This is a genomic window from Rhizobium sp. USDA 3886, from assembly GCF_056279785.1.
Window position 1 is genome coordinate 2,376,845 of sequence record NZ_JBWCDC010000003.1, and the last position, 198,329, is coordinate 2,575,173.

192 protein-coding genes, 13 pseudogenes and 1 riboswitch (1 of these 206 cut by a window edge) are annotated in these 198,329 nt (G+C 59.5%); of the genes and pseudogenes, 97 read left to right on the forward strand and 108 right to left on the reverse strand.

Annotated elements, in window-relative coordinates:
• The 3 genes from ACZ9BX_RS34415 to ACZ9BX_RS34425 all read left to right on the forward strand — a co-directional run.
• Positions 1 to 709: the 3' portion of a DUF1236 domain-containing protein gene (locus ACZ9BX_RS34415; protein WP_476222845.1), read on the forward strand. The gene continues 122 nt to the left of window position 1, outside the view; only the last 709 of its 831 coding nucleotides appear in the window; its start codon lies off the left edge, out of view; the stop codon is at positions 707 to 709.
• Positions 710 to 1,259: 550 nt separating this feature from the next.
• Positions 1,260 to 1,646, forward strand: coding sequence for a GNAT family N-acetyltransferase (locus ACZ9BX_RS34420; RefSeq protein ID WP_476222846.1), 387 nt, complete (start codon positions 1,260 to 1,262; stop codon positions 1,644 to 1,646).
• Positions 1,647 to 2,487: 841 nt separating this feature from the next.
• Positions 2,488 to 2,835 carry an EF-hand domain-containing protein gene (locus ACZ9BX_RS34425; RefSeq protein WP_476222847.1) on the forward strand — a complete coding sequence of 116 codons (348 nt, stop codon included), beginning with the start codon at positions 2,488 to 2,490 and terminating at the stop codon, positions 2,833 to 2,835.
• A 467-nt stretch (positions 2,836 to 3,302) separates the two neighbouring features.
• Here ACZ9BX_RS34425 and ACZ9BX_RS34430 read toward each other — a convergent pair whose 3' ends face one another.
• Both ACZ9BX_RS34430 and ACZ9BX_RS34435 read right to left on the reverse strand, forming a co-directional pair.
• Entirely contained in the window at positions 3,303 to 3,929 is a 627-nt protein-coding gene (locus tag ACZ9BX_RS34430; protein WP_476222848.1) for a DUF1062 domain-containing protein, read from the reverse strand.
• A 482-nt stretch (positions 3,930 to 4,411) separates the two neighbouring features.
• Positions 4,412 to 5,356: a LysR family transcriptional regulator gene (locus ACZ9BX_RS34435; RefSeq protein ID WP_476222849.1), complete on the reverse strand. Its 945-nt coding sequence runs from the start codon at positions 5,354 to 5,356 to the stop codon at positions 4,412 to 4,414.
• 106 nt (positions 5,357 to 5,462) lie between these two features.
• On the opposite strand from ACZ9BX_RS34435, the gene ACZ9BX_RS34440 reads away from it, so the two are divergent.
• Positions 5,463 to 6,362: an MBL fold metallo-hydrolase gene (locus ACZ9BX_RS34440; protein WP_476222850.1), complete on the forward strand. Its 900-nt coding sequence runs from the start codon at positions 5,463 to 5,465 to the stop codon at positions 6,360 to 6,362.
• A 639-nt stretch (positions 6,363 to 7,001) separates the two neighbouring features.
• Complete coding sequence (locus tag ACZ9BX_RS34445) at positions 7,002 to 7,274, forward strand: DUF982 domain-containing protein (protein WP_476222851.1); 273 nt, start codon at positions 7,002 to 7,004, stop codon at positions 7,272 to 7,274.
• 184 nt (positions 7,275 to 7,458) lie between these two features.
• On the opposite strand, the gene ACZ9BX_RS34450 is transcribed toward ACZ9BX_RS34445, so the two are convergent.
• From ACZ9BX_RS34450 to ACZ9BX_RS34475, 6 genes are all read right to left on the reverse strand, one after another.
• Positions 7,459 to 7,884 carry a DUF4142 domain-containing protein gene (locus ACZ9BX_RS34450; RefSeq protein WP_476222852.1) on the reverse strand — a complete coding sequence of 142 codons (426 nt, stop codon included), beginning with the start codon at positions 7,882 to 7,884 and terminating at the stop codon, positions 7,459 to 7,461.
• A gap of 459 nt (positions 7,885 to 8,343) precedes the next feature.
• Positions 8,344 to 8,919: an S-(hydroxymethyl)glutathione synthase gene (gfa, locus tag ACZ9BX_RS34455; RefSeq protein WP_027512563.1), complete on the reverse strand. Its 576-nt coding sequence runs from the start codon at positions 8,917 to 8,919 to the stop codon at positions 8,344 to 8,346.
• A gap of 90 nt (positions 8,920 to 9,009) precedes the next feature.
• Complete coding sequence (locus ACZ9BX_RS34460) at positions 9,010 to 10,137, reverse strand: S-(hydroxymethyl)glutathione dehydrogenase/class III alcohol dehydrogenase (RefSeq protein WP_476222853.1); 1,128 nt, start codon at positions 10,135 to 10,137, stop codon at positions 9,010 to 9,012.
• A 146-nt stretch (positions 10,138 to 10,283) separates the two neighbouring features.
• The gene (locus ACZ9BX_RS34465) at positions 10,284 to 11,147 is read right to left on the reverse strand and encodes a quinoprotein dehydrogenase-associated putative ABC transporter substrate-binding protein (protein ID WP_132567191.1); all 864 of its coding nucleotides are present in this window, start codon (positions 11,145 to 11,147) and stop codon (positions 10,284 to 10,286) included.
• 1 nt (position 11,148) lies between these two features.
• On the reverse strand, positions 11,149 to 11,676 hold the full coding sequence (locus ACZ9BX_RS34470; RefSeq protein ID WP_132567193.1) for a c-type cytochrome, methanol metabolism-related: 528 nt from the start codon (positions 11,674 to 11,676) through the stop codon (positions 11,149 to 11,151).
• A 174-nt stretch (positions 11,677 to 11,850) separates the two neighbouring features.
• Positions 11,851 to 13,752 carry a methanol/ethanol family PQQ-dependent dehydrogenase gene (locus ACZ9BX_RS34475; RefSeq protein ID WP_476222854.1) on the reverse strand — a complete coding sequence of 634 codons (1,902 nt, stop codon included), beginning with the start codon at positions 13,750 to 13,752 and terminating at the stop codon, positions 11,851 to 11,853.
• A gap of 445 nt (positions 13,753 to 14,197) precedes the next feature.
• On the opposite strand from ACZ9BX_RS34475, the gene ACZ9BX_RS34480 reads away from it, so the two are divergent.
• Positions 14,198 to 14,542: a hypothetical protein gene (locus tag ACZ9BX_RS34480; protein WP_476222855.1), complete on the forward strand. Its 345-nt coding sequence runs from the start codon at positions 14,198 to 14,200 to the stop codon at positions 14,540 to 14,542.
• Between the two features lie 70 nt (positions 14,543 to 14,612).
• Here the strand turns inward: ACZ9BX_RS34480 and ACZ9BX_RS34485 are convergent, their stop codons facing one another.
• From ACZ9BX_RS34485 to ACZ9BX_RS34525, 9 genes are all read right to left on the reverse strand, one after another.
• Positions 14,613 to 15,353: an ABC transporter ATP-binding protein gene (locus ACZ9BX_RS34485; RefSeq protein WP_476223124.1), complete on the reverse strand. Its 741-nt coding sequence runs from the start codon at positions 15,351 to 15,353 to the stop codon at positions 14,613 to 14,615.
• Positions 15,322 to 16,050 carry an ABC transporter permease gene (locus tag ACZ9BX_RS34490; RefSeq protein ID WP_476222856.1) on the reverse strand — a complete coding sequence of 243 codons (729 nt, stop codon included), beginning with the start codon at positions 16,048 to 16,050 and terminating at the stop codon, positions 15,322 to 15,324. Before ACZ9BX_RS34490 ends, ACZ9BX_RS34485 begins: the two co-directional genes overlap by 32 nt.
• An 86-nt stretch (positions 16,051 to 16,136) precedes the next feature.
• Entirely contained in the window at positions 16,137 to 17,126 is a 990-nt protein-coding gene (locus ACZ9BX_RS34495) for an ABC transporter substrate-binding protein (protein ID WP_476222857.1), read from the reverse strand.
• Between the two features lie 499 nt (positions 17,127 to 17,625).
• The gene (locus ACZ9BX_RS34500) at positions 17,626 to 18,135 is read right to left on the reverse strand and encodes a hypothetical protein (protein ID WP_476222858.1); all 510 of its coding nucleotides are present in this window, start codon (positions 18,133 to 18,135) and stop codon (positions 17,626 to 17,628) included.
• A gap of 123 nt (positions 18,136 to 18,258) precedes the next feature.
• Complete coding sequence (locus tag ACZ9BX_RS34505; protein ID WP_476222859.1) at positions 18,259 to 19,134, reverse strand: ABC transporter permease; 876 nt, start codon at positions 19,132 to 19,134, stop codon at positions 18,259 to 18,261.
• Entirely contained in the window at positions 19,131 to 19,910 is a 780-nt protein-coding gene (locus tag ACZ9BX_RS34510; protein WP_476222860.1) for an ATP-binding cassette domain-containing protein, read from the reverse strand. Before ACZ9BX_RS34510 ends, ACZ9BX_RS34505 begins: the two co-directional genes overlap by 4 nt.
• Before the next feature lie 42 nt (positions 19,911 to 19,952).
• On the reverse strand, positions 19,953 to 20,438 hold the full coding sequence (locus ACZ9BX_RS34515; protein WP_476222861.1) for a cupredoxin domain-containing protein: 486 nt from the start codon (positions 20,436 to 20,438) through the stop codon (positions 19,953 to 19,955).
• A gap of 40 nt (positions 20,439 to 20,478) precedes the next feature.
• Positions 20,479 to 21,456: a YVTN family beta-propeller repeat protein gene (locus tag ACZ9BX_RS34520; protein WP_476222862.1), complete on the reverse strand. Its 978-nt coding sequence runs from the start codon at positions 21,454 to 21,456 to the stop codon at positions 20,479 to 20,481.
• Between the two features lie 22 nt (positions 21,457 to 21,478).
• The gene (locus ACZ9BX_RS34525) at positions 21,479 to 22,666 is read right to left on the reverse strand and encodes an ABC transporter substrate-binding protein (protein WP_476223125.1); all 1,188 of its coding nucleotides are present in this window, start codon (positions 22,664 to 22,666) and stop codon (positions 21,479 to 21,481) included.
• Positions 22,667 to 23,261: 595 nt separating this feature from the next.
• On the opposite strand from ACZ9BX_RS34525, the gene ACZ9BX_RS34530 reads away from it, so the two are divergent.
• Positions 23,262 to 23,858 (forward strand): VOC family protein, encoded by a 597-nt coding sequence (locus ACZ9BX_RS34530; protein ID WP_476222863.1) that lies wholly within the window; start codon positions 23,262 to 23,264, stop codon positions 23,856 to 23,858.
• 161 nt (positions 23,859 to 24,019) lie between these two features.
• Here the strand turns inward: ACZ9BX_RS34530 and ACZ9BX_RS34535 are convergent, their stop codons facing one another.
• Together ACZ9BX_RS34535 and ACZ9BX_RS34540 are read right to left on the reverse strand one after the other, a co-directional pair.
• Positions 24,020 to 24,415, reverse strand: a complete 396-nt coding sequence (locus tag ACZ9BX_RS34535) for a DUF983 domain-containing protein (RefSeq protein WP_476223126.1) — start codon at positions 24,413 to 24,415, stop codon at positions 24,020 to 24,022.
• 144 nt (positions 24,416 to 24,559) lie between these two features.
• Complete coding sequence (locus tag ACZ9BX_RS34540) at positions 24,560 to 25,963, reverse strand: aminotransferase-like domain-containing protein (protein WP_476223127.1); 1,404 nt, start codon at positions 25,961 to 25,963, stop codon at positions 24,560 to 24,562.
• Positions 25,964 to 26,331: 368 nt separating this feature from the next.
• Between ACZ9BX_RS34540 and ACZ9BX_RS34545 the strand changes: the two genes are divergently transcribed.
• The 10 genes and pseudogenes from ACZ9BX_RS34545 to ACZ9BX_RS34590 form a co-directional block, all read left to right on the forward strand.
• The gene (locus ACZ9BX_RS34545; RefSeq protein WP_132567219.1) at positions 26,332 to 26,814 is read left to right on the forward strand and encodes an MSMEG_0572/Sll0783 family nitrogen starvation response protein; all 483 of its coding nucleotides are present in this window, start codon (positions 26,332 to 26,334) and stop codon (positions 26,812 to 26,814) included.
• 57 nt (positions 26,815 to 26,871) lie between these two features.
• Positions 26,872 to 27,918: a Nit6803 family nitrilase gene (locus tag ACZ9BX_RS34550; protein ID WP_476222864.1), complete on the forward strand. Its 1,047-nt coding sequence runs from the start codon at positions 26,872 to 26,874 to the stop codon at positions 27,916 to 27,918.
• Entirely contained in the window at positions 27,845 to 28,963 is a 1,119-nt protein-coding gene (locus ACZ9BX_RS34555; RefSeq protein WP_132567223.1) for an MSMEG_0568 family radical SAM protein, read from the forward strand. Before ACZ9BX_RS34550 ends, ACZ9BX_RS34555 begins: the two co-directional genes overlap by 74 nt.
• Complete coding sequence (locus ACZ9BX_RS34560; protein ID WP_476222865.1) at positions 28,960 to 29,502, forward strand: MSMEG_0567/Sll0786 family nitrogen starvation N-acetyltransferase; 543 nt, start codon at positions 28,960 to 28,962, stop codon at positions 29,500 to 29,502. Before ACZ9BX_RS34555 ends, ACZ9BX_RS34560 begins: the two co-directional genes overlap by 4 nt.
• Before the next feature lie 2 nt (positions 29,503 to 29,504).
• Positions 29,505 to 30,479 (forward strand): sll0787 family AIR synthase-like protein, encoded by a 975-nt coding sequence (locus tag ACZ9BX_RS34565; protein ID WP_476223128.1) that lies wholly within the window; start codon positions 29,505 to 29,507, stop codon positions 30,477 to 30,479.
• On the forward strand, positions 30,476 to 31,645 hold the full coding sequence (locus ACZ9BX_RS34570) for an MSMEG_0565 family glycosyltransferase (protein WP_476222866.1): 1,170 nt from the start codon (positions 30,476 to 30,478) through the stop codon (positions 31,643 to 31,645). The genes ACZ9BX_RS34565 and ACZ9BX_RS34570 overlap by 4 nt, the downstream gene beginning before the upstream one ends.
• Positions 31,638 to 31,925 carry an MSMEG_0570 family nitrogen starvation response protein gene (locus ACZ9BX_RS34575; RefSeq protein WP_476222867.1) on the forward strand — a complete coding sequence of 96 codons (288 nt, stop codon included), beginning with the start codon at positions 31,638 to 31,640 and terminating at the stop codon, positions 31,923 to 31,925. Before ACZ9BX_RS34570 ends, ACZ9BX_RS34575 begins: the two co-directional genes overlap by 8 nt.
• 11 nt (positions 31,926 to 31,936) lie before the next feature.
• Positions 31,937 to 33,214 carry an MSMEG_0569 family flavin-dependent oxidoreductase gene (locus ACZ9BX_RS34580; protein WP_476222868.1) on the forward strand — a complete coding sequence of 426 codons (1,278 nt, stop codon included), beginning with the start codon at positions 31,937 to 31,939 and terminating at the stop codon, positions 33,212 to 33,214.
• Between the two features lie 2 nt (positions 33,215 to 33,216).
• Positions 33,217 to 34,077 carry a Pnap_2097 family protein gene (locus ACZ9BX_RS34585; RefSeq protein WP_476222869.1) on the forward strand — a complete coding sequence of 287 codons (861 nt, stop codon included), beginning with the start codon at positions 33,217 to 33,219 and terminating at the stop codon, positions 34,075 to 34,077.
• Positions 34,078 to 34,371: 294 nt separating this feature from the next.
• Positions 34,372 to 34,509: pseudogene (locus ACZ9BX_RS34590) on the forward strand (IS3 family transposase); the annotation flags it as partial.
• Between the two features lie 41 nt (positions 34,510 to 34,550).
• Here ACZ9BX_RS34590 and ACZ9BX_RS34595 read toward each other — a convergent pair.
• From ACZ9BX_RS34595 to ACZ9BX_RS34610, 4 genes and pseudogenes are all read right to left on the reverse strand, one after another.
• Positions 34,551 to 34,730: pseudogene (locus ACZ9BX_RS34595) on the reverse strand (transposase); the annotation flags it as partial.
• Positions 34,731 to 36,244: 1,514 nt separating this feature from the next.
• Positions 36,245 to 36,883, reverse strand: a complete 639-nt coding sequence (locus tag ACZ9BX_RS34600) for an RES family NAD+ phosphorylase (RefSeq protein WP_476222870.1) — start codon at positions 36,881 to 36,883, stop codon at positions 36,245 to 36,247.
• On the reverse strand, positions 36,883 to 37,503 hold the full coding sequence (locus tag ACZ9BX_RS34605) for a DNA-binding protein (protein WP_476222871.1): 621 nt from the start codon (positions 37,501 to 37,503) through the stop codon (positions 36,883 to 36,885). Before ACZ9BX_RS34605 ends, ACZ9BX_RS34600 begins: the two co-directional genes overlap by 1 nt.
• 142 nt (positions 37,504 to 37,645) lie before the next feature.
• Positions 37,646 to 37,795 (reverse strand): annotated as a pseudogene (locus tag ACZ9BX_RS34610) (IS6 family transposase); the annotation flags it as partial.
• A 191-nt stretch (positions 37,796 to 37,986) separates the two neighbouring features.
• On the opposite strand from ACZ9BX_RS34610, the gene ACZ9BX_RS34615 reads away from it, so the two are divergent.
• Both ACZ9BX_RS34615 and ACZ9BX_RS34620 read left to right on the forward strand, forming a co-directional pair.
• Positions 37,987 to 38,661 (forward strand): L,D-transpeptidase, encoded by a 675-nt coding sequence (locus tag ACZ9BX_RS34615; protein ID WP_476222872.1) that lies wholly within the window; start codon positions 37,987 to 37,989, stop codon positions 38,659 to 38,661.
• Between the two features lie 13 nt (positions 38,662 to 38,674).
• Positions 38,675 to 39,211: an OmpA family protein gene (locus ACZ9BX_RS34620; RefSeq protein WP_476222873.1), complete on the forward strand. Its 537-nt coding sequence runs from the start codon at positions 38,675 to 38,677 to the stop codon at positions 39,209 to 39,211.
• 286 nt (positions 39,212 to 39,497) lie between these two features.
• On the opposite strand, the gene ACZ9BX_RS34625 is transcribed toward ACZ9BX_RS34620, so the two are convergent.
• From ACZ9BX_RS34625 to ACZ9BX_RS34635, 3 genes and pseudogenes are all read right to left on the reverse strand, one after another.
• Entirely contained in the window at positions 39,498 to 39,743 is a 246-nt protein-coding gene (locus ACZ9BX_RS34625; protein ID WP_476222874.1) for a prevent-host-death protein, read from the reverse strand.
• A 176-nt stretch (positions 39,744 to 39,919) separates the two neighbouring features.
• Entirely contained in the window at positions 39,920 to 40,417 is a 498-nt protein-coding gene (locus ACZ9BX_RS34630) for a P-loop nucleotide/nucleoside kinase family protein (RefSeq protein WP_476222875.1), read from the reverse strand.
• Between the two features lie 118 nt (positions 40,418 to 40,535).
• Positions 40,536 to 41,281, reverse strand: a pseudogene (locus tag ACZ9BX_RS34635) (carbon-nitrogen hydrolase family protein).
• A 160-nt stretch (positions 41,282 to 41,441) separates the two neighbouring features.
• Here ACZ9BX_RS34635 and ACZ9BX_RS34640 point away from each other — a divergent pair.
• Positions 41,442 to 41,651 (forward strand): cold-shock protein, encoded by a 210-nt coding sequence (locus ACZ9BX_RS34640; RefSeq protein ID WP_027509204.1) that lies wholly within the window; start codon positions 41,442 to 41,444, stop codon positions 41,649 to 41,651.
• Between the two features lie 275 nt (positions 41,652 to 41,926).
• Here ACZ9BX_RS34640 and ACZ9BX_RS34645 read toward each other — a convergent pair whose 3' ends face one another.
• From ACZ9BX_RS34645 to ACZ9BX_RS34705, 13 genes are all read right to left on the reverse strand, one after another.
• Positions 41,927 to 42,067 carry a hypothetical protein gene (locus ACZ9BX_RS34645; protein WP_476222876.1) on the reverse strand — a complete coding sequence of 47 codons (141 nt, stop codon included), beginning with the start codon at positions 42,065 to 42,067 and terminating at the stop codon, positions 41,927 to 41,929.
• 21 nt (positions 42,068 to 42,088) lie between these two features.
• Positions 42,089 to 42,490 (reverse strand): hypothetical protein, encoded by a 402-nt coding sequence (locus ACZ9BX_RS34650; protein WP_132567258.1) that lies wholly within the window; start codon positions 42,488 to 42,490, stop codon positions 42,089 to 42,091.
• 291 nt (positions 42,491 to 42,781) lie between these two features.
• Entirely contained in the window at positions 42,782 to 43,672 is an 891-nt protein-coding gene (locus ACZ9BX_RS34655) for a LysR substrate-binding domain-containing protein (RefSeq protein ID WP_476222877.1), read from the reverse strand.
• A gap of 275 nt (positions 43,673 to 43,947) precedes the next feature.
• On the reverse strand, positions 43,948 to 44,682 hold the full coding sequence (locus tag ACZ9BX_RS34660) for an MOSC domain-containing protein (protein WP_476222878.1): 735 nt from the start codon (positions 44,680 to 44,682) through the stop codon (positions 43,948 to 43,950).
• 2 nt (positions 44,683 to 44,684) lie between these two features.
• Entirely contained in the window at positions 44,685 to 45,695 is a 1,011-nt protein-coding gene (locus ACZ9BX_RS34665; protein WP_476223129.1) for a GlxA family transcriptional regulator, read from the reverse strand.
• Positions 45,696 to 45,792: 97 nt separating this feature from the next.
• Positions 45,793 to 46,644, reverse strand: coding sequence for an ABC transporter permease (locus tag ACZ9BX_RS34670; RefSeq protein ID WP_476222879.1), 852 nt, complete (start codon positions 46,642 to 46,644; stop codon positions 45,793 to 45,795).
• On the reverse strand, positions 46,641 to 47,489 hold the full coding sequence (locus ACZ9BX_RS34675) for an ABC transporter permease (RefSeq protein ID WP_476222880.1): 849 nt from the start codon (positions 47,487 to 47,489) through the stop codon (positions 46,641 to 46,643). Before ACZ9BX_RS34675 ends, ACZ9BX_RS34670 begins: the two co-directional genes overlap by 4 nt.
• A 22-nt stretch (positions 47,490 to 47,511) precedes the next feature.
• The gene (locus ACZ9BX_RS34680) at positions 47,512 to 48,603 is read right to left on the reverse strand and encodes a quaternary amine ABC transporter ATP-binding protein (RefSeq protein ID WP_132567268.1); all 1,092 of its coding nucleotides are present in this window, start codon (positions 48,601 to 48,603) and stop codon (positions 47,512 to 47,514) included.
• A gap of 92 nt (positions 48,604 to 48,695) precedes the next feature.
• Positions 48,696 to 49,541: a glycine betaine ABC transporter substrate-binding protein gene (locus ACZ9BX_RS34685; RefSeq protein ID WP_476222881.1), complete on the reverse strand. Its 846-nt coding sequence runs from the start codon at positions 49,539 to 49,541 to the stop codon at positions 48,696 to 48,698.
• 81 nt (positions 49,542 to 49,622) lie between these two features.
• Positions 49,623 to 50,969 (reverse strand): NAD(P)/FAD-dependent oxidoreductase, encoded by a 1,347-nt coding sequence (locus ACZ9BX_RS34690; RefSeq protein WP_476222882.1) that lies wholly within the window; start codon positions 50,967 to 50,969, stop codon positions 49,623 to 49,625.
• Positions 50,966 to 52,483, reverse strand: coding sequence for an aldehyde dehydrogenase (locus ACZ9BX_RS34695; protein ID WP_476222883.1), 1,518 nt, complete (start codon positions 52,481 to 52,483; stop codon positions 50,966 to 50,968). The genes ACZ9BX_RS34690 and ACZ9BX_RS34695 overlap by 4 nt, the downstream gene beginning before the upstream one ends.
• Positions 52,476 to 53,387, reverse strand: a complete 912-nt coding sequence (locus tag ACZ9BX_RS34700; protein WP_476222884.1) for a dihydrodipicolinate synthase family protein — start codon at positions 53,385 to 53,387, stop codon at positions 52,476 to 52,478. Before ACZ9BX_RS34700 ends, ACZ9BX_RS34695 begins: the two co-directional genes overlap by 8 nt.
• Positions 53,384 to 54,100, reverse strand: coding sequence for a GntR family transcriptional regulator (locus ACZ9BX_RS34705; protein WP_476222885.1), 717 nt, complete (start codon positions 54,098 to 54,100; stop codon positions 53,384 to 53,386). Before ACZ9BX_RS34705 ends, ACZ9BX_RS34700 begins: the two co-directional genes overlap by 4 nt.
• A 282-nt stretch (positions 54,101 to 54,382) precedes the next feature.
• Between ACZ9BX_RS34705 and ACZ9BX_RS34710 the strand changes: the two genes are divergently transcribed.
• A complete protein-coding gene (locus tag ACZ9BX_RS34710; RefSeq protein WP_476222886.1) occupies positions 54,383 to 55,636 on the forward strand; it encodes an aromatic ring-hydroxylating oxygenase subunit alpha in 1,254 nt (417 codons plus the stop codon).
• Positions 55,626 to 56,711 (forward strand): FAD-binding oxidoreductase, encoded by a 1,086-nt coding sequence (locus ACZ9BX_RS34715; RefSeq protein ID WP_476222887.1) that lies wholly within the window; start codon positions 55,626 to 55,628, stop codon positions 56,709 to 56,711. Before ACZ9BX_RS34710 ends, ACZ9BX_RS34715 begins: the two co-directional genes overlap by 11 nt.
• A 420-nt stretch (positions 56,712 to 57,131) precedes the next feature.
• Here the strand turns inward: ACZ9BX_RS34715 and ACZ9BX_RS34720 are convergent, their stop codons facing one another.
• Positions 57,132 to 59,168, reverse strand: a complete 2,037-nt coding sequence (locus ACZ9BX_RS34720) for an oxidoreductase (RefSeq protein WP_476222888.1) — start codon at positions 59,166 to 59,168, stop codon at positions 57,132 to 57,134.
• A 147-nt stretch (positions 59,169 to 59,315) separates the two neighbouring features.
• Between ACZ9BX_RS34720 and ACZ9BX_RS34725 the strand changes: the two genes are divergently transcribed.
• From ACZ9BX_RS34725 to ACZ9BX_RS34745, 5 genes and pseudogenes are all read left to right on the forward strand, one after another.
• On the forward strand, positions 59,316 to 59,945 hold the full coding sequence (locus tag ACZ9BX_RS34725; protein ID WP_476222889.1) for a TetR/AcrR family transcriptional regulator: 630 nt from the start codon (positions 59,316 to 59,318) through the stop codon (positions 59,943 to 59,945).
• A gap of 10 nt (positions 59,946 to 59,955) precedes the next feature.
• Complete coding sequence (locus ACZ9BX_RS34730) at positions 59,956 to 60,750, forward strand: pyrroline-5-carboxylate reductase family protein (protein ID WP_476223130.1); 795 nt, start codon at positions 59,956 to 59,958, stop codon at positions 60,748 to 60,750.
• 68 nt (positions 60,751 to 60,818) lie between these two features.
• A complete protein-coding gene (locus ACZ9BX_RS34735; RefSeq protein WP_476222890.1) occupies positions 60,819 to 61,820 on the forward strand; it encodes an ABC transporter substrate-binding protein in 1,002 nt (333 codons plus the stop codon).
• Between the two features lie 95 nt (positions 61,821 to 61,915).
• Positions 61,916 to 62,804: pseudogene (locus ACZ9BX_RS34740) on the forward strand (ABC transporter permease).
• The gene (locus tag ACZ9BX_RS34745; RefSeq protein ID WP_476222891.1) at positions 62,797 to 63,837 is read left to right on the forward strand and encodes a quaternary amine ABC transporter ATP-binding protein; all 1,041 of its coding nucleotides are present in this window, start codon (positions 62,797 to 62,799) and stop codon (positions 63,835 to 63,837) included. The pseudogene ACZ9BX_RS34740 and the gene ACZ9BX_RS34745 overlap by 8 nt, the downstream one beginning before the upstream one ends.
• Before the next feature lie 218 nt (positions 63,838 to 64,055).
• On the opposite strand, the gene ACZ9BX_RS34750 is transcribed toward ACZ9BX_RS34745, so the two are convergent.
• Positions 64,056 to 65,630 (reverse strand): winged helix-turn-helix domain-containing tetratricopeptide repeat protein, encoded by a 1,575-nt coding sequence (locus ACZ9BX_RS34750; protein ID WP_476222892.1) that lies wholly within the window; start codon positions 65,628 to 65,630, stop codon positions 64,056 to 64,058.
• Between the two features lie 119 nt (positions 65,631 to 65,749).
• Between ACZ9BX_RS34750 and ACZ9BX_RS34755 the strand changes: the two genes are divergently transcribed.
• From ACZ9BX_RS34755 to ACZ9BX_RS34765, 3 genes and pseudogenes are all read left to right on the forward strand, one after another.
• Complete coding sequence (locus tag ACZ9BX_RS34755) at positions 65,750 to 66,184, forward strand: cupin domain-containing protein (protein WP_476222893.1); 435 nt, start codon at positions 65,750 to 65,752, stop codon at positions 66,182 to 66,184.
• Positions 66,185 to 66,203: 19 nt separating this feature from the next.
• Positions 66,204 to 66,686: a RidA family protein gene (locus ACZ9BX_RS34760; RefSeq protein ID WP_476222894.1), complete on the forward strand. Its 483-nt coding sequence runs from the start codon at positions 66,204 to 66,206 to the stop codon at positions 66,684 to 66,686.
• Between the two features lie 36 nt (positions 66,687 to 66,722).
• Positions 66,723 to 66,869, forward strand: a pseudogene (locus tag ACZ9BX_RS34765) (transposase); the annotation flags it as partial.
• Between the two features lie 223 nt (positions 66,870 to 67,092).
• Here ACZ9BX_RS34765 and ACZ9BX_RS34770 read toward each other — a convergent pair.
• Together ACZ9BX_RS34770 and ACZ9BX_RS34775 are read right to left on the reverse strand one after the other, a co-directional pair.
• Entirely contained in the window at positions 67,093 to 68,484 is a 1,392-nt protein-coding gene (locus ACZ9BX_RS34770) for an aldehyde dehydrogenase family protein (RefSeq protein ID WP_476222895.1), read from the reverse strand.
• 1 nt (position 68,485) lies between these two features.
• Positions 68,486 to 70,132: an acetolactate synthase large subunit gene (locus ACZ9BX_RS34775; protein WP_476222896.1), complete on the reverse strand. Its 1,647-nt coding sequence runs from the start codon at positions 70,130 to 70,132 to the stop codon at positions 68,486 to 68,488.
• Positions 70,133 to 70,334: 202 nt separating this feature from the next.
• Here ACZ9BX_RS34775 and ACZ9BX_RS34780 point away from each other — a divergent pair.
• Positions 70,335 to 70,685, forward strand: a pseudogene (locus tag ACZ9BX_RS34780) (zinc-binding dehydrogenase); the annotation flags it as partial.
• A 99-nt stretch (positions 70,686 to 70,784) separates the two neighbouring features.
• Here ACZ9BX_RS34780 and ACZ9BX_RS34785 read toward each other — a convergent pair.
• Genes ACZ9BX_RS34785 through ACZ9BX_RS34795 form a run of 3 tightly spaced genes read right to left on the reverse strand, consistent with a single transcriptional unit; the run spans position 70,785 to position 73,942 of the window.
• The gene (locus tag ACZ9BX_RS34785) at positions 70,785 to 71,567 is read right to left on the reverse strand and encodes a sulfite exporter TauE/SafE family protein (protein ID WP_476222897.1); all 783 of its coding nucleotides are present in this window, start codon (positions 71,565 to 71,567) and stop codon (positions 70,785 to 70,787) included.
• Positions 71,568 to 71,571: 4 nt separating this feature from the next.
• On the reverse strand, positions 71,572 to 72,450 hold the full coding sequence (locus tag ACZ9BX_RS34790) for an MBL fold metallo-hydrolase (protein ID WP_476222898.1): 879 nt from the start codon (positions 72,448 to 72,450) through the stop codon (positions 71,572 to 71,574).
• Positions 72,437 to 73,942, reverse strand: a complete 1,506-nt coding sequence (locus tag ACZ9BX_RS34795; RefSeq protein ID WP_476222899.1) for an aminotransferase class V-fold PLP-dependent enzyme — start codon at positions 73,940 to 73,942, stop codon at positions 72,437 to 72,439. Before ACZ9BX_RS34795 ends, ACZ9BX_RS34790 begins: the two co-directional genes overlap by 14 nt.
• Positions 73,943 to 74,035: 93 nt before the next feature.
• Between ACZ9BX_RS34795 and ACZ9BX_RS34800 the strand changes: the two genes are divergently transcribed.
• The 4 genes and pseudogenes from ACZ9BX_RS34800 to ACZ9BX_RS34815 all read left to right on the forward strand — a co-directional run.
• Positions 74,036 to 74,518, forward strand: a complete 483-nt coding sequence (locus tag ACZ9BX_RS34800; protein ID WP_027509158.1) for an Lrp/AsnC family transcriptional regulator — start codon at positions 74,036 to 74,038, stop codon at positions 74,516 to 74,518.
• A gap of 226 nt (positions 74,519 to 74,744) precedes the next feature.
• Complete coding sequence (locus ACZ9BX_RS34805) at positions 74,745 to 75,044, forward strand: AbrB/MazE/SpoVT family DNA-binding domain-containing protein (RefSeq protein WP_476222900.1); 300 nt, start codon at positions 74,745 to 74,747, stop codon at positions 75,042 to 75,044.
• 106 nt (positions 75,045 to 75,150) lie between these two features.
• The gene (locus ACZ9BX_RS34810) at positions 75,151 to 76,449 is read left to right on the forward strand and encodes a DUF3422 domain-containing protein (RefSeq protein WP_476222901.1); all 1,299 of its coding nucleotides are present in this window, start codon (positions 75,151 to 75,153) and stop codon (positions 76,447 to 76,449) included.
• A 123-nt stretch (positions 76,450 to 76,572) separates the two neighbouring features.
• A pseudogene (locus ACZ9BX_RS34815) lies at positions 76,573 to 76,647 on the forward strand (GTP-binding protein); the annotation flags it as partial.
• Between the two features lie 71 nt (positions 76,648 to 76,718).
• Here ACZ9BX_RS34815 and ACZ9BX_RS34820 read toward each other — a convergent pair.
• Positions 76,719 to 77,486: an IclR family transcriptional regulator gene (locus ACZ9BX_RS34820; protein WP_476222902.1), complete on the reverse strand. Its 768-nt coding sequence runs from the start codon at positions 77,484 to 77,486 to the stop codon at positions 76,719 to 76,721.
• A gap of 185 nt (positions 77,487 to 77,671) precedes the next feature.
• Here ACZ9BX_RS34820 and ACZ9BX_RS34825 point away from each other — a divergent pair, with 185 nt between their 5' ends.
• The 7 genes and pseudogenes from ACZ9BX_RS34825 to ACZ9BX_RS34855 all read left to right on the forward strand — a co-directional run bounded on the left by ACZ9BX_RS34825 (position 77,672) and on the right by ACZ9BX_RS34855 (position 85,654).
• On the forward strand, positions 77,672 to 79,246 hold the full coding sequence (locus ACZ9BX_RS34825; RefSeq protein WP_476222903.1) for an ABC transporter substrate-binding protein: 1,575 nt from the start codon (positions 77,672 to 77,674) through the stop codon (positions 79,244 to 79,246).
• Positions 79,247 to 79,302: 56 nt separating this feature from the next.
• A complete protein-coding gene (locus ACZ9BX_RS34830; RefSeq protein WP_476222904.1) occupies positions 79,303 to 80,157 on the forward strand; it encodes an alpha/beta hydrolase in 855 nt (284 codons plus the stop codon).
• A pseudogene (ggt, locus tag ACZ9BX_RS34835) lies at positions 80,154 to 81,765 on the forward strand (gamma-glutamyltransferase). The gene ACZ9BX_RS34830 and the pseudogene ggt overlap by 4 nt, the downstream one beginning before the upstream one ends.
• Before the next feature lie 12 nt (positions 81,766 to 81,777).
• A complete protein-coding gene (locus tag ACZ9BX_RS34840) occupies positions 81,778 to 82,752 on the forward strand; it encodes an ABC transporter permease (protein WP_476222905.1) in 975 nt (324 codons plus the stop codon).
• 3 nt (positions 82,753 to 82,755) lie between these two features.
• A complete protein-coding gene (locus ACZ9BX_RS34845; protein ID WP_476222906.1) occupies positions 82,756 to 83,667 on the forward strand; it encodes an ABC transporter permease in 912 nt (303 codons plus the stop codon).
• Positions 83,667 to 84,644: an ABC transporter ATP-binding protein gene (locus ACZ9BX_RS34850; RefSeq protein WP_476222907.1), complete on the forward strand. Its 978-nt coding sequence runs from the start codon at positions 83,667 to 83,669 to the stop codon at positions 84,642 to 84,644. The genes ACZ9BX_RS34845 and ACZ9BX_RS34850 overlap by 1 nt, the downstream gene beginning before the upstream one ends.
• Positions 84,644 to 85,654, forward strand: coding sequence for an ABC transporter ATP-binding protein (locus ACZ9BX_RS34855; protein ID WP_476222908.1), 1,011 nt, complete (start codon positions 84,644 to 84,646; stop codon positions 85,652 to 85,654). The genes ACZ9BX_RS34850 and ACZ9BX_RS34855 overlap by 1 nt, the downstream gene beginning before the upstream one ends.
• Before the next feature lie 202 nt (positions 85,655 to 85,856).
• On the opposite strand, the gene ACZ9BX_RS34860 is transcribed toward ACZ9BX_RS34855, so the two are convergent.
• Entirely contained in the window at positions 85,857 to 86,921 is a 1,065-nt protein-coding gene (locus ACZ9BX_RS34860) for a D-TA family PLP-dependent enzyme (RefSeq protein ID WP_476223131.1), read from the reverse strand.
• 186 nt (positions 86,922 to 87,107) lie between these two features.
• Between ACZ9BX_RS34860 and ACZ9BX_RS34865 the strand changes: the two genes are divergently transcribed.
• From ACZ9BX_RS34865 to ACZ9BX_RS34890, 6 genes are all read left to right on the forward strand, one after another.
• The gene (locus tag ACZ9BX_RS34865; RefSeq protein WP_027509155.1) at positions 87,108 to 87,956 is read left to right on the forward strand and encodes a transporter substrate-binding domain-containing protein; all 849 of its coding nucleotides are present in this window, start codon (positions 87,108 to 87,110) and stop codon (positions 87,954 to 87,956) included.
• 63 nt (positions 87,957 to 88,019) lie between these two features.
• Positions 88,020 to 88,682 (forward strand): amino acid ABC transporter permease, encoded by a 663-nt coding sequence (locus ACZ9BX_RS34870; RefSeq protein ID WP_476222909.1) that lies wholly within the window; start codon positions 88,020 to 88,022, stop codon positions 88,680 to 88,682.
• Positions 88,682 to 89,353, forward strand: coding sequence for an amino acid ABC transporter permease (locus tag ACZ9BX_RS34875; protein WP_476222910.1), 672 nt, complete (start codon positions 88,682 to 88,684; stop codon positions 89,351 to 89,353). The genes ACZ9BX_RS34870 and ACZ9BX_RS34875 overlap by 1 nt, the downstream gene beginning before the upstream one ends.
• Positions 89,354 to 89,363: 10 nt before the next feature.
• Positions 89,364 to 90,134 carry an amino acid ABC transporter ATP-binding protein gene (locus ACZ9BX_RS34880; protein WP_476222911.1) on the forward strand — a complete coding sequence of 257 codons (771 nt, stop codon included), beginning with the start codon at positions 89,364 to 89,366 and terminating at the stop codon, positions 90,132 to 90,134.
• Positions 90,135 to 90,185: 51 nt separating this feature from the next.
• Positions 90,186 to 90,575 carry a RidA family protein gene (locus tag ACZ9BX_RS34885; protein ID WP_027509151.1) on the forward strand — a complete coding sequence of 130 codons (390 nt, stop codon included), beginning with the start codon at positions 90,186 to 90,188 and terminating at the stop codon, positions 90,573 to 90,575.
• A 53-nt stretch (positions 90,576 to 90,628) separates the two neighbouring features.
• Positions 90,629 to 91,429 carry an IclR family transcriptional regulator gene (locus ACZ9BX_RS34890; protein ID WP_476222912.1) on the forward strand — a complete coding sequence of 267 codons (801 nt, stop codon included), beginning with the start codon at positions 90,629 to 90,631 and terminating at the stop codon, positions 91,427 to 91,429.
• Positions 91,430 to 91,970: 541 nt separating this feature from the next.
• Here ACZ9BX_RS34890 and ACZ9BX_RS34895 read toward each other — a convergent pair.
• Positions 91,971 to 92,627, reverse strand: coding sequence for a DUF309 domain-containing protein (locus ACZ9BX_RS34895; RefSeq protein WP_476222913.1), 657 nt, complete (start codon positions 92,625 to 92,627; stop codon positions 91,971 to 91,973).
• Between the two features lie 460 nt (positions 92,628 to 93,087).
• On the opposite strand from ACZ9BX_RS34895, the gene ACZ9BX_RS34900 reads away from it, so the two are divergent.
• Positions 93,088 to 93,417, forward strand: coding sequence for an ATPase inhibitor subunit zeta (locus ACZ9BX_RS34900; protein ID WP_476222914.1), 330 nt, complete (start codon positions 93,088 to 93,090; stop codon positions 93,415 to 93,417).
• Between the two features lie 28 nt (positions 93,418 to 93,445).
• On the opposite strand, the gene ACZ9BX_RS34905 is transcribed toward ACZ9BX_RS34900, so the two are convergent.
• Complete coding sequence (locus tag ACZ9BX_RS34905; protein WP_476222915.1) at positions 93,446 to 93,817, reverse strand: hypothetical protein; 372 nt, start codon at positions 93,815 to 93,817, stop codon at positions 93,446 to 93,448.
• Positions 93,818 to 93,935: 118 nt separating this feature from the next.
• Positions 93,936 to 94,532: an N-acetyltransferase family protein gene (locus tag ACZ9BX_RS34910; protein WP_476222916.1), complete on the reverse strand. Its 597-nt coding sequence runs from the start codon at positions 94,530 to 94,532 to the stop codon at positions 93,936 to 93,938.
• A 181-nt stretch (positions 94,533 to 94,713) separates the two neighbouring features.
• On the opposite strand from ACZ9BX_RS34910, the gene ACZ9BX_RS34915 reads away from it, so the two are divergent.
• Positions 94,714 to 95,010 carry a hypothetical protein gene (locus ACZ9BX_RS34915; protein ID WP_476222917.1) on the forward strand — a complete coding sequence of 99 codons (297 nt, stop codon included), beginning with the start codon at positions 94,714 to 94,716 and terminating at the stop codon, positions 95,008 to 95,010.
• On the opposite strand, the gene ACZ9BX_RS34920 is transcribed toward ACZ9BX_RS34915, so the two are convergent.
• Positions 94,976 to 95,578: a hypothetical protein gene (locus tag ACZ9BX_RS34920; protein ID WP_476222918.1), complete on the reverse strand. Its 603-nt coding sequence runs from the start codon at positions 95,576 to 95,578 to the stop codon at positions 94,976 to 94,978. The two genes, ACZ9BX_RS34915 and ACZ9BX_RS34920, sit on opposite strands and share 35 nt — an antisense overlap.
• Positions 95,579 to 95,722: 144 nt before the next feature.
• A complete protein-coding gene (locus ACZ9BX_RS34925; RefSeq protein ID WP_476222919.1) occupies positions 95,723 to 96,151 on the reverse strand; it encodes a SyrB-like regulator in 429 nt (142 codons plus the stop codon).
• 827 nt (positions 96,152 to 96,978) lie between these two features.
• On the opposite strand from ACZ9BX_RS34925, the gene ACZ9BX_RS34930 reads away from it, so the two are divergent.
• The 3 genes from ACZ9BX_RS34930 to ACZ9BX_RS34940 are packed head-to-tail and all read left to right on the forward strand — an operon-like array spanning position 96,979 to position 98,598.
• A complete protein-coding gene (locus ACZ9BX_RS34930; RefSeq protein ID WP_476222920.1) occupies positions 96,979 to 97,500 on the forward strand; it encodes a DUF4142 domain-containing protein in 522 nt (173 codons plus the stop codon).
• An 8-nt stretch (positions 97,501 to 97,508) separates the two neighbouring features.
• Positions 97,509 to 97,838: a cupredoxin domain-containing protein gene (locus ACZ9BX_RS34935; protein ID WP_476222921.1), complete on the forward strand. Its 330-nt coding sequence runs from the start codon at positions 97,509 to 97,511 to the stop codon at positions 97,836 to 97,838.
• Positions 97,839 to 97,881: 43 nt separating this feature from the next.
• Positions 97,882 to 98,598: an RNA polymerase sigma factor gene (locus tag ACZ9BX_RS34940; RefSeq protein WP_476222922.1), complete on the forward strand. Its 717-nt coding sequence runs from the start codon at positions 97,882 to 97,884 to the stop codon at positions 98,596 to 98,598.
• Positions 98,599 to 98,912: 314 nt separating this feature from the next.
• Here the strand turns inward: ACZ9BX_RS34940 and ACZ9BX_RS34945 are convergent, their stop codons facing one another.
• Positions 98,913 to 99,707, reverse strand: a complete 795-nt coding sequence (locus ACZ9BX_RS34945; protein ID WP_476222923.1) for a class I SAM-dependent methyltransferase — start codon at positions 99,705 to 99,707, stop codon at positions 98,913 to 98,915.
• Between the two features lie 70 nt (positions 99,708 to 99,777).
• Here ACZ9BX_RS34945 and ACZ9BX_RS34950 point away from each other — a divergent pair, with 70 nt between their 5' ends.
• The 5 genes from ACZ9BX_RS34950 (at position 99,778) to ACZ9BX_RS34970 (ending at position 104,472) form a co-directional block, all read left to right on the forward strand.
• The gene (locus tag ACZ9BX_RS34950; RefSeq protein WP_476222924.1) at positions 99,778 to 100,884 is read left to right on the forward strand and encodes an AraC family transcriptional regulator; all 1,107 of its coding nucleotides are present in this window, start codon (positions 99,778 to 99,780) and stop codon (positions 100,882 to 100,884) included.
• Positions 100,865 to 101,161, forward strand: coding sequence for a hypothetical protein (locus ACZ9BX_RS34955; protein WP_476222925.1), 297 nt, complete (start codon positions 100,865 to 100,867; stop codon positions 101,159 to 101,161). The genes ACZ9BX_RS34950 and ACZ9BX_RS34955 overlap by 20 nt, the downstream gene beginning before the upstream one ends.
• Before the next feature lie 120 nt (positions 101,162 to 101,281).
• A complete protein-coding gene (locus ACZ9BX_RS34960) occupies positions 101,282 to 102,748 on the forward strand; it encodes an MFS transporter (RefSeq protein ID WP_476222926.1) in 1,467 nt (488 codons plus the stop codon).
• A 504-nt stretch (positions 102,749 to 103,252) separates the two neighbouring features.
• Positions 103,253 to 103,495 (forward strand): hypothetical protein, encoded by a 243-nt coding sequence (locus tag ACZ9BX_RS34965; RefSeq protein ID WP_476222927.1) that lies wholly within the window; start codon positions 103,253 to 103,255, stop codon positions 103,493 to 103,495.
• A gap of 11 nt (positions 103,496 to 103,506) precedes the next feature.
• Entirely contained in the window at positions 103,507 to 104,472 is a 966-nt protein-coding gene (locus ACZ9BX_RS34970) for a LuxR family transcriptional regulator (RefSeq protein WP_476222928.1), read from the forward strand.
• 387 nt (positions 104,473 to 104,859) lie between these two features.
• Here the strand turns inward: ACZ9BX_RS34970 and ACZ9BX_RS34975 are convergent, their stop codons facing one another.
• The 11 genes from ACZ9BX_RS34975 to ACZ9BX_RS35025 all read right to left on the reverse strand — a co-directional run bounded on the left by ACZ9BX_RS34975 (position 104,860) and on the right by ACZ9BX_RS35025 (position 117,019).
• The gene (locus ACZ9BX_RS34975; RefSeq protein WP_476222929.1) at positions 104,860 to 106,107 is read right to left on the reverse strand and encodes a glucarate dehydratase family protein; all 1,248 of its coding nucleotides are present in this window, start codon (positions 106,105 to 106,107) and stop codon (positions 104,860 to 104,862) included.
• On the reverse strand, positions 106,107 to 106,904 hold the full coding sequence (locus ACZ9BX_RS34980; RefSeq protein ID WP_476222930.1) for a sugar phosphate isomerase/epimerase family protein: 798 nt from the start codon (positions 106,902 to 106,904) through the stop codon (positions 106,107 to 106,109). Before ACZ9BX_RS34980 ends, ACZ9BX_RS34975 begins: the two co-directional genes overlap by 1 nt.
• Positions 106,901 to 107,935 (reverse strand): hydroxyacid dehydrogenase, encoded by a 1,035-nt coding sequence (locus ACZ9BX_RS34985; RefSeq protein ID WP_476222931.1) that lies wholly within the window; start codon positions 107,933 to 107,935, stop codon positions 106,901 to 106,903. The genes ACZ9BX_RS34980 and ACZ9BX_RS34985 overlap by 4 nt, the downstream gene beginning before the upstream one ends.
• Complete coding sequence (locus tag ACZ9BX_RS34990; RefSeq protein ID WP_476222932.1) at positions 107,932 to 108,495, reverse strand: hypothetical protein; 564 nt, start codon at positions 108,493 to 108,495, stop codon at positions 107,932 to 107,934. The genes ACZ9BX_RS34985 and ACZ9BX_RS34990 overlap by 4 nt, the downstream gene beginning before the upstream one ends.
• 7 nt (positions 108,496 to 108,502) lie before the next feature.
• Positions 108,503 to 109,252 (reverse strand): SDR family NAD(P)-dependent oxidoreductase, encoded by a 750-nt coding sequence (locus ACZ9BX_RS34995; RefSeq protein WP_476222933.1) that lies wholly within the window; start codon positions 109,250 to 109,252, stop codon positions 108,503 to 108,505.
• A 17-nt stretch (positions 109,253 to 109,269) separates the two neighbouring features.
• The gene (locus tag ACZ9BX_RS35000) at positions 109,270 to 111,600 is read right to left on the reverse strand and encodes an alginate lyase (RefSeq protein ID WP_476222934.1); all 2,331 of its coding nucleotides are present in this window, start codon (positions 111,598 to 111,600) and stop codon (positions 109,270 to 109,272) included.
• A gap of 76 nt (positions 111,601 to 111,676) precedes the next feature.
• Positions 111,677 to 113,206 (reverse strand): extracellular solute-binding protein, encoded by a 1,530-nt coding sequence (locus tag ACZ9BX_RS35005; protein WP_476223132.1) that lies wholly within the window; start codon positions 113,204 to 113,206, stop codon positions 111,677 to 111,679.
• Between the two features lie 60 nt (positions 113,207 to 113,266).
• A complete protein-coding gene (locus ACZ9BX_RS35010; protein ID WP_476222935.1) occupies positions 113,267 to 114,148 on the reverse strand; it encodes a carbohydrate ABC transporter permease in 882 nt (293 codons plus the stop codon).
• A 10-nt stretch (positions 114,149 to 114,158) separates the two neighbouring features.
• Complete coding sequence (locus ACZ9BX_RS35015; RefSeq protein ID WP_476222936.1) at positions 114,159 to 115,088, reverse strand: ABC transporter permease; 930 nt, start codon at positions 115,086 to 115,088, stop codon at positions 114,159 to 114,161.
• Positions 115,085 to 116,200: an ABC transporter ATP-binding protein gene (locus ACZ9BX_RS35020; protein ID WP_476222937.1), complete on the reverse strand. Its 1,116-nt coding sequence runs from the start codon at positions 116,198 to 116,200 to the stop codon at positions 115,085 to 115,087. The genes ACZ9BX_RS35015 and ACZ9BX_RS35020 overlap by 4 nt, the downstream gene beginning before the upstream one ends.
• 30 nt (positions 116,201 to 116,230) lie before the next feature.
• The gene (locus ACZ9BX_RS35025; protein ID WP_476222938.1) at positions 116,231 to 117,019 is read right to left on the reverse strand and encodes a GntR family transcriptional regulator; all 789 of its coding nucleotides are present in this window, start codon (positions 117,017 to 117,019) and stop codon (positions 116,231 to 116,233) included.
• Between the two features lie 687 nt (positions 117,020 to 117,706).
• On the opposite strand from ACZ9BX_RS35025, the gene ACZ9BX_RS35030 reads away from it, so the two are divergent.
• Complete coding sequence (locus ACZ9BX_RS35030; RefSeq protein WP_476222939.1) at positions 117,707 to 117,919, forward strand: type II toxin-antitoxin system VapB family antitoxin; 213 nt, start codon at positions 117,707 to 117,709, stop codon at positions 117,917 to 117,919.
• A 133-nt stretch (positions 117,920 to 118,052) separates the two neighbouring features.
• Here ACZ9BX_RS35030 and ACZ9BX_RS35035 read toward each other — a convergent pair.
• From ACZ9BX_RS35035 to ACZ9BX_RS35045, 3 genes and pseudogenes are all read right to left on the reverse strand, one after another.
• A pseudogene (locus tag ACZ9BX_RS35035) lies at positions 118,053 to 118,344 on the reverse strand (type II toxin-antitoxin system RelE/ParE family toxin).
• A complete protein-coding gene (locus ACZ9BX_RS35040) occupies positions 118,344 to 118,598 on the reverse strand; it encodes a type II toxin-antitoxin system ParD family antitoxin (protein WP_476222940.1) in 255 nt (84 codons plus the stop codon). Before ACZ9BX_RS35040 ends, ACZ9BX_RS35035 begins: the two are co-directional and overlap by 1 nt.
• A 186-nt stretch (positions 118,599 to 118,784) precedes the next feature.
• A complete protein-coding gene (locus ACZ9BX_RS35045) occupies positions 118,785 to 119,690 on the reverse strand; it encodes a LysR family transcriptional regulator (protein WP_476223133.1) in 906 nt (301 codons plus the stop codon).
• A gap of 95 nt (positions 119,691 to 119,785) precedes the next feature.
• Here ACZ9BX_RS35045 and ACZ9BX_RS35050 point away from each other — a divergent pair, with 95 nt between their 5' ends.
• The 4 genes from ACZ9BX_RS35050 to ACZ9BX_RS35065 all read left to right on the forward strand — a co-directional run bounded on the left by ACZ9BX_RS35050 (position 119,786) and on the right by ACZ9BX_RS35065 (position 123,239).
• Positions 119,786 to 120,508: an SDR family oxidoreductase gene (locus tag ACZ9BX_RS35050; protein ID WP_476222941.1), complete on the forward strand. Its 723-nt coding sequence runs from the start codon at positions 119,786 to 119,788 to the stop codon at positions 120,506 to 120,508.
• Complete coding sequence (locus ACZ9BX_RS35055) at positions 120,505 to 120,921, forward strand: Atu4866 domain-containing protein (protein WP_476222942.1); 417 nt, start codon at positions 120,505 to 120,507, stop codon at positions 120,919 to 120,921. Before ACZ9BX_RS35050 ends, ACZ9BX_RS35055 begins: the two co-directional genes overlap by 4 nt.
• A 48-nt stretch (positions 120,922 to 120,969) precedes the next feature.
• Complete coding sequence (locus ACZ9BX_RS35060; RefSeq protein WP_476222943.1) at positions 120,970 to 121,815, forward strand: oxidoreductase; 846 nt, start codon at positions 120,970 to 120,972, stop codon at positions 121,813 to 121,815.
• Between the two features lie 395 nt (positions 121,816 to 122,210).
• Positions 122,211 to 123,239, forward strand: coding sequence for an IS110 family RNA-guided transposase (locus ACZ9BX_RS35065; RefSeq protein ID WP_476222944.1), 1,029 nt, complete (start codon positions 122,211 to 122,213; stop codon positions 123,237 to 123,239).
• A 322-nt stretch (positions 123,240 to 123,561) separates the two neighbouring features.
• On the opposite strand, the gene ribB is transcribed toward ACZ9BX_RS35065, so the two are convergent.
• The 7 genes from ribB to ACZ9BX_RS35100 all read right to left on the reverse strand — a co-directional run bounded on the left by ribB (position 123,562) and on the right by ACZ9BX_RS35100 (position 130,499).
• On the reverse strand, positions 123,562 to 124,188 hold the full coding sequence (gene ribB, locus ACZ9BX_RS35070; RefSeq protein WP_476222945.1) for a 3,4-dihydroxy-2-butanone-4-phosphate synthase: 627 nt from the start codon (positions 124,186 to 124,188) through the stop codon (positions 123,562 to 123,564).
• A 115-nt stretch (positions 124,189 to 124,303) separates the two neighbouring features.
• Positions 124,304 to 124,448, reverse strand: a riboswitch (FMN riboswitch).
• 105 nt (positions 124,449 to 124,553) lie between these two features.
• Positions 124,554 to 125,336, reverse strand: coding sequence for a glucose 1-dehydrogenase (locus tag ACZ9BX_RS35075; protein WP_476222946.1), 783 nt, complete (start codon positions 125,334 to 125,336; stop codon positions 124,554 to 124,556).
• Positions 125,337 to 125,411: 75 nt separating this feature from the next.
• Complete coding sequence (gene tpiA, locus ACZ9BX_RS35080; RefSeq protein ID WP_476222947.1) at positions 125,412 to 126,149, reverse strand: triose-phosphate isomerase; 738 nt, start codon at positions 126,147 to 126,149, stop codon at positions 125,412 to 125,414.
• Positions 126,150 to 126,153: 4 nt separating this feature from the next.
• A complete protein-coding gene (locus tag ACZ9BX_RS35085; RefSeq protein ID WP_476222948.1) occupies positions 126,154 to 126,942 on the reverse strand; it encodes an SDR family oxidoreductase in 789 nt (262 codons plus the stop codon).
• A 22-nt stretch (positions 126,943 to 126,964) separates the two neighbouring features.
• Positions 126,965 to 128,443, reverse strand: coding sequence for a sugar ABC transporter ATP-binding protein (locus ACZ9BX_RS35090; protein WP_476222949.1), 1,479 nt, complete (start codon positions 128,441 to 128,443; stop codon positions 126,965 to 126,967).
• A gap of 28 nt (positions 128,444 to 128,471) precedes the next feature.
• A complete protein-coding gene (locus ACZ9BX_RS35095) occupies positions 128,472 to 129,401 on the reverse strand; it encodes a substrate-binding domain-containing protein (protein ID WP_476222950.1) in 930 nt (309 codons plus the stop codon).
• Positions 129,402 to 129,518: 117 nt separating this feature from the next.
• Entirely contained in the window at positions 129,519 to 130,499 is a 981-nt protein-coding gene (locus ACZ9BX_RS35100) for an ABC transporter permease (protein WP_027509112.1), read from the reverse strand.
• Positions 130,500 to 130,707: 208 nt separating this feature from the next.
• Here ACZ9BX_RS35100 and ACZ9BX_RS35105 point away from each other — a divergent pair, with 208 nt between their 5' ends.
• From ACZ9BX_RS35105 to ACZ9BX_RS35120, 4 genes are all read left to right on the forward strand, one after another.
• The gene (locus tag ACZ9BX_RS35105) at positions 130,708 to 131,517 is read left to right on the forward strand and encodes a transketolase (protein ID WP_476222951.1); all 810 of its coding nucleotides are present in this window, start codon (positions 130,708 to 130,710) and stop codon (positions 131,515 to 131,517) included.
• On the forward strand, positions 131,517 to 132,473 hold the full coding sequence (locus tag ACZ9BX_RS35110) for a transketolase family protein (RefSeq protein ID WP_476222952.1): 957 nt from the start codon (positions 131,517 to 131,519) through the stop codon (positions 132,471 to 132,473). Before ACZ9BX_RS35105 ends, ACZ9BX_RS35110 begins: the two co-directional genes overlap by 1 nt.
• 65 nt (positions 132,474 to 132,538) lie before the next feature.
• Entirely contained in the window at positions 132,539 to 134,005 is a 1,467-nt protein-coding gene (locus tag ACZ9BX_RS35115; protein ID WP_476222953.1) for an FGGY-family carbohydrate kinase, read from the forward strand.
• Positions 134,006 to 134,026: 21 nt separating this feature from the next.
• Complete coding sequence (locus ACZ9BX_RS35120) at positions 134,027 to 134,980, forward strand: sugar-binding transcriptional regulator (RefSeq protein ID WP_087002349.1); 954 nt, start codon at positions 134,027 to 134,029, stop codon at positions 134,978 to 134,980.
• A 499-nt stretch (positions 134,981 to 135,479) separates the two neighbouring features.
• Here the strand turns inward: ACZ9BX_RS35120 and ACZ9BX_RS35125 are convergent, their stop codons facing one another.
• The 8 genes from ACZ9BX_RS35125 to ACZ9BX_RS35160 all read right to left on the reverse strand — a co-directional run bounded on the left by ACZ9BX_RS35125 (position 135,480) and on the right by ACZ9BX_RS35160 (position 141,002).
• On the reverse strand, positions 135,480 to 136,478 hold the full coding sequence (locus tag ACZ9BX_RS35125) for a L,D-transpeptidase family protein (RefSeq protein WP_476222954.1): 999 nt from the start codon (positions 136,476 to 136,478) through the stop codon (positions 135,480 to 135,482).
• Between the two features lie 212 nt (positions 136,479 to 136,690).
• Positions 136,691 to 137,134 carry a helix-turn-helix domain-containing protein gene (locus ACZ9BX_RS35130; RefSeq protein WP_476223134.1) on the reverse strand — a complete coding sequence of 148 codons (444 nt, stop codon included), beginning with the start codon at positions 137,132 to 137,134 and terminating at the stop codon, positions 136,691 to 136,693.
• Between the two features lie 146 nt (positions 137,135 to 137,280).
• Entirely contained in the window at positions 137,281 to 137,442 is a 162-nt protein-coding gene (locus ACZ9BX_RS35135; protein ID WP_476222955.1) for a hypothetical protein, read from the reverse strand.
• A 550-nt stretch (positions 137,443 to 137,992) separates the two neighbouring features.
• Positions 137,993 to 138,349 carry a hypothetical protein gene (locus tag ACZ9BX_RS35140; protein WP_476222956.1) on the reverse strand — a complete coding sequence of 119 codons (357 nt, stop codon included), beginning with the start codon at positions 138,347 to 138,349 and terminating at the stop codon, positions 137,993 to 137,995.
• Between the two features lie 118 nt (positions 138,350 to 138,467).
• Positions 138,468 to 138,671, reverse strand: coding sequence for a hypothetical protein (locus ACZ9BX_RS35145; RefSeq protein ID WP_476222957.1), 204 nt, complete (start codon positions 138,669 to 138,671; stop codon positions 138,468 to 138,470).
• A gap of 4 nt (positions 138,672 to 138,675) precedes the next feature.
• A complete protein-coding gene (locus ACZ9BX_RS35150; RefSeq protein ID WP_476222958.1) occupies positions 138,676 to 138,894 on the reverse strand; it encodes a hypothetical protein in 219 nt (72 codons plus the stop codon).
• A 369-nt stretch (positions 138,895 to 139,263) separates the two neighbouring features.
• Positions 139,264 to 140,283: an S-adenosylmethionine:tRNA ribosyltransferase-isomerase gene (locus ACZ9BX_RS35155; protein WP_476222959.1), complete on the reverse strand. Its 1,020-nt coding sequence runs from the start codon at positions 140,281 to 140,283 to the stop codon at positions 139,264 to 139,266.
• Positions 140,280 to 141,002, reverse strand: a complete 723-nt coding sequence (locus tag ACZ9BX_RS35160) for an SDR family NAD(P)-dependent oxidoreductase (RefSeq protein WP_132567392.1) — start codon at positions 141,000 to 141,002, stop codon at positions 140,280 to 140,282. The genes ACZ9BX_RS35155 and ACZ9BX_RS35160 overlap by 4 nt, the downstream gene beginning before the upstream one ends.
• Positions 141,003 to 141,088: 86 nt before the next feature.
• On the opposite strand from ACZ9BX_RS35160, the gene soxR reads away from it, so the two are divergent.
• The gene (gene soxR, locus ACZ9BX_RS35165; RefSeq protein ID WP_027509101.1) at positions 141,089 to 141,523 is read left to right on the forward strand and encodes a redox-sensitive transcriptional activator SoxR; all 435 of its coding nucleotides are present in this window, start codon (positions 141,089 to 141,091) and stop codon (positions 141,521 to 141,523) included.
• Positions 141,524 to 141,669: 146 nt separating this feature from the next.
• Here the strand turns inward: soxR and ACZ9BX_RS35170 are convergent, their stop codons facing one another.
• Entirely contained in the window at positions 141,670 to 142,230 is a 561-nt protein-coding gene (locus tag ACZ9BX_RS35170; protein ID WP_476222960.1) for a hypothetical protein, read from the reverse strand.
• A gap of 457 nt (positions 142,231 to 142,687) precedes the next feature.
• On the opposite strand from ACZ9BX_RS35170, the gene ACZ9BX_RS35175 reads away from it, so the two are divergent.
• From ACZ9BX_RS35175 to ACZ9BX_RS35225, 11 genes are all read left to right on the forward strand, one after another.
• Positions 142,688 to 143,491, forward strand: a complete 804-nt coding sequence (locus tag ACZ9BX_RS35175) for an NAD-dependent epimerase/dehydratase family protein (protein WP_476222961.1) — start codon at positions 142,688 to 142,690, stop codon at positions 143,489 to 143,491.
• A gap of 471 nt (positions 143,492 to 143,962) precedes the next feature.
• Positions 143,963 to 144,286: a BufA1 family periplasmic bufferin-type metallophore gene (locus ACZ9BX_RS35180; protein WP_476222962.1), complete on the forward strand. Its 324-nt coding sequence runs from the start codon at positions 143,963 to 143,965 to the stop codon at positions 144,284 to 144,286.
• 32 nt (positions 144,287 to 144,318) lie between these two features.
• Positions 144,319 to 145,245, forward strand: coding sequence for an MNIO family bufferin maturase (gene bufB / locus ACZ9BX_RS35185; RefSeq protein ID WP_476222963.1), 927 nt, complete (start codon positions 144,319 to 144,321; stop codon positions 145,243 to 145,245).
• A complete protein-coding gene (locus ACZ9BX_RS35190; protein WP_476222964.1) occupies positions 145,232 to 146,032 on the forward strand; it encodes an HvfC/BufC family peptide modification chaperone in 801 nt (266 codons plus the stop codon). Before bufB ends, ACZ9BX_RS35190 begins: the two co-directional genes overlap by 14 nt.
• A 1-nt stretch (position 146,033) precedes the next feature.
• Entirely contained in the window at positions 146,034 to 146,552 is a 519-nt protein-coding gene (locus tag ACZ9BX_RS35195; protein WP_476222965.1) for a DoxX family protein, read from the forward strand.
• 1,066 nt (positions 146,553 to 147,618) lie between these two features.
• The gene (locus ACZ9BX_RS35200; protein WP_087006077.1) at positions 147,619 to 148,932 is read left to right on the forward strand and encodes an epoxide hydrolase family protein; all 1,314 of its coding nucleotides are present in this window, start codon (positions 147,619 to 147,621) and stop codon (positions 148,930 to 148,932) included.
• Positions 148,933 to 149,053: 121 nt separating this feature from the next.
• Entirely contained in the window at positions 149,054 to 149,641 is a 588-nt protein-coding gene (locus tag ACZ9BX_RS35205) for a VOC family protein (protein WP_476222966.1), read from the forward strand.
• An 87-nt stretch (positions 149,642 to 149,728) separates the two neighbouring features.
• Positions 149,729 to 150,427: a type 1 glutamine amidotransferase domain-containing protein gene (locus ACZ9BX_RS35210; RefSeq protein ID WP_476222967.1), complete on the forward strand. Its 699-nt coding sequence runs from the start codon at positions 149,729 to 149,731 to the stop codon at positions 150,425 to 150,427.
• 146 nt (positions 150,428 to 150,573) lie between these two features.
• On the forward strand, positions 150,574 to 151,284 hold the full coding sequence (locus tag ACZ9BX_RS35215; protein ID WP_476222968.1) for an SDR family NAD(P)-dependent oxidoreductase: 711 nt from the start codon (positions 150,574 to 150,576) through the stop codon (positions 151,282 to 151,284).
• A gap of 12 nt (positions 151,285 to 151,296) precedes the next feature.
• On the forward strand, positions 151,297 to 151,536 hold the full coding sequence (locus ACZ9BX_RS35220) for a tautomerase family protein (protein WP_476222969.1): 240 nt from the start codon (positions 151,297 to 151,299) through the stop codon (positions 151,534 to 151,536).
• A gap of 132 nt (positions 151,537 to 151,668) precedes the next feature.
• Complete coding sequence (locus ACZ9BX_RS35225; RefSeq protein ID WP_476222970.1) at positions 151,669 to 151,830, forward strand: hypothetical protein; 162 nt, start codon at positions 151,669 to 151,671, stop codon at positions 151,828 to 151,830.
• A gap of 306 nt (positions 151,831 to 152,136) precedes the next feature.
• Here the strand turns inward: ACZ9BX_RS35225 and ACZ9BX_RS35230 are convergent.
• The 3 genes and pseudogenes from ACZ9BX_RS35230 to ACZ9BX_RS35240 form a co-directional block, all read right to left on the reverse strand.
• Positions 152,137 to 152,484: pseudogene (locus ACZ9BX_RS35230) on the reverse strand (type IV toxin-antitoxin system AbiEi family antitoxin domain-containing protein); the annotation flags it as partial.
• Positions 152,485 to 152,683: 199 nt separating this feature from the next.
• The gene (locus tag ACZ9BX_RS35235) at positions 152,684 to 153,769 is read right to left on the reverse strand and encodes an alkene reductase (RefSeq protein ID WP_476222971.1); all 1,086 of its coding nucleotides are present in this window, start codon (positions 153,767 to 153,769) and stop codon (positions 152,684 to 152,686) included.
• Between the two features lie 129 nt (positions 153,770 to 153,898).
• Entirely contained in the window at positions 153,899 to 154,687 is a 789-nt protein-coding gene (locus ACZ9BX_RS35240; RefSeq protein ID WP_476222972.1) for an SDR family NAD(P)-dependent oxidoreductase, read from the reverse strand.
• Between the two features lie 112 nt (positions 154,688 to 154,799).
• On the opposite strand from ACZ9BX_RS35240, the gene ACZ9BX_RS35245 reads away from it, so the two are divergent.
• Together ACZ9BX_RS35245 and ACZ9BX_RS35250 are read left to right on the forward strand one after the other, a co-directional pair.
• A complete protein-coding gene (locus ACZ9BX_RS35245; RefSeq protein WP_476222973.1) occupies positions 154,800 to 155,378 on the forward strand; it encodes a TetR/AcrR family transcriptional regulator in 579 nt (192 codons plus the stop codon).
• Positions 155,379 to 155,600: 222 nt separating this feature from the next.
• Positions 155,601 to 156,851 (forward strand): RNA-guided endonuclease InsQ/TnpB family protein, encoded by a 1,251-nt coding sequence (locus ACZ9BX_RS35250; RefSeq protein ID WP_476222974.1) that lies wholly within the window; start codon positions 155,601 to 155,603, stop codon positions 156,849 to 156,851.
• Positions 156,852 to 156,932: 81 nt separating this feature from the next.
• Here the strand turns inward: ACZ9BX_RS35250 and ACZ9BX_RS35255 are convergent.
• From ACZ9BX_RS35255 to ACZ9BX_RS35305, 11 genes and pseudogenes are all read right to left on the reverse strand, one after another.
• Positions 156,933 to 157,073: pseudogene (locus ACZ9BX_RS35255) on the reverse strand (alpha/beta fold hydrolase); the annotation flags it as partial.
• Positions 157,074 to 157,138: 65 nt separating this feature from the next.
• On the reverse strand, positions 157,139 to 158,758 hold the full coding sequence (locus ACZ9BX_RS35260; protein WP_476222975.1) for a GMC family oxidoreductase: 1,620 nt from the start codon (positions 158,756 to 158,758) through the stop codon (positions 157,139 to 157,141).
• Complete coding sequence (locus ACZ9BX_RS35265; RefSeq protein ID WP_476222976.1) at positions 158,755 to 160,275, reverse strand: FGGY-family carbohydrate kinase; 1,521 nt, start codon at positions 160,273 to 160,275, stop codon at positions 158,755 to 158,757. Before ACZ9BX_RS35265 ends, ACZ9BX_RS35260 begins: the two co-directional genes overlap by 4 nt.
• A 31-nt stretch (positions 160,276 to 160,306) precedes the next feature.
• Positions 160,307 to 161,149, reverse strand: a complete 843-nt coding sequence (locus tag ACZ9BX_RS35270) for a class I fructose-bisphosphate aldolase (protein WP_476222977.1) — start codon at positions 161,147 to 161,149, stop codon at positions 160,307 to 160,309.
• Entirely contained in the window at positions 161,122 to 162,870 is a 1,749-nt protein-coding gene (locus ACZ9BX_RS35275; protein WP_476222978.1) for a glycerol-3-phosphate dehydrogenase/oxidase, read from the reverse strand. The genes ACZ9BX_RS35270 and ACZ9BX_RS35275 overlap by 28 nt, the downstream gene beginning before the upstream one ends.
• 12 nt (positions 162,871 to 162,882) lie before the next feature.
• Positions 162,883 to 163,878 carry an aldo/keto reductase gene (locus tag ACZ9BX_RS35280; protein WP_476222979.1) on the reverse strand — a complete coding sequence of 332 codons (996 nt, stop codon included), beginning with the start codon at positions 163,876 to 163,878 and terminating at the stop codon, positions 162,883 to 162,885.
• On the reverse strand, positions 163,875 to 164,882 hold the full coding sequence (locus ACZ9BX_RS35285) for a sugar-binding transcriptional regulator (RefSeq protein WP_476222980.1): 1,008 nt from the start codon (positions 164,880 to 164,882) through the stop codon (positions 163,875 to 163,877). Before ACZ9BX_RS35285 ends, ACZ9BX_RS35280 begins: the two co-directional genes overlap by 4 nt.
• Before the next feature lies 1 nt (position 164,883).
• The gene (locus ACZ9BX_RS35290) at positions 164,884 to 165,873 is read right to left on the reverse strand and encodes an ABC transporter permease (protein ID WP_476222981.1); all 990 of its coding nucleotides are present in this window, start codon (positions 165,871 to 165,873) and stop codon (positions 164,884 to 164,886) included.
• Positions 165,874 to 165,895: 22 nt separating this feature from the next.
• Complete coding sequence (locus ACZ9BX_RS35295) at positions 165,896 to 167,422, reverse strand: sugar ABC transporter ATP-binding protein (protein WP_476222982.1); 1,527 nt, start codon at positions 167,420 to 167,422, stop codon at positions 165,896 to 165,898.
• A gap of 64 nt (positions 167,423 to 167,486) precedes the next feature.
• Positions 167,487 to 168,515 (reverse strand): substrate-binding domain-containing protein, encoded by a 1,029-nt coding sequence (locus ACZ9BX_RS35300; RefSeq protein WP_476222983.1) that lies wholly within the window; start codon positions 168,513 to 168,515, stop codon positions 167,487 to 167,489.
• A gap of 222 nt (positions 168,516 to 168,737) precedes the next feature.
• The gene (locus ACZ9BX_RS35305) at positions 168,738 to 169,637 is read right to left on the reverse strand and encodes a LysR family transcriptional regulator (protein ID WP_476222984.1); all 900 of its coding nucleotides are present in this window, start codon (positions 169,635 to 169,637) and stop codon (positions 168,738 to 168,740) included.
• A 113-nt stretch (positions 169,638 to 169,750) separates the two neighbouring features.
• Here ACZ9BX_RS35305 and ACZ9BX_RS35310 point away from each other — a divergent pair, with 113 nt between their 5' ends.
• The 7 genes from ACZ9BX_RS35310 to ACZ9BX_RS35340 all read left to right on the forward strand — a co-directional run bounded on the left by ACZ9BX_RS35310 (position 169,751) and on the right by ACZ9BX_RS35340 (position 177,001).
• On the forward strand, positions 169,751 to 170,683 hold the full coding sequence (locus ACZ9BX_RS35310; RefSeq protein WP_476222985.1) for a VOC family protein: 933 nt from the start codon (positions 169,751 to 169,753) through the stop codon (positions 170,681 to 170,683).
• A 107-nt stretch (positions 170,684 to 170,790) separates the two neighbouring features.
• Positions 170,791 to 171,480: a hydrolase gene (locus ACZ9BX_RS35315; protein ID WP_476222986.1), complete on the forward strand. Its 690-nt coding sequence runs from the start codon at positions 170,791 to 170,793 to the stop codon at positions 171,478 to 171,480.
• A 72-nt stretch (positions 171,481 to 171,552) separates the two neighbouring features.
• Positions 171,553 to 171,843 carry a XapX domain-containing protein gene (locus ACZ9BX_RS35320; RefSeq protein WP_476222987.1) on the forward strand — a complete coding sequence of 97 codons (291 nt, stop codon included), beginning with the start codon at positions 171,553 to 171,555 and terminating at the stop codon, positions 171,841 to 171,843.
• Positions 171,843 to 173,825: an amidohydrolase gene (locus ACZ9BX_RS35325; RefSeq protein WP_476222988.1), complete on the forward strand. Its 1,983-nt coding sequence runs from the start codon at positions 171,843 to 171,845 to the stop codon at positions 173,823 to 173,825. The genes ACZ9BX_RS35320 and ACZ9BX_RS35325 overlap by 1 nt, the downstream gene beginning before the upstream one ends.
• A 10-nt stretch (positions 173,826 to 173,835) precedes the next feature.
• Positions 173,836 to 174,267, forward strand: coding sequence for a DoxX family protein (locus ACZ9BX_RS35330; RefSeq protein ID WP_476222989.1), 432 nt, complete (start codon positions 173,836 to 173,838; stop codon positions 174,265 to 174,267).
• Complete coding sequence (locus ACZ9BX_RS35335; protein WP_476222990.1) at positions 174,264 to 175,859, forward strand: MFS transporter; 1,596 nt, start codon at positions 174,264 to 174,266, stop codon at positions 175,857 to 175,859. The genes ACZ9BX_RS35330 and ACZ9BX_RS35335 overlap by 4 nt, the downstream gene beginning before the upstream one ends.
• 305 nt (positions 175,860 to 176,164) lie before the next feature.
• Positions 176,165 to 177,001, forward strand: coding sequence for an alpha/beta fold hydrolase (locus ACZ9BX_RS35340; RefSeq protein ID WP_375714159.1), 837 nt, complete (start codon positions 176,165 to 176,167; stop codon positions 176,999 to 177,001).
• 168 nt (positions 177,002 to 177,169) lie between these two features.
• Here the strand turns inward: ACZ9BX_RS35340 and ACZ9BX_RS35345 are convergent, their stop codons facing one another.
• Positions 177,170 to 178,075, reverse strand: a complete 906-nt coding sequence (locus tag ACZ9BX_RS35345) for a helix-turn-helix transcriptional regulator (RefSeq protein ID WP_476222991.1) — start codon at positions 178,073 to 178,075, stop codon at positions 177,170 to 177,172.
• Between the two features lie 291 nt (positions 178,076 to 178,366).
• Here ACZ9BX_RS35345 and ACZ9BX_RS35350 point away from each other — a divergent pair, with 291 nt between their 5' ends.
• Together ACZ9BX_RS35350 and fba are read left to right on the forward strand one after the other, a co-directional pair.
• A complete protein-coding gene (locus tag ACZ9BX_RS35350) occupies positions 178,367 to 179,200 on the forward strand; it encodes a helix-turn-helix domain-containing protein (RefSeq protein ID WP_476222992.1) in 834 nt (277 codons plus the stop codon).
• 430 nt (positions 179,201 to 179,630) lie between these two features.
• Complete coding sequence (gene fba, locus ACZ9BX_RS35355) at positions 179,631 to 180,695, forward strand: class II fructose-bisphosphate aldolase (protein ID WP_476222993.1); 1,065 nt, start codon at positions 179,631 to 179,633, stop codon at positions 180,693 to 180,695.
• Between the two features lie 8 nt (positions 180,696 to 180,703).
• Here the strand turns inward: fba and ACZ9BX_RS35360 are convergent, their stop codons facing one another.
• The 7 genes from ACZ9BX_RS35360 to ACZ9BX_RS35390 form a co-directional block, all read right to left on the reverse strand.
• Complete coding sequence (locus ACZ9BX_RS35360) at positions 180,704 to 182,449, reverse strand: glycerol-3-phosphate dehydrogenase/oxidase (protein WP_476222994.1); 1,746 nt, start codon at positions 182,447 to 182,449, stop codon at positions 180,704 to 180,706.
• Positions 182,450 to 182,477: 28 nt separating this feature from the next.
• On the reverse strand, positions 182,478 to 184,028 hold the full coding sequence (locus ACZ9BX_RS35365) for an FGGY-family carbohydrate kinase (protein WP_476222995.1): 1,551 nt from the start codon (positions 184,026 to 184,028) through the stop codon (positions 182,478 to 182,480).
• A gap of 37 nt (positions 184,029 to 184,065) precedes the next feature.
• Entirely contained in the window at positions 184,066 to 184,908 is an 843-nt protein-coding gene (locus ACZ9BX_RS35370) for a DeoR/GlpR family DNA-binding transcription regulator (RefSeq protein ID WP_476222996.1), read from the reverse strand.
• A 180-nt stretch (positions 184,909 to 185,088) separates the two neighbouring features.
• Positions 185,089 to 186,036: a substrate-binding domain-containing protein gene (locus ACZ9BX_RS35375; protein ID WP_476222997.1), complete on the reverse strand. Its 948-nt coding sequence runs from the start codon at positions 186,034 to 186,036 to the stop codon at positions 185,089 to 185,091.
• A gap of 109 nt (positions 186,037 to 186,145) precedes the next feature.
• Positions 186,146 to 187,132: an ABC transporter permease gene (locus ACZ9BX_RS35380; protein ID WP_476222998.1), complete on the reverse strand. Its 987-nt coding sequence runs from the start codon at positions 187,130 to 187,132 to the stop codon at positions 186,146 to 186,148.
• Positions 187,133 to 187,201: 69 nt separating this feature from the next.
• Positions 187,202 to 188,767: a sugar ABC transporter ATP-binding protein gene (locus ACZ9BX_RS35385; RefSeq protein WP_476222999.1), complete on the reverse strand. Its 1,566-nt coding sequence runs from the start codon at positions 188,765 to 188,767 to the stop codon at positions 187,202 to 187,204.
• Complete coding sequence (locus ACZ9BX_RS35390; protein WP_476223000.1) at positions 188,764 to 189,420, reverse strand: DUF2291 family protein; 657 nt, start codon at positions 189,418 to 189,420, stop codon at positions 188,764 to 188,766. The genes ACZ9BX_RS35385 and ACZ9BX_RS35390 overlap by 4 nt, the downstream gene beginning before the upstream one ends.
• Positions 189,421 to 190,213: 793 nt before the next feature.
• On the opposite strand from ACZ9BX_RS35390, the gene ACZ9BX_RS35395 reads away from it, so the two are divergent.
• The 7 genes from ACZ9BX_RS35395 (at position 190,214) to derI (ending at position 197,406) form a co-directional block, all read left to right on the forward strand.
• Positions 190,214 to 191,791, forward strand: coding sequence for an FGGY family carbohydrate kinase (locus tag ACZ9BX_RS35395; protein ID WP_476223001.1), 1,578 nt, complete (start codon positions 190,214 to 190,216; stop codon positions 191,789 to 191,791).
• Between the two features lie 41 nt (positions 191,792 to 191,832).
• Entirely contained in the window at positions 191,833 to 193,344 is a 1,512-nt protein-coding gene (locus tag ACZ9BX_RS35400; protein WP_476223002.1) for a glycerol-3-phosphate dehydrogenase, read from the forward strand.
• An 11-nt stretch (positions 193,345 to 193,355) separates the two neighbouring features.
• Positions 193,356 to 194,288 (forward strand): sugar phosphate isomerase/epimerase family protein, encoded by a 933-nt coding sequence (locus ACZ9BX_RS35405; RefSeq protein ID WP_476223003.1) that lies wholly within the window; start codon positions 193,356 to 193,358, stop codon positions 194,286 to 194,288.
• A gap of 72 nt (positions 194,289 to 194,360) precedes the next feature.
• Positions 194,361 to 195,296, forward strand: a complete 936-nt coding sequence (locus ACZ9BX_RS35410) for a sugar-binding transcriptional regulator (RefSeq protein ID WP_476223004.1) — start codon at positions 194,361 to 194,363, stop codon at positions 195,294 to 195,296.
• A 98-nt stretch (positions 195,297 to 195,394) separates the two neighbouring features.
• Positions 195,395 to 196,171, forward strand: a complete 777-nt coding sequence (locus tag ACZ9BX_RS35415; protein WP_476223005.1) for a DeoR/GlpR family DNA-binding transcription regulator — start codon at positions 195,395 to 195,397, stop codon at positions 196,169 to 196,171.
• The gene (locus ACZ9BX_RS35420) at positions 196,168 to 196,938 is read left to right on the forward strand and encodes a triose-phosphate isomerase (RefSeq protein WP_476223006.1); all 771 of its coding nucleotides are present in this window, start codon (positions 196,168 to 196,170) and stop codon (positions 196,936 to 196,938) included. Before ACZ9BX_RS35415 ends, ACZ9BX_RS35420 begins: the two co-directional genes overlap by 4 nt.
• A gap of 12 nt (positions 196,939 to 196,950) precedes the next feature.
• Positions 196,951 to 197,406: a D-erythrulose-4-phosphate isomerase gene (derI, locus tag ACZ9BX_RS35425; RefSeq protein WP_476223007.1), complete on the forward strand. Its 456-nt coding sequence runs from the start codon at positions 196,951 to 196,953 to the stop codon at positions 197,404 to 197,406.
• A gap of 147 nt (positions 197,407 to 197,553) precedes the next feature.
• On the opposite strand, the gene dhaL is transcribed toward derI, so the two are convergent.
• Together dhaL and ACZ9BX_RS35435 are read right to left on the reverse strand one after the other, a co-directional pair.
• On the reverse strand, positions 197,554 to 198,204 hold the full coding sequence (dhaL, locus tag ACZ9BX_RS35430) for a dihydroxyacetone kinase subunit DhaL (protein ID WP_132566821.1): 651 nt from the start codon (positions 198,202 to 198,204) through the stop codon (positions 197,554 to 197,556).
• A gap of 17 nt (positions 198,205 to 198,221) precedes the next feature.
• A pseudogene (locus tag ACZ9BX_RS35435) lies at positions 198,222 to 198,329 on the reverse strand (dihydroxyacetone kinase); the annotation flags it as partial.

Consider the following 198,329-nt stretch of genomic DNA (forward strand, 5'->3'; position numbering starts at 1 on the left):
AGGCGATCAACCGCAATCCGGCACCTCGCAGCAGCCGTCAGGCGCAGAAGCGCCAAACGCGGGTTCGGGTCAACAAGCCCCGTCAGGCGGAACGGGCGACACCACAACCGTCAAGCCCGATAGTGGCGGAACGGGAACATCCGGCTCGTCTTCGCAAGGGACGGATCAGCCTGACACCCAGCAGCAAGACACAACGAAACCGGCCGAGGGATCCTCATCAGAGAAGGCGCCTGCATCCGGCAGCGAGAGCGGCAAAAGCACGACGAAGAGCTCCGGCGAGGCAACGTCGCCTGATGGAAAAGCCACATCCGATAAACCGGCAGGCGACGCAGGATCGGGCAATGCCGGCACCACGACCGGCGGCGCCACCACGACCACGCCTAAGTCCTCCGATACCGGCACCACGGGCGGGAACACCTCGTCGGGCACGAAGACGACTGGAGGCGACACGAGTGTCAATATCTCCGTCGAACAGAAGACCGAAATCCAGGAAGCCGTGAAGGAGGTCCAGGTCGAGCCAGTCCGCGAGGCCGACTTCACGGTTTCGGTCGGCACAGCGATCCCGCAGACGGTCCGGCTTGAGCCGCTGCCGCCGCGGATCATCAGGATCGTTCCCCAGTACGAAGGTTACCGCTTCTTCATCTTGGCCGATGGCCGGATCGTCATCGTCGACCCTTCGACATTCGAGATCGTCTATATCATTGCCTGAATTGGCAAGAGGCACACCCGGCGGCAGTGACCGCCGGGCGCCGGCGCCGGGAGCGACTTTGGCAATCCGCCAGAGCTGTATCAGCATGTCGACCCGGCCCTTGAGCAAACAGGCTCTTGTCCCGTTCCACGTGCATCTGGTTGGTAATAGCCCCATACAGCGGCTCGGGTATTTTCGCGCCAGATATCACGCGATTTACTGCCGCGTCATGGCCGCACCTCCGCCGTCGCTTTCAAGTGAGACGTTGTGCTTTCACACCAGATTCCGATCACGTAACTGTTGCCGTCGAGCGGTATGCTCCACAACTTTGCGCGTCCCTTGATCAGGCGGCCCTATTTGGAACCGTGCAGCGTCGAATGGACGTCTGGCGTGGTACGCGAGCCAACGCATTGGCAAACCGCGTCAGGTTTGCCGGAGGCTCCAACTCGTGAGAGATTGGAGCTCGTCAGATTCCGCCGGGAAAATCGCGAAATTGAAGTCGGGTCAATATGCTTTCAACACTTGTTGCCATCGTCGACGACGCCGACATCAGTGAACGGGGATAGACCTAATGGTAACACTTCGAATTGATCCCTTTCCGTCTGCAGATGAGCTCTATGCGCTTTGGTTGGAAGCCTGGGGTAGCCATGAACGAAAAGACTTCTCTGCCATTCTATCTCGGAGCCTCACCCATATAGGGGCTTATGAAAACAGTCAGTTGGTCGGCTTCGTGAACGTGGCGTGGGATGGAGGCATTCACGCATTCATCCTTGACACTTGCGTCCACCCTCGGATGCGAAGGCAGCGGATTGCCACACGTTTGGTAAAGGAAGCGACCAGGGTCGCTCAACATCGAGGAGCACAGTGGCTACATGCGGACTTTGAACCGCATCTGAGCTCCTTCTACCGGGCTTGCGGGTTTAGACCTACTGAAGCAGGCCTCATTAGGCTTAAATGACCAACTCCCCGGCCGGGCGCTAACCTCTCTTTGGCGGCGGTGAGGTCATCGAGGTGAATGATCGGCACGAGTGTTCCATCCAACCGTACCTTTCCGATCTCGCCCTTGTCTTCCAAGTCAAATCCGAGAAACTCGCGGAGCTTTTGGCTGCGATATATCGGCTTGCCCATCCGGTGCGGCGCACGAGATCAGAGCGGGCAGCACTTCAACGAGTTACTGAAGATGCCGCTCGCTCCCGCGCAACGCCTCCTGCGCGCTCACAACAGGTCGTCGATGTCGACGCTTCCGTCGCACCTGAAGATGCCCGCCGGCCTCGTCGCGCAACGGCTCTGCGCGGCAGCGCCAGGACGTGCTTCATCGACCGACGTAGTGCAGTCATTTGCGCTCGTAGCCGCGCATTCCTTGCTGAGATCAGCGGACCTGCGGCCAGTCTATTGAACTAGAGTGCGGTCATGAAGCGCTACTATTGCCCTATTTGCGTGCAGAACCCTAGCCGACCACATTGCCCTGCAAGAGGCCAGGGTCGAGTTTTCGCGAGAACGGGTTGACTTGACCGTTCAACGCCCCACCGCCGAAACGACGCTGGCTATATCTTAAGTTGCAACCGCGCTGACCATCCCGCAACGCTGGCCTCTGGGACAAATCATTGCAGTTGCAATATAGCGCTTTAATGCAAGTGACCCGCAAGCTTGAGGCAAGTCCTGTTCTCCAGCCTGCGCCGGCTTAATGCATCCAGAAAAGGATATCGATTTTTATGAGAATAGGGTCAGACAATTCAATTTATAGCCTCTTTGCGCCGAAGTCCCGTAAAGGTCCATCGGTGGCAGACGAGAAGATCGACATGACGCCTACGCAGCCGCCAAGGGCTCCACCGGTCCGAACTGATGAGCAACTTGTTGCCGAGTTTTACGCTCGGCTGACCAAACAGCAACTTGACTGGGCGGATGCGGACAATGACGACAGGGTTACCAAGGACGAGTATATGGACGGTCAAGTGCGCTTGGCACAATTGAACGGAAGGCCGCTCGACGCAACGTCCTTCGAAAGCCATTGGACGACGATCGACCCGACTGGCAAGGGATGGGTCGACGAAGCCGAACTTCGCAAAGGACTTGAAAAGATGCTCCCCGTCAGGGTTGGGCATCTGGACGCAAACTACGCCGAACGCCTACGGACAAAGCAAGCATGAGATCGCGCCGAGCACGCAACTAGGCGCTGTAGACCTGAATTGCAGTGGCTGACGAACCATTTCGTGAGGTTTGTGAGCAAAGCCGCTCAAAACGTTAAAGAGATCTACGTCGTAGACGTTGGACCATCATAGACTTCTGCGACGGTCGGCCCCCAAGACGCCGGCCGCTTTATGACCTGCCAGTAGCGCGAGCAGGCAATACCGATAGCGAGCATAGCGGCCCACAGCGATAGCGTCATCTCGACCACTTGGAGATTGAGAATTGGCGGCAACGAGCGGCACGGGAGCTGGATACCATCGCCGGGTACACGCTTGATTATGGGATCGTGCAACAGGAATTGGCTGTGAGCGCCCGAAAACCTAGCGACGCTACGTTTCTACAACGGGGACGGATTCCCTCTGGTGGACCGCGTAGGGGCCAAGCGCAGCAGGAACCGATCCTGCTGCGCTTGGCATGGAGCCGCCACCTATCGACCACACGCTGCCATTTCGATGGATGGCTGATCACTTGGATCGGCAACATCCAGCACCAGCCGCGATCCGTGCCTGACGCGCCGCCGCAGTATATTGCCCCTATCGGTGTTAGATCGGAGCGCAGAAGCGGCCCAAAGTGACCGCACCCGATTGCGGGACAAGCCAAACTCGGATGCAATCAGCTTGTCGACGCGAATGCTTGCCAGCATCGGCACGACCATGTTGATTTCCACCGAAGACCAAACCGGCGTCCCGCTGAGGACGACCTTCCGCACCTCCACATCATCGAATTCGTCGATACGTTGGGTCTTTCGTCTCAGCGCGACTAGGTCGAACGCTTGGGCGCTGATCCAGGTCGGATCGTTGCCTTGGAGGGCCTGCAGCGTTTTGGCATCAATATCGCCGATATTGCGGCGCTCAAAAATTGGCCGGTTCCAGGTCTTGCTGCATGCTGGGCACCCGTAGATCAGCCAGGCATCGAGCTTTTTGCCATTGGCATTCAGCCTCGCCTTGCCGCTGCATTCAAACGGTCTCGGGGCAGAGCATCCATTGCAGTCGAGCCACGGCTGTGGCGGAATTTGGGGAATAATGGTCCATTCAACTTTAAGAACATTGCTCATGTCGTCTTGGTCTTCCTGAAGGAAGCTCATCAAGACGGTGGCGAGATCAGCCCATGGCGGGCACGGCATGGCGATGTTTCGGGCGACGGAAGAGCTGAGACAGCTGAAGCTGGCGCATGGCACATTTCAACAATGCCAAACCGGTCTCAGACCACCACCCGATGAACGTGATCACAGTCAGGATGAGCGCGAAGCTATCCTGCCCATGAGGGTGAAACGGATTGAGACCGGTGTTTACGACGGCAAAGTAGAACCTCAATGTGCCCAAGCTCTTCGCCTCAAGCCATACCAAATGAAACTGCACTTTAAAAGTGAGAGGGTTACAATACCCGCAATCACTCGCGCCTCAGCCAGTCGGTTGCTGGCGGATCAGGTTTGTACTCCTGCGAAAAAGCAGGGCCGTCTCCAATGTAAAGACGGCTGCTGCTTGGCGGACGGGGCATCCGCGATCGTTTGCATTGCACAGGCTCCGTTTCCGTTTGCTATGGCGCCATCGGGTCAAGCGTCGATATGACGGAGGTTTCCCGAATACGCCTGCGCTCCGCAATCACCAGCATGTCAAGAAAAGCCCTGACCTTGGCCGGCCGAAACCGGGCAGGTGGAAACACGGCATGAATGCCGCCTTGCGGCAGCGCCCATTCAGGAAATAGCCGAACGATCTTTCCAGCCCGCATATCCGCCGCCACCATATAGTCGGGAAAGACCGAGACGCCGATGCCGGCCAGCACGCAAGCGTAAGCGGCCGGCGTCTTGTCCGTCGTAACGATAGGGCGTGTTTCGACTGTCACGGCTTCCCTTTGCCCGCGGGAAAATGTCCAGCGAAGGGCATTTTTCAGGGCGCCATTGGCAATCCACGGAAGACTGGCCGCGTCTGCCGCAGCAAGGTCAGCCGGGATGCGGGCGGCAACCGACGGCGTCGCGGCAAGAACCTGCTCGAACGTCCCGAGCCGGCGCGCCTGATGACTGGAATCCGACAGCCACCCCACCCGAATGGAGAGATCGATCCGCTCGGCGACGAGATCGTTGACGCTGTCGTCAAAGATCGCATCGACGCGCATCTGCGGGTGGGCCTGAAGATAGTCCGCGATCGTGGGCGCCACGACGGCCGCTCCGTAGTCGAGCGGAGCCGTCAGCGTCAGCGTTCCGGAAGGCTCCGCGCTACGAAGCGACATTTCCCCATAGGCGGATTCCGCCTGCCGCAGAATGAGCACGCAGCGCTCATAAAAAAGACTGCCCTCTTCCGTTGCATGTAGGCGGCGGGTCGTGCGCGTCAGCAGCGTCACGCCCAGTTCCTCCTCCAGTCGCGCAATCTGGTGGCTGACGACCGCCTTGGCGACGCCGAGACGGTCCGCAGCGGCCGTAAAGGAGCCAGCCTCGATCACGGCGGTGAAAAAGATAAGCCGGTTGAGATTAAAGTGGTCTCCCATAATTTGTCTCAATAGATCATACAGTCTGTACGATTGAACGATATTTATTGCCGCATCAAGACCTGAAATACAGAAGGAAGAGCGATTCAACCTCAGGAGACATGCCATGATCACCCGCCGCGAAACCCTCAAGATGGCCGCCGCTGCCGGCTTTGCGACGGCCCTTCCCCTGACCTTTGCCCAAGCGGACGGTGGCGGCGCCCTTGCGTGGACGTTCTTTCAGGCCAGCGAAACAGGCTTTCGCCGCACGCCGGTGCTGCTGACGGGCGACAAGGATGCGATCCTGATCGACGGTGGTTTCACCCTTCCCGATGGGAAAACCGTCGCGGATGCGATCAAGGCAACGGGTAAGCGTCTGACCACGATCTATGTGAGCTGCAACGATCCGGACTACTATTTCGGCCTGCGCCCGATCGTTGATGCATTTCCCGAGGCGAAAGTCATTGCAAAGCCCGTCACCGTCGAGGCGATCAAGGCCAATGTCGAGGCTAAGCTCGGGGTCTGGGGACCGCAGTTGAAGGAAAACGGTCCGCAGACATTGGCGGACGTGGTGATCCCGCAAGCTTCGGACGCCGCATCGCTCGATCTGGAAGGCAATGCGATCGAGATCGTCGAGGTTGCCGGCATGCATGACCGGCGCTACCTTTTCGTACCCGTGCTCGAGGCGGTATTCGGCGGTGTTCTGGTCGATTCTGGCAACCACGTATGGATTGCGGATACGGCAACCGCCGAACTGCGCGCAGCCTGGATCAAGGCGCTCGACGGCATCGCCGCCCGCGCGCCGAAGATCGTCGTTCCGGGCCACCAGGTCGAGGGCGCGGCCCAGGGTCTTGGGGCCGTCGCGTTTACCCGCGCCTATCTCATCGCTTTCGAGGAAGAAGTGAGCCGGACCAAGGACAGTTCCGAACTGGTCGCGGCGATGATAAAGCGCTACCCGGACCTTGCCGACGTCTCCTCGCTGGAGCTGGGTGCGAAGGTCGCAAAAGGCGAATTGAAGTGGGGCTGAAGTGCGGCAACACTCGAGCCTCATCCGGAAAAGGTAGCCTCTCTGTCCTGCGCGGAGCCGTTAAGGCCGATGTCCCGGACAAGGACGGTCTCTAGCGTCGATATTCGCCAATACCGCTTCGTCCGAAGCGAGGGCTCCCGCGTCACGCTCGACGGCGCTTCCGCCAGGCAGACGTTTCGTGCCAAAGGCCGGATGATTCATGGATGGTCGGTCGGTTGCGACTGGCGAATGCGGATCCGGGACCGTCTTGCGCTCCTGATCTCCAATCCCACCAGATGAGCGGAGAAAAAAGCCCCGTGGCTAAGACGGGGCAAGATCAAGCTCGTCTTCTGATAGGATCGCGGCAGCTGTTGACGAGGAAAGGAAGCGTTCGCACCGCGGTCTAGCACAACAACGAAATGCGTCGCCCGATGTTCCAAAAAGACCGTCGAAAACGAGGCTCATCTGATGAAATCGGCCGGCAACTTCAAAGCTGAAGACACTCGGAGAGGTCCTGAATGTTGGCTCAAACCCAGACGCCGGACCGTTTCGCCTGCCGACCGAGATTGCGCGCAGCATGACCATCGCAGCGCAATTTTTTTGATGGAACGTTTCCAATTTTCCTGTCGTTTACGGTTAGGCTTCAGGAGGAGCCCAGCCATGACCCCAGCCATGAACATCGAAGCGAGAAACCCCCCTCTTATGTATTGGAGCGCACCGGTGAATGTCAGAGTGGGAAACGGTTTGAGCGAAGCGATTTTTGGCCCAGAAACCGCACTCGACTATCTTGAGCATCGATGGCCAACGAGAAATGGCCCGCATTATTTCAACGCGCTGCGTATCTGCAGGGCGGCGGTCGACAGAAGGGAACCGCCCGATTTTGCTCGCGACGCATTTATCGCTGCCGGCATTGAAGCGGGCATGTTGGCCTAGTTCGACCCCAAGCCGAGCGGATTCGAGCATCCATCTGAGGCTCCAGAATTGCTCACCTGTCGCCGCGGTTGCGTTCAGAACCGAAACGGCGGCAAACGCAATGAGCATCATGGTATGGAACAATGAGGCGGTCATTCCACCAAAGCCGAAAACGACCTAGCGAGCGGTCGATGTTTTCCGGTTTTCAGTGTCTGCTCAGCGATTGCGCAAGTTGCAAATGCTTCTGCAGCACCGGCAACATTTTCTTTGCAAATTCCGGGACCGGCCTGCCACCCTCGCCGGCCTTTTCCTTGAATTCCGCAATATCCTTCTCGAGGTTCGAGATCATATAGTCCACGAACGCCTGGTCAAACTCAGGCCCGCTTTTGCTCTGCAGCTTTTCAACCGCGCTTTGCGCCTCGACGGTGATAGTGGTGGTTATCTTCACCTCAAGATCGCTGGCGAGAGCCGTGGCCTCGTCCTTGGCTTTACGGTGGTCGTCAACCAGCGCCCGTCCTAGCGAGCGCACATCCTCGCTTCCGCCCTTTTGGGTAGCGAGTTCCCCGAGCGTGATTTCTGAATTGTCGCCCTTCATCGCGTCGCTCAGAAATTCCTTGTCGCTCTTGGCCATTCCAGCAGAGGCCAGTGCAAGGGTCATCGCTATCGTCATAGCGGCAAATATCAATATAGATCGCATGACTGTACCTCGCAATTTCATAGCGCGACACCAAAAACTTAAAACCCTATCGGAGGAGGTGTTGTTCCGCTCTGTCTACACTATTATCGAGAACAGACGCCTGCCCCGGCAGTGACGTCGCCGTGCGGGTGGCCGAAACGACTTTCACGCAGCAACCTACCGTTGTCGCCCAGATCTGCCTTGGCGCAATATCAAACCGCAAAATGGCTTCAGGTTGGCGAACACATTTGGTGCTCGATGGCTTGTTCCCGCATTCGAAGATGAACGCCATCATTTCCAAGCATGAGCCTCTGCCCGGATGGCGTCAAAAAGAACTTCCAAATTTCGTCATTGAGAGGCTGTCAGCGCGCTTGTCCTGAACGCTGACAGCCTTCATCAATTCTGTCTGCTCATTCAACTAGGAAGAGCACCGGACTTCTTTGCGACGAAGGTGGCGACAACGTCCATCAGGGTCGGCGACAGGCAGTCGTATGGCTCCAGTCCAAGCTCCCGCAAGCGGGCGCGTATGCCGTCCATTCGGCTAGGATCAACGCCCGATTCGATGATCGAGGAGACAAAAGCCGCGAATTCAGGCGGAGCCCAGCCGGATTCTTGAAAACGCTCGGGGTGAACGAAGTCCAGCCCTTGGAACGCATGTTCTCGCTCTACCGGCCCATACATGTGCACGCCGCATTGCTTGCAGGCGTGACGCTGGATCAGCGCGCTTGCATCGACCACCTGCAACTTGTCGCCGTTCTCGAGCACGGTCACCTTGTCATGTGGGACAACCGCAACGACGGAGAAATAGGTGCCTTTGGGCTTCCAGCATTTGGTGCAGCCGCAAACGTGGTTATGGGCGACCTGTCCTTCGATCCTTACCTTGACCGGCCGGTCCGTGCAGGCACAAACAAGCGTGCCGCCGGTAAAGCCGGGATTGGCGGGCTTCAAACCGCCATCGACCGCCGGATGAATTTGAACTGCGCTTTCCATTGCATGTTCCTCCCCTGTTGCGCCGAAGCCCGTCCGGGTCTCCGGACAGTGGCTAACCTCGGCTTTGATGCGAGCGCTCGGCTGACGCGCTCAGTAGATGACAACACTCCTGATGCTTTCGCCGGAATGCATGAGCTCGAAGCCCTTGTTGATGTCTTCGAGCGGCATTGTGTGGGTGATCATCGGATCGATCTGGATTTTGCCTTCCATGTACCAGTCGACGATCTTCGGCACGTCGGTGCGGCCGCGCGCGCCGCCGAAGGCGGTGCCCATCCAGCTGCGGCCGGTGACCAGCTGGAAGGGCCGCGTCGAAATCTCCTGGCCGGCGCCGGCAACGCCGATGACCACCGACTTGCCCCAGCCGCGGTGGCTGGCTTCCAGCGCCTGGCGCATCACCTTGGTATTGCCGGTGCAGTCGAAGGTGTAGTCGGCGCCGCCGATCTGGTCGGCGCCGCGCTTTGTCATGTTGACGAGATAGGGCACGATATCGTCGCCGACCTCCTTCGGATTGACGAAATGCGTCATGCCGAAGCGCTCGCCCCATTCCTTCTTGCCGTTATTCAAATCGACGCCGATGATCATGTCGGCACCGGCAAGCTTCAGCCCCTGGATGACGTTGAGGCCGATGCCGCCGAGACCGAAGACGATGGCCGTTGCACCGATCTCCACCTTGGCGGTGTTGATGACGGCGCCGATGCCGGTGGTCACGCCGCAGCCGATGTAGCAGATCTTGTCAAAGGGGGCGTCCGGATTGACCTTGGCAACGGCAATCTCCGGCAGCACCGTGTAATTGGCAAAGGTCGAGCAGCCCATGTAGTGATGGATCTTGTCCTTGCCGATCGAAAAGCGCGACGTGCCGTCGGGCATCAGGCCCTGGCCCTGGGTCGAACGGATTGCGGTGCAGAGATTGGTCTTGCGCGACAGGCAGGACGGGCATTCACGGCATTCCGGCGTATAGAGCGGGATGACGTGGTCGCCCTTCTTGACCGAAGTGACGCCCGGGCCGACATCGACGACGATGCCCGCACCCTCGTGGCCGAGGATTGCCGGAAACAGGCCCTCCGGATCGGCGCCTGACAGCGTGAAATCATCGGTGTGGCAGATGCCCGTCGCCTTGACCTCGACCAGCACCTCGCCGGCGCGGGGCCCCTCCAGATTGACCTCCTTGATCTCCAGCGGTTTTCCTGCTCCAACGGCAATGGCAGCTCGGGTTTTCATCTCTTTATTCCCCTTTAACGATCATTCCCTCATCGAACTCGCTCGTGAGGATATGCCTTCGGCAAGCGGCGGCACTTCTTCTTCCAACCATCGGCAATCAACGGATCGAGATGACTAACGTATGCCGCTGCTCAAGCGTCCGAACATCATTGCGTGATCCTCTGATCGTGCTCATCAAGCAACGGCACGCCATACTCGAGAAGCAGCTTGTTGATCTCGGCCTGGTTATCCTTGATGAACGTGTTGAGTGTGCGTTTCCATTGCTGGTCCGAAGGGCGGACGCCCATGGTGATTCGATAGGCCATGCGCTCGCCGCCCTTCTCTTTGATCAACGGTACGATCGCCAGATCGGCAGCCGACTTGCGGGCGTAGTAACCCGCCATCGGTCCCCAGATCACGGCAGCGTCGATCATACCTTCTTGCATGTCCCGTATCATGACCTCCGCCATCGACGGCGTTATGCGTGTGTCGACCATGAGCGGATAGACCTTGGCCTTGCGCATGAGTTTTGCCGCCGCCATGTTCGCCGACGGCGGCGTCCCCTCGACCACGCCAATCCTCATGCCGGCAAGCTTCTGGTCGGTCAGCGTTTCCACGCCCCTAAGATCGCCATCCTTCTTGTAAAGTAACACGTAAGAAGAGCGATAATAGGCATTGGTATTCTGGACGAGTTCGTCCCCCTGCGGGTATCCCATGATGATATCGCACCGGTTGGCGCTGAGCGTATTGCGCACAAAACCGGGAATCGATGGAAACCACGTATAGGCGACGGAGCGACGTCCTGTGCCAGTGGCGACCAGCTTGGCAAGTTTATCCTCGAATCCTTCGCCGCTTTGGTCGGAAAAAGGCATGTTGGACGGGTCGGCGCAGACTCGCAGGATATCGGGGTCGACCAGTTCGCCAGCAGCCCCGAGCCCGGCGTTCTGCGCATGCACAGGCAACGAGGCCAACGCGGCAACGGCCGTGATAACGAGGGCCGCCTTATACCTTGCCTGGATACCACGCGCCATGTCATCCACCCATACAAGAGGCTTCGTGGTCCTTCGCCGCTTGCGGCTTGTCTGCCTTCTTGGGCGGGCGACCGCGTGGCGCGTCGCCGACGGCTCGGGCACGCAGATAGACGTAGATGTCGTCAAGGTAGCAATAGACGTTCTTGTTTTCGCCGAACGCCGGCATGACGTTTTCCTTACCGCCGCCGACATTCTTTCGACCTTCAGCGACGATCGACAGGAACGTTCCGTAGTCCATGCCTTTCATGCTGTTGATCAATGGGGGCGCATAGCTCGAGCCGACGCCGTCCGGCCCATGGCAGACATGGCAGTCGGAATGATAGCGCCGATATCCGCTGAAGGTGTACCAGTCGACCGTGCCGTCTTGCTCGATCTTGAATGTCGGAGTGCCTTCCGCATCGAGATATTTGCCATCCTCGTCATTCACGGCCGCGGCCTTTTCCTTGGTGTCTTGCGCGTGGGCATGATCAGAAATCGTCAGCGGGAGAAGGATCATTGCGAAGGCCGAAATTGCGTTGCGAAAAAACATCCGTATCTCTTTTTCGTTTCGCCACGGACACCAGTTTGCTGTCGCGATGCGGCGTTGACAGTGCGTTGTGATTGCGCGGCGAGTTCGAGCCCGGTCGGTACCGGTGGCCGGGCTCTCATTCTCAGGTCTTTCGTCTCGGACAAGACCTCGGCGGTGGTATAGGCTTCCCGAAACTCAGTCCGGAAGACCGAAGACAGTGAGCTGACCGCCCAGCGTCGTGTAGTCGGAAAGAGCGGTATACGCGCCGACGGCGCCCAGGCCCGCGGTCGCGATGCTAGTGGGTGCGTCACCCTGTGCGCGTCCCTGATCGTGCGCGGCGTGCCAAGCTGCAGCACCCTCAGCCATGTTAAGTCCGCCGGCCAGACCGATGCCCGCCCAGCCACCGACACCCGACAGGACGGCGATGTATTGTTTGCCCTTATGTTCGAAGGTGTTGAGATTGCCGATGATGCCCGACGGCGTTTTGAACTTGTAGAGTTCCTTGCCTTCGTTATCGATTGCCTTGACGTAGCCTTCCAGCGTGCCGTAGAAGACGACGTCGCCGTCGGTCGCGAGTGCGCCGGACCACACCGAGAACTTCTCCGGCTTGGACCAGACGATCTCACCCTTGGCCGCGTCCCAGGCGATGAAGTTGCCCAATCCGCCGTGGCTGCCGGGGGCCCCATACATCGACACGGTAGAGCCTACATACGTCTGCCCGGCGGTGTACTTCACTCTGAATGGCTCATAGTCCATGCAGACGTGGTTGGTCGGCACGTAGAACAGCTTGGTCTTCGGCGAATAGGTTGCCGGCTGCTGGTCTTTCGTGCCCAACGCGGTCGGGCAGATGCCGGTCGTATTGACGTCCTCGCCGTTCTGCTGCGGGGAGTATTTCGCGACGACCTGCGGACGGCCATACTCTTTGCTTTTGGGATCCATGTTCACTTCGGTCGCCCAATTGACCACCGGATCGTATTTCTTGGCGACTAGCAGTTCGCCCGTGGCGCGATCCAGCGTATAGGCGAAGCCGTTGCGGTCGAAATGCACCAGCACATCGCGCGGCTGGCCACCAATCTCCATCGCGTCGACCAGGATGTTCTCGTTGACGCCGTCATAATCCCACTCGTCATGCGGGGTCATCTGATAGAGCCACTTTGCCACACCCGTATCGGCATCGCGGGCCATGAGCGTCATCGACCAGCGGTTGTCGCCGGGACGCTGGACCGGGTTCCAGGTCCCTGGATTGCCGGTGCCGTAGTAGATCAGGTTCAGCTTCGGGTCATATGAGTACCACCCCCAGGTGGTGCCGCCACCGGTCTTCCACTCCTCGCCTTCCCAGGTGTTGATGCCTGTGTCAGGTCCTACCGGCTTGCCGAGATGCGTCGTCTTCTCGGGATCGATCAGCATCTCCGCATCGGGTCCGGTCGAATAGGCGCGCCATGCAAGCGAGCCGTCCTTCAGGTTGTAGGCCGAGATGTGGCCGCGAACGCCGAGCTCTGCGCCCGAAATGCCGATCATCACCTTGTCCTTGACGACCATCGGAGCCGACGTGCCGGATTCACCCCTGCTGCCGTCGGTCGCGGCATTCTTGACCGACCAAGCGACCTTGCCGGTCTTGGCGTCGAGCGCCACGACTGTCGTATCGGCCTGGTGGAGGATGATCTTGCCGTCGCCATAGGCGACGCCGCGATTGACGGTGTCGCAACACATGATCGCGATGACGTTCGGATCCTGCTTGGGTTCATATTTCCAGAGGATCTTGCCGTCGTTGTTAAGATCGAGGGCGTAGACGATGTTCGGGAACGGCGTGTGGACGTACATCACGTCGCCGATCACCAGCGGTCCGCCCTCATGACCACGCAGGACGCCGGTCGAGAAGGTCCACTTGACCTGCAGGTCCTTCACATTCTCCTTCGTGATCTGGTTGAGCTTGGAATAACGCTGGTTGGCATAATCGCCCGTCTGCATTGCCCAATTCTTCGGGTCGGACGCAAGTTTCATCAGCTCGTCATTGGCCAACGCATTTCCAGCAGCGGCCGCGGTCAGAAGTCCAGCGGCGGCCAGCGGTAGGTATATGCTTTTTTTGAGTGTGCGCATGCGAAGTCCTCCCGATGTTGTTTTTCACCCGAGGCTCGTCATTACAACCTCAGGAGACCACAAGGGCCGGCCCAAGCGTTCAGCTTGTCTATGGGACATGCGCTTCCGTCAGCGTGTCACGGTTCGGCAGGGTGGGCGGGGCACCGTTATTGCCCATCCTCGTACCTACGAGACTCTGCCGCTCCCATTCGGCAAAGCCTTGAAGCCGGAAACCGTCAAAAAGGATAAGCCTTTCAAAAGGCGTAAGCAATAATAAATATACCACCTTGTGCACAGCAATATATAAATGCTGCTCTGCAATATATTAATGCTGCTTAGCAATATTTCTCATAATGCAAACGGTGTAATCCAGCACAATAGTCCCCACAGTAATTATTTGCGCATATAAGACTATTAGGCGAGAATAGATTAGTCAGGCTTCAGATCAACGTCGGCGGAGGCTGCAGTGCTTACCGAGGCCCTACGAGCAATCGTCTTTCTCACTGCGCTCACGGGTGCGATCACAGCTTCATGGGCTGCCACCTATCCTACGATTGCAATCGTGGACTACGTCTATGCCTGCATGAAGGCCAATGGAGAAACACGCACTGCGCTCGAAAATTGTTCGTGCTCGATCGATGTCATCGCCTCGATCGTCCCGTATGAACGCTACGAGGCGGCTGAAACCTTCAGGAGCCTCGGACTCCAGACCGGCGAGAGAGGCGTGCTGTTCCGGCAGAGTGCGCCGGCGAAGTCTGCAGCCACAGAGCTGAGGCGCGCCCAGGCGGAGGCAGACGTCCGCTGCTTCTGACGGGCCCGCTGGGGCCTACCGGCGACCGCTCTTGCGGCAGAAGGAAACCTTCTTTTGTTGCGGACGCGCGTCAGCCGACGTCTGGAAACCTCGTCCGGAAATCCGAAACCAGGTCGTCCAGCGCCGTCGCGTCGCGGGTCTGGCGCGCGATGTCCACTTCGAAGATGCCGAGCACATGGGCCGGCCGTGGTGACAGCACGATGACACGATCTGCCAACAAAAGTGCCTCCCGCAGATTGTGTGTCACCATCAGGGCGGTGGTGGGTCTCGCCGACCAAACCGTCATCAAAAGGCGCCGCAATCTGTCGGCCGTCCGTTCATCGAGCGAGGCGAAAGGCTCGTCCAGCAAGAGGATTGCGGGTTCTGTGGCAAAGGCACGCGCGAGGGCAGCGCGGCGGGCAAGGCCGAGCGAAAGCTCCGAAGGATAGAGCGACCGCATGGCCGACAGACCCAGAATGTCGAACAGCCCGTCCAGGTCCATGTCCCGTGCATCTCGAGACAGCGCAAGGCGGACATTCTGCTCCACCGTTCGCCAGGGGAGAAGCACCGGCTCCTGGAATACCGCGGCGATGCGATTGGAACCGCCTTCTGGCAACTGATAGTTGCCGGAAAACTCCCGGTCCAGCCCCAGCAGGATGCGCAAGGTCGTGGTCTTGCCGCAGCCCGACGGCCCAAACAAACAGGCAAATTCTCCCTGCCGCACCTCGAAGGAAAGTCCGCGGAGGGCCGCAATGGTCACGTCCTCAGCCGAGCGGAACGTCTTCTCGGCGATCTCGACCTTAAGCGGGGCGGCGGCGCCAGCGTGTTGCATGTCGTTCAAATGGCTGCACCAGAAGGAGTTCGATCAACAGCATAATGGCAACAAAGGCAAGCGAATAGGCAAGGATGGCGGCGACATCGAATATCTGGAAGTGAAGATAGATCTGGAAGCCCACCCCGTTTGAGCGGCCGAGCAACTCGACAACGAGCACGATCTTCCAGATCAGCGCAATACCAGATCGCGAAGCGGCCGCGAAATAGGGCTGCAGCTGCGGCATCAGAATATGGCGGATCCTGTCGAACGGACTGAGGCGATAGACTTTTGCCATTTCGGCGTAACGGGGATCGAGCGCACGTGCGCCCTCGCGCATGGTGACCACGACGTTGGGTATCTTGTTGATCGCCACCGCACCAATCGCCGCGGCTTCCGTCAAGCCAAACCAGATGTAGGCGAGAACGATGACGACCAGTGCCGGGAGGTTGAGAAAAACGACAAGCCACGGATTGAAGAAAGAATCCGCCCGCCGGTGCATCCCGAGCAGAACGCCGATGACCGACCCGGCCAGCATCGCAACAACATAGGCGGCGGCAACCCGGAAGAGAGTCACGGCGAGATGATAGGCGAGATCGCCGCTTGCCGCCTCCTTGACCACCACCCGCCAGACCTCGATCGGCGGTGGAAACACCCGGCTTGGCCAGACCCCGGCCGCGAGGTTCCAGAGCAGACATAGTCCAAGCAGGGATGCCAAGGCAGTTGCTGCCGGCAGAAGACCACGAGAGATGGCGTGCCCCCGCCGGCCTGCAGCCACCCCATTTTCCAGCCCAGGTCCTGCTGTCATGTCTTCAAGGCCCAGAATGTTCCCGGAGCCATCTGCCGCGCCTCACCGACAAGCTTCTCCCCACCCAGTTTGGCCAGGACTTCGTAAAGCTTGGCGGCATCTTTCTCCTCCTCAGCGAGCGGCCTGTTCGGAATGCCCTCGCGGTAGCGATCGCGCAGCACCTCGAGTTCCCGGCCTTCGGCTCGCACGATCGGTGCCAGCCGCCGCCATTCAGCATCCGACTTGGCCAGAAGCTTCTTGGCCTCCCCGCTTGACCGGAGAAAGTTCAAGGCCACGTCCGGGGTTTCGTTCGCCCATTTTTCATGGAAAACATAACCGAGCGCCGAAACGGGCCCCGATGCCCCGAGCGCCCTGGCGGCATCGTCGGCACCGATGAGGCGACGAAAACCCTTCGCCTCCAGCCGGGCGCAGAAATGCCAGAAGTTCAGCACTGCATCGAGTTCGCCGGACATGGCCTTTTCCGACAGGAGGGGCGGTGCGCCGAAAACGATGTTGCTTTCCCTGGTCAGGTCGATCTTGTGATCACGCCGGGCAAGGCCCTGGATCAGAAGCCAACTCTTGTCGAGCGAACCGCCGGTCACGCCGATTTTTTTTCCGACGAGATCAGGGATGGCACGAATGGGCGCATCCTGCTTGACCATGATGGCGCCAACCGCAGTCGAGTAAGGTGCGAGAGTGAGATCCGCGCCCTGCGAACGCTGGCGCGACACCCACAGCCAATCGGAAACGATAATGTCGAGATCGCCTGCCAACATGGCGACGTTGGTGGCGTCTTCGCCTGCGAAATAGACAATCTCCACGTCGACCCCGTTGGCGGCATCAAACCTGTTGTGCTTGATGGTGTCGAGTTCCCAGTTCACCGTCCCGAACCTTAAGACACCCACCCGTATCTTCGGCGGGGACGGCTTGGCCAAGGCATGGAAGCTCAGGGAGTTTACCGCAGCCAGCAAGGCTGCTCCGCAAATCGCGCGCCTCGATATGTTCATGATGCCACCTCCCGGCAAAATGTTTGCAGCAACGTCATATGTCCCGCCTCTTGCCAGGAAAGACGCATGTCCAACGGATGACCTTCAGCGACGGATGGCTCCCGGACCACTTTGCGATCTCCGCCGGCGCCAGGATCATGCATTGGCCAAGCGAGCCGCGGCTTTCAAAATATAGATGCTCGGTGCGGCAACTGGTCGGGTTGGCCAACAAGCAGACGGTCAGGACGAGATCGACGAGGCTCAATGAAGCACCTTTCACTGCACGGAATGCGCATGCGAAGAACTGCGGACTTGCGTACTTGGCATGCCGCCCGCTTGGTGGCTTTCACAAGGTGCCCGATGGGAAGCCGGCAGTGAGGATACGCGGGTCACAAAGACGCGTCAATCATTCCGCGAGGAACCGCGCCACCTCTGGAGAGTGCCGCGGCCAAGTTGACGTGCCCCCAATGTCATAGCCTGCCCGAAGCAGTTCTAGAAACAGGGACCCGGCCACCGGCGGTCATTTCGCCTCGAGCGCTTCCGCAATCGTCTTGGTAAGCGCATACAAACGCTGTTCGATCAGCGTCGGGACCTCGCAGACGAAGGTCAGCGACTGCGCACGCTCCTGAAAAACACGTATCTGGAACATGAGCCGGTCATTGCGCAGCGCGACCTCGTTCGGATCAGCATCGGGATTTGCCCGCAGGGCATCGACCGCGGAGGCCTCCTGACGCAAGAGTGTTGCCATGTCTCTCTGCCGGTGGGCATACCGCGCAATGCCGGAGATGACGTCAGATCGCTCCCGGTTCATATGATCGAACAGCCCCCGCACAAGCATGGCCATGCGGTTCTTCCTCTCGCCCTCCGACAGGCTTTCCTCAAAAGCGCTGATCTTTTGCTGCGCTTCCGGCAACGGAACGCGGCGTGCCGAAAGCTCCTGCACCAGCGCAGCGATGGCCGCATCTTTGGACCAATCGGCGGCCGTCTGCGGCAGTTCGGGACCATTCCAGATCTGACCGAGCGAAAGCACTGGCACCTTGCGCTGGATACACGGGCCAGTCCGGATCGTTACCCTGCGCGGACAAGACGGGCCACGAGACGATTGCGCCAAGTGCGACGGCGGGGAAAATGTACGTCGGAGATCGCCACCCCATCAGGTATTTCCTCCCGTGTCCTGCCTGCGGCTGAGCAAGCCATTCGATGGATCATAGGCAAGAATTGCGCCCCCGAGAAACAGCGCCGTGCATCCGATGACGACGGCAAGCGATCCCCAATCGATCTGTCCATAAATGGCGAAGCGAACCAGTTCGACCGCATAGGTGAACGGATTTGCGAGGCAGATCTTGTGGAGGAGCGGGCTCGATTCCTGGATACGCCAGAGCGGATAGAGCGCGGGCGAGGCAAAATACATCGGAAAGATCACGAAGTTCATGATGCCCGCAAAATTCTCGAGCTGCTTGATCATCGACGACAGGAGCATGCCGAGCGAGCAGAGCATCATGCCTGACAGGAACAGCGCGGGCAGAACCAGCAGGTAGCCGACGGGGGGCGGTTTGACACCCCAGAACCATGCAATGGCCAGGAAGGCATAGACCTGCATGATCGATACCGCAACACCCGCAAGCAGCTTGGAGAGCAGCAGGAACCAGCGTGGAAATGGGCTGACGAGCAGGGTACGCATGTTGCCCATCTCCCGGTCATATACCATGGAGAGCGACGACTGCATGCCGCTGAACAACAGGATCATGCCGCACAGGCCAGGTGTGATGTAGACCTCGTAGAGCACGTAGGTCTTGTAGGGTGGGATGATCGAAACACCGAGCACCTGGCGAAATCCTGCGGCGAACACGAAAAGCCAAAGCAGCGGGCGAACCAGCGAGGAGATGAAGCGCTCACGCTGGTTGAGGAAACGAAGGCCTTCGCGATATAGAATTCCCTTCAGACAAATGAGATGCTGACGCAAGCTGAAGCCGCGAGTTGAGGCATGATCAGCAGGAATTGCGCGTGTATCACCTTGGAATGCCATCATGGTGCTCCTTCCGCCGGAGCGAGCCCGGTTAAGGCGACAAATGCCTGGCGAATGCCGTCTGTACCAGCCGAACGGACGACGTCATCCACGGTACCGTCCGCCAGCACCCTCCCCTTGTGGAGGATGACGACATGGTCGCCCTCTTCAACCTCGTCGATCAAGTGGGTGGCCCAGAACACGCTGATGCCATCGGCAGCCACAAGCGCCCGGATGGTCGCAAGGATCTCTGCGCGCGACTGTATGTCGAGCCCAACGGTTGCCTCGTCGAGCAGCAGCAATGGCGGCCGGTGCAAGAGTGCGCGTACAATCTCGATGCGCCGCATCTGCCCGCCGGAAAGGCTACGCGCCTTGTCGTAGAGCCTGTCGCTCATGTTCACCTGGGCAAGCAGTGTTTTAATCCGCTCCATAGCCTGTTCGTGGCCGATTCCATGCAGCGAGGCGTGGTAGGAAAGGTTCTGGTAGACGCTGAGGTCGAGATCGAGCGTCCGCGCCTGGAACACGATGCCGAGGCGGCGCAGCGCTTCGCCAGGTTCCCGGCTGATATCGTGGCCGAAGATGCGGATCGAGCCGTGGCGGGTGTTGTAGAGATGGCTGATCAACGAAAGCAGCGTGGTCTTGCCCGCCCCGTTAAGGCCAAGCAACACGGTAAAATGGCCTGCCGCGATTGAGAAGGAAACGCCGGACAGAGCCTGCTGCTGTCCATAGAAATGGCTGACCTTCGAAACGTCAAGCGCGGTGGGCAGGCTCACCCCATCCTTCGCCTTCACATGCTGCATGGCGCCGTATCCTCCTACCTTGAAACCCTAAGCCTCCCTGCCCTATTTGATGGTGATCGTTCCTTTCATGCCCTTGTCGGCCAGATCGGGAACGGACCACGTGTACGTGCCCGGCCGGATGGTCGTGAATTGCACCTGCATCGTGCCTTCCTTATCGAATTCCAGCCACGCAGGCGCGCCGTTCATGTGAACCTCCAGATCGTTGATGACGATCTGGTTCATCCAGACATTGCGGAAAAAGTCCGTGGCAAACTTGTATTCGAGCCCCGCTGCCGACGTGATTTTCCAGCGGTATCCCTGCCCGGCCATCAGTGCGAAATCCTTCTGATTGACGGTGAAACTGTCGGCGGCCGATCCGAGGATCAGTTCAGGCACATCCTTGCTGGCACGGGTCACCTTCTGAGCGGCGGGCGGAACGGCTACCGTATCGTCATCATCGTTGTCATCTGCATCTTGTGCAAAGCCTGGAAGCACCAACAAGGCTGTCCCAACGAGCACCGTCAGCGCGATGGCCTTATATTGCTGCATATTTTCCTCCCTTTGATCATCAGAAATGCCTGCGCAACAGTCAGTTCGGGGACACGACCACACCCCAGGGCAGCGCCCCGACAGTCACGGATTGAACCGGCTCATCGGTCGCGACATCGATGAAGGTGATGTCGTTGGACACCCCATTTGTGCTGATGATCGCCTTCTGGTCGGGGGTAAAGGCAAGTTGCCAGACCCGCTGCCCGACCAGCACATATTTTTCGACCTCGTAGGTATGCGCATCGACCACTGCGACACGATTGGCAGGGCCGAGCGCGACATAGGCCTTCTTGCCATCGGCGGTGATGCGCACGCCCACCGGCTGAATCGCTTCCGATCGCAGGCCGGGTATCTCGAAGGTGATTTTGTGCTTCACTTCCCGGCTGGTGTTGTCGATGACGGAGACGGTACCGCCGATTTCGGCGCTGACCCAGACCTCCGAATTGTCCGGCTTGAACTCGGCGAACCGTGGCCTGGAATCGACAAGAACATTGTGGGTGATCTCGTTGGTTTCCGTATCGATGAAGTGCGCCATGTTGGTCGTTTCGGAGGTATTGACCATGGACTTTCCGTCCGGGCTGATGCCCATGCCCTCGGGTTCAACGCCGACCGGCACTTCGGCCCGCACCTCTTTGCTTTCAAGATCGATGACCGTGACGAGATTGTCGTCCTCGTTGGCGACATAGAGCGTCTTTCCGTCAGGCGAGAGGACGAACAACTCCGGATCAGGCCCGGACGGCAGCGATCCGACGATCTCGTAAGTCGTCGTATCGATGATCTCGATCGTGTCGTCGTCGCTTGCGCAGAGGTAGATGAACTTGCCATCGCGTGAAATGGTGATGCCGCGCGGCCGCTGGCCGACATCAATCGTGCGCAGCACTTCCTTCGTCTCCGAGTCCACCACGCTCACCGTGTTGTCCTTCTCGTTGGAGACATACACCGTGTAGGCACAAGCGGGTGCCTGCAGGCCGGCCGCCACGACAAATCCCAAGGTCAGAAAAGTCAGTCTTCGGTGCATCTGGCTCTCTCCTTGTTCGAAGCTATTTCAGCGTACATCGGGTTTCCGGCTGATCGACACCGAGCGTGTCGAGTTCGGAAACCTGGTGCAGAAACCCCTCCTGCGGTGAGGTCGACACCACGGAACGCCCGTCTCCGAGGAAGATCGGCTGGCGCAATTGCCAGTTCCATTTCCGGAAGGTCAGCTTCTGTCCCTTGAAAGCCGCAATCGAAAAATCATCGGCGCGGATGAAGGCGGAAATCTTCCCGGGGTCAGTACCTTGCGTGCGCGTCGCAGCCTCGCCGACAATTCTTGCCGCAGTCCACGCGGCCATGTCCTTCGACAGCATGCGCCTGCCATTCGTCTTGGCGAAGCGGTTCTGGATCTGGGTGCCGCCCCATTGCTCGCTGGCCGGATGCCAGGCCGATGGCACGAGGCCGGCCGTTCCGGCAACGGGGCGCGGGATCCATGTGCGGAATGGTACGTAGGTGCCGAAGACCTCGCTTTCGTCGGCCACGAGCAAGACGTCGTAGTCGGGAAAATCCTGCGTGAAGACCGGCATTTGCCGCTGAATCTGGACCACGCCGGTATCCGTCCGCCGCGCCGTGCCGGTGTCGGTAAACTCCTTTTCCGCGACGATGTCGCCGCCGAAGCGCATGGCGGCGCGCCGGAGCGCGTCGGCAAAAAGCTTGTCCGGCGCATGGGAGCCGTAAACCAGCACCCATCGGCGCCACTGTTTCCAAATCAGATACTGCGCCAGCCCGTCGGCGAGCATGGTGCGGGTAGGCGCAGTGTGAAACACGTTCACCCGGCACTCCTCCTCACGCAGACTGTCGTCGGTGGCGCCGACATTGAAGATCAAAACGCCCCTTTCGCGAGCCAGATCGGCGATCGACAGAAGCTGGCCGGCTGACAGGTCCGCGAGAACATAGAGAACACCCTTCGATATCAGCTCGTTAAAAACCGGAACTATGTCAGCATCGGGCCTGACCTCGGCCACGTCGAGCGAGAACGTTTGCCCAAGAAAGGCACCGGTCGTGTTGTTGTCGCCGATCGCCACGTTCGCGCCCGCAACGCCTTCGTCGCGCGGCGGCACATCCAAGACGGAAAGCGCCAGCCGGGGTGCATAGGCGCGAAGATAGCCCAGCCGGATCTGCGAAACCGGCTGCTGGGATTTGGCCGGCTTGTTGACCGAAGCGGAAGCGGGTTCCTCCGCAACGGCGCTAAACAGGCCGAAAAGCGCAAGCAAAGCCACGAAAAACAATATGAGGACATTAGGCACCGTACATCCCACATGATCAGCAGAATGCTTCAGTTCCGACGAAAGCCGGATCTGTGCAATTCTAAGGTGCCGCCGTCAGCTTAAACGACATACTTCCGATTTCAACTGAAAATTTAACTGCGTCACCGCGCCGCCTGCTTCGGACCGACCTGCATAGCCTGATCTGTATCCCGCCGGATTGGCTCCATGCTTTTCGCAGGAGCGAGACGAGACGTTCTCTTTGGATCGATCTTGGTTTCGTCGCGGTGGTGAACGAGCGCATCCTTCAAGGTTGGATGCGACGCCACCTCCGCCATCCCGAAGTCGCGACAAACGCAGAGCTCCCAATACTTGAGGCGGTCAAGGTCCAAGCGCTCGTCGTTTCGGTTGGCGGTTGGGCAAATGGGTGGTGGTGCATATGAGACACGCGGGTCGGGTATTGTATTTCAACTGAAAGCAGATTCCTGCCCACCTGAAATCAGAATGCAACCTCCCTCCCGAATTCTCGCCGCCGCCGTCGTTCGTATCCGATCGACGGAATTGAAAAAACACGGAGGTTGTCACCATGACTGGGAAGCACGTCAAAACCGGGGTGATCGTCATCGATCGATCCGATCCCGCCATCGTACCGGCGAAGAAAACAAGCGGGCCGAGCGGGCCACAGATCGTCGGTCTCCGTCACGTCGGCATGGTCGCCGAAAATCCGGCTGCGCTTGCACGATTCTATCAGGATACGCTGGGTCTTCAGGTGGTCGGCGGCAGTGGCGAAGAAAACCCGTTCGGCGCCAGCGCCTTCCTGACCAGCGATCCAGCCGAAGATTCTCATCAGATCGCGATCTTCACCGATCCTGCCTTGCGCCACGTCGCATTCAAGGTCGCTACATTGGCCGACCTGCGTGCTGCCTACCATCGCATCATCGACATGGGGCTGCCGATCAAGATGGCCTTCAATCACGGCGTATCGCTTGCGTTCTATTTCGAAGACCTTGAGGGGAACCTCGTCGAGGTCTACTGGGCAACCGGCATCGCCCTTGGCCAGCCTTATGGGGACCCGCTCGATTTGACACTGCCCGAAGAGGCTTTGCGGCAGGATGTCGAGCGCGTGGCGCGGGAGGCAAATGCACGCGGTCCCCTATCTGCGCCATCCACATCGGCGCCATAGCGCGGAGCGGCTCTCCCCGTTCATCCCTGCCATTCAATTCACGCCTGAAGAGGAAATAGCAATGACGAAACCGCGATCGCTACCGCGGGCACGGCCTCTTTCATGTCACCTCCTGTTCTCCGAGAAAGAGCTACACGACCCGTGGACGGCGTGAACGGAACTTAAACCTTTTTCGGCGCGGGAGAGGTGCGGGCAAGCTTCCCTTCTTCCGCCTTGTAGAAATATTGGCTGGCAATCAGCCATCCCTTGAGAGGCCGCAAGGGCGGGATACAGGTGGCCAGCATAAATGGACCGGTGACCAGCAGATGGACCCACAGGGGCGCGCTGTACTGGACCTCGAGCCACACGCCGAGCAGGACACTGGGCACACAAGCGAAGCATATGACAAAAAATGCGGGACCATCTGCCGGATCGGCGAAACCGTAGTCGAGGCCACAGACTTCACATTCGGGCCGGATTTTCAGGAAACCGTTGAAAATATGCCCCTGGCCGCAACGTGGGCATCGGCCTCTCGGCCCCGTTGTCGTTGGGGGGATTGGCGGCCACTCCGTTTGCATGATGAATGCTCCCATATCTACGATCAATATCATTATTGACTGCATTCAATATAGATACATTTACCTGATTGATGCGATACGACATAGTGCCGCAGAGCCCAGCGCCCGTGAACGAGAGCAAAATTCGCTGATGCGAACTCGAAACTAGAAGAAGGACGCCGCGAGTTCGGGCGGGCCTTCGAGTGCGTGCCCCATGAATTCCAGAGCACCCCGGAGCTTTTCGCGGTCGATCGGGCCTCCAAGGCAGACGCGCACCGCTTCTGGCGCCTGGCCTTCGACCGTGAATGCATCGCTGGCAACGACGCCAATGCCCGAGGCGCGCATGTGGCTGCCGAAGGTCGACCGCGTCCAGCCGTTCGTCAGCGGCAGCCAGATGTTGAAGCTGATGGGATCGCCGCGATAACTGCCGGCCGGAAGGATGGCTGCGACCGTTTCCTGGCGTGCCGTTGCCTCCTTGCGGATGAATCGAAGGATGGTATCGGCTGTGCCATCCTCGATCCACCGCGTGGCAAGCGCCATGTTGAGCGGCGACGCCATGACATTGTTGGCACGCATAGCACTGACGAAGGGCCAAACCGCCTTGGTATCCGGTGCAACGACATAGGCCAGCCGGAGGCCGGCGCCGATGCATTTCGCCAAGCCGCCGATATGCCAGGTGAGGTCCGGAGCCATTGCCGCAAGCGGCGGCGGCGCATGCAGCGGAATGAAGCCATAGGCGTCATCCTCGATGATCGGGACGTGATATTTGCGCGCCACCGCGCAGATTTCTTCACGCCGCCGCTCCGGAATAGTCAGGGTCAGCGGGTTCTGCAGGGTCGGGTTGAGATAAAGCCCCTTGGGTTTCAATCTCTCGCAGGCTTCGGCAAAAGCGCCCGGCAGAATGCCGTCAACGTCCATCGGCAAACCCGAAAGAATGAGACGCAGCTGCGCCGCAATCGAGCGGATGCCGGGATAAGTGATGCTTTCCGACAGGATGGTTTCACCGGGCTTTGCCAGCAGGCCGCAAATCGCCAGCAGCGCCGGGTGAGCGCCGGGCGTCACGAATATCCGCTCCTGCGAAGGGACAAGGCCGCGACGGCTGAGCCAGGCGGCAGCGGCCTCCTTGTCCATGCCCGAGCCGCCAAATCCCTGATAGCGCAGAAGCGGGACAAGGCTGGAAGCCACCGACGAGATGCCCTCGCGCATCCGCGTGATCAATTCCGGATCGGTCGGCTCCGGCGGCATATTCATCGAAAGGTCGATCGCCGACGTACGGCGCGGATCGGGGGCGGTGTCGGACGCAAAGCCCCGGCGCTCCTTGTCGGCCCCGCCGGTGACGAACGTCCCGCGGCCGACGTGCGAAACCACCAGTCCGCGCTTCTGCGCCTCGGCATAACCCCGTGCAACAGTCGTGAAATCGATATCCAGACGTTTCGCCAACTCGCGCTGCGGCGGCAGGCGATCGCCGATGGCCAGATGACCGCTGCGCAAATCCATCTCGATCAGGTCGGCAATGGCCATGTAGCGGGGGCTGTTGCTGCGGCTGAGGTCGGGTCGCCAGTCTTTCATCGTAATGTCGCCATGTCCTTCTTCATCGACATTGACTGTATATTGTTGCAATCGCCCTTTGTCACGAAAAATGACACAAATTCTGGTGCGAATGGCGACAGAGGCTCAACGTTATACACATACTTTGCCTTTCCATGAATGATTGATGGTCAATTGAATGCATTCATTTTGAGCTTTCGTGCATTCTATTTTTGCGTCTGATCGCCCAGAAAATCAGCCAGTAAAATTTTATCCTCATAATTGATCGCATAATTGAATGTATTTTTGCATTATTTGACTGCCATTTGTGCAAAATCAATCTGGCACACAGCTTGCAATTGGATGGATGCTCCCCGGATGGGGATCGGATTTCAACCAAGGAGCCATCCATGCCCGCAGTGACCAAGCCAGCCAATCAAAAAGGCGACTTTCTTGTCGATTACGAGGAAAAGGTTTTTGAGGACGTACAGGCCGGCGAAGGTGAAAAAGCCCTCGTCACTTTCCATACCGTGGCCTTCGAAGGATCGATCGGATTCGTCAACCTCCTGCAGGCGACGCGCCTGAAGCGGAAGGGTTTCGAGACCTCGATCCTTCTCTATGGCCCGGGCGTGACGCTCGGCGTCCAGCGCGGTTTTCCGACGCTCGGCGCGGAGGCCTTTCCCGGCCATCTGAATTTCAACAACCAGATCGTCAAATTCATGGAAGAGGGCGGCAAAGTCTACGCCTGCCGTTTTGCCCTTCAGGCGCTTTATGGGCATGGCGAAGGTGCACTGATCTCCGGCATCACGCCGATCAGTCCGCTCGACGTTCTCGACCTAATCCTCATTCACCGCCGCGACGGCGCTTTCATCCTCGATACCTGGACCCTTTGACTCACTGAGGCGGAGCACCCTGCTCCGCCCTCTCAATTCACCGACCGAGGATTCGCCATGGAGAAAAAAAACAGTGTCCGGGTTGCCGCCGCACAGATCGCGCCGGATCTGACTTCGCGTGAGAAAACGCTCGCCCGCGTACTGGAAACGATCCGCGACGCGGCTGCCAAAGGCGCCGAGCTGATCGTCTTTCCGGAAACCTTGGTCCCCTGGTATCCCTATTTTTCCTTCGTGCTGCCGCCTGTTCTCTCAGGCAAGGAGCATGTCCGGCTCTACGAGGAAGCAGTGACCGTTCCGAGTGCTGCCACCGATGCGGTCTCGGCAGCCGCACGAGAGCACGGTATCGTCGTGGTGCTTGGCGTTAACGAGCGCGACCATGGATCGCTCTACAATGCCCAGCTGCTGTTCGATGCCGATGGCACGCTTATCCTCAAGCGCCGCAAGATCACCCCGACCTTCCATGAGCGCATGATCTGGGGCCAGGGCGACGCCTCCGGCCTGAAGGTGGTCGATAGCGCCGTCGGACGTCTCGGAGCGCTGGCTTGCTGGGAGCATTACAACCCCCTGGCCCGCTACGCCCTGATGGCGCAGCACGAGGACATCCACATCGCCCAGTTTCCAGGCTCCATGGTCGGACCCATTTTTGCCGACCAGATGGAAGTCACCATCCGCCACCACGCGCTGGAAAGCGGTTGCTTCGTCGTCAATTCGACGGGATGGCTGACCGACGAGCAGATTGCCTCGATCACCCCCGATCAGGGCTTGCAAAAAACCCTGCGCGGCGGCTGCATGACGGCAATCATCTCGCCCGAAGGCAAGCATGTCGTGCCGCCGTTGACCGAAGGTGAAGGCATCCTGGTGGCCGATCTCGACATGAGCCTCATCGTCAAGCGCAAGCGGATGATGGATTCGGTCGGCCATTATGCCCGCCCCGAACTGCTGCATCTCGTCATGGATGGCCGCGCCACGACGCCGATGGTCGCCACCTCCCAACCATCCTTCACCTCAGCCGAAGCAAGGACCCTTTCCGATGGAGAATACGACACGTCTTCCGACAGAAATTCTGATCAACGAATTGCAGTCCTACGGAGCCCGGCTCGTTGATCCCAAGGTAGGCCACGAAAGCCGCCGCGGCGGCGCCGGACCGTCCGACCACAAGGCGCTGACTATCGACGGCATGACGGTGATGGTGCCGGTGCACACCGCACCCGCATTTGAGAGCCCCTATCTGGTGGAGAAACCGGATGATATGGGCCGCAGCCGCATCAGCCGGGATGGCACGGTGCTGGGCGAGGTTTCCTTTCCGCTGCGGCCGCGCTTCTACGAGCGCTCGACCGCCGACGGCATCCCCTATTCGCAGATCGCCGTGCTGCACGGCAAGGACGTGCTGGCCACGACCGTGCTGCAGACCTGCATCCGCTATCAGAGCCGCACCAAGACTTGTCAGTTTTGCGCCATCGGCCAGTCGCTGGCGGCCGGCCGCACCATCGCCCACAAGACGCCCGAACAGTTGGCGGAAGTTGCCAGGGCGGCCGTCGAACTGGATGACGTCAAGCATATGGTGATGACCACCGGCACGCCGAAGGGCGACGACCGCGGTGCTGCCATCCTGGCCGACAGCGCCCGCGCCATCAAGGCGGCCGTCAACATTCCCATCCAGGCGCAATGCGAGCCGCCGGAAGACGACATCTGGTTCACCCGCATGAAGGAGGCCGGCGTCGATGCGCTGGGCATGCATCTAGAAGCCGTCACCCCGGAGGTCCGTGCTCGCATCATGCCGGGCAAGGCGCAGGTGTCGATCACCAAATACATGGCTTCGTTCAAGGCTGCCGTGGAGGTCTTCGGACGCGGCCAGGTCTCGACCTATATCCTGGCCGGCCTCGGCGACAGCCGCGAGGCCATTCTGGATATCTGCGAAAAGCTTGTCGCGATCGGCGTTTATCCCTTCGTCGTGCCTTTCGTGCCGATCTCAGGCACGCCGCTCGAAAGCCACCCTACCCCCAAGCCCGACGTCATGCATTCGATCCTCGGCCCGCTGTCCCGGATGCTGGTCGACAGCGGTCTGAAGGCCGTCGACATCAAGGCCGGCTGCGGCAAATGCGGCGCCTGCTCGGCCCTTTCCACCTATGAAAGGATGCTGTCCAAATGATGCTCGAACCCTTTTCCCCGTATCGCTCCAGCGAATTCCAGGTGAAGTTCGCGACCTCCGGCTGGGAGCGCAGCGAAGCGCATGCGCTGCGCCGCGCCGTGTTCTGCGAGGAACAGCAGATTTTTGAAGGCGACGACCGCGACGCGATCGACGATCACGCTATCCCGATCGTTGCCCTCTCCATGCTGGGCATTGCCGCGGACCAGCTGGTCGGCACGGTGCGCATTCACCAGGCCGAACCCGGCCTCTGGTGGGGCTCGCGGCTGGCGGTGCATCAGGATTTTCGCAAAATCGGCGCCTTGGGGGCGACCCTGATCAAGCTCGCCGTGTCGTCCGCCAATGCCATGGGATGCCACACGTTCCTTGCCAATGTGCAGCTGCAGAACGGCCTGCTGTTCCGTCGCCTGCATTGGGATGTGATTGAGGAATTCGAGGTCTATGGCAAACCGCATCTCAGGATGAAGGCCGATCTTGTCTATTATCCGCCCTGCATCACACCCGAAGCCGGCTTCGTCGCCCTTCCCAGGAAGGCAGCGTGAGCATGGGCGAGATCGACATCAGGGCACTAGCGGAAAGACTCTCGGCAAGCAGCGGCATTGCTGCCAAGCATGATATCGGCACGATCGCGGCATTGCTCGGCCTGCACGGGCAGCAGGATGCTGTCGGCGATGATTGCGCCGCGCTGCCCGACGGTGACGGCTATCTGCTCTTTGCCATCGAAGGGTTCATGAACGAGTTCGTCGCCGCCGATCCGTGGTTTGCCGGCTGGTGCGGCATCATGGTCAATATTTCCGACATCGTCGCCATGGGCGGCCGGCCGATCGCCGTGGTCGATGCCGTCTGGGCTGATGGCGAGGAGGGCGCGGTCCCCGTTCTGGAAGGCATGCGGGCGGCATCGGCCACCTTCGGCGTGCCGATCGTCGGCGGCCACACCAATATCCGCACCGATCGCGGCCAATTATCCGTCGCCATTCTCGGCCGTGCCCATAAGCTGCTCACGAGTTTCGATGCACGGCCGGGCGATGTGCTCGTGGCGGCCATCGACCATCGCGGCCGCTATCGTGAACCCTTCAACAACTGGGAAGCGGCCACCGATGCCCCGCCGGTCCGCCTGCGCGGCGACCTCGAGTTACTGCCCGAGATAGCCGAGGCTGGGCTGGCGCTTTCCGCCAAGGACATCAGCCAGGGCGGTATCGTCGGCACGGCCATCATGCTGGCCGAATGTTCGCGTGTCGGCATCGATATCGATGTCTCCGCCATCCCCCTGCCCGCCGGTGTTAGCCTCGATCGCTGGCTCGCCACCTTTCCGAGCTTCGGCTACCTGCTCGCCGTCGCACCGGAACATGTCGCCGATGTCGTCACGCGCTTCAACGCGCGCGGCATCAGCGCTGCGGTTATCGGCACCGTCGTGGCTGGCGCCGAAGTCGCGCTGGTCGATGGCAAGAGCCGCGCAGTTGTACGCAATCATGCCGAAACACCACTGCTGCAGCTCGGCCGACGGGAGGTTGCCGCATGAGCCACCCGTCGGACCGAACCCTGCGCATTGCCATGCTGACCCATTCCACCAATCCGCGTGGCGGCGTGGTGCATGCCATGCAGCTCTCCGAAGCGCTGGCGGCCTTGGGCCATGATGTGGTCCTGCATGCGCCGGACGCCAAGGGAACGGGCTTTTGCCGCACACCGTCTTGCGGCACGGCGTGCATTGCCGCGGGGCCAGCGCCCACAGAGATGACGGCCATGGTCGAACAGCGGATCGCAGACTACATCGACTATTTCCGCAGAACTGGAACCGGCGGCTTCGATCTCTTCCACGCCCATGACGGGATTTCCGGCAACGCGCTGGCGACCCTCAAGGCGGAAGGCCTGGTCACCCGCTTTGCCCGCACCGTCCACCATATCGACCAGTTCGCCGATCCGCGACTGATGGCGCTGCAGGATCGATCTATCGACAAGGCAGATGTGCTCTTCACCGTCAGCGCTCATTGGCAGAAGATCCTGCAAGACAGACGCGGCATCCCCTCGACGGTCGTTGGCAACGGCGTCGACATGGAGCGTTACGCACCCACCTGGAACGGCGAGCAGACCGCCCTTCGCGACCGGCTGAAACTGCACGCCGGACCGGTCTTTCTTTCGATCGGCGGCATCGAAGCGCGCAAGAACACGCTCGGCATCCTGGAAGCCTTCCGCCAATTGCGCGCAGTGCGGCCGGACGCCCAGCTGATCGTCGCCGGCGGTGCCTCACTGCTGGATCACCGCGACTATCATGAGGAATTCCGCTCCGCCCTTGCAGCACAGCACGATCACGCCCAGGCCGTCCACATCATCGGCCCCGTGCCGGATGCGGACATGCCCAACCTCTACCGACTAGCCGATGCGCTGGTCTTTCCGTCCTTGAAGGAAGGCTTTGGCTTGGTGGTGCTGGAGGCGATGGCAAGCGGTATCCCCGTGATCATCCCGTCCGTCGCGCCCTTCACCGAATATCTCGGGACTGATGAGGCGATCTGGTGCGACCCGCACCATCCGGCCTCTATTGCCGAGGCCATGGCTCTTGGCCTGATCCCGGAACTGCGCGACCGGCTGATCCCGCGGGGGCTCGAGGTTGCCGCCCGGTTTAGCTGGCCACAGACCGCCGCGCAGCATCTGTCAACATATGCGACAATGATGGAGGCCGCCCATGCCTGAAATGCGCTTCGTCATTACCTGGCCCGATGGCCGCAAGGAGACCTGCTACTCGCCCTCACTGGTGATCAAGGACTATTTCGCCGAGGGCCAAAACTATCCGCTGTCCGACTTTCTCGATCGCAGCCGCACGGCACTCATCATCGCCAGCAACAGGGTCAAGGCAAAATATGGCTACCCCTGTTCGCTGGCGCTCAGCCAACTGTCGCGCATCGAACAGGCCGCCACTGCCTATCTCACCGACGCAGAGGCCGAAGTCCGCTGCGAAAGCTTCATCCTTTGAAAGGACCCACCATGACCACACGACCATCCCTCAAGAGCCACTACAGCGCGGTCGTCATCGGCGGTGGTCAGGCCGGACTCTCGGCCTCCCACTATCTGAAGAAGCACAGCATTGATCACGTGGTCTTTGAAAAGAAGACCGTTGCACATAAATGGAAGAACGAGCGCTGGGATGCCTTCTGCCTGGTAACGCCCAATTGGCAGTGCCAGCTTCCCGACCATCCCTATGACGGCACTGACCCGCATGGCTTCATGGTCAAGGACGAGATTCTCGCCTATGTCGATCGCTTCGTGAAGAAAGTCGATGCGCCAGTCTTCGAGCAAACCAGCGTGATGTCGCTCGAAAAGCAGGCGGACCATTTCCGTGTCGAGACCTCGGCTGGCAGGGTCACCGCCGATGCCGTGGTGATCGCCACTAGCCTCTATGCCGATCCGGCCATTCCGCGTGCCGCCGAACGCCTGCCGGACGAGATCGTCCAGCTTCACACCGCCGCCTATCGCAATCCCAATCACCTGCCGGAGGGCGGCGTCATCGTCGTCGGCTCTGGTCAGTCCGGCTGCCAAATTGCCGAGGATCTGCATCTGGCCGGCCGAGAGGTGCACCTGGTCACCGGCAATGCGCCGCGCTGCGCCCGTTTTTATCGCGGTCGCGATGTTGTCGATTGGCTCGCCGATATCGGCCAATATGACATCACCGTCGAGCATGACGGCATGATCAAGAAGAAGCACGACACCAACCATTACCTGACAGGACGCGACGGCGGCCGCGATATCGACCTGCGCAAATTCGCACTGGAGGGCATGGCGCTGTATGGCCGGATGTCCGGTGTCACCGGCGGCAAGATGCTGTTCGAGTCGAACTTGAAGGCCAATCTCGACGGCGCCGACCGTGTCTACAACGGCATCAATGCCCTGATCGACCGGCATATCGCAGAGAAGAACATCAAAGCACCCGACGGTTCCGTCTATGAACCTGTATGGGAGCCCGAAACCGAGATAACCGATCTCGATTTGAAGGCAGCGGGCGTCACGTCCGTTATTTGGGCCACCGGCTTCAGCCCCGACTGGTCCTTCGTCGGCCTGCCGATCTTCGACGGCAGCACCTATCCGGTGCATCGCCGCGGCGTCACCGCCGTCGACGGTGTCTATGTTCTAGGGCTTCCCTGGCTTTGGACCTGGGGCTCGGGCCGGTTCCTCGGCGTCGGCAAGGATTCCGAACATGTGGTCGAGCATCTCGCCGGTCGACTTTCGGCCCAGACATCGTCTCTCAAGCAATCGATAAACGCCTGATCATGAGCGTAGCCCTTCTCGATTTTCCGCCCGCAGGGCCTTCGGCACGCGACTTGATGGAACGTGCCCTTGATCCGCATATACTCCTCGGCATGCCCCATTTGAATAGCAACGGGCTGTCGGAAACGTGGCTGATGAAGGAGCTCGGCCATCGTCACTGGCTGATGCTTGCGCGTCACCTCGGGATCGACAATGCAGATTTCAGAACGGCCGATGGAGAGGAGGCCTATGCCGCGATCTGTGCAACGTCACTGGCGGATGCGCGCTTCAACGTCGTGCAGGCGAACAACATTCTCACCATCCACTCGAGACTGTCCGCAGTCTCGAAGACCCAGACGTCGACCCGACACGAGTTATCTGTTCACGGCAGAAGCGTCGGCAAGGTCGAATTAATCTCAACCTTCGTTCACAGGAGAATCAAAGGCAACAATCACTCGATAGCACGAGTGGCGTTGCGTGAGGCGCAGGCGCAGCGGTTCGAGTTCAGCCCTCTGGCGCAGAATGCTGCAGATATCCGGAATGGGCGGTTCGGGACGCATTTCGGGTTTCCTGTCCTTGCCAACAAAGCGCTCCGAACCTTTAAGTTTGATCCCAGCACCTCGCAGGAGTTCAATGGCGCAGGACTATTTTACTTTGCCGAGTTTCAAGCAGTAGCCGATCGCGCCTTGGAGAATTGGCTTCCCTCCTCAGGTCCCGTCATTCGAAGAGATGTCTTCTTCCTTGGCAATATCGAGAAAAATGAAAGCGTTTTTTTTGACCTTACTGCTTGTTTTGACAAGCAGAAATCTGCCTATGGGCAACTAAGACGCGAAAATGGGAAAGTGATCGCCAAAATCTTCGTTATGTGGAACATTTTGTGCTGATTTCCTCCATGCTTCCAAAGCGCATTGTTTCCGGCAGGCAGATGGCGTGTTGGGAGAAAGTCGATTGGAGTGTTTGACCGGCGGCAGCTACGATGCGTGCTTTAGGTGTTCATCCTCGCCTCGTTTTAGGTTGCCTGAGGAAGGCCGGATGCTGATTGCAGGCACGATCGGTCGCCCGCTCATTCGCAACCGTCCGGCCAGGTCATTTGAGCGCGGATTTGGACATTCCACGGCAATAGCATCGATCCTGTTGATGGGACGCAGCGATGGGGTAAAGACCTCACGCAGATACTGCACAGCAATTTCCGTCCACACTCGCTCGGATACCAGACCCCGGCAGACTATGCCGGGTGCATCGCCGCAACCGGCCCCAACGCTACGCAAGATGAAAGCTTCGCTTTTCCGCCGGCTGCTCACACCGCGCCACTTGGCCGCCGGACGGTTCTCTGTCCCGCCGAAGCTCGCGGAGCGGCATCAAGCGCCTTCAGCCGCTTCACCTCAGAGACTTCCATGCCGCCGTACTTGGCTTTCCAATTATAAAACGTCGCTTCTGAAATTCCGTGCTTCCGGCAAAGGTCGGCCACCTTCACGCCAGCTTCCTGTTCCTTCGGCATCGCGATAGTCTGCTCTTCCGTAAATATCTGCTTCTTCATTCGTCCGTCCTTTAATAGGCCGGAACGCTAATTCATTCTGGAGGAGATTCGCAGTGACAGGTCAAATTGGTCGCACCCATCAACATTAGTGAATTCAAACGGGTGACCTTTCCCTAGTCGGCGAGACAAGGTGATAGCAGGAACAAAATGAAATACGTTTCAGTCATAGTTTTAACGTTTATGTCGATTTTTTTTGGATGGTTATTCTTTGAAAGGTACTGGAAGTTTCGAGATTGCATATCCCAAGCATTATCCAGTTGCCTCACTCCCGATGGTGATAATCTAACGCAAGGCGGTTCTCTGTGGGCTGGTTTCGCAGGGTTGTTCTTGTTGCTCGCTATGATCTCAGCCTGGCGCGCTTTCCGGAACCGGGATGATGCTGACAAATAGCTGTAGCGGCCTTCGAAATGTGGCAAGCCTGCAACCGGACGGCTGGTTGCCCGCACTAAGTGCAACTGAACCAACTCGTCTGCCACGTCCGGCCAAGTCTATTTGACAGCCTAGGCCATATTCCACGGCAGGTCACATCGACGCTATTGATCGGATGATCGGCGACGCGCATGAGGACGCCGCGAAGGCGGGCCTCCCGGCGATCCGACTCAATCCGTGAGCCTGATGCGGAATGAATGTGGCACGCTCGGCTTGCTAGCTGCGGAGAAATTCCCAGAAGTGTAGCGTTGAACGCCTGTGAAGATTCAATGTTAGCGATATGCCGGCCAGGTAACGACAGATGCCGACCGTGTTGCACGCAAGCAGCAATGATTTCGAGATCGGATGGCGGGCACACCGGGTCGTCATCGCCGGAAAGGGCGCGCAGGGGGTGGCGATCCGTTTGATATCGTCACATAGGTCGGCCCCGGCCGGAGCTACGCAGCAGCCGATATACCCATCGATCGACGTAGCGACAAAACTGTCGAGCACCTTGCCGACAGTGCCGGGTCCGACTGTGTTGAATCTCGGAGTGAACCAGCGTTCGGCGGTCGCGGCGGCTAGTGTCGCAAGACCACTCTCCCGCACAGCCTCAATGCACGCGGCCCAGCTTTCGGCGGTGCCGATCTTCGCCGACGCCACGCATATAACGATCTTGTCCAGACGCTGTCCGGGGTAGATGCTGGGCCACTGCCCCGTTAGGCCTCCGATAGACAGCCACAGTGCCGGACGGCGCCGCGCCCCGCCCGGCAAACGCCGGATCAGGCTTACTTCAATGCGCTGACGCCAATGAAGGCCGCAGCATAATCGAGGCGGAAATCCACGTAGCAATACGCCCGAAACTGTTCAGACAAAACGAAAACCTCTGCCGTCATCGAATCTGCGGCAACCGTTGCGCCCGAAAATTGATGGTGCCCGCCTTGACGGGACTCGAACCGCGGCCCCTCTCGTTGGACAAGCCGCGGCACCGTCACAGATGCGCCAATAGCGCAAGTATGCACCGCACCTTCTCACAAAGCAGCTCATTTATTTCGGACAGGGTATAAGCTCAGTCCTCTTTTCAAACGCGGCTTTTGGCGGTCTTGTCATGCGCCGGGCGATATCGACTTACCATAGCCGTCGAGCAGAGCTGCGACGTCCTTGAGCATGGCCGTCAGGAGCTTTGTTCCGCTGATCGTAATCGCGAGGTCCGCACGCTCGAACAGGGCAATGCAGATCTCGCCGGGATCGTGCCTCGATTGGTAGGCGATGCCATCCGGACTGTCCGGATGATCCCAAAGTGCATCGGCCCATAGCCCGCATGGCTCATACGGACCCGTCGAAATCGCATTGTCCGTGCCGAGCGCCTGTAATCCCGTCCCGTGCATGCGCACGATGCGAAGTTCCCTTTGGGAGCTGAGTTCAGTTGCAGCCCGACCGGTGATCTCCGTTGCAGCCACCATCAGGCGCTGCGGATTGCGCAGGATCGTCTCTGCCAATGCGCCGCTTCGGGTCATTCCGACATAGAGAATTCCGAAGCGACCGCTCACGCTGTCGAAGCGGTTGGTTGGAGCGATGCCTTTTCCCGGTCCGAAGAAGATCGGGGAGAACGTCGAACGGTGGATGCGATGAAGACGCTGTCCTGCGGGCAATATGTCGATCGGCAGGGACTTGGTGTTGAGCCAGGCAGGAGGTGGCAGGGCAGCGCCGGAAGGACCACGCTGTCGGATGCGTCCCGCCGGCATCAGGCAAAGCCATCCGATCCATTGGCACGGACAAGCCGCAGGACCGCGTCCGGCTCGCCGCTGCGCAGCATCTCTAGGGGCGAGCGTCCGCCAAGCGCCGTGTCAGGCGCCAGCAAAAAGTCCAGTGTCGCCCAGGGACCTGCCGATGCAAAGCCACGCACGACATCGGCGATCCCGGCAACCACCTCACCCTCATCGAACTGGCGAGCAGGGTAGCGCCAGTCACTTCCTTCGCGCACAGCCAGCATGGTATTCGACCGCCGTCTCTTGTCGACCGCCTGTCTGGTGATACCCAGCGTCCGTCCGGCCTCGTCTGCGGACAATACGCCGCCGGCGAGCTTGAGCAGGCGCTGGCGATGTTCGACATTCCGGGCCAGCGCCGGGACCAGCGGATCGAGATCGGTCACTGCCGATCCAATGATATCGGAGCGGCTGAGAAGCTGGGCGAGGGAGCCGGCGTCGGTCGGAGCGGCGAGCGCGTCCGTCAGGATCTTCGTCGACACATTCGCGGAAATGCGCTCCAATGCCGACATCGCCCGACGGAGGAAAGCTGCCTGGACGGAATCTGGATCGGCATGAATGTTGAGCACCAGGCTCGAAGCTGCATGTTCACGGGCCATGTCGGCCTCCTTTTGGTTGTCGTAGTATTTATATGGTGAATACATCTACGAAGTCAACTTTCTTGACGCGCCCCGTGGTCATGAGGAGGGCTTGTCGCAAAGATTGAGGCGGCCGAAGTTATCCCCTGAAAGGGTTGTCTTTTCATGCTTTGTTAACATTTTGCAGTCCGAAGAGGCGCGCAAGTAGATCGTTCTGGTCGTTGACCGTCCAGTCGCCGGAACGACCGAAGCCTTTCCTCAGCCACAGCATCGCTTCAAAACCCGCGATTGTTTGCCGCGCCGTTTTGAACGCTTCGGCATGTTCAAGCAATCCATGCACTTGTCGGGCGTAATGTTATCCTGAGTAACGATCAGGGCGATGCAGATCCAGGACAGCCGCAACTCGATCTCGGTCTTTTGGAAGGAGAGGAGTTTTCTGTTGTGGCAAATGAAAAATCTGATTTACTGGCACTTCGCTGGTTGGCTTTCAGGGGGATATTGCCGATGGTGCAGACGCGCAGGGATATTTTGCTTGGTAGTTTGGCGTTACTTGGCACCGGCGCGGTCCAGAAACCGGCACTCGCCCTGCCCTCTTCCTATTTTGCCGGCACCGCCGTCGACAATGGGGTGACGTTCCGAAAGACCAACTTCGCCAAGATCGACAAGCAATGGCACCGCCAGGTTGTCAAATATTTCAGCAGTGAGCCGGTCGGCACCGTTGTTGTCGATACAAGGCACCATTTTCTCTACGTGATCATGGAGAACAAGACAGCCATCCGCTATGGCGTCGGCGTCGGCCGCGAGGGCTTCAAATGGTTTGGCCGCGCCACGATCGACCGCAAATCGCTTTGGCCGCGCTGGACGCCACCGCCGGAGATGCGCAAGCGCCATCCCGAGCTGCCCGAATTCGTGGCGGGAGGCTCGCCGAAGAATCCACTCGGCCCCCGCGCCATGTACCTGCTTCGCGACGGCGTCGACACCGGCTATCGCTTCCATGGCACGCTGGAGCCGGGGAGCATCGGTAAGGATGCCTCCAGCGGTTGTATCCGCATGTTCAACGAAGACGCCATCGATCTTTACCAGCGTTGCCCCGTCGGCACCGCTGTGCAGGTTTTGCCGCATATTGCCGACCAGGCTGAAAATGCCGCTCAGGTCAGTGTAACAACCCCGGTCGAATGAGGAATACCACCTGATGTCTCCTACGACCGGATACGCGGGACGCCTTGTGGCCGCGGCCATGCTCCTTGCGCTCGCCGCCTGCACCACCACCGATATCGCCTCCGTGGAAGAACCTGCTGCGGCGCCAATGACCGGTCAGACCAACGATCCAGCGCCCGGTTTCGAGAACATCACGGCTGGCAGCGAAGAGGATTTTATCCTCAATGTCGGCCGACGGATCTACTTCACGCAGGACTCTGCCACGCTCGATTCCGTCGCCATGGCAACGTTGGATAACCAAGCCACTTGGCTCAACAAGAACCCGAGTTGGCTGCTCAAGCTGCAGGGATTTGCCGACGATTCCGGTTCCGCGTCTAAAATGGAGGCGCTGTCGCAGCAGCGCGCCGATGCGGCAATGGCCTATCTCGCCTCGAAGGGCGTGGACGCCAGGCGAATGTGGGCCAAGGGTTACGGCAAGGACCGCGACGTCCGCGACTGCACGGAGCGCTCGTGCAAGGTGCAGAACCGGCGCGTCGTTTCCAATCTGCGCACCCAGCGCGAGGGAGTCTGATCGCACGTTGCCTGTGCCTCTTTCTGCGATTCGTCATCCCTGGCAAATTCTTCGAGAACGACGTCAAACAGCCCTCGTTGCCCAGGCGCGACGGCATTCCATTTGGCTGGCAAGAGAAAGCCGGTCCGCGTCGGGCAATTGCGATGTGGCGGGAAACAGAAATACCGCTCCCGGCGCCGCCGCGGTGCGAACGACGACGCAAACGGGCCTCGCCTTGCGGCCGGACTCTTCACCCGAGGGAGCCTGGCCTTTCCACAGGTAGAAAGAGTGGACGATCTGCCCAGGGTTAAGCATTGTCGCCCTCGATAGTTGCCTCAAGACCAGTCATAAGTTCCTCGTGGATTTCTTCGGGAGCATCCATAAGGCCGTATGCAACGGTGTGGGAACGACCGATGAGCTTTCGGTATTGCTCAGCGGTAAGGATGACGAGCTTGTCCTTACCGCGCTTCGTCAGGGTGACAGGTTCGACCAACGCCGCCCCCAGGATTTCCCTCGAAGCGCGGTTCATATCTGAGAAGGTGAATTGCTTCATGGCCCACGTCTCCCTACTGAATTACGCATTCTATGCAATTTATGCAATTGGAATGGCGATCGTTGCCCGGCCGTTCGTCACCTAAATCAAAAGCAGCGAGGAGCATTCGAAACCTCCTCGCTGCTGACGATGATCTATTTCGGCCGACGGTTGGCTTTCAGGCTAGCCGCATCGCGTCATCCGCCATTCAATCGCACGACCAGTTCGTCAACGGCAGCCTCCACGGTTTTCGACGCGCTATCGATGACAATCGGGCCGTGCCATTCGTCATACGCTCTTTCGGAAACTTCTTGCCATGTCGGCTTCACGAGACCTTCGACGTCGGTGACGCGTGTTTCAACACGCTTGCGGTGCTCCGCTCCATCAGAGCATACCACCTCGACCTCCACCGCCGTCACGCCAGCAGCTTGCGCGACTGCAAGCCAAGATACTCGGGTTATTTGGAGGGGATTGACGGAGTCCGCGATGACCGTTCTGCCGAGGGCCAGATTATCTCCGGCAATGCCGTAAGCAACGATGTAGCCTGCAGGTCCAACGTCATCTGCCACTCCGGAAGCGCGGATTGCTTGCTCGATGGTATCGACGCGCACATGGATAGCATTCAGCCGCTGCGCCAAAGCGCGGGCAATCGTCGTCTTTCCACTGCCAGGCAGACCGCCGAAGATAATGAGCATGAGGTGACCGTGGAATAGGTTGCCGTAAATTCCCGTCAAAACTCAGCTTACCGACTTCCAGCGCACGATCAACGACCGAATTCACGTGATGGGGACCATTCATCGACTCATCGAGCCGTCACTCGCCGCAAGGGATATCGAACAACAGCAGTCCCGGTTCGCCAAGGGAAAGCTGCGCCACAACTTGGCCTTCCGGGTTCAGGATAGCCGTTGGTCCCCAGGCAATACGCCCGTCACGCTCGCCGGTCACGTCTGCGGATACAAGCCATAGCCCCGTCTCTCGGCATCGATCACCTCGCACGGCATTGTGCAAATCCTTGAAAGCCTCCGCCTTTTGACGTGGCATCATGTTGTTTGCGCAGCAGACAATCAGCGATGCTCCAAGATCGGCGACCTTCCGCGCCACCTCGGGAAAGTTGGTGTCGTAAGAGACGTTAATCCCGAAAGGCAGGCCATCGACTTCGAAGACAGGGGTGTCATCTCCTGCGTCGAACACCGCCCGCCCGCCATCCAGATGCTGCTGCTTGCGATAGCGGCCGACAAGGACCCCCGCATTTCACGACGACGGCGGTATTGAATATTCGCCCATCCTCTATCTCGATTAAGCCGAGGACGATCATCGGTCGCGCTTTGGAGAGCCGTCTCAACACGGAACAGAAGACGTCTGATCGGAGATCGACGGCGACCCGTCGGACTGAGAGTTCTTCGGTCAGATAGCCCTGAAGAAAGCACTCCGGGAAGCAGATCAGAGACGTGTTGTTCTCCTCGGCCTGACCCACAGCATCAATCGCATGTTGGGTCGCGGCTTCAATCTGGTCTCGGAATTCAGGCGTCTGGGCCGCAGCAATCCCGTACGGTCTTCATGATAACTGGCCTCGCTCCACGTCCGGTATCCAAATGGCCCATCAACATTCCGATCGCGGATATTCACGCAAATGACACGATGGCACTGATGTGGCCCCTTGCCAACGCACGACCCTTCTTCCAATGTATTTGCAAGAGGCTTCCAGAGACGAGGATCAAAATGCCAACGGGAACCGTGAAGTTCTTCAACCAAGCCAAGGGCTTTGGCTTTATTCAGCCGGACGACGGATCGACCGACACGTTCGTTCATATCTCCGCCGTCGAGCGCTCGGGGCTTGCCAGCTTGAGCGAAGGTCAGAAGGTCAGCTACGAGATCGTTCAGGATCGCCGGTCGGGCAAATCGTCCGCCGAGAACCTGAAGGTCCTGTAGATTTCAAATTGTTATCGGCGATTTGCCGGTAACGCTCAGGGAGGCAGGCACGTCAGGAAAGAAGAAAGCTGCAAGCGCCAACGTTGTTCCTGCTCGCAAGCATCGCTTACGGCCGAAACGAGGTGTGCGCCGCGGCGTGCTCGTCAAGGCAAATCGTCAGATCGCACTGCTTGCTGCACTCGCGGCTCTGCTCTTCCTCTTTGTCCTCACGGTCGGCACACTTTTCGACTGAAATGCGCAAACCCTTGGAGTGCGCCCCTGAGGGTGGACAGATATCAGGCCGCTGTTTTGCTAGTCTGCCGCTGACCCTCCAACTGCTGCGGGCTCAGGAACAGGTCGAGCGCCGCAGCGCCTGCCAGGCCCGAGTTCTGGCCCGCCCGGACGATCTTCACGTTTTCCGCGGCCACCGATCCCATCAACGGCGCTCGTCAACCGCCTTATTCGGCAGCTGCCAGAAAGAAGCTGTTTTGTGAGGAAGCGGCGAGAGCATGAACCCTGGCTTCAGTCTTGGCGATCAGCTGATAGAATTCGTCCTGCGCTTCAACATCCAGCTGGATGACAGCGTTGACATCGTCTGGCGTGTCACAGACGCAGGCGACTGCCGAGATAGGACAGATGCCGCCTGGATAGCGTTTCCCGGTGCCGGTATAGGCGCGGCGGCCCCAGCGTTCCGAATAAACTGTCTCTTCGCGGTCGAGGTGCAGAATGGTTCCCTTGCACGCGGTGACGATGGCGGCCTTGCCGTAGGCGAACCAGTGATAGTTCAGCTTCCGCAGAATATATTTGCCGGTGATGTCCTCACCCGCCAGCTCCGCTGGGTCATCAATCATTCTGATCATGCTGGCTACCTCTCATGTCGCGCTAATATCCTTCAGCGTCGCCAGCGCGACAAGATAGAAAAACGTAATATTCGTAGTAGCTTAGTCACAAAGTGTTTCCGATTCTTACACTTCGAGCACCCATTCAGGCGGCTGGTGCTGTTTGGGAAGAGCTGAATCGAGTTGGGGATGAACCGAAAGCGCGTCGTTTCGTGGCCAAGGTTCAAAGGTACGTGGGAAGGCCGAGCCAATGGCATAAATTACCCTGACCTGCGTGTCCGACGAGCTTTTTAGCGACGACTTATCTTTGAACTACTGGTTTGGTTCGAGGTCCCGCGCTTCAACCCTCAGCCACTCGACAAACTGTGCAACACGAGCGTTCTTGGCGCTTCGCGACGGCTCGATGAGGAAGTAGCCGTTTCGTGTAGTGACCGAATGCCCGGTAAGTCTGACCAGAGCTTTCTGATCCAACAGGTTTCTGACCAGACGCTTCCACCCCAATGCAATACCGTGACCGTTCAAGGCTGCGTAGATAGCTTCGGTATAAAAACTGCATCGCAAGCCTGACGGCCGTTTCGGGGCCTGAATCGCAAAGGCGGCGAACCACTCGTCCCATCCGGTCCAGCTTGGATCTTCGGTGTCAGAGCTGATTAGAGGGTGCCGCGTTAACTCGTGCAGGTCTCCAAACTGCTCCAACTGCTCGGCATAATCCGGGCTACAGACCGGAAAAATCTCGTCCTCGAAGAGAAGTTCGGCTCGACCGTCTGGCCACATCCCATTTCCATAACGGATCGCCAAATCGATATCGCTTCCATCGAGGCTTGCAGCATTGTCTTGAGAGATGATCCGAAGCGGTATCTCCGGGTACTTTTTAGAAAATGAGGCGATCTTCGGCAGCAGCCAGAAATGCGAGAAGGCGACGCTGGCCGAAATCGTAAGGCCCTCGTGGCTTTCGTCCCTTTTTATTTCCGCGATCGTGTCAGCCATAAGATTAAAGGCCGTCGTTGTAGCCGCAGAAAGGGTCCGGCCCTTGTCTGTGGCTTCGATCTTTCGATGCAAGCGCCTGAAGAGCGGAACGCCAAGGCCTTCTTCCAGCAGATGGATCTGACGGCTGACGGCTGCTTGCGTGACGCCCAATTCACTCGCCGCCTTGGTGAAGCTCCCTAGCCGGGCAACAGCCTCGAATGCGGTCAATCCGGTCAAAGGAGGGAGCTTTCTACGCAAACTCACCAAGACAACGGACCTCCCATGACCTTAATCGCCAGTCTCTTTAGCATTACATTGCGTTATGTCAAATACGGTTGAGAAATGCCATTGAGGAGGACGATCTGCAGGACTTCATCACGATCGTAGCATAAGGCCAAGTTATAGTCCGAGTTACGGCTCGAACGCGGCAGTGGGCAGATGGAAAACCCGTCCTCTCTCGAACCGTCTAATTCAGGCGCTGAACCCGCCGTGCTGGGCGCCGGTTCCCGGTCTTAAAGAAGCACGGCGTCGCCGACCCTCAAAATGCCTCGATGACCAGGTCGGCAATAGACACCCATATTCCGGTTGCCATACCGAATGACATTCCTGAGTATTTCAGGATCATTCTCGAGGCCTTCCTGAGCGACAATTGTAAACCCACAACGCTTCGTCGGCGCGACTACGGCGTTTGAGACTGCTCCCAGACGGAGCGGCCGACCGATCCAGTCCAACTCGGCAAAGCCTTTGATGCCGATATCAGATTGCACGAATATATTAGGCCTAAATCTCCGGCGGTCTGGATCGCCGTCGGGATGGATGGATTTAAGGTATTCCACAGAAGCGCTTGTGAGCAGATGGAGTGGCGCAACATCATATCGATTGACTGCAAATTCCGTTTCGGCTGTACCGTATCCGGATCGCTCATAGGGTCTCACAGTCACTTCGAAACCGAAGAATGCAGACAAAAGGCCGGCGAGATGGGGTGCGCCGATGGCAAGCCAATCTTGGTCTGGCACTTGGACTTCCACTCCGCCGGCAGCCGTAGTCCTGGATTTGACGAATATGGCTTTATGCCAACGCTGATCGCGTTCGGGATGGGCAACAGTTCCCGTCGCTACCTCCACCAGGGCAAACCGTCGATCACCAACCACTCCGTCGACCGAAACCTCAGCATGATCCAACCTCTCTCCCGCCACTGAGCTTACCGGATAGCGCCAAAGTTCACCGATCCTACCTATTTGACGCACGTTTAATGAACTCCCACGGTCGCAGCGCGAAGCTGGGAGGGAGTCTGTCCGAATAGGCGCTTGAACGTTCTCGTGAAATGAGACGCGTTTTCGAAACCAACGTCGAGGGCAATCTCAATCATCGGCAGTCTTGAATGGGCCAGCAATGATTTTGCACGCTCCATGCGCACACGGGTATAGGCCTGAGCTGGTGACATTCCAGTCTTCTCAAGGAATACGCGCTCGAGTTGGCGCCGCGACAGTCCCACCGACGCCGCCAGCGCCGGGATCGAGATCCCGTCTTCCAGATGCTGTTCCATCGTGATCATCGCAGCTTTCACGCGCGCATCGTCATAATTTTCGTGGAGCGGCCGGCGGGGCTGTACATCCGCTGGAGACCGTGCCTTTTCGATCTGCAAAACCTCCAAGGCGTTTCGCTCAGCCTCCCGGCTGATGTATCGTCGCACGAGTAAGGCAGCCATGTCGGCAGCGCTGCTTCCGCCCACGCAAGACCCGCGCTGGCGATCGAGATTGAAGATCCGATCCGACCGCACCGGAAGATCGGGGAACCTCTCTCGGAAACTCTTGGCATGCAGCCAGCTTACGCACGTCTCATGACGTGTCATCAGTCCGGCATCCGCAAGAATGAACGAACCGGTGCAGAGCCCAATCAGCGGTACCTTCTGGATGGAGGCGCGCTTCAGGAAGGTAACCGTTTCCTGGTCAACAGGCCGCTCCACGCAAAGCAGCCCGCCAACCACGACGATGTAGTTGAAACGGGACGGATCGACGAAGTCCGACGTAGGAGCGACCTGGACACCGCAGCTCGATGTAATCAGATGTCTGGTACTTCCGAGCACCTGCCAATCGGCAAGGACCCTTCCGGAACGATCCGCTTCGTCACTCGCCAGGCGCAAGGTATCGACGAACAGCGCAAAGGCCGAAAGCGTAAACGATCGAGCCAGAACGAAGCCTACCTTAAGACGCTTAGGTGGTACCGCGGCATCTCCGGTTCGGAAATCTTGTGGTCGCATCATCTTGTCTTCCTGGTGCATTTGCTCGCCTGGAGCAGACGTTGACTTGATCCGAAAACTGCGAGCAAGCAGTGTTCATCGATGAAGAAGCTATTTTTCATCTCGGCTTTGAGAGACTGTTGCGATTAAACAGCCCGCGGGACAATCCGTCGAGCAGCAGTGCGACTGCGACGATTGCCAGGCCGGCTCGCAGCCCAAGGCCCATCTCCATACGTGTTAAACCGCGTGTCACCTCTGCACCAAGGCCACCCGCTCCCACGAGACCGGCCAGCACCACCATCGCCAGAGACAAAAGAATGCACTGGTTGAGCCCGACGAGAAGCGTTTGCTTCGCAAGAGGGATCTCGATCTTCCAAAGCACCGATCGCGGATGGGCGCCGATGGCGCTGCCGAGTTCCATGAACTCCTTCGGCACCTGGTTGAATGCCAGTGTCGTCAAACGCAGCATTGGCGGAATGCCATACACGATCGTGGCGATAATTGCCGGTACCCGCCCGAGGCCGAAGATCATGACCGCCGGGATAAGGTAGACCCACGGCGGAACCGTCTGCATCACGTCGAGAACCGGGCGCACCATTGCCTCCAAGGTCTTGTGGCGCGAACATAGCACGCCGATCGGAAACGCGATGAGCACGGATATCAACACAGCAACGGTAACCAGAGCGACGGTCTGCATCGACGCCGCCCATAGCCCCACGATCAGGCAGAAGCAGAGGCAAAGGCCGGCAAGGATCGCGAAGCGGAGGCCAACGGCCACGAATGCCAAGACGATGACAATCACAATCAGCGCATAGGGTGGCACAAAAAGGAGTGCAGCCTCGATTCCCGAAAGGACCGCTTCGACGCCATAACTGATCGCAGCAAACAGTGGATGAAGGTTGGTGTTGAGCCAATCGACTGCCGGTGCCAGGAAGGCGCCGGGGGAAAACTGCAAGATCGAAGGGTTCATGACGTCCTCCCCGCACCGAGGCGCGCTGCGCTCTGGGTTATCCGGTCAAGCACCATGGTGAGAACCACGATGGCGATCGCTCCGTTGATCGAGGTCGCGATGTCGAGCGTTCGGATAGCTCCATAGATGGTTTCCCCCAGCCCGCCGGACCCGACGATGCCTGCGATGACGACCATGCCGAATGCCATCATCAGGCTTTGGTTGATCCCTGCCATGATGCTGGGAAGAGCAAACGGAAGGCGGATCTTGAAGAACATCTGGCCGGGCGTGATGCCGCTTGCCTCGCCGAGCTCGATGAACTCCTTAGGCGTCATTCGGATACCGAGAGAGGTCAGTCGGATAGCTGGAGGCATGGCGACGACGACAGTCGCGATCAGCGCCGTGGCCGGCCCGTAGCCAAGCAGCGCAATCGCAGGCAGCAGGTAGATGTACGGCGGAAGCGTCTGGATCAAATCCAGGCCAGGCTCCATGAAGCGATCCAGGGCGGTGAAGAACCCGGCTGCAATACCGATCGGGATTCCGATGGCCAACGCAAGTACGGTGGCTGTCAGCACCAGAGCCAAGGTGCTCATCGTCTCCGGCCAAAGGCCCATGGAAAAGCAGAGCGCGAGTGCAGCGCCACTCAGGACGGCGAACCAGGCATTGACCAGCCGCCAGCCGACAAGCGCTACGACGAGAGCAACCACATAAAACGGTGGAAGTTCCAGGAGCCACAGGATCGCGTCATAGAGTCCTTCGAGACCCCATCGGACGTAATCGAAAAGGAACTCCCCGTTGTCACTCACCCATTCGAGCGCGGAGTCCGTCCATTCGTCAAAAATATCGGTGAAGCCTGAACTGTCCATGTCATTGAGCTCCAGTGAGGGGTTACGCCGCCGCGAGATCGTTCGTAGAAGTTCCCTTGACGCCCATCAGGAGGCTCCGTGGCGTGACCACGCCGACAACCTGATCGTTGTCTACGACGGCGATGGCATCGCGCTCCGACTGCATCGTCAACGTGATGAGTTCGTCGATGTCGGCATCCGGCGTGGTGCGCGCCAGCGACGAAATGTCTGAGTTTGGCTCGCTCCGCTGAAACTCAGTGACGCTGCGCATGACAGAATGTGCCTTGATCAGATGAAGGCGGGATATGCCGGCAACGAATTCGGCGACGTAGGCGTCGGCGGGATTGAGAATGATCTCCTCGGCCGTGCCGGTCTGAATGATCACACCATCCTTCATGATGGCGATGCGATCGCCGATCCGGATCGCTTCATCCAGATCATGCGTGATGAATACCGCAGACTTGCCGAGCGCCTTGGTCAGTTGCCTGAACTCATCCTGAAGCTGGCGACGGATAAGGGGATCGAGCGCGCTGAACGGCTCGTCCATAAGGATGATTTCGGGGTCGGCAGCGAGCGCGCGGGCAAGACCGACGCGTTGCTGCATGCCGCCGGAAAGTTCCGCGGGATAGCGGGTCACCCAGTCGGCGAGGCCGACCTTCTCCAAAGCCGCACTCGCAGTCTCGTTTCGCTCGGGTTTCGGAATTCCCTGCACCTCAAGGCCAAAGGCCGCGTTTTCGAGCACCGTTCTGTGCGGCAACAGAGCCACGCTTTGAAATACCATTCCGATATTGCGGGCGCGCATCTGCCTAAGATCAGCAGGCGACATGGCAGCCAAGTCGCGTCCCTTCACTAGGACCTTTCCCGCACTCGGCGTGATCAGCTTGTTGAGCAGACGGATGAGCGTCGACTTTCCGCTCCCCGACAGTCCCATGATGCAGAAGATTTCGCCGCGCCGCACCTGGATGCTCGCCTCGGACACGCCGACAACACAGTTGAACTCCTGCAGAACCTGTTTTTTGCTGAGACCGCGCTCAGCGAGGGACTTCATCGCGGCAGAGGACTTGTCTCCGAAGACCTTCCAGAGGGATTGGCAGTCAATCAGGACTTCATTGGTATCGACATTTTCGGTTTTCATAGCGATCCCCTTTGAGCCAGTTGGCGCTGGCTTTTCTCGTTGGCTTCAGGGTGGCCGCCCGACGAGATCGGACGGCCACGACGCGGCCAGTATTACTTGATGTTTTCCCAGCGCTTGATTAGATCGGCATGGGCGCCGATCCAGTCCTGGACAGCCTGGTCCATCGTCTTGCCATCCTTGACCTCGCCATTGATGGTGGTGATGTCGGCGAGTGGAACGTAGACGCTGGCCATCACTTCGCGTGCATGCGGGTTCTCTTCCGAAAAGCCCTTTTGGCCGATCCAGTAGTAGCTCTGCGGCGGCGGGAAGACGCCCTTTGGGTCCTTCAGGTACTTCACCTCGTACTTCTGGACCATCCATGACGGTTCCCAGATCGTCACTGCGACCCATTCCTTGCGGTCATAGGCGGATTTCAGCGCCGCGGTCATCGCGGCCGTGCTGCCTTCGACAAGCTGCAGCTTGATATCGTAGTCCTTGACCGCGTTCGACGTGTCGCGCATTAGGCCGGAGCCCGGCTCGATCCCGATGATCTTGCCGCCGAACTTATCGGCATTTTCGTTGAGCTGTTCGAGCGAATCGATGGGGACGTATTTAGGAACGGCAACGCCCTGGTAGAGACCATGCGAGACGGGCGAAATTTTTTCGAGACGGTTCTTGTTCTTGTCCCAGTAGTCCTGAGCGACGTAGTCCGTCTGAGAGGCGAGAACCTGGATGTCGCCCTTGGCAAGCGCGGCATAGGCAATGCCCCATTCGGAGAACTCGGTCACCTTCACGGTATAGCCGGCGTCCTCAAGAACCTTCTTTGTTATTCCGGTGATGGGCGTCAGGTCTTCCCACGACAGCGTGCCCATGTTGATCGTCTTTTCTTCCGCGTGCGCTGGAAGCATGCTCATTCCGATCATCGCAGCGGCGCAGAGCGCCTTCCACAAAGCCTTCATTGTTCTTACTCCTAGTTCTCGTTCCCATTCTCATTGAAGTCCTGCGGGCAGCGCAGTCTTCATATTGCGTGGGCCGAGGGATCATCCCTCGCGGCCTGCACGCAATTCCTGAAAGCGGATGACCGAATTGACCCCCAGCCACGCGACGGGCTCGGGAGGCAACCTGCTCGGCTCCGGCTGGTTCTTGTATTTGTCGAGTTCGGGGCTATCCGCGCCGGCCGCCAGATCGGCGGCCATCATGCCCGCGAGGGTGCTCTTGACGGTGCCGAGACCATTCTCGCAACACGCCGAGAAAAGGCCCTCTTCCACTTCGCCGAATGCCGGCACATGGTTCCTGCTGAGGCACAGCGCACCGGCCCAGCTGTATTCCATCGGCAGGCTTTCCAGTCCGGGGAAGCGGGCATCGAACGACCGACGCTGCTCAGCAGCCACAGAGGCGACGCGCCTCTCCGACACCTTAAGACCTGGGTCGTATGTGAACCTCGTCCTGATGACGATCCTGGAAAGCCCATTGGTGGTGATCTTGCGTACTGTCGCTCCCATGGGATCTGCCGGCAACAGTGCCCATCGATCGGTGCCGGTAACGTCCCCTGCGAACTCGTTCTGGGAGAAGGCGGCGGTCATCGACGCGTATGTGAAGATGTGCATCAGCCGTCCACGGAAGTGGCCAAAGCTTTCGACGTGGCCGTTTACGGCTAGAATGACCTTCGGTGCGGAAACAGATCCGCGGCTGGACTTCGCCTTCCAAGACTTGCCTTCGCGTGAAAGCTGCAGCACCGGCGAATGTTCGTAGATGGTAACCTTTGATCGAAGCCCGTGCGCCAGGCCACGGATATAGTCGGCGGGCTGGATCATCACGGCGCCTGGGGTGTAAAGCCCCCCGCGATAATAGCGCGAGCCCGTCATTTCCCGCATTTGGCCGGCATCGAGAACGCGGTGTTCCTCGCCGATCTTTTCAAGAGATTTGCGGTAATTGTCGTTGAGGCCGAGCCCGCGGTCGGAGGCTGCGGCATTTACCTTGCCTGACGGATCGAACGTTTCCCTGGACAGGTCGTATTCGGCCGCGACACCAGCCGCGAAGGCGATCGCCAACCGGTTCTGTCTGATCTCGTCCTTGCTTGCCTGCTCGTCTGCTACCGAGTATTCGCCTGCCGACAAGTTATGCGGCACGTCGATCATGAAGCCGGAATTCCTCCCGGCCGGTCCCTTCGCAAGTTCACGAGCCTCCAGGACGACAATCTTGTCTTGGGGCCGCAGTTGCGAGAGACGCTCAGCCGCCGACAGGCCGGCAAATCCCGCGCCGATGATCAGCCAGTCAGCCGTAATATCGTAGTCAAGCGCCGTTGCGGGAAAGGTACGTTCGCTGATCGCCTCCCATCCCGAAGTGCCGGTGTCGATCGGCAGACGCTTGATCACATGCCGGGTCATCTGATCGTCTCGTCGACCGAACGATCCGAGACGTCGATCCAGATCGTCTTGAGTTCGCAGTAGTTGTCGTGGGCAAAGACCGACTTGTCGCGGCCGCCGAACCCGGACTCCTTGTAGCCGCCGAACGGCGTGGTCGCGTCCCCTTCTCCGAAGCAGTTGACGGTGACGACGCCGGCACGGATTTCGCGCGAAAGCTTGATGGCGTTCCTCAGGCTTGCGGTATAGACGGACGCCGTAAGGCCATAGTTCGTGTCGTTGGCAAGAGTGACGGCTTCACTGAGCGAATTGAAGGGGGTGACCGAAAGGACCGGCCCAAAGATCTCCTCCTGAAAAAGGCGGCTGGAAGGCGTCACGCCATCGACCACCGTCGGCTCGATGAAGATGCCGCCATGCGTGTCGCCGCCGTGAGCGACCGAAAGCTTCTCCTTCTTCGCGTCGTCGAGGAAGGATTTCACCTTCTCGAAGTGGGTCTTGCTGACGAGCGCACCGATGCGGTTTTCGGGATCGAGCGGATCGCCAGTCTTCCATTCGCGCATGTAGGCTCCGATGCGCTTCAGCAACTCGTCCTTGACCTTGGCATGGACAATAAGCCGCGACGTGGCCGAGCAGTTCTCGCCCATGTTCCAGAAGGCACCGTTGACCACCTGCTCGGCGACAAGGTCGAGGTCTTCGGCGTCGTCGAGAACGACCGCGGGATTCTTGCCTCCGCATTCGAGCACGACGCGCTTGAGGTTGGAGTCGGCGGCATAGCGCAGGAAGCGACGGCCGGTGGGTGTCGATCCGGTAAATGCCACCATATCGACATCCATGTGCATGCCGATTGGTTCGCCGACCTCCTTGCCGCCGCCTGTAACAACGTTGAAGACGCCCGCAGGGATCCCTGCGTCATGGGCAAGTTCGGCGACCCGCAGCGTGGTGAGCGTCGTTTCCTGCGCAGGCTTCACGATCACCGAGCAGCCGGCTGCAAGAGCCGGACCGATCTTCCAGGCTAGCATCAGCAGCGGGAAATTCCACGGAAGCACACATCCGACCACACCGACAGGTTCGCGGACGATCATTGTCAGTGCATTCGCCCCGACAGGTGCGGTGCTGTCGTAAAGCTTGTCGATCAGTTCGGCATGCCAGCGAATGGTATGAATGGTATCGGGAACGTCGACCGTCTGGCATTCGCGGATCGGCTTGCCACTGTCCAGGCATTCCATAACGGCGAGCTCATGACGATTGCGCTCCAGCAACTTGGCGAGCTCGAGGAGCACGGCCTTGCGCTCGCCAGGCGAACGCAACCGCCAGCGGCCATCGTCGAAGGCTTGCTTGGCCTTAGTCACGGCGTAGTCCACGTCGGTGGCATCGCACGCGGTGATTTCGGCAAGAACCTCGCCCGTGGCAGGGTTTGTAGACGTGAATGTCTGGCCGGAATGCGCCGGACGGAATGCGCCGTCGATGAATGCATTCGTCGGGAATTGAAGGCCTGCGGCGATCGCCTTGTATTCGACAGCGGTCAAGGGTTCATGCATGATTTGCTCCCGACGTGATCTGGGCGACCGTGCGCTTCAACGTGGCGACGACGGTCTGAAGGGTTCGCTTTTCTTCGGAATTCAGCGGACGCAGCGGTGCGCGTACCGGCCCTGCATTCAGGCCGATCAACTCGCATCCATGCTTGATCGACTGGACGAACTTCCCGCATTCCAGGAAATCCATAAGCGGCAGCATCGCCGTCATGATCGCGCGGCCCTTGTCGAAGTTCTTTTCCAGGACGCAGGCTTCGTAAAGTGCGACGTGCTCGCGCGGAAGGAAGTTGGAGGCGGCGCATACCCAGCTCTTCGCGCCCCATGCGAAAAATTCGAGAGCCTGGTCGTCCCAGCCGCAGGAGAGCGAGATGTGCGGATACTTGCGGGCGAGAAGATGAAGGTTGCCCATGTCGCCAGAACTTTCCTTGATGGCGACCACGTTCCTGGATTTGCCGACGCGGGAAAAATACTCCTCCGCCATCATGACGCCCATGCGAGCCGGATAGTTGTAGAGCATGATCGGCAGGTTGGCCGCGCGATCGACAGTCAGTGCATGGACTGCGTTCTCACGTTCTGTCGGCAGTGCGTAGGGTGGCGAGGACACGAGGATCGCGTCCGCGCCGATTTCCTTTGCCGCCTTCGCGTACTCGACCGAGTCTTCGGTTCTCGTTGCGCCCGTTCCAATGACGAGCGGCAGCCGGGTACCGATGACGTCCTTGGCATAGGCCGCAAGTTCGAAGCGCTCCTGGCTGCTCTGGGCGTAATACTCGCCCGTCGAGCCGCCGACGATGATGCCGTGCACGCCCGCATCGATGAGTTGCTCGATGACGGCGGAAAACGCCACGCGGTCTATCTGCCCATCCCGGTGGAGCGGCGTCACCGCCGGCGTATAGATCCCCTCAAACTTCACGACGACCTCTCCAATGATTGCGCGGCCGGAGCGCCGACGAAGGCGTCTGCCTTGAGCCCTTGCGGCGCGATAAACATCTCCATGTTCTCGCGAGACAATTCCCAGTGCTCGAAGACAAGGTCGACCACCGCGTCCTCGTCATGAACGCTAAGCGCCTCGATGAAGCTGTCGTGATGTTCGATGGCCAACTGGAGCCGCCGTTTCATGTCATCGTTCCTGGGCCGGAAGAACGTGTGACCGATACGCGCGTGATCGATGAGAAGCCGGCCCAGGCTGGGCTGCAGGTAGACGTTGGCCGACATCTCCCCGAAGATCTCGTGAAAGCGGTTGTTCTCGATCACCATCGCTAGAACGTCCATATTCTCGCTGGCGGCGCGGAATCGCTCTTGAGTTTGCTTCAGGTCTGCGAGCTGGACGGGCTTGAAGTTCTGCACTGCGAGACGACCGATCGCCGCGTAGATCATCGGCGCGACGAGAAAGAAGTTCCGCAGAGTGGAGTGGTTCATCGGGATGACCCGCGCACCCCTGTTCTCGCGAATGTCGACGTAACCCTCGCCCGCGAGACGGCGGAATATGTCCCGAACGGGCGTTCGGGACAGACCATACCGCTCGCTTAGACTTGCCTCGTCCAGGTCGGCGTCCGGGTCCAGCTCCATCGTCAGGATCTGACGCTTCAAGTCATCGTAGAGATTGCTCTTGACGCTCTTCGCCATCGGTTATCTCAGCCTCTTCTTTTATCTGACCAGCCCACGTTCGCATGGCTCGGCACTCAAGTCAATATTTGTGTACTTTGCGTACACAATTAGTATGGAAAGAAAATACAATTGACAGATCGACCATTTCGACGCTCGCTAGGTCTCAGGTGAACCGGCAAATTCTCATGGTCACGTCTTCGCCTTGCCATTACATCTGGTTATGTAAGCGAGGCTGATTTGTGCCGTTGAACCACAGGAAGATCGAGCGGATTATTGCCCATCCAACCATGAGGTAGAATTATGCTTCAGACCTTCGCTTCTTCGATTTCCTCGCTTCTCGACATGAGGGCGGACGGCCATTCGCTTCCAGCCGGGCTCTATACCCGCGAGGATGTTTTCGAGGCCGACATCGACGTATTCTTTCGCAAACACTGGATTTGCATAGGTCTGGAATGCGATGTTCCGGAACCGGGAGACGCCACCGTTGTCGATATCGGCAACAGCGGCCTCATCATTCTTCGCGACGATGACAACCAGGTTCGGGTCGTGCATAACGTATGCCGTCATCGCGGCTCACGGATCCTTAACGCGGGATCAAGCGTCATCTCCAAGCTCGTCTGTCCATACCATCAGTGGACATATGAGCTTGACGGCGAACTCGCCCACGCGCCTCACATGGGCGCCGATTTTGACAAGAGCTGCAAGAGCCTCAGGCCGGTCAATTTCAAATCGATCGGCGGTCTCATCTATGCTTGCCTCTCCGACAACCCTCCGCCCGACATCGACCGCCTTGACGCGGTGATGACGGAACGGCTCGCGCCTTACGATATTCGCAACACAAAGGTGGCGTTCCAGGCTGACGTGGTCGAACACGGCAACTGGAAGCTCACCATGGAAAATAATCGCGAATGCTATCACTGCTCCGCGAACCATCCCGAGCTCTGCGTGTCGTTCGTCGATCTGGATTTCGGATTCGATCCGGAAAGCCTGAGCCCAGAAGACAGGGAGCAGGCAGAACAGCACGAAGCCCTGTATGCAGAGCAAACCAAGAGCTGGGAGGCCGACGGCTACCCTTCTGCCGCCGTTGAACAACTCGTCGACTGTGAGACAAACTTCAGAACGCAGCGCCTGATCATTTCGGGTGCCGGTGAATCGCAGACACCCGATGCGACCGCCGCTTCGTTAAAGCTTCTCGGCACCATGACCCGGAAAGACTTGGGTGACACGCATCTGTGGGGACACAATAGCTGGAACCACTTCATGGGCGACCATGCGGTCGTTGCGATCGTCATTCCGCTCTCCGCTGACAAAACCCTCGTGCGCACGAAGTGGCTTGTTCACAAGGATGCCGTCGAAGGTATCGACTACGATCTCGAAAAGTTGACGAACGTTTGGGTCGCAACGACCGACCAGGATGCGGAGCTTGTCACCCGATCTCACGCCGGTGTCCTCGATCCTGCATATGTACCAGGACCCTACTCGCCGTTTTCCGAGACCAACTTGGACCGGTTTGCGGTCTGGTACATCGACCGGATGCGGGCTCATGGATACTAAGATCGTGCACCCCTCATCGAGCACTCGGAATGACGCCTGGGATCCAGAGCTCGACGACACCGTCGTCTGCATAGACGTCCATCAGGAGACGCACGACGTAAAGAGCTTTACGTTTGCGTCCCCGCAGGGCAAGTGGTTCGCCTTCGACAGCGGTCAGTATTTCTTGTTCGATTTCCCACTCGGCCCCGACGCTGAAAGGCGCTGCTACAGCATTTCCTCTTCGCCTCAGCGGACGAGCACCTTCACGGTTACGGTTAAGCGCGTCGCGGATGGAAAGATCTCGAACTGGCTGCACGACAAGCTAGCGAGCGGCACAACGGTCAAGGTGCAGGGGCCGCTCGGTCATTTCGTCCGGCCGCGTGGTGCTGGAAGAAAATTCCTGCTGCTCTCAGGTGGATCCGGCATTACGCCGGTTATGTCCATCGTCAGAGACCTGGCTGATACATGCGAGCCAACGGACGTCGTCTTTCTCCATGCCGCTCGGACACCCAAGGATCTCATTTTCAGGGAGGAGCTCTCGAATTTGGCAGGCAGGATGAAAGGGTTGAGACTTTACTTCCTTCCGGAAGTGGTTACCGGGGAGCCGTCATGGCCGGGCTTGACCGGCAGGATTTCGCCGGAATTCATGAAGCTTGCGGTTCCAGACATTGCCGAGAGAATCGTTATGTGTTGCGGACCGGCTCCATTCATGGCCGCAGCACGGAAGATCTCCGCCGAACTCGGGGTGCCAGCGTCGAGCTACATCGAAGAAAGCTTCGACGCCGCAGTGATCGATGAAATGCAGCTTCCCATTGGAGAGGTCGTCACTGCGAAATCCTTCGAGGTGGAGTTCCTGAAGCAGGCGCGGACGATCGACGTTGCCGGCGAACAGACGGTGCTCAGTTGTGCGAAGAAGGCAGGATTGAGAATTCCGTCCTCATGCGCGAACGGAGTATGCGGCACTTGCAAGTCCAGGCTCGTCTCCGGATCTGTGGACATGAAGCACAACGGCGGCATCAGGCAGCGAGAGATCGACGCAGGCTTGTTTCTCCCTTGCTGTTCCAAGCCGCTAAGCGATCTTGTGATCGATCGGTAGAAACTTCCAGTGACCTTGCGCGTAAGGCAGCGTAGATACGACGCCTGCACGAGCGCGCGCTGCGTATCTGGAGAAAGGGGACTGTTGCCGGGCGCTTGATGTACATCGACCCCTTCTCTCAGAAGATGGAGTTAGAGCTGGGAAGTTGTGCCGCGCATTGTGGGATTGGACCCCACGCGGCTTGTCCTGATTGGGTCCGACCCTTCCCAAAAATTGTTCGCGGACAAGGCAGCATAGTTTTTGATGACCACGGGCGAGATTATATTGATGGATCGGGAGGCGCGTCGGCCGCCACAGTCCTAGGTCACGGCAATTTGGAACTTGCCGACGCGCTTCATGCCCAAGCGCGCTTGACGCCACTTCTGCCAACTCACTATTTTGATTCTGACGTTCTCGGCCGCCGTCGGACCGCCATTTTGATCAAATATCCTTGGCGATCCGCAACCCATCGTAGATGGCGGCATGGGTATTGCGAGCGGCCACGGCATCCCCGATCCGGAAGAGCTGGAATTTCCCTTCAGGATTGCGGACGATAGTCTGGGGTTCACCGGCGACCAATTGCTGCTGCGAAATTTCACCGAGATTGGTGGAAGAGGGTTTCATCTCGAAATAGAGTTCATCGAGCGGTATCGTTCCATGGTTGATCACAACCTGGTCGACCGTGCGCCTCTTCGCAACACCGCCGTAATCGCTGCCGACACGGGCAATGAGCTGATTGCCGTTCTTTTCGACCGCTTCGAGCCTGAAGGTTACGGTGAAGGTGACGTCGAGTTTCTGCAGCGAACGCATGTAGGGCACGAGGTTCATCGCCATGACTTCCGGCGCGAAGGAACGGTCGGGTGTCATGATTTCCACCTTGGCGCCTGCCTCGGCAATGAACTCGGCAGCCTGCAGCCCTGCGTGATCGCCCGCGTCATCGAAGATGAGAACGTTGGCTCCTGGTTTCACGTCACCTGAGATGATGTCCCAGGCCGAGACGACCAGTTCGTTGCCTGCCGAGAGGACTTCCGTATGCGGCATGCCACCCGTGGCGATGATTACCACGTCGGGCCTCTCCGCCTCCACTGTGTCTGCTTCCGCCCAGGTGTTGAAATGGAAGGCCACACCGTACTTCTCGCACTGGTTCATCCGCCAGTCGATGATGCTGATCATTTCCCTGCGGCGCTCGCTTTGGGCCGTTAGGCGGATTTGGCCGCCGGGATCGTTGGCCGCCTCGAATACGACGACCTCGTGGCCACGCTCGGCTGCAACCCGTGCAGCTTCGAGCCCACCTGGGCCTGCGCCGACGACGACAACTTTTTTCCGAAGGTCCGCCTTTTTGACCACGTGTGGCATAGTCAGCTCGCGGCCGGTTGCTGCATTATGGATGCAATAGGCCGCCCCGCCTTGGTAAATGCGGTCGAGACAGTAGTTGGCGCCGACGCAGGGACGGATGTCCTCTTCGCGCTTCTCCATAATTTTGCGAACGATGTGCGGGTCCGTCATATGAGCGCGGGTCATACCGACCATATCGACCTTGCCCGACGCGATCGCATGGCGGGCAGTTGCAACATCCGGGATTTTGGCAGCGTGGAAGGTCGGGAAATCCGTCGCGGCGCGAATCTCGCCCGCGAAATCGAGGTGCGGGGAGTTCGCCATACCCTGGATCGGGATGACGTCTGTGAGGCCGGCATCGGTGTCGATATGACCGCGGATCACGTTCAAGTAGTCAATCAGGCCGCTTTCCTTGAGACGCTTCGAAATTTCGAGGCCGTCAGCCTTGCCGGTGCCGCCGGGAAGACATTCATCAGCGGTGTAGCGTATTCCCAGAATGAAGTCCTCTCCAACCCGTTTCCGGATCGCCTTTAGAACATCCAGACAGAAGCGCATGCGATTGTCGAGCGAACCACCGTAAGGACCTTCGAGTTCGTTCGTCAGCGGAGATGCGAACTGGTCAAGAAGGTGTCCGTAGGCCTCGAGCTCAACGCCATCCATACCGCCGGCCTTCATGCGTTCTGCAGCGTCGGCAAAGTCCTTTATGATGCGCTCGATGTCCCAATCTTCGATCTTCTTGGGGAAAGCCCGGTGCGAGGCCTCGCGATGATGCGACGGTGCGACAATGGGAAGCCAGTCTCCCTTGTCCCAGCGCGTGCGCCGGCCGAGGTGAGTGAGCTGGATCATGATCGCCGCCCCTTCCTCATGCACCGCATCGGTCATTGCCTTCAGCCACGGTACGATCTCGTCCTTGTAGGCGAGCAGGTTGTTGAAGACGGGCGGGCTGTCTTTTGAAACAGCCGCGGAACCGGCCGTCATCGTCATGGCGACACCACCCTTTGCCCTTTCCACGGTGTAGGCGAGATAGCGGTCCTTGGGCATACCGTCTTCCGGATATGCCGGTTCGTGCGACGTCACGATGATGCGGTTGCGAAGCTTCAGGTGCTTGAGTTGATAAGGCTGAAGGAGAGGATCGTTCGACATCTGTCGGGCTCCGGACTAGGACAGTTGTGGTAAACGCTAAGCGGAAATGTACATACATGTCAACTAACAAAACACTTAAGTCATTTCTATTGACATAGGTGTACATTTCTCTTGTATCGGGTTTCATTTTTTGTTAGGAGGTCAATCATGGAGCAGGCTTTGAACGATACCGGCTGGCGTGGATCGCAAGAGGGATGGCTGGAAGCAGCCTACGAATCTCTCCTGGAATCCGGCGTCGATTCAGTGAAAATTCTTCCCTTGGCCAAGAAACTCAACCTTTCGCGGACGAGCTTCTACTGGTTCTTCAAGGACCGCGAAGAATTGCTTGCCGGCCTGATTGCGCGCTGGCGGGAGAAAAACACCGGAAACATAATAAAGCAGAGCGAAGCCTACGCGGAATCACTTGCCGAGGCCATGCTCAACGTTTTTGACTGCTGGCTCGATCAGAACTTGTTCGACTCCAAGTTCGAATTTGCCGTACGCAGTTGGGCGCTGCAATCAGAAGAGATTCTTTTCGAGGTTCAAAAGGCAGATCAAATTCGGCTTGACGCGCTCAAGCGAATGTTCCTGCGCTTTGGATACGAGGAAACAACAGCCGACGTCCGAGCCCGGACGACCTATCTCGTTCAGATCGGCTACATCTCGATGCAGTCCCGCGAAGAGATCGCGGTGCGAATGAAGCGTATTCCCGAATATATCGCGATCTACACCGGCCAGATTCCCCAGCAAAGAGAGCTTGATCGCTTCTTTGCCAGGCATGGCCATAAACCGAAATGAGAAGAAGCGGATGCAGGACTCGATGAGGATCGGAGTGATCGGTGGCGGAGGGTGGCTCGGGAAAGCCCTTGCCAACGCGATTCTCAACAAGGGAGTTGTTCGGCACGAAGCACTTGCGCTCTCCTATCGGCACGAGAGGCCTGCGGGTTTTCCGAACGTTTACTGCACGCAAGACAACCAGGAGCTTGCAGAGCGATCGGACGTGATCATCGTTTCTGTCCGTCCGGCCGATTGGCCATCTCTGTCGGTCGACGCCCACGGCAAGCTCATCATCTCTGTTATGGCGGGCATCCGCCTGCACCAGCTTGTGGTACATCATCAAACGAGGCGCGTTGTCCGTGCCCTACCCAACGCCGCAGTTGAGGTTGGCAGATCCTATACGCCGTGGATTGCATCAGGTGGCATGGACGAGGCCGATCGAAACGTCGCACGTCGTATCTTTCGTGCTTGTGGCGTCGAGGACGAGGTGAATGGCGAAAGCGATATCGACTATTTGACCGGTTTGTCCGGGTCGGGGCCTGCGTTTCCGGCGCTGTTCGGCGCCGCGATGATGAAAGATGCCGTCCATCACGGCCTTTCCACAGACATCGCACGGCGTGCCGTGAACACGGTGCTGATAGGGGCTGGGGCTTTGCTGGAGCATCGGGATGACTGTCCAAACAACATCGTCAATTCGTTTCTCGATTATCGGGGAACGACCGCAGCGGCAATCGAGGCGATGCGCGCTTTTGGCCTGGAAGCCACCGTTTCGGAAGGACTTTCGGCAGCATTCAGAAAATCGGTGAGTATGGGAGACGCCTCCTGACGACCGCTTGAGCGGGCTAACGCAGCGCCCCGCTTCGCAAAAGCGCCGCTTAAATAAAGGGAACGATAATGAACAGACTCCTTGCATCAACATGCCTGATGTTCGGCCTCCTCGGTGGAGCATCACTTGCCAACGCCGCAGAGTGTGGAAGCGTGACGATTGCGAGCATGAACTGGCAAAGTGCAGAAGTTCTCTCGAATCTCGACAAAATAATCCTGAACGAAGGCTATGGATGTAGCGCGGACATCACCGTTGGCGACACCGTTCCGACCATCACCTCAATGGCGGAAAAAGGCCAGCCGGATATCGCGCCGGAAGCTTGGATCGACCTTTTGCCGGATGTCGTGAAAAAAGGAACGGAAGCAGGCCAGATCATTCAGGTTGGTTCCCCTCTTCCCGATGGCGGCGTTCAAGGCTGGTGGATTCCCAAGTATCTTGCCGAAACACATCCCGACCTCAAGACAATTCCCGACGTGCTGAAACACCCCGAACTTGTTCCCGATGCGGAGGATTCGAAGAAGGGCGCGATTTTCAACGGTCCCCAGGGTTGGGGAGGAACGGTCGTCACCTCGCAGCTCTACAAGGCTTTCGCCGGCGAAAAAGCGGGCTTCACGCTCGTGGACACTGGTTCGGCCGCCGGCCTCGATGGGGCGATTGCAAAGGCCTATGAGCGCCAGCAGGGCTTTGCGACATATTACTGGGCTCCGACTGCGCTTCTTGGCAAGTATGCGATGGTAAAGCTGGATCCCGGTGTGCCCCATGATCCTGCCGAGTGGAAGCGTTGCAACACTGTGGCGGATTGCCCTGATCCGAAGCCGAACGCCTGGCCGGTCGACAAGGTCGTGACCCTGGTGGCGAAGCCGTTCTCCGAAAAGGTCGGCCCTGAGGTCATGAGCTATCTCGAGAAGCGCTCCTGGAGCAACGACACGGTCGGCAAGCTGATGGCCTGGATGACTGAAAATCAAGCATCCGGCGAAGATGGTGCGAAACACTTCCTAAAAGAAAACAAGGACATCTGGACCAAGTGGGTCTCGCCTGAAGCAGCAGAGAAAATCGAAGCTTCTCTTTAAGTTCTGTGTGCGGTGCGTATCCATGCGCACCGCACACGTAAACGCCGAAAATAAGAAGAATTTGGCCGGCTCTTTTTAAGAATAAGGGGAACCGCATGGAATGGTTTTACAAATTCCCGCATATGGATGATGACGCTCTTCGCAATCTCAAGAAGGCGATCGACGACGGATTTCGCACATTCACGCGCGCTTATGGCGATGCGATCGAAGGTTTCTTCTCCCCGCTACAGCATTTTCTCATCGCCGCCGACCGGTTTATGACGCAGACGCCGTGGCCGATCATCACCGTGCTTGTCCTCGCGATCGCCTGGGCGGCAAGCCGCAGCTTCAAGGTCGCATTAGGCTGTCTTTTTACGCTGTTGGCCATTGGCTATTTCGACATGTGGGACGACACCATGCGCACCGTCTCGATGATCTTTGTGTGCACCCTACTCTCTATCGCCATCGGTATTCCGATCGGCATTTTAATGTCCCGGTCTGACCGGGTTCAGAGGATCGTCAATCCGATCCTTGACGTTATGCAGACCATGCCGAGCTTCGTCTATCTCATCCCGGTGGTCATGCTCCTGGGGATTGGCAAAGTGCCCGGGCTGATTGCAGTCATCATTTACGCCATTCCGCCGATGATCAGACTGACGGATCTGGGCATTCGCCTCGTCGACAAGGACGTCCTTGAGGCCGCCGATGCGTTCGGATCATCAGGCCGACAGAAGCTGTTCAAAGTCCAACTGCCGCTGGCGCTTCCGACCATCATGGCCGGCATCAACCAGACCATCATGATGGCACTCGCCATGGTCGTGGTCGCATCGATGATTGGCGTGCAGGGGCTTGGCCAGCCTTGTTCTCAAGGCGATCGCGAACCAGTACTTCACATTGGGAATTTTCAATGGCCTTGCCATCGTCGGCATCGCCATAATCTTCGACAGAGTCAGCCAAGCCTATGGCAAGAGACTCCAAAGGCACCGGGAGATCGTCCATGGTTGATCACAGTTTGGGCGGCATCAAAATCCGCCGCCTCTACAAGATCTTCGGGCCTAACGGCGCTACCTATGTCGACGCCGTCCGGAACGGTCTCGGCAAAGCCGAACTGAACGAAAGGCACGGACACGTGCTCGGTCTGAAAGATATCAACATCGAGATGCCGGCTGGTTGCATTCAAGTGATTATGGGGCTGTCGGGCTCCGGGAAGTCCACGCTGATCCGGCATATCAACCGTTTGATCGATCCGACCGCCGGCGAGGTTCGGGTGAACGGTGTCGACGTTGTCAAGATGAACCCCGCGGAATTGCAGGAGTTTCGTCGCCACCAGACGGCAATGGTGTTTCAGAAATTTGCGCTGCTTCCGCATCGCACTGTTCTTGAAAACACGATCTACGGATTGGAAGTCCAAGGCGTCCCGCGCGCCAAAGGCGTCGAAACAGCCATGCAATGGATCGAGCGCGTCGGGCTGAAGGGATTCGAACAGAAATATCCCAATCAGCTTTCAGGAGGAATGCAGCAACGCGTCGGCCTTGCCCGCGCGCTGGCCAACGACGCGCCGGTCTTGCTCATGGACGAAGCGTACTCGGCCCTTGATCCGCTGATCAGGACGGACATGCAGACCGTTCTGTTGGACCTGCAAAAGGAGATCAAAAAGACGGTCGTATTCATCACTCACGATCTCGATGAGGCTCTGCGCCTGGGTGACCAGATTGCCATTCTCAGGGACGGCGAGGTCATTCAGCAAGGCACCAGCCAGGACATCGTCCTTAGACCGGCCGACGAATACATCGCCAACTTCGTGAAGGAGGTCAATCGGGGACGAGTGATCCACGTGGATGCGGTTATGACGCCGGCCGGGCCTGCGCATCGCCTGAATGGCACGAACATAGCGTCGGGAACGACAATCGAAGATGCAATAAGGATATTGACCGATCGACGCGCGGACGAGGACGTCGCCGTGACGGATTCGACGGGAGCGGCCATCGGCACCCTTAGCCTCCGACAACTGGCATCTGCGATAGTCACTCCTCATTAAACTGGCTTGAAACAAGGAACCGACCAATCAATGAACCAATCGAACGATGGCACCATCTCGCCTGCCAAATCGAGCCGAACGAGCGCCTGGTCGGCTTCCCGAAGGCGACGCTCAAGCTGCCGTCAATTATGAGCGGTGGCCAGGCGGGTCGCAGTCCCCTGCCGACTCCACCAAGAACGAAGTCTTTACTAACAAGATTCGTTGGTAAAGGATCGTTCCTAGACTTCTGGAAAGGTGGCGGCACGATCGGAACCGGTCGTTTGATGCTCCGCCTGTCGCAGCAGGCCCTCGAGGCGGGTCGCCCATTCCTTGTTGCCATCTCTGAACGGACCAAGCGCATCGCCGGCAGGCTCCGGGAGATCGCCTGCAGCGGCGGCGAAGCGGCGAGCCTCCTGACTACCTCCCACGGCCGTGTGGCAGCACGCCTGAATGCGGAGCAGCGCCGGCCAGTCAGGCCGCGCCTTTAGCGCCGCACGCCCCGTGTTGAGCGCGCCCTCGACGTCGCCCGAAAAGAACAACGCAAGCATCAAGAGGCTGAACCAGACCGCATTCTGAGGATCGTGGGGGTTGAGTTCGAGGCCGCGAGCCAGCGGCTTTCGCGCACCGGTCGCATCGCCCACGAAAAGACGGGCCATGCCGAGGACGAGATACCCCAAGGCGAAGCTCGGGCCGAGTTCGATGGACCGTTCCGCTGCGAGGATCGCCTGGTTAGCCCTGCCCGTGTAGGCCGACACAATCGCCAGCGCGTAGTGGGCATACGGATTCCGGGCGTCAAGATATATCGCCCGCAGGGCCGCATCGAGTCCTTCCTTCCCGTCCGAGGCGGGATTTTCCGTCCAGCCATAGGCGATGAGGCCTGCGTTGACCCGCGCCCGCCAGATCTGCGCCTCTGGCAGCATGGGATCGAGCTCCGCGGCCTCTCGGAAGAACCGCCGTGCGAGAAGGTGGGTTGGCTGCGTTACCTTGTGAAAATTGAATGTGCCTTGCCGTACAAGGTCCCAGGCGGTGACGTTGCCGGTGTGCGGAGCAACCTGAAGTCCATGGCGCAACAGCAGTTCGGGCTCGACCGCAGCTGCGATCCGCTCGGCGATGGCGTCCTGCACCGCAAATACGTCGACCACTTGAAGATCGTAATGTTCGGACCAGACGGTGGCGCCCTTCATTGCGTCGGCGAGGTGCACCGATATCCGCATCCGATCGCCGGTACGCCGGATGGCTCCATCCACCAGAAAATCGACGCCAAGGTCGTGCGCGATAGACTTCGGATCCCTCGGGCCGTTCCTCAATGCGAAACTCGCCCCACGCGACGCGACGCGGAACCATCGGAACCGAGCGAGCGCCATGATCAGGTCGTCGGCGATACCGTCGGCCAAATATTGTCTCTCGGCGTCGCCGCCGAGATTCTCGAAAGGCAGTACTGCAATGCCGGGGCTGGATCTCGCCTCCGAATGCCTTGGGCTATCGGGTCCGTCGGTCCGGCTCTCCACCGGACCGGAAAATCTGTATCCGACCCGCGGGACCGTGACGATCCAGTCGCCGCCGTCTGATGCCGGGCCGAGCAGCTTGCGGAGGGCAGCAATCTGAACGGAAAGATTACTCTCCTCGACGGCGAGGCCCGGCCAAACGACATCCATCAGCGCCGACTTGGTGACGACACGCCCATCTGCAGCGAGTAGAACGGCAAGCAGCGAAGCGCCACGGGCGCCGATGGCGATAGGCCGATTGTCACGGAGAAGGCATCCGTTCTCGGCAATGAACTCGAAGGGGCCGAATGCAAGGCGCTGGGTGCTCATGATTGGGAATGATACGCCCGATTTCGGAATTTTTTGGAATTTTTCGGCCCTCGTTTCAGGACTTGCGCCGGCTCCGCGCGCAAACTCAGCTCCATGCAGCAGTTGAGGTCCTGAGAGCGATGAAGAACGAAGCAATGCAACCGAAAAATGCTCATGTATTAACCGCGAAAATCGTCCGCGGGAGTGACAGCTATGTCGCCGTGCAGGGATCTGTCTATCGCTCGGGAGTCTCGGCGGAGAGCGTCGGATCCAGCACGCTGTGGCTCGGGATGATATCGCTACCCGCAGGGAGACGAACCAACGCCCATCGCCATCAAGGACACGAGACGGCCCTGCTTATGACCACAGGCAAAGAGATCGAGATTTGGTCGGGGGGCGGGCTCGAACGGTGCGAAAAGGTCTTCCCCGGCGACTACCTATTCATTCCGGCCGGCGTTCCGCACGTGGCCGTCAATCGCAGCACGGAAACCGCCGAGTTCCTCGGTGCCCGCAACGACCCCGCAGCGAACGAGAGCGTCGTGCTGATGCCGGAACTCGACGACATCGTACCCTAATCAGGCCGGGAGGTGCGCTATGGCCATCATTGAACAACGTCTGGCCGCTATGGGTCTGGAACTGCCCGAGCCTCTGAAAGTTAGCGAAGGGCTGCATATGCCTTTCGCCTGGGTCCGGGTGCGCGGCACCCGCGCCTACATCTCGGGTCACGTCGCGTGTAACCGGGATGGGACATTGGCAAGGCCCCTCGGCAAGGTCGGGACCGAGGTTTCGCCGGAGCAGGGTTACGCGTCAGCGCGGCTCGTTGCCCTGGCCCATCTCGCGAGCCTCAAGCGGGCTGTCGGGAACCTCGATCGGGTGACGGCTTGGCTGCGCGTCTTCGCCATGGTGAATGTTGCTCCGGGATTCAATGAGACGCCGCTGGTCACAAACGGTTATTCCGACTTGATACTGGAGCTGTACGGGCCTGACGCTGGCGCTCACGCCCGCTCGTCCATCGGCATGGCCATCCCTTTGAACGCGCCCGTAAACTGCGAAGCAGAAGTGGAAATTGACGGGTGACAGCTTAGGATCGATCTTTAACCTTCTTCGAATCCCAAGGCCGTCTACAAAAAGCGTAGCGTCATCGAGCGCATGTTCTGCCGCCTCAAGGATCGCCGGCGCATCGCAACGCGCTTCGACCGAAACATTCAAAACGTCATGAGCGCCATTGCACTCGCCGCTGCCGTCATGTGGCGGCTGTAAGGAGTCCGGACCCTGGTCCCTTCCTGTGCGCACCCCCGTAAAGCGTACGAAACGGATAGGAGGATAATCGATTATCGGACGCTAAGCGGCGCGGTCGATCGCCACCCACTTGCAGATCAGAGCGACCCGGGCCGGCCCCACAGGCCCAGGTCTCCTGACGATTCGGCGTTGCACGTTCTCCAACCGAATCCCTGAGGCATGGATGCTGCGACGACGCGATTGCTTAAGAAACGTGGTTGAACACGATCATTTTGTCGTCGGCCATCTCTTCCATCGTCCAAGGAATGCCGCCGACCCCGTATCCCGACTGCCGGCGCCCTGCAAACGGCATCCAGTCGGTCCGGAAAGCGGTGTGGTCGTTCACCAGCACAGCCGAAGCATCCAGACGCTTCGCCGCCCTCAGGGCAATTGCCATGTCGGAGGAAAAGATGCTCGCCTGGAACGCATATGGCAACGCGTTGGCAATGCGGATTGCCTCGTCGAGTTCACTGTAACGATATACGCAGGTCAGTGGTCCGAAAACCTCGAGGCGAGATACCCTGGCGTCTTCGGGAGGATCAAGAAGTACCGAAGGCAGGAGGGTGGTCTCTGACATCCGCCCTCCTCCGAGCTGCCTGGCGCCGGCGTCAATCGCTTCCTTGATCCAGCTCGCGACACGTTCGGTCTCGCGTGGCAGGATGAGCGGTCCGACCTCTGTCTCTTTCAGTGTTGGATCACCGACACGAAGGGTGGCGACCTTGGCGGCGAGAGTGTCCGTGAACGCGGTCAGAATGTCCTCATGCACGAAGAGACGCTGCGCGGACACGCAGACCTGCCCGGCATGATAATAGCCGCCTTTGACAATGGCGCCGACGATCACGTCGAGGTTTGCGCTGCGGTCAACGATGACGGGCGCTGCCCCGCCGTGCTCGAGCGCGCATCTGGTGCCTGGCGAAAGCTTGCTCTTGAGGTACCACCCGACTTTCGCAGAGCCGATGAAGCTTAAAAACGCGACGCGGTGATCGGTTGCGAACGCTTCGGCAAGCGCATTGTCCTCCGTAACGAATGTCTGGCACCACCGCTCATCGAGGCCGGCTTGCCAGAGCAACTTGGCAATTTCCACGCAGGAAATCGGCGTCGTCGCCGCCGGCTTTATGATCACCGGGCAACCGACGGCGATTGCTGGGGCGATCTGGTGGATGATGAGATTGAGCGGATGGTTGAACGCCGAAATCGCCGCCACCACGCCCATCGGCTCCTTGGTGGTGAAGGCCCATCGATTCGTGCTGGCGGCAGAAAGTCCCATCGGGATTTCCTTGCCGCCGAAGTTACGGAGTTCATCGGCCGCGTTGACGAGGCCGTCGATCGCGCGTGTAACCTCAATGACCGCATCCGTAAGGGGCTTGCCGCCCTCGCGAGCGATCATCATTGCAAAGCGGTCACGGTTCTCCTGCAAAAGCTCCGACGCCTTTCTCAGGATCGCCATCCTCTGATGCGCTGGCAGCCAGGCATCGCGGTCGGCGAAGGCTTTCGCGGCGACAGAAAGCTTGTGATCGAGAGCCGCGGCATCGTCGGCTGGGACTTCCGCGATGAGTTCGCGATCAAATGCCTGGTAAACCTTCAAGTTGAGCGGCATCTCAGATCTCCAATATCGCGGGGAGCCGTTCACGGAGCTCCTTCACCAGCACCCGTTCGTTTTCCGAGTAGTCGACCGGGACGGTCACCAGATGCACGCCGCCGCCGGAGAACGCATTTTCGAGAACCTGTTCGAACTGGCCTATGTCATCGACCCTGGTTCCGCTCGCACCGTAGGACTCGGCATATTTTACGAAGTCGGGATTTGCGAACGTCATGCCGAAGTCGGGGAACCCGTCGACGGCCTGCTTCCAGCGGATCATTCCGTACGCACGGTCCTCGATGACGAGGACGACGAGGTTCAGTTTCATGCGCACCGCCGTCTCGAGTTCCTGGCTGTTCATCATGAATCCGCCGTCGCCGCAGATCGCCATGACGCGGCGCTCGGGGTGGAGCATCGAGGCGACCATGGCCGAGGGCAGCCCTGCTCCCATCGTGGCGAGCGCGTTGTCGAGCAGCAGCGTGTTCGCCATCTTCGTCCGATAATTCCGGGCAAACCATATCTTGTACATGCCGTTGTCGAGCGCGAGGATGCCGTCGTGCGGCATCACCTCACGGATGTCGTGGACAAGGCGCTGGGGCGTGAAGCGGTCCTCGGTGGCGCGGGCCGCGATGCGCTCGAGGATACGCTCCCTGAGGTGGAGCAGTGCCTGGGCGTTCGGGAGCCTGCCTTCAATGCGATCGGCAAGCGCCTTAAGCGACGGCCCGATGTCGCCGATCACCTCCGACTGTGGAAAATAGACCTGTTCGACGGTCGCCGGCTGGTATCCGACATGGACGACATGAGGGCCGCCCTTGCCCATTATGAACGGCGGCTTTTCGATCGTATCGTGGCCGATGGTAACGATCAGGTCGGCCTGCTCGATGGCCTCATGGACATAGTCCCGCTCCGAAAGCGCGGCCGTGCCCATATAAAGTTCGGTCCCGCCTGGAACCGTGCCCTTGCCCATCTGGGTCGTGAAGAACGGGATGCGGGTGCGCAAGACGAACTGCGCAATGTCGGACGTCGAGCGCGGGCGCGAGGCAGCGGCGCCGAACATCAGCAGCGGACGTTTCGCTGCAGTGATGAGGGCGGCCGCGCGATCAAGCGCCGCATTGCTTGCGGTCGGCAACTCGAGCTGATGCGGCGCGACCATGGCCATCGGCTGACATTCCTCGGCGGCGATATCCTCCGGGAGCTCCAGGTGAACAGGGCCTGGCCTTTCCTCCTGCGCAATCCGGAACGCTTCCCTGACCGTCGTCGGGATCATCTGCGGCGATACGATCTGCCTTGCGAGCTTGGTAAGGGGCTTCATTGAGGCAACGACATCGACCACCTGGAACCGGGCCTGGCGAGACGACAGGATACCTTTCTGGCCGGTAATCATCACCATCGGCATCGCGCCGAGCAGCGCGTATGCCGCACCCGTCGAAAGGTTCAAAGCACCCGGCCCAAGCGTCGCCAGGCACACCCCCGGCTTTCCCGTCAGGCGGCCGTAGGTCGCAGCCATGAACGCAGCCGCCTGTTCGTGGCGGGTGAGTACCAACTGGATTGACGATTTGCGGATGGACTCGACGACGTCGAGGTTCTCTTCGCCGGGAATGCCGAAGATGCGGTCGACACCTTCGTTCTCAAGTGCGGCCACGAGAAGATCAGAGCCTTTGGTCATGGATGGGTGCCCGTGCTGGTTGGCGTGTCGATCGGTCGATGGTTCCAGGATTGGAAGACGGCAACCCTGAAGATAGGCGCCTTTGCGGCGTAGTCCAATCGGATTTGGCGCCGGTTCTGGCGGGGCGCCATCGGCTCATCGATTGTTGCCTTCAACGAGAAAGTCTGTCGCGACGGCGCCAGGCACCTGATATTCTCCCCCAACCTTGGAGATCAGGCTCGGGATGAAGCCGGGCGGGAAGCCGATCTCGATTCCCGGTCCGCCCGATCCGGGCTTCGCGAGGCAGAACGGCTACGGCTGGCTGCGTCAACAGGTCATGCGCCTGCTGAGCTCCGGCATTAGGAGAAAATCTAAACGCCCCCCAAAGGATCGGCTATTCGTTTCTCTGCGTGACAGCGAACGGCGGGCAGCTCGGAAACATCACCTCCCTGATCGAGGGGGGTCAAATCCGCCCAGTGATGGACGGATCTTCCCGTTCGAGAGGACCAACGAGGCGCTGGACTGCGCCGAAACGGGTCGTGCGGAGGGGAAGGTCATGGGCGCGGTGCAGTGACGCCCGGGCTGGCGAACATGATCCTGTTAGGGCATGCTCGCGTGCTATCCCCGGATAGGAAGCGTCAGGTTGGTTTCTTGTATGCGGATGCGAGCAGCACTAAAATGCGGCGTAGCTGCGCCATAAAACATAAAGGCTGACGCAGAAGACGACCCACCGGAAGATCTGCGCAAGTGCGTTTCGATGGGTTGCCAGCCGACTGGCGGCTATGGTGCCGACAATTCCGCCACCAATGCCGCCGGCAATAAAGTATCCGGCGGTCAGCCAATCTACAAAGCCAGACGCGGCATAGTTTGCGGCCGTCATCAGACCGAAAGTGCCAACAGCGAGAAGTGACGTGCCGACCGCATTGATGAGGGGCATGCCGGTGGAGAGTAAGAGGCCCGGGACGATGAGGAAGCCACCGCCTATTCCGAAAAAGCCCGAGCTCAGTCCGGTTACAAGCGCAACCAAGCTCGTCTTCCCATGCGTCCGGATAGTCAGCGATTGTGCTGTGACATCTGCCTGGCTCCTCGTCTTTCGCATGACAACACTGACGAACATCATCAATAGGCCGAACATGAAGAGCAAGCTTTGCCCCTCGGCGATCTTTCCCAGGCTCGAACCCAAATAGGCGCCGAGTGAACCGGTGATCGCGAAGATAACAGCGCATCGCCACCAGACATGGCCCTTAATGGCATGACCGGCCAGGTTGAGGTAGGCGTTGACCGAAACGCCAAGGGCACCGGTCCCGATCGCCATATGAACATCGCGCATCCCGACGACGTAGATCAACAGGGGCGTGGCGAGGATCGACCCGCCTCCGCCAATCAGACCGAGCGTACATCCGATCAGCGATCCTGAACCGATCGCGAGTAAAAGCTGCTGGAGAGAACCATCCACTTCGTTACGAACCCCAGACCGATCCTGGCAGCGCGTCGAGCGGGATCTTCAGATAACGCCGGCCATTTTCCTCGGCCTGAGGCAATTCCCCTCCACGGATATTGACCTGTAGCGCATGTAAGATGAGCTTTGGCATCGGCAATGTCCTGTCGCGGGTCTCTCGAAGTCTGATGAAGTCCCTCTCTGATTGGCCGGCCACGTGCGGGTTTTTTTCCTTCTGGTCCGCCACCGAACTCTCCCACAGAGCCTGGCGCCCCCCCGGCATATAGTCATGCCCGGTGAAGAGGCGGGTTTGGTCGGGTAGGCTCAAAATGTCCTGAATTGAGTGCCACAGGCTGGCTGCACTGCCGCCTGGAAAATCTGCGCGGGCAGAGCCGCTATCGGGCATGAAAAGTGTGTCGTGAATGAACGCTGCATCGCCGATGACATAGCTGATCGACGCCAATGTATGTCCTGGCGAATGCATGACGCGGGCTTGCAATTCACCGATGTTGAATGTCTCGCCGTCGCAAAACAGCCGATCCCATTGTGAGCCGTCGCAGGCAAGATCCGGCCAGTTATAGATCTGTTGCCAGATCTTCTGCACTTCCGTCACATGCTCGCCGATCGCTGTCGGCGCGCCGGTGCGTGACTTGAGATAACGTGCAGCCGAAAAGTGATCGGCATGCGGATGAGTATCCAGAATCCACTCGAGCGTCAGATCGTGGCTGTTGATATAGTCAAGGATACGGTCCGCATTTGTCGTTGCTGTCGAGCCAGACTTTTCGTCAAAGTCGAGCACTGGATCGATGATGGCGCATTTACGCGTACTCGGGCATGCAACGACATACTGGATACTGCCCGTGCGAGTATCGTAGAACCCAGCGACTTCAGGCTTTCGCATAGGCTGTGCCTTCTGTGGCTGCGGCTCGCGGAAAGAATCTAGCCCGGTGCGGATCGACGTCGTAGTCGGATTCGAAGGTCGTTGCGTCGGCCGCGATCTGCGCCACTGAATCGAGAATGAATTGTACCTTCTCGTCCGGCAGCAGAACGCTGAAATTCAGCCGGATGAAGCCGGGTTTCTTGATCTCCTCTCCGAAGAGAATGGCTTGCCTTATCTCCTCGGACTGCTGGTCATCGATCGACAACAGTCGATGGACGTATGGTCCGGCACAGGCGCAGCCACCGCGAGCCTGGATACCAAACCGGTCGCTCAGCATGCGCGTGATCAACTGCTGGTGGACATACCCGCCCTTTGCGTTCTTCACCCGGAAGGAAAAAATCGGCAGCCGGTCGGGGTCGGATAGACCGAGGAGCTCCAGTTGCGGCACCTCCTTCCAAGCGCTGAATGCACGCTGCGCAAGCTCGCGATTGCGCCTTGCCATCGTATCAAGCCCGATCGCATCCTTGACGACGAAGGCCAGCGCGGCACGTATGTCGCCGACCACGTTCGGCGTGCCGGCTTCCTCGCGGGACTCAAGACTGTCACTGTAATCATGCGTCTGCGGCGAGACGAACTTCACCGTCCCGCCGCCTGGCCACGACGGTTTATTCGTCGAAATTGCGTCTCGACGGAGGATCAAGATCCCGGAAGCGCCGGGACCGCCGATGAACTTGTGAGGTGAGACAACGATGGCGTCGATCTCCGCATCAGTGGCGGGCGACATGGAAATCGGCACATAGGGGCCTGCGCCCGCGTAGTCCCAAATCATCTTTGCACCGGCAGCCTTCACCATCGCTGTGATTGTCGCGACATCGCTGGTGATGCCTGTGATATTCGATGCAGCAGACAGGCTGCATATCGTCAGATCTGGCGATCCGTCCCGCAGCGCCTCTTTGAGAAGGGACAGGTCAGGCCCGCCGGACCCATGCTCGGCGATTTCAACGATCTCTGCTCCGCTCTCCCGCCAGGGCAGAATGTTGGAGTGATGCTCATAGGGACCGATAATGATCCGGGGGCGCTTGCCCGCGGCGGCGGCTTCGGCAACACCGAACAGCTTGACGAGGCGGTTGATCCCCGACGTCGCGCCGGAGCCGGTGAAGATCACCGCATGCCGTTCGGTGGCACCGCAGAACCCGCCGATCAGTGCGCGTGCCTCCCGCCGCATCCGGGTCATGAAACCTCCGCAGTAAGAAGCTTCCGTGTGACTGTTGGCGTAATAGGGAAGCACCTCCTCCAGGACGAAGTGCTCGATCTGATGGAGTGCGCGGCCGGATGCGACATAGTCAGCGTAAACCAGGTCCTTTTCCCCGTAAGGCCCGACTATTTTCGCGGTCGCGCCGACGAGTCCATCTCTAAGGTCGGCAGTCACGCCTGCATTTCTCAGACCTTGGCGGAACTTGGAAAGAGGGGTTTCGGTCTGACTTGTCGCTGGGCGAACGGCTTCCACGGTCATTCTCCTTGGCTCGGATATTGACACAGATTGTAATCTGCTCCACCGTGAGAAAAATCACTTATTTTCTGCCAATTTTCGCAAAAGACGTGTCACATGATCGATATTTTAAATAAAGTCGACACATTTGATATGAAGATTTTGACGGCCATGCAGATCGACGCGAACCTCTCGCAGCGTGATTTGGCGGAAAAGGTCGGACTGTCTCAAAATGCTTGCTGGCGGCGGCTCCAGCGCCTCCACTCGCTCGGTCTGATACGTGGATCGCACAGCGATATCGATCTCCAAGCGCTTGGGCTCGACCTGACCGTCTTCGTGATGATCCGCACTCGCCACCATTCAAAGGAGTGGAGTGAAAGCTTCCGTGCTCATGTCGAACGGCTGCCGGAGGTAATCGATTTCTATCGGATTGGCGGGGAGTGGGACTATCTGATCAAGGTCGTGACGAAAGGCATGTCCGGCTACGATGCGTTCTATCAGAAGCTGATCACGAACTTCGACCTTGCGACGGTGACAGGCTTCTTTTCAATGGAAGCGATCATCAACAATCGTCCAGTGGATCTGAGCAAACTGCGATGAGCGAGCAGGTGCAATGACGACCGCCCCTTGCAGCCTGCCCTGCTTGCGGGCAGGCCGCTCGCCGTGTCGCGCGCGCAACTGCCGTCGCCAGGCCGTGCCGCCGGTCAATTGCCCGATCCCGCCTTCGCAGGCCGCCATAGGCGGCAAGTAGAGCGTGGCCCGAAGCGCGACGCCCCAAGAGTTGCGAAGTTTGGTATATCCCAATTGGATATGCCGGAGGTACGCCATGACCAATGCCACGGTTTTCATCAGCAATCGCAGGCAAGCGGTCCGGCTTCCTAAGGCTGTCGCCTTTCCCGAAGACGTGCATCAGGTCGACATTCTCAAGATCGGCCGCAGCTGGTTGCCCGATCGGTTAATTGCGCCAGCTGCTGTGCGTGAGCAACTCGTTCGACTGAACTTGACCCGGTGCACCTTCCTTGCTCTCTTGAAGTCTCAGGCCGCTGTCGTCAGCGTCGACCTGCGGCTATGCCAGACTGATGATCTCGCCGCGCCGGCGTCTGTCAGTGCCAATTGGAGAGCGTGAAGTGAGACCATATACTGCGAAGCTCGAGGATGCCGGTGCTGTCCCGGTCTATGAAGATCCCGCCGACCTAGATCATCAAGTCGACGAAGTTGGAGGGGAGAGATAGGTGGCGAAGACACGGGCGACATCGAGCAATATCGGCTCCCCTGCACGGCTCTCGTTCCCAATTGCGGAAAACCGCAGCCAGGCGCTGGGCGAGATCCACGCGCGCCCGTTCGTCGCAGTTACCTGCCCGCGGGTGATCCTTCAACTGGCTTTCTTGATGGAATCTGGCCAAGCCAGCCATCAAGAGGCAATCGAGGATCTCGCGCGCTCCCAAGGGGCGGCGGTGCCAGATCGAGCCTCTAGACATTGCGCAGTGCAATGGGGCCAAGGAACGCTGCGCTGGGAAAGACACACGGAGTTCTCGACATGGTTCTGGGACGGGCCTGCAGCGACGGAATTCGGAGGAGCCATTCCACGTCATCCCTTTGGAGGGAACTTCCGCGCTCCAGGTAGCCTAATCTCAGGTATCCGGCTCGAGATTTGGCCGGAGGGGGCGGCGGCAGAAAACGCGCTAGCGTTATTTGACATCGCAAGTCTGTGTCGAAGCCGCGTTCGCGGTGGTTTGGCGGAGGTCGCCACCGATTTTCGACAGGATGGCGACGGTCTGACCCGCATGTTGCTCATCGACCGCGGTCTCACCGACCTCGGTCGCGGGGCCACGGTGCAATGCCTCCTTGACATCGAAACCTACCGCACTCTTGCAACACTAGCTTTACCTCTGGCCCAGTCATTATCCCCAGAGATACGGCAGATCGAAGAATCTCTGGGCGCGGTCACACAGAAAATGAGGGGCCAGGTGTGGGAGAGTGCCGATGGAATGCTGACCGAAATAACGAGGCTGGCATCGGAACTAGAGGCAAACGCGGCCCAGTCGCTTTATCGGTTCGGAGCCAGCAAAGCCTATGACTCGATCGTAAGCGAACGTATCGCCTCGCTCGGCGAGGAGCCTATTGCCGGCGAGACATTGGGTTCCTTCCTGGAACGGCGGCTTGCCCCGGCCATGCGCACGTGCAAGTCGCTCGAAGAGCGCCAGGGAAATCTGTCGCTCAAGCTTTCGAGAACGACAGATTTGCTGCGCAGTTGGGTTGACGTAGGCCTCGCACGCCAGAACACCGCACTCCTTGAGTCGATGGATCGACGAGCAAAGCTTCAGCTCCGGCTCCAGCAAACGGTTGAGAGTCTCTCGGTCGCGGCCATTTCCTACTATATCATAGGCTTACTAAGTTACGCAGCGAAGGCCTTGAGCCATGGCCTCTCCGAGACTATGTCATCCGTTGCATTGGGAGTGTCTGTACCCGTCGTAGTGGTCTTTGTCTGGATCTTTGTTCGAAGTGTGAGGCGCCGGCACGCAGACTCTTAGAGGGCTGATCGGGCCAAACTAGCCGCGACGTTCAGTTTCTCCTGCGATTGGAACCGGAAATTTCAAGCGGGGCCCAAAAAGGATCACCTGCTGTCGGCGACGGCGCTCTTGTATGTGATGGTGGACCTGTGCCGCACGCAGGAGCAGTTGGTGGAAATGACCAATGGCTGCATTTGTTGCACGTTACGCGATGACCTGAACCGTAGACCCATCAGCCAGCCATCCCCAGAGTTCAAGGACGCTCTGCAGATTAGTTCGCCTTGATTTTGCTACCATCCCAGGCGGGCCGATATCTTGTTGGCGCCCTCTTTGAGCAACGCCGTGAAGCGATGAACATCGCTTTTCTGTGTCCGAAATTCCGGCGCAGCAACGTTTACCGCCGCGATCACGGAGCCATCGAACGCGAGAACAGGCACGGAAACGGATACAAGCTGCTCGCTGACCTCACCTAAGCTGACGCAAAAACCTTGGCGGCGGATTTTCTCAAGCTCAGCGATCAACTTGCTGCGATCGGTGATCGTGCGCTTCGTAAACTTCGGCAATGTCTCAGGGATCATCTGCGACTGCACCTGGGGATGAAGAAATGCCAGCAGCACTTTATATGAGCCTGCGAAGAGTGGCCTTCGCCGCCCGATCATCGCCTGCACACGCAAATCACGCATCGGTTCGAATTTCGCGATGCATAAGGATTCGCCGTTATCGATAATGCGCAACTGAGTCGTCTCGCCCATTTTCTGTCCGAGTTCTTCGAGGATCGGATTGGCAATGCGGACCAAATCGACCTGGGTTGATGCCGCAGTTCCGAGCACGATGGCTGTGTTACCTAGTCTATAAGTGCCCGCGTCACTCTTCCGGACCAAGCCTCGCCGTTCCATTGTGCGTAACATACGCAAAATTCTTTGTTTCGTCTCCCCGATGTTCTTGGCGATCTCCGACAGCCGGATGTCCGGGTTTTTGGCAACATTGAGCAAAACGTCGATCGAGACATTAACCGATTGAACAGTACCGTCTTTCTCAGAAATCCCGTTCTCCCTCATGAGAGCTTTTCTCCAATTCTGGCGGCGTATCGAGCGCGCGGTTTCACTGTTACGCTGAGCGTACCATGGTTGTTTTCTATTTGACACATCCCGCCTGAGCCTCTTACCAATTTATTCAAGAGCGGCAGGAACCCGTCCAAGAAAACCGGCGCAAGACCGGCATCAACCGTAACTGGGATAGAAAAATGACAGTAAAAACCTTGAAGCAGGCAGCGATGGCGCTGCTTGGTACAATTGCTATTCCTGCAATGGTCGCCGCGCAGGAAACGCCTTTGGTCATCGGCATGTCGACGACGCCCACGACGCTCGACCCGCATGAAGACAGCTCCGCTCCGAACAATGCCACTTCGCGCCATATCTGGGACAGTCTTGTCAATCTGACGGGCACGTCGGCGAACGCTCCTGAACTTGCGACCGAGTGGAAAGCAGTCGACTCGACGCACTGGGAGTTCAAGCTGCGCGAGGGTGTCAAATTCCATGATGGCAGTGAATTCAACGCAGACGACGTTATGGCGTCCTTGCTGCGTGCACGTGACAAGCCGAGCCAGGGCTTCGCGTCCTACACCCGCAACTTCGCCACTGTAACGGCCAAGGATCCTCTGACGGTCATCATCGAAACGAAGGTTCCCGATCCGCTTCTACTCAACTCCGTCAGCCGCATCCGCATCATCAGCTCCAATTGCAAGGATGCGCCGGTACAAGATTTCGATAACGGCAAGTGTGCTGTCGGAACAGGCGCTTTCTCCTTCGCTTCCTACTCTCCCGGCAGCAATCTGATGCTGAAGCGCAACGACAGCTATTTTGCCGGCGCGTCACATTGGTCGAACGTAACGTTGCGGTTCCTTCCCGACGACGGCGCTCGTCTTGCATCGCTTCTTTCCAACGAGATTGACATCATCGAGACCATGCCTGCGGACGGAATGGCGCGAGTGGCGTCGAGCGACAACCTGCAGATCATCAATGGGCAGTCCTCTCGTTTCGTCTATCTCGGTATGGATGTCAGCCACGATGTATCGCCTTTCGTAAAGGCTGCGGACGGTTCGGATCTCGACCGGAACCCGCTCAAGGATCTTCGTGTTCGCCGCGCGATGCTGATGTCGCTCAATCGGCCCGCAATCGTTGATCGTGTCATGCAGAAGAACGGAACGGTCGCCAACCAGTTCGTCGCCAAGGGCTATGCCGGTTATTCCGACAAGGTCGAGAAGGTTGGTTATGACCCGGCTGCCGCAAAGGCGCTTCTTGCAGAAGCCGGCTATCCGGACGGTTTCAGCCTGACTGTGCACGGCCCATCAGGTCGCTACGTGAAAGACGCCGAAGTGCTTCAGGCAGTTGGCCAGATGTTCACCCGCATCGGCATCAAGTCTAAAGTCGAAGTCATGCCCTGGGCGATGTATTCAGAAGCCTATGCGAAAGGCATGTACAGCACCTTTTTCGGCTCTTGGGGTGTGAACACCGGCGAAACCACCAATCCTACAGTGGCGCTCGTTGCAAGCCGCGACGAGAAGAAGGGAACTGGCCGCTACAATGGTGGCGGCGTCGCTGATCCGAAGATCGATGAAGTGCTCGCCAAAGCGAGCTCCACTCTAGATGAGGCTGAACGCACGCCGCTGTTGCAGGAACTGTCGACCCAGGCCTTCAGCAATCTTTGGGTTCTACCCATGCACTATGAGAACGTTGTGCTCGGAGCGAAAAAGACCGTCTCCTTCACACCGCGCGGCGATAAGTACACGCTCGCCTATGACGTGAAGCCCGCGAACTAAAGATCGCGTTTCGGGGCTGCAAATCAGCAGCCCCTTTCATCTCCAGGAGACAAATTATGCAGGAACTCGGAACGGGCGAGGCCATCGCTCGGGCGAAGGCTGTCTATGACTATGGGGAAACGGCGATCTTTGCTTCCCAGATCGACCCACGGTTACACATGGTGCTGTATGTGCCGCCAACGGCTGCCGATGGACGCAAACTCGACCTTCTCGTCGCCGTCCACGGAACCGGTAGAACCTCAGCTATCGATTTCAGGGATGGTTTCGCAGAGTTCGGATTGTATAACGACTGCGCTATTCTGTGTCCGATCTTTCCTGTGAGCGTCCTCGGCGATGGCGCACGCTCGGGCTACAAATTCCTCGAGGAAGGCGACATCCGTTACGATCACGTCGTCATTGCGATGGTCGAGGAGATGGCCATGAAGTACAGGCAGGACTGGTCGAAGTTCGCCATGTTCGGTTTTTCCGGAGGCGGTCACTTCACCCATAGGTTCGCCATCCTGCATCCTGAAAAGCTATGGGCTGCCTCGATTGGAGCTCCCGGTTCCGTAACGCTTCTTGATCCCACGCGTGACTGGTGGGTCGGCATCCGTGATCTTGAAGCTCGCTTCGGGAGAGCTTTCCAGCCGCAGGAACTCGCCAAGGTTCCAGTGCACATGGTTGTCGGCGATGCGGACCTGGAAACGTGGGAAATCACCCACAAGCCTACCGGAAAATACTACATGGAAGGCGCCAATGACGCCGGTGAAACGCGTCTGGAACGCCTCGCTTCGCTTGCCAAGTCCTTCCGCGATGCGGGAGTTGATGTGACGTTTGACCGCGTCGCCGGCGTCTCTCACGACAGAATTAAGGTGCTCGGACACGTAAAGGCGTTCCTGGCGAAATTGCTCAAGGAACGAAAATCCAAATGAGAAATGCAACGATTGTGGCGCCCCAGCCCGAAGCCGTTGAAGCCGGGGCCGAAGTCCTTGAGCGCGGTGGCAATGCTGTAGATGCCGCGCTTGCCTGTGCCTTCGTCCAGGGCGTGGTCGATCCGCAAATGGCAGGCATCGGCGGCTTTGGCTCGATGCATGTTTACATGCCAAGCAGGGGTGTGCACGAAGTCCTTGAGTTCTATGCCCGGGCTTCGCTGAAGGCGACGCCCGACATGTGGGTCAACAAGATCAAGCATCAGAGCCGTGACGGGTTCGGTTACGTGCTTGAAGGCAATATTTCCGATATCGGTTACCTGGCCGTCTGCACGCCCGGCTCGCTCAAGGGATATGAAACGGCGCTGCGGGACTACGGCACGTTTGATTGGGCGGACTTGATTGAACCGGCAATCCGGCATGCCCGCGATGGCTTCATAATCCGAAATCATATGCATTGGTACTGGACCAAGGATCAGTCAGGGGACGGCTTTGCGAACACGATCGACAAGCTCCGGTTTTCCTCGACTGGCAAAGGCGTCTACTTCCACGACAACGGCACGGTCAGAAATGTAGGCGATCTGCTGATCAACCGGGAGATGGCCCAGACGTTGGAGCGCATTGCACGCAGCGGCGGTTCCGATATCTTTTATCACGGTGAAATTGCTGAACAGATTGCCGACGACTTCAAGGCCAATGGCGGATTGATTGATCGTGAGGACCTGGCTCGCTACGAACTGTCGAGAGTGAAACCTGTCTGGGGCGAGTATCGCGGCAACCGCATCGCTACGTCGCCTCCTCCCGGGTCCGGTTTCCCGATGCTCGAATTCCTGCACATCATGGAGCAGTTTGACGTCGGCGCAATGCAGCACAGCAGTGCCGAACATGTCCGCATTCTGTTTGAAGCGATGAAGAGGATGACGATTGACAAGGACGCCCACATGGGTGATCCGACCTATGTCGATGTGCCTTATGAAAAGTTGCTTTCAAGAGAACATGCCGAACGCTCATGCGCGCTCGATTAAGGCCGGGGAAGTCGCCAGCGTTTCCCGTCTCGATCGATCCCAGCGCGACACGACCCATATTTCGGTCATCGACAAGCATGGCAACGCGGCCGCGATGACCCACACGCTTGGCAGCCCATCTGGAGCCATTACCGAAGGTCTTGGTTTCATGTACAACGGCACGATGAGCCGCTTCAATCCGGTTCCGGGAAATCCGGGGTCGATTGCACCAGGCAAGCGCCGGCCGAGTTCCGCCGCCCCGACAATTGTTTTCAAGGACGGCGATCCGAGCATCGTGATCGGCGCGCCCGGCGGCAGCTACATCGCGCCGGCCGTGGCGCAGTGCCTGATGAACATGATCGACTTTGACATGCCCGTGCTTGAAGCGGTAGCTGCTCCGAGAGTTATCGGGGTGTCGAACAAGATCGATATCTGCAATCGTATCCGTCATTCTGTTGAAGGTGAGCTACGCGAGCAGGGCTATGAGGTTGCCAGGTCACCGCAGCCATACGCGTTTGCTGCGGTTCACGCGATCAGGATCAAAGACGGGGTATCCAAGGGCGCTGCGGACCCGCAACGCGACGGGATGTCGATCTCCGTAGCGTGAGGAGGAGGTTCAATGGTTACATCCATCATACGCCGGCTGATGCAGGCGGTCTTTGTCATCGTTGCAATGACCGTCATCGTGTTCATCGGTGTCAACGTGATCGGCAATCCGGTCGACATCCTGATCAACCCGGATGCCAATCAGGTGGAACGCGCCCGCGTCATCGCGCATTACGGTCTGGATCAACCGCTCTGGAAACAATACCTGATGTTTCTTCAAGGCCTGCTGCAGGGGGATTTCGGCGATAGCTTTGTGTATGGCAGGCCTGCTCTTGGGCTCATCCTGGAGCGGCTGCCAGCAACGCTCGAACTAGCAGTCACCGCGCTCGGAATTGCGCTTGTGGTCGGCTTGCCGCTTGGCCTCTACGCGGGGCTCTATCCGAACCGGATTTCCTCCAAGCTGATCATGAGCGGCTCGATCCTCGGCTTCTCGCTCCCGACATTCTGGGTGGGTTTGATGCTGATTATGGTCTTTTCGGTCGAACTTGGCTGGTTACCGACCAACGGCCGCGGGCCGACGAGGGAACTGTTCGACGTGCAGTGGTCATTCCTGACCGGCGACGGGATCAGGCATCTTCTGTTACCTGCCTTCAACCTCGCTCTGTTCAAGACGTCGTTGATCCTGCGCCTCACGCGCGCTGGCGTGCAGGAAGTCCTGCCACAGGACTATGTCAAATTCGCCCGCGCAAAAGGGTTGCGGGAGCGGCGTGTCATCACCGTACATGTCCTCAAAAACCTCATGATCCCGGTCGTCACAATCATAGGTCTTGAATTCGGATCACTGATTGCATTTTCCGTGGTCACCGAAAGCATTTTTGCATGGCCGGGCATGGGCAAGCTGATCATCGACTCGATCAATCTTCTCGATCGTCCCGTCATCGTCGCCTACCTGATGATGATGGTGCTCCTCTTCGTCGTCCTGAATTTCCTCATCGACATTTGTTACACCATTCTGGATCCTCGGGTCCGGCTTGACTCAAAGGCGTAAACCATGGCCGATCCAAACGCTCAGGAAACAAATGCCGCGATATCCGAGCCGAGCCGGCTCTCAAAGGGCATAAAGGATTTCTTCAGTTCTCCCGCAGCTGCGATCGGCTTCATCGCACTGGTGATCATCTGTTGTCTTGCTCTGCTGGCTCCGTGGATCTCTCCACAGAACCCATACGATCTGATGCAACTCGACATCATGGATGGCCGTCTGCCCCCGGGTTCGGAATCCATGACCGGACTCGTCTACCACCTGGGCACCGATAGTCAGGGCCGCGACATCCTGTCGGGCATTCTTTATGGCCTGCGCACTTCGCTCCTGGTCGGCGTTGTGTCAGCCCTTGCGGCAGCAATCATCGGCACGTCGGCAGGATTGTTTGCCGCGTATATGGGCCGGCGGACAGAAACAGTGATCATGCGGCTTGTCGACCTGCAGCTTTCCTTTCCCACCATCCTGATGGCGCTCATGATGCTTGCCGTGCTTGGCAAAGGCGTCACCAATGTCGTCATCGCGCTGATCATCGCCGAATGGGCAACTTATGCCCGCACCGTGCGGGCTACAGCGCTGGTTGAACGCGAAAAAGAGTATATCGAGGCCGCCCGAATGCTTCGCCTGCCAGGCTGGCGCATCCTCTTCCGGCACTTGCTTCCAAACTGTCTTGCGCCTGTGATCGTCATCGCAACCATGCAAGTCGCACGCGCCATCGGCCTTGAGGCGACGCTTTCCTTCCTTGGCCTTGGCGCTTCCGTTACCGAACCGTCATTGGGCATGCTGATCTCAACGGGCTACCAATATCTGCTGACAGGTCTCTACTGGATCAGCTTCTTCCCAGGCGTTGCACTCCTGGTCACGATCGTGGGGATCAATCTCGTAGGCGACAGGCTTCGCGACGTGCTGAATCCGAGGAATGCGTGATGACGCCATTGCTGCAGGTAAAAAATCTCGTCACCGAGTTTGGTGGCTCCAAGGGACGGCCCGGGCTTAAAGCTGTCAATGATGTTTCATTCAACGTCGAGCGTGGCACGGTCCTCGGCCTTGTCGGTGAATCCGGGTCCGGAAAATCGGTCACGGGTTTCTCGATCATGCGTCTTCTCGAAAGGCCCGGCCGGGTCGCCAGCGGCCAAATCGTCTTCGATGGCGTAGATATCGCCAACTGCTCTGAAGAAGAGATACGACGCCTGCGCGGAAAGCGGATCGCGATGGTGTTTCAGGACCCGATGATGACGCTCAATCCGGTTCTGACCGTCGGGACGCAGATGGTAGAAGCTGTCCAGGCCCACGATAATGTATCGAAGGAAACTGCTCGGCGAAGGGCCCGGGATAGCTTGGGCGTGGTCGGCATACCAAGCCCGGAAGAACGGCTGAAAGCTTATCCCCATCAGTTCTCCGGGGGTATGCGCCAGAGAGTGGCGATTGCTATCGCGCTCCTTCACAAGCCGGATCTCATCATCGCCGACGAGCCGACGACGGCTCTGGATGTAACCATTCAAAGCCAGATCATTTCGGAGTTCCAGAAACTCACGGAGGTCTCGAACACTGCGGTGATCTGGATCACGCACGATCTGGCAATCGTTTCGAGACTGGCAGACGAAATCGCGGTCATGTATGCGGGCCGCCTCGTTGAAACCGGCCCTGTGTCGGAGGTGCTGACCAATCCTCGCCATCCTTATACGGCGGGTCTGATTGCATCCGTTCCTTCGCAGAACAGGCGAGGCAAGCCGCTACGCCAGATCCCAGGCATGACACCCGCCATCAGCCGGCTGCCGCAGGGCTGCAGTTTCCGCACGCGTTGCGATCGGGCCACCGATGGCTGTCTGGTCATGCCGGCCCTGATGCCGGAAAACGACCGATCGTTCCGTTGCATCCATCCCGTGACGAAGGTGACAGCATAATGAGGGCTACCGAGACACCCTTGATCGAAGCCAGGAACGTTTCCCAGCGTTTCGGTGCCAGACCCGACCTGGCAGCAAAAATCGCGATCAAGCTCAGGCTTGCCGAACCGGCGCCGGTCGTCCACGCGCTTGACGATGTCAGCCTAAGCATTCGAAGCGGCGAAGTCGTCGGCCTTGTTGGCGAAAGCGGCTGCGGGAAATCGACACTCGGCCGGGCCATCGCGGGGATTACCCCGCCGAGCGACGGCAACATATTCTGGAAAGGTGTAGACCGAAGCAGGATGTCCGCTGGCCAGCGGCATGAGCTTGGCCTTGCCATCCAGATGATCTTCCAGAACCCGATGGCTGCGCTCAATCCGCGCATGACCGTCGACGAACTCATATGGGAGGCACCACGTACACACGGCCTGGCACGTTCGTCTGAACGCGGCGCGTACGTCGACAGGTATCTGACGCTGGCAGGCTTCGACGCGGCCATGAAGAGCCGATATCCGCATCAGTTCTCGGGCGGGCAGCGGCAGCGCGTTAACATTGCGCGAGCACTCGCCGTCCAACCAAAATTCCTCGTCTGCGATGAAAGCGTTGCAGCGCTCGACGTCTCCATTCAGGCTCAGGTGATCAATTTGTTTATGGACCTCCGTGACAAGCTCGATCTGACCTATCTGTTCGTCAGCCACGATCTTGGCGTGGTGGAGCACATTTCCGACCGTGTCGCGATCATGTACCTCGGCAGGATCGTTGAGGAAGCACCGGTCGAGGAGGTGTTCAAGAGCCCCAATCATCCTTACACCAAGGCTCTTCTGGCCGAAGTGCCGCGCATCGAATCTGGCAAGCGGCGGTTCAAAGCCGTGGAAGGCGAACTCCCGAGCCCGCTTGCGCCGCCGAAAGGCTGTCATTTCCACCCTCGCTGCCGCTTCGCTATCCACCGTTGTCGACTGGAAGTGCCGTTGAAAAAGGAAGTGGCACCGGGCCACTTTTCGGCCTGTCACCTGAACGACACCACTTGCTGACGATTTTCGCCAGTCTAACTAACTTCTGCACATTTAGTCGGTTCGGAAGGGCGGAGGTTTTCCTTATTAGGAGATTCAACGCCGTTGATGTTCTCCACAATCACAACGACGGAAAGCCTGTGTTCCGACCCGCGCGGTTGAATGAGAAGATCGTCTCGACCTCGTACTCGCACGTAAGGGGCGGTCTTGCATGACCGGCGTTTCAAACAATCTGTCCGCGCGCAACCACCGGCCAGATCTCCGGCTGTTGGAAGCCGCCGCTCATCACCACGAGACGATCAACCATATTGGAGACAACGCAAGCGTGATTGGGGACGATCCGGACTTGGTCACCAACACTCAGGCCAATTAGCCCGTCGGCAACCAGCCGCCCGTGCTCTTCAGAAAGCTGATCTATTACGATATCGTCCCGACCGACCACATGTCCGTAACCAGAAAGTCCAAGCAGATCGGAGGTGAGCACCTTCGAGCCAGCGTCGATAATTGCGCGATTGCTTGATGGAACCGACACAACAGTAGCCAGCACCGTCAGCGCGCAGTCTTCCCAACCGCAGGCACCGCGTGAAACGAGTGATCGATCGTTATAGACATAGGTGCCTGGCCGGTATTCCGTTGTTACGGGCGCGTCGGCTGCGTCCATCATTGAAGGGGTTCCTCCGGACGTAATCACCGGGACTGCGAGGCCACTTGCCTCAATGCGAGCTTTCGCTTGCGTCATGAAGCTTTCAACTGCATCAGCGCCGTTGACCGGGGGGTATGTCATCAACCCACCGAACACGAGGCCGGGTGCGGCGGCGATCGTATGCGCGAGCAACAAGGCCTCCTCCGGGCTTGCGACGCCGCAACGGTCTGCGCCTGTATTGCATTCGACAAGGACCCTGAGCGGCGTTGGCTCATTTGCGAAAGCGGACGAGAGTCCATCAATTACAGTCTCGTTGTCGGCAACGACACTCAACGCGACCTGGCGGGCCAGGATTTTCAGATGCTTCAGTTTTTCAGCACCCAGAATGTTGTAGGTAATCAGAACATCCCTAATCTCCGGGCTGCCCGCAATCATGGCTTCCGCTTCAGATAGCTTCTGGCAGGTGATGCCGATCGCACCTGCACGCAACTGCATCTCTGCAATGGCGGGAAGCTTATGCGTTTTGATATGTGGCCTCACCTTCAAACCATGCGCATCCGCATAGTTCTGAAATCGACGGATATTGCGATCAACAATATCCAAATCGACCAGAACGACGGGTGTATTCAGCCCATGAAATGACATCGTTGCCATGCTCAAAAGTGCTCCACTGAGTGCTGATCGAACTCGTCTGAATCTGAACCGCGCTTCTCACCATACATCATCCCTTGACAATCTATGCATCTTGGCGCTCACTACGTCAATCCGATAACGCGGACTCATGTCCGATATATTGGACATCAAAAAAGAACTGTTCATCAGGGGAACATCATGACCATCTCACTGCGCACCAGCGCGCTCTCGCTGGCCACCGCTTTCGTCCTTTCCGCAATGCCGGCCGCTGCTCAAGAGGCAAAGAGCAGGCTCGATGAAGTGTTGTCCCGTGGCCATCTGGTCATGGGTACCGGCAGCACCAACGCGCCTTGGCACTTCAAGAGTGCCGACGACAAGCTCCAGGGCTTTGACATCGATATGGGCCGCATCGTGGCCAAGGCGCTCTTCGGCGATCCCGACAAGATCGAGTTCGTCAACCAGTCGTCCGACGCCCGCATTCCGAACATCACGACCGATAAGGTGGATCTCACCTGCCAATTCATGACCGTCACGGGCGAACGCGCGCAACAGGTTGCTTTCACGATTCCCTACTACCGCGAGGGCGTGGGCCTGATGCTGAAGTCTGATGGCAAGTATGCAGATTATGCTGCACTTAAGGCTGCGGGCTCTTCCGTGACTGTCTCAGTGCTGCAGAACGTCTATGCGGAATCGATGGTTCATGCCGCTCTCCCGGAAGCGACCGTGGACCAGTATGAATCGGTGGACCTCATCTATCAGGCGCTGGAATCCGGCCGCGCCGATACGGTTGCGACGGACCAGTCCTCGCTTGCCTGGTACATGACGCAGAACAGTGGCCGCTACAAGGACGCGGGCTATGGCTGGAATCCACAAAGCTACGCCTGCGGCGTCAAGCGCGGCGATCAGGACTGGCTGAACTTCGTCAACACCGCCCTGCACGAAGCAATGACCGGTGTCGAGTTCGATTTCTATGCCAAGTCCTACAAGACTTGGTTTGGCAAGGATCTCACGCCACCGCAGATCGGTTTTCCGGTTGAATATAAGTAAAGTCGTCTAGGACGGAAGGGTCTCCTTCCGTCCTTTCCTCGCCCTTGATTGCAGGACTGCGCCATGGGTTATACGCTTAATTTCGCCGCCGTCTGGCGCAGCTTCGATCAACTCCTGGAAGGCTTGCTGCTCAGTCTCGGTCTGGCTTTCGTTTCCATCGCCATCGGTGCAGCGCTCGGTCTGCTCATTGCCTTTGCATTGACATCGAAAAACGGCTGGGTGCAGAGACCGGCTGCGCTCTATGTCACGATCATTCGGAATCTGCCGATTCTCGTCCTCGTTCTCTTCGCCTTCTTTGCCCTGCCGCAGCTGGGCGTTCGGCTCGGCAAGATCCAGAGCTTCATCGGCGTGCTATCGATCTACTCCGGCGCTTATCTTGCGGAAGTGTTCCGGGCCGGATTGCTGTCAATTCAAAAAGGCCTGACGGAAGCCGGTCTTGCGATCGGGCTGACGCCGACGCAAATTCGCGTCTCAATCATCACGCCACTTATGCTGCGCAATGTATTGCCGTCGCTTTCTTCGACGATCATCTCCTTATTCAAGGATACCTCGCTCGCAGCCGCAATTGCCGTGCCGGAGCTGACGTTTGAAGCGAGGAAGATCAACGTCGAGAGCTTCCGCGTCATCGAGACCTGGCTTGTCGCCTCGGGCCTCTATGTCGCAACCTGCTCTGTGCTTGCCGCGCTGATGCGCGTCGTCGAGCGCCGCCTTGCCGTTCCGAGGTGATGCCCATGGCAAGCATTTCTCCTTTTCTCGACCAGCTTTGGATTGCCCGCTTCGTTATCCTGAAGGGGCTCGGCGCCACGGTTTCGATCTCGCTGCTTGCGATCATCGTTGGGTCACTGCTCGGAGTTCTTGTCGGGCTGGCGCTCGTCTACGGCAATCGCATACTGCGGCTGATCGTCCGAGCCTACACGGACTTCATCCGAGGAACACCGGTTCTGGTGCTCGTCCTGGCAAGTTACTATGTGCTTTCGACCGTCGGAATCGAACTCGGCCCATTCCAGGCAGGTGTGCTCGCCTTGGCAGTTTTCTGCTCCTCACATGTCGGAGAAATAGTACGCGGCGGCCTGCAGGCCATTCCCGTGGGCCAAACCGAAGCGGCAAAAGCGATCGGCCTCACCTTTGGACAAACGTTTGGCTATGTCCTGTGGCCGCAAGCGTTGCGTCAGTTCCTACCCGCCTGGGTTAACACCGCGGCAGAAATGGTCAAAGCCTCGACGCTTCTTTCGGTGATCGGAGTGGCCGAACTGCTGTTGCGAACGCAGGAGATCATCTCGCGTAATTTCATGAGCCTCCAGTTCTACTTCTTTGCGGGGCTTCTCTACTTTGTAATCAATTACGGCATCGAGCGTTTCGGCAAATATGTCGAGCGCAAGACAGCCGTACCGTCGTGAGGGCTCAACCATGAGCAAGGTACTTCTCGAAATTCAGGGGCTCCACAAACAGTATGGCGCGGTTGAAGTGCTGAAGGGCGTTGATTTGACCATGCACCAGGGCGAGGTCATCTCGATCATCGGCTCGTCGGGCTCCGGCAAGACAACAATGCTACGCTGCATCAACATGCTCGAAGAATTCCAAGGCGGGCGCATCCTTCTGGAGGGTGAAGAGATTGGCTACGAGCAGTCAGGTGGGATCCGCAAACGCAAGAGCGAACGGGATATCGCGCGTCAACGTGCGCTGACCGGAATGGCGTTCCAGCAATTCAACCTGTTCCCGCATATGACGGCCGCCCGCAATGTCATGCTCGGCCTGGTGAAGGTCAAGAAGATGCCGCGCGAGGAGGCGCGCGCCATCGCGGAAAAGTGGCTCGAGCGAGTGGGTCTCGCGTCTCATGCCGATCACTACCCCGGCCAGCTCTCCGGTGGACAGCAGCAGCGCGTTGCGATTGCCCGTGCCATCGCGATGAACCCGCGCCTGATGCTGTTTGACGAAGTCACCTCCGCGCTCGACCCGGAGCTCGTCGGCGAAGTTTTGCAGGTTATCAAGGGATTGGCGGCCGATGGTATGAGCATGCTGCTCGTCACCCACGAGATGCGCTTTGCCTACGAGGTTTCCTCCCGCGTGATCTTCATGAATAAGGGTGTGATCTGTGAGGAAGGACCTCCGAAAGAGATGTTCGTAAACCCGAAGACCGAGCGGCTGGCCGAGTTCCTGAGAACGTCCAGTTTCAACTGACGGGAACCAGGTGATCGACCATTGCTTTCCAAAAAAAGAAAGAGAGATCGTATGACTATCAAGCGCTACGGCGTCGGAGAAACCGGGGCTGGCGGACAACCCCTGCCCTTTGCCCGCGCCGTTGAGGCTAATGGCTGGCTTCACGTATCGGGCCAGGTGCCGATGGAGAAGGGCGAAATCATCGGCGGGGGCATTATCCCCCAGTCCCGCAAGGCAATCGAAAACCTGATCGCCATCCTGGACGAGACAGGCTATGGAATCGAGGACGTTGTGCGTGTCGGTGTTTGGCTCGACGATCCGCGCGATTTCTGGAGCTTCAACGGGGTCTATGCCGAGTACTTCGGGAAAAACCCGCCAGCGCGCGCTTGCGTCCAGTCGCGGATGATGGTCGATTGCAAAGTCGAAGTGGACTGCATCGCCTATCGTGCCGACAGGACGTGAGGTCATGGGATGCGGCCCTGTACGGGTCGTGTCCGACATCGAACGAGGTAATTATGGCCGACAGCGCAGAGGACATCACATCGCGACGCATGCGTGGGCTTGATCGCGCCTTCGAGATTCTTGAGTTTCTGCGGGTCAAGCGTCTACCGATGAGACCAAACGAGATCGCCGTTGAAATTGGTGCTCCCCGCTCTTCGGTCTATGAGTTGGTCAATCTCCTCTTGCGCCACGGCATGCTCGACTACCAAGGCGGTGATGGGCGGGTCTTCCTTGGGCGGAAGCTGTATTTTCTCGGCACGGCTTACGCCGATCAGTTCGATCTGATGCGCGAATCCGAAGAGATGCTGGTGCGTCTTGCCACCGAAACCCGTGAGACAGCGCAGATGTGCCTATTGGAGGGCAACAAATATACCGTGGCGATGATGAGGGAGGGAATCAGGCCTTTCCGGATTTCGTCCAACATTGGCGAGTTGGTGCCGATCCCATGGACGGCCTCTGGACGGCTCCTCGTCTCACATCTGACAGACAGCGAAATTCTCGATTTCATCCCAGCAGATGACTTTGTGCTGCCGAATGGCAATCCCCTTGATCCGGCGAAGTTCATAGCCGAGGTTAGGCAGGCGGCGATCGACGGCTATTTTACCTTCAATAGCGCGGTTGAGAATTTTACCCATTGCTTTGCCGCTCCGGTAAAACAGGTCGACGGCCAAGCGGTGGCAACTCTTTGTCTGGTTGCGCCAAAGGAAGACGGATTGCGCAATCGCACGCAGTATCTCGAGAGCCTTCTTGCGGCTTCGAACGAGATCTCGGAGCGACTTGGCTTCAGCGCGACTCGCGCTAGGATGGCGAGATAGTGGGATGCCTCGGGATCAGGACATTCCCAACAACGTGAGGCGCGCATAATAGCTCTTTAGGACGTATTCAGACTTTTTTGTTACGCAGACGTAAGTCTGCTTCTTGAACCGGAGATGATGGGCGTCGCAACGCTAGAGGACGTCGATCGTCAAATCGGCAACGGATTTAGGCTGCTGCGTTTTATACCAAGCGTTGAGGCGGCTTTCCTTTGCGACTATGCGGCAAGCGGGGTCAGGCTCGCAGCCATCTGGGCTCTGATCGGCACGCTGATCTACGGTGTTCTTCGGCGACGCCACGATGATGCCGGATGTGTTCTCCGAACTCGTTGCGGTGCGGTTTGGAATTTTCACGCCATTTGCGTTGTTCAGCGTGCTGGCTGGCCTTGAGGCGCTGGCCGACCGCACGGAACTACGACCTGCTATCCATTGCCGTCGCGTTGCTCGGCGTTCTTTTGCCGATGTCGGTCGCGGTCACCGAGCACCCCCGGCGTCCCTTTCTCGCCTGCGGCCACACCGAAGCCGCGCTTGCAGTTCAGAAAAGCTAAAGGTGAGCTTGCCCTCTCGCACGTGATTTTGCCCCGAGGATAAAATCAAACACCGGTTCAGGCTGTCCCGGCATCGTCGACGCTAAAACAGCGGGCGTTCTCGCGGCTATTTCCACGTGCTCAGCAAGCACCGCCGGCGACATGCCAAGTGCCCGCGCGAAGGGGTGACGCGGCCCTAACACCAATCGGCGAAACAATGCGGCGGCGCGTCCGGCATGACGTACGGTTGCGTCATGTTTACCCTCGCGGATCTTCACACCCGCCGCCGAAACCAGAATTAATCCCTTCAGGAGCATGCGCATTGCACTGCCGCGTTCCGCTACCTGCCAAAGGCCTTCCCAAGCCTCATGCGCCTCCCAGTAATAGCCGTGATTGAAGAGATCTTCGCCCCAGGCGAAGGCGTCAGAATCCAACGATGCCTTTGCTGCGAGGGGCAAAGGTCCGACATGATAGCTGTGCCCCGCGGGATCACGCACCGGATGCGGCTGCCGACCCGGCAGATAAGCATAGTCCGGAAAACTTCTTTGCGGCAACAAACGAGGACGTTTCACAACATCGATAGCCGAAGTGGATGACATAATGGCAATGACCATGGTCCCATATAAACCTGTTGCCAAGTCTGTTTGCAAATCGGCCGAGCGCTTCTGGTCCATGATGGCTTGCGGTGGAGATGACGGAAAAACCTTGGACGAAGAAAGAAGCGGGCACGGTGCGAGCTATTTCGTGGTCTGACCGGGTCGCTCAAATGGAGAAATACGTTTCCACTCGGCGTGGTTCGAAATTCACTGCCGTCGTCTTCTATTGGCAGTGGCGACGGTCATCCTTGATATAAGTCATCCTCGGAGAGAGGTGGCTCATCCGGCAGCCACCATCAGCGCGGTCCTTGCGGTCGGCCAAATTGCTCAATCGAACAACAAGTCGGGAACGGCAGGCCCTGTCACAGCGTTTTCAAATGGCGAGCCTGATCGCTATCAAAGCGTCTTGCCGTCGCGCGCGTATAGTCGCCTCAAACGGAGGTAAGGTCATGGCGCACAAGCAAGTCCTGTTTTCATCTGGTCGCACTCGACCGCACCCGGCTCTTTGCGCGCGGCGAGAACAAAGGAGAGCTTTCGCATGACATCCTTGGACGATAGAAGACGGGCGCTTGAAGACAAGTACATTCTCGACCTTGAGCGGTCACTGAAGGTTCGGGCCCGCCGAAACCGCCTGTTGGCAGAATGGGTTGCGGCTTCGATCGGCCGAAACGACCTCGAGGCTTATGTGGATGAGGTTGTGGCAACGGCCCTCGCCTCACCGGAAGATCAGGATTTGCTGCGGAAGATTGTCGTGGACTTCAATGCCGCCGGCCAGGCTGCCGATGAAGCATTCATTCGCGAAAAGATGCACGACCTCATGTACACTGCTGCCGAAGCCATGGAGAGCGAGGCCGCAACGCCCAGCTAGCAGACGACCGACGTACTGTATGCAGGCGTCAGGGAGCAACCGAACTGGCGGCGATGTCGTCGATCGTTCGCAAGGCCTCGCCGCGTGCGATTGTCTCGGTCTCTTTCGCAGCCTTTGCCGCAACGGCAAAGAATCGGCTGCTTTCGCGCGCATAGTCCGTGATCATTTCTGCTGAGAAATCATTGACAACGTCTAATGCGTCAGGTGCGGCCTGCGCGCCCGTCAGGGCGCCGACAAACGCGACGTCCTTCTCGATGCGATCGAGCCAGAACGTGAGGCCCTCGATCTGAAACCGAAGCGCCGCACCGGCGAACCCGGCTTGAAACCTCGTGCCTGCCAAAATGGCAGCGCCGAAGGGGCTGAATTGCGAAAATGGAAGTGGCATGTGCAAACTGGTCATGTGCGGCCTCCGCGGTTGTTCAGAATATCAGGCTACATTGTTTCTTCGCCTTCGTCCTTGATCTCTCCCAAGCCGGATCGGGCAATGACCGCTGCCGTTCGTGGCGTCCTGTGACAGATCACGCTTGTTCCGCACCCCCTGCCGCATTTGGATCGGCAAGCCTGAGGCGCACTTGTTCAAGCCCGGCATCGCCCGATGAGGTCACGACCTCAAATCCAAGCTTGCGGCACAACCCGAGCATCTTTGCGTTGCCGCGCAGAACGGAGCCACGGACCTCCGCCAGACCTTCTGCGCGTGCGAACAGCAGGAGCTGCTGCAAGAGCGCCCTTCCCAAGCCGATGCGCTGTTGGTCGCTCCTGATGAGCAGGCCATAGTCGCCCCACTCCCGCCCCGCGTCAATCACGAGACGGGAAACGCCCACAAGCTGCCCTGCCGGATTGACCGCCACGAAGGCCATCTCCCGCCCGTAGTCGATGTGCGTCATGCGGACAATTGCCGCCTTGGAAAGCCTTGTCTGCCCAAAGCCGATTTGATCCCGGAACAAGGCGCCATCGGTCTGTCCGATGTCGCGTGGGAGGAGGCGAAGCGGAGCGTGGTAGTTATCCGCCCGCTCGCTGAACTGCCGGCTGCGCCAGCGCATCTTGCGCGACGAGCTGGAAGGGTACTCGGCCTTACGGAGCGGACGGTCTATGCGCTCATCCGCCGGTATCGCCAATCCGGGATCTTGTCAGTTCGTTAGCACCCCGGCCTTCGTCACGCGGCAAGGGCAAAGGCCGTCTTCCGCATACGGCGGAGACAATCATTGCCGAAGCGATCTCGGCTTTGACCGGCATCAAAGTTGCGCGATCACGCTTCCGGTTCACTGCCTCCGAAAACATCGACGTTAGGAGGAATCCGTGGCTTCGATCGATATCAAGATGCCGATCGCCGTGGCTCCGGCGGCAACAAAGGACAAATTTCGCCTTGGATCGCTCATCATCGGCTCGATGGTTGGCTCGGGGCGTCTTCAGCCTGCCTCAGAAGACGGCGGCCAGCGCCGCTCCGCTTGCCATCATCATTGGCTGGGCGATAACCGCAATCGGCATGCTGGCTGGCGTTCGTTTTTGTCTACCAGTCGCTTGCAATGCGCAAGCCCGAACTCAATGCCGGTCCCCACGCCTACGATACGTCAAATCGCTCAAGCATCCTTTTAAGCTGAATATTCTGCAACTGCAGCTTTTGGGCAAGCTCGGCTCTCAGTCGCCTGATTTCATCGTCCAGGACTGCCACCTCATCGAAGAAGGCTTCCCGGGAGGGCGAGGATCGCGCACTCTCATCCTTGTTCCCCGGGGCATTGCTCTGGGAAACCATGTCGGTTCGGGCATTCTTCGCGCGTCCTGACAGCTTCGCCAAGGGTGCTCGCGGGGACTTTCTGCGCGTGCCGCTTCGCGGCACCAACGCATGCGCTTCAGCACCCGACCGACTGACCTCTTGATGCGCAGCTGTTTGGATGTCTTCGGCATCGATTGGCGTCGAGAGTGCTCCCCCGGCGTCCGGATGGCGTTCGCTTCTGTTTGAAGTCGTTGCTGCCCCGAGATCAAAAGGTCGGTTCTCGGCGCGGTCGGATACGGGGATTGCTTCTGTTGAGTTTAACGGAAGTACCGTCGATTGTTGCGCTTCGCTTTCGCTGGGCTTGGAATTATGCCCGGCCGAACTCTCTCGAACTTCCGCCGGTCGTCGCGGCGACGTTAACTGAGCAAGGAATTTCCATGGTGATTTCATTGTGCTTCGACCTCGAGTGACCCCGCGCTGCGACGTTGCCGCAGCCTCAGGTCCAAGCTCATGACGTGAGCCCGGCGAATTTCTCCTACCGAAAATGTAGTGGCTGAGGCCGATCTCGCAACCGGTCCCGTTGTTACCCGGTGATCAATCGAGTCCAAGCCGCTTGCGCAGATCGGCGTTTTCCGCACGCAGCTTTTCTGCCACAGTTTTCCGGAGCCTTTTATTCTCTTCCTCGAGCTGAATGAGGTCTGCCATCTCGTCCATCGTCGAAAGAGTCGCCTTTGCCGTTGGTCCGGGTTGCTTTGCCGTCCTCTTTCTGCCGGTTGCCTCGATGGCGTCCTTCCTCGTGCTCTTGCCGGTGACTTCCGTTCCCACGGGCGTCAGCTTCGCTTCTTCAGCGTGTTCGCCACTCTTCCTGCGACCCCTCGGCAACTTCGCTGAGGCGACTACCGTTGCTTCGGCAGCTGCCTTCTGACGCCGTGGTGCGCGTTGCTTCTTAAGCGCCGGCTTTTGTGCCGGGGTATTCGTCTCGACGCCCTCCGTAGTGGAGCCCGTATTGTTCTGGTCAGCCATCAATTATCCCCTTTGTGCCCGACAGTCTTGTCGGCTGGGCGAAAGGCGGAGTCAACATGATCATTATGGAAAGCTCGCAATTTTCGGATGCACCGCCTAATCGATAGCGCGTTGGAGCTCGCTCAATTGTTCAAAGCTTACCTTGAACTGGGTCGCGTCGCGTGCAACCGCGGGCCCGTCCAGAAAGATCGGGATCGATTTTGGACTCGACGCGGATAATGCGGTTCCCACCGAAGCCAACGCGATCCTGAATTTCCCGCCAATCGTTACCATTTTCGGGCCGAATCCTCATCTCGCCGCGTTATGCCCGCAGACCGACCGCCCTCTATGAAGACGGTATCGAACGTGATCCGTGCGTTTCCCACGAAGTCGAGGTATCCGACGTCGCAGTCACGGCAAAGGGTCCGCATCGCCACCGCTGGCGGATCAAACTTCTCCGCAGCCCTCCGAAGCTGAAAAACTGCCGAACACACATGCCGCGGCTGGCTGACCGGTTTGAATTCGCAGACGAGGATGCGGCGACTCCCTGCTGACCACGCCGACCCAGCAACCTTTCAAATGCCTACGCAGTCCGGCTGCAACGCTCTACGCCTTGAGTGAATTCGAACCATTGACCCGCGAATGGCAATCCGGGGCACTGGCCTCTAATCGATACTTGCGGTCGTCACGAAGCAGTTCGTGAGCCAGCGTGTGACCCCGCTTCTGTCATTTGAATCCGTGCCAAATATTTCCGGGGAACCTTTCCGAGGATGCTGCATCCAATGTCTGTCGTCGAATACAGGCGTCGCCTGTTTCGGCGCAATAGTTGGACCTTAGGGAGTTAGATCATGTTGAAGCGCATTCTGGCAGCGACCTTCTTCGCGGCATCATTGGCCGCCAGTGCGATGGCTGACGATGCCAAGCCGACCGATCCGCAGATCGCCCATGTCGCCTACACAGCTGGACAGATCGACGTCACCGCCGCAGAGCAGGCGCTGAGGAAAAGCAAGAACGCCGATGTCATCGCATTCGCGAAAGTTATGGAACGCGATCACAAGGCGGTCAATGAACAGGCGTTGGCTCTGGTCAAGAAGCTGAACGTTACGCCGGAAGACAATGCGATCAGCCAGTCCTTATCCTCCCAAGCGACAAAGGAGTTGGCAACGCTCGACGCGCTCAATAGTGCCGCCTTCGACAAGGCCTATGTCGAAAACGAGGTGGCTTACCACAAGACGGTCAATGGTGCGCTCGCGGAAACCCTGATCCCCTCCGCAAAAAATGCCGAACTCAAAGCGCTGCTGGAAACCGGCCTGACGTTGTTTAAGGAACACCAGATGCATGCTGAGCATCTGGCCTCGACGATCAAATAGACGCAACGATGACCTCGGCATTCAGAACGGTATTGCTCACGGTGGCGGTTGCGGCAACCTTCGCCATGGCATCGCCTGCTGCTTTGGCGGCAGAGTATCAGATCACGATCGCCAATATGGGGTTCGGTGCGCAGGCGGGCTCGCTTCACGTGGGCGACGTGATCATCTGGCGAAACGATGATATCTTCCGTCATACAGCCACGGCGCGCGACAAGAGCTTCGACGTCGATCTTCCGCCGAAGTCGGAGAGACGAATGACGGTCAGGCAGAGAGGAGCCATCGATTTCTACTGCCGTTTCCACCCTGCGATGGTGGGAAGACTGGACGTCCAGCGATAGGGCTGGGACGCTGCCCGACAACAGCGAAAAAAACGGAGAATTCATGGTTATTCCACTGGTCACGGCCGAACGACAGAATCTGGAAACATTTATGCTCGCCGAAAACCAGCTCGTCGAGCTTGCACGCGAGGGCAACGAACGTGCGATCCGCATGATCATCCAGCGGTACAATCGACGCCTGTTCCGTACAGCGCGCGCCATCATTCGCGACGATGCCGAGGCGGAGGATATCGTGCAGGCCGCCTATGTTCAGGCCTTCACACATCTGGCTTTGTTTCGCGGCAAGGCCCGGCTGTCCACCTGGCTGACGAGAATAGTCCTCAACGAAGCGCTCGGGCGCATACGCCGTCAACGGAAGACCACCGGGCTCGAGGACCTTGACATGCAGTTGAAGAACCATGGAGGCCAAGTGTTGCAGTTTCCAATGTCGCTTGCTGTGTCCGATCCAGAGATGGAACTTTCACGCAGTGAAGTTCGCACGTTGCTCGAGCATGCGGTTGACGGGTTGCCGGTCGATTTTCGCGCTGTCTTTGTGCTCCGCGACGTGGAAGGCATGAGCACTGAGGAAACCTCGGCACATCTCGATATCAGGATCGAGACGGTCAAGACCCGTCTGCACAGGGCGCGAAAGCTGATGCGCGTGGCAATAGAAAAGCAGCTTGCAGGAGCGTTCTCGGCCCTCTTCCCCTTCGATGGCTCCCGCTGCTCATCCATGGCCGATCGGGTTATCGTGGCGCTGCAGTCCCGTACGAAGGCTTGAGATCAGTGCGCTTTTATCGTGATATATAAGCTGCATAGCATTCATGGCGACATCATCTCGGAACAAAGGGCGGGTTCATCGGAAGCGGCACTTTGAAGCAGATAACGAGAGCATGGTCAGTCATCTAGTTACTCGTGCACGAACCCTCGTCGGATGATTTCGATCATCGGCCTCGTTTCGACCTTCTGCCTCTCGTCCGAATTAGCCCTACAGCAAATCCTGGTTACGCTTGCGACCTTCCGGCGACCGTTCGTCAGAACTGGAGGCGCCGCTGCCTCCATTCCCCGGAGCCGCCTTCTCAACTTGGATTTAGACTACGACTTGCGTGCCTTCATGATGAGCGACGGCATTTGGAATTCGATCGAGCCGTCATCGATCACGAAGGACCTGAGTGCCGTCTTCGATTCGTTGAGAAGCTCCTCGAACTGTTCGTCGGTGAGCACACCACCGAGCGTCCACACGCAGGCGCGTTCGGCGGACACCAGGGCGTCGATCGACTTGAAGCGGACTTTTCCTTCGCGGCAGACAACCTCTGCGCCTGCGACACCCGCTGTATTGCAGATTTCATGCAGCCGCCCGGCATCACCGAGGCTGAAGGGCGCGCGGAAGGCATTCCCCACCTCCTTGCCGAACAGCCGGTCGAGTAACAGCGCGAATGCGCCGTATCTCGGCGAGTTCTCGACCGCATCGCATACTGCGACTACCAGCCGGCCGCCCGGTTTGAGGACCCGCATCATCTCGGCGAGCGCCTTCGGCTTGTCCTCGAAGAACATGAAGCCGAACTGGCTGACAACGGCGTCGAAGCTGTCGTCCGGCAATGGCAGCGCCTCAGCCATTCCTTCCATCCATTCGATTTTGCCAGGTTTACGGCGCGCAACCACCAGCATTTCCGGGTTTGCGTCAAGCCCGACAACCGAACCCGACGGACCGGTGATTTCAGCCGCGGCGAACGTCAGAGCGCCGGTACCGCAAGCCACGTCAAGTACGCAGTCGCCCTTCTGCACCCCGGCTTCAGCAGCGATGACCCGTCCCCATGGGGCAAACAGCGCCGGCACGAAATGGGCGTCATAAATCTCGGACGGACTGCGCACTTCCTCATGCGTCACCATGGCTTTCCTCCACGTTGAATTCGCGGCACATTCGCTGGATATGCCGGTGCGCACAGGATATGCTTCAAAAATGGTTCAGGCCCATGAGCGGACGTCTTTGTCGCTTGCCGCATCGTCCAAGATGCTCGATGGGCGAGGGTGCGACGGCCCTTCTGCGGCAGCGGAACCGCGTGCCCAGCACAGGCCGCTTGGCACCGACCCGCTTTCGGACGTGCTGGGCACAGTCAAGCTGACGGGAGCGCTGTTCTTTCTTGTGGAGGCGTCCTTTCCCTGGGGCCTGGAGGTGCCGCACGCAGCGGCGTTTTCCTCGATTATTCTGCCACGCGCCCAGCATATCGTATCCTATCACATTATCCTGAAAGGCTCGGGCTGGGCCGGCATTCCACACGCCACCTCGACGTGGTTCGAGGCCGGCGACAAACTTGTGCTGCCGCATGGCGATCCGTATTCGATGCTCAGCGAACCCGACCGGGCGCCAGAATTCGACGTCGAAGCGACAATGGACTTTTTCCGCGACATGGCGGCGGGCAAGCTACCCTTCGTGTCCAGAGAAGGCGGCGGCGGCGATCCGCGCTGCGAATTCGTCTGCGGCTTTCTCGGCTGCGACATGCAGCCGTTCAATCCCTTGCTATCGACCCTGCCGCGCCTTCTGCGGATCAAGCGGTCGCACGACCGGCGCGAGGGGCTCTTGAGCCCTCTCATCGACCTCACGCTTGCCGAGGCGCGCCGGCCGCGGGTTGGCGGCGGATCCATCCGGCCGAGATTGAGCGAACTGGTTTTCGTCGAGCTGATGCGCCAATATCTGGAGAGCCTGCCGGCCCATGAGACCGGCTGGCTTTCGGGCCTGCGTGATCCTGCGATCGGTAAAGTCTTGATCATGCTCCATGAACAGCCCGCATACCCGTGGACGCTGAATGAGTTGGCAAGTCGCGCCGGCATGTCGCGCGCAGCTTTTGCGGGACGTTTCACGCATCTCGTGGGCCATGCGCCGATGCAGTATCTGACCCTCTGGCGTATGCAGATTGCCGCGCGCTTCCTTGGCGACAGCTCCATGAAGGTGGCGGCTGTAGGCCGTGAAATTGGTTATGAATCCGAGGCTGCCTTCAGCCGGGCGTTCAAAAAGACCGTGGGCGTTTCACCTGCAGCATGGCGGGGTAATGCCGCTGGAACCGGCTGATTTCGATACGGGCTGCTTCTCAAGCTCAGTGGCATTCGCAGCTCTGGTCGCCTCAGTCAACGTGGGACTGCGACCTTATGCCGATTCACATGCCGAGCCTGCAGGCGACGGTTTCGTCAAGGCAGGCGACACGGCCGAACCTTTCGAACTGATTGCGGTCGGCGGAGACAGACTGACCCGCAACGTGCTTCTGCAGATATCACTCAATGCTGTTTGCCTGCGAATAAGAGCTGATGATCGGCAGGAACAGATATTGCTGGGCCACCTGGATCGATAGCACTCCAATCGTTGCTTGACGCCAGGGATCTGAAGAGTAGTTAGATCCTCATGCAATAGCCCCTCATTGCCGCCCAAGCCCCTCCCCCTCAAGGCGTCCTTTTTGTCTGAAGAGCCATCCATGTCTGAAAAAACTTCCCATCGCGGGCTCGTTGTGGTCGCGATCATGGCAAGCATGGCGATGATTGCCATCGAAGCAACGATCGTTTCGACGGCGATGCCGCAAATCGCCGCCCAGTTGGGGCAGATCAACCTCTATTCCTGGGTTTTCTCGTCATTCCTTCTGACGCAGACGGCAACCACCGTTGTATTCGGCAAGCTCGCGGATATTTATGGCCGCAAACCGATGATCCTCCTGGGTATCGGATTGTTCCTGTTCGCATCCGTGCTTGCCGGCTTCGCATGGTCGATGCCGTCGATGATTGCTTTTCGGCTGCTCCAGGGTATCGGTGCCGGATCGATTCAGCCCGTCGCCATGACCGTAGTTGCCGATCTTTTTCCCGGAAACCAGCGAGGCAAGGTCCAAGGCTATCTCGCAAGCGTGTGGGCGCTGTCGGCCGTCGTTGGCCCGCTCCTCGGCAGCCTGATCATTCACAATCTCCCATGGGCCTGGGTATTCTGGATCAACGTGCCGGTAGGACTTCTCGCCGCATTGGGGTTCATACTGTTTCTGCACGAGGAGAAGCGGAGTCGAATAGTCTCTGTCGATGTGCTCGGCGCAGCACTTTTCGCCATTTCGATTTCCTCGTTGATGATTGCTTTGACGGAAATGGAAAATGCCGTATCGGGCCAAGCCATCGCTGCCCTCATCGTCTCTGTTGTCACTCTCACCGCTTTCATCTGGCAGGAGCGCCGTGCCGAAGCGCCCATGGTCGCTCCTGACCTGTGGCTGAAACGGCCGATAGCATTCGCAAACCTGGCGGTCTTTTTCGCAAGCATGTCGATCATGGGTCTGACGACCTTCCTGCCGATGTACGTGCAGACGGTTCTCAACCGCTCGCCTCTCGTGGCAGGCTTCGCATTGACCATGTTGCTGCTGGGTTGGCCCTGCGGTGCAACGATCGCATCCCGACAGTTTGGCCGCTTCGGTTTGCGACCCATCATGATCGCCGGCAGCGTCTGCATTCCGGCGGGCACGTGCCTACTGCTTCTCTTGACGCCCTCCAGTTCGGCTGTCCTGGCTGGCGCCGGCTCACTTGTGATGGGTTTTGGCATGGGATTACTCAATATCTGTGCCTTGATCCTCATCCAAGAAAGCGTGAACTGGTCTGAACGCGGCAGCGCTACCGCCTCGAACGTCTTCTCGCGAAACCTCGGTAGCACGCTCGGCGCAGCCGTGCTTGGTGCAGTGCTGACCTATGGCCTGGCGCACACCACCAGCGGCCAGGCGATAACGCCGGAGCAGCTGCGGGCTCTCCTGAATGGCGCGGGTGCCGCCGTCAGCAGTGCAGACGAGCTGCGGCTCGCCCTTCAGCACGCACTACATTCTACCTTCCTAGTCATGCTGGTGACCGCCGTATTGATCGTTCCAGCCTGCCTGCTTGTTCCGCGACCCGTAGCACGTCTGGAGATGCAACAGGAGACCTGAGGCCGCGATGTCCCGTCGTGACCCCGTTTGCAGTCCGCTAAGGCATTTCTGGGGGCAAGGATCGGCTGGGCCATCAACGGATCAATGGCACTCGCATTCGAAAATGCACGGGAGAGCACAGCTTTCCAGACAATGTCGAGTTACTCCTGCAGGCCTTTAGGGCCATGGTTGTCGAGAGGACCTTCCCGGAATTCGGTAGCAAATGCCACCACGCTTCGGGAGTATCTTTAACGGCAAGTCTGCGCTGACTGTGGTCGTGCGATTCAGCGTTCGGTCGTTCATCTGTGGACGCAACTTCCAGAATCATCGATCTCAATGCTTACGAAACATCTCACCACAGCAATCTTCCCAGGCGATCTATTCGCCAGATCGTCCACATGCCGTCTCGGCTCTTTGCCAGCTACTAGCCAGGAGCCGAGCCCGATGTCATCCGCTTGCATGACAGAGCACGGCCCGAATACGTGCGAGGATGCGCCAGATGTAGCCCGAACCGGGAGGCAGCAAATGGACTTTCACATTCTCGTCGCCGCGCATATGCGCTGCCGTCGCCATCCCCCACGGATGAGCGCCGCTGCCGAGGACCAATACTATGGCGATAAGTCCATCCTGTTACGTCCGAGCGTCCGGCTGCTCGCGCCGATCGCCGTAACCGCCAGCATGATCCTGCTTCTGGTCGGCTTATCCGGACAGGAGGCGCTACCATGCCCTGGTGAGCCAGCCATGCTATATTGCGATCCGTTGCCATAGGAGGCCGCGAGATGGAAGACAGTGAGGCTGACCCGGCGGCGATCTTGGGAGTGATCCGCGCCGAGACCGATGCCTGGTTGCAGCGGGACTTCGAAGCATGGGCGGACCATTGGGTGCAATCGCCCCAGACCCGACGCATGGAAGCTTGGGTTTCGCTCGGCGTGCGGGTGGACGAAGGCTGGGATGCGATCGCTGCACGGATCAAGAAAATCGTGGAGAGATTTCCGGAGAAACATACCTTTGCGGCCCGCGTCCGCTGGGAAAAGGTCAACGTCGTCATCGACCGGGACATGGCTTGGGTGACTTTCGACCAGATCGGCAGCGACACTGGCGAGGATCGCAAGCGCCAGCTTCGGATTCTTCACCGGATTGACGGCGTCTGGAAGATCGGCTGTGCAGTGGTGATGGAGTGCACGGTCGAGGAGGCGAGCTGCCCGCTGATAGAAGTCGACGCAGACGTGCGGATTCTTTGGACGAACCGGCTTGCACGGGAGCGCATGCTCGGCCATCCGGGCCTGGCCGCCGCCGCCGGAAGGCTGCGCGCCCGGCGGCGTGAACGCGACGTTGGGTTGCGTGACGCAGTGCGCTCGGCTTTCTGCGAGTTGCAGAGCCAGCGCCCATTGAACGTCGTGCCGAAACAGGCCTGGGCCGTGAAGCTCGGCGAGGATGCTGCGGGAGTGTCGCTCTACTGCTGGGTCCTGCTCGAGGATGGCAGGGTGCTGATCTCCTTCGACGACGCTGAGACGATCGAACGCCGGATCGCTTGCGCGCGGGAGGTCTTCAGCCTCTCACCAGCACAGACCCGACTTGCGCGTCTGATCGTCGATGGTCTGGAACTCGCAGCGGCCTCCGATGTGCTCCAGGTTAGCGTCAACACGCTGCGTACCCAGTTACAGCGCATCTTCGACAAGACCGGCGTGCGAAGCCAGGCCGCGCTAGTCCGTACGCTGTTGAGCACCGAGGCTCCGACCACATAAATTCAGCCGGTTAACGTTGCAACGGTTGCGAGGTCCGCTTCGCGCCCCCACGCGAGCTACCTCTCCGTATTTCACTTGCAAAACGGGCTCCCGTTGTGATGTCGATCGGTCTGCTTTGGGCAAAGAGCTGCCGCTGGTGGCATCTGCTTGCCGAATTCCGGACCTTCCAGTTGGGCTTTTGCGTCGGAGACGGCAAAGGCTTCAGTCCAATCGGCATTCCGCTATCGAGCGGATGGCGCTCTTTGCCCCGCAAAGCTGCATTTGGTGCCGATCGTTCACGAGAATATCGCGTGGGACATTGTCATGCGGCACCTGCGCACCTTCCAATAGCCCGGTTGGGGTTAACCGCCGCTTAGCGCTCGACTTGACCCACAAGCTCGCCAAAAACTACCATCGGGGCACTCGTCGCTCGTAGCCCGGATCAAACTGCTTCATGTAAGCGGTGTCATCGCGCTCCTTCGTGTCCGCCTGTTCATAGAGAGCCGCCAGTTCGGCCAGACTGTCGCGATCAAGGGTAACGCCAAGACCCGGACCATCCGGCACGGTCAAGGCGCCATCACAAAAAGTGAATGGCGCACCCTCGATCACATCGACGCCGATCCAGGGGTAATGGGTGTCGCAGTCGTAACTCAGGTTCGGCGTTGCCGCCGCCACATGAATCATTGCCGCAAGGCTGATGCCGAGATGCGAATTGGAATGCATGGAAACGCCGAGGCCCAAGGTCTCGCATAATTTGGCGAGATGCGTCGAGGCTCGCAAGCCACCCCAATAATGGTGATCGGACAGAACGATCTGCACCACTCTTTTGCGAAAGGCTTCGGCGATCTGATCGAATTCCAGCACGATCATATTGGTGGCGAGCGGGATCGAGGTAGCGGCGGCGACTTCCGCCATGGCATGCATGCCGATGACCGGGTCCTCCAGATACTCCAGGACGTTCTCCAGCTTGCGCGCAACATGAATGGCCGTTTCGACAGTCCAGCCGCCGTTGGGATCGATCCGCAGTGGATGATCGGGGAAGGCCTCCCGCAGCTTCAGCATCGTCTCGATTTCGAGGTCTGGATGCAGCACGCCGCCCTTCAGCTTGAGCGAGCGGAATCCGTGAGCTTCGATCATGGCCCGCGCTTCGGCGACCATCTGCTCCGGCGTGAGCACCTCGCCCCATGTATCTTGTTCCTGCCGGACATGCGCGCCGAACTTGAAGAAAAGATAGGCACTGAAGGAGACACTACTGCGCACCGCGCCTCCGAGCAGGTCGGCCACGGGGCGCCCTAGCAGCTTGCCCTGGATATCAAGACACGGAACCTCGAAGGCGGAAGCGACCACATCGGTCAGCTTGTGATCGGCGACTGCGGACCTCGCATTGATGCCGCCGCCTTCGGGCAGCGCCGCTATGACGCGCGACTTCAGCTCGTGAAGATGGAAAGGATCGAGCCCTATCAAAGCGGGCGCCGCACGCCGCAGGCCCTCCAGCGCCTTGATGCTTCCGTAGCTTTCGCCCAATCCGACCGTCCCGTCATCGCAAATGACCTCGATGACCGTGCGCAGCGCATAAGGCTGGTGGACGCCCTTGCAGTTCAACAGCGGTTTGTCGGGTATGGCGACAGGTGTGAGGTGGATTTCGGCTATGCGCATCAGAAAACTCCTTGTCGCCACCAACCACACGCTGCCGTCAGTGCGTCCTCGAGAGGAGGCAATTCCGGATGCCAATGGCGCTCCCATTCCAGACTGATCGGCAGGCGGCGCTCGGCCGACGAAAGAAGCGACATCAGCCCTGCCATGGGAAAATCACCGTGTCCCGGCAGGACGTAATGCCGGCGCCCATCACCATCCCGCGCGCTGTCCTTGACGTGTAAATGGACGACGCTCGCCGCAATGCGGCCCCAGAGAGCCTCGGCGCCTGCCCCCTTCGCCCATGTATGATGCGTGTCCCACAAAATTCGCGCTGCCGGCACCTGCTCGACAAACGCAACGAGTTGCTCGAAATCCGCCAGCGCATCGTGGGTCTCGATCATCAAGTCGACCTTCAGGCCACGCGACTGCCGCATCGCCTGCCAAGCATCCAGCATGTCCCCGGCTTGCACCATACCGACTTTGCTCAATCGGCTGCCGCCATCGAAGACACGCAGATATCCGGCGCCGGCCGCCTCAGCCCAGGCGATAAATGGCTCGATCGGGGACAGATCGGCCCCATCGAACAGACGTACGGACGTATTCAGCGCAGCGACTCTTATCTTTTGACGGGACAGGAAAGCCGCCAAGCCGGAAGGCTTGCCGAACTCGGCGGCAAGTGCCGCCGGCAGATCGAGTGTTCCGGAAAGCGCACGCAGTTCTACGGCCTCGATGCCGTTTCGTTTCGCCAGATCGGCCACTTGGTGCAGGTTCAGGTCCGAGCAGCCAAGCGTGGAGAAGCAATATTCCAATCCCCTCATGCCATGTGCTCCAGATCACGCTTATGCACGGGATGGAGCGGCGGGAGGCCGCCGACGAACCGTTCGATCTCGGTAATCGCAAGGTCGGAAAGCGCCCTCAATTCATTGCCCAAAGCCCCGGCGATGTGGGGGGTCAGCACGACATTGGGAAGATCGTAGAACGGGCTATCCGGTGGCAGAGGCTCGGGATCGGGCGTATCGATCAGAATGCGCAACCGCCCCGACCGGGCTTCGACCAGCAGCGCGCCATGATCGACAAGCCAGCCCCGCGCCGTGTTGATCAGCACAGCATGATCCGCCATCAGCGACAATTCGCGCGCGCCGATCATATGGCGGGTCTCGGGCAAAATCGGCGCATGGAGCGAAACCGTATCGGACCATGCGAGAAGATCATGCAGTTCCATCTTCATGGCGCCGAGTGCCGCGGCTTCTTGCGCTTTAAGGAAAGGATCGTAAACCGCGATCTGGAATTTGCTGCGGGCCAGCATCTCGATGATCAGACGGCCAATCCGCGAGGCCCCCACAATCCCGACGCGACGGGAATGATTGCCGAGATAGGGAAAATTCAGGCCGCGCCGGCTGCCGAAGCCACCAGCACCTCGCTCGGCTCGGTGATCGTCGCGCAGGCGGAAGACATCCTTGCCGCACATGATGATCGCCGCAAAGGTGAATTCGGCAACAGGAACGGCCATGGCCGACGCGGCCGTGGTAACGAGGATGCCGGGCGCATCCCAGAATTCAGCTGGCGCGACCGTGCGCACGGACGCTGCCGCATAGGCGACCATCCTGAGCCGGGGCGCACGATTGAGACGCGCCCGCGTCAACGCCGGGGTGCCCCAAGCCGCCAAAAGAATATCCGCCTTGGCAAGCGCTTCGGCACCCGTCGGCGTGTCGAAGTCGGTAAAGGGCAAACCCGGAATAACATCCACCACTGCCTTCAACCTCACCCATTCGCGCGGCCCGAAAAATCCCTCGGGAAGTTCGTCCCGCATGGCGATGAGCAGCCTTAGTTTGCGCGAGCTTCCCGTCATGTGCGTACCGGACTTGGAACAGGACGAATGTCGATATGGGAAATCTTGATCTCTAGAGGTCCCGCATCCGCGCGCAAGATGACATCGAGGTGAAGTTCGGGCGCCTTGGCACCGGGCTTGAGCTTCAGCGGCGGTGTCCTCATCGCTCCTCGCCAGGAGGTGCTCTGGAACGGAAAAAGCGAGCCGTCATCGGCGCAAAACGGCGCGAGCGCAATTGCCTCCTGGCTGGTGCCGGCATCGACGATGATCAGATCGAAATCCGATGCGAACGGCCGCGGCAGGCGGAGCTCGATCTCGGTTGCTTTCTGTCCGGAACCTCCGAAATTGAGGCCCGAAAAGCAGCGACTGACGCCTTCGCGATTGCTGGGCTCGCAGCCGGAAACAACGCCTGGATCATGATGGATGGGACAAGAAAGCCGGCCGTTCGACAGCACCTCGGCCCAACTCATCCAGCCGCGCGCTGAGGTGGCAAGCGACGTTGCATCACCAATATGGTTGTGCTGGACAAGCGAGGTGCCGAGAATGGCGATGCGGCCTGCCCTTGGTAGAGACACGGACATCCAGACCTCAGGAAAACAGCACGCCGCCATTAATGTCGTAGCAGGCACCGGTGATGTAGGCCGCATCGTCCGACGCCAGGAAGGCCACCAGCCCAGCGACGTCTTCGCTCGATCCCTCCCGTTTCATGAGCGCGGCACCGGCCACCCGCTCGCGAACGTCGGGCTTGGTGAAGGTGTCATGAAAGGTCGTCGCAATCATGCCAGGGCAAACTGCATTGACGCGAATACTGGGGCCGACTTCCTTTGCAAGACCCCGCGTGAACGCCATGACAGCACCTTTGGACGTGGCATAGGCGATAGCACCTGGCCCGCCGCCATCGCGGCCAGCCTGGGAGGAGAAGGTCACGATCGCGCCCCCCTTCGCCATCCTGGGAAGGACGGCCTTTGCCGTCAGGAACAAAGACGTCAGGTTCACGTCGAGAACCTGGTGCCAGAACGCCTCGTCCATTTCGGCTATGGTCTTGCGAGCGACCATGCCACCGGCGACATGCACAAGGCTATGAATGGCACCGAACTTGTCGGAGGCTGTGGCAATTGCCGCTTCGGCATCGGCGCCTTTCGTAAGGTCGACCTTGATTGCTACAGCCGAACGGCCGAGCTTCTCGATTTCGGCCACTGCGCTCGCCGCCCCCTCTTCGGCACCGTTGTAGGTGAGCACAACATTCGCCCCTTCCTGGGCAAAACGAATGGCACACGCACGCCCTATATCGCGACCGGCTCCGGCGACGACGACAGTCTTGTTGGTGAAACGCTGCATTGAAAACCTCCGACGGACTAGAATTGCTTGGGAAGAGACAGCTTGAAGCGCTGGTCATCGACATCGGTGAAATAGATGTCGGTGGAGAAGCCCTGATCGTCGATGAAGCTGAAAATGCGCTTCGGCTCCTTCAGGCTGTAGGGAACGAGAAGGGTCACAAGGCTGTGGCGCGTCGCCGCCGGCGCGGTGGCACAAATGTGGTGATGCAGATCGAGCCCTTCGAGTTCCGCCGGATCGATACCGGGGAATCCTTCGACGGCCATGATTTGAGGCATGCCCGCGGAGGAAAAGATGAACTGTCCATAAAAGCCTGCCTTACGACCATTGTAGCGGAAACTCGATCGGCCGGTCTGCGGCGCGCCCACCGTGTGGCAAAGCCACTGCAGTTCCTGCGGCTCGGAGCACTCCACCTGATCGACAATCACGAAATAGCTGTCGTTGACGAAGTGGATTTCGCGCTCGGCCTTTTGAACTAGCGGATTGGCGACCTGATAAGCAGCCGTCGCATCTCCAAGAATACGAAGATGGCCGGGATTTTCCTCGACCTCAGCGATGCGACCGGCGGCGCGGCGGGCAAGCGCCTTGTCCTTTTCCGCATACTGCCCCTTGCCGCCGATGAGCACCGCATTTTTCGACCGGGTCTGGCGCCGCCAGTGGAGATGCATGCTGGAATTGAAGGCGATGTAATAACCTGACTGGATCGCCAGATCTTCGCCATAGGCATAAAGAACGAAGGCGTTCTGGTCACCATGGCTGTGGCTCAGCGAACCATAGGGACTCGATTTGAAGACGAATTGCAGATGCTGGTCGGGATCCTGCATATTCTTCTGGATCGCCACCCAGCCGATATCGTTGAAGACGGCAAGTGCAGGGAGGTCGGCAGGCGAAGCCGCTGCCACCTTCCGACAATCGTGACGATAGACCAGTTCGTCGAAATTCAGGTCCCACCAACCGTAGTTATAGAAGGCCGCTTCCGTGCCGGTCGCATCCGCCTTGATGCGATCGAAGTACCATTGATAGTGGCCATCCCCGGTCACGCCGGCAAACTGGCGCACATTGTAGCCGACCTTCAGGCCCGGCAGATCGCCCATGGTCGAATCATCGCCAAAACCGGCACGCCGCGTTCCCGGTGCCTTGGTGTAAAGGGGAAACCGGCCGGTATTCTGAAAAAACGGCCGCTGATAGAGATCGAAGCCGATATAGGACCGGATCAGGTTGGCGGCCTCGATGAGATAGGCCATGCCGGTCATCCAGTAATGGGGACCTTCGGCCCATCCCCCGTCGGTTCCCGCCCAGGGGGAATAGAGGGTCGCCAGGAATTCGACGGTATAGTCGAGCCATTCGACCGCCTCGTCGCTTTCGCCGTAAAGCGCGATGCAGGCCGGCGTCAGCACCGCCGAGAGCGAACGCACCGCATGGCTGTCGTAAGGAAACACGTGGATGCGGGCATGGGCGATGACATGTTCAGCCACCTCGCGCGTCCGGCGCAGAAGGACGGCTCGAACTGTATTGCGTTGCTCTTCGCTCAAGTGGTCATGAAGCCAGTCATAACCCCAGGCCAATGCAACGACGACGCGGAACGCGGCTTCATCATTATAGGCGCGCGAGGTTGCGCCGGTCGGATCCCATGCCGCAACGGCGAGCAACCAGTCGCGGGATGCGTCCAGCAGATCGTCCCGGCCCAGGACGCGGCCTGCGATGGCAAGATGCCGGATCGCATAGATGGCCTCCTGGCAATCGATGTACATCTGCCGCCAAAGTGTCGCGACGCGCACATTGTTGGGATAGGGCTTGGGTTCCTCGATGATCGGACGCTCAAGCCAGGGTTTCACGGATTTCGCAAAAAAATCCGACCAGCCGCAGTGATCCGGATCCTTTGCCACGGCTGCCGCAAAAGTTTCGAGCCGATTGGAATTCATCCACAGCCGAGGATGACTGACATTCGAGGTAGTGTGTCGGGCGGCCCTGCCCGGCAGCGGGGTCAGCGGCAATTTTTCACTGATTTCAAAACTGCGCACCGCACTCCAATTGGAACTGCATGTGGCGGTCTTCGGATCCCAAAGCGCGTAGGACCAATAATAGCGACCTTCCGGCAGGGTTTCGTCCGGAGTGAAAAAATTCCAGGCAAGGTCCTTATAGGTCCTCGTCTTGTCATCGGCGAAGCCGGGATCGGCCGACACCCGCAGGATATATCGCCCTCCATCATCGATATCGGGCAGCCAGGAGAAGCGCGGCGGGTTCTCTGTCGGAGGGCTCTGCTCGCTTGGCGCGTAGCCAATGGTCAATGAACCCGGTCGGGGTTCATCGAGATGAGCTTGTTTGACTATGGCCGGGGCAGAGTGACGCATCGCGGCTCGAACTCCTATGAAAAAGCGTGGTGTGAGGATGGCAGCGACCGGCGCCGCCATCCAGGATAAGGAAGGATTACCGCGCCGCCTTATATTGGCGGTCGTAGGCGGCCTGCATGATATCGATGACCTGATCATAGCCGATGTCGGTCAGGCGCTTCTTGTAGGCGTCCCAGCCGGTATTGATGTCCTGAGCACCGAGGATCCACGTCTGCTGCATCTCGGTCATGTAGGTGAGGATGCTCGGCCAGTAGCGGTCGAAGACGGCCTTTTCCTCGGCATTGAGCGACACGCCCAGGAACTCGTCCTTGAGGCAGTTGCACTGCTCGTACATGTCGATGCCTTCAAGCGCGATCTTGTTGGTCCACTGGCGCTCGTATTCGTAGGTCATCCAGAACCCGCGCGGTACCTGGGCGCCAACCGCCCAGAGCTGCGCATTCACGGGGTCCTTGTTTTCCAGAACCTCCTTTTTGAACTGCGGCTTCCCGCTGACCATTTCATACGTCAGGCCTTCAACACCGAAGTTAGACAGAGTGCGGCCTTGGTCGGAGAACCAGAAGTCGAAATATTTGATGGTCTCGACCGGGTGCTCGTTGGTCGCCGAAATTGCCCATCCCACCGGCTGGACGCGCAGCCGGCGGGCATCTTCAAATCGCTCGCCGGAGGCGGTTTTGGGCGGCAGCATCGGTTTCAGGGCAAAACCCTCGATCTTTCCCGACAATGCGTCGTTGTAGGTCGAGGTGCTGGCGAACCAGTCATGCGTCATGCCGCCGAGATTATTGCCCAGGAGATACTCTCGCGAGCGCGCGCCGCGCGTGAAGATCTCCTTGTCGATCAGCCCCTCCTTGTACCACTGCGCGACATGCGAAATCCCGGTCTTGTAGTTTTCCTCGGCCCAGGGATGGCGAAGCTTTCCATCATAGACGGCGAAGTCGCCGTAGCGCTCGGACCCCGACACGCGCGCATCCCAGAGATTGATGAGCCGGACCGCGTCGACCTCCTCGCGGGCAAAATAGGGCACTTCGTCCTTGATGCCGTTGCCGTTGGGATCCTTGTCCCGGAAGGCCTTGAGGACTTCATGGACCTCTTCCGGCGTTTCGGGCCGCTTCAGCCCGAGCTTGTCGAGCCAGTCCTGGCGAATGAACCAGCCGCGCGAGAATTTCCCGTCCGGCACATAGGGAATGAAATAGATCTTGCCGTCCGGTCCGGAGATCGCATTGCGAATTTCAGGATGGCTGTCGAAGAAGGCCTTCAGATGAGGAGCGTTTTCCTCGATCAGGGCATCCAGCGGGATGAAGGCGCCTTCCAACCCGTAGCGAATGAAGTCTTCCTTCAGCCCGCCGGTCGCGTCGCCGCCGACGATATCGGGAAGATCGCCCGAGGCGATTAGGAGGTTGAACGCATCGCGGCTGCTGGTCGTTGCAAGCGACGCCACGTTGCGGACATGGATATTGGTAATCTCTGCCGCCTTCTGCTCCACCGGCCACTTTTCCGAATAGACATATTTGTCGCGGAAGTGGAAATGGATCGTCAGCTCCAGCGGATCCTCGGTTATCTTGCCCGCATCCTGGGCCGAACCGGGCGATGCCATGATCACGGCCGTCATCAATGCCAGTAGGGGCGCTCCTTTATGCAGTGCTTTCACAGGTTTTCCTCCCTTGTGTTGCTACTCTTTGACCCCGCCCAGCAAAATTCCCTTTGTGAAATACTTCTGTGCGTAGGGATAAATGATGAGGACGGGGATGATGGAGGCGATCATGATCGCCGAGGTGACCGTCTCGAACGAATACCGGGCCGTCAGCAGGCTGGAGGCAAACTCGTCATTCGAGTTGAGATCGACGATCACGCGCTTGAGGTAGACCTGCAGCGGGATCTTTTCCTCGCCGCGCAAAAGCACCATTGCCCAGAAGTATCCGTTCCAGCGCGAGACGATGCAGAAGAGCGCGACGGTGACGATGGCCGGCTTGGAAAGCGGAATGAAGACCTTCCACAGGAGCTGCAATTCGCTCGCGCCGTCCATCTTGGCGGCTTCCTCAAAGGATTTCGGCACCGCTTCGAAGAAGTTGCGCAGGAGGATGACGTTGAAGGCATTCGCGGCAAAGCCGATGATGATGCCGAAACGGCTGTCCAGAAGCCCGAGATCCCGCATGTTCAAGAAGAACGGGATCATCCCGGCGTGGAACCACAGCGTGAAGGCGATCGCGATGTTGAAGAAGGTGCGGCCGCGCAGGCGTTTGCGCGACAGCGCATAGGCACCCGGTATCATGATCGCCAAGCTCATCAGCGTGCCGCCGAAGGTGTAGATGAAGGTATTGCCGTAGGCGACCCAGAACATCCTGTCCGAGAGCACGCGATCATAGGCGGCGAGCGTAAGATCAACCGGCCAGAGCGTCACACGGCCTGCCGTGACAGCCGCGCCGGAGGAGACCGACACCGCAAGGACATAGATGAACGGATAAAGCGTCGACAGGACGAACAGACCTAGGAGAATGGCGTTGACCCAGCCGAAAATCCTGTCGCTGCGGGAATAAAGATTGAAGCTTGCCATCTTCAGCTCCTCACCAAAGCGATGTCGAAGAGACTTTTCGGCTGATGCGATTTGCCGAATAGACAAGGGCGAAAGCGATGACCGCGTTGAACAGGCCGGCGGCGGTGGCCAGGTCATATTGGGTTCCCTGCAGACCGGTCCGAAATATGAAGGTTGAGACGACGTCGGCGGTGTCATAGGTCGACGGACGGTAGAGTAGAATGATGTATTCGAAGCCGACCTCGACCAGATTGCCGATCCGTATGATCAGCATGATGATGATGGTAGGCAGGATGCAGGGAAGCGTGATGCGCCACATCATCTGCCAGCGTGATGCTCCATCCACCCGTGCGGATTCATAAAGGGTCGGGCTGACGCCCGCGATCGCGGCAAGGTAGACAATCGACTCGAACCCGGCCTCCTTCCAGATCGACGAACCGATGAAGACGGGGCGGAACCACTCAGGCTGGGTAAGGAAATACACCGGCTCCAGCCCGAGGCTTTTCATCAAAAGATTGACGACACCAGTGGAGGGGGACAGGAAGTTGATGACGATGCCCGCAACGATCACCACCGAGATGAAGTGCGGCAAATAGACGACCGTCTGGGCCCACCGGCGCGCCGTCGCGCTCTGAACTTCGTTGAACATTAGCGCGAGGATGATGGGCACCGGAAACGCGAAGATTAGGCCCAGGCCGCTGATGATGATCGTGTTCCAGAACGCCCTGACGAACATGTCGTTTTGAAAGAGTTCCGCGAAATTCGCAAAGCCGACCCAAGGGCTTCCTTCGATGCCGCGGAAAATCGAAAAATCCTGGAAGGCGATCAGAAGCCCGTACATGGGTTTGTAAAGAAATAGTGCAAACCAGATGATCGTCGGAGCCAGTAGCAGATAAAGCTGCCAATCCTGGCGCAGATCATCCCAAAAATCATGCATTCTCTCGCGTAGGCTGTGCTTCATGGCCTCAACCCGCTCCCTGCGTTGAGAGACCGGCCGGTTGCGGCATCGAAGACATGAATGCGCGCCGTATCGATACCGAGCCGCGCCACGGCATTCAGTTCATGATGGGAGTAGAGCGTTTCCGCCTTGGCGATGAAGGAATGCCCATCCGTCTTGCCATGAAGCAGCGCTTCCGCACCGAGCGGCTCCACAAGTTCGATTGCGCAGTCCAGCGTTTCGCGTCCGTCGCCGGTCCGGACGGACATGATTTCAGGCCGGATGCCGAGCTTGATCGGCTGGCCTTCTGCTGCGGCCTTCGCAAAGGCGTCTGGGATGCTGAGGCTCTGGCCGGTATTGCCTGTCAGCACGGCCTTCACTCCACCGTCGCGCTTTGCAATCACGGCGTCGAGAAGGTTCATGGGCGGCGAGCCGATAAAACCGGCAACGAAGGTGTTTGCCGGTTCGAGAAATACCTCCATCGGCGAACCGATCTGCTCGATATTTCCGCCGTTCATGATGACGATACGGTCAGCCAAGGTCATCGCCTCGACCTGGTCGTGCGTCACATAGATGCTCGTCGCCTGCATGCGCTTGTGCAGATGCTTGATCTCGGCGCGCATGTGGGTGCGCAACTTCGCATCGAGGTTCGAGAGCGGTTCGTCGAACAGAAAGACCTTGGGCCTGCGAACGATGGCGCGGCCCATGGCGACGCGCTGGCGCTGACCGCCGGAGAGATCGGCAGGCTTGCGGGCCAAATAATCCGTCAATCCCAGGATTTGCGCGGCTTCCACAACTGCCTTGTCGATCACGTCGCGCTTCTCGCCCCTGACGCGCAGGCCGAAGGCGATATTCTCCGCCACATTGAGGTGGGGATAGAGCGCGTAGTTCTGGAACACCATCGCGACGTCCCGGTCCTTCGGCGCGATCTTGTTGACCACCCGTCCGCCGATCGAAACCGTGCCGTCGGAGATATCCTCTAACCCCGCAACCATGCGCAGCGTCGTCGACTTGCCGCACCCCGACGGACCGACCAGGACCACGAATTCCTGGGGCTGGATCGCCAGATTGATGCCATGGACGACTTCGAGAGCGCCATATCGCTTGACGACGTCGTTGATTTGAACTGCAGACATGAAAGGCCCCTCCTCAAAAGCCTTGGATGTTCAGGCAGGCAATTTGGAGCCCCTTGAGACGCGTTTCTTGGTGACGCGCGTGTTGACCTGTTCGATGTAGGTCCAGATTTTCGGGTTCTTGGAGAGTTCCGTGATCTTGGATTCGAGCGATCCGAGATGGAGCTGAACCGCCTCGCGCGCCCGCTCGATATCGCCGGACTCGATGGCGGCCACGATATTCTCGTGCTCCTCGATCACCTTTTCAGTCCGGCGAACCGCAAATACGCGCTTTAGATGCCGCATCCGGTCCATCTCGCCCTTTGCTTGGTTGACGACGCTCCAGGCACCGGGAAGGCGGGCCGCTGCAAAGATCGTGCGATGGAATTCCTCATCCAGTAGGAAGAAATCGGTGAATTGCTCGTCCTCGGCGGCGGCGCGCTGCTGGGCAAGGCAGGTCTTCAGGCGCGCAATATCTTCCAGCGAATGCCGCTTGGTGGCCTCGACAACAGCCCCCTCCTCCAGCTTGAAGCGGATGAAACAGGCTTCCATGTAGCGCTGCACATCGATCGGCGCGATGTAGGTGCCGCCCTGCGGCACGACAGTGACAAACCCTTCTTCTGCAAGCCGGATGATGGCTTCTCGAACGGGCGTCTTGCTCACATGAAGCAGTGCCGCGATCTCCTTTTCGGAAAGCGCGCGGCCCGGCAGCAGCTTCACCTCGACGATCAGCTTGCGCAACAGCGCGTGAATACGGTTGGTCATATTCCCCGCGGCCGGCAGATCGTGCGGAGAGACCAGGTCAGAAAGCGGCAAGGATGGAAATTCGACAGTATTTGCCATATCAATTCTCTAACTGAGATATCAGATGTTTAATTGACATATCTCCAGCCGTCAACACCCCTCGATCTACAAAGAGAAAGCAAAGTGAGACGTGATCCTCCCGCCCGAGTCCGAAGTCCACACGACAGGAAGCCGAAGGAGGGCCAAGACGGCCTGCCCTCTGGCGGGTTTGAGGCAAGCCTCGCCAGCTCTGTAAGATGGTCGTTGCGATGCGCTAGGTTGCGCGTACAGAACGATGCCATCCGTTGTCGATGTTCCCTGGAACTGTTTCAATCACGGCCTTCGAGGGCCCGGCGCTTGCGCTGCGAGCGATGGCAAGATTGTGAATAAGCATCGTGCAATGCCACTGTCGCTTAAGCAAAAACAATTATTTAACCTGCCGATCGGCGCCGGGAACCCCATGCCGATTCACCGAAGCAGCGCTGCTGCCCGAATACACCCGCTCGCAAGCTGCCGCGTGACCTCAACGAAAATGCCCGCGATATCGCCAGAGCCATTGCCGCCACACCCCGAGTACGAGTGTTCCCGGCACTACCGCAAATAATCTGCCGCGTTTTCAACGAAATCCTTGCGTTATCGGACGTTTTTACAGCGAGAGATTTTCGAGGCAGAAATGCGCTAAAAAGGTAGAAATGTCGGAGATGGTCATGTCGCTGAACATCAAAAATCCCGCCACAGTCGCTCTCGTTGACGAGCTGGCCCGGCGGTATCAGCAAGACCGCAGCTATTCATCAGGCTTTGACCGAACGCTTGCATCGCATGGGATACGGCGATGTGGCGCAGGAGCGTCTGCTCACCGAGATGCAGGCGATCCGAGGACGACTGGCGCGATTGCCCGAACTCGACCGTCGCAGCGATGAAGAGATCATCGGCTATGATGAGCATGGAATTCCGAACTGATGGTGATCGACACTTCCGCCATCATTGCGATTCTGCGCAGCGAACCTGAGGCCGCAGCCGTCGTTTGAGACGCGTTACATTCCCGGCCGCAATGACCCTGATGCAACTGTGCTTATTCGTTCATCGGCGGGGCCTAAACTGGATCGCCGGCCCAGTCTTCATGCCCATGGCGTATTCGGATCACGAAAATGGCTCCGTTCTCTTCGATCCGGTAGACCGAGATGCGCTTTGAACGGATGGATCCTAACCGGCGGCGAAATCTCTCCTCGGTCACGCGCCACCGGCGGATTCGCGGCAATCAGGTCAAGCACCGCGAACAGCTCGTCATGATACCGCCTAGCCTGTGCGGATCCGAATATGCGGACACCTTGCTCGGCGATCGCAATGATATCCTCTTCGGCCTCGACAGAAAGGCTAAAACGCACTATTTGCTGCCGCGCGTCGTTTCCGCGCGCGCGACTGCTGCGGCAAAGAGTTCGTCCTTCGACCGGCCGCCAACACGACTTTTGAGACCGTCATCGACAAAGCGTTGCATCGCGGCAATCTTATCACTGCGCGCTTGGTCCCTCCGAATCAGGTCGCGCACATAATCACTGGCATTGGAATATCGCCCGGTCCTCGCTTGCGCCTCGACCCAATCTTTCATTGGGCCCGGTAAAGATACGTTCATCGTAGCCATTCGAGCCTCCATATTACGCACAAGTTAGTTGAACTTGGCAAAGTTTGTCAAACTCGATCACTTTGGACACGGAGGCACAGCAACTTCCCCATGCCGCGCAAAAGGACCGATAGCCCTGATGACCCATGAAGTCCTTGAGGGCGTAGAGCGATGTCCAGCGCCCTCGACGGCGCATCCGACGCCCGATCATCCTCCTAACCGTGCCTTCTGGCATTGCCGCACATGGTCGATCAACGCACGCAGCTTCGGCGCCATGTTGCGGCGTTGTGGAAAGTAGAGGAAGAAACCTGGAAAGAGCGGCAGGAACTCTTCCAGCAGCGGCACGAGCGAGCCGTCTTCAAAATGCGGCTGCAGGCAGTCCTCAGGGGCGAAGGTGATACCGGCTCCTGCTAGGGCGAGCCGGAGCATCAAGCGAAGGTCGTTCGTCGTGATTTGCGGCTCCACAGCGACGTCGAACGGGCGACCGCCTTCGACGAATTCCCAGCGGTGAGGCGCAATCTCCGGCGAGAGGCGCCAACCAATGCAACGGTGTCCGACGAGCTCGCCTGGATGGGCGGGCGCACCGCGCTCGGCGAGATAGGCCGGCGCTGCGGCGGCTCGTTCCCGCTGCTCCCCACCCACGGGCACGGCAATCATATCCTTCTCAATCACCTCGCCCAGCCTGACTCCAGCATCGAACCCATGGGCGACGATATCGAATTCCTCATCGGTCACCGTCACATCGACCGTCACATGGGGACAGCGCGCGACGAAGCTCGCCAGCAATGGACCGGAGAGGAATGGCTCGGCGATCGAAGTTGCTGTCAACCGGAGATGGCCGCGCGGCTCATCCGCCGTCCCGGTCGTATCCAGCGCACTTCCTATGTCGGTCAACGGCCCTTCCAGTGAGCTAACCAACCGCGCGCCTGCTTCAGTCAGTTGCACCGACCGCGTGGTGCGCACCACGAGTGCCGTACCGAGATGATCCTCAAGCCGTCGGATCGCTTGACTGACGGCGGAACGGGTTACGCCCATCCGATCGGCTGCCGCGCGAAAGTTCCGCTCTTTCGAGACCGCAAGGAAGAGGGGCAGAAGATTCAGGTCCATTTTGATTGTCCAGCATTGCTAACCAACCAGTACAGCACTCGACCCCTACAAACGACCGAAAAGTCGCTCCATCTTGCCGATGACGAAACAAGGAGCCGGACATGGACAAGGTTATTCTGATCACTGGGGCATCCAGCGGAATCGGGGAAGGCATCGCGCGAGCTTTGGGAGTGGCGGGTGCCAAACTCCTTCTGGGCGCCCGCCGCACGGATCGGCTGGAGGCCATCGCCGCCGACATCCGCGCGACGGGCAGGACAGTCGAAACCCGCCCTCTAGACGTTACCGATCGCACGTCTGTCGAGGCCTTTGCGGGTGCTGCCCTGGAGACTTGGGGCCGCATCGATGTGCTGGTGAACAATGCCGGCATCATGCCACTGTCGCCACTCGTCGCCGGCCACTACGAAGAATGGGACCGCATGATCGAAGTGAATATCAAAGGTGTTCTGTGGAGCATTGGGGCGGTTTTGCCGCACATGCATGCTCGCGGCGCTGGACAGATCATCAACATCGCGTCGATCGGGGCGTTGTCCGTCGAGCCTACCGCAGCGGTCTACTCGGCATCAAAATTTGCGGTCCGCGCAATCTCGGAGGGCCTGCGAAAGGAACACCCCGAACTCCAGATTACGTGTATCAATCCCGGCGTGGTCGAAAGCGAACTGGCCAACACCATCACCCATGCCGAGACCATAGCATTCATGGACGAATACCGCGCCAGCGCCTTGCAGCCGGCCGATGTCGGTTGCGTGGTGCGCCATGTGATCGAGACCCCGGCCAGCGTCGGACTGAACGAGATCACCGTGCGGCCGCAGGGCCAAATCGGATGATCAAGAGTCAGGCCCTAGCCCTGAACGCTTGTCAGCGTGTGGCGCGGAGAAGGCATACGTACCGAGTGTTCGGCAGGAACTGGCTCGCTCTCACTGTGCTGGCAATTCTTTCCACCCCGGCGAACGCCTCCGATACAGGCAGGAACAGGCATGAAATTATGGAAGAACAAAGGATGACAGATCATCCCTATGTCGGCATGTGGACGACCGCCGACAATAGGGTTCGGCACAATCTGCTGCCGAACGGACGTTATGACGAAGCGCGCGGAAATCGCGAAAGCGCCTATGAAGGTCGCTACGAGATCCGGGACAATCACATCGATTATTGGGACGACACCGGCTTCATGGCCGATGGAACCTTCGTCGACCGAAACACCCTTCACCATGGCGGAATGATTCTGCGCCGCCGCTGATCCATCTGAATCGCTAAAGACGTGAATAATCCTGAAAGGAGCTCCGACATGAGCACGCGTACTCCCATCTGGTTCGTCTCCGGCGCCTCTTCCGGCCTCGGCCGCGCCGTCGCCGAGGCGGTACTGGAGCGCGGCTGGCGCGCTGTCGTCACGGCCAGAAACCTTGCCAGCCTGGACGACCTCGTCGCGCGCTACGGTGAGCGCGCGCTTCCGCTTCTGCTCGACGTGACCGACCCCACTTCCATCGACAGCGCCGTCGCCGCGGCCGAGACCCGGCTTGGCCGAATCGACGTGCTGGTGAACAATGCCGGATACGGTTATCTCTCCGCCATTGAGGAAGGTGACGACCGGCAGATCCGTGATCAGTTCGAAGTGAATGTCTTCGGCCTCAATACACTTAACAAGCGCGTCCTGCCCGGAATGCGCCGGAACCGGCGTGGGCACATCTTCAACATTTCGTCTCTCGGAGGCCTCGTCGCCTTTGCGGCAACGGGCTATTATCACGCCACGAAATTTGCCGTCGAAGCCTTGTCGGAATCGCTTTGGCATGAGGTCGCACCGCTCGGTATCAACGTCACCATCGTGGAGCCGAGCGCCTTTCGCACCGATTGGGCCGGCCGATCGATGATCGAATCCGAGACATGGATCGAAGATTACGCGGAAACCGCCGGGAAGCGGCGCGAAGCGACCAGGGCTGTCTCCGGCAACCAGCCTGGCGATCCGGCCCGTGCCGCACAGGCGATCGTGACGGTTTTCGAGGCTGAGAGGCCACCACTTCGCCTGCTTCTGGGGCGTGTCGCCCTCAACGTGGCCTTGGCACGCCTTGATGCTCTACGGGAGAATTTCGAAGCCTGGGCTGAGATAACGAACAGCGCCGACTTTCCCGGTGAATAGCTCGCCGTTCGAAGCGCGACGGAAAACCTCAGTCGCTGTGTCGGTGGTGGTAAGATCGCGCCCAAACGCATGCGAATGGCGGGCGGCGTGACCCCGGCTGATGTTGTGCCGCTGGCAATGCTGATTGCCGGCGGCTGTTTATCCGACGGCAATCGATCGGTGTCGATAATCGCGCGCTCGGGTACGAGAGTGCGTTCAGCACCTTCTTCAGGCGCGTGATGGGATGCTCGCCGAAGTCAGACCGGTCAATGCTCGGTTTTGATTTCCACTAAGAACTGACCCGGCCTTCCGGAATATTTCCATCGAGAATTGATGGAGTGGATGCCCCCTCCCGACGGCATCGCAATGTGCCAGAGTGATGTTCGCGAGAATGTCACTTAGAGGAGAGAGCATCCATGAAGGAAATTAGCATTGTCGGCCTGGACCTGGCAAAGCGAGTGTTTCAGGTGCACGCCGCCGGAAGCGATGGTGGGATTATTCTGCGCAGGAAATTGTCCCGCGGTCAGGTTCTCGCGTTTTTCGCAAAGCTGCGGAAATGCACAGTTGCAATGGAAGCCTGTGCGACCGCCCATTATTGGGCTCGTGAGATCGGCAAGCTCGGCCACGAAGTTCGCTTGCTACCTCCGGCCTATGTAAAGCCGTTCGTCAAACGGCAGAAGAATGATGCGGCCGATGCGGAGGCGATCGTTGAAGCGGCTCTCCGCCCGTCGATGCGGTTCGTGGTTCCGAAGACTGAGAGCCAGCAAGCCTGCTCGATGATCTTCCGGACGCGGGACCTGTTCGTCCGTCAGCGAACACAGCTCATCAACGCCCTCCGCGCGCACCTCGCTGAGCATGGGGTCATTGCGCCGCAGGGAATTGCGAACCTGGCTTTGTTGACGCAGATAATCGAGGATGACGCCGCCGGCCTCGAACTCATTGTCGTGGAAACCGCACGGCTTTACCTTGAACAGATCGAGGCGCTCTCTTCCCGGATTACCAGCTTGGAAAAGGCGCTCAAGTCGGAAGCGATGCGCTCTGAGAACACAGCCCGATTGATGTCCATGCCTGGAATGGGACCGATCACGGCCATGGCGATCGAAGCTTTCGCCCCTACCATGACGACATTCCGCAAAGGTCGAGACTTTGCGGCATGGTTGGGGCTCGTACCCAAACAGCATTCGAGCGGCGGAAAGCAGGTACTCGGCCGAACGTCGAAGATGGGTCAGCGTGACATACGGCGGCTTTTGATCATCGGCGCAATGACGGTCATCCGATGGGCATGCCGCAAAGCTCCTCCCGAGAGCTCATGGCTGGCGCGTATGTTGGCGCGCAAGCCCCGCATTCTCGTTGCGATTGCCCTTGCCAACAAAATGGCTCGATCGATCTGGGCGATGGTGACGAAGAACGAAAATTACAGGGATTCCGCTCTGGCTGCGGCGTAACAAGCGAGCCATCGCCAGGCGGATCGTCGGCGTGTGAGGAGGTCAGCGAACGGTAAGGACAAAGATCGGTGAGAGTGGGCCTGGAAATGCATAGGGGTCAGTGAGCCACGAGCTCGCAGAATTGATTTGCACCAGATCCGCGCAGCTCCATACCGGCCAGCGGTTGTACTCAAGCCGCAACGAAAGGCCTGATACATGACCGCACCCGATCACACGTTCATATCGTTCTATGAAAGCCTTGCATGAACGGGGGCATCCATACATGACCCATGTTTGAACTTTGCCCCCGCACATGAAAGCAGGCGCCACGAGCGCTTAGGAACTAGGCCGCCTTAACGGACACGCTCGCTGCCCTGAAGGCTATGAGGTCTTCAATCGTGATCAGATGAAGACCATGCCGTTCGGCAAAGCGTTCGAGCTCCGGCAGACGTGCCATCGTGCCATCGTCGTTGGCCACCTCGCAAATCACGCCGGACGGGGATAGACCAGCAAGCTTGGCGAGGTCCACTGCTGCTTCGGTGTGGCCAGGGCGGGAAAGGACGCCGTTCGCATGGGCTCGAAGCGGAAAGATATGACCTGGCCGTGCAAAATCCTCGGGGCGAGAACCTTCCCTGACGAGTGCTCGAACGGTCGCGGCCCTGTCGGCGGCGGATATCCCAGTCGTCGTTTCGGGAATGTAGTCCACGGAGACGGTGAAGGCGGTCTTCAGCACCTCGGTGTTGCGTGGCACCATCAAAGGAATGTCAAGCTCATCAAGCCTCTCGCCTTCCATCGCAACGCAGACGAGGCCGCGAGCTTGATTCATCATGAACGCGATTGCTTGCGGAGTTACGGCTTCCGAAGCGATCACGAGATCGCCTTCGTTTTCCCGGTCACGGTCATCGACAACGACGACGATCTCGCCCCGCGAAATTGCGGCGATCGCATCATCGATTTTGGAAATTGCCAACTTCTTGCCTTTCAAGGGTTAGCCGCTGTGAGCGGCGTGCATGGCCTGTCATAGCCACCATTTTCCCTTGGGCGAACAAGCATACGAAACGCCGCTCTTGAGGCGGCGTCCGCTGCATTGCTCTCTTCCATCCGGACTGTAACCGTCGGCTCCGGCATCTCACCGGATCTGCTGACCCTCCGTATCCACGAAGGCGCTCGCGGGCTCCGAGTTGCCTCGATACCGCCGGTGGGGAATTGCACCCCGCCCTGAGAACGCATGCAACATAGAGGATCGATGCCTTGTTGTGCAAGAGGTCGCCGGCCGCCAACCGAGCGAAAATCCGGTTTTCCAGTGAACGCACCGTTTCTTATTGTCGAATAAAGCTACGACATGATCAGGCCGCCATCGACGTTGATCGTCTGGCCGGTGATGTAGGCAGCATCGTCGCTGGCGAGGAAAGTGACGAGACCGGCGACGTCCTCACCTGATCCGGCCCGTTTCATCGGAATGCCTTCGACCCATTGCTTCATGAGTTCTCCAGGGCCATAGTTGCCGAGGAGCTTCCCCCACGCCTGATCGTTATAAGCCCACATATCCGTTTCGATGATGCCCGGGCAGAAGGCGTTGACGGTGATGTTTTCGGTCGCGACTTCCTTGGCAAGGCTTTGGGTGATCCCGACAACGCCCATCTTTGAAGCGGCGTAGTGTGGCGTGTAGATGAAGCCGTCGCGCGCTTGGCCGGAGGCGGTGTTGATGATACGGCCACCTCGTCCATGCTTGCGCATGCGCAGAATTGCTTCCTGCGCGCACAAGAAGACGCCCTTGGTGTTGACGGCCATGACCTTGTCCCACTCACCTTCCGTCATGTCTTCGATGCGGGCGATGGTGATGACGCCGGCGTTCTGGATCGACACGTCCACAGCGCCGTAAGCCTTCTCTGCTGCGTCGTAGAGAGCCTTCACGCTGGCTTTGTCGGTGACGTCTCCGACGAAGGAGATAGCATTGCCAGCATCGGTTTTGATCTGCTCGGCGACTGCATGGACCGACTCTTCGTTGGCGGAGACGACGAGATTGGCGCCTTCTTTTGCGAAGCGCTTGGCGATCGCAGCGCCGATGCCGCGGCTGCCTCCGGTGATGACCACGGTTTTGTTCTCAAAGCGTTTCATTCTTTCATCCTTCCCGGTGCCAGACGATCTCGGGCGTCGACCGCAGAGCCGGCGACCCCTTGCGTCATGCCGCCTTCAAGCGGCCGCAGAAATGATCTCGGCGAACTCTGCCGCCTTCAGCGATGCGCCTCCGACCAACGCTCCATCCACGTTTGCCGCGCGGAAGATGGAGGCTGCATTCGAAGCCTTCACCGAACCACCGTAAAGGATCCTCACGAGGCGCCCATCATCGCCCAATCGCTCTTCAAGCATCTGTCTTATCGAGGAATGGACTTCCTCGATCTCCTCAATGGTCGGAACCAAGCCGGTTCCAATGGCCCAGACCGGTTCATATGCGATCGCCATGTTCGAGCTGGCGGCGCTCGCGGGCATTGAACCTCGAAGCTGTCCACCCACGACATCGATCGCCTTTCCATCATCGCGTTCATCGCGGGTCTCGCCGATGCAAATGATCGTGGTCAGTCCGGCCTTGTGAGCGGCGACGGCCTTGCTGGCGACTATCGCATCGGTTTCGTCGTGGGACGCGCGGCGTTCGGAATGGCCGAGAATGACGAAGCGTGCCCCCGCGTCGACGAGCATGCCCGCGGAGATGTCTCCGGTGCGGGCGCCGGACGCCTCGGGGTGGCAGTCCTGAGCGCCGACGATAACGGTCGAATCCTTCGAGCGCTTCGCGGCGTTCTCGATCAGCGTGAAGGGCGGACAGACGACGATGTCACACGCCGCCTCGCCCGTGAGCCCCTTCAGCGCCTCGATCTCAGCCAGGGAGGAAGCGAGACCGTTCATTTTCCAGTTGCCGGCAATCAGCTTTCGCATCGCATCACCAGCAGCAGAAACCGCCGTCGACAAGCAGATCGACGCCGGTTACGAAGCTTGCCGCATTCGACAGCAGGAACACGGCCGGACCGACCATCTCGTCGACCGCAGCCATGCGCTGCATCGGCGTCTGCTCTTCGAAGAGCTTGGTCTGATGGACCATCTCGGGACGCGTGTTCATGGGCGTCGCCGTGTATCCGGGCGAGATCGTGTTGACGCGGATGCCGCGGCCGACCCATTCCATCGCCATGGACTTCGACATATGGATCACGCCGGCCTTGGAAGCGTTATAGTGCGCCTGGCTCAGGCCCCGGTTGACGATCACGCCGGACATGGACGCGATGTTGACGATGGATCCGCGTCCGTTCTTCAACATGGCGCAGGCCTCGGCCTGGCAAGAAAGGAAAACCCCTTTCAGGTTGATGTCCATCAACGCCTGGTACTGGTCCTCTTCCATCTCTTCCGCGGGATTGGCGTTGGCGATACCTGCGGCGTTGACGGCAAGCGTCAGTGCGCCGAGCTCCGCCTCGGTGCGTGCTACCGCCTCGCTGAGAGATGACTTGCGCGTGACGTCCGCTTCAATCTGGATGGAGCGGCGGCCGGCGGCCTGAACGTGTCTAGCCGTGTTGGCCAGTCCGTCGTCGGTTCGGCGGTCGAGCAGCGCGACGTCGGCACCGCACTGTGCAAGACCCATGGCAATGCGCTGCCCAATTCCGCTGCCGGCGCCAGTCACGATGGCAACCTGGCCGCTGAGATCGAAAAGCTTCGGGGCGTTCAGAGTGATGTCGGACACCGCTCTTCCTTTCTCTGTCTATTTAGATTGTAGCGAGCTCCATGACCGAGACGTCGTTTGCCTCGTCACGATTGAGAATGCCTGCCTGCTTGCCCTGGGCAAGCACGAGAATGCGATTTGAAACGCCGAGAACTTCCTCGAGGTCCGAGCTCACGACGATGACCGCAACGCCCTGTTTTGCAAGATTGACGATGATCTCGTAGATGCCCGCCCGGGCGCCGACGTCGATGCCTCTCGTGGGTTCGTCGAGTACAACGACCTTCGGATCGCGCATGAGCCACTTCGCGATGACCACCTTCTGCTGATTGCCGCCGGACAGGTCCGAGGCATACTGCTCGGCACGACCTTTTACGCCGAACTTGACAACCGCCTTCTCCGCGAACGAACGCTTGACCTGCGGCGTAATCCAACGCCCACCCAGCTTGTCAAGGTTGGCGTAGATAATGTTCTCGCCGATCCGGTGCCCGACGACCAGACCCTGATCCTTGCGGTCTTCCGGAACCATTACGATTCCCTTAGCGATCGCGTCGGCAGGATCGCGTAGCCTGAGTTCTTCGCCTTCCAGCTTGATCGAGCCTTCACTGATCGGATCCGCTCCCGAAATCGCGCGGACAAGTTCCGTGCGGCCGGCGCCGACCAGTCCGGCAATTCCAAGGATTTCGCCTGCCTTTACGTCGAAGGTGACGTCGCGGAACGAATTGTCCGGAGAACTCAGCCCCAACACCTGAAGTACCGGGCGCTCAGTCGGAACAGGCAGGGCCGGGAACAGGCGGTCGAGCGAGCGTCCGACCATGCTCTCGACGATCGTTCGCACGGGCGTCGCGCTGTCGGCGAATTCCTGCACACGCTCCCCGTCCCGAAGCACGACGATCCGGTCAGTGATCTGCTTGATCTCCTCCATGCGGTGGGAGATGTAGATGATGCCAACGCCTTCTGACCGAAGCTTCCGAACCTGTTCGAAGAGAGCTTCCGTCTCCGCTCCACCGAGGGCCGCGGTCGGCTCGTCAAGGATCAGGAGCTTTGCATTGAGAGCCAGCGCTTTCGCGATCTCGATGAGCTGTTGATTTGCGGTCGAAAGGCCGGCGACCCTCCGCGTTGCCGGTATGTGAAGGTTCAGCCGCGCGAGCTGCTCCTGAGCGCGGCGGACCATCTGGGCGCGGTCGACAATGCCGTTCTTCATGGGCCAGCGTCCGATGAAGACGTTCTCTGCGATGGAGAGCTGCGGCAGGAGTTGCAGCTCCTGGTGGATTAGGACGACGCCGTTGTCGATCGCCTCCCTTGGGGTGGCTGGGGCATAAGCCTGCCCCAGCCATGTCATGGATCCTTCGGATGGCGTGCGTGACCCGGCGATGATGCCGGATAGCGTTGACTTGCCCGCTCCATTCTCACCGAGAAGTGCAACCACTTCGCCCGGATAGACGTCCAAGCTGACATTCTTCAGAACCTGGAGCGGTCCATATCGCTTCGATATGCCCCTCAGGGAAAGAACCGGATCAGTCACGGCACACCTCCTCAAGATCTCGACTTTGTTACGGATGGCTCGCGATGAAGCCTGCGACGTTTTCCTTGGTCGTCAGCGTGGCGTCCATGAGCTGCACCGGAGGTATCTTCTCTCCGGCGACGAGCTTGGCGGCATTTTCCACCGCATCGCGGCCCATCTTCTGCGTCTGCTGCGTCGCAGTCACGTCGAAGACACCCTTGCTCAGCGCTTCGAGGGCAGCTGTGTCACCGTCGAAACCCCCAACCACGATCTTCTGGGAGGGATTGGCGACCTTGATTGCCTGCGCGGCGCCAAGCGCCAGCGCGTCGGCCTGTGCGAACACGATCGAGACGTCGGGATTTGCCTGGAGCATGTTCTGCATGATCTGGAATCCTTCGTCCTGGCTCCAGATGTTCGAGTACTGCTCGGCGACAACCTTCACGTCCGGATTGGCCGTGAGGGATTCAGCGCATCCCTTGGAACGGTCGACTTCGGGCGTCGTGCCCTTCTGGCCATGGATGATAACCATTTTACCCTTGCCGCCGGCTTGCTTCAAAATGTAGTCGCAGACGGCCTTGGCAGACGCGACGGAATCCGTGGCAAGGAAAGTGTCGCCTGGCGCGCCGTCAGCATTGCGGTCGACGTTCACCACCGGGACGCCGGCGTTCTTGGCAAGCTTGACCGGAACAGTCGCGGCCGCCGCCCCCGCTGGAATGTAGATCAGTGCGTCGATGTTCTGCGTCAGAAGGTCCTGGATCTGGTTCACCTGCGTCGGTCCGTCGCCCTTCGCGTCGACCGTGACGACTTCGATGCCACGCTTCTTGGCTTCGTCCTCGACAGACTGCTTGATCTGATTGAAGAAGTTTGCCTGAAGGTTAGCAACGGCCAGGCCGAGCTTCTTCAGCTCCGCCGCGTGTACGGGGCCGAGCGTGAGACCAAGCAGTGCGGCAGACGCGAGCATGGTGCGCGCAATTTTCATTGTATTTCCTCCGTTGTTTGATGGGACCCTCGGGTAATACCTCCCCCTCGGGGTATTGATCCGCCCCAACCCTTCGGGGCGGAATTCGTGGCGTCCGCCAACTCGGCGGGCCGCTCGTCAGGCGCGACGCCGACGAATTGTCTCCGCGCCCACCGCAAGTACGATGACGATGCCGATGATCACCTGCTGAAGGAACGGCGAGACATTAAGAAGGTTGAGCCCGTTACGAAGGACACCGATGATAAGAACACCGATAAGCGTCCCCCCGATACCGCCGGCGCCGCCGGAGAGCGAAGTCCCACCAATGACGACCGCAGCGATGGTGTCCAACTCATAGCCAAAACCACTGGACGGCTGGACCGAGTCCAGGCGAGCCGCGAGCACGATGCCTGCTAGTCCTGCGAGGACTGCACTCACCACATAGACGCCGATCGTCACGAGCTGGACGTTGATACCCGCCAGACGCGCGACCTCCGGATTTCCACCCACCGCGTAGAGCATGCGACCTTCGGAACGGAAGTGCAGGAAAAGCCAAGCTGCAAGGACCACGGCAAGCATCAGGAAGACGGTAGCCGTCAGCACGCCGAAATGACGATCGATTGCGAGCATCATGAACCAGTCAGGGAATCCCACGATCTGTTGACCGTCTGTGATCATGTTTGCGACGCCGCGAGCCGCAGACATCATGGCCAGAGTGGCGATGAACGCCGGAACGCTGAACTGCGTCACCAGCAGGCCCACTATCAGCCCCGAAACTGCCGATGCGAGCAGTCCGAAAGCGATCCCGACGGGAAGCGGAAGACCGGCGATGTTGGCGGTCCAGCCCATGACCATCATCGCAAGGGCAAGTACCGAACCGACCGACAGGTCAATGCCGCCGATCAGAATGACGAATGTCATCCCGACCGCCATGATACCAAGGACGGTGATCTGATCGAGGATGTTGAGACCGTTTCTGACCGAAAGAAACGCGTCCGTGCTGAAGCTCAGAAAGACGCACAGCACGAGCAGCCCCACGAGCGGGCCGGTGGCGCCTTTGAGCTTGCTCAGCCAGGTGCCGGACGAAAGTCTCTGTTCGTTGATGTCGAGCGCCACCATCATTCCTCCCTGGTCTCGTCGGCAGTAGATATTTGTGCAGGCAAGAATAATTATTCACACATGCCGGAAAATGAATTAACAAGTTGCTTTCTGGCTGTCAACATGATTTTCCCAGCCCCTACTGGTGGGATGTTTTGCGCAAGGGGCTTGACTAAACCTCACCTTGTGCAAAAATATCGCCTATTGAATATTTATGCACGAGGAATCCATGGATACCACAGAACTTGAGCGCGTCGCCCGCGAGATCCGATTGCGCGACCTTCAGGCAGTCTTCGAAGCAGGTGCCGGCCATATCGGCGGAGAGATGTCGGTCATCGACATCTTGACGGCCCTTTATTTCCGCGTGCTGAACGTTTGGCCCGATCAGCCGAAGCACCCCGATCGGGACAGGTTCGTTCTTTCCAAGGGGCATACGGCGTGCGCACTGTACGTGACCCTGGCAAAGCGCGGCTTCATTCCGGAAGAGGAGATTTCCACCTTTCTGCACCCGCACTCGAGACTGAACGGGCATCCCAACTGCAACAAAGTTCCAGGCGTCGAAACGAATACCGGTCCGCTCGGCCACGGTCTGCCAGTCGCTGTCGGCATGGCCAAGGCCGCCAAGCTCTCCGGAGCGAACTATCAAACTTACGTCATCACCGGAGACGGCGAGATGCAGGAGGGTTCCAACTGGGAGGCTCTCATGGCGGCTGCCCAGTTTGGCCTCGACAATCTAACGCTGATCGTCGATCACAATCGCTTCCAGCAGGGCGCGTCCCTGGCCGATACGAACAACGTTGCGCCGCTGCGGCCGAAGCTTGAGGCGTTCGGCTGGGATGTGACCGAAATCAATGGCAACAGCATGGATGAAATCGTGCCGGCGTTGGAAAGTCGAGGCTCCCGTCCGCATGGCATCGTCGCCCACACCAACAAGGGCCATGGCATCTCATTCATGCAGGACCGTGTCGACTGGCATCATAAGGTGCCAAGCAAGGAACAGTATGACATCGCAGTAGCAGAACTTTCGGAGGCACTGTAATGAACGCGCCGGTAAACGCACCCAAACTTTACGACTGCCGCGATGCTTTCGCGGCGACCCTCGAGGCGCTCGCCGTGACCGATGACCGGATCGTCGCGGTGTGCAACGATTCTGTCGGTTCATCGAAGCTCGGCGGCTTTAAGTCAAAGTTTCCAGACCGGCTCGTCAACGTCGGCATTGCCGAACAGAACATGGTCGGCGTCAGCGCGGGACTCGCAAACGGCGGGCGGCTGCCGTTTGTTTGCGCCGCCGCGCCTTTCCTGACGGGCCGCTCGCTTGAACAGATCAAGGCGGATATCTCTTACTCGAATGCGAATGTTAAGCTCGTTGGAATTTCCTCTGGAATGGCATATGGCGAGCTCGGTCCGACCCACCATTCGATCGAAGACTTCGCCTGGACGCGAGTCCTGCCGAACCTTCCTGTGATTGCTCCTTGCGATCGGATCGAGACTGCCGCTGCGGTGCAATGGGCGGCCTCCTACGACGGCCCCTGCTTCCTTCGCCTGTCACGCGTGGGTGTACCTGACGTTCTGCCGGAAGGTCACGAGTTCGAGCTTGGCAAGGCAAGCCTCCTGCGCGATGGTTCCGACGTCACGCTGATTGCGAACGGCACATTGACTCACCGTATGCTGAAAGCCGCGGAAATTCTCGCAGAGCGCGGCATCCAGGCAAGAGTCCTCAACCTCGCGACTGTTCGCCCTATCGATGAGGATGCCATCATTGCCGCTGCTGAGGAAACCGGAGCGATCGTGACAGCAGAAGAGCATTCGATTTTCGGCGGGCTTGGCTCGGCAGTTGCCGAGGTGGTGGTCGACAACGCTCCCGTCCCGATGAAGCGCCTGGGCGTTCCGGGCGTCTATGCTCCGACCGGTTCGGCGGAGTTCCTTCTCGATGAGTTCGGCATGGCTCCATCGGCAATCGCGGACGCCGCCCAGATGCTCATCAAGCGAAAATAAGCTGGGTCGCACGTGATCAAGCCGGGACGCTCCGCCGCCTGGCCTTTTAATTTGTGGAGGATAGGATGCTCGCTATTCTGGCGATCGATCAGGGCACGACCAATTCTAAGGCAGTTCTAGTTTCCGACAAGGGAGAAGTCCTCGCTAGAGGCTCCGCGGCTGTCGGTATTTCGCATCCGAAACCCGGCTGGGTCGAACAAGAACCAAACCGTCTCTACACCTCGGTTTGCGAGGCGATCGAAGTCTGCCTGGAAGCGGTCCCGGACGTGACCATTGCTGCTGTGGCAATTTCCAATCAGCGCGAGTCGGTTACCGTTTGGGATGCTGAGACCGGAAAAGCACTGGGACCCGTCCTAAGTTGGCAATGCAGGCGCACGGCGCCTGATTGCGAGCGTCTCCTCGCCGAGGGTCATCTTGATCGTGTGCAGACGCTCACCGGGCTTCCGCTGGATCCCATGTTTCCTGGCTCTAAGTTCCGGTGGCTGCTCGATCGGGTGCCAAGCGGCCGATCAGTTCGGCTGGGGACGATCGACAGTTGGCTGGTGCACTGCCTGACGGGTGGGCGCAGGCACGTCTGCGATGCCTCGAACGCCGCCAGGAGCCAGTTGTTCGACCTCCAGGAGCAGACATGGAGCAAGGAGCTCGGCGAAATTTTCGGCGTCGATACCGAACTCCTCCCGGAGGTGCTCGACAGCTCTGCCGATTTCGGAAGCACGCAGGGGCTGCCGGGCGTGCCGGACGGAACACCCATCAGGGCGGCAATCGGGGACAGCCATGCGGCCCTGTTCGGTCACGGAGCGTTCAAACCTGGCGATGCAAAGGTAACCTTTGGAACGGGCTCCTCCGTGATGACGACGCTTCCAGGCTTCATCGCCCCGCGTAACGGCATCACGACCACCGTCGCTTGGCGAGTTGGCGGAACGCCGACGTTCGCATTTGAAGGCAACATCCTCGTGTCGGCAGCCAGCCTGCCGTGGATGACCAGCATCCTGGGGCTTGCGGACGTCGCGGCATTCGTCGACCTCGCAGCAACCGCGGAACCGGGTGGACCGGGATTCGTGCCAGCCTTCGTCGGCTTGGGGGCACCATATTGGAATTCCGACGCGCGTGCTCTCTTCTCTCAGATCAATTTCAGTACGACGCGCGCGCAGATGGCGCGCTCGGTGACAGACTCGATTGCGTTCCAGGTCCACGATGTGATCGCGGCCATGCGCGCACAGAGCGGCGGCGAACTCGGCGCCCTCTATGTCGATGGTGGACCAAGCCAGAACCTCTTCCTGATGCAGTGCGTGTCGAATCTTATCGAACACGCCGTCATCCAATGCGAGGCGCCCGAGGCGTCGGCTCTGGGAGCCGCATATTTGGCAGGGCTGTCACTTGGCCTGTGGAGCGATCTGGGGGTCATCGCAGGACTGCCCCGAAGCACGCAGATCATTAACCCAGAACCGGTGGACCGAGCAGCGCTCCTGAATACCTGGAATGATGCTCTCGCCCGCTCGACGTTGCGCCAAACACCGGCTAAAGGTGAATAAAAATTCACACCGGGATCAGCCATGTCTCGCCTAAACGAACTCCGCCTCATTTCAAGAGTCGCCCAGATGTATCACATTGAGGGAAGGCGACAGGCGGAGATAGCGCAGCATCTTCGCCTGTCGCAGGCCACAGTTTCCCGAATGCTGAAGCGTGCCGAGGCCGAAGATATCGTCCGGACGAGCGTCATCCCTCCTGTGGGAACCTATAGCGAACTCGAGGGCGCGCTCCGAGATAAGTACGACCTGCCCGAGGCAGTTGTGGTGGAGTGTACGGAAGATCGCGACGGAGCCATCATGGCCCGGATCGGAGAAGCGGCAGCTCATCTCTTGGAGGTCACGCTCGCGCCCGGCGAGATCATCGGGGTTTCGAGTTGGAGTCAAACTATCTTCAAGATGGTCGAAAACATCCACCCTCAGAAGAGCGCGCAGGCGAAATACGTCGTTCAGACGCTCGGCGGCATGGGCGATCCGTCAGTGCAAACGCACGCGACCCAACTTACTACACGGCTTGCGCGGCTGACCGGTGCGGAGCCTAAACTTCTCCCTGTGCAAGGTGTGACCACCTCGCGAGAGGCCAAGCTCCTCATGCAGTCCGATCCATTTGTCCGAGAGACGATGGACTTGTTTGGCAGCATCACACTTGCGATCGTCGGGGTCGGCGCGGTCGAACCCTCCGAACTCCTCGCACGGTCGGGGAACATCTTTTCGTCGCGGGAGCTTGCTGATCTCGCGGATGCAGGTGCCGTCGGCGACATCTCGCTCCGTTTCTTTGACATGAACGGCAAAGCGGTGAAGACGCCTCTGGATGAGCGTGTTATCGGTATCCCTCTTGAGGATCTTGCGCGGGTGGATCGTGTCATTGCCTTGGCGGGCGGCTCGAAAAAGGCGGCCGCTATTGCCGGCGCGCTACGACTTGGCGTCATAGACACGCTGGTGACCGACAAGTTCACCGCTCAGCGATTGCTCGAGCCGTAGTATCGCTCAATGTCCTGATGGCGCGATCCCGTGATATCGAGGCGGAAAGTTCAGTCAGTCGACACCGTAATAAGCACAGCGAAAATAACTCGCTTTTTACTCTCATGCTCGGAACGTTTATCGCCGGCGCGTTTCTTGCCCGTGTTTTTCCGCTCTCTCAAGCCTCATATTTATGACGGCCTTGGACGGGCGGACAGGACGTTCGCGTTCCTTACCAGGAAATAGTGGCCGTCGATATCCTTCCCTCTCGCGTCTTGGTTCTCCCTGGAGTGGAGAGCCAGAATATATGGGCACAGGTTCGTTGCCTGTGCCCATATATGTTTCGGTAGCGCGTTTGCGCCCCCCGTGTGAAGACGATTGACCTCGACAGCACACAGGGCCGGATGGTGATGTGAAGATTCGTGCACTCACCAATGGTTGCTTCCATCCGTTGGTTGGGATCCCTAGGAGCGCTGAGGAGAGCGGATTTTCCGCCGTGCCGAACGAAATGGCATACGCTTCACTTAGGAGCGGCCGGACTTCGACTGACGAAGTCCACCAAGACTCCTGGCTTGACCATTCCGGCCAGCTCTTCGGCGTCCCAGTTCGTGAGACGCACGCAACCGTGCGATCCAACCTTGTCGATGAGCTTCGGTTCAGGCGTCCCGTGTATTCCATAAGTAGGCTCAGTCAGGTCAATCCAGACGCTGCCGACCGGACCGTTCGGCCCCTTTGGTATCGTCAAAACCTTGTTATTCTTCCCCTGCCTGAAATTGAGCCGCGGGTCGTACCTGTAGACCGGCATCCTCGCGACGCCTTTCACCTTGTGCTTGCCCGACGGGGCCGGATTGTCTTTGCTTCCGATTGTCGCAGGATAGACTGTAAGCAGCGATCCGTTCTCGGCATAGGCCAGGACCTGCCCTGTCGTCTTGCTGGCCTCGATTCTCGCGACTGTTCCTTCTTTCGCAGGGCCGGGCGTCACGACCCAGACCGTGTCGCCAGGAATGAACCGCGAAGCGGGGTTGAGGGCTTTCATAAGGTCGACGTCCATGTGGAACCGCTCGGAAAGCTTCTCCTCAACGCTCGTGTAGCCGAGCCTCTGCATCTTTGCCTTCTCGTCGTAATCTTCAGGGATCCTGTCGACGAGACCCGTGGCATCCTCTGGCGAGACGACGTAGCTCTCGACAATGGGCGTATTGCCTCCCAAGCGGGAGACCACCTCCGGATCCGTCTTCCCATCGACAGGAAGACCGTTCATCGCCTCGAAGGCGGCCACAGCTTTGCGGACATTCTCGCCGTAGAAGCCGTCGATCACACCTGGAGACGAGCCCGCGCGATCGAGAAGGACTTGGAGACGGACGACCGCTGGATCTGGATCGGCAGGCGCCTTTGTCGACCGCTCTGCGACGATGGAAGCGATCGAAGCGGCATTGATGGCTTCGCGCCGGAGTTCCTGCGTGGCAACACCATCAACGGTGAAGACCAGAGCGAACAGCGACATCGGCAGGGCTGTTTTCATGGACAACAAATGGCCAGTACCGGGAACTTGTTCCACAACCGGCGGGGCCTAAACTGTCCCTTTTCATTGCGGCGGGCATAGCGTTTGTTGGTGCTCCCTGCGCATGATGAAAATATTCATACGCATTCAGGGCCAAACGTCTTACTTTTACAGATTTCCCAGAGTTTTGGCCGATCTTTAGCCGTTCCTGCTGCGATACAACAGGATTTCCTTTAAGGTGTCATTTCGCCCCTATCGGAACCGACGCCTTCCCGCGACGCAACCGATTTTACCAAACTCACGATCTTTTGCCGTATGCGGGCGTTTTTTACAGCAAGAAATGCGCGATTGAGTGCGAGCCCCTCGGCGGTGGAAACAAATCCTGTTAGATCGTCTATGCCGTTCACCAGGCCTGACTTTGCACTCTCGGGCGCCCCCGGAATTGCTTCGAAAAAGAACGAGACAGGCACATTGAGACAGTCGGCAATGCCCTGAAGCCGGCTCGCTCCCACCCGATTGCTGCCTTTTTCGTATTTCTGCACCTGCTGAAACGTGACATTGACTTTTTCAGCAAGCGCTGATTGGCTCATGCCACGGGCAAGTCGGTGCATACGGATTCGCTGGCCGACCTCCACGTCGATTGCATTCGGCTGCTTCACATTCACGGCTTTATTCACGTTCGTCCCTTTCGCCTTGCGGACTAGATTGAGAATCTGCAGGCCTAAAATGCTTTTGCCGATTAATCCAATCAAGTTAGCTCTTCAGGGCAATACGTTACCCCTATCATAGTATACCAGCCCATGCGCAGCGCTTCGGCCTGCCATTAGCGTGCTGCGGCGACGGCAGCCTTGCGGCAGTGGGCAACTTCGGCGCTCAGCGCCTCCAGCTCGGTGAGCACGACATCCTCATCGGACTTCAGCTGGGTCTCGTCGAGCTCGACAAGAAGATCGCCCGCCGTGAACCCTGGAGCCGTTGCTGACTGCAACCGACGTCGTCTTGCCGTGCTCGATCGACTGGATGCCTTTCACCGGCCGGTCGGCCGGATCTTCCCGGGGCGGTCGCGACGACGTCGAACATGCCGAGATGGCTCCAGAGCAGCCGACGACAACTGCGATAAACCACATGAAGCGACGCGGATCGGCGACGCAGATCACGCCGGCAAATGTCATCCAGTATCTGCTGCAAATATCTGCTAGTGCGCTTTGGTAGACGTCGGTGGGCGCTCGACGGATTTCGGTCCATCGTAGAGAGCAATCAGAAGCGCGGCCAGATCATCGGCGGAACCATGGCCTTGGTTGAACAGATCGATCACGGAACTGCACAGCACGGCGGAACATCTCGTCTCGGGCGCCAAGCCAAAGTGCCGGTACCAAGCCTGAACCGCACCTGACATCAAGCGCAAGTCACTTTCTCTGAATGAATCCCCCAGCATCTGACCGCCCCCGGTTATTTATGCAGACGCTAATTTAGCTATGATTGAAATATCGTCAACTTGGACTAAAGTCCGACCTTTCTGTCAGCCGAAGGCCGATCGCTTAGGCATCGTCCACTGACGGTCTCACGTCTTCCCAAACCGGCCGCCGGATGGTCTTGATCTTCACCAAGCGCCTAACCTTCAGCTCGGTCATTTCGCTTGTCATCAATGAATCCAGCGACACTTCCAGATAGTCTTTCCGGCCGCATCTCTCGCAGCGGAATTGCCGCGTAACCTTGTCGAGCGCGACGTCGCCGCAAACCTCAAGGAGATCCTGCGGGCGGTAGTGATGCCTTATCTTGCACCGGATGCAATTGATCTTGATCAGCATGTTGCTGCCGTCGTCGTAATGCGACAACGTCGGGATGTGGTATGCCGCGCCGGGATCTCCAGGCTCTCGTCTATAGCTCTCAGGCATTTCGGCCTCGATCGTGTTTCCCAAGATTTAATGTCGCTCCAGCTCGGATGGACGCGGCCTTTCCTTCGCGCAAAACCTGCGCATCGGGACGCAATCCTCGAAAATGTCCTCGTCACCGTCATCCGGATCGATATTCGACGAGCTTGGCGAAAACGCCACGCGGATCATTCAGCATATGAAGCAACTCGATCGACTTTTGCCGCCCGCCGTTTTCTCTGAGCCGGTCAAAGCATTCGCGGCTGACACAATCGCTGAGTGTCATGGTGGCCTCGACGTCCGTCGCAGTCGGGTCGAGGTCGCAGTTGATCGTATAGCCGTTCATTTGCCTATACATCCCGTTCGTATTTCGGAGACCACCCGCGCGTGATGCCGCGGCTTAGCACGCTCTCCGCCAAGGCCAGCTGGTGCCTGAGGTATTTGCAGTCGAGCAGCAATGTCTCGATCGCCGCTTTGGCGTCATCATCGTGAAAGGCAAGGATGGCCTGCACCTCCCAGTCGAGGTCGGTGCATTCGGGCGGAGTCTCTTCGATCGCCAATGGACGCACGTGTATCCTCCTCCCACGCCGGCGCGCGGCACCCGCGTCTTGAGCTTCATGGAATGCCGCTTGATCGCGACGCCAATGTTCTCATTATGTTCTCATGCCGAAATGAGTCAAGGGCCAAAAAAATAGATGGGCCTTCAAAGAGCGGCCTACATTGCACTGCTCATGCGATTGCGTCTTGTTTCGCTGCTAACAGGCAGCGCAATCATTCAACCTACCGAAGCGCGCTTCTCGAGTTCCGGACAGGCCACCGCACAAGGCAGGCGATGCATTTCTCAATCGTCTCCAGCGCTCCGATCAGTTCGGCACGGAATCTCAATCTCTTCACCTCGACCAGTTCTGCAGGCCGGATCGGATCGATAAGAGCAGCGGTTAACAATTCAGCAGCACGGAATCGCCAAATTCATGGGCGCGGTAGCGGCACGCCGTGAGCGCTGCGGAGGCCTTCGCGAGCAGGGCATCATCGGCGAAGGCGCGCAGGAGCTCGAAGTGGCTTTCGCCGGGCTGGTGGACGCCCGTGAGAATCGCATCGACAACGCGGAGCGGTGTGCCCCGCTCGATGCGCCCTGTCGCAATGCCATTTCCGGCACGCACGCTGCCATCGGGATTAGCGGCCGCCTCGAGCGCGCGCACGACGCTCGTGCCGATCGCGATGATGCGGCTGCCGCGTAGTTTCGCCCGCGCGACCTGCGCTGCGGTGCGCTCGGAGATGCGGTACGGCTCATCGAAGGGAAGGCGCGAGTCGAGCACCGGATCGCCGGTGGAAGAGACGCCCGCGGCATGCGTGAGTGCTGCGAAGCCGACGGCGCGCCGACGCCAGGCTTGGAGCGTGCGCCAGTCGAGCCCGAAGCCTGCCGACGGCGCCTCGAACGCGAACGGTCGGGCGGCAATCTTCGTCCAAACATCCCACAGCGCCAACGGCTCGGGAACATGCGCGTATTGGATCGGCCGGCCGTGCTGCGCCATTCCTGCAAGCACCGCTGCGCGGTTGCCTGGGAAGCACAGTTCGAGAAGTCGAGGATGGTCGAGAAGGCGCTCGACGACGGCTTCAAGCGGACCGAGCCAGAGGCGGTCGCCTGTTGACAGCGCAGGCGGAGGCAGCCGGTCTTCCGTGCGCGTGCGATAATCGCCCAAGCCGAAGGCAATCGCCACGAAACGGGTGGGATCGGGAAGTGATAGCCAGCCGGCCAGGCGGATCTCGATCGCCTTCCCGCTTGGGACATGCGTGCCTTGCAAGCTGGCAGGCAAGGTCGCGGCGTCATTGGCGACGACCAGGTCTCCGGGATCGAACAGCGTTGCGAGTTTGGTGCGCGGCAGGTCGCGCATCATTCCGTCCGCCGCAACGACGAACAGCCTGGCGGAGTGCCGATCGGGGCGGGCGACGGCAATCATGCGTGTTCCCCGGCGAGAAGCCTGGCCTGGACCGACAACGCGTCGAGCATCTTTTCGATGATCTCGGCAGCTGCCAGCTCGGGGGCCTTCAAGGTCGACGGATCTGCGTCTGGAAGCGCCAGCGCATGCAGCGGCGTGTCCATATCGCCAGGGTCGAGCGCGAGGAGCCTTATGCCATCGTCTTTCACCTCCTCATCCCAAATCGCCGTTAGATGCGCAAGAGCGGCCTTGCTCGCACCATACGCCCCCCAGCCGGGATACGCGTTCACCGCCGCGTCGCTGGAGATGTTGACCACCAGCGCGCCGCGGCCCTCGCGTGCGGACGCGGCAAGCGCACCGAACAACGCTTTCGTCAGCCGGAACGCGCCGAGGAGGTTGACGGCAAGCGCTGCTTCCAGCTTCTCGCAATCGGTATCGGCAAGAAGCGCCAGAGGGACAGGACCGAGGCTCGATGCATTGTTGATCAGGACGTCGACCCCGCCGAGGCCGGCAGTGACCTGCATCGCGATCGGGTAGATGTCGTCCTTCCTGCTTATGTCGGCGACAATGCCGTGCGCGCCCGTCTCGGCTGAGACGCGCTCGACATTCGCGGCGCTGCGGGCAACGAAGGCGACGCACGCAGCCTTCGCGGTAAGCTGCCGCACAAGCGCCAGTCCGAGGCCGGAGGTGCCGCCCGTGACCGTCACGCGAAGTCCCTGAAGATCGATATTCGTCTGCATTGCCAGTGCTCCTTCAATCCCTAGGAGTAGTTGCTACAAGTTCAAGTTAACTTGAAGTCAAGTGGGAATCGTGCTTTCGTTTATGCATGGATCCGATGCTGACCATCACCGACGTATCGCGGCGCAGCGGCGTCGCCTCATCCGCCCTGCGCTTCTACGAAGAGCGCGGGCTGATTGCATCCGAGCGGGCCGGCTCGGGGCATAGGCGCTATCACCGGTCCGTGTTGCGCCGGATCGCCTTCGTCATCTTCGCGCAGCGGATCGGACTGACCCTTGAAGAGATCGGCGCCGAGCTCGCCAAGTTGCCAGCCGATCGCGTGCCGTCGCGTCGGGATTGGTCGCGGTTGTCGGGCGAGTGGGCAAAGCGCATCGACCAGCGCATAGCCGAGTTGCAGCGCCTGCGGTCCGGGCTTACCGAGTGCATCGGTTGCGGCTGCCTGTCGATCGACCGATGTAGCTTGGCGAACCCTGCTGATGTGGCAGGACGCAAGGGGCCGGGGCCAAGGTATTGGCTGGGGTGACGCGGCCTCCGGCAGAAAGGTCAACGATCCTCGGGTGGTTTCCCGCCTCCGCGACTGGGCGTATTCGATCGCGGCCGGAGGCGAAGCGAAGGGAAGGATGGCGCGAATCAGCCTGGACGGTACCACGGCGCCGCGCCTGTGGGAGTTTACCCCCTCGCCGCCTTCAGGAATAGGTATGCCGATAGAAGCCACAGCGCGACGAAGAACCCGGTCGAGAGCACGATGGCTTCTGGAAAGCGAGGCGCCGTAGATCCGAATTCCGCGGCCAGTGCAATGATACCGACCAGTACTTGAGCAAGCGCAGTTGCGGAGAGCGCCCGCGTCATTCCAGCGGACTGGAAGCGACCGTTGGCTGCGCCGATGACCGCGATGGCGAGAACTCCGCCATACATCAGGTTGGCAGCGTTGTCCTCGCTTCCAATGATGCCGACGGCGAGGTTTATCCAGACGAGGAGGAACGCCGCCGCGACTGCAACACCGACGGCGGCGCGGTAGGCGCTGCTGCCCGTCATCCTCACCGCCAACTCATAGGTGACGCCAACGCCGAGCAGCATCGCGCCGAAGACCAAAAAGTCGACCACGTCCCAATTCACTCCATCGGTGAATTGCATCGCGAAGAAGGGCAGAAGCAAGAGCGCCGCTGCCGCGGCCCAGCCCGCCATCCTCCAGCGGCTCCAATGCCGTCCGCCGCTTGAATTTCCTGTCATTGCCTTGCCTCCGTCCAAGTGCGAGGCTTTCAGCTCAGTGTAGGACACATGAGCAAATTCTGAGGCTTTTGCAGGGCAAGGCGCCGACCGGCGATCGAGATTGCTCCAATGTCAGCAACGGGATCCAAAATGCGCCGGCGCCTAAGCCAGCTTGAAGGTTTCGCTGAACCAATTCCGCCACCTGGTCTCGTTTGATGCGATCCGCTGCTGTGCATCGTCGCGATAAAAGAAGAGAAGCAGACACGAGCTAGGCAGGTGGATCGACGGTCCGCCGATGGCCAGGCACATCGCCTTGCTGTAAAGTACGCCCCTAATCGGAGTCTGCGTTGAAGTTCGACTCCGGCCGGTCGTGAGCGGTCGAAATCTGACGCGTGCTTGCGTGCTCAGAGATGGCCAGCCGGAGCTGCCGTCCATACCAGCTTGCAGCACGGCCACATCGGGGTTTTGAGAGGGAAGCATGAATCGCATTCTCATCACCGGCGCGGCCGGAAAAATCGGGAGTACCTTACGTGAAGGCATGCGCGGACGGTACGCGGTGCTGCGCCTTTCCGACATCGCGCCACTCGATCCGGCGCGCGCCGGCGAAGAGATCATGCGCGCCGATCTCACCGATCTCGCCGAGGTGGAAGGCGCCATGCGGGACGTCGATTGTGTTGTCCACCTCGGCGCAATCGCAGGCGAGGATACGTGGGACAAAATCCTGCCTCACAACGTGGTCGGAACCTGGAATGTGTTCGAGGCTGCGCGGCGACAAGGTGTGCATCGCGTCATCTATGCGAGTTCGCACCACGTGGTCGGGTTCTATCGGCGCGCCCGCTTCATCGACCAGACGGTCGCTCCGCGGCCGGACGGCGTCTATGGAGTGAGCAAGGTGTTCGGCGAGGCAGTCGGACGCCTGTTTGCCGACAAACACGGCCTGTCGGTCGCCTGTCTCCGCATTGGCGCCTTTCGCGACAAGCCGGCTGATCGGCGCCTGCTCCCTATCTGGCTCAGCCCGCGCGACGCCGTGCGGTTGGTCGGATGCTGCATCGATGCGCCCGACTATCATTTCATCGTCGTCTACGGCATCTCCAACAACAGGCGCAACCGCTACCGCAATGCAGGCGTCGAGTCGCTCGGTTATCGACCGCAGGACGACTCGGAGGATTATGCGGCCGACATCCTGAGTACGCCGGACATCGAGGATGCCATCTCGCGGCAATTCCACGGCGGCCTCTATACGCAAATGGGATTCGATGGCGACCTTGCGCGGATCGAGTAGCGTCGCCAGGTCGGACGGAAGCCCAAGTCCTGATCTCCTACGGAGGGGCAATCCTCGGTGCCGAGCATTGCGGACGCAGTTTTCTTGCGCGCGTTGCTCACGTCTCTCTCTCTCTCTCTCTCTCTCTCTCTCTCTCTTCTTTCGAACTTGCCTTTCTGAGCTTGCTCACCGCCGCCGTTCCTGGCGGGCAGCGCGGTCTCGCCGGGCTGGTCTTCGCCGTTTGTACTGCTCCGCAAATCTCGCCGCCGTCGCGGAGTGAGCGAAAGACGGGACCGTCCGTATTCCACTCCCCTCACGGCGGTCGATCACGTTCATGCTCGGAGCAAGTTGGTCCATCATCATCGTAGTCCGGCCCGTCTGCTCACGAAACCGTGTACGCGGATAATGTAACAAATCGCCCTTTGGCTGCGAACAGAGCTCCGTGTGGCCTTGATCACGGGTCGCACGGGTCCTCAAAAATGGAGAGATGTCATGTCCACGAAATCCACAATCAGTGCGGCCATGTTGGCCGGTGCCGTAGCGGCAGCGGTGTCATCATTTGCGATCGCCGCACCGCTCACACAGGCGCAGGTCAAGGCCGCGATGGATGCCGGAAAGGAGAAGTGTTTCGGCGTCGCGCTCAAGGGTCAGAATGATTGTGCGGCCGGCCCCGGCACGACCTGCCAGGCCACCTCGACCGTCGATTATCAGGGCAACGCCTGGAAATTCGTCGACGGCGGCACCTGCACGACGATGGATCTGCCGGGCGACCGCAAGGGCTCGACAGAAGCGCTGTCGCGCGACCTCCCCTCGTAAGCCCAACCAGACACCGGAAAGTGGAGGCAATGATGCCCAATTTGGCAAAGCATACGGATATTGGCGCGTCGGGAACTCTCCGCTTTCCGGCGCATCCGATCGAAGGCCGCGCTGGCACCAGCTTCAAGCACCAGCATCTGCCGTCGATCCTCGCGGACGATGATCGGAATGGAGGCTTCTTCGAAGTCCATGCGGAAAACTACATGGGCGCGGGCGGCCCGCCGCATGCCGCACTTGCGCGCGTCCGCGAGGACTATCCTGTTTCGCTCCATGGCGTGTGCATGTCGATCGGCGGGCCGCAGCCGCTGGACAAGGCGCATCTGGCGCGCTTCGCGGGGCTGATCGAACGATATGAGCCCGCGCTCGTCTCGGAACATCTGGCCTGGTCGACTCACAACACGACCTACTACAACGATCTGTTGCCGCTCCCCTACACCGAAGCCACGCTGCGGCGCGTCGCTGAACATATCGATGAGATTCAAGCGGTGATCCGCCGGCCGCTTCTGTTAGAGAACCCTTCAACGTACGTACTGTTCAGCGAGTCGACGATGAGCGAGACCGCTTTCATCCGGGAGATCGTGAGACGCACCGGCTGCGGGCTGCTGCTCGACGTCAACAACGTCTTCGTCTCGGCAATCAACCACAGCTTTTCCGCTCTCGACTACCTTTCCGAATACCCGCTCGAACATGTCTGCGAGATCCATCTGGCGGGACACACGGAGCAGGAAGACGACGAGGGTGATCTCCTCCTAATCGACAGTCACGACGGGCCGGTTGCCGACGCGGTTTGGAAGCTGTTCGACATCGTGATCGGGCGCTGCGGCGCTATTCCGACGCTCATCGAATGGGACAGCGCCATTCCCGATTGGCCGGTATTGAAGGCCGAGGCAAAGGAGGCGCAGGCGATCCTCGATCGGTACGCGGCTCTGCGACTGGAGCGTATCAATGTGCGCGCTTAGGGGCTATCGTATCGAGGCTGCCAACGGCCTCGACTATCCGGAAGGCATCGTGGCTGGGCTGCTCGATCCCGCTCGCGCAACACCCCTTTTCGTTGCCGGCCCGAACGGCAAGGCTGCCGGCAAGCGCTTCAATGTCTATCGCAACAATGTAACCGTTAGCCTGCTCGATGCTCTCGCGGCTGTCTTCCCCGCCACACTGCGCATCACCGGAGAGACGTTCTTTCGTGCCATGGCCCGGTTCCACGTCGGCGAGACGCCGCCGACATCACCGCTGCTGTTCGAGTACGGCCGGGATTTTCCGGATTTCATCGAGCGCTACGAACATGCGCAATCCATGCCATGGCTCGCCGACGTCGCGCGCATCGAGCGGGCCTGGCTTGATGCCTATCATGCGGCGGATTCCGCTGTGTTGCAGCCGAATGTCCTTGCCTGCGTCCCGCCGGAACGGCTCGGTGACCTCATTTTCGATCCGCATCCGGCAACCCGCATCGTTCCTTCTGCCTATCCGGCCGTGACGATCTTTTTGGTCAACAGGGCGAGCGATCCGGTCGGCCGCATCTCGGCGACGGCAGCGGAGAGCGCACTGGTAACGCGGCCGATGCTGGAGGTGGAGGTTCGCCGCCTTCCGCCAGGCGCCGATATCTTCCTCGCCCACCTCATGGCGCGCGAGCCACTTGGAAAAGCTGCGGCGACAGCGAGCACGAGCTGCCCAGAATTCAATCTCGCGACCGCTATTCGCACGATGTTCGAGGCGGGTGCGTTCACGGCGGTCCGCGATGGAGGATGAGATGCTGACTTCTATACGAAAATTTTTCCACAATCCCGTCACCCGAGGGAAGACAGGCTGGCTCGGTCGGATCGATGGCCTGATTGCCACCTTTGCGCCGACATCGCTGGCCCAACTCGCCTTGCGCTTTGGGCTCGCCGTGCCCTTCTGGCGCTCAGGCATGAGCAAGTGGGACGGCTTCCTGCAGTTGAACGATGTGGCCATCCTCCTCTTCACATCGGAATTCAAATTGCATCTGCCGGGCGGGCCCTATGACTTCCCGGCGCCAGCCGTGATGGCCTTTGCGGTCGCGTGCGCGGAAGTTTTGTTGCCGATCCTTCTGGTTCTCGGATTGATGACGCGGCTTGCGGCGCTCGGACTGCTCGCGATGACGATCATCATTCAGCTCACGGTGCCAGACGGATGGCCCATTCATTTGACCTGGGCGGCGATGGCACTCGGTGTTATTACTTGGGGGCCGGGCAAGTGGGCGCTCGACAGGTGGATCGCCGCCCGCAACCCCCATCCCGGCGACGAGTAACCGCTAACGTCTGTTATCAGTAGCGGTCGTCTGTCAGAACTCACGATAGCAGCTTTTGCATGGGTCGGACCGCATATCTGGCTGAAAGTGTCGGCCCGCCTGCATCAAAACGCCGCCCGCAACATGAAGCCAAGCCAAAACGCTCGCGGGAGAGAAGCAAGGCCATCAAGAAACGCTACGCTCGCCGTGCTCGCCCACGTCGTGCCGACCTTCATCACGAGCTTTGTCTGGCACCTTGTGGCGTTTCACCACGCTACGAGACTGAATATCTACCGGCCCGACCCAATCATCCCGTCCGGGGTCTGGCTCGATGCTCGTACAGGGTTTGACGTATTGCAGATTCCGAGGCAATCCGCCCCCGCATTCCGAAATGATGCCGCTCCGGTCCGCCGTGGCTGAGGGCCACGACCTGCCCTTCAGCCACGGCAACACCGAACTCGTTGCTTACCGGCCAGGCTACGCGCTGTGATTAGTCAGTTCCCATCATTGAGATAGCCGGCGAACCCGACCGCCTTGAGCGGAACCGAACCGCAGAGCCACTCAATGCTGCTGTGCAATCCAGTTGAGACATTATGCGACATTCGAAGCACAGACCGGGAACATTTGGGATTGATCGGCCGGCCCTCTACAAGTGCAATACGACACGAGCATGTCCCACTCGCGTAGATGCTGCCAGTTACTCACTTTGGGTTAAGTGACACTAGTATAGTTCTCGGCTATAGCTGCCTCGCCATTCGACGCCCTGAAATGCACCTAAATAATCCCATTCTTTACACCGAATTCGATTAGCAAATGCGGGCGCGCAGTGCTGCACGAAAGGTATCTGATAATCGACAAAGATGGCGAAGAACGAACTTTTCGTCATGTCCCATATGCGATGTGTCGGCTACCAAAGTGATTGATGCCGTTGGCCACGCCTTTAGTCCTACTGTTGTTGCGACCCAGTGTAGGGCGGCTCGATCATAGGTCACTGTCATTTCCTATTGGAGGATGCCCTGGCAATCGAGGCTGACCTCAAGGTTTGGCGGTCAAACCGCTGAACGCAGACGCAACAAGGAGATTCAAGATGCGTAAGCGACTGAGTCCCGAAGTTATCAATCAAGACCGGCGCCGGATCTTTAGCGCAGCTGCGATGGGAATTGCAGCTGCGGCTGCCGCGGGCGTTTTCCCTTATCCGACGATGGCGGCCACGGCTGACGAAATCCGCCCATTTCGCGTCGATATTCCGGACGACCAACTTGTCGATCTCCGCCGCCGCATCGCCGCCACACGGTGGCCTGACCCGGAGACGGTTAATGATCAGTCCCAAGGCATACAGCTCGCGAAGATCAAGCCGCTCATCGAGTATTGGGGGACCGACTACGACTGGCGGAAGGTGGAAGCAAAACTGAATTCCCTGCCCCAATTCGTTACCAAAATCGACGGAATTGACATCTATTTCATTCACGTCCGTTCGGAGCAGCCCGGCGCTTTGCCTGTGGTTATCACCCATGGCTGGCCAGGTTCGGTGCTTGAGCAACTCAAAATCATCGATGCGCTCACGGATCCAACCCGCCATGGCGGGCTTGCTGAGGACGCGTTCGATGTGATCATTCCGTCGATGCCGGGCTATGGCTTTTCCGGCAAGCCAACGAGCGTCGGTTTTGGCCCCGACCATATCGCGCAAATCTGGGCCAAGCTGATGAAGCGCCTCGGTTACACGCGCTACGTTGCGCAGGGCGGCGATTGGGGCTCCCCAGTCTCAAACGCGATGGCGCGCCAAGCACCTGAAGGTTTGCTCGGCATCCACATCAACCTGCCGGCAATCGTACCGCCCGAGATTGCCGCGGTGCTTGCGGTCGGCGGGCCTGCGCCAGCGGGATTGACCGAGAAGGAGCGCGCGACGTTCGATGCGCTCAGCGCTGCCGCAAAGATGGGGAACAGGTCATATGCGGTGATGATGGGAACGCGGCCGCAGACGATCGGCTATGCGCTTGCGGACTCGCCGGTCGGCCTTGCCGCGTGGATGCTCGGGCATCCCGGTTTCTCGATGTGGACGTACAATAGCGACGATCCCGAAAAGTCGCCTGACGAGGTGCTTGACGATGTCACGCTTTACTGGCTGACGAACAGCGGTACTTCATCGGCGCGGCTCTACTGGGAAACCGGTGGCCGCAGCCCTGCATTTGCGGGCGCGGAGATGACGTCCGAAATTTCGCTCCCGGTCGCCATCACCGTTTTTCCGGGCGAGAGCTATCGCGCGCCGGAGACATGGGCGCGGCGCGCCTATCGCAACCTGATCTATTTCCACGAGGTCGACAAGGGTGGTCACTTCGCTGCTTGGGAACAACCGACAATTTTCGCCCAAGAATTAAGGGCGGCATTCAGGTCGTTGCGATAACCAACCTGATGGGGAGTAGGACGCCCGACTCAAGGCCTGACGTTCCATTCGATGCTCAATATCTGCGGATCGAAACATTCCGCACTCAGTGAGAAGTTCGTCCAATAACAAGGAGATAACTATGACAAATGCAGGAGCAGACATGAGACTCGAGGTGGCCGTTATCCCTGTATCGGATATCGATCGCGCCATGCGCTTTTACGATAGCCTGGGTTGGAGGCTTGATGCCGACTTCGTCAGGAAAGATGGGTCTCGCGCCGTCCAGTTCACGCCTCCCGGCTCACCCTGTTCGATCCATTTGGGTAGCGCAACAGGCCTTTTTCTCATCGTGTCCGACATCGAAGCCGCGCGTGCGGAACTCGCCGAGCGCGGTGTCGAAGTCAGCGAGGTGTTCCACAGCGGGGATGGGCCTGGCCGAGTCCAGGGCGCGGATCCGGAGCGGCGCAGTTACGCCTCATTCGCCTCATTCAGCGATCCAGACACCAACAGCTGGCTGCTCCAGGAGGTGACCGCGCGGTTGCCTGGACGCGTCGACACCGACAACACGACATTCAACTCGTCTGCGGAGCTTGCATCAGCGCTCCGTCGCGCAGCGGCTGCGCACGGCGAGCACGAGAAACGCACTGGCGGTCAGCACGATGAGAATTGGCCGGATTGGTACGCCGAATACATCGTGCGGGAACAGGCCGGCGAGGAGCTGCCGGCATGACTGAAGACCCCCGTTCGCCAGCGAGCTTATTGCTGCGTTGTCTATCGTTATGGGCACCGCACCAACAATGATCAAGGAGAGTTGGCAATGAAGATCTTGATGGTACTGACGTCGCACGATCAGCTTGGCAATACCGGAAAGCCAACCGGCTTCTGGCTTGAGGAGTTCGCTGCCCCTTACTACGTGTTCAAGGATGCGGGGGCCACCGTTACCTTGGCCTCGCCGAAGGGCGGCCAACCGCCGATCGATCCCAAGAGCGATGAACCTGGCAACCAGACCGACGCTATGGCGCGGTTCAAGAGCGATCCGGCGACACAGAAGGAACTGGCGAATACTGCGAGGCTCAGCGGCATTCAAGCGGAGGACTATGACACGGTCTTCTATCCAGGCGGTCATGGACCGATGTGGGACCTTGCCGATGATCCAACGTCGATCGCTTTGATCGAAGCCTTCCACAATTCCGGCAAGCCGGTCGCTGCTGTCTGTCATGCTCCGGCGGCTCTACACAAGGTCAGTTATCAGGGACAGCCCATTGTGAAGGGCAAGCGGGTTACGGGCTTTGCCAATTCCGAGGAGGAAGCCGTGCAACTGACCGAGGTGGTGCCGTTCCTCGTCGAGGATGAGCTTAAACGATTGGGCGGCCTCTATGAGAAGGCTGCCAACTGGGCTGATTTCTCCATCGTCGACGGGCGACTGATCACCGGCCAGAATCCGGCCTCGTCCGCCTCCGCTGCAAGGCTGCTGGTCAAGTTGTTACAAGCTGAACCTACGGTCGCGGGCAACTAGCTACAGGGGACGGTCGCTCGCTCTCTTTAAGATAGCCCCTCAGTAGTTATTCGCCCAAGTTGTGGGGTCGATACATCAGAAGGCGGGCTGACAGGCTAGGCTCCCGGCAGCATTCCGCCAGCCGGTAGATGTTATGGAGGCTCAGCATGGACAGTGAACGAAAAGTGGCGATCATAACCGGCGGCTCGCAGGGCATTGGTGCGGGTCTCGTTAATGGTTATCGGGATCACAACTTTAGGGTCGTGGCAACATCTCGCTCAATCGAACTAAGCAGCGACGCGGACATTCTCACTATCGCAGGCGATATAAGCGATCCCGAGACAGCCGAACGTATTGTACGGGAGACAATCTCGCGCTTTGGCCGCATCGACACCCTTGTCAACAATGCCGGCATCTTTATTGCCAAGCCCTTCATCGAATACACAGCGCAGGACTTCGCCTCGAAAGTCGCAACGAATGTCGCGGGCTTCTTTTATATAACGCAGCGTGTCGTCGTTGAAATGCTTAGACATGGATCCGGCCACATCGTCAGTATCACGACAAGCCTGACCGATCAGCCGGTTGCCGGCGTTCCTACGGTGCTTGCCAACCTAACCAAGGGCGGCATCAACTCGGCCACCAAGGCACTCGCCATCGAATATGCCGCAAGGGGCATACGGGTGAATGCCGTTTCGCCCGGCAACATTAGTACCCCGCTGCATCCTGTTGAGACCCACGAATTTCTCGCGGCGATGCATCCGGTCAAACGGATGGGTGAGATTCGCGACGTCGTCGGGGCCGTTCTGTACCTGGAGTCCGCGTCCTTCGTCACCGGCGAAATCCTTCATGTCGACGGTGGCCAGAGTGCCGGCCATTAACGGAGTTTACCCATGCCTATCGTCACCATCCAAGTTACGCGGGAAGGATCCGCTCCTGGTCGCGATTCCGTGACGCCAGAGGAGAAAGCATCCTTGATTGCCGGAGTGAGCCAACTCTTGTTCGATGTTCTTCACAAGCCTCTTGAGGCGACCTTCGTGGTCATCGAGGAGATTGAACTGGAGAACTGGGGTTGGGGCGGCCTGCCGGTGGCGGAATACCGTAAGCAGCTCGCCAAGACTGGCGGTCAGTGACGGCAACGAGCAGGTGAACGCCATGATTATCAAATCTGCACAGAACAGTCCGATCCTGGTGACCGGAGTATAGATGCCATTGGCGGCCATCTCACCGCAATGCTTCTTGCCAAGGGGAATAAGGTGTGCGCCTTGGTTCGGCGGGAACCCGGCGCACCCGCCACATGCTCCAGCGCTAGCCACGACGCCTCCGGGCGCACCGCCGCGCGCGGCGATGCGGCGGGCATCGAGCCCCGGAATGCCGCCGTTGGCGCCGCCGGTGATACGATCCAGCGTTTCATCGATCTCGGCTAGGCACTCCGCGCGGTCACGGACCGGCAAGAAGGTCAGGTCGATATCGACCGAAAAGCCGGGGCGTCGCGATAGAAGAGATTGATCGCGGTCCCGCCCTTTAGCGCAAAGACCTTTTCCGCTGCGATAAAGGGTAGAAGCCGCACCTGCAGCGCGACCTGGCGGCATAGGCTTCACGGGCCATCGGCAGCTCCTGTTGAGGTTTCGACGGACTCCGAAGGGACCATGATGCGGTAGCGGGGGATGGATTTTGCCGCCCTTCACCAGGGCGCGGTCGCCCGTGCCGAGCTTGAAGTCGTCGGGATTAAGGCGTTCACGCCAGGAATGTTTGTGGCGATCCGCGAACACGAAGAACAGGCGCCTGACCTTGATCTTCCGGCAGCTCTGCAGCAGCGCCGTCAGACGGCGCGGATTGAGCGTGGCTAGCGCCTCAAACACCATGTCGAGATTGTGGAAGCTCTCATGGGCGGGCAATTCGTCGATGGGTTCCAGAATGGCGCGCTCCGGTGACGACATGCGGATCGCCCAGCCCCATTGCGTCGTAAGAGCGTTGCCGGACTTGTTCTCGGTAAGGCCCACGCTCGGGTCGCTGAACAAGGACGTGCCGCGAGTGGTGAGACGCGCGTTGAGTTTCAGGCGCGGTAGCCATGACGGGATATCGTCGCCCTAGAGCCACACAGGTGTAGGAGCGCCAGAGGCAGGTAATGGCGATAGCCCTGCTCGCCGAGGGCGGTGATACCACCGGCATGGATCTTGTAGCTCATGATGTCGAGAGCAGGAAGGTCTGCCAGTCGAGCGGGGCCGGCTGCGGCGCCGGACGACGGAAGACGCCGCGCAGCAGCGCGGCGGCGGTGCGTCAGGCGCGGCTCGCGGCGGCGATGGAGGGATAGTCGGTATATCCTTCGGCACCGCCGCCGTAGATGGTCGCCGGGTTCACCTCTGCCAGCGGAACAGCAGTCTTCAGCCTCTCCACGAGATCAGGATTGGCGATAAATGGCCGGCCAAAGGAAAAGAGATCAGCCTCGCCCTTCGTCAATCGCGACGTTGCGAGTTCTAAGTTGTAGCCGTTGTTTGCAATGTAAGTGTTCCCAAACTTGGCCCTGAGCTCGGCGTAATCGAACGGAGCAACCTCATGCGACCCGCCTCGCGCACCTTCAACGACATGAAGATAGGCAATATCCATCTGGCCAAGTTTCTCGGCGATGTAGTTGAATTGAGCCTGCGGGTCGGTCGACCTGACGCCGTTGACCGGCGAGATCCGGACCCCCGTCCGCTGGGCACCGACCTCTGCAGCAACAGCGGCAGTGACCTCAAGTATCATCCGTGCACGATGTTCGATTGAGCCACCATAGGCGTCAGTACGGGTGTTGGAACCATCCTTGATAAACTGTTCCATCAGATAGCCATTGGCGCCATGGACTTCGACACCATCGAAGCCTGCAGCAATTGCGTTGGCGGCGGCGCGACGAAAGTCTGCAATGATGCCATGCATCTCGTCAAGTTCGAGGGCGCGAGGTTCGGACACATCGGCGAACGCATTGTTCACGAAGACCTTGGTCTCAGCCTTGATAGCGGATGGCGCGACCGGGGCTTGCCCATTCGGCTGCAGATCGACATGCGAAACACGACCCACATGCCAGAGCTGCAGAAAGATGTGTCCGCCCTTGGCATGCACTGCGTCGGTCACTTTCCGCCACCCGGCGATCTGAGCTTGCGTATAAATCCCCGGTGTATCCTGATAGCCCTGCCCCTCCTGCGAAATCTGCGCACCTTCCGATATTATCAAGCCTGCTGTCGCGCGCTGGGAATAGTATTTCCCGGCAATATCACCCGGCACGAAGCCGGGGCCGGCTCTGTTGCGGGTCAAAGGCGCCATGACGATACGGTTCGCAAGCGTCAGGGTACCGAGCTTATAGTGTTCAAAGAGTGCGTTATCAGTCATTGCAGGTCCTTCGTCTGGGGCTGGTGAACCTCTGTCAGGTCAGGATTTCGCGCCGGGAGCTCAGCACAGGCCGGCCGGCCTTTTGCGGCATGCCTGTGTGAGCTAGGGCGCGTTCTACAGGAGGCGCTACTATTGGGCGGAGCGATAGCGTTCTGCCGCACGGACCTGCGCAAACCCTGGGATCATCGCTTGGCGCGCAGCGTGATAGGCTTCCCATTGGGCGACATCGTGCAGCGGCGGGATGGTGACGGACTCGCGCCTGTCGAAGCCTGCCAAAGCTGCATCCACAAGTTCGCCCACTTCCATCACGCCCGGAAGCGTGTTGACGTCAATGCCGACAAGCTCCCAGAGCTCCGTCCGCGTCGCCGCAGGCAAAACTGCTTGCACATAGATCCCCTTGGGACCGAGTTCGAGACTGAGCCCTTGGGAGAGAAACGTCACGAATGCTTTGGTCGCACCGTAAACTGACATTCCGAATTCCGGGGCAAGACCTACGACCGAGGAGACGTTGATGATCGCGCCCGAGCCCGCCTCGATGAAGCGTGGCGCGGCCGCACTGGCGAGGCGAGCAACCGCCGTCGCATTGAGTGCGATAAGTTGAGCGACATCATTTGCAGCTTGATCCACAAATGTCCCTCCCAGGCTCGCACCGGCATTGTTGACAAGAATTCCGATCCTTTGATCGTCGCGCAGTCGCGTTTCCACGGCCGCAAGATCATCGGAATTTGTGACATCGGCCTGCAGAATGTCGACCGTCACGCCGGTTTCGTCGCGGATTCGTCCCGAGACAGCCTCCAGCCTTGCCTCATTGCGGGCGACCAGTACGAGATCGTGCCCACGCCGGGCGAAACGTTCTGCATATGCCGCTCCAATACCCGAGGACGCGCCGGTGATGAGGACCGTGGGAGTTTCAGCCATTGCCTTGTTCTCTTTCGATGAGTGCTATATATTTATGATGACGATACTAATTACGCCCTTAAAGTGATGGCTATCATAAAAAAGTCAATGGCAGACATGGAGAAATCTCAAAATGAAGATTAGCCGCGAACAGATGGCCAAAAACCGCCAAAGGATCCTGGAGATCGCAAGCCGATTGTTTCGGGAGAAAGGATTTGAGGCAGTCGGCGTCGCAGAGGTCATGAAGGCCGCGGGCCTCACGCATGGCAGCTTCTACGGTCATTTCAGCTCGAAGGATGACCTCATCGTCCAGGCGCTTGCTCACGCGCTTGGCCAACGCAATGGCGCGACACTTCCCCTTCGCGCATACATGGAGGAGTATCTATCGCCGCGCCATCGCGACAACAGGGCTGGTGGCTGTCCAATTTCCGGACTTGCCGCCGACACGCTGCGCCAGACACCAGAGGCCCGTGCGGCGTTGACGGACGGCGTGCGAACACAGATAGACTGGATGAGCGAGAAGGTTGAAGGGCCTCCCGAAGCCGACCGCCGCCGCCGGGCGATCGCAAGCTGGTCCGCGATGGTCGGGGCAACGATCCTGGCACGGGCGATGGTCGATCCCGACTTGTCGAAGGAGATATTGACGGAGACGCTCGCCTGGATTGATGACGGACCCGGCAGACCTACTTCCGCACTTTCAGAACCTCAATGAGGAACCATCGGGGCTGGTTCCCGCGTCATGCCATCGCCGGCTTCAAGACCATCAGCACGCCCTATAGCGGACCGCTTCGATGACCATCAGCAGTCACTGCTTGATCGGAACGTGTCCGCCGCAAACCTCGTCCTTCAGGGCGGGGTAAGGCGGACGGGACGCCGTTAACCATGTTCCGGTCCGGCATCCGCCGGCGCTTGCGGAACATATGAAGAACGTCCTATGGTCGTTCCGATGAAGGAACGGGTGGGCTACCGATACAGGATCTACCCGGACGCGCGGCAGGCGCGGCTGTTCCGCCAGACCGTCGGCTGCTGCCGCCTCGTCTACAACCTCTGCCTCGAGCAGCGGAGCACGGCGTATGCGATGCCGTCCCGGCACCGCCTGTCCTCGTTCGACCAGATCAAGGAACTGCCGGGCCTGAAGGCCCATCTGCCGTTCCTCAAGGACGTTCCGAACCACTGCCTGCAGCAGGCGGCCGTCGACCTCGACAAGGCGTTCAAGAACTTCTTCAAGGGCCACGCGGCGTACCCGAAGGCGAGACGGAAGTTCCAGAACGAATCCTTCCGCTTCCCAGACCCGAAGCAGATCTCCTTCGGTGAGAAGGGAATCCTGCTGCCGAAGGCGGGCTGGGTGAAGCTCGTTCTCCATCGGCCCTTCCTTGGCGAGGTGAAGAACGTCACGGTGTCCGCCGACGGCGACCACTGGTACGTCGCGGTGCAGACCGAGCGTGAGGTCGACGAGCCTGCGAGCGTGCTCGACCTGCCGGATCTCGTCGAGCTCGGGGGCGACCTCGGCGTGGTCAACGCGCTCGCGCTCTCCGACGGCACGGTCTACGACCTGCCAAGAATGACCGAGAAGGAGAAGCGCAGGGAGGCGAACCTCGCCAGGCGCGTCTCGCGCCGCAGGAGGGGTTCGAAGAACCGTCTGCGGGCGCAGCGCGATCTCAGGCGGTTCAGGGCCAGGATCGTCCGGCGCAGACGGGACGCGAAGCATAAGATGACGACCGACGTCGTCAGTCGCTGCGACGTCCTCTATCTCGAGGACCTGAAGCTGAAGAACATGACCGCCTCGGCCAAGGGGACCGTCGAGGAGCCGGGCACCAACGTCGCGCAGAAGTCCGGACTGAACCGGGCGATCCTCGACGTGTCGCCCGGAGCGACACGTCTGCAGTTCGAATACAAGATGCGCCGCCGCGGCGGCGCCGTCTTCTACGTCAACCCCGCACGGACGTCGCAGCGATGCGCCGAGTGCGGGCATGTCGATCCGAAGAACCGGATCGACCGCGACCGGTTCGAATGCGTCAGATGCGGCCACGCCGCCTGCGCCGACCACAACGCCGGCCGCAACATTCTTCATCTGGGCCGCAAGGCCCGAACCGGAGGACATCCGGGGATGGCCTGTGGATCGAACCTCGCTGGAGGTCGGAAGCAGGAAGAAGACGGTAGCAGTCAGGTCGCGCAAGCGGCCTGATCAAGACCAGAAGCTCCGGCCTTCAGGCCGGGGGGTAGTCACGACGTCTACACGTTCGGAAAGCGTGCCGCACGAAGGGACCGGGTGTGGTCCTTCATCACGATCTGCCTTGCGCTCCTTCAGTCTTCCCAGAAAGGCTTTTGCGGCGCGGCGACCATTAGTCGTAGAGGTGAAGAACGGGTCGAATTTCGGCTGCGTCAGGAAGCCCTTGAACATCAAAGGCCTCACCGCGATGGAACGTGAACGTTAGCGCCGGCTTCGAGAACATTTCCGATTAATGTTCGCAATTACTTCAGCATGATTTCCGATGCCTTCTCCGCGATCATGATTACCGGTGAGTTCGTATTGCCGGAGACAATCTTCGGCATGATTGAGGCGTCGACAATACGCAACCTGCCGATCCCTTGCACACGCAGCTTCGGGTCCACCACCGCCAAAATGTCATTCCCCATCTTGCACGTGCCGACCGGGTGAAAAATGGTCGTCGCGATATCGCCGGCCCGGCGGATCAGATCCTCTTCGCCGTCGTGCTCCCGCCCGGGAAGCATTTCCTGCGGCCGGAAGCGCGCAAGCGCCTTCGTTTTCATAAGGGTGCGAGCGTGGCAGATGGACCGTGCCGCCAAAATCCGGTCGCCGGCGGTGGAGAGATAATTCGGGCGGATTTCCGGCGGCAGCGCCGCGTCGCATGTAGTCACATGCACCGTGCCGCGGCTTTCGGGTCGGAGATTGCAGACGGACACCGTGACAGCCGGATAGCGATGGAGCGGCTCGCCAAGCCGGTCGGTGCTGAGCGGCTGGACGTGGTACTCGAGATCGGCCGTCGAGACCGCCGGATCGCTCTTGGCAAAGATACCGAGTTGGCTCGGCGCCATGGAGAGCGGGCCGGACCGGCTGATGGCATATTGCAAACCCATGCCGGCGCGGCTGAAGAGACTGTGATAGAGCTGGTTCAGCGTGCGCGCGCCTTCGATCTTGAAGACGGTGCGTATCTGAAGGTGGTCCTGAAGGTTCTCTCCGACACCCGGAAGATCGTGGTGGACGGGAATGCCGATGGCGGAGAGCACCTGCGGCCGGCCGACGCCCGATAACTCCAGGATTTTCGGCGAGTTGATCGCGCCAGCCGACAGCACGACCTCCCGGGCTGCACGAGCGACACAGGGGCGCCCGCGATGCTGGAAACGCACGCCGGTGACCGTCTTTTCGTCGAATTCAAGTCGCTCAGTTTCGGCGCCGATGAGCAGGCGCAGATTCTTGCGTTTCATTGCCGGCCGCAGGAAGGCTTTTGTTGTGTTCCAGCGCACGCCGCCGCGCTGGTTGACCTCGAAATAACCGGAGCCCTCGTTGTCACCGTTGTTGAAGTCGTCGGTCTTCGGAATGCCGAGCTCTTCCGCCGCGTCGCGAAAGGCGTCGAGGATCGGCCAGGAGAGTCGTTGGCGCTCGACGCGCCATTCGCCGCCGGCGCCGTGCATGGCGGACGTGCCACGATAGTTATCTTCTGACTTCAGGAAGTAGGGCAGGACGTCGTCCCAGCCCCAGCCCTCGTTACCGGCCTGGCGCCAGCCGTCGTAGTCGGCCGCCTGTCCGCGCATGTAGATCATGCCGTTGATCGACGAGCAGCCCCCGAGGACCTTACCGCGCGGATAGTTCAGCGCGCGGCCGTTGAGGCCGGCTTCCGCAGCCGTCTTCATCATCCAGTCGGTGCGCGGATTGCCCATGCAATAGAGATAGCCGATCGGCACATGGACCCAGTGGTAGCGGTCGCTGCCGCCTGCTTCGAGCAGCAGGACCCGGTTCCTCGGATCGGCCGACAGGCGGTTTGCCAGGACGCAGCCGGCCGAGCCCGCACCGACGACGATGAAATCGTAGCTGCCTTCGTCCACGGGCATTTCAGTGCTGTGCATAGTCATGCCACAGATCCCGCCACCTGGCCCGAAAGCCGCCGCCAGAGCGGGGTCATCGCGTCTGCAATATCCTTGTACAGCGCATAGCGCGTGTTGTAGTGCGCGGCCAGCGCATCGTTCGGCCTGTAGTGCCGGTCGACCCGCACCATGGCATCCGCCCCTTCCGTGAAATTTGCAAAGAGGCCGACGCCCGTTCCCGCGGCAATCGCTGCCCCCAGCGCACCCGTTTCCTGCGAGACAGCGACGGAAACCGGCATGCCCAGCACATCGGCGAATATCTGCGGCCAGAGGCGGCTGCGCGATCCGCCGCCCGACAGCACGGCCTCGTCGAAGCTGGCTCCCGCCTTGCGGATCGTCTCGATATGCTGGCGATGCCCGAAGACCACGCCTTCCAGAAGCGCGCGGACCAGGTGCCCCTTGCCGTGCCAGCCGGCAACTCCATAAAAGCCCGCGCGCGCATGGCCGTCCTGCTGGGCACCGTAGAGATAGGGATGATAGAGCGGATCGTCGGATGCCGGCTCGATCGCCGCCGCCAAAGCGCAGCAGGCGTCGAAGGGCGACATGCCATCCAGATGTTCCCCCTCGAAGAACTCCCGCACCAGCCATTCCAGATTGGCCGCCGAGGTCGCGCTGTTTTCCATCGCCATGTAACGGCTGCGGTCGAAAGTCGAGGACATGAAGACCGGCCCATCGAGGACAGGGCCATCGATGATCACCTGGTTGATGCTCCACGTCCCTGCGATGATCGAGGCGCTGCCGGTGCGCGAAACGCCCGAGCCGAGCGCTGAGGCGACGACGTCAAACAGCCCACCGATGACTGGGGTGCCAGCTGCAAGTCCGGTTTCCGCAGCAACCTCTTCCGTCACGGTACCGGCGATGTCGGCGCTTTCGATGAGCGGCGGCAGCAGGTCCATGCAGTCGGCCAGCCCATAGGCAGCCATCAGCGTCTGGTCGTAGCGGCGGGCGGCGAGATCAAGCAGACCGGCGCCGGACATGTCCGACACCTCGCTGACGCGGCGGCCGGTCAGACGGTTGACGACGAAATCCTTGGAAAAGAACACTGTGCCGATGCGCTCAAAAAGCCCCGGCCTGTGACGCTTCAGCCAGGCAAGAAGCGTTGGCGTCTGTGAGGGCCACGGGCGCTGGCGGCCGATCGGATAGGTCCGGTCGCCCACACCTTCCGCCGCCCATTCCTCAACGAGACCTATCGCCCGCGTGTCGAGCGACTGGATGCCGAGGAGCGGTTCGCCCTCCCGGTCGAGCGCATAAAGCCCGTTGCCATGGCCGGCACACCCGATAGCGGCGATATCGGTCGCCGCGATGCCCGCCTTGTCCAGGCAGGTGCGGATGACACACTTGGCATTCGCCCAGAGCTCGCTGAGATTGCGCTCGACATGGCCGGGGTATGGCATGCGGCTGTGGCCCTCTTCCCCCGCATGCGCCAGTTCCCGGCCCCTCCGGTCGAAGATTACCGCCTTGATCACGGTGTTGCCCGCGTCGATCCCTAAAAGATAGTCTCCCATTCAAAACCCCTCCCAAGGTTCGGTTAGGCCATCAGCGCTGCTGATAGAGCGCGACGGCGTCCTCGCCGCTCGCATCCTCGTGCACGATCGCCATGAGCCCGCGCACCACGGCGCTCGGATTGGCATGTTGGTAGATGTTGCGTCCATAGACCATGCCCATCGCGCCCTGCCGCATCAAGGCCGCGGACTTGTCGAACACAGCGCGCAGGTCTTCCTTGCCGCCGCCGCGCACCAGAACCGGGCAGCGCGCCGCCTCAACCACGCGGTGGAACTCCTCTGTATTCGTCGTCGGGTCCGCCTTGATGATGTCCGCGCCCATCTCACGGGCAAGCCGTGTCAGCGTGACGATCTTGTCGGCATCGCCATCGACCATGTAACCGCCGCGCTCGGTGACCGGCTGCATGACGAGCGGCTCGATCATCAGCGGCACGCCGTACTTTTCGCAGTCTGCCCGCACACGAGAAATGTTCTGCACGCACTGGCGGAACAGATCCGGCTCGTCCGGCAGCATGAAGAGGTTGAGCACCACGCAGACGGCATCCATCTGCAACGCGCCGATCAACGGCTCCGCCTCGTTCTGCAACACCGCCCACATGTCGCGATGGCGGATCCGGTTATAGGGGTTGCCCATGTCGATGCGCATGACGAGCGCCGGCTTCTCCTTGCCGGGAATGTCCTGCAGCAGGTCGGCTTGGCCGTAGTTCATCTGGATCGCATCGGGTTTCGCATCGACCAGCGCTTTTACGACAGCCGGCATGTTCTCCAGTCCGTCGAGGAAGGACGGTTCATTGCACACGCCGTGATCGATCGCCACATCCAGGCAACGGCCGTTGCCGAACAGCCGGTTCATCCGGATCTTGCGGTTGTCTCGCATAGTACGCTCCTTTGTTTGTTCCTTGCGGAAAGGGTTGCCTCCGCGACGCCGTGTCGCTCGCGCATGAGGGTGAGAAAACGGGTGCGCTCTTCGGCCTTGCGCTGCTGTGGCCAGCCTTTTTCGTCAGCGAGGAGGTCGAGCGCAACCTCGGCCATGTCGAGGGAAAGCTCACCGGTGATGGCGAGTGTTGTGCGACGAAGGAGCAGGTCATCCAGATGCTCCACCGCCTCCGTGCGGATGAGATGCAGGAGCTCGCGGTCGCTGTAGCCGGCATGAGGCAAGAGGTTGTCCGGCCCCGCGGCGGTGAAGCGGACGACGTCCTGCGCATCTGTGCCGTAGCGCTCGAAAAGCGTTGCGGCGCGATCGAGGGAAAGGCCTGTCGAATCCGACAGGTCGCGGATCCAGCCGCTACGGTCGTTCGGAAATGCCCGTCCGCCGCCGAAAGTGCGATCCGCTGTATGGACGCTGCGGCTCCAACCAAGCCGTTCCAACGCCATGTCGGCGGCGAGTTCGCCGAAGGAGCGGAAGGTCGTCCACTTGCCGCCAATCATGCAGAGCACTGGCGGTTCGCCATCGCGGCCTTCGAGAACGGTGCAGAAATGGTCCCGCGGGATGCGGCCGGTGAAGCTGTCATTGCTTGCCGGCAGCGGGCGCACGCCGGCGAACTGGAAGACAATCTCTTCCGGGCGGATGCGGACATCCGGCAACACGAAGGCGAGCGATTGCAGGATATATTCCCGCTCGTCGGCCTCGCAGCGCACCTCGCCGGGGTCGTCCACCCGGATATCTGTCGAGCCGACCAACACCTTTCCAAGATAGGGAAAGAGGATGCAGATGCGCCCGTCGTCATTCTCGTAATAGATCATGTGGCCGTCGAGCATGTCGCGCAGCCCCACATTGTCGATGATGAGGTGCGAGCCCTTCGTGCCGCCCATCAGCGGCGCGGGACGAGCTGTTTCAGAAAAGAGCGCATAATTGGCGATGTCGATCCAGCCGCCGGTCGCGTTGATCACCAGCGCCGGCTTGATTGCCAAGGTTTCGCCCGAAATCCCGTCGTGCAGCAGAAATCCTCCAGCCGGAGCATGTTCGATCGTCGCATAGTTCAAGGCGCCGGCATTCGGGCCGGCCGAGAGCCCATCGCACAGGAGCTCGATGCCGACGCGCTCCGGGTGACTCACCCAGGCATCGTAATAGGTGGCGGAGTTGCGGATCGCCGGGTTGAGCGCCGGCCATTTCGAAAGCGTGCTCCTGCGTCCCCGAAACTGATGGCGCGGCATCAGGGCACGCTTGCGCGTCAGGAAGTCGTAGATGCTCAGTCCAGCCTTGATGGCGACGGCGCCGCGGCGGCTCGGCCGGCGGGTGAGCCCCAGAAAGCGCACGATGCCATTGGCGAGACCGGAAAAGACATCGAAGATCGGCACCGTTGTCGGGAGCGGGGCGACATAGTGAGGGGCGTTGCGCAGCAGCCGGTCGCGCTCGACGAGCGATTCCCGCACGAGGTCGAACTCGCCGTTTTCCAGGTAGCGCAGACCGCCATGCACCATGCGCGAGAGCGCGGCGCTGGCGCCGGAGCAATAGTCGCCCTTTTCCACGATGAGCACGTTGACGCCCTGCAGCGCCAGCTCGCGGAACACGCTGAGACCGTTGATACCGCCGCCGAGGACGCACACGTCCACCCTCGGGCTCCGGCGAAGCCCGTCCAATGTCTCTTCACGGTTCATGTTGACAATCCGTTATCCGTCCATGTTGGCCAGCTTCGCCGATAGGGCGGAATCGATGGCAGCGAGATCTCCCGCAGAAAGCCGAAGCGTGCCGGCCCGCGCGTTGTCGAGTGCCTGTGCCGGGTTACGCGCGCCGCAAAGGGCAAAGGTCACACCTGGCTGCGCCAGCGTCCAGGCGATCACCGTCTGGACGATGCTCGCGCCGTGACGCTCCGCGACGGGCCGGATCGCCTCGGAGAAATCGCGAACCATCTGCCGGTTGGCGACGGAAAAGCGCGGGTTGTCCTTGCGCTGGTCGTCGCCGGAGAAGATCCGATCCGGCCCAATGGTGCCCGAAAGAAGCCCGAGCGCCAACGAGGAATAGCTGAGTGTCGATACTCCGTCTGCAAGAGTGAGCGGCAGCAGGTCCGCCTCGATCTCGCGATCAATCATGCTGAACCGCTCCTGGATCGCGTCAAGCGAACCAGAAGCTATGTACTGCTCAAGCTCGGACCGCTTGACGTTGCTGGCGCCGATGGCGCGAATCTTGCCCGCCCGCTGCAACTCCTCCAGCGCCGCGACGGTCTCCTCAATCGGCGTCGTCGCGTCCTGCCAGTGAGTAATATAGAGGTCAATATAGTCCGTGCCGAGCCGCCGTAGGCTCTCCTCCACCTCATGGACGATCGAGTCCCGGCCGAGATAGCGGTGAACCGGCTTTCCGTCCTGGTCGAAGAAGTGATTGCCCTTCTGTGTGTGCCAGACGAGGCCACATTTCGTGGCGATCACCGCCTTGTCGCGCCTGCCGGCAAGCGCCTTGCCGAGGAGTTTCTCCGCGCGGCCGAGCCCGTAGGCGGGCGCTGTGTCGATGAGCGTGACGCCGGCGTCGAGCGAGGCCTGGATGGCGGCAACCGATCGCGCCTCGTCGGTTCCGCCCCACATCCAACCGCCAATCGCCCAGGTGCCGAGCCCCACGGCCGACGCCATGACGCCGGAGCGCCCGATCTCTCGGATCAGCTGTTCGCCGCTCATGCCGAAACCCCTTCCTCGGATGCAATTTCAAGAATGCGGGCCCCGGTCGCCTCGTCGGTGACGAGCGTGTCGAGATGCTTGCCGCGCAGGACGCTGAGGATCGGGCCTGCCTTGTTCGGGCCGCTGGCGACGCCGATCTTCATCGGGATCGAGGCGAATTCCGGCAGGGTGAGCGACACCAGCGAGCGGTTGAGGCTGTAGTCGCAGACCCGGCCCTGGTCATCAAGTAGGTGGGCCAGCAGTTCGCAGCTTGCGCCCGAGCGCTCGATCGCCACCCGATCAGTACTGGAGGAAGGATGCAGGTCGTAATAGCTGGAGTCGTCCGTCAGGATCGAGCCGATGCCGACCACCGCCACCTTCGCCTCGCGCGCACGTTTGAAGACGTCGGCGACCGAACGCATGTTGATCAGCATCGCCCGCTGCTCGGCATCGTCGGCGAAGAGGGGCGCATGAATCTGGTAGGAACGTCCGCCGAGCCGGTCGGCCATCAGGGTCGAAACATGGTTGACGTCGGTATAGTGCTTGCCCTGTACGCAGCCAGTTGCCGGAATGACCTCGACATCAAAACGGCGTGGCGGTTGCAGACCGGTGACGACGGCGCTCACCCCTTTGCCGCCAGTAATGCAGATCGTGTCGCCGTCGCGGATCTCCTCCATCAGCAGGCGAGCCGCCGCCTCTCCGACCGCGTGGAGCGCGGTCTGCGGATTGTCGGAGACGGTCGGGACCACGATCGCGCGGCTGATGCCGCCGAGTGCCAGAAGCCGCTCCTCCATGTCGACCAGCGGCTCGACCGGGGACTTGATCTTAATCTCGACGAGGCCGAGCTGACGGCCGCGTTTGATGAGGCGGTTGACCGTGGCTTGCGAGATGCCGAGCTGGCCGGCGATCTGTGCCTGCGTCAGGCCCTCCATAAAGTGCAGAACGAGCGCCTGGTGCATCTGGCGGGCGATGACGATCTCCTCGCGTGGTGCTGTCATCTTGGGTTTCAGTTTGGCAATTGGCATGTCAGGCAGCCTTCTGCTTGTGCAGGAAATGGTCGATGGAAACGGCAGCGAGCAGAATGCACCCCTTGATCATGTCCTGCCAATAGACCGAAACATTGAGCAGGATCAGAGAACTGGTGACGACAGAGAGAAGCGCGATGCCGAGGATGGCACCGAGTATCGTCCCCGAGCCGCCGTTGAGCGAGGCCCCGCCGATGACCGCCGCAGCGATGATGTTGAGTTCCATGCCGACGCCGAAGGTGGGGGTCGCCGCGCCGAAGCGGGACATGTAGATGACGCCTGCGACACCGGCGAGCGTGGAGCAGAGAACCGTCACCCAGAATTTCACCTGATTGGTCTTGATGCCGGAATAAAGAGCAGCCTTCTCGTTGCTGCCCGTATAGAAGACTTTGCGGAAGACAGTGGCCCGGCGTAGCAGGAAATCGAATAGGATGACGACCGCGACGAAGATCAGGATGACGTAGGGCACGCCGTAAAAAGTGCCCTGCCCTACCGCCTTGAAGCCCGCCGGCAGCGTGAAGAGCGAGAGCGGCGTACCCTTTGTGATGATGAGGCAGAGGCCACGGACGATCACCATAGCCGCAAGCGATGTGATGAAGTGGTTGAGACCCACGACCGTCACAAAGAAGCCCATGATGCCACCGATGGCGCTGCTTGCGAGGATGCCGACGAGCGAGGCCGTCCACGGGTCGAGCCCGGCGAGGAAGAGCGAGCCCGAGAGCACCATCGCAAAGCAGACGACGGAGCCGACCGCGAGGTCGATGCCGCCGACGATGAGCAGGATCGTCATGCCTACGACGACGATGCCTTCAACGGAAAAACTCATCAGCATGGCGCGGAAATTGCCAAGTGTCAGGAAGTGTGGCGAGGCAAAGCTCATGATCACGCAGAGCGCGAGGATGATCGCGATCAGCCCTGCCTCGCGCATTGTGCCGATGCGTTTGAAGGACGATGTCTTCGGCGCGCCTGTCGCCAACGTGTCGATTGTCATTCCCGTCTCTCCCACTTTATCCTCAGGCGGCATGGCTCGCCGCCTTGGCCGTTCCCACCCCCGATGCGAGGCGGATCACGGCCTCCTCCGTCATCTCGTCGGGGCCGAGCTCGCCGGCGATGCGCCCCTCCCGGATGACAAGCACGCGGTCGCACAGCCCGAGGAGCTCTGGCATTTCGGAAGAGATGACGATGATGCCGATGCCCGACCGCGCAAGCTCGCGCAACAGGCGGTGAATTTCCGCTTTCGCGCCGACATCGATGCCTCGCGTCGGTTCGTCCATCAGGATGACCTTCGGCTTCACCGCAAGCTGCTTGGCGAGCGCGACCTTCTGCTGATTGCCGCCGGAGAGCGATTTGACCGGCGCCTCAATGCCACCCATGCGAACCGACAGCCGACGCGCGAAATCCTCTGCCAGTGCGGCTTCCGCACGACGGTTTAGCAGGCCGATCGGATTGGTCAGCGACTTAAGGTCCAGCACGGAGATATTCTGTGCGATGGACATTTCTAGAAACACACCCGACCCCTTGCGGTCTTCGGAGAGATAGACGATGCCGGCCTTCACGGCATCGGAATAGGTGCGGATCGGCTGCGCCTTGCCATGCAGGCGCAGCGCACCCGCCGAGCGCGATCTGAGCCCGCAGATGCCTTCGGCGATTTCCGTGCGACCGGAGCCGATGAGGCCCCCGATCCCGAGGATCTCTCCCTTGCGCAGGTTAAAGCTCACATCATGGAAACGCTCGCCGTCGTCGATATTGTCGACCTCCAGGATCGTCTCCCCGGACGCGCCGTCCGCACCGAGCTTGTCTGGATAGAGCTGCGTGATCTCGCGCCCCACCATGCGGCGCACCACGTCGTCTGGCGTGATGTCGGCGATGTGGCCGGTACACACGCAGCGGCCGTCACGGAACACGGTAACCCGGTCGCACAGGCTGAAAATCTCGGCCATGCGATGGCTAATATAGATGATCGAAATGCCGTTCGCCTTAAGGTCGCGGATGATCGCAAAAAGCCGCCGCGCCTCGGTTTCGGTCAGCGCCGCGGTAGGCTCGTCCAGGATCAGCACGCGGCAGTCGAGCGTCAGAGCCTTGGCGATCTCGACGAGTTGCTGGCTGGAAATCGGCAGGTCCGCAACCTTGCGGCGGACGTCGATGGCGGCAAGACGGTTCATGACGGCCTGTGCATCGCGCTCCAGGGCGCGATAGTTCATGAAGGGAGCATTGCGGCGGTTGGTCGCCGCCATGAACATGTTTTCGGCCACCGTTGCATCCGGGCAGAGCGCGATTTCCTGGTGTACGAGCCCGATGCCGAGCGACTGGGCCGCGGCGGGGGAGGATATGCGCACGACCCTGCCGTCTACGCGGATTTCGCCTTCGGTCGGCTGCAGCACGCCGGCGATGATGTTCATCAGCGTCGATTTGCCGGCGCCGTTCTCACCGCAAAGCGCATGGACTTCGCCGCGCTCCAGCGTGAAATCGACGTCAGTCAACGCCGTCACCGCCCCGAAATGCTTGGTCACGCCATGAATGGTGAGCACCGGCTCCGCCATCGTCTTCCTCCCTCCCCGTCTGGACCGTCCGCACCCGAGGGTGCGGACGGCGATCCTCAGAAGCTTATTCCTCGATGCCCTTCGTGCCGCGACGCTTCAAGTACTTGTCCCAGTAGAAATCGTCGGCATTTTCCGCCGTCACAATGGACAGGCCGTTATCGACGACCGGGATGCTCATCGGGTTGAAGCCGGAGCGCTTGGCGTCGTTCATCGGGTCTATCAGTTCCGGATGCTTGGCGAACCACAGCAGCATGAAGCCCATATAGCCCTGCATGCCCTGGTTCGGGTTGATCGAGCCGAAGACTTCACCGGCCTTGATCATGTCGAGGATGTTGGCATTGACATCCGCGCACATGACGAGGACCTTGCCGCCGCTCTCCTTGCTTGCCTGCGCGGCGCCGATGGCCGAGTTCGCTTCGGGCATGAAGACCGCGCCGAGGTTCGGATTGGCCTGAATAAGGCTCGAAAGCCCCTGATAGGCCTTGGTCGGGTCCTGATTGGAAGCCGCGCGACCGGCGAGCTTCATGTCCGGCCACTTCTCTTCCATGCGGGCGATAAAGGCGGCGATGCGCTTGTCGTGGTTATCCTGGCCCGGATTTTCGAGAACCGCATATTCGCCCTTGCCGCCCATCTTCTCAGCGATCGCGTCGGCGGCATAGGTGCCTTCGCGGGTGTTGTCCGAGGTAATGAAGGAGACGCGCTTGGAAAGCGGCGCGTCGGCCGCAAACGTGACGACCGCCGTGCCCTGGTCGATCGCGCGGTTGATCGGCTCGATGAACGGATCGGAGTTCATCGGATGCACGAGAATGCCGGCCGGGTTCTGCGCCAAGGCTTGGTCGAAGGTGGCGATCTGCTTGTTGACGTCATATTCCGGCGTGCCGGTATATTCCGTCTCACAGCCGAGCTGCCGGCCGGCCTGCTTAAACATTTCATAGACGGGAAACCAGTATTCCACGCCCGACACCATGACGTTCATGACGTATTTTTCGCCCGGCTTGCAGCGGAACGAGTTCTCCGTTTCGGCGGCCGCGGAACCGGCAAAAAGCGTTGCCGTAAGGACCGCCATCGCGGTCGTGCTGAAAAAAGTGCGCAAGTGTCCTCCTCGAGGCCGAAGCCCCTCCCAAAAGCCCGAAGGCGCCAAATCGACGCCGGTGATCGCTGTGATGACCGGATTTCCTCCTCGAAGTCCGGTATGGGCAGCTAAACGCAAGGCGCAGCGCATGTCAATATAATTCATGTGGTGAATTATAATTCATGCTGTGGAAACTCGACGCGACGATCAGCTCGAGCGGCTTCCACTCTATGTCTGCGAAGATTATTCCATTGCAGTCATAAACGCCGGTACCTGTTGTTCGAAGAACTTCGAAAACGAGGCAATGCGCGGTGGCAGCGCCTGGTACGGCGGATAATATAACGTCAACCATAGGTTTGGCGGCGACCAATTTTGCAGGACATGAACCAGCCTCCCTGTGCGCAGGTGCTCCGCTACGTGGAACTTCGGCAGCATGGCCACGCCCGTACCATCGGCAGCCATGCTCGCAAGTACTTCTCCGCTGTTGGCACTGAACGCCCGGCCGGCAGAGAGGATCGCGCTGCCGCTGCCATCCGACAATGTCCAGTTCTCACGTTTGCTCTCACCGCTGTAGGCGAGGCAATCATCCGGCGACAGCTCGTTCGGATGTTCAATGCCCACAAATCGGCTTCCTGGCGCAGCTACGAGAATGCGGCGCACGACGCTGATCTTCCGCCAGATCGTGAACTTGTCGGACGGAGCGGCGGAGATGCGGATAGCGAGATCGTAATCGTCGTCGATGATGTTTACGAGACCGTCCGCCAAGGAAATCTCGAAGCTAATTTTCGGATAGCGCTCCCTGAACGCCGACAGGATCGGCGGCAAGACTTGCTGGCCGAACCAAGTCGGCGCGCTGATCCGCAGTCGGCCATGATCCGCCTTGTGGGTGTTCATGACGTCCTTCCGGGCGTCTTCGAGAACCTTCACGGCTGGCTGTATCTGTGCGGCAAAGATCGCGCCGTCCGTCGTCAGTGACACCTGCCGCGTTGTGCGAATGAAGAGTTGAACACCGAGATCACCCTCCAGGGCCGCGATCGCCCGTGTGACCGCCGCCGGCGTCATGTCCAGTTCGCGTGCTACTTGTGCAAAATTCCGTTTTTCGGCAGCCAGCAGAAACGTTCGAAGGGCCTTGTAGTCGTTCATTTATTATTTCACCCTGCGCAATTCATTGACAATTATTATTGCAATTCCGGCGGGCGATCAACTGGCATAGATTTCTAATCACACGAGCCGAACAACCACGGAAAGCCGACATCATGATCAAGGATATCAAGGGACTGCATCACATCACATCCATGGCTTCGGATGCCCGTCAGAACAATACGTTCTTTACAGACACCCTCGGCCTGCGCCGCGTCAAGAAGACCGTGAACTTCGACGACCCGAACGTTTACCACCTCTATTACGGGGATGAAGCCGGAACACCCGGCACCGTCATAACCTACTTTCCATTTCCCGACGTGATGCGCGGCCGGTCCGGCGTTGGCGAAGTCAGCGAGACGCAGTTTACCGTCCCGAAAGATTCGCTCTCCTTCTGGCAGGATCGCCTGACATCAAAAGGTGTCAGCAATGTTCAGACCGATACCACTTTCGGTGCCGACCGCCTGCGGTTCAACGGACCGGACGGTGAAAGTTTTGCCCTGATCGAAGGGGACGAAGATGCCCGAAAGGCTTGGAATGGAGCAGGGATTGAGGACAGTGTCGCCATCCGGGGTCTCTCCGGGGCACGGTTTCGGCTCCACGACACGGCTGGCACCGCTGAGCTTCTTGGGTTCATGGGCTACCAGCGTGCCGAGATCGAAGGTGACGTAACCCGCTTCATCATCCCGGGTGGAAATGGTGCCGACACGATCGACCTAGAAGCGCTTCCCGCGACACCTTTTGCAAGGCAGGGTGCGGGTTCGGTCCACCACATCGCCTTTGCCGTTGAGAGCCGCGCAAAACAGCTCGAAGTCCGCAAGGCCCTGATGGACACCGGTTTCCAGGTCACCCCGGTCATCGACCGCGACTACTTCTGGGCGATCTACTTCCGCGCCCCAGGCGGGGTGCTGTTTGAAATCGCTACCAACGAACCCGGTTTCAACCGCGACGAAGACACGGCGCACCTTGGCGAGGTTCTGAAGTTGCCAGCCCGCTACGAGCCTTACCGTGCCCAGATCGAGGCCGGGCTTACGCCACTCGCGGCCTAATGTTCCAACCAGGTCGCTTTCCGACAATCCAGCGTCCCAACGTTCAAGACGCGCAGCGATCCCTGCCCCATTGCCTATCTTCAATCCAACTAGAAGGAAAACAAGAGATGTCTAACAAGCTTCAGGTCCTGACCCCGCAGAACAGCCAGATCATCTTCATCGATCAGCAGCCGCAGATGGCCTTTGGTGTCCAGTCGATCGACCGCCAGACTTTGAAAAACAACGTTGTCGGCCTTGCCAAAGCAGCCAAGATCTTCAACATCCCGACCACGATCACGACCGTCGAAACCGACTCTTTCTCGGGCAACACCTTCCCTGAACTGCTCGCCGTCGTTCCTGAGAACGACATCCTCGAGCGCACCTCGATGAACTCATGGGACGACCAGAACGTCCGCGATGCACTTGCCAAGAACGCCGCCAACGGTCGCAAGAAGATCGTCGTCGCTGGTCTGTGGACCGAGGTCTGCAACACGACGTTCGCGCTCTCTTGCATGAACGACACCGATTATGAAATCTACATGGTCGCGGACGCCTCCGGCGGCACGTCTGTCGATGCACACAAATACGCTATGGATCGCATGGTTCAGGCAGGTGTCGTTCCAGTTACCTGGCAGCAGGTCCTGCTGGAATGGCAGCGCGACTGGGCACGCAAGGAAACCTACGAGGCGGTTACCTCTTTGGTGAAGGAGCATTCCGGTGCTTACGGCATGGGCATCGATTACGCCGTCACCCACGTTCACGGCGGCTCCGAGCGGGTCAGCCACGGCAAGCGCATCGGCCCCAACCCGGCCAAGTAAACCCGGCATCGCTCCGGCAGGACGCCACACCTGCCGGAGCGAATTGCTCCCCCAAAGCGAAGGGTCTCCTCCATGAAAATCTATCTCCTGTCACTCGGTGTCGGCCTGCTGGTGGGCGTGATCTATAGCCTGCTCAATGTCCGTTCGCCCGCCCCGCCTGTCGTCGCTCTCATCGGTTTGCTTGGGATCCTGGTCGGCGAGCAGCTCGTGCCGCTGGCAAAAAGCATCTGGACTCGCGAGCCTGCTGCCCTTTCCTGGCTTCATCAGGTAAAGCCGCACATGTTCGGCCACCTCCCGAAGGGCAGTCTGAGCGTGGTGGAGGTGACCTCCCCCCGCGACGGTCCGACATTGGGGAAAAGCTGATGACGACGCGCCGCACATTCCTGGGCGCAGCAACGAGCCTCGCCTTTTCAAACCTGGTTTCACCGGTCAACGCAGCCGATCCCATCAACACCGGAGCCGCTTCCATGAACGCAGACATCGTTCTTCGCAACGGACTGATCACGACACTTGATCGCGCAAATCCGAACGCCACCGCGATCGCCGTCAAGGACGGTCGATTCATGGAGGTGGGCACCGACAGCGAGATCATGGCGCTCGCCGGACCGGGCACGAAGATCGTCGACCTCAAGGGCAAGCGTGTGCTTCCCGGTCTGATCGACAACCATACCCACGTCGTGCGCGGCGGCCTCAACTTCAACATGGAGCTCCGCTGGGACGGCGTCCGTTCGCTCGCCGATGCGATGGACATGCTGAAGCGGCAGGTCGCCATCACGCCCGCCCCCCAATGGGTTCGTGTCGTCGGCGGCTTCACCGAGCATCAGTTCGCCGAGAAGCGCCTGCCGACTATCGACGAGATCAATGCGGTCGCGCCTGACACCCCAGTATTCCTGCTGCATCTCTACGACCGCGCTCTGTTGAACGGGGCAGCCCTTCGCGCCGTCGGTTACACGAGGGACACGCCAAACCCACCGGGCAGCGAGATCACCCGCGACGCCAACGGCAATCCAACCGGCATGCTGCTGGCGAAGCCGAATGCGGGCATTCTCTATTCGACGCTTGCCAAGGGGCCGAAACTGCCTTTCGACTATCAGGTCAATTCCACGCGGCATTTCATGCGCGAGCTGAACCGCTTGGGTATCACCGGCGTTATTGATGCCGGCGGCGGATTCCAGAACTATCCGGACGACTATGCCGTCATTCAGAAACTCTCCGATGAAGACCAGCTTACCGTTCGCCTAGCCTACAATCTGTTCACCCAGAAGCCGAAGGAAGAGAAACAGGATTTCCTGAACTGGACGCAGTCTGTCAAATACAAGCAGGGCAACGACTACTTCCGCCACAATGGCGCTGGCGAGATGCTGGTCTTCTCCGCCGCGGATTTCGAAGACTTCCGCCAGCCGCGCCCCGACATGCCGCCGGAAATGGAAGGCGAACTTGAAGACGTCGTGCGGGTGCTGGCCGAAAACCGTTGGCCCTGGCGCCTTCATGCCACCTATGACGAAACCATCAGCCGAGCGCTCGACGTGTTCGAGAAGGTCAACAAGGATATCCCGCTCGAAGGCCTGAACTGGTTCTTCGACCATGCAGAAACGATATCGGAGCGCTCAATCGATAGGATCGCAGCGCTTGGTGGTGGCATCGCGACGCAGCATCGCATGGCCTACCAGGGCGAATACTTTGTCGAGCGCTATGGTCACGGCGTTGCAGAGGCCACGCCGCCGATCAAGCGTATGCTCGAGAAGGGCATCAACGTCTCCGCCGGCACGGATGCGACCCGCGTTGCCTCCTACAATCCGTGGGTTTCGCTCTCCTGGATGGTGACCGGCAAGACCGTCGGCGGCATGCAGCTTTATCCCCGCGCCAACTGCCTTGACCGCGAAACAGCGCTCAGGATGTGGACCGAAAAAGTCGCTTGGTTCTCCAACGAGGAAGGCAAGAAGGGCCGCATCGAGAAGGGCCAGTTGGCCGATCTCGTCGTGCCGGACAAGGACTTTTTTTCTTGCTCCGAAGACGAGATTTCATTCTTGACGTCGGACCTCACCATGGTCGGCGGCAAGATCGTCTACGGTGCCGGCGACTTCAAGGCGCTCGACGAAAACGATGTGCCCCCCGCCATGCCAGATTGGTCGCCTGTCAGGGCTTTCGGCGGCTATGCCGCCTGGGGGGACCCGGAAAGCGCCGGCAAGCGCTCGCTTCGCCGCACGGCGATATCGACATGCGGCTGTGCCAGCGACTGCGGTGTGCATGGCCACGACCACGCCGGCGCATGGACCTCGAAACTGCCGATCGCTGACCTGAAGGGCTTCTTCGGTGCTCTCGGTTGCTCCTGCTGGGCCGTATGAGGAAAAGATCATGACATCGGACATCCCTCTCCGGAACAGCGTCGTTTCACTGCTCACCTCGCCGGTGACGCGTTTCATCGCGCTACTCGGCTTATGCGCGGCCTACCTCCAGGGGCCACTGACCAAGATCTTCCACTTCTCCGGTGCAATTGCCGAGATGGAGCATTTCGGCCTTCATCCGGCGGCGTTCTTCGCGGTAGCGGTCATCGCCTTCGAGCTTGCGGCTTCCGCCATGGTGCTTTCCGGCTTCCTGCGTTGGCTCGGAGCGCTGGCTCTCGCGGGATTCACGTTACTTGCAACCCTCGTTGCGCTTCGATTCTGGGAAATGCCTTCCGGGATGGACCGCATGATGGCGACCAATGCCTTCTTCGAACATCTTGGCCTCGCCGGCGCCTTCGTCATCGTAGCAACAATCGACATTGCCAAGGGAACGAGCAAATGAGCGTCACAAAATCCTCCGGTAGCTTCGCGCCGCTCCGTCGACCCGTTTTCGCAGTGCTATGGGCGGCCACGGTTCTAGGCAACACCGGAAGTTTCATGCGTGACGTTGCCAGCTCTTGGCTGATGACGGATCTTTCCGCTGCCCCTGCGGCCGTCGCCATGGTTCAGGCCGCTGGCACGCTGCCGATCTTCCTGCTGGCGATCCCGGCAGGCGTTCTCTCCGACATCCTCGACCGGCGCAAGTTCCTCATCTGCGTTCAGCTTCTGCTGGCGAGCGTCAGCATAACGCTGATGGCATTATCCTATCTGGGCATGCTGTCGGTCAGCGCGCTGATTGGCTTGACGTTCTTGGGCGGTATCGGTGCGGCCCTCATGGGACCGACATGGCAGGCGGTTGTGCCCGAACTCGTGCCTCGCGAAGATGTGAAGAGCGCCGTTGCTCTGAACTCGCTAGGCATCAATATTGCGCGCTCAATCGGTCCTGCGGCCGGTGGCTTGCTGCTTGCCGCTTTTGGTGCCGCCGTTACCTACGGCGCTGACGTTGCGACGTACGTCCTCGTCATCGCGGCGTTGATCTGGTGGCCCCGCGCCAAGGATGCCAACGACGCGTTGTCGGAAGGGTTTTTCGGCGCCTTCCGGGCAGGACTGCGCTACACCCGCGCCAGCCCGACGCTTCATGTCGTGCTGCTCCGAGCGACGATCTTCTTTGCGTTCGCCAGCGCTATCTGGGCGCTGCTTCCGTTGGTCGCGCGCCAACTCCTGGGAGGTGACGCTAGCTTCTACGGCATCCTTCTCGGCGCTGTCGGTGCAGGTGCAATCGGCGGTGCGCTCGTCATGCCGCGGCTGCGGCAGCGTCTTGATGCCGACGGCCTACTACTCGGATCTGGGCTCGTGACGGCGTTGGTCATGGCGGCGCTGTCGCTGGCTCCACCACAATGGCTGGCGGTTGTTATCCTTCTGTTCCTCGGTGCAGCATGGATCACCGCCCTCACCACCCTCAACGGCGCCGCGCAAGCGATCCTGCCGAACTGGGTGCGGGGGCGCGGTCTTGCCGTCTATCTGACCGTCTTCAACGGTGCGATGACGGCAGGTAGCCTCGGCTGGGGTGCCGTCGGCGAAGTTGCCGGCGTATCGGGCACATTGCTGATCGGCGCGGGCGGACTGCTCGTGGCTGGGCTGATCATGTACCGTATCAAGCTGCCGTCAGGCGATGCCGATCTGGTCCCATCAAACCACTGGCCCGAGCCGCTCGTCGCAGAACCGGTGCCGCATGATCGAGGCCCGGTCCTGATCCTAATCGAATACAATGTCGAAAAACATCATCGCACCGCCTTTCTGCATGCGCTGGACAAAATGTCCCACGAGCGGCGGCGTGACGGTGCCTATGGATGGGGTGTGACGGAAGACTCTGCCGATCCGCAGAAGATCGTCGAATGGTTCATGGTGGAATCTTGGGCTGAACATCTCCGACAGCACAGGCGGGTATCGAACGCCGACGCCGATCTTCAAGGTCAGGTCCTTGCCTATCACTCAGGAACGGACAAGCCTGTCGTCCGGCATTTCCTGGCAATCAACCGGCCGAGCGCGGCTTAAAATGCCCGGAGGGCGGCCAGGCCGCACCCTCCATTGTTGCGCAAATCGCAACCAAATCGAAACTATTCGTGCAGTTGTCGGCATTGCCTCTCGGCGGCAATATCTCGCTAACAGTCGAACACAGCCTGAGGGCACAAAGACAGGGATCGTAGGACGCGAAAATGAGTGAGAACTTCCTTTCCATCACGCGCCGCGGCGCATTGCTTTCTGGGGCTGCCGCCGCCGCGGCCATGGCGCTCCCCACATCGTTCGGCTTTGCGGCCAACATTGCTTCCACCACCACGTCAATTAAAGGAGACGATACAATGGGCTACATCACCACCAAGGACGGCGTCGAAATCTTCTATAAGGATTGGGGTCCGAAGGATGCTCAGCCGATCGTCTTCCACCATGGCTGGCCGCTCTCTTCGGACGATTGGGACGCACAGATGCTGTTCTTCCTATCCAAGGGCTATCGCGTCGTCGCTCACGACCGACGCGGTCATGGACGCTCCGCGCAGGTCGCAGACGGTCACGACATGGACCACTATGCTGCCGACGCCTTCGCTCTCGTTGAAGCCCTCGACCTGAAGAACGCCGTTCATATCGGGCACTCGACGGGTGGCGGCGAAGTCGCCCGTTATGTCGCAAAATTCGGTCAGCCTTCCGGCCGCGTCGCCAAGGCCGTTCTGGTCTCGGCCGTTCCGCCGCTGATGCTGAAGACCGAGACAAATCCGGCCGGCCTTTCGATGGCCGTCTTCGACGGCATTCGCAAGGGTGTTGCCGAAAACCGCGCGCAACTCTTCGTCGACTTTCCCACCGGTCCGTTCTACGGATTCAACCGACCCAACGCTAAGGTCTATCCGGGCGTCATCCAGAATTGGTGGCGGCAGGGCATGATGGGCAGCGCTAAGGCCCATTACGATGGGATCAAGGCCTTCTCCGAGACCGACCAGACGGAAGACCTGAAGGCAATCACCGTTCCGACCCTCGTCATGCACGGCGATGACGACCAGGTCGTGCCGATCGACAATGCGGGCAGGCTGTCCGTGAAGCTGGTGCAGAACGGTACTCTGAAAGTCTACAAGGGTTATCCGCACGGCATGCTGACAACCCATGCCGATGTCCTGAACGCCGATCTCCTGGCGTTCGTCGAGGCCTAATTAGTCAGACCGGGTGCGGCTGTTATCGCCGCATCCGGATCCGTGCGAAACAATCCCATCCAAAAATGGTCCTCATCAGAACATTCCTCGGCTTCTTCCTCGAAGCCGAGATCGACGGGAATGGAGGTGGGAAAGATCGTAGCGCAGCGTCGCTCGATCGTGAATCTCTCAGTGCCGGTTGCGTGAGCGCCACTCCGCCGGAGTGACTCCCATGGCCTTCGTGAAAGTTTCGAGGAATGTGTTCTCATCCGGAAAGCCGCACGTTTCAGCCACTTGGGCGATGGCCTCACCGGTCCTGCTCAATTGTGATTGGGCCTTGCTCATCCGACATGCCGAAATCCATTCGAGAACAGACTGCCCAGTCGTATTCAAGAAGCCAGAACAGAGCTCATCCACTGAAAAACCGGTCGCGTCGGCAATATTATCGACCGGTATGTTGCCCGATAAGTTCGCAGCTATGTACGTCTTGATACGCTTTTCCTGCATCGGAGACAGCCGGCCGGTGGCCGACAGGCGCTGGGCGGGGGACCGTCCGTAACGGTGCGCGACATGGGCGCTTAACGCCAGCCCGATATGCGGAAGCAGCGTGTCCCTGACCTCGTCCGGCATGTCGAACATCGGCATCAGTGCTCCACCAATATTGCGGATTACCTGATCGTCGATCCCGCGGCAGGTCGCAAGGTCATCGACGCGCGGTTCTCCTGCGTCCTTGGCAAGCTCGGCAAAGTGCGAGCTCGGGATATGGAACGCAAGCGCCTCGAAACGACCGCGGATGGAAATTGCGGCCCCATCCTTCAGGCCGATTAGACAAATCGAACCCTTGGGATACCTCTTGCAAGGTGCCGGAGGTCGGTCAGGCCAGATGTCGGAATGATCGACATTGACGAGATAAAGCATGATCAGGAACGCGTCATCGGCCGGAAGGAAGACAGGATGCCCGCCTTCTTCATAGAAGTGGTCAAGATGAACGACCGAGAGCTTCGCCTCGCGAAGAGGCCTGATCGCCAGCGCCCTCGCTGCCCCGATACCAAAGCATGCCGCAATTCTCTCGTTGGTCGCCAACGCTTCACTCACATGTGTCTCGATCATCCGCGCTGGGGACTATATAGCCGCCAGCTGAGATGCCGCGCCTTGAAGCTTCCTATACACCTTTCAAACGTCTATCTTGAACAAAAGCATCCTCGTCGACGAGATTCGGCGAATTACCAGAAGACAGCGTGAAGGCCTGAGCCACTAGGGTGGGTCAGAACTCACCTTTCAGCGTCTTCAAGATGAAAGCTGTGCGTCTTGGTTCCTAGTTCCGACAGTCACATCAGATCACCCGCTGGACCGGTGACGGACGGTTTCGGATGTCCTCTGAAGCAGTTGTCTATCAACCAGGCTCTGGTAGGATCGGATATCGCGGTCTTCCGTAAGGGAACGAGCGTTATGCAGCTCGATCAGGTCAAGACATCGGCAAGCGATCGAGGTTTCCTTGTCGGCGTATCTTCGCTCGGTGGCCATACGCGGCGCATCTATCATCAACATCATGCGACCACCCACGATTTTACGGAAAACTCGATCTATATCCGCGATCTCTCCGAAGGCTACAAGGCAGATCTCAGCGGTCCTTTCGATTTCCTTCTGTTTGAAATTTCGCCTGCGTCGCTTATCAGGATTGCCGATGGCGCTGAACTTCCCGGTGTGACGTCGCTGGCAGCCGAAACCGCTTCAAAAGATATTGTGCTTGCCAATCTCGCTCGCGCGCTGATCCCGGCACTCGAAAAACCCGAGGAGGCAAGCGCGCTGTTCGTCGACCAAATGGCGACTGCCATCGGGACCTATCTGGTCCAACGCTATGGCGGTCGGCCCATCGCAGCCTCCAACAGATCACGAAGCCTGTCGCGTTTGCATGAGCATCTGGCGAAAAGTCTGCTTCTCGAAAACCTCGACGGCAACATCTCGATTTCGGAGGTCGCGGAGGCTTGCAATCTGTCTCGCGGCTATTTCATTCGCGCTTTTCGCGAAACGACCGGGATGACACCATATCAATGGCTCCTGAGCGAGCGGATAAATCGCGCCCGAGAGATGCTTCGGGCCTCGAGCGCGCCGCTTGCCGAGGTGGCCATCGCCTGCGGCTTCGCAGATCAGAGCCATTTCACACGGGTTTTTTCGAGTATCGCCGGCCTGACGCCTGGCAATTGGCGCCGAAACTCCTGAGTCAAATTTTTTGAGCTCTATGGATGCGATGTAGTTGAGCTGTCCATTGAACTCGTCTCACAGAATTTTTTGCGCATCCACATTTAAGGCAAATCGAGCAACTCCCCTGACACATACCCTTCCCACAGTCATCGTCTCCCTTTCGATGCTCTGGTCTTGAAAGGGGCGGAGCCGCGGACCCGTAAAAAAGAAGCGCGGCGCAGAGAGCATTTATAGAACGACTGCCTTCCTGATCGCTGCTGCGATCGGTCGAGTGCATGCGAAGATGGCTCCCCATAATATCACACTGACTGTGATATTGTTATTATTGCTTGTTACATTCCTCCTCCCATGCCATTCTGCCCTTTCAAAAACGGGCGCCCGAAGCGCCTGGGTCTACTTTCGACAGGATGGCGGCGTTCCGTTCGACCATCGAATGGGGAAATTTAGGATGGCACGCATCACGCTGAGGCAGCTGCTCGACCATGCTGCGGAGGAAGGCTACGGCGTTCCCGCTTTCAACATCAACAACATGGAGCAGGCACTCGCCATCATGGAGGCCGCAGACGCGTCTCACGCGCCGGTCATCATGCAGGCGTCGCGCGGAGCGCGCGCCTACGCCAATGACATCATGCTGAAGCACATGATGGATGCGGTCGTCGAAATCTATCCACATATTCCGGTCTGCGTTCATCTCGACCACGGGAACGATCCGTCGAGCTGCATGACGGCAATCCAGGCGGGCTTCACCTCGGTGATGATGGACGGTTCGCTAAAGGCGGATGCCAAGACCCCCGCTGACTGGGCCTACAATGTCGGCGTCACCAAGATGGTAACAGACATGGCTCATCTCGGCGGCATCTCGGTCGAAGGCGAACTCGGCGTGCTCGGCTCGCTGGAAACGGGCATGGGCGAGGCCGAGGACGGCCACGGTGCCGAAGGCAAGCTGTCCCATGACCAGCTGCTGACAAACCCCGACGAGGCCGTAAAATTCGTCCGCGAAACCAAGGTCGATGCGCTGGCGATCGCCATGGGAACGTCGCATGGCGCCTACAAGTTCACCCGCCAGCCGGACGGATCCGTGCTGGCGATGGGCGTCATCGAAGAGATCCATCGCAAACTGCCGAATACGCACCTCGTCATGCACGGCTCGTCGTCAGTGCCGATCGAGCTGCAGGAGGTCATCAACAAGTATGGCGGCCAGATGAAGCCGACATGGGGCGTGCCGGTCGCAGAAATCCAGCGCGGCATCAAGAACGGCGTGCGCAAGGTGAACATCGATACCGATGGCAGAATGGCGATGACCGGCCAGATCCGCCGAGTTCTGCAAGAAGATCCGAGCGAATTTGACCCGCGCAAATATCTCAAGCCGGCGATGGCGGCGCTCAGCAAGCTCTGCAACGAGCGCTTCGAACAGTTCGGCACGGCCGGAATGGCAAGCCGGATCACGCCGCTTCCTGTGTCGGAAATGGCGAAGCGCTACAAATCCGGTTCGCTCGATCCGATCTTCTCTTGAGCTGTGGTCTATACTGACGCCGGGCGCTGTGCCTGCTCGGGCCCGGTGGCAGGCATCCTGCTTACGAGCGTCTGGCCGTGGAATTTTTCAAGCTGGCTGACGACGTCCTCGATCTCGCTTGCAATACGTTCCGCGTTCCAGGCGAGCGCGGCCCCGGCGACACCGGCGATTTCCCGCAAGCCTTCGAGCGTCAAGCGGCCTTCGATCGCAAGCGTCGTGCGCCGAAGGACGATATCGGAGAGGTGTACGACGAGTTCGTTTCGAGCAATCCAGTCGACTTCCTTGAAACTATAGTGCCCCGCGCCCGTCAGCCGCTGTTCATCGGAGTATGCCGACGAGAAAGAGAGCACGGCCGCAGCCGTCGTTCCGTAGCGACCAAGCAGTTCGTCCACGCGCGCGACTGGTACGCCGGTCCGCGCCGCGGTTTCCCTGATCCAGACGCTTCGTTGCAGCACGTCCACCGGGAAGGCCTTTCCGCCACCGATCGGCAGGTAGCGGGTCGATTGCTTGCGGACATGCTGCAGGCGCGCGAGGATGGAATCCGCAACTTCCTCGGCAAAACCGCGGAAGGTCGTCCACTTTCCACCGACGAGCGAGATGATCGGAAACGGCCTGCCCTCTTCCGGCTCCTTCACCGGTGCAGAATGATCGCGACTGATCAATCCTGGGGTAGTCGCATCAGAGGCCGGCAGCGGACGGACGCCGCTATAACTATAGACGATCTGATCACGATCGAAGCGAAGCGTCGGTAGCAGCGAGCGGACGCTGTCGAGGAAATATTCGGTTTCCGGTTCCTCGCAGCGGACATTATCCGGGTCATAGGCAGGGATATCGGTGGAACCGACGAGCGCCAGCCCGAGATAACTGTAGACGAGGCAGATGCGCCCATCGTCGGCCTCGAAATAGATCATGTGGCCGTTCAGGCTGCGAACCAGCTCAGGGTGATCAAGCAGAATGTGGGAACCCTTCGTGCCGCCGATCATTCGAGAGGGAGCGCCGAGCGCCCCATTGACCTGATCGATCCAGGGACCGGCGGCGTTCACCACCAGTTTGGGGGAAATTGCCAATTCGCCGCCGTCCGATTGCCTGAACGTCAGGCGCCCGCCGGAGACTGCCGCCAGCGTTGCAAAATTGGCGGCAAGGCTCTTCGCATTTGCGTCGAGCCCGTCCATGACAAGTTCGTAGACGAGCCGCTCGGGCCTGCTGATCTTGGCGTCGTAATAAATTCCGCCGGCGACGATTGCCGGGGTGACATGCGGCATCTCCTTTCGCGCCTTCTTTCTCAAGATCAGCCGATGGCGTGGCATGACCCGGTCGCGTGATCCAAACAAATCGTAGAGCCCAAGCCCGATCTTGATGAGAACAGCCCCCCGGCTGCGCGGCGCAGTCTTGGAGCCCAGCAGCGTGCGCAGCGCCGCCCAAATACCCCGTGTCCAGGAAAAGACCGGTATGAAGGTAGGCAACGGCTCGACGCAATGCGGAGCGTTCTTCAGCAGCAGATTGCGCTCCAACGTCGACTGGGCGACCAAGCCGAACTCGCCTGTCTCGAGATATTTCAGGCCGCCGTGAATGAGGCGCGATGGCGCGGCACTCGTCCCGGAGCCGAAATCGGCCTTGTCGACGATCATGCAATTGACGCCTTGCGCCGAGAGGTCGCGAAACAACCCGGCACCATTGATGCCCGCACCGATGATCAGGACGTCGATGTCGGCCTCTCCAAGGTTCGAGAAGCGCTGCTGCATGGCGGGAGTCATGATCTTGTCGTCCTAAATCGCGCGCACATCAGTGCCGGGCTTCCGTTTCGTCGGTTACCGATTGCTCCGGCGCAAGGCCGGCAATTTTCGGCCAAAGTGGCGTCATAGCGTCGGCGATCTCGCGGAAGACCCGGTAGCGTTTGTCATAATCCGCGCTGCGTGCGGCATCTGGCTGGCATGTCTTCGCGATGCGGGCGATATCGCGCGGATCGCTCTGCGGATCGGCATAGACGCCGGTGCCCGATCCCGCGCAAAGAGCAGCACCCCAGGCGGCGGCCTCATCCGTTTCGGTCACGGTCACTGGCATGCCGAGCACATCGGCGAACATCTGAACGACCAGCGGGTTGCGCGAGATACCCCCGGCAAGCCTTGCCTCGTCAAATGCAAAGCCGTCGCGAAGTGCATCGACATGGATGCGGTGATTAAAGGCGATCCCCTCGAGCACGGCGCGCAGCATGTCGCCGCGATCGTGCCAGCCGCCGAGGCCGAAGAAGCCGGCACTTGCCGAAGCACCATAGGGCGAACCGAACAGATAGGGATGGAAGAGCGCCGTCGATGGCCGATCGAAAGCCGCATCGATCTCCGGCCCGAGCAAAGCGTGAATGGAGCTGCCTTGAGCCTCACCCTTCGTCCGCTCGCCAGCGCAAAGCTTGTCGAGAAACCAGTCGTAATTCGCGGTCGATGCTGGCGAGATTGACATGTTGTTCCAGATGCCCGGCGCGATGCCGTTGCGGCAGAACCAACGCCGGTCGACCCGCGGTTCCGACGACAGCGTCTCATTGATCGAATAGGTACCGGCAATAACGGCGACGACGCCCTTGGCATAGCCGCCCGCCCCGAGCGCGGAGGCCGTGACATCATGCAGCCCGGCGACGACAGGCGTTCCCTCTGCAAGGCCGGTCAGATGCGCCGCCTCACGTGTCACCCGCCCGATGATCTGATCAGAACGCGCGGCCGGCGGCAGAGCATGGACAAGCTCCTGCAGCCCAAAAAGCCTCAGAGCCTCCCGGCTGTATTCCTGTGTCTTCACATCGGTAAAGGAGGTACTTGCCTCGGTGCGATCCGTACCGATGATGCCCGTCAGACAAAAACGCAGCCAGTCCTTGCAGCTCAGGAAATGACCAATGCCTTTGAACCGCCCGGGTTCCATGTCGCGGATCCAGGCAAGCAGTGTCGATGGTGCGGAGACATGCGGGATCTGCCCCGTGAGCTCGATGGCATGGTCGGCGACATTGCTTTCCACCCACTGATCGACGATGGCACCGGCCCGGCTATCCAGCGACAGGATGGCCCGACCCAAAGGTATCCGCTCATGGTCGAGCAGATAGATGCCATCCCCGTGGGCCGTTGCGGCGATGCCCTGGATGTCGCTTCCCGGCCGATTGCTGAGGGTGATCGCCTCCCGAATTGCGTCGGCCGTCGCACTCCACAATTCGTCCATGTCCCGCTCGATATGGCGGGCCTTTGGGATAAACTGCGTGACGCGGCGCCGGGCGACTGCGAGCGGCGTGCCGTCAATATCGAAGATGACGGCCTTGGTGACCGTCAGGCCACTGTCGATCCCGAGCAGACTCGGCATTCGCTTTAACCTCGTTACCAGCAACAGGCTTGCCCAGTCACGAGCGCCCTCCGGCGCCCCTGGCGATGACAACGTTGATATCTCTGGACCGCATGCGGTCGATGTGCGCCGGCTGCGTCTTGTCGTCGACGATGACGACGTCAAACTCATCCAGCGCCGCGAAACTGTGAAGCGCCCGCCGCTCGAACTTCGTGTGATCGGCAAGCAGGATGCGCTTGATGGAACAGTCGAACATGGCACGCTTCGTATCGACCGTCTCCGGGGATTGGTGCAGCACCGTGCCGTCGCTGATCGCCGACATGGAGATGAACGCGACATCGGCCCTCAGACCCCTGATCTCGTTGATGGTCATGCGACCCATGAAGGCGTTACACCAGTTGTAATACTGCCCGCCGAGTGCAAGCAGCGTCACGTCGTGCATGCCCTTCAGCGCGTTCATTAGCGTCAGCGAATTGGTGATGGCCGTGACCGGCACTTTCGACGGCAGATGCGCTGCCATCTGTAGGACCGTGGTCGAATCATCGAAAAAGATTGCCTGCCCCGGCTCAACGAACTGCATCGCCGCTTCGGCGATCAGCTTCTTCTCCGTCGACTGGCGGTTCGAGCGATAGACCTCGCTGGATTCTATGAGGTTGGTGGCAGCCGCAGTGACGATGCCGCGCGTCTTCCTGAAGAGACCGCGGCTGACGAGTTCGTCCACGTCACGATGAGCGGTCATCAGGCTGATCCCGAAACGGTCGGTGAGGTCTTCTATCCGCATCGAGCCTTCATTCATGACGGCCTCGGCAATCATGCGCCGGCGCGCGATCTGCCGCGTCTGGCGGCTGTCGCTCGTAAGCTGGTCCAACAGATCCTCGCCCTGGCTCGTCTTCTGTGTCACGGGTCACCCTTGTCGCTGAACTCTGGATGCCAGCTTCGTACAGTGATTGCCGCCCCAAGGCAAAAAGACGACATGGAACGGGCGGTTGCGGCCGCAAATTGGCGTTACCGGCATGCGAAGAGCCTAGCGGCCGGTGCCGCCGGCGCGGAAAGGGGCGCCTTTCGAGCGCCCCTTCGGCGATTACTGCGACAAGACGAAAGGACCCGTGTACTCATCCACGTTGTCCTTGGTGATCAGCAGGCAATCGAAGAGCTGTTTCTCGCTCTTGGCACCGGTGTTGCCGGTCTTGATGACGCTGTCGGCCTGCTTCACCGCTTCTGCGGAGAATACGGCAACCGGCTGCAGGACGGTGTACTGGAGTTCACCTGCCTTGATGGCCGCAACAGCATCCGGAGAACCGTCAAAACCGCCGACCTTGATGTTGGCGAGCTTGCCGGCTTCCTTGAGAGCGGCGATGGCGCCCAGCGCCATTTCGTCGTTGCCAGAGATGACGCCGACGATGTCCGGGTTTGCCTGCAGCATGGACTGCATCTTGTTATGGCCCTGAGTACGGTCCCAGTTGGCGACTTCCTTGGCGGCCTTCTTCAGGTCCGGATACTGCGAAAGCACGGTCTCATAACCGTTGGAGCGCGTCGCCGCATTGTTGTCCGACGGTGCGCCGAAGAGTTCGGCATAGTTGCCCTTGTCGCCGATAGCTTCGACCCACTGCTGGGCACCGAGTGCTGCACCCTGGGCGTTGTTGGAAACCAGCTGCGCCTTCGCCAGGCCTTCCTGGTTGATTTCCGCGTTGACGAGGATGACCGGAATGCCTGCTGCAACGGCCTTCTTCACCGCACCGACGGAACCGTCAGCATTCGCGGGGTCGAGGATAATCGCAACCGACTTGTTGGTGATTGCCGTATCGATCAGGTTGCTTTCGGTGTTGGTGTCACCCTTGTGCGCGCTGACCGAGGCCGTGTAGCCGAGCTTTTCGGCGGCAGCTTTTGCAACGTTGCCTTCCGTCAGCCAGTACGGGTTCGACGGATCGTTGACGATGATCGTCATCATCCCGGCCGCCCAAGCGGAGCCTGCAAGAAGCGGTGCCACAGTCGCGGCGGCAAGAAGAATGCGCATACCTTTTTTAAACATAGTCTCTCTCCCATTCATTTGCTCAGTTATTGCCGGAGACCCGGCGGTGCTTTCCCCAATCGGCCTTCGTGGACCAGCCTGCCGTCGCGGATAAGTTCAGTCGCAGCCCTCAGGACGATTTGACCCGGCGGCCGTATTGGATGCTATTCATGAGGACGGCGAGAACGATCACCGCCCCGGTGAAGACGGTCTGCCAGTAGGCTGAGACGCCGATGATAACGAGGCCGTCCGAGAGGAAGCCGATGACGAAGGCCCCGAGCATCGTGCCGCGTACCGTACCGCGGCCGCCGGTCAGCGCTGCACCACCAATGACGACGGCTGCGATCGCCGTCAGTTCGTACGTGGTACCGGCAGTCGGACCGGCGGAGGTCAGCTGCGACGAGAGCACCAGGCCGGCGATCGCGGCACAGACGCCCGACAGCACATAGACGACGATCTTGACGCGCTTGACCGGAACGCCCGAAAGGTCGGCCGCACGTTCGTTACCACCCGAGGCATAGAGCCAGCGGCCGAAGGCTGTGCGGCTCAGCACGATGCCGCAGACGATTGCCAGAGCCGCAAGCACAATCACGCCGATCGGAATGCCTCCAAGCCGGTTAAAGCCGAGCCAGTCGAACCCGGTATTACCGAGTTCCGGGCGGCCGCCGAGATTGTTGTAGGTGAGGCCATTGGTCATCAGAAGCGCAATACCGCGGGCTACATAAAGCACACCCAGCGAAGCGACGAAGGCCGGCACCTTGAGATAAGCGATTAGCACGCCGTTGACCGCGCCCACCAAAGCACCAAGCGCACATGTGATGACGACGACCGCCCAGACCGGCGGATAGAGGATGACGCCGAAATAGTTGAGCGTGATGCCTTGCATCAGGAAGCCGGCGATGCAGCCTGCGAGCCCCAGCGTCGAGCCGACCGACAGGTCGATGCCGCCGTTCAGGATCACCAGCAGCATGCCGATCGCCAAAATGCCAAAGATCGCGACGTGCGACGCCATGATCAGGAAGTTGTTCATCGTGAAATAATAAGGCGACAGGAACGAGAAGACTGCGATGATGACGATCAGTGCAAAGAAAGCCCGGCCTTCCAGGATGAGGCGCACGACGTTCGTATTGCGCTTCTGCCGCGGTGGAAACTGACTTCTTCTCGGCGATGTTAGTGACTGACATGCTCAGCGCTCCATAGTTCCAGGCTCGTGCGCGACCACGGCTTCGCCGGAGGCGGCCATGATCTTTTCCTTCGTAACGTCCGAGCCAAACTCGGCCGATATCCTGCCGCGGCGCATAACGATGATGCGGTGCGCGATGCTTAGGCATTCATTGACCTCGGACGACGAATAGATGACCGCCAGTCCCTGCTTGGCGCGCTCCGCGAGCAGCTTGAACACTTCGGCCTTGGCGCCGATATCGATCCCGCGGCTCGGTTCGTCGAGCAGGATCACCTTCGGTTGGGTTACCAGCATCTTGCCGATGACGACCTTCTGCTGGTTGCCGCCGGACAGCGAGCCGATAGCCGCCGCGCCGCCATCGGTCTTCACATGCACCCGGCGGATCGCATCGTTGACGAGATCGCGCTCCCGATGGCTGGAGGTGAACAGCCCCCTCGTAAAGGCGCTGATGCTCGCAAGCGACAGATTGGATCCAACCGTCATCGTCTGCACCAGGCCATCGCGCTGGCGATCTTCGGGTACAAGGACGAGACCGCTGGCGATGCGCCCGGCGATGCTGAGCCCGCCGACATCCTGTCCTTCGAGCAGAACCTTGCCGCCATTCGAACGCAGGCGACCGGCGATGCATTCAAGGAGTTCCGTCCGCCCGGCCCCCATCAAGCCGTATATACAGACGACCTCGCCGGTGCGCACCTGCAGCGATAGGCGGTCGACCGCGTTATAGGCAGCGCCGAAAGGACCGGGAACACTGAGGTTTTCGATGGAAAGCGCCACTGCGCCTAACTGATGGCCTTGCGGTGGATTGCCGAGGTCAAAGTTATCGCCGACCATGTTGCGGACGATCCATTCGAGGTCGATATCCTTGCGCTCCGCATAGGCCGTCATGTTTCCGTCGCGGAGGACAACGGCGTGGTGGGTGATCTGCAGAGCCTCTTCCAGATGATGCGAGATGTAGACGATTGAGACGTCGCGGCTGGTTAGGTCGTGGATGACCTTGAAGAGCACTTCCACTTCGGTGGCGCTCAGCGCCGAAGTCGGTTCGTCCATGATGAGGATACGCGAGTTGACCGAAAGCGCGCGCGCGATCTCGACGATCTGCTGCTGGCCGAGGCGGAGATCCTCGACGCGCGTGAGCGGATCAATGTCTTCCTCGAGCTCCTCCATGAGCGCACGTGTCTGGCGCTCTTCCTCGGCGAAGTCGACAACACCACCCTTGATGATCTCTCGACCCATGAAGATATTGTCACGGACGCTGAGATTGGGCGCTAGGCTGAGCTCCTGGTGAATGATAGAAATCCCGCACTCGCGCGCATGGGTCGACGATGTAAAGCTGATAGGCGAGCCGTCGAGGATGATCTCACCGGAACTCGGCTTCACGACCCCCGAAAGGATTTTCATCAAAGTCGACTTGCCCGCGCCATTCTCACCGAACAGAGTGGTGACCTGGCCGCGATGGATGTCAAAGTTCACTCCTTTCAGGGCGTGAACATTGCCATAGGACTTGGCGATGTTGCGAGCGGCAAGAACAACCTCGCCCCGGCCTCCGGAGTTGCACAGCGGCTGGCTCATTTGAACTCGACCTTCACCGGCGTGACGAGCCAGTTCTTCGGGTTGATGAGTTTGAAGACACCCACCACGGTCGCCGTCTTTCCACCCAGCGTGTCAGGATCGAGGCCAGCAAAGACCGACTTCTTCATCTCGTTATTGATGGCAGAACCGGCATCCTGATACTGGATCTGGTTGGTAAACTGCCCGAACTCGATGGTTCCGGTCGCGTCACGGAGGTCCGTGCCGTTGACCGCAGGACCGGTCTGGACACGGACCACCGTCTCGGGAGGCAACCCATCGACTTTCATTTCGCTCATGTTCGCCTTGCGGGCGCCGAAGACACCTGTCAGCGTAACAGGGATCACCGGTCCAGTGCTCGTCGCCGTCCCGTATTTTTCGGCGGCTGCCTTCTTGTCGGCGGCGATTGCGGCAGCAAGCTCGGCGGCCGCAACAGCACGATCCCCGACATTCGCCTTAATCTTCGGGAACTGCTCTGCGCCGAAAGTCTCCGGAGAAAATGCCTGTTGCCGGACATCATCGGCGGACCCGATCTTGACGACCGTGGTGTCGAGCGCAATCGCCCCGACAACGACGACGGCAAGCGCCGCGCTTGCAATGAGCTTGAAATTGCCGCTGCTCGGCTTTGATGCTGCATAATCAGGCTGTGTACTCATGTCCGGACGGCCTTTGACTTGAATGGCGAGTGGAGAAGGACGAGCGCGGCAACAATCGCGGACCGGCGGGCCTATTGAGCCGCACCAGAGCAAGAATCGGCGGGTCGCCGGCAGGGCCGCAACCCTGGACAAAAATCCTCATTTGGAAGCCTCCTCAGCAAGACCGGCGATTGTCTCCTCCAACCACCCGAGCCAGCTACTCTCGATCCGGAAGCGCACTTCCGTGATAGAAATATGTTATTTACGCCGCAAACAATGTTATAATTTTCGGCACCTGTCAACGGGCGCTTGACGGGAACTTGAGCAAAAATGCGAGACTTCACGTTCAGTTTCTCTCGCTGCAGGGCAGCATAGTTGGAAGCACATGCACAATCTATCTCTGCGTGCCCTAGCCTTCGGAGACATCTAACTAGCTGTTATAACTATATATTATTGAGACAAGAGGCAGCAGCGATTGCCGATGACGGCGTGGCGGCCCATCATTTCCAAGCGGCAAGCTGTACTCCTATGCCACTCATTTTATCTGAAAAAAATTTCAGTTCCAGAAAAATCTTACTAGCATTATGGTATCATTATGTTATATTCCGCTACGAGGGCCGTCGGAGGTTCGGCTCGCATAATTGCATCCAGGGTATTGCAAACGGCTGCGCGCTTGCCGCATCCGGCAGAAAGACCGAAGTTGGCAGCCGGATGCCTCATCCCAACCTAATTTGCCGATCGGGAGAACTTCAGATGAATTGGACACGCGCAACGCCCGCCGAAGCGTTCGCAATAGTGGCGAGATAGTCCTGCGATGACATCGACTGAGAAGATCATCATCGGGATAGATGCCGGTACCTCCGTCATCAAGTCGGTGGCCTTTGATCTGTCCGGACGCCAGATCGCCACGGCCTCCGTACGCAACAGATACGCGACCGGTGACGATGGCTCTGCAACGCAGTCGCTGAGTCAGACTTGGCTCGATTGCGCCAGCGCGTTGCGCGGCCTCGGAGAAAAAGTACCCGATCTCGCATCACGCACCGCAGCCGTCGCGGTCACGGGACAGGGCGACGGCACCTGGCTCGTCGGCCGCGGCAATGCACCGGTCGCCGATGCCTGGCTATGGCTTGATGCGCGCGCCGCACCGACAGTCACGTCACTCGCCGGCGGAAAGCAGAACCGTGCCCGCTTCGAGGCAACGGGCACCGGCCTCAACACTTGCCAGCAGGGTGCGCAACTCGCCCATATGGATCGCTTCACGCCGGACCTTCTCGACCGGGCGGAGACGGCGCTGCACTGCAAGGACTGGCTTTACCTCAACCTTACAACCGTTCGGGCGACCGATCCGTCCGAAGCGAGCTTCACTTTCGGCAACTTCAGAACGCGGCAATATGATGCGGTGGTGATCGATGCGCTCGGCCTGAGCCATAGACGGACGCTTCTACCTGAAATCATCGACGGCACAGAGATCAGCCACCCGCTAACGCCCGAGGCGGCGAGGGCCTGCGGACTTCTTACGGGTACGCCGGTCTGCCTTGGCTATGTCGACATGGTGATGACGGCGCTCGGTGCAGGCGTGCGCAGCGGCGCTCGCAACGCCGCCTGCTCGACGATCGGTTCGACGGGCGTGCACATGCGTGCCAAGTCTGTTGCTGACGTTCAGCTCAATCATGAGGGAACAGGCTATGTAATCGCCCTGCCCATCCCCAACATCGTCACCCAGGTCCAGACGAACATGGGCGCTACGATCAACATCGACTGGATCCTGAACGTCGCCGCCTATCTGATGGCCGAGGCGGGAGGCAAGCCTGCTTCGCATGCTGACCTGATTGCGCGCATCGACGGCTGGTTTGCGAAAAGCCGGCCGGGTTCTGTGCTTTACCATCCCTACATCTCCGAAGCTGGGGAACGTGGGCCTTTCGTCAACGCCAACGCACGCGCGGGCTTCACGGGACTTTCGACGCGCCACGGCTTCCCCGACCTACTGCGCAGTGTGGTCGAAGGGTTGGGGCTTGCCACCCGCGATTGCTACGAGGCAATGGGCGCGATGCCCGAAGAGCTGCGGGTCACGGGCGGCGCAACACGCTCCGTCGCCCTTCGCCGTTCACTCTCGGCCGCCGTGAACGCACCGATCCGCCAGTCGCGCCGCGATGAGACGGGGGCCGCCGGTGTGGCGATGATGGCCGCGGTGGCTGTCGGCGTCTATTCCAGCATGGATGATTGCATTGCCGACTGGGTGACGCCGCTGCTCGGCGAGGCGGAGATTCCGGATGCGAACGAGGCTGCCCGGTTTGACCGGCTATTTTCCGCCTACACCGATGTGCGCCAGGCAACGGCGCCTGCCTGGGACAAGCTCGCCGGAGCCGCGACGACATCGCCGGCAGGCGAGTAAATCAAGTTCTGATGCAGCAGGCATCGAAGGGGAAGAATAGCATGACTGAACCCGAACTCCTGGATCTCTTCGTCATCGGCGGTGGCATCAACGGCGCGGGAATCGCACGCGATGCTGCGGGCCGCGGCCTGAAAGTCGCGCTGTGCGAGAAGGACGATTTGGCACAGGGGACCTCGTCTCGCTCGGGCAAGCTGGTGCATGGCGGTCTGCGTTATCTCGAATATTACGAATTCCGCCTGGTGCGCGAGGCGCTGATCGAGCGTGAAGTGCTGCTCAATGCCGCGCCGCATATCATCTGGCCGATGCGCTTCGTCCTGCCGCACAGCCCGCAGGATCGTCCGGCGTGGCTCGTGCGGCTCGGCCTGTTCCTTTACGATCACCTTGGCGGGCGCAAAAAGCTGCCGGGGACACGCACGCTCAATCTGCTGCGCGATCCGGAAGGTACCCCGATCCTCGATCAATACACGCGCGGCTTCGAGTATTCCGATTGCTGGGTCGATGACGCCCGCCTCGTGATCCTGAATGCGGTCAGCGCGGCGGAAAAAGGCGCCACTGTTCTCACTCGGTCGGCAGCAGTCTCGGCGCGCCGTGAGAGTGGCAGCTGGATCGTTACGACGAAAAACAGCCTCACGGGAGAGACGCGAACTTTCCGCGCAAAATGTCTCGTCAACTGCGCCGGCCCCTGGGTGATGGATATCATCAATCGTGTCACCGGCTCGAACTCCGGCCGCAACGTCCGTCTCGTGAAGGGTAGCCATATCATCGTGCCGAAGTTCTGGGTCGGCTCCAATGCCTATCTGGTCCAGAACCACGACAAGCGCGTCATTTTCATCAACCCCTATGAGGGCGACAAGGCACTGATCGGGACGACCGATATCGCCTATGAAGGCCGCGCCGAGGACGTGTCCGCCGACGAGGCGGAAATCGATTATCTGCTGAAGGCCGTCAATCGCTACTTCAAAGAGAAGCTACGCCGGGAGGATGTGCTGCATAGCTTCTCCGGCGTTCGTCCACTTTTCGACGACGGCAAGGGCAATCCGTCCGCGGTTACCCGCGACTATGTCTTCGATCTCGACGAGACGGACGGCGCTCCCCTGCTCAACGTCTTCGGTGGTAAGATCACCACATTCCGTGAGCTTGCCGAACGGGGCATGCAACGTCTCAAGCATATTTTTCCGACGATGGGCGGAGATTGGACCGAGAAAGCGCCGCTGCCCGGCGGCGAAATTCCGAATGCCGACTACGAGACCTTCGCCAACAGCCTGCGCGATGCCTATCCATGGATGCCCCGCAAGCTCGTGCATCACTACGGCCGTCTCTATGGCGCCCGCACGAAGAATGTGGTTGCAGGTGCGACTGGCATCCAAGGGCTTGGGCGGCATTTCGGCGGGCAGCTTTATGAGGCCGAGGCCCGCTATCTCGTTGCGACGGAGTGGGCCGCGACGGCCGACGACATCCTCTACCGCCGCACCAAGCATTACCTGCATCTGAGCGAAGCGCAACGTGCAGCCTTTGGCGAGTGGTTTGCTTCAATCCGCCTTGCCGCAGCTTGAAGGATACTCCCATGCCGCTGACCCTTTCGCTCAATACCAATCCACTGGTCAATCGCTTCGCCGACCTCGACGACCTCATCGACACGGTTGCGCGAGATTTTAGGATCCGCGACCTCCAGCTGACCCACGAGTTCATCAATCCTAGCTGGCAGGCGCCCGTGATCCGCCGCCTGGCGCGCACCATGAACGCCGCGCTGAAGCGCACGGGTGTGCGGATCACATCAGGCATGACGGGGCCTTACGGCCGCCTCAACCACTTCGGACATCCAGATGCCGATGTGCGCCGCTATTACATCGACTGGTTCAAGACTTTTGCCGACATCACCGCCGATCTCGGCGGTCACTCCATCGGAACGCAGTTTGCAATCTTCACCTACAAGGACTTCGACGATCCGGCCAGACGCGAGGAACTGGTCAAGATCGCGATCGACTGCTGGGCCGAGATAGCCGACCACGCACGCGCTGCAGGGCTTTCCTTCATCTTCTGGGAGCCGATGAGCATCGGCCGCGAGTTCGGCGAGACGATTGCCGCCTGCCTGTCGCTGCAGGGGCGGTTGGCAGCCGCCGGATTGGCCATCCCGATGTGGATGATGGCGGATATCGATCATGGCGACGTCACCTCCACCAACCCCGACGACTACGACCCCTATGCTTGGGCGCGCGCCGTCCCGCCGGTATCGCCGATCATCCACATCAAGCAGAGCCTGATGGACAAGGGCGGACACCGGCCCTTTACTGCAGAATTCAACGTCAGGGGCCGCATTCAGCCCGCGGCTCTGCTCCAGGCGCTTGCCGAAGGTGGGGCAAAGGACAATGAAATCTGCCTGGAACTCTCCTTCAAGGAACGCGAGCCGAATGATCGCCAGGTCATCCCGCAGATCGCCGAAAGCGTCGCCTTCTGGGCACCGCATATCGACACTGGCGTCGCCGACTTGAACATCTGAGGCGCGGATCTTTAAAAGGCAGCACTGCGATACGGCGGAATCGCCGCCTGTGACATTCGAAAGGGAACCGTGATGACGGACGCCGATTATACGCTAGCCGTGCGTGCTGCCTGGCTCCACTATGCGGGTGGCCTCACGCAGTCCGAGGTCGCCCGGCGCCTTGGCGTGCCATCGGTAAAGGCGCATCGCCTGATCGCACGAGCGGTTGCTGATGGCGTCGTCAAAGTCACCATCGACGGGGATATCGTCGAATGCGTTGAGCTGGAGATGCGGCTTTCCGAACGGTTTGGGCTTCAATATTGCGAAGTCGCACCCGATCTCGGCGAGGAAGGGTTGCCGCTTCGCGCGCTCGGCCATGCGGGCGCTGGCTATCTCAAGCGCGAGATCGAGCGCGGCGACAATACGGTCATCGGCCTTGGTCACGGTCGCACGCTTTCCGCCGCCGTCCAATATATGCCGAGGGTGAGCGCGAAGGGCCTGCGCTTCGTCTCGTTGCTTGGCGGCCTGACACGAAACTACGGCGCCAATCCGTATGACGTGATGCACCGCATCGCCGAAAAGACCGGTACCCATGCCTATGTCATGCCGGTTCCCTTCTTCGCCAATACCGGCGAGGACCGCGAAGTGTTGAAGGCGCAGCGTGCCGTCAAGGAGGTCTTCGATCTGGCCAACAATTCCGATCTGAAGCTCGTCGGCCTGGGAACTGTCGATGCAGAGGCGCAGCTTGTTTTGTCCGGCGTAGTTGAGCCCCGAGAAATGGAGGAAATTGCCGCCGCAGGCGGCGTCGGCGAAATCCTCGGGCACTTTTTCGACGCCGACGGCCACATCCTAGAGACGATGCTAACAGCGCGCACGCTCTCCGCGTCTTTCCCTAAAACCAAGAGCGAGCGGCTTGTGGCGCTGGCAGGTGGACAGGCGAAAGTGCCGGCCATCCGGGCAATTCTCAACAGCCACCGCCTTTTCGGGCTTATCACGGACGAGCGCACCGCCCAGATACTGCTGAGTTAGCATGTCGCGGCAACACAATTTGATCGCAAAATAACAGAAATAATGTTGATTATCACGAAATTTCTCGTTATTTTGACATCAAACCAGGGCGAGGACCGATGAGGCGGGAAGAGCGGCGGCAGTTGATTGTTAACCTGCTCATCGAAAACAAGACCGTCGATCTCGACGACCTCGCCGATCGCTTCGCCGTGTCGAAGATGACGATCCATCGCGATCTCGATGATCTCGAGCAGGCTGGCGTCCTGCGCAAGGTTCGCGGGGGCGCGACCATTGATGCCGGAATGCAGTTCGAAAGCGACTTCCGCATTCGCGAGCGCCAGGGTACCGAAGCCAAGCTCGCAATGGCGCAGACCGCGCTGGAACTGGTCGAGCCGGGAATGACCGTGATGGTAAACGATGGCTCGATGGCGGCCGTGCTCGGGGAAATGCTGCTGCAGAAGCGTCCGCTGACGTTGATCACCAACAACGCGGCGATCATGGAGCGGCTGAAAGGCGAAAGCGGCGTCACGCTGATCGCGCTCGGGGGCATTTATTCGGCGAAGTTTAACGCCTATCTCGGCGTCGTCACCGAAGAGGCACTATCGCGGCTCAGGGCCGACATCGCCTTCATTTCGACGCCGGCAGTCAGCGGCAGGCTCGCCTATCACATGGACGACAACGTCGTGCGCGCCAAGCGGGCAATGATCGCGTCGTCGGCCAGGACCTGCCTTCTGGTCAACCACCAGCGCATTGGCCACACCGCACTGCATGTCATGTCGGATCTGGCCGACTTCGACGCCGTTATCACCGACACCGCACCGGATGCTGCTTTCCTGGAGGAATTCGAGCAGGCGGGCATTACGCTCACCATCGCATCAACGCAGGATCCGACATGACCGAAAAACCGCGCTTCTGGATTGGCACCAGCTGGAAGATGAATAAGACGCTTGCGGAAGCCGAGCATTTCGCGCGCGGCCTCGAAGTCGCCGATGCCACGCGCGACCCGCGCATCCAGCGCTTCGTGATTCCGCCCTTCACGGCGGTACGCGAGGTCAAGGAGATGCTTGCCAAGACCTCCGTGAAGGTCGGCGCGCAGAACATGCATTGGGGCGACCAGGGTGCCTGGACGGGCGAAGTCTCGCCGGTGATGCTGAAGGACTGCAATCTCGATCTCGTCGAGCTCGGCCATTCCGAGCGGCGCGAACATTTTGGAGAGACCGACGAGACAGTTGGCCTGAAGACCGAAGCGGCCATTCGCCACGGTCTCATTCCGTTGATCTGCATTGGCGAGACGCTCTCCGGCCGTGAAAGCGGGAAGGCTGCCGAAATTCTGGCGGCCCAGGTGCGTGGCGCTTTTTCGAAGCTTTCGAGCGGCCAGAAGGGCGCCGAAATCCTGCTGGCCTACGAACCCGTCTGGGCGATCGGCGAAAAGGGCATTCCGGCGACTGCGGATTATGCGGATGCCCGCCAGTCTGAAATCATCGCCGTTGCCGAAGCTATTCTAGGCCGGAAGATCCCCTGCCTTTATGGCGGGTCGGTCAACCCGCAGAACTGCGAAGAACTGATCACGAGCCCGCATATCGACGGGCTCTTCATTGGCCGTTCGGCCTGGAATGTCGAAGGCTACCTCGACATCCTGGCAAAATGCGCCGCCAAACTCTGAGGAGAAAGAATAATGAAGCTTGCCATTGCAGGAGACAGCGCCGGCGAAGGCCTCGCCAAAGTTCTGGCCGACCATCTAAAAGACCGCTTTGAAGTGCACGAAGTCTCGCGCACGAGCGCCGGTGCCGATCCTTTCTACGCCAACCTTTCGGACCGCGTCGCCTCGGGCGTCATCGACGGCACCTACCACAAAGCGATCCTCGTTTGCGGCACCGGCATCGGCGTCTGCATTTCGGCCAACAAGGTCCCGGGGATCCGCGCCGCCCTGACGCACGACACCTATTCTGCCGAGCGCGCCGCGCTCTCCAATAATGCGCAGATCATCACGATGGGAGCCCGCGTCATCGGAACGGAGCTTGCAAAGTCGATCGCTGATGCGTTTCTTGCCCATACCTTCGATGACAACGGTCGTTCTGCCGGCAATGTCAAAGCCATGGATGATCTCGACGCGAAGTACAAGGCCCGTTAATCCATGCTGACTGTGGCGCCGGGTCCGGACATTAAGGATTGCCGGCACCTTGTGCGCGTGCCGATCGTCTTCAGGATGTCGAGCGACATGCCGATCGTGCGATCGTCGAGCGGGCCGGCGACCGGCTCTCGCCAAAGCCCAAGATTTTCATGCGGATGGCTGCAGCCTGTCCTCGATGCCGAGCGCCAGCGATTTGAGGATCAGCGCGCAGGACGTCGCACCGGCATCAAGGACACCGAGCGAGCGCTCGCCGAGCCGGCTCGCGCGGCCGACCTTTGCCACCAGATCACGGGTGCTGTCGCGGCCCGCCTCGGCGGCGGCAACCAGGGCATTCAGCGATTCCGCAAACGATTTGCCGTCGCCGTTTGCCGTATCGAATGCCGTGATCGCAGGCACCAGCGTATCGAGAAGCGTCTTGTCGCCGACCTTCGCGGAACCGATGGCCTGTATGCCGTCAAGCCCGCTGTGCAGCATTTTGCTGAACATTGCCGCGTCGATCATTGAGGCTTTTTCGATAATTTCGGCGAACTGAATAAACATAACGCCGTAGAGCGGACCCATCGAGCCGCCGATCTCGGTCATGAGGACCGTGCCCAGCGTATCGAGGGCGCCGGCCAATGACATTCCGTTGCCCTTGATCCTCTCGGCCGCCATGCTGAAACCCTTGGCCATGTTGACGCCATGGTCGCCATCGCCGATCTTGCCGTCGATCTCGCTGAGATAGGCGCGGTTCTCGATGATCCGGTCAGCTACGGAAAGGACGATGTCTCCGGATCTCGCGTTCTGGAGTTGCTGCATTTTGTCTGCCTTTCCCTTCAAAGCATGGCCGGGCACTGAACGTCGACGTCCAGCAGCCGCTTCAATTCTTCATCCAGCGCCATGACGGTCAGCGTCGCGCCAACCATTTCCAGCGAGGTGAAATA

Excerpts from the sequence above, each read along its gene's own strand:
- ACZ9BX_RS35060 (WP_476222943.1), top strand. The coding sequence starts at position 120,970 with ATGAGCACGCGTACTCCCATCTGGTTCGTCTCCGGCGCCTCTTCCGGC.
- ACZ9BX_RS34890 (WP_476222912.1), top strand. The coding sequence starts at position 90,629 with ATGGCCGACAGCGCAGAGGACATCACATCGCGACGCATGCGTGGGCTT.
- ACZ9BX_RS35305 (WP_476222984.1), bottom strand. The coding sequence starts at position 169,637 with ATGAACGACTACAAGGCCCTTCGAACGTTTCTGCTGGCTGCCGAAAAA.
- ACZ9BX_RS34930 (WP_476222920.1), top strand. The coding sequence starts at position 96,979 with ATGTTGAAGCGCATTCTGGCAGCGACCTTCTTCGCGGCATCATTGGCC.
- ACZ9BX_RS35290 (WP_476222981.1), bottom strand. The coding sequence starts at position 165,873 with ATGACAATCGACACGTTGGCGACAGGCGCGCCGAAGACATCGTCCTTC.
- ACZ9BX_RS34620 (WP_476222873.1), top strand. The coding sequence starts at position 38,675 with ATGTCTCCTACGACCGGATACGCGGGACGCCTTGTGGCCGCGGCCATG.
- ACZ9BX_RS35375 (WP_476222997.1), bottom strand. The coding sequence starts at position 186,036 with ATGTTTAAAAAAGGTATGCGCATTCTTCTTGCCGCCGCGACTGTGGCA.
- ACZ9BX_RS34570 (WP_476222866.1), top strand. The coding sequence starts at position 30,476 with ATGAGCCACCCGTCGGACCGAACCCTGCGCATTGCCATGCTGACCCAT.
- ACZ9BX_RS34730 (WP_476223130.1), top strand. The coding sequence starts at position 59,956 with ATGCAGGACTCGATGAGGATCGGAGTGATCGGTGGCGGAGGGTGGCTC.
- dhaL (WP_132566821.1), bottom strand. The coding sequence starts at position 198,204 with ATGCAGCAACTCCAGAACGCGAGATCCGGAGACATCGTCCTTTCCGTA.
- ACZ9BX_RS35075 (WP_476222946.1), bottom strand. The coding sequence starts at position 125,336 with ATGAAACGCTTTGAGAACAAAACCGTGGTCATCACCGGAGGCAGCCGC.
- ACZ9BX_RS34760 (WP_476222894.1), top strand. The coding sequence starts at position 66,204 with ATGGCCATCATTGAACAACGTCTGGCCGCTATGGGTCTGGAACTGCCC.
- ACZ9BX_RS34820 (WP_476222902.1), bottom strand. The coding sequence starts at position 77,486 with ATGAGGGAGAACGGGATTTCTGAGAAAGACGGTACTGTTCAATCGGTT.
- ACZ9BX_RS34745 (WP_476222891.1), top strand. The coding sequence starts at position 62,797 with ATGGTTGATCACAGTTTGGGCGGCATCAAAATCCGCCGCCTCTACAAG.
- ACZ9BX_RS35115 (WP_476222953.1), top strand. The coding sequence starts at position 132,539 with ATGCTCGCTATTCTGGCGATCGATCAGGGCACGACCAATTCTAAGGCA.
- ACZ9BX_RS35390 (WP_476223000.1), bottom strand. The coding sequence starts at position 189,420 with ATGAGTACACAGCCTGATTATGCAGCATCAAAGCCGAGCAGCGGCAAT.
- ACZ9BX_RS35015 (WP_476222936.1), bottom strand. The coding sequence starts at position 115,088 with ATGAAGCACAGCCTACGCGAGAGAATGCATGATTTTTGGGATGATCTG.
- ACZ9BX_RS34440 (WP_476222850.1), top strand. The coding sequence starts at position 5,463 with ATGATCACCCGCCGCGAAACCCTCAAGATGGCCGCCGCTGCCGGCTTT.
- ACZ9BX_RS34840 (WP_476222905.1), top strand. The coding sequence starts at position 81,778 with ATGGTTACATCCATCATACGCCGGCTGATGCAGGCGGTCTTTGTCATC.
- ACZ9BX_RS34550 (WP_476222864.1), top strand. The coding sequence starts at position 26,872 with ATGGAGAAAAAAAACAGTGTCCGGGTTGCCGCCGCACAGATCGCGCCG.
- ACZ9BX_RS35105 (WP_476222951.1), top strand. The coding sequence starts at position 130,708 with ATGGATACCACAGAACTTGAGCGCGTCGCCCGCGAGATCCGATTGCGC.
- ACZ9BX_RS35265 (WP_476222976.1), bottom strand. The coding sequence starts at position 160,275 with ATGGGAGACTATCTTTTAGGGATCGACGCGGGCAACACCGTGATCAAG.
- ACZ9BX_RS35195 (WP_476222965.1), top strand. The coding sequence starts at position 146,034 with ATGCTGACTTCTATACGAAAATTTTTCCACAATCCCGTCACCCGAGGG.
- ACZ9BX_RS35415 (WP_476223005.1), top strand. The coding sequence starts at position 195,395 with ATGAGGCGGGAAGAGCGGCGGCAGTTGATTGTTAACCTGCTCATCGAA.
- ACZ9BX_RS34925 (WP_476222919.1), bottom strand. The coding sequence starts at position 96,151 with ATGGCTGACCAGAACAATACGGGCTCCACTACGGAGGGCGTCGAGACG.
- ACZ9BX_RS34460 (WP_476222853.1), bottom strand. The coding sequence starts at position 10,137 with ATGAAAACCCGAGCTGCCATTGCCGTTGGAGCAGGAAAACCGCTGGAG.
- ACZ9BX_RS34755 (WP_476222893.1), top strand. The coding sequence starts at position 65,750 with ATGAAGAACGAAGCAATGCAACCGAAAAATGCTCATGTATTAACCGCG.
- ACZ9BX_RS34825 (WP_476222903.1), top strand. The coding sequence starts at position 77,672 with ATGACAGTAAAAACCTTGAAGCAGGCAGCGATGGCGCTGCTTGGTACA.
- ACZ9BX_RS35260 (WP_476222975.1), bottom strand. The coding sequence starts at position 158,758 with ATGACTATGCACAGCACTGAAATGCCCGTGGACGAAGGCAGCTACGAT.
- ACZ9BX_RS34980 (WP_476222930.1), bottom strand. The coding sequence starts at position 106,904 with ATGAGGGGATTGGAATATTGCTTCTCCACGCTTGGCTGCTCGGACCTG.
- ACZ9BX_RS35330 (WP_476222989.1), top strand. The coding sequence starts at position 173,836 with ATGACATCGGACATCCCTCTCCGGAACAGCGTCGTTTCACTGCTCACC.
- ACZ9BX_RS34520 (WP_476222862.1), bottom strand. The coding sequence starts at position 21,456 with ATGCACCGAAGACTGACTTTTCTGACCTTGGGATTTGTCGTGGCGGCC.
- ACZ9BX_RS35120 (WP_087002349.1), top strand. The coding sequence starts at position 134,027 with ATGTCTCGCCTAAACGAACTCCGCCTCATTTCAAGAGTCGCCCAGATG.
- ACZ9BX_RS34830 (WP_476222904.1), top strand. The coding sequence starts at position 79,303 with ATGCAGGAACTCGGAACGGGCGAGGCCATCGCTCGGGCGAAGGCTGTC.
- ACZ9BX_RS34695 (WP_476222883.1), bottom strand. The coding sequence starts at position 52,483 with ATGCATGAACCCTTGACCGCTGTCGAATACAAGGCGATCGCCGCAGGC.
- ACZ9BX_RS35410 (WP_476223004.1), top strand. The coding sequence starts at position 194,361 with ATGACGGACGCCGATTATACGCTAGCCGTGCGTGCTGCCTGGCTCCAC.
- ACZ9BX_RS34935 (WP_476222921.1), top strand. The coding sequence starts at position 97,509 with ATGACCTCGGCATTCAGAACGGTATTGCTCACGGTGGCGGTTGCGGCA.
- ACZ9BX_RS34640 (WP_027509204.1), top strand. The coding sequence starts at position 41,442 with ATGCCAACGGGAACCGTGAAGTTCTTCAACCAAGCCAAGGGCTTTGGC.
- ACZ9BX_RS34585 (WP_476222869.1), top strand. The coding sequence starts at position 33,217 with ATGAGCGTAGCCCTTCTCGATTTTCCGCCCGCAGGGCCTTCGGCACGC.
- ACZ9BX_RS35140 (WP_476222956.1), bottom strand. The coding sequence starts at position 138,349 with ATGCCTGAGAGCTATAGACGAGAGCCTGGAGATCCCGGCGCGGCATAC.
- ACZ9BX_RS34625 (WP_476222874.1), bottom strand. The coding sequence starts at position 39,743 with ATGAAGCAATTCACCTTCTCAGATATGAACCGCGCTTCGAGGGAAATC.
- ACZ9BX_RS35360 (WP_476222994.1), bottom strand. The coding sequence starts at position 182,449 with ATGACTCCCGCCATGCAGCAGCGCTTCTCGAACCTTGGAGAGGCCGAC.
- ACZ9BX_RS35280 (WP_476222979.1), bottom strand. The coding sequence starts at position 163,878 with ATGAGCGGCGAACAGCTGATCCGAGAGATCGGGCGCTCCGGCGTCATG.
- derI (WP_476223007.1), top strand. The coding sequence starts at position 196,951 with ATGAAGCTTGCCATTGCAGGAGACAGCGCCGGCGAAGGCCTCGCCAAA.
- ACZ9BX_RS35025 (WP_476222938.1), bottom strand. The coding sequence starts at position 117,019 with ATGGCAAATACTGTCGAATTTCCATCCTTGCCGCTTTCTGACCTGGTC.
- ACZ9BX_RS34900 (WP_476222914.1), top strand. The coding sequence starts at position 93,088 with ATGACATCCTTGGACGATAGAAGACGGGCGCTTGAAGACAAGTACATT.
- ACZ9BX_RS35210 (WP_476222967.1), top strand. The coding sequence starts at position 149,729 with ATGAAGATCTTGATGGTACTGACGTCGCACGATCAGCTTGGCAATACC.
- ACZ9BX_RS35110 (WP_476222952.1), top strand. The coding sequence starts at position 131,517 with ATGAACGCGCCGGTAAACGCACCCAAACTTTACGACTGCCGCGATGCT.
- ACZ9BX_RS34615 (WP_476222872.1), top strand. The coding sequence starts at position 37,987 with ATGGTGCAGACGCGCAGGGATATTTTGCTTGGTAGTTTGGCGTTACTT.
- ACZ9BX_RS34845 (WP_476222906.1), top strand. The coding sequence starts at position 82,756 with ATGGCCGATCCAAACGCTCAGGAAACAAATGCCGCGATATCCGAGCCG.
- ACZ9BX_RS34950 (WP_476222924.1), top strand. The coding sequence starts at position 99,778 with ATGGTTCAGGCCCATGAGCGGACGTCTTTGTCGCTTGCCGCATCGTCC.
- ACZ9BX_RS34535 (WP_476223126.1), bottom strand. The coding sequence starts at position 24,415 with ATGCAAACGGAGTGGCCGCCAATCCCCCCAACGACAACGGGGCCGAGA.
- ACZ9BX_RS34795 (WP_476222899.1), bottom strand. The coding sequence starts at position 73,942 with ATGACCGTGGAAGCCGTTCGCCCAGCGACAAGTCAGACCGAAACCCCT.
- ACZ9BX_RS34800 (WP_027509158.1), top strand. The coding sequence starts at position 74,036 with ATGATCGATATTTTAAATAAAGTCGACACATTTGATATGAAGATTTTG.
- ACZ9BX_RS35050 (WP_476222941.1), top strand. The coding sequence starts at position 119,786 with ATGGACAAGGTTATTCTGATCACTGGGGCATCCAGCGGAATCGGGGAA.
- ACZ9BX_RS34505 (WP_476222859.1), bottom strand. The coding sequence starts at position 19,134 with ATGATGGCATTCCAAGGTGATACACGCGCAATTCCTGCTGATCATGCC.
- ACZ9BX_RS34750 (WP_476222892.1), bottom strand. The coding sequence starts at position 65,630 with ATGAGCACCCAGCGCCTTGCATTCGGCCCCTTCGAGTTCATTGCCGAG.
- ACZ9BX_RS35235 (WP_476222971.1), bottom strand. The coding sequence starts at position 153,769 with ATGACTGATAACGCACTCTTTGAACACTATAAGCTCGGTACCCTGACG.
- soxR (WP_027509101.1), top strand. The coding sequence starts at position 141,089 with ATGGATCCGATGCTGACCATCACCGACGTATCGCGGCGCAGCGGCGTC.
- ACZ9BX_RS34565 (WP_476223128.1), top strand. The coding sequence starts at position 29,505 with ATGGGCGAGATCGACATCAGGGCACTAGCGGAAAGACTCTCGGCAAGC.
- ACZ9BX_RS34495 (WP_476222857.1), bottom strand. The coding sequence starts at position 17,126 with ATGAACATATCGAGGCGCGCGATTTGCGGAGCAGCCTTGCTGGCTGCG.
- ACZ9BX_RS35270 (WP_476222977.1), bottom strand. The coding sequence starts at position 161,149 with ATGCGAGACAACCGCAAGATCCGGATGAACCGGCTGTTCGGCAACGGC.
- ACZ9BX_RS35250 (WP_476222974.1), top strand. The coding sequence starts at position 155,601 with ATGGTCGTTCCGATGAAGGAACGGGTGGGCTACCGATACAGGATCTAC.
- ACZ9BX_RS34965 (WP_476222927.1), top strand. The coding sequence starts at position 103,253 with ATGGACTTTCACATTCTCGTCGCCGCGCATATGCGCTGCCGTCGCCAT.
- ACZ9BX_RS34425 (WP_476222847.1), top strand. The coding sequence starts at position 2,488 with ATGACGCCTACGCAGCCGCCAAGGGCTCCACCGGTCCGAACTGATGAG.
- ACZ9BX_RS34705 (WP_476222885.1), bottom strand. The coding sequence starts at position 54,100 with ATGGCGAAGAGCGTCAAGAGCAATCTCTACGATGACTTGAAGCGTCAG.
- ACZ9BX_RS35295 (WP_476222982.1), bottom strand. The coding sequence starts at position 167,422 with ATGGCGGAGCCGGTGCTCACCATTCATGGCGTGACCAAGCATTTCGGG.
- ACZ9BX_RS34580 (WP_476222868.1), top strand. The coding sequence starts at position 31,937 with ATGACCACACGACCATCCCTCAAGAGCCACTACAGCGCGGTCGTCATC.
- ACZ9BX_RS34975 (WP_476222929.1), bottom strand. The coding sequence starts at position 106,107 with ATGCGCATAGCCGAAATCCACCTCACACCTGTCGCCATACCCGACAAA.
- ACZ9BX_RS34725 (WP_476222889.1), top strand. The coding sequence starts at position 59,316 with ATGGAGCAGGCTTTGAACGATACCGGCTGGCGTGGATCGCAAGAGGGA.
- ACZ9BX_RS34995 (WP_476222933.1), bottom strand. The coding sequence starts at position 109,252 with ATGCAGCGTTTCACCAACAAGACTGTCGTCGTCGCCGGAGCCGGTCGC.
- ACZ9BX_RS35400 (WP_476223002.1), top strand. The coding sequence starts at position 191,833 with ATGACTGAACCCGAACTCCTGGATCTCTTCGTCATCGGCGGTGGCATC.
- ACZ9BX_RS35125 (WP_476222954.1), bottom strand. The coding sequence starts at position 136,478 with ATGAAAACAGCCCTGCCGATGTCGCTGTTCGCTCTGGTCTTCACCGTT.
- ACZ9BX_RS34955 (WP_476222925.1), top strand. The coding sequence starts at position 100,865 with ATGCCGCTGGAACCGGCTGATTTCGATACGGGCTGCTTCTCAAGCTCA.
- ACZ9BX_RS35405 (WP_476223003.1), top strand. The coding sequence starts at position 193,356 with ATGCCGCTGACCCTTTCGCTCAATACCAATCCACTGGTCAATCGCTTC.
- ACZ9BX_RS34555 (WP_132567223.1), top strand. The coding sequence starts at position 27,845 with ATGGAGAATACGACACGTCTTCCGACAGAAATTCTGATCAACGAATTG.
- bufB (WP_476222963.1), top strand. The coding sequence starts at position 144,319 with ATGCCCAATTTGGCAAAGCATACGGATATTGGCGCGTCGGGAACTCTC.
- ACZ9BX_RS34670 (WP_476222879.1), bottom strand. The coding sequence starts at position 46,644 with ATGAACCCTTCGATCTTGCAGTTTTCCCCCGGCGCCTTCCTGGCACCG.
- ACZ9BX_RS35240 (WP_476222972.1), bottom strand. The coding sequence starts at position 154,687 with ATGGCTGAAACTCCCACGGTCCTCATCACCGGCGCGTCCTCGGGTATT.
- ACZ9BX_RS35065 (WP_476222944.1), top strand. The coding sequence starts at position 122,211 with ATGAAGGAAATTAGCATTGTCGGCCTGGACCTGGCAAAGCGAGTGTTT.
- ACZ9BX_RS35325 (WP_476222988.1), top strand. The coding sequence starts at position 171,843 with ATGACGACGCGCCGCACATTCCTGGGCGCAGCAACGAGCCTCGCCTTT.
- ACZ9BX_RS35170 (WP_476222960.1), bottom strand. The coding sequence starts at position 142,230 with ATGACAGGAAATTCAAGCGGCGGACGGCATTGGAGCCGCTGGAGGATG.
- ACZ9BX_RS35275 (WP_476222978.1), bottom strand. The coding sequence starts at position 162,870 with ATGAACCGTGAAGAGACATTGGACGGGCTTCGCCGGAGCCCGAGGGTG.
- ACZ9BX_RS34735 (WP_476222890.1), top strand. The coding sequence starts at position 60,819 with ATGAACAGACTCCTTGCATCAACATGCCTGATGTTCGGCCTCCTCGGT.
- ACZ9BX_RS34540 (WP_476223127.1), bottom strand. The coding sequence starts at position 25,963 with ATGAAAGACTGGCGACCCGACCTCAGCCGCAGCAACAGCCCCCGCTAC.
- ACZ9BX_RS34920 (WP_476222918.1), bottom strand. The coding sequence starts at position 95,578 with ATGAAATCACCATGGAAATTCCTTGCTCAGTTAACGTCGCCGCGACGA.
- ACZ9BX_RS34990 (WP_476222932.1), bottom strand. The coding sequence starts at position 108,495 with ATGTCCGTGTCTCTACCAAGGGCAGGCCGCATCGCCATTCTCGGCACC.
- ACZ9BX_RS34805 (WP_476222900.1), top strand. The coding sequence starts at position 74,745 with ATGACCAATGCCACGGTTTTCATCAGCAATCGCAGGCAAGCGGTCCGG.
- ACZ9BX_RS34600 (WP_476222870.1), bottom strand. The coding sequence starts at position 36,883 with ATGCCGGCGGGACGCATCCGACAGCGTGGTCCTTCCGGCGCTGCCCTG.
- ACZ9BX_RS35180 (WP_476222962.1), top strand. The coding sequence starts at position 143,963 with ATGTCCACGAAATCCACAATCAGTGCGGCCATGTTGGCCGGTGCCGTA.
- ACZ9BX_RS34650 (WP_132567258.1), bottom strand. The coding sequence starts at position 42,490 with ATGATCAGAATGATTGATGACCCAGCGGAGCTGGCGGGTGAGGACATC.
- ACZ9BX_RS34470 (WP_132567193.1), bottom strand. The coding sequence starts at position 11,676 with ATGTTTTTTCGCAACGCAATTTCGGCCTTCGCAATGATCCTTCTCCCG.
- ACZ9BX_RS34475 (WP_476222854.1), bottom strand. The coding sequence starts at position 13,752 with ATGCGCACACTCAAAAAAAGCATATACCTACCGCTGGCCGCCGCTGGA.
- ACZ9BX_RS35285 (WP_476222980.1), bottom strand. The coding sequence starts at position 164,882 with ATGCCAATTGCCAAACTGAAACCCAAGATGACAGCACCACGCGAGGAG.
- ACZ9BX_RS34715 (WP_476222887.1), top strand. The coding sequence starts at position 55,626 with ATGGATACTAAGATCGTGCACCCCTCATCGAGCACTCGGAATGACGCC.
- ACZ9BX_RS35395 (WP_476223001.1), top strand. The coding sequence starts at position 190,214 with ATGACATCGACTGAGAAGATCATCATCGGGATAGATGCCGGTACCTCC.
- ACZ9BX_RS35420 (WP_476223006.1), top strand. The coding sequence starts at position 196,168 with ATGACCGAAAAACCGCGCTTCTGGATTGGCACCAGCTGGAAGATGAAT.
- ACZ9BX_RS34510 (WP_476222860.1), bottom strand. The coding sequence starts at position 19,910 with ATGCAGCATGTGAAGGCGAAGGATGGGGTGAGCCTGCCCACCGCGCTT.
- ACZ9BX_RS35245 (WP_476222973.1), top strand. The coding sequence starts at position 154,800 with ATGAAGATTAGCCGCGAACAGATGGCCAAAAACCGCCAAAGGATCCTG.
- ACZ9BX_RS34855 (WP_476222908.1), top strand. The coding sequence starts at position 84,644 with ATGAGGGCTACCGAGACACCCTTGATCGAAGCCAGGAACGTTTCCCAG.
- ACZ9BX_RS34530 (WP_476222863.1), top strand. The coding sequence starts at position 23,262 with ATGACTGGGAAGCACGTCAAAACCGGGGTGATCGTCATCGATCGATCC.
- ACZ9BX_RS34865 (WP_027509155.1), top strand. The coding sequence starts at position 87,108 with ATGACCATCTCACTGCGCACCAGCGCGCTCTCGCTGGCCACCGCTTTC.
- ACZ9BX_RS35010 (WP_476222935.1), bottom strand. The coding sequence starts at position 114,148 with ATGGCAAGCTTCAATCTTTATTCCCGCAGCGACAGGATTTTCGGCTGG.
- ACZ9BX_RS34685 (WP_476222881.1), bottom strand. The coding sequence starts at position 49,541 with ATGAAGGCTTTGTGGAAGGCGCTCTGCGCCGCTGCGATGATCGGAATG.
- ACZ9BX_RS35335 (WP_476222990.1), top strand. The coding sequence starts at position 174,264 with ATGAGCGTCACAAAATCCTCCGGTAGCTTCGCGCCGCTCCGTCGACCC.
- ACZ9BX_RS34720 (WP_476222888.1), bottom strand. The coding sequence starts at position 59,168 with ATGTCGAACGATCCTCTCCTTCAGCCTTATCAACTCAAGCACCTGAAG.
- ACZ9BX_RS35040 (WP_476222940.1), bottom strand. The coding sequence starts at position 118,598 with ATGGCTACGATGAACGTATCTTTACCGGGCCCAATGAAAGATTGGGTC.
- ACZ9BX_RS35005 (WP_476223132.1), bottom strand. The coding sequence starts at position 113,206 with ATGACGGCCGTGATCATGGCATCGCCCGGTTCGGCCCAGGATGCGGGC.
- tpiA (WP_476222947.1), bottom strand. The coding sequence starts at position 126,149 with ATGCGAAAGCTGATTGCCGGCAACTGGAAAATGAACGGTCTCGCTTCC.
- ACZ9BX_RS35100 (WP_027509112.1), bottom strand. The coding sequence starts at position 130,499 with ATGGTGGCGCTCGACATCAACGAACAGAGACTTTCGTCCGGCACCTGG.
- ACZ9BX_RS34940 (WP_476222922.1), top strand. The coding sequence starts at position 97,882 with ATGGTTATTCCACTGGTCACGGCCGAACGACAGAATCTGGAAACATTT.
- ACZ9BX_RS34985 (WP_476222931.1), bottom strand. The coding sequence starts at position 107,935 with ATGACGGGAAGCTCGCGCAAACTAAGGCTGCTCATCGCCATGCGGGAC.
- ACZ9BX_RS34630 (WP_476222875.1), bottom strand. The coding sequence starts at position 40,417 with ATGCTCATTATCTTCGGCGGTCTGCCTGGCAGTGGAAAGACGACGATT.
- ACZ9BX_RS34485 (WP_476223124.1), bottom strand. The coding sequence starts at position 15,353 with ATGCAACACGCTGGCGCCGCCGCCCCGCTTAAGGTCGAGATCGCCGAG.
- ACZ9BX_RS35320 (WP_476222987.1), top strand. The coding sequence starts at position 171,553 with ATGAAAATCTATCTCCTGTCACTCGGTGTCGGCCTGCTGGTGGGCGTG.
- ACZ9BX_RS35145 (WP_476222957.1), bottom strand. The coding sequence starts at position 138,671 with ATGAACGGCTATACGATCAACTGCGACCTCGACCCGACTGCGACGGAC.
- ACZ9BX_RS34665 (WP_476223129.1), bottom strand. The coding sequence starts at position 45,695 with ATGCGACCACAAGATTTCCGAACCGGAGATGCCGCGGTACCACCTAAG.
- ACZ9BX_RS34690 (WP_476222882.1), bottom strand. The coding sequence starts at position 50,969 with ATGACCCGGCATGTGATCAAGCGTCTGCCGATCGACACCGGCACTTCG.
- ACZ9BX_RS35315 (WP_476222986.1), top strand. The coding sequence starts at position 170,791 with ATGTCTAACAAGCTTCAGGTCCTGACCCCGCAGAACAGCCAGATCATC.
- ACZ9BX_RS35340 (WP_375714159.1), top strand. The coding sequence starts at position 176,165 with ATGGGCTACATCACCACCAAGGACGGCGTCGAAATCTTCTATAAGGAT.
- ACZ9BX_RS34970 (WP_476222928.1), top strand. The coding sequence starts at position 103,507 with ATGGAAGACAGTGAGGCTGACCCGGCGGCGATCTTGGGAGTGATCCGC.
- ACZ9BX_RS34885 (WP_027509151.1), top strand. The coding sequence starts at position 90,186 with ATGACTATCAAGCGCTACGGCGTCGGAGAAACCGGGGCTGGCGGACAA.
- ACZ9BX_RS34880 (WP_476222911.1), top strand. The coding sequence starts at position 89,364 with ATGAGCAAGGTACTTCTCGAAATTCAGGGGCTCCACAAACAGTATGGC.
- ACZ9BX_RS34680 (WP_132567268.1), bottom strand. The coding sequence starts at position 48,603 with ATGAAAACCGAAAATGTCGATACCAATGAAGTCCTGATTGACTGCCAA.
- ACZ9BX_RS35215 (WP_476222968.1), top strand. The coding sequence starts at position 150,574 with ATGGACAGTGAACGAAAAGTGGCGATCATAACCGGCGGCTCGCAGGGC.
- ACZ9BX_RS34435 (WP_476222849.1), bottom strand. The coding sequence starts at position 5,356 with ATGGGAGACCACTTTAATCTCAACCGGCTTATCTTTTTCACCGCCGTG.
- ACZ9BX_RS35155 (WP_476222959.1), bottom strand. The coding sequence starts at position 140,283 with ATGATTGCCGTCGCCCGCCCCGATCGGCACTCCGCCAGGCTGTTCGTC.
- ACZ9BX_RS35385 (WP_476222999.1), bottom strand. The coding sequence starts at position 188,767 with ATGAGCCAGCCGCTGTGCAACTCCGGAGGCCGGGGCGAGGTTGTTCTT.
- ACZ9BX_RS34575 (WP_476222867.1), top strand. The coding sequence starts at position 31,638 with ATGCCTGAAATGCGCTTCGTCATTACCTGGCCCGATGGCCGCAAGGAG.
- ACZ9BX_RS34465 (WP_132567191.1), bottom strand. The coding sequence starts at position 11,147 with ATGGCGCGTGGTATCCAGGCAAGGTATAAGGCGGCCCTCGTTATCACG.
- fba (WP_476222993.1), top strand. The coding sequence starts at position 179,631 with ATGGCACGCATCACGCTGAGGCAGCTGCTCGACCATGCTGCGGAGGAA.
- ACZ9BX_RS35020 (WP_476222937.1), bottom strand. The coding sequence starts at position 116,200 with ATGTCTGCAGTTCAAATCAACGACGTCGTCAAGCGATATGGCGCTCTC.
- ACZ9BX_RS34875 (WP_476222910.1), top strand. The coding sequence starts at position 88,682 with ATGCCCATGGCAAGCATTTCTCCTTTTCTCGACCAGCTTTGGATTGCC.
- ACZ9BX_RS34770 (WP_476222895.1), bottom strand. The coding sequence starts at position 68,484 with ATGCCGCTCAACTTGAAGGTTTACCAGGCATTTGATCGCGAACTCATC.
- ACZ9BX_RS34645 (WP_476222876.1), bottom strand. The coding sequence starts at position 42,067 with ATGGGATCGGTGGCCGCGGAAAACGTGAAGATCGTCCGGGCGGGCCAG.
- ACZ9BX_RS34850 (WP_476222907.1), top strand. The coding sequence starts at position 83,667 with ATGACGCCATTGCTGCAGGTAAAAAATCTCGTCACCGAGTTTGGTGGC.
- ACZ9BX_RS34545 (WP_132567219.1), top strand. The coding sequence starts at position 26,332 with ATGCCCGCAGTGACCAAGCCAGCCAATCAAAAAGGCGACTTTCTTGTC.
- ACZ9BX_RS34710 (WP_476222886.1), top strand. The coding sequence starts at position 54,383 with ATGCTTCAGACCTTCGCTTCTTCGATTTCCTCGCTTCTCGACATGAGG.
- ACZ9BX_RS34905 (WP_476222915.1), bottom strand. The coding sequence starts at position 93,817 with ATGACCAGTTTGCACATGCCACTTCCATTTTCGCAATTCAGCCCCTTC.
- ACZ9BX_RS35160 (WP_132567392.1), bottom strand. The coding sequence starts at position 141,002 with ATGCAGACGAATATCGATCTTCAGGGACTTCGCGTGACGGTCACGGGC.
- ACZ9BX_RS34445 (WP_476222851.1), top strand. The coding sequence starts at position 7,002 with ATGACCCCAGCCATGAACATCGAAGCGAGAAACCCCCCTCTTATGTAT.
- ACZ9BX_RS35175 (WP_476222961.1), top strand. The coding sequence starts at position 142,688 with ATGAATCGCATTCTCATCACCGGCGCGGCCGGAAAAATCGGGAGTACC.
- ACZ9BX_RS34945 (WP_476222923.1), bottom strand. The coding sequence starts at position 99,707 with ATGGTGACGCATGAGGAAGTGCGCAGTCCGTCCGAGATTTATGACGCC.
- ACZ9BX_RS35205 (WP_476222966.1), top strand. The coding sequence starts at position 149,054 with ATGACAAATGCAGGAGCAGACATGAGACTCGAGGTGGCCGTTATCCCT.
- ACZ9BX_RS35000 (WP_476222934.1), bottom strand. The coding sequence starts at position 111,600 with ATGCGTCACTCTGCCCCGGCCATAGTCAAACAAGCTCATCTCGATGAA.
- ACZ9BX_RS34675 (WP_476222880.1), bottom strand. The coding sequence starts at position 47,489 with ATGGACAGTTCAGGCTTCACCGATATTTTTGACGAATGGACGGACTCC.
- ACZ9BX_RS34430 (WP_476222848.1), bottom strand. The coding sequence starts at position 3,929 with ATGAGCAATGTTCTTAAAGTTGAATGGACCATTATTCCCCAAATTCCG.
- ACZ9BX_RS34895 (WP_476222913.1), bottom strand. The coding sequence starts at position 92,627 with ATGGACCAGAAGCGCTCGGCCGATTTGCAAACAGACTTGGCAACAGGT.
- ACZ9BX_RS34560 (WP_476222865.1), top strand. The coding sequence starts at position 28,960 with ATGATGCTCGAACCCTTTTCCCCGTATCGCTCCAGCGAATTCCAGGTG.
- ACZ9BX_RS35310 (WP_476222985.1), top strand. The coding sequence starts at position 169,751 with ATGATCAAGGATATCAAGGGACTGCATCACATCACATCCATGGCTTCG.
- ACZ9BX_RS34960 (WP_476222926.1), top strand. The coding sequence starts at position 101,282 with ATGTCTGAAAAAACTTCCCATCGCGGGCTCGTTGTGGTCGCGATCATG.
- ACZ9BX_RS35365 (WP_476222995.1), bottom strand. The coding sequence starts at position 184,028 with ATGCCGAGTCTGCTCGGGATCGACAGTGGCCTGACGGTCACCAAGGCC.
- ACZ9BX_RS34515 (WP_476222861.1), bottom strand. The coding sequence starts at position 20,438 with ATGCAGCAATATAAGGCCATCGCGCTGACGGTGCTCGTTGGGACAGCC.
- ACZ9BX_RS34420 (WP_476222846.1), top strand. The coding sequence starts at position 1,260 with ATGGTAACACTTCGAATTGATCCCTTTCCGTCTGCAGATGAGCTCTAT.
- ACZ9BX_RS35055 (WP_476222942.1), top strand. The coding sequence starts at position 120,505 with ATGATCAAGAGTCAGGCCCTAGCCCTGAACGCTTGTCAGCGTGTGGCG.
- ACZ9BX_RS35200 (WP_087006077.1), top strand. The coding sequence starts at position 147,619 with ATGCGTAAGCGACTGAGTCCCGAAGTTATCAATCAAGACCGGCGCCGG.
- ACZ9BX_RS34860 (WP_476223131.1), bottom strand. The coding sequence starts at position 86,921 with ATGTCATTTCATGGGCTGAATACACCCGTCGTTCTGGTCGATTTGGAT.
- ACZ9BX_RS34790 (WP_476222898.1), bottom strand. The coding sequence starts at position 72,450 with ATGCGAAAGCCTGAAGTCGCTGGGTTCTACGATACTCGCACGGGCAGT.
- ACZ9BX_RS35190 (WP_476222964.1), top strand. The coding sequence starts at position 145,232 with ATGTGCGCGCTTAGGGGCTATCGTATCGAGGCTGCCAACGGCCTCGAC.
- ACZ9BX_RS35220 (WP_476222969.1), top strand. The coding sequence starts at position 151,297 with ATGCCTATCGTCACCATCCAAGTTACGCGGGAAGGATCCGCTCCTGGT.
- gfa (WP_027512563.1), bottom strand. The coding sequence starts at position 8,919 with ATGGAAAGCGCAGTTCAAATTCATCCGGCGGTCGATGGCGGTTTGAAG.
- ACZ9BX_RS34775 (WP_476222896.1), bottom strand. The coding sequence starts at position 70,132 with ATGACCAAAGGCTCTGATCTTCTCGTGGCCGCACTTGAGAACGAAGGT.
- ACZ9BX_RS34605 (WP_476222871.1), bottom strand. The coding sequence starts at position 37,503 with ATGGCCCGTGAACATGCAGCTTCGAGCCTGGTGCTCAACATTCATGCC.
- ACZ9BX_RS34450 (WP_476222852.1), bottom strand. The coding sequence starts at position 7,884 with ATGGCCAAGAGCGACAAGGAATTTCTGAGCGACGCGATGAAGGGCGAC.
- ACZ9BX_RS35095 (WP_476222950.1), bottom strand. The coding sequence starts at position 129,401 with ATGAAAATTGCGCGCACCATGCTCGCGTCTGCCGCACTGCTTGGTCTC.
- ACZ9BX_RS34870 (WP_476222909.1), top strand. The coding sequence starts at position 88,020 with ATGGGTTATACGCTTAATTTCGCCGCCGTCTGGCGCAGCTTCGATCAA.